This is a genomic window from Sporosarcina sp. 179-K 3D1 HS, from assembly GCF_047228905.1.
In the GTDB taxonomy this organism is placed as follows: domain Bacteria; phylum Bacillota; class Bacilli; order Bacillales_A; family Planococcaceae; genus Sporosarcina.
In genome coordinates this window covers 115,344-346,029 of sequence record NZ_JBFEGI010000003.1, presented here as the reverse complement: position 1 = coordinate 346,029, position 230,686 = coordinate 115,344, and the positions used below count along the sequence as shown (strand labels likewise).

The following is a 230,686-nucleotide window of genomic DNA, read 5'->3' as shown; positions in this document are numbered from 1 at the left end:
GGTTTTGAAGTCTTGTATCAAGTCGAACCATTGAAGGATGGTCAAAAAATAACGGAAGACATGGTGAAGGACACGGCAAATGCCTTGACGAACCGGATTGACGTACTCGGTGTCAGCGAGCCGAGCATTCAAATCGAGTCGAATAACCGGATCCGTGTCCAGCTCGCGGGAGTGGAAGATCAAAAATCGGCCCGTGAATTGCTGTCAACGCAGGCAAATCTGACCTTCCGTGATGCCGACGACAACCTGATTCTGGATGGGAACGACCTGAAAGAAGGGAAAGCGAAGGCAAACTTCGGAGAAACCGGAAATCCGGTCGTCACATTGGAAATGAAAGATCCGAAAAAATTCGGTGAAGTGACGACAATGATTTCACAGAAGAAGCCGGAAAACGTCATGGTCATCTGGCTCGACTTCGTTGAGGGTGAGGATTCTTTCCGCGAAGAGGTTCAGAAACCGAATCCGAAATTCATCTCAGCACCGTATGTGAATCAACCGATTCAATCATCCAATGTAGAGATTTCGGGTAGTTTCACAGTGGAAGAGACGAAGCATCTTGCAGGAATCCTGAACGCCGGTGCGTTGCCGGTCCACTTGGAAGAAATCTATTCCACTTCGGTCGGTGCACAGTTTGGTGAGCAAGCGCTCAATAAAACGATTTTTGCCGGCATTGTCGGAATTGCGCTTATTTTCCTGTTCATGCTGTTCTATTATAGATTGCCTGGATTTGTCGCAGTCATTACGTTATCAATCTATATCTATTTGATATTACTTGTCTTTACGCTGATCAACGGCGTACTGACATTGCCGGGGATTGCCGCTCTCATGCTCGGGGTCGGGATGGCCGTCGATGCGAATATCTTGATGTATGAACGAATCCGGGAAGAATTGCGGGTCGGGAAATCAGTCAAGACTTCCTTCCTGGCAGGGGCGAAATCCTCCTTCACTGCCATATTTGATGCCAATATCACGACATTATTGGCGGCAGTTGTTCTCTTTATCTTCGGGACAAGCTCAGTCAAAGGGTTTGCGACGATGCTTATCATTAGCATCTTGGTCAGCTTCTTGACAGCGGTCTGGGGGTCGAGGGTGTTTCTTGGCTTATTGGTCAACAGTGGATCTCTTGACGGAAAGCCTGGTTTGTTCGGCATTTCGAAAAGCCGGGTACATGCACCGGAAGAACAAATGGAAACGTTGGATCTTACAACGAAATTCGACCGGTTTGATTTCGTCAATAGCCGAAAACGCTTCTATGTCATCTCCACTGTATTACTCGTTGCTGGTGTCATCATGCTCGCGGTGTTCAAATTAAACCTCGGCATCGACTTCTCCAGCGGTACACGTGTGGAAATTATGGCAGACAAACCGTTGACAAAGGAAGTTGTCACGGACTATCTGGAAGAGATCGGACATCCGTCCAACGACATCGTCATTTCCGGTGAGACCGGTAATATCGGGGTCGTCCGTTACAAAGAGGAGTTCAAACAGGAAGAAATCAATAAATTGAAATCCGAAATTGCGACAGAGTATGGAGGGGAACCGAATATCTCGACCGTTTCATCGACAGTGGGGAAAGAATTGGCGAAAAATGCTGTCAAAGCACTGTTGGTTGCAGCACTAGGTATCATTATCTATGTTGCTTTCCGTTTCGAATGGCGGATGGGGGTCGCTTCGATCATCGGGTTATTCCACGATGCGTTCTTCATGGTCGCGATCTTCAGTATCTTGCGTCTGGAAGTGGATATCACATTCATCGCTGCCGTCTTAACAATCGTTGGGTATTCGATCAACGACACGATTGTCACCTTTGACCGGATCCGTGAAAACTTGAACCGTCGCGGCGTTATCGATAACGTGGATGAGTTGGCCGATATCGTGAACAAATCCCTTCGACAAACATTGGGACGTTCCGTCAACACCGTGCTGACTGTCATATTCGTCGTCGTCGCCCTGATGCTTCTAGGGGCGGATTCGATCAAGCCATTCTCGATCGCCTTGCTCATCGGTTTGCTAGCTGGTACGTACTCTTCCATCTTCATTTCCGCACAGATCTGGTTCGACTTGAAAAAGCGGGAAATGAGAGACAAAGGCACATTGAATGTCAAACAAGAGAAGAAATCATGGGGATCGGACGAACCGGTCGTTTAACAATACGGAATCGCCGACCTGGAGACGGTCAAGAAGTCTTCACCGAAGCGTTTCATCTCTGAGAACGGGGTATACTATTGTATACCCTGTTTTTATTTCCGCACTTCCAACCTGTAGCGAGAGGAGAAATACTATGAAATTCCAATGGACTCTTCTGTTCGGACTATTATTTGCGATTTTGATTGCAGTTTTCGCCGTGTTCAATGTGGATTCGGTTGAAGTGAATTATGTCTTCGGAACGGCAATGTGGCCACTCGTCTTGGTCATTCTAGGATCGGCTTTACTGGGGGCGTTAACTAGTGGATTTGTCGCCATCTTCCGCTCCTATCGATCCAATCGCCGGATCAAAGAGTTGCTGAAAGAGCTAGCGGCCAAGGAAACAACCATTGCAGCACAGCAAAATGAAATTGCGCACCTCCAAAAACAATCCAGGACGTTCGAATCAAGTACGGATGATATCAATCAAAGAGCCGCAGAATGATGAATAAGCGAATCACTTGAACTTTCCTAATCTCTCAAGGAAAGTTTTTCTTTTTCGATGTGGATATAGTATTTCCTTTTAGATACATAGGACATCCGTTATAATGGCGATAAGGATGTGAATCATTTTGATTGAATCAAAGAAAAGGTGGACAATCAGTAGACCTGACCAACAAATTGTTGAAGCCTTAATAGCGGAACTTGGAATTCCGACCGTCCATGCCAAGATACTGGCAGCCCGTGGAATAACGGATCCAAGTGAAGCGAACGCTTTTTTACATATGGATGAATCCAGTTTGCATGACCCTTTTTTATTTCATGACATGGACAAAGCAGTAGCAATCATTGGCCACGCTATCGCTCAACAGAAGAAGATTGCCGTCTATGGCGACTACGACGCAGACGGTGTGACAAGCGTGTCCGTTCTCACGACATCTTTGGAGAAACTTGGGGCGGATGTCCTCTTTGCCATCCCAGATCGATTTGCACATGGCTACGGCCCGAATCAGGAGCTATTCCACGATCTGTATGAAAAAGGAGTCTCGCTTATCATCACAGTGGACAACGGGATCTCCGGCATCGACCAGATTGCCTATGCCAAATCGCTTGGCATGCAAGTCATCATTACAGATCACCATGAAATCGGAGAGACGCTTCCGGCCGCGGATGCAATCATCCATCCACGGCACCCGGAAGGCTCCTATCCGTTCGGCGAGTTGGCTGGTGTCGGGGTGGCCTTCAAATTGGCGTGCGCTCTATTGGGAGAAATTCCATACGACTTGATCGAGTTAGTTGCAATCGGAACAGTTGCGGACCTCGTTCCTCTCCGGGATGAGAACCGATATTTCGTCAAGGAAGGGATCCGTCGCATGCGGCGCTCTAAGCGTCCTGCCATTCAAGCGTTAGCTCGCGTAGCAGGTACAGAGCAGTCGGATTTGAATGAAGAGTCGATCGGTTTCACCATTGGTCCCCGGATCAATGCGGCAGGGCGCCTAGGTGATGCGACGCCTGCTGTGGAGCTCCTCAAGACGGAGGACGAGGGTGTCGCTATTGCCTTGGCCCAACAACTGGATTCGTTGAATAAGGAGAGGCAGGTCATCGTTTCTACTATTACCAAGGAAGCGGAGCGTATGATTTCCGATAAGTACGGAGAAAAGCTCCCTTACGTATTTGTCATTGCGGGAGAAGGATGGAATCCAGGCGTTGTCGGAATTGTTGCCAGCCGGCTAACCGAGAAATATCATCGCCCATCCATCGTTCTTTCATTGGACAATGAAGCGGGTGTGGCGAAAGGATCGGCACGAAGTATTGCCGGCTTTGATTTATATATGGAATTATCCAAAAATGCGGATCTGCTGCCGCATTTTGGGGGTCATCAGATGGCAGCCGGAATGTCACTGGCAATCGAGGATGTTGACGCCCTGCGCGATCGTTTGAATGCCCAGGCGGCGGAAGTTTTGACCGAGCAACTGTTAATTCCCGAAAAGATTATCGATGTTCCCTTGAAGATCGAAGAGATTAATGTGGATATTCTGGAATCGCTTGAAATTCTCCGTCCATTTGGTATGAGCTTTGAAAAACCGACATATATGATAGAAAAGCTGACGACTGCTTCGGTCCGGCAAATTGGAGCGGAAAAAAACCATCTGAAGCTAGAACTGCAAGATGGCGACTTGAAACTGGATGCAATCGGTTTTCGTTTTGGTCATATGGCGGATCATGTGACACCGGATATCACTTTATCTCTGGTCGGGGACTTGCAGGTGAATGAATGGAACGGCCATAAAAAGCCGCAGCTTTTGATCGAAGACGTCCGTTCGGATGATTGGCAGCTATTCGATTTACGTGGTATCCGAGAGCCTTCCCGCTGGCTTCCCAAAATTCCGATGGAGCGGACCTTGTTTGTTGCATTCAGGGATCGGACCTTCACCCGGCTCCCTTCCACCATGCAAGGAATTTCCGTCCTTCATTATGGGAAAGATCAATTACAAGAAGCCGACAATGTCGTTCTTCTCGACATGCCCAATGCCACGGATGAGTTGGAACATGTCATCCAGACTATCGTACCCGACCGGATCTACGCCCATCTGCATGAACCGGAATCAAAGTATTTTGAAGGAATTCCGGGGCGCGATCAATTCGGCTGGTATTACACCTTTTTGAAGAAGCGGGGCAGTTTCGATATAAAGAGAAATGCAGATATGCTGGCTAAACATATGGGGTGGAAGAAAGGCACGATTTCTTTCATGTCGAGGGTGTTTTCCGAGCTTGGATTTGTTAAGATAGAAAATGGCTTGGTTTCCGTTGTGGAGACTGGCGAAAAGCGGGATTTGGCAGAAGCGCCGTCTTATCGACAGAGACAACGTCAAATTGAACTGGAAAAAATTTTGCTTTATGCCTCATATGTAGAGTTGAAGCAATGGTTTGAAACGATTCGAAACGGGGTCGACAGGGAGGAATATTGATGGATTTGAAACAATACGTAACGATTGTCCCGGATTATCCAAAAGAAGGCATCAGTTTCAAAGATATTACGACCATTATGGATAATGGTGAAGCTTATAAATATGCTACGGATGAAATCGTGAAGTATGCAAAAGAGGTAGGGACGGATATCATTGTAGGTCCGGAAGCACGAGGCTTTATCATCGGCTGTCCCGTTGCGTATGCGCTGGAAGTCGGATTTGCACCAGTGCGAAAACCTGGCAAACTGCCTAGGGAAACCATTGCGGTGGAATATGACCTGGAATATGGAAAGGATACATTGACCATCCATAAAGATGCCATCAAGCCGGGTCAGCGCGTCTTGGTTGTCGATGATTTGTTGGCTACTGGCGGAACCGTCGGTGCGACGGTCCAATTGGTGGAGAAATTGGGCGGAATTGTGGCAGGCTGCGCTTTCCTCATCGAGCTTTCTTATTTGAACGGCCGGGAGAAACTGGTTGGACATGATGTCCGGTCTTTGATTACTTATTAATAATTTAACGAAAAAGGTCCTCCGTGGAGAAAACGGAGGATTTTTCTATACGTCGGCTCTTTACATTCCGCTAGTGTTACACATACAATAAGAATATTATCATTTTTTTGTGTAACGGTTCGAAAGGGGTAGAAGAATGGCGAAAAATCGTGACATGACAGCGGGTGACATATTTGAGTTGGTCTCCTCTTATATGAACGAAGAGCACGTCGAATTTGTCAAGAAAGCATACGAAGCCGCAAAGTCTGCACACGAAGGGCAATTTAGAAGTTCGGGAGAGCCGTATATTCTCCATCCCGTCCAAGTAGCGGGCATTCTCGCTGAATTGCAAATGGATCCAGAAACGGTTGCTGCCGGTTTCCTCCATGATGTCGTGGAAGATACGAGCGTAAGTAGAGAGGACATCATCCGGGAATTTGGGGAAGAAGTCGCAATGCTCGTAGACGGTGTGACGAAACTGGAAAAATTAAAATATAAATCGAAAGAAGAAAAACAAGCGGAAAATCATCGGAAAATGTTCGTGGCCATGGCACAAGATATCCGCGTAATTCTGATCAAGCTGGCAGATCGGCTCCATAATATGCGGACACTCAAACATGTACCTGAGGAAAAACAACGTCGTGTAGCCGCAGAAACACTTGAAATTTTTGCGCCATTAGCTCACCGTCTCGGTATTTCGGCAATCAAATGGGAACTGGAAGATATTGCGCTCCGCTATTTGAAGCCGCAGCAATATTACCGCATCGTGAACTTGATGAAGCGAAAGCGATTGGAAAGGGAAAAGTATTTGGAAGACGTCATGGACACGATCCGGTCGGAAATCAGTGCAGTCGGTCTCGAGGCCAATATCTCCGGTCGTCCTAAACATCTTTATTCCATCTATAGGAAAATGGCACTGCAGCAAAAAGAGTTCAATGAAATTTACGATCTTCTGGCTGTCCGGATCCTCGTTTCCAGTATCAAAGACTGTTATGCCGTCTTAGGCATTATCCATACACTTTGGAAACCGATGCCAGGAAGATTCAAAGATTATATCGCTATGCCTAAGCAGAACTTGTATCAATCGATTCATACGACTGTGGTCGGACCAGCTGGCGATCCATTGGAGGTCCAGATCCGCACAGAAGAAATGCACAAAATCTCCGAGTTTGGAGTCGCGGCACATTGGGCTTACAAAGAAGGGAAATCAGCGAATCAACATCCGAGCGACCTCGATTCAAAACTGACCTGGTTCCGGGAAATCTTGGAGTTCCAAAACGAGTCTTCTAATGCAGAGGAGTTCATGGAATCCTTGAAGTTTGATTTATTCTCCGACATGGTCTATGTGTTCACTCCGGATGGGGACGTCATCGAGCTGCCCGCCAGTTCCGTCACAATCGATTTTGCCTACCGCGTCCATTCGGAAGTCGGCAATCGGACGATCGGAGCGAAAGTCAACGGGAAAATCGTACCATTGGATACAGAGCTACATACAGGCGATATTGTCGAAATATTGACTTCAAATCAATCATTCGGACCAAGCCGGGACTGGCTGAAGATTGCGAACACGTCCCAAGCGAAAAATAAAATCAGGCAATATTTTAAAAGGCAGTTGCGCGAAGAAAACATCATCAAAGGGCAAGAATTGATTGAAAAGGAAATCAAAGCACAGGACTACGACATCAAGGAAATTTTAACACCGGAAAATATGAATCGGGCGATTGAGAAGTTCAGCTTCACATCGGAGGAGGATATGTACGCGGCAGTCGGATTCAACGGAATCACGGCACAGCAAGTCGTCAACCGGATGACCGAAAAGATCAGGAGGAAGCGCGAGAAACAAGATACGATTGATAAGATCGTCTCTGATATGAAATCTCCACAGCACCAAAGAACGACCGAATCAGGCGTCATCGTCAAGGGCATCGATAACTTGCTCATCCGGTTGTCCAAATGCTGCAACCCGGTCCCAGGCGATTCCATCGTCGGGTTTATTACAAAAGGGCGGGGGGTATCCGTGCACAGAACGGATTGTCCAAATATTCATGCAGAAGAGGAAGAGGATAGCGATCGCATCATCGAAGTGGAATGGGCGCTCGGCCAATCGAATGTCAAAAAGGAGTTCCACGTCGACATCGAGATATCTGCATTTGACCGACAAGGTTTGTTAAACGAAGTAATGATGGTGGTGGCGGATACGAAGACCCCGATCGTTGCCGTCAGCGGCAAAGCTGATCGCGACAAAATCGCCCGCATTCATATGACAATTAAAATCACCGATATTGCGCATTTGTATCGAATTGTCGACCGGATCAAGCAGATCGGCGATATTTATTCCGTACAACGGGTCATCAACTGATCGGAGGATGAGATAGAATTGAGAGTTGTGTTGCAAAGATCCGGTCCCGCGTCCGTCCGGGTAGATGGGGAAGTGACCGGTTCGATTGAAAAAGGCTATGTTCTGCTCGTCGGAATCACTCATACCGATACCGAAGCAGATATGGAGTATGTCGCGAAAAAAATCGCGGGGCTCCGTCTGTGGGAAGACGAAGAAGGAAAGATGAACCGTGCTATAGAGGAAGTGGGAGGGGCCATCTTGTCCGTGTCCCAATTCACTTTATATGGAGACGTCCGAAAAGGGCGACGCCCCAGTTTCATAGAAGCCGCCCGCCCGGAACAAGCCGAGCCGCTCTGGCAGTATTTCAATGGCCAGTTGGAAGCGGAAGGCTTGAAAGTGGAAACCGGCGTTTTTGGAGCGATGATGGACGTCGAGCTCATCAACGATGGTCCAGTCACCATCATTGTGGAATCCAAATAAAAAGGTTGTTTCATATGGTCGAGTAGGACCTATGAAACAACCTTTTTTGTTTATTGGAGCCGTAGTGGCGCTGATAACTCTGCGCAGGGGCTGATAACTCCGTGCGGGCGCTGATAACTCTGCGCAGTCGCTGATAACTCCGTGCGGGCGCTGATAACTCCACGCGAGCGCTGATAACCCCGCGCAGTCGCTGATAACTTCGCGCGAGCGCTGATAACTCTGGGCAGTCGCTTATAACTCCGTGCGGGCGCTGATAACTCCACGCGAGCGCTGATAACCCCGCGCAGTCGCTGATAACTCCGTGCGGGCGCTGATAACCCCGCGCAGTCGCTGATAACTCCACGCGAGTGCTGATAACCCCGCGCAGTCGCTGATAACTCCGTGCAGTCGCTTATAACTCCACGTGAACGCCGCCATATCTAGCCCTAAATTCATCACTTTCCCTCAAAATAATCAAGCAAGCCCTTATAAATGCCATGAGTCGCTTGTTCGCGGAAAAGATTGGAAGTGACAATGCGTTCTTCATTCGGATTCGAGAGGAAGCCGAGCTCGATTAAAATAGCATTTTGCCGGTTTTCGCGTAGGACCAGGAAGTCTCCTGGTTGAGCACCGCGATCCCGTAGGGGTACGGTGGATGCGAGTCCTTCATTCACCGCCATGGCTAACTCCTTATGTGCCGCTTGGGTGAAGTAGGTCGTAAAGCCTTGGATGGAAGCGTCGGGGTTGGCGTCGTAATGGACGCTGATGAAGGCGTCCGCTTCATGTTGATGGCTGATGGCCACCCGCTTGCGAAGTGAGACGTACGTATCGGCCTCACGAGTCATGATGACATCTGCCCCTGCCGCTTTCAATTTAGCTGCCAATAGTTCGGCAGTTAACATGGTGAGCCCTTTCTCATCGGTTCCCCGTGCCCCTGTTGTCCCTCTATCATTTCCACCGTGCCCCGGATCAATGACAATGGTGAGCCCTTTCATAGTACCGGGTACCCGCTTGGCTTTTTTCTTCTCGGTATGAACGGCAATGCTTCGCTCCTCATCCGTGGAAACGACCCAGTCTGCGACATAGGCGGTTTCTCCCGTCGGCAAGGCGATTCTATACCAATTGTTTTCTTCTTCGAGGATTTGGAATTTTTCTCCTGCATCCGCTCGCTTTACAATTTCGGATGAAGTTGTAGCCGCTTCCCGAATGTTTGTGCCATTTGTCAAAATGGTCACCTGACCCGTGCTATTTTTTTCGGGGTGTTCTTCGGAAGAAGATTCCGTCTCGGAAGCTAGCAATGTCCCGTGGAATGAATACACCCAACCTTCTTTCTTTTTATCAAGCGCAATTCGAACCCAATTTCCCTGAATCTCTGTAATGGCGTACGATTCGCCCCGATGAATCATACCGATCTGCTTCGAAGATTGATCTGCTTTTTTTCTGACATGAAGAGCATTGACAGAAACCAAATATGTATCCGGCTTTAATGCTTTTGGTCTAACAGGGGGCTTGGTCTGGACAGTTTCCGTGTCGTTTCCTTGTTCAACTTCGGTTTCTGGTTTTGTCACTTCGGATTGCATACGCGACTCCGAAATATAATCCGTATGCACCCAACCTTCCAGGCCATTGGCCGCAATCTTGGCCCACGCTCCATCTTGGCCGATCCGCACTCCTTCATCTCCTGCCTGGAGGCGTCCCAATACAGCCGATTCAACAGAAGGGCCCGACCGTATATTCAAGGCGTCCACTTGCGAAACGATTATTGTATGTTCAGTTATTGGCTGATCTTCTGGCACAGTTAGCCATGAAGCGATCCACCCCGTACCATTACCGAATTTGATTTCATACCAATCGTTCGATGTAGTTAATATCTCCACACGATCCCCTTGTTTCAATGAACCGACCACATCGTATGTAAGTCCGGGTCCTGTCCGGATATGTAAAGAGGGCGCATCCACAATGACGTGATTTGTGTCGGCATAAATGGATTGTGCGAAAAGCAGCAGACAGAAGATTGCTGCGAATGGAATGATCCGTTTGCTTGTTCTCGACAAAGTACCACCTTCCTTTACCACCATCTTAGATCGTTTGGAGAGAAAAAACTACAATAAATCTAAAAAGGTTGACACTTTCGCAAGGAATCATTAAGATGAGTACGACTATAAATTTTTTATTGCCGAAGAAGTGGAAAGTAATCATAAGACGGCTGGCAAGAGAGGGCAGGACGTGGCTGAAATCCCGCCTACAGGACGATATGATGAATAACACCACCGAGGCTCCGTGCTGAACACAATCGCTCAGTAGGTACGGACGGAACCGGCCGTTATCCGGATTCAGAGTGGGTGCTAGATAGCGCCAATTTGGGTGGAACCGCGGAAGCTGACAAAAGCTCTCGTCCCTTGTTTACAAGGGGGGAGGGCTTTTTTTGTGGCCTTCTCTCCACCTGGACCCGACATCTTATGAAAGGGGAATGCATTGATGAATTTCAAAGTGCCAAGAGGGACGCAAGATATTTTGCCTTCCGAAACATGGAAATGGCAGCAGGTCGAACAAATCATTGACGAGTTATGCGACCTGTATCGCTACAAGGAAATCCGGACGCCGATTTTCGAGCAGACGGAATTGTTTCAACGTCTGGTCGGAGACACGACCGATGTCGTCCAGAAAGAGATGTATACATTTACCGACAAGGGAGATCGCTCCATGACGCTCCGACCGGAAGGGACCGCTCCAGTCGTCCGCTCCTTTGTGGAAAACAAGATGTTCGGCTATCCTGATCAACCGGTCAAGCTCTATTACACAGGCCCGATGTTCCGCTATGAGCGGCAACAAGCTGGTCGCTATCGCCAGTTTGTCCAATTTGGGGCGGAGGCGATCGGCAGTGCGGATCCTGCCATCGACGCCGAAGTGATCGCCTTGGCGCTCGATGTCTACAAACGGGTCGGGTTGACGAAGTTGAAGCTCGTCATCAATTCGCTCGGCGATACGGAATGCCGATCGGAACACCGAAAAGCACTTATCGCGCACTTCGAACCGCATATCGGTGAATTTTGTGCAGACTGCCAGTCGAGGTTGGAAAAGAACCCGCTGCGCATCCTCGATTGCAAAGTGGACAGCAAGCACCCGTTAATGGCGAGTGCACCATCTTTGACGGATTATTTGAATGAAGATTCCACTCGTTACTTTGACGCCGTAAAAAGTTATTTAGAAGACGCAGGAATCGATTATGAAGTGGATGCCAACCTGGTCCGGGGTCTGGATTATTACAATCATACGGCATTCGAGATCATGAGTTCATCGGAAGGTTTCGGCGCGATCACCACACTTTGCGGCGGCGGCCGATACAATGGGTTGGCCGAGGAAATCGGCGGTCCATCCGCACCGGGAATTGGCTTTGCCATGAGCATCGAGCGTCTTCTTCTCGCTATGGAAGCGGAAGGGATCGCATTTGAAGATCCGTCCGCACTGGATGTCTATATCGTCACGCTTGGCGATGCGGCACGCCATCCGGGATTCAAATTGCTAGGCGAACTCCGGGCAGCTGGAATCCGGACAGACATGGATTATATGGACCGGAAAATGAAAGCGCAGATGAAATCGGCAGATCGGCTGAACGCGCGCATCGTACTCGTCATCGGAGAAGACGAAGTGACAGAAGGCGTCGTTCAAATGAAAAACATGGCGGAAGGCACACAAGAAAAAGTGGCCAACTCCGACATCATCACAGCATTACAAGAGAAGTTGAACTAAGAGAGGCGGAACGAACAATGCAACGAACACATTATTGCGGTAAATTATCGGAACAACAAATTGGAGAAAAGGTGACATTGAAAGGATGGGTGCAAAGACGACGGGACCTCGGCGGTTTGATTTTCGTTGACCTCCGTGACCGGACGGGAATCGTGCAGGCGGTGTTCAACCCAGACTTTTCCACGGAAGCCCACGCTATCGCAGATAAGCTTCGGAATGAATACGTAGTCGAATTGACGGGGAATGTCATTGAACGGGAAGAAGAAACAAAAAATCCTAATTTGGAAACAGGCGCAATCGAACTTCAAGTGACAGACCTTAACATTATCAATGAAGCGAAAAACCCGCCATTCATGATTGAAGATGAAACGGATGTAGGCGAAGAAATCCGTCTGAAATATCGTTACCTCGACTTACGTCGCCCGCAATTGGCAAAAACATTCAAAATGCGTTCCGATATTACAAAAACAGTGCGGAATTTCTTGGATGAAGAAGGGTTCCTTGAAGTGGAAACCCCGATCTTGACGAAATCGACTCCGGAAGGCGCACGTGACTATCTCGTACCGAGCCGTGTGCACGAAGGGGAGTTCTATGCACTTCCACAATCCCCGCAATTGTTCAAACAATTGCTCATGGTATCTGGTTTTGACCGTTATTATCAAATCGCACGCTGCTTCCGGGATGAAGACCTTCGGGCCGACCGCCAGCCGGAATTCACCCAGATCGATATGGAGATGAGCTTCATGTCGATTGAAGAAATTCTTGAAATGAACGAGCGTCTCATGCAGATAGTGATGAAAGACGTAAAAGGAATCGACATAGAAATTCCTTTCAAACGCCTTCCTTACGATGAAGCGATGGCACGTTACGGTTCCGATAAACCGGATACGCGTTTCGACCTTGAATTGATTGATGTGTCCGAAGTGCTGAAAGATACTGAACTGAAAGTGTTCGCAGCGGCGATCGAAGCAGGCGGTCAAGTGAAACTGATCAATGTCAAGGGCGCAGCGGAACGCTATACACGGAAAGAAATCGACGGCTTTGCCGAGTATGCTGCGGTTTACGGTGCAAAAGGCTTGGCGTGGTTGAAAGTCGATGAAGAGGGAATGAAAGGTCCAATCGCGAAATTCTTCCAAGGAGAAGAAGGTGCAGCGCTACGGGCAGCTGCTGAAGCAGAAGCGGGCGATTTATTGCTATTCGTTGCGGATAAGAAAAGCGTCGTTGCAGATGCTTTAGGTGCACTACGTTTGAAATTCGGAAAAGAACTTGGGTTGATTGACGAGTCCACTTTCGATTTCCTTTGGATTACAGATTGGCCGCTCTTCGAATATGACGAAGAAGATGGCCGCTATTATGCAGCTCATCACCCATTCACAATGCCGGCAGATGTGGAAGAGCTTGTATCTAGCCCGGAAACGGTAAAAGCGCAAGCGTATGATCTTGTTCTGAATGGTTATGAGCTAGGAGGCGGATCGCTTCGGATTTATGAGCGCGACGTCCAAGAGAAAATGTTCAAAGCGCTAGGTTTCAGTGAAGAGCAGGCTAGGGAGCAGTTCGGATTCCTTCTGGATGCTTTCGATTACGGGACGCCGCCACATGGTGGAATCGCGTTCGGTTTGGACCGTATCGTCATGATTCTGTCCGGTTCGACAAACTTACGCGATACGATTGCATTCCCGAAAACGGCCAGCGCCAGTGACCTGCTGACAGCCGCTCCGGATACTGTGGATCCTGCACAACTAGCAGAACTCGGTATCCAAATTGCGTCGAAAAAGAAATGATTTCTCCGAAATTTGGAAGCATTCAAAAAACCTTCTAGTAAAATTGTTGAATCGAAAATGGATCTATGATAGTATACAGATAATACAAATCCTGAAGTGTTCGTCATTTGCTAATCAGTTTTGACCGAACAGAAAAATCGTCGGGAGTCCGTATTTCGGTTAGAATGACATGCCCACCATTGGGACGTCAGAGGAATCGGATAGGACACCCACCTGCTGAGTGCGGGTTCAAAACGATACTTCAAAGACGGCACATTCGGGATTTGCTCTTATCTTTTTCTAATCATAATTGAAACCAAAAATGATAGCCCCTCTCGTTAAAACAGAGGGGTTTTTTATTGGAAAAAACTACGGAACGGGTGCCAGGTACTGAACCAATCACATTTGATAGGGTTGCCTGGCACTAACAGGAAAGGCGGAACTAATGTGTTGCACCAATTTTCAAGGAATGAACTAGCGATCGGGACAGAGGGCGTTCAAAGAATGAAGGAAAAGACTGTCGCCATCCTAGGTGTCGGCGGGGTCGGCTCGTTTGCAGCAGAAGCCTGTGCCAGAAGCGGAATCGGGCGGATCATCCTTGTTGACAAGGATGATGTTGATATTACGAATGTCAATCGCCAGCTCGTTGCATATCTTTCCACGGTCGGACGTTCAAAATCGGAAGTGATGAAGGAACGAATCGCCGATATTAATCCGGAGTGCGAAGTAATCGACCTCCATATGTTTTATACTGAGGAGACGGCGGAGGAGTTTTTCAGCTATCAACCTGATTATGTCATCGACGCATCTGATACGATCAGTTACAAAATCCATCTGATAAAAGAGTGCGTGGCACGGGGTGTGAAAGTCATTTCAAGTATGGGTGCGGCCAACAAGTTGGATCCAACCCGCTTCCAAATTGCGGACATTTCCAAGACGCATACGGATCCGATTGCAAAGGTGATCCGGCTTAAATTGCGGAAGGCGGGCATCCGCAAGGGAGTTCCTGTCGTGTTCTCGGATGAAAGTCCGATTGTCGTCCGTGAAGATGTTGTTGAGACGGTTGGAAAACCGGATGCTGCTATTCGGAAAGCAAAAATGCCGCCCGCTTCCAATGCGTTTGTTCCATCCGTGGCCGGGCTCGTATGTGCCAGCTGGGTCATGAATGATATTGTAAAAGATATCCATATTGAACGCGTGAAGGACAAAGTGTAAATAATTTAATTATGTAAACATACTTCTTAAAAAAAGGACCTCATGGGGTCCTTTTTTTCATTATAAAAAGAATATCTCAGATGTTTGTTTGAATTCGCTAGGTGTTACCCCGACATATTTCTTGAATACCGTGCTGAAATAATTTGGTGTATTGAAACCGACATAATCTGCGATTTCTTCCATCGTATTTTTGGAATGGCGGAGCAACCAGACTGATTGTTGGAGACGCGCCAATGTTAAATATTCGGAAAATCCTTTACCCGTTTCTCTTTTAAACAGTCCACTAAAATAGGAATAGCTCAAATTTGCATAACTAGCAATCTCTTGAGCAGTTAATTCCGAATCTACATTTTCCGCAATATAACGTGTGCACTTTTTGATGATCGGATTTTTGGGCAATTCATCAAAATAACGTAGGTGGATCTCGTTATTGGCTGGCGTGCTCCTCGCCTTTTTGGCTTCATAATAAGAGCGGGAGAGATCCTCGGGGTTCGAATAACTGGACCCGATACCAAAATAAAGGTGGATATCATGCTCCTTCTTCAAGCGATTTCTGCCTTCAGTCAGTGCAATCCGTCCTTCCTCCCATTGGTTGATGGAAGCAACTCCTTCAGGCTTTTTAAATAGAAGTAGCAAATGATTATGGAACGGCAAAAAGTAGATTTTGGGCACTATATCAGCCAATGATTCGGAAAGATATGATTGGATCAGTTGTGTGATGCAATGCTCCTTCTGGGGAAAGTGAGTAAACCCCTGGATAAAACAAACGACATTTGGAAAGACAGTATTGCTGAAATAGGCAATAGCATGTAGAAAGTCTTGCCGGTCCATTTCCGTATCCATGAGCAGTCTTCGTAGCACAACGGCATCCAGTTGCTCATTTGTTTTGTTTGCGGTTTGAATCGGGAACTTGTTTGGGTTCCTTCCCTTATGTGCGTTCGTTTCAAGAATAGATTCCATCACCCTGGCCATACAACGATAAAAATGGGCTTTCTTAACCGGATGAATAAGTAAAGCTTGAATTTTTAGTGTGAAGGAAAGAGGAGATGTATGAAGTAGTGTTTCGTCAATCAATGCGATAAAAGCGCCTTCATTGTTCTTTTGCAAATTTCGTAATCTTACCCAGTCCAACAGCGATCGTATATGGAAGAAAAGCAAATCCGCTTCCGCCAATTTGGCTGTATTGTCTAGAATGAGTATATCTTCCCTGTATTTCAAATAGATCCATTTCGTTAATTTGCCCGCTGTAATGCGATCGGTATTTTTAAATATCACTTTAATCTGCATGATTTTCACCTTTCTTCCTCTACACCTGCGTTTAACATAATACCATATTTTTCTACAAATAATAAATAAAGATAAAAAATTATAAATAAACCGACAAAAATTGTAAGGTATAGGGCTGGAAGGTAGCTTATAATGGGGGAGATTCTTTGAAGGAGTTGATGAATTTGAAAGATTACGAAATGACGGACGAACCGAGAGGGACGGTGGACATCCGTAAAGTTCCAAAGCTGGATAAGGAAACAAATAGTATCATGAGGACGGAGATTTTGACAGGGCTTACATTATCGGGTATCTATTTTGCATTTATTTTCCTCGTCCCGATCTTGAATTGGTACAATAAGGATTGGGCATTTTCCAATATGTGGGGCGGCATGTCCTATAGTTGGTTTCTGACGGCGATAGTTTCCATGTTCATGGCCTTCTTCATCGCTTGGATACATACGGCACTTTACGAACGACGTATTAAAAAATATAGCCGTATGATAAGCTCCCATGTTACGAAGGAGGATCAAGCGGCATGATTCAAACGCTTCTCGAGCCAAAATATTTATTTACGATTATTCTGTTAGGGACGATTGTCTTCATTACTTATGCGTCGAAAAGAAATGAAAGTGCAAGCGACTTTTTTGTTGGCGGCCGCCAATTCGGTTGGTTCACGAACGGCTCTGCCATCGGTGGTGACTATTTAAGTGCAGCAACATTCCTCGGTTTAGCTGGCCTTACGTTTGCAGTTGGCTACGATGGGGCGTTCTACACATTCAGTTTCTCGATTGGATTGACATTGCTCGCGGTTTTCATTGCCGGGCCGCTAAGGCGTTTTGGTGCCTACACGGTTGCGGATTTTGTCGCATATCGCTTCCATAGTAAACGGGCGCGCATCATTGCGGTCATTGTCGTATTGGCGATTTCCGGTTTCTATGCTGCGCCTCAATTGCTTGGGGCAGCAAAGATATTGAGCATGTTCTTTGGAACTTCTTATGAGTTCGGCATCATATTCACTAGTGTAGTGATGATTTTCTATGTTGGTGTTGGTGGAATGAAAGGGACTACGATTAACCAAGCATTGGAGCTCTGGATCCGCTTGGGGGCATTCATTCTGATGGTGGCGGCTGCTGTGTGGGGAGGGTTTAATTACCAGAAAATCCTCACGACGATCGGTGAATTCAGCGGAACTGTTGCTAATACGGCTCAATTTACTGCGGACGGGAAAGATGTGGAGTTTGATGGAAAGTCTTGGACGACTGCAGGATTTTTCAATCCGAACTTCTGGCATTCCGCATCCATGTTGATTGGCCTGGCGCTCGGAACGCTTGGACTACCGCATATTCTTTTGCGCTTCTATACGAATCCAAGCGCGAAAGCGGCACGGAAATCCGCATTGATGGCCATTGGGATTGCAAGCTTGTTTTTTTTCTTTGCGATTTATTTGGGTGTAGTCGGACGTGCCGTATTCTTGGAAGGAAATGCTAGCGCGGAAGTGATGCAGAATTTGATTAACGGCGGCGATAATATGGTCGTGCCTTCCACTGCGGAAGCGCTTGGAGGACCATGGCTGCTAGGATTGGTCATCGCGGGTGCATTTGCTGCCGTATTCTCCAACCTATCTGGCCTATTCATCGCAAGCTCCGGCGCGATTGCACATGATCTCTATGCCACTTTTACGAAAAGGGAGCTTACCCAAAGGCAACGTGTGCTAGCTGCAAAAGTGGCAATCGTATTCCTTGGCATTAGCTATGGCATCCTCGGATTGCTTGTAAAAGACGCTTCCATTGGACACCTGGTTGCCTTGGCATTCACTGTTGGCGCGAGCACGTTCGCCCCGATCTTCATTTTAGGAATTTGGTGGAGGGGAATTACGGAAAAAGGGGCGATCGCGGGATTGGTTATTGGATTGCTTGCTTCCATGTTCATGATTTTCTTTTCCTCCGTTTTACCGGAAGCCCTACAATTCAGGGTGCCAGGTATTATAACAGTTCCAATCGGCTTCCTTGCCATCTACATCGTTTCAAAATTGGATGGGAAAGTTCCTGCGGATGTTAACGCTTTTATGCGAAAAGTCCATTCTAAAGAAACAGACTTAGCATAATCATTAATCTTGGAATGGTCCGTCAGTGGACCATTCTTTTTCGCTTAGGTAACTAGAATACTAAGAAGAAGGATGTAGACTTGCACAAAGAAGTCTCTTGACAATTCCAACTTCTGTTGTATGATGAATGAAAATGAAGAAATCGAGTCGCAGCAAGTCAGCTGGACTGTAAAATAGGAACGAAGACGAAGGGTTAGTATGTGGACAATTGGCGTGTCAGAGAGCGGAATTTATGAGCTGGAAGATTCCGTCACACCAATCTGCAGAACCTGCCTTCGGAGTCTTATGCTAAAACATAGGCGTGATTCCCGGCGTTAACGGGGAAAAGTGGGATGTGTGGAATCTACACATCCAATGATGGTGGTACCGCGGAAGGCAAAGCTCTTTCGTCCTGATTTGTTTTCAGGATGAATGGGCTTTTTTATTTTTCCATAAATAGATAAAATAAAAAGATTAAATGGCAGGAGATAGTGGGATGAGCAAACAACGGGTTGTCGTAAAAATTGGAAGCAGTTCGTTAACGAATGATAGGGGGGAGATCGATAACGCCAAGTTTGATGATCATATCCAAGCCTTGACGGCGTTACGCCAGGCGGGACATGAAGTGATCGTCGTATCGTCAGGCGCGGTGGCGGCCGGATTTGCGGCACTCGGTTATCCGGCAAGACCAGTTACCTTAAAAGGCAGACAAGCGGCTGCCGCAGTCGGGCAAAGCCTCCTTGTCCAAACTTATATCGAAAAATTTCGTCCATATGGGCTGGTGCCTGCTCAAATTTTATTGACAAGGAGCGACTTTTCCAATCGGGAAAGATATCGCAATGCCTTTGCCACAATGACGGAATTGTTGGAGAGAGGGATTATTCCAATCATCAATGAAAATGACACCGTTTCAGTCGATGAGTTGACATTCGGTGACAATGACATGCTATCCGCGCTTGTCAGTGGGTTCCTTCATGCCGATCAGCTTATTATCTTAACGGATATTAACGGAATTTATAATGCGAACCCTCGGACGAATCCGCTCGCTCAGCGTTTTGACATGTTGGATGAAATTACAGATGAGCTGCTTGCGGGGGCCGATGAAAATGGCTCGAAGGTGGGCACGGGCGGCATGAAATCAAAGTTGCTTGCTGCTAAAACAGCCCATTCCTTGGGAGTGCCAATTTTCATCGGAACGGGCAGCGGATCGACAAAATTGGTTGATATTTTGGAAGGCAAAGGGGACGGAACGTATATTTCAAATCCCGCCAATGCGACAATCAACACGAGCAGGCAATGGATTGCACTTCACTCCGAGTCTGCCGGAAAGCTGTATGTCGACCAGGGGGCTGAGGACGCCATCCTTTGTAATGGAAAAAGCCTATTGCCAGCGGGTGTCTTCAAAGTGAAAGGAAGCTTCAAAAAGGGCGATGTCGTTGAGGTGTATGGGGTGGGCGGCTTACTTGGAAAAGGGGTCGTCACGTATTCATCCGACGAATTGAAGGAAACGATTGAAAAGCGGAATCGAGAACGACTTGGAGAAGTTCTCTCCCCGATGATAGAAGTTATCCATAGGGATCGTTGGGTTCCCCAAATGTAAGGGATCATTGAAGCAAATATTATATGGAGGGATAAATGATGAGTGCAATCATTGTAAGTGAAGTTCAATTGAAAGGGAAAGCGGCCAAGGAAGCGAGCTACGTCATGGTCGATGTATCTACCGAGGAAAAAAATAAGGCACTGGAATTGATTGCCGAGCAACTATTGAAAGATCAGGATGTATTGCTTGCGGAAAATAAGAAGGATTTATTGGCAGGTAAGGCGGCGGGTCTAACCGATTCGGTATTGGACCGGATTTTATTAAATGAACAACGGATCCAAGATATGTCGGATGCTATCCGCTTGCTAATTGAGCTGAAAGATCCAATCGGAGAAACGCTGGAGAAGATGACGAAAGACAACGGGTTGAACATCGAAAAGAAACGGGTCCCTCTAGGAGTTATCGGCATGATTTATGAGGCTCGCCCGAATGTAACGGTGGATGCGGCGACACTTGCTCTGAAAACGGGGAATGCGGTCATTCTGCGAGGCAGTTCATCCGCCAAACATTCCAACGAGGCATTGGTCAAATCTATCCATACGGCTCTTGCACAAAGTGATATTCCGGTGGACGCCATCCAACTGCTGGAAGATACGAGCAGGGAAACGGCTAAAGAACTGTTTCAGTTGAATGACTATTTGGATGTCCTCATTCCACGCGGCGGAAAGCAACTGATTGAAACGGTCATCCGGGAATCGACTGTTCCTGTCATTGAAACAGGGGCCGGCAACTGCCATATTTATATAGATGAGGCAGCCCGCCCGGAAATGGCGGAATCAATTGTATTGAATGCCAAAACACAACGGCCATCTGTGTGTAATGCAATCGAGACTGTGTTGATTCATAAAACATGGTTCGTCCAAAACGGAACAGCTCTTGTTTCCGCACTGCAGGAAAAAGGAGTGGAGGTGTACGGCGATGATATGGTTCGCAATGCATGGTCCGATGTGAAAAATGTAGAGGAGACAGATTGGGCTTCTGAATTCTTAGGTTTATCCGTCCGGATCAAATGTGTAGCGGATGTTTTCGAAGCGATCGACCATATCCATCGCTATGGCACCAAGCATTCTGAAGCGATCATCACGGATGATGACGCGACAGCGGCTGTCTTTTTAAACCGGGTCGATGCGTCGGCCGTCTATCATAATGCGTCCACACGCTTCACCGACGGATTTGAATTCGGCTATGGCGCGGAAATAGGTATCAGCACTCAAAAACTACATGCCCGCGGGCCGATGGGACTGACTGCTCTAACTTCTAGCAAATTTGTCATTACCGGGGACGGCCAAGTGAGAGGCTAAGATCCTCGAAATAAAACCCTTTCTCTGCCTGTCACAGGCGGTGAAGGGTTTTATTTTGTCCGGGGAATGGTAAGGAAGAGTCTATAACAGAAAAAACAAGCCCTCCGTGACATCGCTTTTCAAATAAAGTAAAATGAAAGTATTGTTCGTAGAAAGGAAGTTTCAAATTGAAAAGTATGCTTAGATTCTCGGTGCTTGGTGCGATTCTTCTGTTATTGACAGCATGCACCCAAGTGAATGCTAATAAGAGTTTGACAGCGGAAGATGTTTTTGAGAAAGCGAAGGAGGCATCCGACAAACTGGAGGATGTCCAAGCTCATTTCGTCATCGAACATTTGTCAGCTCCGATTGACCCAGAACAGAAAAAAACAACCAAATATGATATTCAATCGGTTTATACTTCACAGCCAACCGTTCTGCATCAAAAAGCCCGTATTTCCCAAACGAAGACAGAACCATGGGAGGCGGAATTTTACCGTGTGGACGAACGTCTATTCGGAAAAGGTGACAATGAACAAGATTGGGATGAACTTCCGTCAAGTTCCTTATCTGATTTGTTCGGACCCATTTATCAATATGTAAATCCTACAATGGATCTGACCTTGTTTGATGAGTTTCAAGATGAGTTTGAGCTGGAACCGGTCGATTATGGATATGCCCTGTCTCTGACGATGACAAAAGATCAGTTCAAGCAATTCAGCCAACAATTATTAGGTCCGGAAAACAGCAATGTCGATGACAAAGCATTTTTATTGGTGGAAAGGCTTGAATTTGAAATTATCATTGACCGTAACACTTTCTTTGTGACAGATTTTAAAATGCTAACCGATGTAACCAACTACGTCGGACGTGATTCACATCGCACGAGACAAAAAGTCAATGCGACCTATAGCTACTTCAATGATGTCGAAGCCATCCAAGTCCCTGATAAAGTCCGGAACCCCGCAAAATAGTATAAAGTTCCGAATTTAGACGAAAACGACTAAGATTCCCATCTTGTGTAAAGGGATAAACGTGATACAATCAATCCAAATAGGTCTATTCTCATAAATTGAGCATGGTAACTTCGATACAAACGGAATTGAAATGAGAGGAATGAAGGCGATGTCGCAACAGACGAATATTTTATTGGAAAGCGGTACAAACGAGCTGGAAATCATCGAATTCGAGATGGGGAACAACCGGTATGGCATAAACGTGATCAAAGTGAAAGAAATTATCATGCCCATGAAAGTGACGCCGATCCCGCATGCCAATCCTGCCGTTGAAGGCATCATTCAATTGCGTGGGGACGTACTGCCTGTCATCAATATGGAAAAGGTGCTCGGGATGCCGCCGTCTTCCCAAAAGAGCGATGAAAAGTATATCGTCGCTGCTTTCAATAAGACACAAGTCGTGTTCCATGTCCACAATGTGACACAAATTCATCGAATTTCTTGGGATCAGATTGAAAAGCCGTCTGACATCTATTCCGCTGAGTCCTCACAAGTCATCGGTGTCATCAAACGGGACGGCGATATGCTATTGCTGTTGGATTTTGAAAAAATCATTTTGGATATTAGCCCGGAAACCGGAATCCGTGTAGACCAAGTGAAGAAACTTGGGAAGCGGGAGCGTTCCGATAAACGGCTCATTTGTGCAGAGGACTCTCCACTTCTCCGGAAACTGCTTGATAATACGCTCCGGGAAGCCGGTTATGAGAACCTCGAGTTCTTTGAAAACGGAAAAGATGCGCTGGATTATTTAGAAAGCATCGTGGCCAGCGGAAAGAAAGTGACGGATGAAGTTCAAATGGTCATTACGGACATCGAGATGCCACAAATGGACGGCCATCACTTCACGAAGCGGATTCGCGGCAATAAAGACCTGGAAGGGTTGCCGGTCATCATCTTTTCCTCGCTTATCACGGACGATCTGAAGCATAAGGGTGAAAGTGTCGGGGCGAATGATCAGGTAAGTAAACCGGAAATCGCGGAACTTGTCTTGAAGATCGATCAATATATCTTATAAGAGAACAGGAGGCTATCCGAGCATACGGATAGCCTCTTTTTGGAATACGCTCAAAAGTTTTCATTTCTTCCGGAAGTTTCTTAAACGATCATAGATCGCTGCCAATCTTTTTTCTTCTCCGGCGCTCACTGGCAAATAGAATTCCACGTCTTTGATGGCATCCGGTAAATATTGTTGATCGGACCAGCCGCCGAAAGAACCTATCGGCGTGTCATGTGGATACTGGTAACCGACGTGTCCTAGGTCGGCCGCACCGGTGTAATGTGCATCCCGGAGATGCATAGGAATATCTCCGGTTTGTCCTTTATGTATGGATTGGATGGCGGCATCAATTGCTTTGTAGGCTGAGTTTGATTTGGAAGCGAGACACATATCGATGACCGCGTTGGCGAGCGGGATTCGGGCTTCCGGCATTCCGAGACGCACGGCCGCTTCCGTTGCCGCTAATACTCGAGGGCCCACTTCAGGGGAAGCCAGGCCGATATCTTCATATGCCATGACCAAAAGCCTTCTGCAAACAGCAACGAGATCTCCGGTTTCCAATAGATTAGCTAAATAGAAGAGAGCAGCATTGACATCGCTACCTCGTACCGACTTTTGAAGTGCGGATAATAAATTATAGAAATGAGAGCCTTTCTTATCTCCGAGCAATCCGACCCGACCGATTAAATTATTGACCAACCAATCTTCCACAATTGTTTTCCCGTCTTCTTCATCGCTGGCATTCACGATCGACTCCAAGACAGTCAATGCTTTTCGTGCGTCGCCATTGACACCTTCTGCAATTTTTCTTAGCTGTTCCTCGCTAATGGCGATCCGCATCATTCCGAGGCCTCGTTCCTCGTCAGTCAACGCACGCTTTAATAATTGCATCACGTCGTCAGGATCCAGCCGGGATAATTGCTTGATTTCCCCGCATCGTGACCGGATGGCCGGGTTGACGTCGTGGAATGGATTTTCAGTAGTCGCTCCGATCAAAACGATGGCACCGCTCTCGACATGCGGCAGCAACGTATCTTGCTGCAATTTGTTGAAGCGATGGATCTCATCTAGGAAAAGCAGGACTTTACCGGTAATCCGTGCTTCCGCTACAACATCTTCAACATCTTTCTTACCGGATGTTGTCGCGTTCAGTGCGATGAAGGGAAGGTCGCTCGTGCCGGCGATGGCATGAGCAAGGGATGTCTTGCCTATGCCCGGTTCCCCGTAAAGAAGCATGGAAGGAACATGACCATTTTTGATCATCCGATACAGCGCTGTGTCAGGGCCGATGATTTGTTGCTGTCCGGCCATTTCATCTATAGTTTTAGGCCGCATCCGATAGGCTAATGGTTCGTTCTTCAAACTGATCACTCCTCGTACATCTGTTCCTCCATTATACACGCATATGGAACAGATTTCATTTTCAGCAGGTTTCGGTTTAATTATGCTATACTATTTTGAAGTAATCGCATATAAAAGGGCAGGGGACTTATTATGAAAATTTCAACTAAAGGACGTTATGGACTGACGGTAGTCGTCGAATTGGGAGCAAAGTATGGGCAGGGGCCTGTACCGCTCCGGAAAATTGCGGAAGAGCAAAACTTATCCGAAGCTTATTTGGAGCAACTGATTCCGCCATTGCGAAATAGCCGGATCGTCAAAAGTGTCAGAGGGGCTTATGGCGGGTACATGCTTGCCAAGGCGCCTGAAGAAATCACGGCGGGGGATGTCATCCGTATTTTAGAAGGACCGATCCAAGTCGTTGAAGGTTTGGATGAAACGGATATCCCCCAACAGCAATTATGGAAGCGGATCGGGGATGCGGTCCGTGAGGTGCTGGATAAAACGACGATCCAGGATTTAATGGAATCCGAGAATGAGCCGATCAGCGACGGCTATATGTTCTACATTTAATCCAATAGGTAAATGTGTACTTTTAAAGGAGTATTGGCAATGAACTCAATTTATTTAGACCATGCGGCTACAACACCGGTCCATCCGAAAGTCGGAGCGGTGTATGTGGAGATAATGGAAACCATTTTTGGCAATCCTTCCAGCATCCATAGCTATGGTCGGGAAGCACGAAAACATCTGGATGAAGCGCGGAAAGTGTTAGCCGCATCCATCCATGCCCTGCCAACCGAAATCATTTTCACTTCAGGCGGGACGGAAGCCGATAATATTGCGATTTTTGGTACGGCTGCCGCCATGAAAGAGATGGGAAATCATATCATCACTTCAAATATTGAACACCCCGCTGTTTTGGAATCCTGTAAACGGTTGGAAGAACAAGGGTATGACATCAGTTATTTAGAGGTGAATGAAAAAGGGCAAATCGATGTTCAGCAAGTGCAGGAAACATTGACGGATAAGACGATTCTTGTCACGATCATGTTCGGCAATAATGAAGTAGGCACCATTCAACCAATCCGTGAGATCGGGCAAATATTGAAAGATCATCAAGCGATTTTTCATACGGATGCGGTCCAAGCGTATGGAATCGTTCCATTACATGTAGATGACCTGGGAGTCGATCTGTTATCCGTATCCGCCCATAAATTGAACGGTCCGAAAGGGATCGGCTTTCTTTATCAGCGGAAAGGCCTGAAAACGGCCCCGCTCCTTTATGGAGGAGGGCAAGAGAGGAAAAGGCGAGCCGGGACGGAAAATTTGCCTTCCATTGCCGCATTTGCCGAGGCCGTTTCCATCGCGCAGGAATTGATGGAGAACAATCGGACAAAATATACGCACTTTGCCAACATCATGATGCAAGTACTAGATGAAAAGGGCGTTTCGTATGAGATAAATGCAGCCAATGTGGAAAAGCTGCCACATATATTCAATATTAGCTTTCCTGGAACGGATATCGAGTCTTTGCTTGTTAACCTGGATATGGCCGGCATTGCCGTTTCAAGCGGTTCGGCGTGTTCAGCAGGGTCTTTGGATCCATCCCACGTATTGACTGCTATGTTCGGCGAAGGATCTCCTAAATTGCGTAATTCCGTCCGTTTCAGCTTCGGGCTAGGCATTGATGAAGAAGCGGTAAAAGAAGCCTCTGTCAAAACGGCGGACATCGTGAATCGACTTGTGAAATGAATAATAAAGGATGAAGAATGTATGAGAACTGCAAAAGCTCCGGCTGATACCCGGGTTGTCGTCGGTATGTCGGGAGGCGTCGATTCATCAGTCGCGGCGTTACTATTGAAGGAACAAGGCTATGACGTCATCGGTATTTTCATGAAAAACTGGGACGACACCGATGAATTCGGGGTTTGCACCGCAACCGAAGATTACGAAGACGTCATCAGCGTCTGTAATGAAATTGGCATCCCGTATTATGCTGTTAATTTTGAAAAACAATATTGGGATAAAGTATTCACATATTTTCTTGATGAATATAAAGCGGGACGCACGCCGAATCCCGATGTGATGTGCAATAAGGAAATCAAATTCAAAGCGTTCCTGGACCATGCGATGAGCCTCGGTGCTGATTATTTGGCGACTGGCCATTATGCCCAAGTTGTTGAGGTGGATGGCGGAGTCGCCATGCTGCGTGGAAAAGACACGAACAAGGACCAAACCTACTTTTTGAATCAGTTGACCCAAGAGCAGCTACAAAAGGTGATGTTCCCGATCGGGCATTTAGATAAGAGCGATGTCCGTAAAAAAGCGGAGGAAGCAGGTTTGACAACAGCTTCGAAAAAAGATTCCACCGGCATTTGCTTCATCGGCGAACGGAACTTCAAAGAATTCCTTAGTCAATACCTTCCTGCACAGCCTGGGGAAATGCAAACGATGGAAGGGCAGACCGTCGGCCGTCATGACGGCTTGATGTACTATACGATCGGGCAGCGCCATGGACTCGGTATCGGTGGTGCGGGGGATCCTTGGTTTGTGTTAGGGAAGGACCTCGAAAGGAATGTTCTGCTCGTCGGTCAAAATTTCCATAATGATGCACTGTATTCGGACAGCCTGACTGCTATTCAAGTCAGTTTTGCCACAGCCCGTAATATGCCTGAGACGTTTGAATGTACAGCGAAATTCCGGTATCGCCAGCCAGATACGAAAGTGACGGTAGAAATGACGGGAGACGGAGAGGCACATGTCCACTTTGCTGAACCGGTCCGTGCCATTACACCGGGACAAGCGGTCGTCTTTTACGATGGAGAAGAATGCCTCGGCGGCGGTACGATCCATACGGTCATCAAAAATGGACAGCAACTCGATTATGTCGGTTAAGGGGAATGTGTAATGAAATACAATGAAATAGGAATAGCCGCCTTGCAGGATGGTGAGCTGGAGAAAGCAGTGGAGTCATTCATGAAAGCGGTGGAAGAACGACCGGACGACCCAGTGGGCTATATTAACTTAGGCAATGTTTTTGCATCCTTAGGTGACATTGATAGAGCCGAGCCATTTTTCCAAAAAGCGATCACATTGGATGAGGAAGCAGGAACCGCCTTTTATGGACTTGCCAACCTTTATTACAATGCGGAGCGTTACGATGAAGCGGCAAAATTGTATGAACAGGCGGTTCGCCAAGGAGTAGAGGATGCGGATGCGTACTTCATGCTCGGGAAAAGCTTGGAACGATCCGCAAATGATAAATTGGCATTACCTTATATGCAGAGGGCAGCGGAATTGGCTCCACAAGATTTGGAAATCCGCTTATCCTATGGGATACTCTTGGCGAAAATGGAACTGTTTCCGCAGGCTGCCGATGAATTCCGTTTCGTCTTGGAGCTTGATCCAGACCACGCGGATGCCCATTACAACCTCGGCATTGTCTATGCGGTTTCAACGGATCGGAAAGAGGATGCGCTTCATCATTTGGAGCAATCCTTTACAATCGAACCGGATCATATGGAAGCACGCAATATTTTCAACATGATACAGCAAAACCAGTAATACGCGTAGTTGGAAAGAGTGAAAGGAGTGAGGATGGAGATGAGCGGTGAAACAGAGGAAATCTTCTTGACGGGACGGCCGGTCGTTACCATCTTCCATAATCCTGATAATCTTTTCACCATTATGAAATTGAAAGTCCGGGAAACCAATTGCGGCTATACGGAGAAAGAGATCATCGTCAAGGGGAATTTTCCTCAACTGAACGGAGAAGACGACTACCGCTTCACGGGCAGTCTCGTCACGCACCCGTCCTACGGTTTGCAATTTGACGTCCGAACGTTCGAGAAGGAAATGCCATCAACCGAGACCGGATTGATCCATTACTTATCAGGCGACCTCTTTCCGGGAATTGGATTAAAGACAGCGGATACGATCGTGAAGAAATTAGGCAAAGATGCCATCAAGAAAATCATGAACGATCCCGCCGTGCTCGATACGATTCCCCGTCTATCCGAAGAACGGAAAGAGACGCTCGTGACGGTGTTGCAACAAAACATGGGACTGGAACGGACGCTCATCCAGTTGAATGAATGGGGGTTCGGCCCTCAGATCAGCATGCGGATCTATCAGACGTACCGGGAAGAAACCATCGAACTGTTGAATGAAAATCCATACCGCTTAATTGAGGAAGTGGAAGGTGTCGGTTTTCAACGGGCGGATGAATTAGGAAAGAATCTTGGCATCACAGGAGCCCACCCGGCACGGATCAAAGCGGCAATCCTCCATTCGATGAACCAGTCTGTACAATCGGCAGGGCATGTCTATTTGGAAGCGAAAGATGTATTGCCTGACGCGAAGCGTGCTTTGGAAATGAGCCAGCCTGTCGAGATACCGTTCAAGACGATTTCGCAAGCGATCATAGAACTCGTTGAAGAGGGGAAGTTGGCAGCGGAAGAAAGGAAACTGTATCTTCCATCGCTTTATTTCTCGGAGCTGGGCATCGCGTCGAAGATCACCCGTATTCTAGAGAACGAGGTGGCCGACCAGTTCCCCGCGTCAGAAATCAGGAAAGCCGTCGGTGAAGTCGAGGAACGTCTTGGTGTCAATTATGCAGAAACGCAAGTGTCGGCTATTGAAACGGCCCTTCATTCCCCTGCAATGATCCTGACGGGCGGTCCGGGGACAGGGAAGACGACGGTCATCCGGGGGCTTGTCGAGGTCTATGCGGAACTTCATGGACTTTCCTTGGACCCGAAGGAATATGCGAAAAAGAAAGAGACCTTTCCCATCGTGCTAGCGGCACCGACCGGACGGGCAGCGAAGCGGATGTCCGAATCGACAGGCCTTCCTGCCATGACCATCCACCGGCTGCTCGGTTTTACCGGGCATGAGAAAGAGGAGGAAGTGGAGCGGGAGGTGGAAGGCCGCCTGATCATCATCGATGAAATGTCCATGGTCGATACATGGTTGGCCCACCAGCTGCTGAAGGCGTTGCCGGATGATGTCCAGTTGCTATTTGTTGGGGATCAGGATCAGCTTCCGCCAGTCGGTCCGGGTCAAGTTCTCCGGGATTTGTTGGGATCGGGCAAGGTCCCTGTCGTGGAATTGACGGAAATTTATCGGCAAAGTGCCGGTTCGACCATCATCGAAATGGCACATATGATTAAACGTTCCGAATGGTCCGGGGATGTTGCTGCCAAAACATCCGATCGTTCCTTCATCAAAGCTGATGGTGAACGGATATTGGAAGTCGTGGAGCAAGTCATCACTAATGCTCTTACGAAAGGCCATGCCATCAAGGATATCCAAGTTCTCGCTCCGATGTACAAAGGTCCAGCCGGCATCGACGGGTTGAATAAAATGATCCAGCAAATGGTCAATCCTCCTGCTCCAGATAGGAAAGAGGTTGTTTTCGGCGAAGCGGTCTATCGGATCGGAGACAAAGTTCTTCAACTGGTCAACCAACCGGAGAGTAATGTGTTCAATGGCGATATGGGCGAAGTGATCGCCATTATCAAAGCCAAGGAAACGGTTGATAAAAAAGAACTGCTTGTCGTCTCTTATGATGGCATCGAAGTGACATATGAGCGGAGCGACCTCCATCAAATCACCCTCGCCTATTGCTGCTCCATCCATAAATCGCAAGGCAGTGAGTTTCCAATCGTCATCATGCCCATCGTCCGCAGCCATCGCAAAATGCTTCGACGCAATCTGTTATACACAGGCATTACTCGTGCGAAGAATTTCCTGATCCTTTGCGGGGAGCCGGAAGAATTCAAGATGGGGATTTTCCGGACAGATGAAATGCAGCGGCAAACGACCTTGAAGGAAAGGTTGAACGCAGATGTGGCTGTCGATGAAGAACGGCCAGCCGACCAGTCGACTCCGGAAATGAATGAGGAAGAAACCTCTCAAGAGCAGGAAATGTTGGAACCAAAGGAATACAAACTCACCACTGAAAATTTTATTTCCATCGATCCGATGATCGGCATGCAAGGGGTCACACCGTATGCTTTTCTCGAAGAGGATATAGGATGATTGTGGATTGACATCGTTGCCAAACTTATCTATAATCCAGATATTCATAAGAAATTCGATGACGGAGAAAGTACGCATACTTGGCTTGTGCAGAAAGAAGTCCCTTGGCTGGAAGGACTTCCTTGACAATGTGACGGAAAGCTACTCCCGAGTGCAGCTCATCCCTGCCGTTTCGCCGCGTTAAGGCTTCCAGAGATATTGGCACACATGCTGCCGATAAGTAGGGTGGTACCGCGAGATAAAAATCCTCGCCCCTTGTTTAAGGGGGGGGGATTTTTTTGTTTGCCATCAAAACTAAGAACCAATTGGAGGGTAACATCATGAAAAAATTCACATCTGCAGAAATACGCAACCTGTTTTTAGAATACTTTAAACAGCACGGGCATAGTGTAGAGCCATCCGCACCGCTCGTCCCAATCGATGATCCGTCCTTGCTGTGGATCAATAGCGGTGTCGCGACTTTAAAAAAATATTTTGATGGACGCGTCATTCCGGAAAACCCGCGTATCGCCAATGCTCAAAAATCCATTCGGACGAATGATATCGAGAACGTCGGGAAAACAGCCCGTCACCACACGTTCTTTGAAATGCTCGGTAACTTTTCCATCGGCGATTACTTCAAAGAAGAAGCGATTATTCGCGCATGGGATTTCTTGACGAATGAAGAATGGGTCGGTTTCGATCCGGAATTACTGTCCGTCACCGTCCATCCGGAAGATGAAGAAGCTTATGTCATTTGGCGAGACAAAATCGGCATTCCGGAAGAACGCATCATCCGGCTGGAAGGGAACTTCTGGGACATCGGGGAAGGCCCAAGCGGTCCGAACTCTGAAATATTCTATGACCGGGGTCCTTCCTATGGAGATGACTTCTCCGATCCGGAGTTATACCCAGGCGGGGAGAATGAACGTTATTTGGAGATCTGGAACCTCGTCTTCTCGGAGTTCAACCATAATCCAGATCATACGTACACACCCCTGCCAAAGAAGAATATCGATACAGGGATGGGTCTCGAGCGGATTGTGTCGGTCATTCAGGATGTGCCAACGAACTTTGACACAGACCTCTTCATGCCGATTATGCATGCGATTGAAGAAACGTCCGGTCAGACATATGGACAAGATACGGATAAGGACACGGCGTTTAAAGTGATTGCCGATCATATTCGTACCGTTGCCTTTGCAATCGGTGACGGGGCGTTGCCGTCCAATGAAGGGCGAGGATACGTTCTCCGCCGTTTATTGCGCCGGGCGGTCCGTTTCGCCAAACAACTGGGTATCGAAAAACCGTTCATGTATAACCTCGTACCGGTTGTCGGCGGAATCATGGACGATTTCTATCCGGAAGTGAAAGAGAAGCAAGAATTCATTATGAAAGTCATTAAAAATGAGGAAGATCGTTTCCATGAAACATTGACTGAAGGGATGAACATCCTCTCGGGCGTCATCGAAAAATCGAAATCGAACGGAACATCCGTCGTTCCAGGCGCAGATGCGTTCAGGCTCTACGATACTTATGGCTTCCCGTTCGAGTTGACGGAAGAATTCGCGGAAGAAGCGGGTGTCACTGTCGACCGGGAAGGTTTTGAGACGGAGATGGAGAATCAGCGGAACCGCGCACGTGCTGCTCGTCAAGACGTTGATTCGATGCACGTCCAGTCCGGTGTGCTCGGTGAAATCCATGAACCGAGTGAATTCATCGGCTATGATCAGCTCGTTTGTGAAGCGAAAGTCCTTGTCCTATTGCAGGATGGAAATACGGTTGACCAGGCAGCCGAAGGGGCGGAAGTCCAGTTCATCTTGGATCAAACACCGTTCTATGCAGAAAGTGGCGGCCAAGTAGCGGATAAAGGGACTGTGACTGGTGAATCATTCGTGGCGGACGTGAAAGATGTCCAAAAGGCCCCGAACGGCCAAAACCTTCATACCGCGGTCATTCGTTCGGGTGAAATGGTAGTAGGCTCCGAAGTCCGGGCGGAAGTGGATGAGCAGTCAAGAAAATTGATCATCCGGAACCATACGGCGACGCATCTGCTCCATAAAGCATTGAAAGAAGTACTTGGCGAGCATGTCAATCAGGCCGGTTCCTACGTCGGTCCAGATCGACTCCGATTCGACTTCTCGCATTTTGGACAAGTGACGAAAGAAGAGCTTGAGAAAATTGAACAGCTCGTCAATGAAAAGATTTGGGAAGACATTTCTGTCGACATTTCCCAAAAACCGATTGATGAAGCGAAAAAAATGGGTGCAATGGCGTTATTCGGTGAGAAGTATGGTGCTGTCGTACGCGTCGTGACAGTCGGTGATTATTCACTTGAACTTTGCGGTGGCTGTCACGTACCTTCCACAGGATTCATCGGTTTGTTCAAGCTTGAATCCGAAGGGGGAATCGGAGCAGGAACTCGCCGGATCGAGGCGGTTACAGGTCAACAAGCCTATCGTTCATTTAAAGAAGAAGAAACAAAGTTGAACGAAGCGGCTACTTTGTTAAAGTCCAATCCGAAAGACCTTTTAACAAAAATCGGAACGGTTTTATCCGATATGAAAGAATTGCAGCGTGAAAACGAATCGCTGTCCGCTAAACTTGGCAACAGTCAAATGGATGATGTGTTGGCAAAGGCCCAACAAATCGGTGAAATTTCTGTCATTGCGAGCCGTGTCGATGTTAAGGACAATAATGGACTACGTCAAATGATGGATGAGATGAAGCAGAAAGTGGCTTCTGGCGTGATCGTGCTCGGGGCGGCAGCAGACGGAAAAGTAATGCTGATCGCAGGAGTGACGGATGATTTAAAGACAGGGAACTATCATGCAGGTAAAATCGTCAATCATGTAGCGGCGCAATGCGACGGAAAAGGCGGAGGCCGACCGGATATGGCGATGGCGGGAGCGAAAGATGTTTCCAAGCTTGATGATGCTCTCCAATCCGTGTATGATTATGTCAAATCCGTTTAACAGGATTCGGATGATGGGTATACTAAAATAGATGTCCTGAAAGTGGGGTGGGTATCGAACATGGATTCATACGACAAAACGATGAAATTCAACTTTCCAGAAGAGTCGATGAAGGATGAGGTCAAAGAAGTGATGCTCCATGTGTATAAGGCACTGGACGACAAAGGGTACAATCCGATCAACCAGATAGTCGGCTATCTGCTGTCGGGCGATCCGGCCTATATACCCCGGCATGAGGAAGCCCGGAATAAAATCCGGAAATTAGAGCGGGATGAAATTCTGGAGGAGCTCGTAAAGTTTTATATCCGTGAAAACGGAGGGGCACCGGATTGAGGATAATGGGATTGGATGTCGGGACCAAAACGGTCGGCATAGCGATCAGCGATGCTTTGGGATGGACAGCCCAAGGAATTGAAACAATGAAGATCGATGAACATGCCGGCCAATTCGGCATGGAAAGAATTGAACAACTCGTTTCCGAATATGACGTAAACGAATTCGTTGTTGGCTACCCTAAAAACATGAATAATACAATCGGTCCCCGAGGTGAGGCAACAGAAAATTACGCTCGCCTTCTTGAAGAAAAATTCGGGCTTCCGGTGAAGCTATGGGATGAACGGCTGTCGACCATGGCGGCAGAGCGCATGCTGATCGAAGCGGATGTCAGCCGCAAAAAGAGGAAGACAGTCATTGATAAGATGGCAGCGGTCCTGATCCTTCAAGGATATTTGGACTCAAAAAATTAAAGAGGTGACCGAAATGGAACACGGACAAGAAACGATTACCATTGTAGATGAACAAGGAAATGAACATGTGGGTGAAGTGATTTTAACTTTTGAATCAGAAGAATACGGCAAATCGTACGTCCTTTACCACATTTTAGGGAAAGAGGAGTCGGAAGACGGGGAAATTGAAATCCACGCATCTTCCTTCATTCCGACCGAAGAGGGCGAAGACGGCGAGTTATACCCGATCGAGAGCGATGAGGAATGGGAAATGATCGAAGAAATGCTGAACACGTTCATCGAAGAAGAAGAGGAAGAAGAGTAACCCATATGCGTTCGGACGGGACGGTGAACACTGTCCCGTCTTTTCTTTGTCGTTTAGATCTTATCAACTGAATGATGAGTTGATAAAGTTGTAGGCTTAAACATCTACCTATACATTTTTCCAAATAAAAGAGGTGAGTACTGTATGGAAAATGGGTCGAAAAAAGAAGTGATGTTGGAACGGATGTTAGAGAAGAAAAAAGAAGTGAGAGTCGTGCGGAAAATTGTTTTTATCATTGCGTCGATCCTTCTGTTCGTCGGTTTCATTGGCGGCTTTTTCGGTTACCGTTATATCAAAGGAGCCCTACAGCCTGTCGATCCCGAATCGGAAGAGGTGATTGAAGTAGTCATTCCGATCGGATCTGGAGTTGATACGATCGCTTCCGAACTACAGAAAAAAGGGATTATCAAAAATGCCAAGCTCTTTAAATACTATGCAAAATTCAACAATGAGTCCCAATTCCAAGCAGGTACATACGGGTTGACGAAAGCGATGACGCCGGATGAATTGATCCAAAGCTTAAAAACCGGCAAAGTGTATCGAACTCCAGTTTTCACGATGACAATACCTGAAGGATTGACTGTCAAGCAAATTGCAGGCATCGTGGAGAAAAAAGCAGGTATACCCGCGGATGAATTTTTGACGTACATAAATAGTGAGGCAACCATCAATCGATTGATGGCTAAGTATCCACAACTACTGACAGAGGAAATCCAAGGGAAGCAGATCAAATTTCCGTTGGAAGGATATCTTTTCCCTGCGACTTATCCGTTTTATGAAGAAAAACCTACGCTGGACTCAATCGTCGATACGATGGTCCAAGCGACCGCTGCCAATGTAGCGCCTTATCATGACTATTTGGAAACAGAAGGGAAATCGGTTCATTGGTTGCTGACTTTCGCCTCCTTATTGGAAAAGGAAGCTACCGCTAAATCGGACCGTGAAACAATCGCGAGCGTCTTCTATAACCGGATGGAAATTGATATGCCATTGCAGACAGACCCAACCGTTCTTTATTCACTCGGAGAGCATAAAGACCGCGTCCTCTATGCCGACTTGGAAATCGATGATCCCTACAACACGTACAAACATAAAGGATTGCCACCTGGTCCGATAGCGGGTGCGGGAAAAGCATCCATTGAAGCGGTAATCGATCCGTCCGAAACAGATTATTTTTATTTCCTAGCGGATAAAACGGGGACGAATCATTTTACCAAATCATATGAGGAACATTTGAAAAATCGGGAACTCTACCTTTCCGGAGATTGATCGCTATCAAACGGCCGACGACTGGAGTGGACATGTTGGAAGATTATTTGAGTTATATAGTGAGTTTGCAAAAAGATGAAGAAGAGCTTTTCAGCCGTATGGAACAATATGCAGAAGAGCATCGGATTCCAATCATGGATCGATTAGGCATCGAGACGTTTCTCGGACTCCTTCATATTCAGAAGCCGCAGAGCATTTTGGAAATCGGTAGCGCGATCGGCTACTCGGCCCTTCGCATGGCGACTGCTTTGAAAAATACGACTATCGTTACGATTGAACGGGATCGTGAGCGATACCTGAAAGCGGTCGAATATATCGGCCAGAGCGAAATGAAGGACCGAATTCTGATCCTAGAAGCGGATGCACTTGAGAGTGAGGCCGAAGAGATTTTTGGACGCCAGTACGACGCTTTATTCATTGACGCAGCAAAAGGGCAATATAAGCGTTTTTTTGAAAAGTACGAGCCAACGGTGAAGCCGGGCGGAGTCATTTATTGTGATAACATGTTCATGCATGGTATGGTTCTACTGGATGAGGAAGAGGTGCCGAGACGAAATCGGACGATGATCCGGAAGTTAAAAGAGTTCACGCGATGGATTTATAATCATCCGGACTTTGAAACCTCCTTGTTGCCGGTTGGTGATGGTATTTTAATAGCGGTAAAAAGTTGAATCAATGATGTGAAAAACGAAGCCTCCTGGCGATGGACAAGGAGCGTTCTGAGATGAATGTTAGAAAACCCCTCGTGATTGGGATAGCAGGCGGATCGGGTTCTGGTAAGACTAGTGTCACCAATGCCATTTACGATGTGTTCAAGAAACATTCTGTCGTTGTCATCGAGCAAGATTTTTATTACAAAGACCAAACCCCTCTTGAGTTTGACAAGCGTCTGGACGTAAATTATGATCATCCTTTGGCGTTTGATACCGATTTGCTCATTGAACATATGGAAAAGCTGTTGCGACATGAGCCGATTGAAAAACCTGTCTATGATTATGCACTCCATACGCGCTCGACGAAAACGGTGCCTATCGATCCGAAAGATGTTATTATCCTGGAAGGAATCCTCGTCTTGGAGGATAAGCGCCTGCGCAACTTGATGGACATCAAATTATTTGTTGACACGGATGCAGATTTACGTATTATTCGCCGCATCCTTCGCGATATGAACGAGCGGGGAAGAACGATTGATTCAGTCATAGATCAATATTTGTCAGTCGTCCGCCCAATGCATAATCAATTTATTGAACCGACCAAACGGTATGCGGATATCATAATACCGGAAGGCGGACAAAATGAAGTGGCCATTGACTTGATGGTCACCAAGATAAAAACAATTCTTGAAACTGGAACGAATTTATAATATGATGTTGTCATCATTATATACAGATGAACGCTATGTCACATACCTGTCTAAGGAGTGGCATAGTATTTTTATTGAACAGGATTATGAGGAGTGTTGTCTAATGATTACTGAAAAGAAGTTTCCAATGACCGCTTCCGGCAAGGAAAAGCTGGAAGAAGAACTAAATTATCTCAAAACAGTAAAACGGAAAGAAGTTGTGGAACGCATTAAGATTGCCCGCAGTTACGGTGACCTTTCGGAGAACTCAGAATACGATTCCGCAAAAGAAGATCAAGCATTTGTAGAAGGTAAAATTTCATCCCTTGAATCGATGATCCGAAATGCAGTCATCATCACGGAAGACGAGTTGAATACCGACGAAGTGCAACTTGGTAAAACGGTTACATTTAAAGAATTGCCAGACGGCGACGAAGAAACGTATACCATTGTCGGTTCCGCGGAAGCGAATCCGATAGAAGGCCTCATTTCCAATGATTCACCGATTGCCAAAGGCTTGATCGGACGGAAAAAAGGGGACGAAGTGAAAATTATGACACCGGGCGGAGAAATGGCAGTTGTCATTTTGGAAATCAAGTAAAACGGAATAAGGCCGCCTTCTGTTGAGGGCGGTTTTTATCTTTATTCAAAAGAAAACTCCCATTATATATGGAACTCTCTGATTCATACAACGTCCAATACATAGGGATACCGCTGTAGATATGAAATGGAGTTGAATGTGAATGAAAGGGCGAGAACCTGATTTTTCAAGGATGAGCCGAAAGCGGCGTAGCAAATCGAATACCATATTGAATATGTTGATCGGGCTAGTAGTCGTGCTCATCATCATAACGGCAAGCTTCATTTTCACCGGCAATAAAGATGAGCAGCAAGCAGAACCAGGTGAGGAAAGCGTGACGACCAGCGACCAAGAAGAATTGGATGACCAGGAGGAAACGGAACTGGAAGACCCGTCAAATGAGGGAGACTCCGAAATGCCGACAAATGAGTCATCAAGTCCGGAATTTGCGGAAGAGCCCGAGGGACAATCTCCAGATCAAAACAAAGATGGCATGACACCAAAGCAGGAGGAGCCGGCTGTGGAACTCGCAAAACAGGACGAAGCAGTGGAAGACCATGGCGGGAAGGTGACGTATTCCAAACCGGATGATCCAATCATATCGGAGACGATCATTAATAGTTCGTGGAAACCGATTGGAACGTCCCAGACAGGGAACCATGTTTCTTTATACGATGGCGAATCAGTGGATTGGCAAGAGAAAAAACAAGCAATTGCCTATTCGACAGGTATTCCAGAGGAGTCGCTGATCTATTGGAAGATCAAGAACGGCGGAAGCCCGCAAAAGTCAATCGGGATCGTGTCCACGAAAGACAAGTCGAAGAAATATCAAGTTCACCTGGAATGGGTGGATGGAGCAGGATGGAAGCCAGTTAAAATGGACGTGTTGAACACGTTGGATTTTGACTATTAAAATGTACTAAGAATGGCGGAGATTGCATGAAAATCGCGGTTATCGGAGCGATGGAACAAGAAGTGGAACTACTGCGCAAGGAAATAGACAATGCAAAGACAACGGTCCTTGCAGATTGCGAATTTATTGAGGGGGCAATCGATGGCCGTTCCGTGATATTGGTGAAAAGCGGCATCGGTAAAGTAAATGCTGCAGTTGCCACGACTTTATTGCTGAATAATTACAAGCCGGATGTCGTCCTCAACACAGGATCGGCTGGCGGTTTCGATGACAGTTTAGAGGTCGGAACAGTCGTCATTTCGGATGAAGTGCGGCACCATGATGTGGACGTGACGGTTTTCGGTTATGAGCACGGTCAAGTGCCAGGTCTTCCCGCGGCATTTACATCTGATGAGCGATTGATTACTATCGCACGCGAAGCGGTCGAAGAGGTCGGAGAACACCCGCATGCCACAGGATTGATCGCTTCGGGAGACACGTTCATGAGCGATCCGAAACATGTAGACAATGTCAAAGGTCATTTCCCAGCCATGATTGCCGGTGAAATGGAGGCAGCTGCCGTAGCGCAAGTTTGCCATCGTTTCGGTACCCCGTTTGTTGTCATCCGGGCGTTATCCGATATTGCCGGGAAAGACTCGTCCATCAGCTTCGATGAATTCTTGCCGATGGCAGCTCGTCATTCAACGGATATCGTTTTGAAAGCCATCTCGAAATTATAAACTTTTCATGATAAGATAGACGTAGATGGTAAACTTCACATTCGAGTCAAGGAGGGAATCTGGATTATGGTATTTTTGATGGCAGGTGTATTCATTGTTTCGACAATCCTTGCAGCGGTCATTTTACGCGAGGTAAGTGCGGACTGAAAACCCGAACATACGATGAGGCGTTTCCGAAGCCGGGACCACTCCCGCAAGGAAACGCCTTTTACTTTTCAGCTGAAAACAACGGCCCAAGTTTCAAGTCCCCAAAGGTTAGATCGGTCATAGGTCAACTCCGGTTAGTCGTTATATTCATGTTTGAACAATTGGTAGAGCTTGACGATGGCCCGTTTTTCGATTCGAGAGACGTAACTTCTAGAAATATTCAGCTGGGCTGCAATTTCTTTTTGGGTCATTGGCTGGTCATCCAATAAGCCATAGCGGCGCTGGATAATTTCCAGTTCCCGGCCATCCAGTTTCCCGAGATGCCGGTATAATCTTTCCCTTCTTTCTTTCTGTTCCACCGCGTCAATCGGTGCCTCTTCATCGGTTTGAAGCAGGTCTGCAATTTGGAGCGATTGCCCATCTTTATCCATCCCTATCGGATCGAATAAAGAAACATCTTTTTGCACTTTTTTCTGGGTTCGCAAATACATAAGAATTTCGTTTTCAATACAGCGTGCCGCATATGTGGCAAGTTTGGTCTTTCGGTCTGGAGTGAAACTATTTACCGCTTTCATCAAGCCGATGGTACCTATGGATATATAGTCATCCAGCATTTCATGTTTCGGGTGGAATTTTTTCACTATATGCGCAACCAGCCGCATATTTCGTTCGATCAGTTCGTCCTTGGCTGATTCATCACCTTCAGCCAGACGTCTCAAACAGTCCGCCTCCTCTTCCTTGGACAAGGGACGTTGAAACGCTTGCCCTCTGATGTATCCGATCATTGCAGGGATCTCGAGCCATAGCTGCACCATCGCCATGACAAGCCCGCTCATCGGTTCACCTCCTGTTGTCGTTGTATGACAGCATATGCAGCTGAAGTCTTGTCTCATCACTGAGACTGCGGGAAAACACAATGAATATGGTCGAATCCAAAAGGGTTAGGGAGCTTCTTACTTAGAGAGGGGCAAAGGTTTGAACAATTCAAACCGGACGGATAGGTATGATATAATCGATTCAGAATTAGATGCTAATCGGAGTGGATGTTGTGTACAAGTATTTTTTGCCGGATGAATTTGTAAAAAGTGTCTTCTTGATCTCCCCGGACAAGTTAAAAGAAAAAGGGATCAAGGCGATTATCACAGACTTGGATAATACGCTTGTCGCCTGGGATCGTCCAGACGCGACACCTGAAATTTCCCAATGGGTGAAAGAAATGCAGGATGCCGGGTTGAAAGTGACTATTGTATCAAATAATAATGAAAATCGGGTCAAAACATTCTGTGATCCAATTTCAATCTCTTTTATCTTTGATGCACATAAGCCACTGACCAAAGCATTCCACAAGGCGGTCTCCATGATGGGTGTCCGGAAAGACGAAGTGGTTGTCATCGGAGATCAGCTTCTGACGGACATTTTAGGTGGAAATAGGGCGGGGCTTCATACGATTCTTGTCGTGCCAGTCGCCAAATCCGACGGCTTTTTTACAAGATTCAATAGAATGATCGAAAGAAGGATCATGGCGGGCATGAAAAGGCGTGGCATGATCAAATGGGAGGACTGAATTTGGAACAATTAAAATGCATCGGCTGTGGAATCACTATTCAGACAGACGATCCCAAAAAGGAAGGATATGCTCCGCCTGCATCGTTGGATAAAGAAGATGTGGTATGCCAGAGATGCTTCCGTTTAAGGAATTACAATGAACTCCAACCGGTATCGCTTTCCGGGGATGACTTCCTGAAGATTTTAAACGGAATCGGACAAAAGGAAGGCCTCGTGGTCAAGATTGTTGACATCTTTGATTTCAATGGTAGTTGGATCAATGGCCTCCATCGATTTGTCGGAAATAAAGATATATTATTGATTGGGAACAAAGCGGATATTTTGCCGAAATCTGTGAAACCGAACCGGCTCATCCACTGGATGAAATCCGAAGCAGGTAAACTCGGACTGAAACCTGCTGATGTCCTTCTTGTGTCTGCTCATAGAGGGTCGGGGATGGAAGAGGCGTTAGCCGCAATCGATAAACTTCGAAAAGGAAAAGACGTCTATGTTGTCGGCTGCACGAACGTCGGCAAGTCGACATTCATCAACCGGATCATCAAAAGTGCGACAGGCATAGGTGATATCATTACAACATCACATTTCCCTGGAACTACATTGGACCTTGTTGAAATCCCGCTCGATGACGGGAAGGCGATCTACGATACCCCTGGAATCATCAATGATCACCAGATGGCGCATCACTTGGATGCCAAAGATTTAAAAGCGATCACCCCTAAAAAGGAATTGAAGCCGAAAGTGTATCAATTGAATCCAGAGCAGACGCTTTTTGTCGGAGGCCTTGGCCGATTTGATTTTCTCGCGGGAGATCGCTCATCATTCACGATCCACATATCGAATGATCTGGACATTCATCGGACTAAATTGGAAAATGCGGATCGGCTTTATAAAGAACATCTTGGCGGATTGCTATCCCCTCCATCGGGCGCATCATTGGAGACATTGCCTCCACTTGTCCGTCATGAATTTTCCATCAGGAAAGCCAAGACGGATATCGTCATTTCCGGGCTGGGATGGATTACAGTGCAACACCCCGATGTCGTTGTAGCCGTCCATGCACCTCGCGGGGTCGATGTGGTACTGCGCCCATCCTTGATATGACTGAGTTTGGCAGAGATAAAATAGGGGGAAATGATATGAAAAAGTGGTATTCGGTAATCGGGGATCCGATTGCCCAGTCGATGTCTCCGTCCATGCATGGAACGTGGTTTGAGGAGAATGAAGTGAACGCTTCCTATATTCCGATCCATGTCCCCGTAGATCAATTGGAACAAGCGGTTACAGGCCTTAGGACGCTCGGTTGCAGCGGATGGAATGTCACCGTTCCACATAAGACGGCCATCATTCCTTTTTTAGATCGATTAGATCAATCCGCTGAGCACATGCAGGCCGTCAATACAGTCCATGTACTCCCGGATGGTTCTTTGGTAGGTTCCAACACGGATGGCTCCGGATTTGTCCGGTCATTGGAAGAAGTATATGGAGACCGTGCAAAAGGAAACCCGGTGCTAGTCGTAGGTGCAGGCGGGGCAGCACGAGGAATTGGGCATGCACTTCATTCGATGGGGTATGGGCCGATCACTTTCACCAATCGGACGATGGAAAAAGCGGAGAAATTGGCGACGGGCATTCCCGGTTCTTCAGTTTTGTCCATCCAGGAAGCGGAGGCTTCTTTAACGGACTTTGGACTTGTCGTCCAAACGACATCAGTCGGCATGAGTTTCGCACTGGAAGGGATGCCTCTCGATCCATCCGGCGTCAAACAAGGGACCGTTGTAGCGGATATTATCTACAACCCGCTTGAAACCGAATTTTTGAAACATGCTAAGGAACAAGGCGCATTGACAATGAACGGCGTCGGTATGTTCGTCCATCAAGGAGCACTCGCGTTTGAGACATGGACAGGCATTCAACCCGACACTGAAAAGATGACACAGAAAATAACGACAACACTTGGAGGGTAATGGATGTTAACAGGTAAACAGAAAAGGTTCCTGCGCAGTGAGGCGCACCATCTACAACCCGTTTTTCAAATTGGGAAAAGCGGTTTGACGGATGCAGTCATTGCGCAAATCGAAGAGGCGCTGGAAGCAAAAGAGTTAATCAAAGTGAATATTCTACAAAATTGCGATGAAGATAAAAATGAAATCGCCGCCAAGCTGGAGGCGAGAGAAGGTCTTGAAATCGTCCAGGTAATTGGCAATATGCTAGTCCTTTACAAGGAATCGAAAGAGAAAAAAAGGATCGAACTGCCGTAAAGGAGGAGTTCTCCCATTGAAAAAAGTTGGACTATTGGGAGGCACCTTCAACCCTCCCCATATCGGCCATCTCATCGTGGCCAATGAAGTGCGGATTGCACTTGGACTTCATGAGGTCCGTCTCATGCCGACTGCAATTCCTCCACATAAGATGGCTACTCATGATGCCACGGCCCAACAACGGCTTCAAATGGTGGAACTGGCGGTAGCCGACTTTGAGGGACTACATGCATCCGCTTTCGAAGTGGAGCGTGGCGGTGTTTCCTATACGTTCGATACGATGTCCGCGATGAAGAAACTGGAACCAGATGTGGACTTCTATTTTATCATCGGTGGGGACATGGTCGATATGCTGCCGGAATGGTATAGAATAGAGGAGTTATCGGAGATGGTTAAATTGGTTGGAGTTCCGAGGCCAGGAACAATCGGCAAAACGGAGTTCCCGATCATTTTCGTAGACATTCCACAAATCGACCTCTCTTCCACGCTGATCCGGAAGCGGTTTGCGGAAAGAGGAGCCGCCCAGTTGCTTGTCCTTCCAGCAGTGGATGAATTTATCCGGAAGGAGGAGCTTTATGGATCTTGAACGGATAAAGCGTGAGGTCGCAACACGTCTCTCTAACGACCGCTACGAACATGTCCTGCGAGTTGTCTCCATTGCGAAAATACTGGGTGAGCGCTTCGGGTTGCCGCTCGAGCAAGTGGAGGCGGCCGCCTTGCTGCATGATGTTGCAAAATGTATGGAAAAAGGACAATTGCAAGCCATACTTGAGGAAGAGGAAGTGGACCCTCGATTATTTTCTTTTCATCCCGAATTATGGCATGCGCCTGCGGGGACAGTACTCGCCCGGGACGAGTATGGGATCCGGGACGAGGATATTTTAAATGCCATCCGGTACCATACGACCGGAAGAGCACAAATGTCCCCACTGGAAAAACTTATATATGTAGCGGATATGATTGAAATGGGAAGGAATTTCCCTGGAGTCGACGATTTACGTGAAGCAGCTAAGGGATCACTGGATGTAGCGATGAGCGCGTGCATCATCCATTCGATCCGATTCCTGGCAAACAAAGGGGTTCCAATTTTTCCAGACTCCATTGATTGCTACAACGAACATATCCACATGAGAGGAATGAGATAATGACAACATTACTAGAAATCGCTTATAAAGCAGTAGACGATAAAAAAGGGGAAGACATCGTCGTCTTAAATATGGAAGGCGTTTCCCTAATTGCAGATCAATTCATCATCACCCATGCCAACTCGGAAAGACAAGTGCAGGCAATTGCGAGGGAAGTTACCGATAAAGCGGCCGAAGCAGGTTTCCATGCGAAAAGAATGGAAGGCTTTGATTTGGGCAGATGGGTACTGATCGATCTGGGCGATGTGGTCGTCCATGTATTCCATCGGGACGAGCGCGGTTATTACAATTTGGAGAAGTTATGGGGAGACGCCCCGATGCTGGATATGGCTGAAGGGAAATGACGAAAGCCTACGCGGAATTCGCCGCCATCTACGATGAATTGATGACCGACATCCCTTACGATTCATACATCGACTTTTTGGAATTGGCGATTGGTGATCTGGAAGGAAAGCGGATCTTGGATATCGGATGTGGCACCGGAGTGCTAAGTTTCAAATTTGCCGAACGCGGCGCAGAAGTGGCAGGAGTCGATTTATCTTCAGATATGTTGGATGTGGCAAAGAAGCGTGCAACTGCGCTTTCTTTGCCCGTGAACTTTGTTCAACAGCCAATGGAAAAACTCGACGGCTTCCACAATTACGATGCGGCGGTTATAGCCATCGATTCTTTGAATTATGTAACCGATGAAGCAAAAGTCAAGGAAACCTTCCGTCGGATCTATAGCTCTCTGAAAAAAGGCGGATCCTTATTATTTGATGTCCATTCGACTTATAAAATGGATGAGATTTTTTTGGAAGGCCCGTTTACATACGATGATGGTCGGATCGCTTACATATGGGAGACCGAAATGGGCGAGGAGATTCATTCAATTCATTCTGCATTGTCCTTTTTTGTTGAACAAGAGAATGGGTTGTACCGCCGTTTTGATGAAAGGCATGCGCAACGCACCTTCCCGGTGTACGAGTATGTCAAGATGCTGGTTGACATTGGGTTTTCGGTGGAACGGATTTTTGCAGATTGGGAAGATGAACCACCTCAGGAAGAGAGTGAGCGAATATTCTTCCAAGTCCGAAAATAACTCTTTTCTTTTTTAGTCAATTCGGCTATAGTGAAGGGGACTCCGTATGGATGCTGACATGAAGAAAGGGTGTATGACCTGTTTCTACCGTCTGTATTCAGTAAGTGGCGGAAGTTCATCACCCCCCTCGCAGCGATCGCTGTTGTAGCCGCTATTCTGTTCTTTCCCAGAGGACAATCCACCGATGATAGTAAAGTGGGCGGCCAAAACCCATTCCCTGAATTAATAGAAGAAGAAACGGAAGAAGTTGTTTTGCTCGAAAACGGAATCGTTGAAGACCCTGTCCCAATTGTAGTGGACGTAAAAGGGGCGGTCCGTTATCCGGGAGTTCATGCCTTGCAAGAAGGTGATCGGCTCATCGATGCCATCCATGCAGCAGGTGGCTATTTGCCTGATGCTGATACCCGCATGTTGAACCACGCGATGAAATTAGCTGACGAAACGGTCATTTATGTTCCGGTTCATGGAGAGGAACTGGAGGACATGCCTTCCTTTCAGACGGCGGAAACGCCAGGTCGGCAAGAGGATGGTAAAGTGGATATCAACAAGGCAGACGAGCAGGCCCTCATGAGCATCCCGGGCATCGGTCCAGCTAAAGCTGCTGCAATCATCCAATACCGGACCGACAACGGCAGTTTCCAAACGCCCGAGATGATAATGGAAGTATCCGGAATCGGCAAAAAAACATTCGAGAACTTGGAACCTTATATTAAAGTGAAATAATTTGAGAAAGCATCAATGAATAGATAAGTAAAATTTGTAAGTGGAGGCAACCATATGGAGCGAATTACATGGGATCAGTTTTTCATGGCCCAATGCCATCTGCTGGCAATGCGCAGCACTTGTACCCGACTGGCTGTCGGGGCCATCATTGTCCGGGATAACCGGATCATTGCAGGAGGGTATAACGGTTCGATTTCAGGCGGCGATCATTGTATCGACCACGGTTGCTATGTGATTGACAACCATTGTGTCCGCACAATCCATGCGGAAATGAATGCGTTGCTGCAATGTTCCAAATACGGAATTCCGGTGGCCGAATCTGCTTTGTATGTGACTCATTTTCCTTGTTTGCAATGTACGAAGGCGATCATTCAATCAGGGATCAAACGGATATTCTATGCAGCCGACTATAAAAATGATCCCTATGCGATGAAACTGTTCGCGCAATCAGGGGTGTCCGTCCTACAAGTGCCCTTCGACGAAAAGAAAGTCGACTTTTCCGGCGGTTCGAAATTCAACTTGTTCGCTGATATGTTAAAGGCGATGGAATCACTTGGTGCCACTGACGAACTGTTGCTCCCATTCCAGAAAAGGATGGATGATTTATTCGGAAAATGATGGGCGATGTCCGCCTCATGTACATCGCCATACCGGTCGCCGTATCGGCCTTTGCCGCATACGGGACGGCCTGGTACTTACTTTGCAATTCACTATTGATCCCCATCTTTCTACGAAGAAGAAATGAGCTTCTTACTCCCATCCTTGCGGCCTGTGCCGCCTTCCTTTCTTTCCAATACTTCCCGACAACCATACCTAAAGAACCGAGTGAAGGACCTGTCACCATCGAATTAATTTGGACAGATACTGTCCGAATAGATGGTGGTCGTGTAAAAGGAATCGCCAAAACTCTTTCCGGTGAAACTCTATATGTAACCTATAAGCTTGCTGACGAACAAGAGAAGGATCTTTTTCGCACCACCCATTTGCCTTCCCTTATCTTCACTTTTTGGGGCACGATCCAAACGCCTGATATTCCTTCGAATGAATTTTCTTTTGACATGCGAAAGTATTTGAGGATGTATGGTGCATCTGGCATCTTAGAAACGGATTCAATTATTGACGTTGTAGAGAATGCTCGCTTTGCTGCTATGTTATCAAAGTATAGAAGAAACATTAAAGAGCATATCCAAGCTAATTTCCCTGAACCGTTACTTACAGAGGCTGAGGCGTTGCTCATCGGGGATCGAAGCGGGATGGATGACCAACTGGCTGCTGATTATCGCACGCTTGGCATCACGCATTTATTCGCCATTTCCGGGCTACATGTCGGATTGCTTGTTTTTCTAATGAGAGAGTCCTTGCTCCGCTTCAAAATAAGGAAAGAGACGGTGGACACCCTGCTGATCCTGTCTTTGCCGTTCTATGCAGTGCTGGCGGGCGGGGCGCCTTCCGTATGGCGGGCCGTTTCAGTCACGGTCTTGGTCCTGCTAGCCGCTTCAGGACGGATAAAAGTGCGGCTGGATGATGCGATTGCCATAAGCGCCATCGCCTTTATTTTGTATCAACCGTTTGTCGTCTTTCAACCAGGCTTTCAATTGTCCTATTTGGCCGCCTGTTCCCTTATTTACTCTTCCGCCATCCTACGGAAATCGAACCATGCGCTAACCGTTTCGTTCCTTGTGACGATGATTAGTCAAGTGGCGCTTTATCCTATCCTCCTTTACCATTTTCATGAATTATCCATATCCTCTTTACTCGTGAACCTTCTCTTTGTCCCGCTTTACTCCGTGATCATTCTGCCTGCCAATTTGATATTACTCGGTGCCAGCTATGTATCGCCATACCTTGCGAATTTGCTATTCACCCCATATGTTCCGTTTCGATCTGGTATTGGTTTTCTAACAGAAGGGCTCGCTTCGCTTCCGTATCAGCTCTGGATGCCTGGACGGCCGTCTGCATCTTTTATGACGTTGGCGACGGTGGGGACTTTGTTATTTTTAATCGGGTTGGAAAAAGGGGTCCGAAAATCGTTGTTAGCGGCCTGTATTGTTATCCCGGCCCTTTTTATTCATTCCACTCCGTATCTTGATAAGTCCTTACATGTGACGTTTCTCGACGTGGGACAAGGAGATAGTATCATTATAGAATTGCCATTTCGAAAAGCAGTTTATGTGATTGATGCAGGAGGGACAGTGATGTATGGAGAGGGTGATTGGCGGACACCTGACAAGCCTTTTGAAGTCGGCCGGAAAATTGTTGTCCCCTATTTAAAAGGAAAAGGCATAACGACCATCGATAAACTCATTTTGACCCATGCGGATGCCGATCATATAGAAGGGGCTGATGAGGTGATTGAAGAATTGAAAGTGAAGGAAATTCATATCTCGCCCGGAAGCCAGGCGGAAAAGGCGATGGCGGAAGTAAACCGGTTGGCGGCCGGGAAAAGGATTCCACTGTTTGAAATGAAGGCTGGCAAGCTGTGGGAAGAAGGAGATCTGGCATTTATGTATGCAGCACCGAAGGAGGAGAAGTATGAAGGGAATGACAGCTCCCTCGTCCTCTTCATGAAGACGTCTGGCCCTTCATTTCTATTCACCGGGGACTTGGAGGCGGAAGGGGAGAAACGGTTTCTCAACCAATATGGAAAATCCGATTTCGGTCCAATCATTTTGAAAGCCGGACATCATGGGAGTCGAACGTCGAGTACAGAGCCCTTCGTACAAGCCTTACGTCCGGTTCTCACTGTCTTTTCAGCCGGTAGAAACAATCGATATGGCCATCCGCATCCTGAAGTTGTGGAGACATTCGATCGTCTCGGATTACCTACGTTGAACACCGCAGAATACGGGTCAATTACGGTCACTGTTAATGAGGATGAATTTCAAGTCAAAACGATGGCTGAATGAAAAAACGGACATCTTTTCCACAGTCGGGAAGTGATGTCCATCTTTCATCTACATGTTTAGCTTGCGATGAAGTCGATTACTGTAGCAACAATAAAAATAAGTGAAAAAGCTACGAAAGATACTGCAAATCCAACACCTGAATAAACTGCATCATTTTCTTTCGACTGTACATCGTGTTCAAATTCGTTCATTGCTACACCTCCTAATTCCCTATCTAGTATAGATGATTACCCTTTAAAAATCTACAGCAATCCTCATTTTGTAGGGGCAAGGATTGAACTGACACAATTTGTTCATACAGTTTCATCTTTATTCAGCTGAAAACTCCATCTCTAAAGGTGGTGAGTTGAATACCGGTTTATATTTATGATCAGGGGTGTCCGAACCCCAGCTGAATAAAGATAAAGCCTCCGGCGGATGTCACGGATTTTGATAGGAACAAAGGATATCAAATTGGGGGTGCCTTAATTTCTGCAAAGTACGCAGAAATACGGCAAATCGAACTCTTCGCTGTTCGATTCGCAATTACGCCGAGGCGTAATTGATTCGAATAAGGTATAATTTGTACGTATATGTATTGAAGAGGTGATGTTGGTGGCAACCGCGATTTGGAGAAAAATAGAAGCGGGGAAGATTGACCCTGTTTATTTGTTGACGGGTCCCGAGCAACACCTGATTGATGAGACGATCAGACGCTTAAAAAAAGCGATTCTTCCTATGGAGGGAGATGAGGTCGTCCGGTTTGATCTCGAGGAGACACCCGTAGAAACGATCATTGAAGAAGCTGATACTGTGCCATTTCTTCAGGACCGGAAGTTGATCATTGCCGGGAATGCCTCTTTTTTAAAAGCCCAAGACAAGGGAAGGGAAAAGGTCATTCATAACTTGGATGTATTGACGGCATGGTTAAAAGATCCTTCTCCTACCTCGACTGTTGTATTTGTCGCGCCATATGAGAAACTGGATGGGCGAAAAACCATTACGAAACTGATGAAAGAAACCTCGACAGTTCTTGAAGCGGAGCGCATCCAAGGAAGGGATCTCTCCACATGGATCCAACACGAAGCAGGTTCCCATGGTGTGCGAATTTCGCCGGAAGCGGCGGAGTACTTGATTAAGATCGGAGGCGATGACCTATTGGCCCTCTCATCCGAGATATCTAAAATGGCCATGTATCTGGGCGGTTCGGGGAATATTACGGAACCGATCATCGAGGATCTTGTTCCAAGGACACCGGAAATGGATGTTTTTCGCCTGACCGATGCATATATATCAGGAAAGACGGCCGACGCCGTCTCGATATACCATGACTTGTTACGAAATGGGGAAGAGCCGATTATGCTGACCTCTTTGATCGCCAGTCAAATCCGGCTGATGATCCATGTCGGAGCGTTGCGTAAAAAAGGATACCCGCAACAGCAAATTGCAAAAACGGTGAATGTGCATCCATACCGGGTGAAATTGGTGTTGGAAAACAGAAATATTCCTTATGCAGAACGTTTGCTATCCGTGCTTGACCAATTGGCCAGCATCGATCATCAATTAAAAACATCAAGTGGCAAACGGGACCGCATTTTAGAACTATTTTTAATGGCTCCTCTAAAACAATGAATAGGTCGGCCGGTGGGGTTAGATTTTTTACATGAAAAAAGGGACTATCCGAAGAGGATGGTCCCTTTTTCATTATTGTGCTTTTTTAGTAAGACGTGCTTTTTGACGAGCTGCAGTGTTTTTATGGATAAGGCCTTTACGTGCGGCGGTGTCCATTTTTTTGATTGCATCTTTCAAAAGGTCAGCAGCGTTCTCATCTTTATTGTCTAGAGCAACTTCAGCTTTACGCATTGCAGTCCGCATTGCAGCTTTTGTTTGTGAGTTCTGTTCATTAGCAGCAGCGCTTTGTTTTACGCGTTTGATCGCACCTTTAATGTTTGGCATTTCATTCACCTCCAATTTCAGGTAAGGCAAGAGTGTTTCCATTATCATTCGGATATCACTTTCACAACAAGCATTATTTTAACAAAGCGGAGAGTCGATTGCAACAAATAAAAGAATAATAACGTTAGCAGATAAACGGCAGTGAATGGCTTCGGCAAAGAATATTTACTTGTGGCTTGGTGCAAACTTTCATCAGAGGTGATGAATGATGGCAACGTTTGATTTTTTCAGGACAGACCTGATTGATGAAAGTGAAGAAATGGTGCGTCATCGAACAGCTCGCGAAAAAAACAAATTGGAAGACGCGAGAGGTGTCGAATTCGGCGAATCCCGATTGGGGCGTGTCGTTATGACGACGGTTACTGTCGATGAAGAAGGGGAGAAGCGGATTGGGAAAAAGAAGGGTACCTACATTACATTGACAGTGCCTGCCCTGACGACGGAAGATCCGGAAGGGATGGCGGACCTGTCCCGGGTGCTCATCAAGAAATTGAATGAGATGATCGCCAAGAAAGCTTCTCTTAAAAAGGGCAAGATTCTGTTTATCGGATTGGGCAACCGGGATGTGACGCCAGATGCGGTTGGCCCTTTGACGATGGATCGTCTGAAAACAATCGTCTCCGAATACTACGCCGAGGATGGCAGCGAGGTCTATGTGTTCGCTCCCGGCGTGACCATACAGACAGGGCTGGAAACGGCTCATTTCGTCAAGGCGCTAGTGACGGAGATCCAGCCGGATTTGCTGGTCGTGGTCGACGCACTTGCCGCTAGGGATAGCTCCAGGCTATGCCGTACCATCCAGTTGACCGATACCGGTATTCATCCGGGATCCGGGGTGGGGAACAGCCGGAAAGAAGTATCCGAGGAAACGCTTGGCATCCCGGTCATCGCAATCGGGATTCCGACGGTTGTCGATGGTCCTGTCCTTATAGCAGATGCGATTGATACAATGTTTGGCTATATCGCTTCAAAGATTAGTGAAAAGGACCGTCCATCTTCGCGACTCTCCGTTTCTCCGTGGCTCCATAGCGAGAATAAAGATGCGGACCGTTCGACATTAATCCCTATTTTCGGTGACTGGTCTTCCTGGCCGCATGAAGACCGGATTCAGTTATTTGAAGAAGTGTTGACAAATCATGAGTTGCGAACATTCATTTCCCCGAAAGAAATCGATTCGTGGGTGTCCATTTATGCAGAAACGTTATCTGATTCGTTGACGAAATGGGTCGGTGATTTAAAAAATAGTAATTGAGGCCATCCCTCCGGCATATAGTTGAAGACGGAGGGATGCCACTTGAAAAATTCATTGCAAATTTGGGGCACACTCATTCTCATCCTTTTCCTGTTTCCTGTTGTGATTCAATTTGTACCGAGCGGACCGACAGTGAAATCGAGCAATCTTGTCAAAGAATCGGCTTATATCGTGTACGCATCGAATGTAGTTGAAGAAGAACCAGGACCGGAAGCGCAAAAGACGGCAAGTGATGATGGAAAAGTGCTACTTTATTTTACACACTCTCACGAAGCATTCGAGCCAGTGACAAAAGCGGTTGACGGCAAAGTGGCCGTATCCCATCAAACGGAAAATATCGTACGGGTAGGAGAAAAGCTACAAAACCAACTACAGTTCCATGGAATCCCGACAGATGTGCTGCCGGTGGATAATGCAAAAGAAATGATTGCGAAAGGGGTTCCGCATCATCGAGCCTATGCCGCAATCCGGCCACATGTCAAACAACGGATTAAAGAGAAAGAGTATGAATTGATCATTGATATGCACCGGGATTCAGTCGGCCCTGCCAAAACGACGATGACGCATGAAGGGGAACGGTTTGCAAAGGTCGCTTTCGTCATTGGCACGGAACATCCGAGGTATAAGGAAAACCAGGAAAAAGCAAACCGTTTGAAACAAGAGATGGAGAAGCTCATTCCTGGAATCACCCGTAGTTTCATCATGAAAGGCGGGGTTGGAGTGGATGGCAAGTATAACCAGGATCTTCATCCATCCGTCATCCTGATCGAGCTAGGGGGAATTGGAAATACGGAAGATGAATTGAACCGGACCATTTCTGTCATAGCACAAGCCGCATCAAACATGTTATCGAATGGGGACTCCCTATACGCCCAATATTGAAGTCTGGACAGTTCACTGCTATAATTTCAGTAGCTTAAATAGGAGTGAACTGAGATGAATCATGAAGAGAGATTGGCACGTCAAAAAAATATCCGAAACTTTTCCATTATTGCCCATATCGATCACGGGAAATCAACGTTGGCCGATCGCATTTTGGAACAGACGCATACGCTAAGTTCCAGGGAGATGAAGTCCCAGACATTAGATTCCATGGACCTGGAAAGGGAACGTGGAATAACGATCAAACTAAATGCTGTGCAGTTGACGTACACGGCGAAGGACGGGCAGGAGTATATCTTCCACCTGATCGATACGCCGGGGCACGTCGACTTTACATATGAAGTGTCACGCAGTTTGGCTGCATGTGAAGGGGCCATTCTTGTCGTGGATGCTGCGCAAGGAATTGAGGCTCAAACGTTGGCGAACGTATATTTAGCGCTTGACAACGATCTTGAAATTTTGCCTGTTGTAAATAAAATCGACTTGCCTGCTGCAGATCCGGACAGGGTGAAACAGGAAATTGAAGATGTCATCGGGTTGGATGCTTCTGAAGCGGTCCTCGCATCCGCAAAAGCAGGAATCGGTATCGATGAAATTCTGGAACAGATTGTCGAAAAGGTGCCTGCGCCCCAAGGGGATCCGGATGCTCCGTTGAAAGCTTTGATTTTCGACTCACATTACGACCCTTATAAAGGGGTTATTGTCAACATCCGAATCATGGAAGGTTCTGTCAAGCCGGGAGATGAAATCCGGATGATGGCGACAGGGAAGACATTTGAAGTCATCGAGACAGGTGTTTTCACGCCGAATATTTCACTACGGGATGAGTTGACAGTCGGCGATGTCGGCTTCTTATCGGCTTCCATTAAAAATGTAGGGGATACGCGTGTCGGGGATACAATCACGAGTGTTAAAAATCCGGCAAGCGAACCACTACCTGGTTATCGCCGAATGAATCCGATGGTGTTCTGCGGGCTGTATCCGATTGATACATCGAAATACAATGACTTGCGGGAAGCGCTTGAAAAATTGGAGTTGAACGATTCAGCTCTTGAATATGAAGCAGAAACGTCCCAAGCTCTCGGTTTTGGATACCGTTGCGGTTTTCTCGGGTTACTCCATATGGAGATTATTCAGGAGCGAATTGAACGTGAATTCAAAATTGACCTAATCACCACTGCGCCAAGTGTTATTTATAACGTTGTATTGACGGATGGAACCGAATTGAAAGTGGACAACCCCGCAATGATGCCGGACGCACAAAAGATCGACCATGTCGAAGAGCCTTATGTCAAAGCTTCCATCATGGTACCAAATGATTATGTCGGTTCCGTAATGGAGCTTTGTCAGCAAAAACGAGGCAATTTTGTGACGATGGATTACTTGGATGCTGCCCGAGTGAATATCATTTATGAATTGCCATTGGCTGAAATCGTCTATGACTTCTTCGACCAATTGAAATCGGGAACAAAAGGCTATGCTTCCCTGGATTATGAATTGATCGGCTATAAGCAATCCAAACTGGTGAAGATGGACATCTTGCTGAATGGCGAACAAGTGGATGCGCTCAGCTTCATTGTTCACCGTGATTTCTCTTATGAACGAGGCAAAGCGATTGTTGAGAAGTTGAGATCATTGATACCACGTCAGCAATTTGAAGTGCCGGTGCAAGCTGCCATCGGTCAAAAAATCGTTGCCCGTTCAACAATCAAATCGATCGGGAAAAACGTATTGGCAAAATGTTATGGCGGTGACATCTCGCGTAAGCGGAAACTTTTGGAGAAACAAAAGGAAGGGAAAAAGCGGATGAAACAAGTTGGATCCGTCGAAGTCCCACAAGAAGCATTCATGGCTGTGTTAAAGATGGACGAAGAGTAATAAACATTAAAAGGGGGGGCATCATTGCCCTCTTTTTGATGTTCTGCCATTCAGAGAGGAGGTGGCGGCATGCGAGGGATCTATATCCATATTCCGTTTTGCCACCAGATTTGCCATTATTGCGATTTTAATAAAGTGTTCTTCAAAAACCAGCCAGTCGATGCGTATATCGAATCGATCGGCAAAGAACTAGCCATTTTACATGCAGAAGGGATTTCCTTCAAAGAGGTGGAAACCGTCTTCCTAGGTGGCGGAACGCCGACTTCGCTTTCGGAGGCACAGCTTGACCGTCTATTGGAAATCATCCATCAGTACGTGCAAGTGAGTGCATTGAAGGAATTTACAACCGAAGCCAATCCGGACGAATTGACTCCAGGCAAACTGGCTGTCCTGCGAAATGGCGGAGTGAATCGCCTAAGCATTGGCGTCCAGTCTTTTGATCCTGATTTGCTGGTGAAAATTGGCCGTACACATGGTCCGGATGATGCAGTGCGGGTGATAGGAGATGCACGCAAGGCCGGTTTTGATAATATTAGCGTCGACCTTATTTATGGACTACCGGGTCAAACGATCAAACAGTGGCAACACACCCTTGAGCAAACGGCGGCGCTCGAATTGCCCCATACTTCGGGCTACTCGCTTATCGTCGAGCCGAAGACCGTCTTCTATAACTTGATGAATAAAGGGAAGCTTCCCCTGCCTGGCGAAGATACAGAAGCGCAAATGTTCGAGGTGCTTATCGACTCGATGGAGAAACATAATAGGAAGCAATATGAGGTCAGCAATTTTGCCATCCCCGGTTTTGAATCGATTCATAACTTGATTTATTGGGAAAATGAAAATTATGCCGGTATCGGTGCGGGCGCACATGGGTATGTAAAGGGTAGGCGATATTCCAATATCGGTCCTTTGACCAAGTACATGCAGGAAATTTCGGAGGGCAAACGACCGCTTCAACAAGAGCACGAAGTGACGGAAGCGGAGCGTATGGAAGAGGAGATGTTCTTAGGTTTACGAAAAATGGATGGTGTCTCTAATTCTGCCTTTCATCAAAGGTTTGGGCGGTCACTTGAGGATATCTATGGGACGAAGTTGGAAATGCTAATGGCAGACGGATTGATAGAACAACAAGGTGACCACGTGAAATTGACGAAGAAAGGGATTTTCCGTGGAAACGAAGTCTTTCAGCAATTTCTTTTTTGAGTGAATGGATGGGTTAAGTGCGAGTGAATCAGACAATCCATTTACGCTCTTTTCCAATCAAATAATGACGATGTCATTTCGTTGACACAGCATTTCGGATTTGTTAAATTATCAATAGTATTAGCACTCGAGTAATCAGAGTGCTAACAGGAGTGATGATCATGTTGACAAACAGACAATTGCTCATATTGCAACTGACGGTTGACGATTTCATCGAATCCGCACAGCCTGTCGGCTCAAGGCAGCTATCGAAGAAACCGGAAGCACCATTCAGTCCGGCGACGATACGTAATGAAATGGCCGATCTTGAAGAAATGGGATATTTGGAAAAACCTCATACTTCATCCGGCAGAGTCCCATCCGAAAAAGGATATAGGTATTATGTTGATCACCTACTACCGCCTGAAAAACTGACAAAAGAAGACAGCGTCCGCCTGCGCTCCATTTTTAAGGAGAGAGTCATCGAAACCGAAGAATTGATCCGGAAATCGGCTACCATTCTGTCAGATTTGACAAATTACACATCCATTCTGCTTGGTCCGAATACATCACAGCATGCGGTAAAGCGCTTTTCGATTGTCCCATTGGATGATCGGACAGCGGTTGCAATTATTGTGACAGACAATGGACATGTGGAAAATCGTTTATTCAATGTACCGGAAGGTTTTACCTCTTCGGACATCGAAAAGATGGTGAATATACTGAATGAAAGGCTGGTCGGAACGCCACTCCAACACCTGCAAAAAATGCTTGTGAAGGAGACGAAAACCGTATTGGAACGGCATATCCGCCACGCTGGCGTTTTATATTCATCTTTCCAAAAAGCGATTGCCATCGAACCGGTGGAACGTCTCTATTTCGGTGGCAAGATGAACATGATGAAACAGCCTGAGTTCAATGATGTCGAGAAGATGAAAACCTTTTTTGAACTGATGGAACAAGGATTGCCGGCCATGACGTTTTTCCAAGAGGACGTACTCGGCATCCATGTCCGTATCGGTTCAGAAAACAAGGAAAACGCGATGGAAGATTGCAGTGTCATTACCGCTACGTATGCGGCTGGCGAAAACACGACCGGATCGATCGCGATCATTGGACCCAAGCGGATGGATTATGGACGGGTCATCACATTGCTCGACAGCATGAGCAAGGACTTGTCCAATGAGTTGAAAAAATTGGCGATTGGCAGCGAAGCGGCAAGGAGGAACGAATCGTGACAGAAGTGGAAAAGAATAAGAACGAAAACGAAGCTGTACAAGAAGAGACGAAATTTGATGGGAATGAAAACCCGAACGAAACAATTGAAGAGGCGAATGCAGCTCCGGAAGCAGGGAGTGATGAGCAAGTAGCAATTCAACCGGACTCCGAAGAAGATAAGGTGGAAGAGCTTACGACTCTGCTGGAGGAAGAAGAAAACAAACGGCTCCGGCTGCTTGCCGACTTTGAAAACTTCAAGAGAAGGGCATCGCTTGATAAAGAGGCGATGCAAAAATACAGGGCACAGGAGCTTATATCGAATCTGATACCGGTCTTGGATAACTTTGAACGGGCATTGACCGTCGAAGTGAAGACCGAGGAAGCTCAGTCACTGTTGGAGGGCATGGAAATGGTGCACCGAAGCCTTTTGCAAGCTCTTGAAAGTGAAGGGCTTGTGGAAATCGAAGCGCATGACCAGGAGTTCGATCCGAATTTCCATCAGGCGATCATGACGGGGCAGGACGAAGAGAAGTCTGCTGGTGTCGTGCTTGAAGTTTTCCAAAAAGGGTATCAGTTAAAAGATCGAGTTCTGCGACCATCGATGGTAAAAGTGAACGAATAAGTGACTTGCGATTTTGTTAGGAGGATATATTAGTATGAGTAAAATTATTGGTATTGACTTAGGGACAACAAACTCTGTAGTAGCGGTATATGAGGGCGGAGAAGCGAAGGTAATTCCAAATCCGGAAGGTAACCGGACGTCGCCTTCTGTCGTTGCGTTCAAAAATGGCGAACGGCAAGTCGGCGAAGTGGCAAAACGTCAATCAATTACGAACCCAAATACGATCATGTCTGTAAAGCGTCATATGGGATCGGATTATAAAGTAACTGCAGAAGGAAAAGAGTACACGCCACAAGAAGTGTCCGCTATGATTCTGCAGTATATGAAAGGCTATGCCGAAGAGTATTTGGGTGAGAAAGTATCAAAAGCTGTTATTACGGTACCTGCCTACTTTAACGATGCGCAACGTCAAGCGACAAAAGATGCGGGGACAATCGCAGGTCTTGAAGTGGAACGGATCATCAACGAGCCGACTGCTGCAGCGTTGGCATACGGTATGGATAAGATGGATGAAGATCAAATTATTCTCGTGTATGACCTTGGAGGCGGAACATTCGACGTATCGATCCTGGAGTTGGGAGATGGCGTATTCCAAGTGCGCTCGACAGCAGGGGACAATAAACTCGGTGGAGACGATTTTGACGATGTCATTATCGACTACCTCGTCCAAGAATTCCGCAAAGAGAATGCAATCGACTTATCCAAAGATAAAATGGCGATGCAGCGTTTGAAAGACGCAGCGGAAAAGGCAAAAAAAGATCTTTCCGGCGTTACGTCAACGCAAATTTCCTTGCCGTTCATTACAGCTGGCGAAGCAGGTCCGCTTCACCTTGAAATCTCATTGACGCGTGCCAAATTCGACGAACTGACAGCACATCTTGTCGAACGTTCAATGGTACCGACTCGTCAAGCTATGAAAGACGCTGATCTCTCTGCATCTGAAATTGACCGCGTCATTTTGGTTGGTGGATCGACACGGATCCCAGCTGTTCAAGAAGCGATCAAAAAAGAAACAGGAAAAGAGCCTTTCAAAGGGGTGAACCCGGACGAAGTCGTCGCAATGGGTGCAGCAGTTCAAGGTTCCATTTTGAGTGGGGATGTGAAAGACGTTGTTCTTCTTGACGTGACTCCATTGTCGCTCGGTATTGAAACGATGGGTGGCGTATTCACAAAATTGATCGAACGGAATACGACAATCCCGACAAGCAAGTCGCAAGTGTTCTCGACAGCTGCGGATAATCAGCCTGCTGTTGATATCCATGTCCTACAAGGGGAACGTCCGATGTCTGCGGATAACAAGACGCTTGGCCGTTTCCAATTGACGGATATTCCGCCAGCACCACGGGGAATTCCGCAAATCGAAGTCACGTTCGATATCGATAAAAACGGAATTGTAACTGTAAAAGCGAAAGACCTTGGAACGCAAAAAGAGCAAAACATCACAATCCAATCCAGCTCCGGCCTATCGGATGATGAAATCGAGCGTATGGTGAAAGATGCGGAATCGAATGCGGAAGAGGATAAAAAGCGTAAAGAAGAAGCAGACCTCCGAAACGATGCCGATCAATTGGTATTCATGGCAGAAAAAACGATGAAAGACCTGGAAGGCAAAGTTTCTGAAGACGAAATCAAAAACGTCACGGACGCAAAAGATGAGCTCAAATCCGCTATCGAAGCAGGTAACTTGGACGATATTCGTACGAAGAAAGAAAAATTGGAAGAGCTGGTCCAACAACTCTCCATGAAATTGTACGAACAAGCAGCTGCTGAAGGTGCCGGCAATGCGGAACAACCGCAAGATGACGGCGTAGTGGATGCCGATTTTGAAGAAGTGGACGATAAAAAATAAACGATACGTTATTGATGCTTGACGGAAAAGTCAAAGTCCGATATTCCGGCTTTGGCTTTTTCCTTTTGTCCATTTGCAAGGGTTAGCGCCATCTAGGGAAATGCTTAAGACTTAACCCGGTATGGTTACGCTTTTTTCACTTGCATGGTACAATAATCAACATGTCAATGTGATGCGGGAGAGTGGAAAATGAGTAAGAGAGACTATTATGAAGTGCTAGGATTGACAAAATCCGCGACAAAAGAAGAAATTCGGAAAGCATATCGCTCGTTATCGAAAAAATATCATCCGGATTTGAATAAAGAACCCGACGCAGAAGAGAAATTCAAAGAAGTGACAGAAGCGTTCGAGGTGTTAAGTGATGAGTCCAAAAAGGCCAATTATGACCAATTTGGCCATGCAGACCCGAATCAAGGGTTTGGCGGATTCGGGGGCTTCGGAGGCGGTGGAGGAGATGGCTTCGGTTTCGAAGATATTTTCAGCACTTTCTTCGGAGGCAGTGCGCGTCGTCGTGATCCAAATGCACCACGCAAAGGAAATGATTTGCAATACACGATGACAATCGACTTCATGGATGCCGTTTTCGGGAAGCAGACGGAAATTGAAATTCCACGCGAAGAAGCTTGCGGCACTTGTAGTGGTTCGGGTGCCAAGAAAGGGACGACCCCCGAAACATGTAATCACTGTGGGGGGACCGGGCAGATCAGTGTCACTCAGAATACGCCGCTCGGTCAAATGGTGAACCGTCGAGCTTGTCATCATTGTCAAGGGACCGGTAAAATCATTCCTGAGAAATGTGAAACTTGCCATGGTTCAGGCAGAGTAACACACCGTAAAAAAATCAAAGTCACCATCCCGGCCGGTGTGGATGATGGCCAACAGCTCCGAGTGTCAGGGCAAGGGGAAGAAGGGTATAACGGCGGTCCCGCAGGCGATCTATACATCGTGTTCTCTATCCGACCTCACGAGAAGTTCATTCGGGAAGACGACGATATTTATTTGGAATTAAATCTTTCATTCCCGCAAGCGGCTCTTGGAGATGAAATCGAAGTACCAACTGTCCACGGCAATGTCAAGTTAAAGATTCCGGCCGGCACACAGACCGGGACCAACTTCCGATTACGAGGGAAAGGCGTCCAAAATGTTCACGGCCGTGGTATAGGCGATCAACACGTGGTTATAAAAGTAGTGACACCGAAAAAGTTGACGGAAAAACAAAAGGAATTACTGCGCGAATTTGCATCCATTGATGGCAATACGCCGGAAGAGTACTCAAGTTCATTGTTCGATAAAATAAAACGAACTATTAAGGGCGATTGAAAGGGATGATCTATTGTGAAATGGTCGGAAATATCCATTCATACGACGCATGAGGCGACGGAGGCGGTTGCAAACATTTTACATGAGGCGGGAGCCAGTGGTGTGGTCATTGAAGATTCCAATGAGCCTGATCGGATCCACGAAGACCGCTTCGGCGAAATCTATGAATTGGACAAAGCCGATTTTCCGGCAGATGGCGTCATCGTCAAAGCTTATTTGCCAGTTAATAGTTTCTTGAATGAAACAATGAAGGAGCTTGAGCTGTCGATCAGTAATCTGGCGGAATTCGGTTTGGCAGAGAAGCAACCGATCATCAGCACGAATGAAGTGGATGACGAGGATTGGGCAACTGCGTGGAAGCAGTTTTACCATCCAGTCAAAATTTCCAGCCGATTTACGATCGTCCCGACGTGGGAACAATATGATCCCGTCGTCTCTGATGAATTGATCATTGAATTGGACCCTGGCATGGCGTTCGGTACTGGGACGCATCCGACTACTGTCATGTGTTTGCAGGCGCTCGAGAAGTACGTGCAAGAGGGCGATACGGTAGTGGACGTGGGGACGGGTTCCGGAGTGTTATCCATCGGGGCAGCCCTATTAGGGGCGTCGCATGTCCATGCGTTGGACTTGGATGATGTGGCTGTTGTTGCCGCAAAAGAGAACATTAAGTTGAATCATGTTGAGGATCGTATCAAAGTGACGCATGGTAATTTGCTTGATTCTGTCAATGAAACTCCAGATGTCATCGTTGCGAATATATTGGCAGAAGTCATCCTCTCTTTTTCTGCGGACGCTTTTGATTTATTGCCGGAAGACGGACTTTTCATCGTATCGGGCATCATCGGGCAGAAAAGAGATTTGGTCAAAGAGGACCTCATAACAAAAGGGTTCGATATTGTCGAGTCCGTCCTAATGGAAGACTGGGTCGCCATCATCGCCAGAAAAAGGGGCGAGTAAGATTGCAACGTTATTTTCTGCAAAATCCGTTCGACAATGATGGGCAGGCAACGATCACTGGGGAAGACGGCAAACATATCGTCCGGGTCATGCGGATGGATGTCGGAGATGAAGTAATCGCCGTTTCAGACGGGGCGGCCTACCGATCCACGATTACGGAGTCACTGGCTGACGGAGTCGTCGTCCAACAACAGGAAGGGCCCCTCCCTTCCAATGAAATGCCCTTGAGCGTGACAATTGCTTGTGGTCTTCCAAAAGGAGATAAGCTTGATCTGATTGTCCAAAAAGGAACTGAACTCGGAATGTCTGGGATCATACCTTTCCAAGCGGAACGATCTATCGTGAAGTGGGATGAAAAGAAGGGCGGCAAAAAGGTGGAGCGGTTGCAGAAGATCGCTAAGGAAGCGGCGGAACAATGTCATCGAACCCGAATCCCTTCCGTATCCAGTCCGATGACATTCCGACAATTGCTCGCCGAAGCATCGAACTACGACGTTCTCCTATTGGCTGATGAAGAAGATGCCAAAAGTGGAAGTCCGCATAAGATTGCAGTGCGGCTAAAAAACGTGTATCATAGACAAACGGTACTGGCTGTTTTCGGGCCGGAAGGCGGTCTATCAAGAAAGGAAGCGGAAACGTTGCGTTCGGCAGGGTTCCTTCCGATTTCATTAGGCCCGAGGATTTTACGCACGGAGACAGCGCCTTTATATGTTTTGTCCGCCATGTCTTACGAATTTGAATGAAAGAGGTGAGCAGCCCATGTCTTCTGTTGCATTTCATACGTTAGGCTGCAAAGTGAACCATTATGAAACGGAGGCTATCTGGCAACTTTTCAAAGAAGCGGGTTATGAACGCGTGGATTTTGAAAAAAATGCGGATGTCTACGTTATTAATACATGTACTGTCACGAATACAGGTGACAAAAAAAGTCGTCAAGTGATCCGACGCGCCATCCGTAAAAATCCGGACGGGGTTATTTGTGTAACGGGTTGCTATGCCCAAACGTCGCCGGCTGAAATCATGGCCATTCCGGGTGTCGATATCGTAGTCGGTACGCAAGATCGCGTAAAATTGCTCGGATTGATCGATGAATACCGCAAGGAACGCCAACCGATCAATGCGGTCCGCAACATAATGAAAAATCGTGTCTACGAAGAGTTGGACGTTCCGGCATTTACGGATCGGACTCGCGCTTCCCTCAAGATCCAGGAAGGATGCAATAATTTCTGCACATTTTGCATCATTCCTTGGGCGCGTGGTTTGATGCGTTCCCGAGACCCGAAAGAAGTCATTCGACAAGCCCAACAGCTGGTCGATGCAGGCTATCTTGAAATTGTCCTGACGGGCATCCATACGGGAGGCTACGGCGAGGATTTGAAGGACTATAATCTCGCCCGACTTCTACGCGATTTGGAAACCGAAGTGAAAGGTTTGAAGCGTCTTCGCATCAGTTCGATCGAAGCGAGCCAGTTGACGGATGAAGTGATTCAGGTGTTAAAAGAATCTAAAATCGTCGTTCGTCACCTCCATATTCCAATCCAATCGGGTTCCAACACGGTGCTGAAACGGATGCGCCGTAAATACACGATGGAGTTTTTCGCCGAGCGATTGGATCGTTTGCGGGAAGCCCTTCCTCATCTTGCCATAACATCTGACGTCATCGTCGGATTCCCGGGTGAAACGGAAGAGGAATTCATGGAAACATATCATTTCATTCGTGATTACCGCTTCTCCGAACTCCATGTATTCCCATATTCGAAACGGACAGGAACCCCTGCCGCAAGAATGGAAGACCAAGTGGACGAAGAAGTGAAGAACCAGAGAGTGCACCGCTTGCTCGAATTGAATGATCAATTGGCGAAAGAATACGCTTCTTCATTTGAGGGAGAAGTACTCGAAGTCATCCCGGAAGAACAGTATAAAGAAGATCCGGACAGTGGATTATACGTAGGCTATACAGATAACTACCTGAAGGTTGTTATGCCGGCGGATGAATCCATGGTTGGAAAACTTGTGATGGTCAAAATCAATAAAGCGGGCTATCCATACAATGAAGGTCAGTTTGTCCGCGTCGTGGACGAACAAGAAATCTACGCATAAAAGGAAGCTGTTGCATCCGGATGACAGGATGCAACAGCTTTTTTCGTGCGTAGTCAATGCCCTCTTGGTAAGATGGGAAGAGCATGTTAACTCTGGGGAGGAATTATTATGAATGAAAAGTTTGCATCCTATATTGACCATACCGCATTGAAAGCCGACACAAAGCAGGATGAGATCTTGGAATTATGCGCAGAAGCGAGGAGCTATTCATTCGCATCCGTTTGTGTGAATCCGGCTTGGGTCAAAACAGCCGCATCGGCTTTGGAAGGTACATCGGTTAAAGTATGTACAGTGATCGGCTTTCCGCTCGGTGCATCCACTACGGAGACGAAAGTGTTTGAAACTGAAAATGCAATTTCTAATGGTGCATCCGAAGTGGACATGGTACTGAACATCGGGGCATTAAAAAGCGGTGAAAATGAGCTGGTGAAAAACGATATTCAAGCGGTCGTCGAGGCTGCCAAAGGAAAAGCACTTGTCAAAGTGATCATCGAGACAGCTCTTTTGGAGGATGCAGAAAAAAGAAAAGCGTGTGAATTAGCAGTTGCCGCAGGGGCTGATTTCGTCAAGACTTCTACAGGATTTTCCACGGGCGGGGCTACCGAAGAGGATGTCAAATTGATGCGGGCAGTCGTCGGTCCTGAAATGGGAGTCAAAGCTTCAGGTGGAATTCGTAATCTGGAAGACATGAAAAAAATGATCGACGCGGGTGCCACGCGGATCGGTGCTAGCTCAGGCGTGCAAATCATGGAAGGGCTCGTCTCCGAAGCGGATTATTAAGATGGTATGATTGCCGACAATTCGGGCAGGAATCGAATCCACATTTCAACTCGGATCCGATAGGCGCTCATATAATCCGCTGAGCGCCCATATCTTCCGTCGACCACCCATAAGTCGTGATAGACGCTCATACTATTCGCTGACCGCTCATAAGTCGTGCCAGTTGCTCATATAATCCATCGACCGCCCATAAGTCGTGGTGGCGCTTACAAGACCTGTCAGCTAAGTTTTCAGGACTCTCATTATTTTTAAAAGTTTTATATTGACCACCAGTAAATCATGTGATACAATTTTTGAGTACATGGCACTTGGCTATGTTCCGAAGTGTGTTTGGAGGGAGGGACAAGAGATATGTCGAAAACTGTTGTTCGTAAAAACGAATCGCTTGAAGATGCTCTTCGCCGCTTCAAACGTACTGTATCCAAGAGTGGAACAATACAAGAGGTAAGAAAGCGTGAGTATTATGAGAAACCGAGTGTAAGACGCAAAAAGAAATCTGAGGCAGCTAGAAAACGTAAATTCTAATTTCCTTATATTCTTGATCGGTAACTCTACCAATTCTGAAATCAAACATTAGTAAACCGGAAAATCCTTTCATGGATTTTCCGGTTTATTTGTTATGTTACAAAAGAAAAATGAAACCATCAGGGTTTTCATCCGTATAAAGAGATATAATGATTATAGAGAAAGAGGTGAGAGATACAATGCGTAAAGCGGTGGGGAATGTTCTGTTGTTCCTCTTATTGCTCTCGGTATTTACCATGCCGGTGTTAGGAACAAGTGCCGCTTCTCAGAAAGTGTACAAAGTGCCTATTCATAAAGAAGTTGAAAAGGGATTGTATGCTTTTTTGCAACGTTCCTTCCAAGAAGCGGAGGAAGCAGGGGCGGATGCCATTTTTCTCGATATCAATACACCGGGCGGATTCACCGATGCTGCGGGTCAAATAGCTAGACTATTTGATAACACGGAGATGCCGATCATTGCGTTTATAGACGACGAAGCGCTATCCGCGGGAGCGTTCTTAGCTCTTCATGCGGATAAAATCTACATGGTGCCGAACGGAACGATCGGAGCTGCACAAGTCATTGTAGCCGATGGAACGGCAGCGGATGTCAAAGCCCATAGTGCCTGGGTGGCAAATATGATTAATGCGGCGGAATCGTCCAAACGGAATCCGCTCTATGCTCATGCAATGGCGGATCCAGATATCGATCTTCCCGAATATCGGGCCGGTAAAGGAGAACTATTGACTCTGCGTGCAAAAGAAGCGGAAGAAGTCCGTTATAGTGAAGGCACGGTCTCTTCGTTCGAGGAGTTGCTGAAGGTAACCGGTTACGAGAACGCTGAAGTTATTTCGACGAGTGAGACATTTGCCGAAAACGTTGCTCGTTTTGTTACGCATCCGGTCGTCGTGCCGATCTTGCTTTCCATTGCCGGGTTGGGACTTGTCCTCGAGTTATATTCGCCGGGTTTCGGCGTGCCGGGAACGATGGCGATCACTTCCTTATTTCTGTTTTTCTTCGGCCATCTGGTAGCCGGGCTTGCCGGTTATGAGACGATCATCCTCTTCATCATCGGGATTGGTCTAATAATCGCTGAATTTTTCTTGCCAGGCGGAATTGCAGGGATTATCGGGTCACTCGCAATCATTGGAAGTATCATTATGGCTGGCGGCAATCCGTTGTATATGGGAATTTCGGTCTTAATCGCGATTGCCATTGCCGCCACAGGGATGGGGATTATTATGAAGTTTTTCGGTAAAAAATTGCATTTACTAAACAAAATGGTTTTAATGGATTCAACGGACACCGAAAGCGGCTATGTATCCAATGTCAACCGGGTTGAATTACTTGGCAAGACTGCCAAGACGACGACTCCCCTTCGACCGGCGGGTACGATCGAGTTGGAAGGTGAACGGATCGATGTAGTTTCGCAAGGAAGTTACATTGACAAAGGAAAGAGTGTTATCATTGTGAAGGTTGAAGGTTCCCGGATTGTAGTTCGGGAAACCGATAAAAAGGGGGAAAATGAATAATGCCAGCTATAGTAGGTACGGGAAGCATGATTACGATTGTTGCTATCGCGTTCGTCGCGATCCTAGTTTTATCCGTATTTTTCACATTAGTGCCAGTAACACTTTGGATTTCCGCGATGGCGGCCGGGGTGCGTGTCAGCATCTTCACGCTCATCGGGATGAGGCTCCGTCGGGTCATCCCGAGCCGGGTCGTTAATCCGTTGATCAAAGCACACAAGGCCGGCTTGAATGTCAGCATTAACCAACTGGAAAGCCATTATCTTGCCGGAGGGAATGTCGACCGCGTCGTAAATGCTTTGATCGCAGCTCACCGTGCGAACATTGAATTGAGTTTTGAACGTGCTGCCGCAATCGACCTTGCAGGACGAGATGTATTGGAAGCAGTTCAGATGTCCGTTAACCCGAAAGTCATTGAAACACCGTTTATCGCAGGTGTTGCGATGAACGGGATTGAAGTGAAAGCGAAAGCACGGATCACCGTTCGTGCGAATATCGACCGTCTCGTCGGGGGAGCCGGGGAAGAGACTGTTGTCGCCCGTGTTGGGGAAGGAATCGTTTCCACTATCGGTTCATCGGTAGATCATGCCAAAGTATTGGAAAACCCTGATATGATTTCCCAAACGGTTCTTGCGAAAGGTCTGGATTCAGGAACTGCTTTTGAAATCCTCTCCATCGATATTGCGGATGTTGATATCGGGAAGAATATCGGGGCGGAACTTCAAACTGAACAAGCGATGGCAGATAAGAACATTGCACAGGCAAAAGCGGAGGAACGCCGTGCGATGGCCGTTGCCAACGAACAGGAAATGAAAGCGAAAGTCCAAGAGATGCGCGCGAAAGTGGTCGGCGCCGAGGCGGAAGTTCCGCTTGCCATGGCGGAAGCGCTACGTACAGGCAATATCGGAATCATGGATTATATGAACTATAAAAATATCCAAGCCGATACAGGCATGCGTGATTCCATCAGTAAAATTGGCGGCGAACAACAAGCATCCGATGATAAAAAACAATCATAAAGAAATGGTGATTTCCCGGAAAGGGGAGATGTGAAATGGAAGGAATCGTCTTACTCATCATTTCACTCATTGTCGGATCGTTTTTAAACGGCAGTAAAGCGAAAAAAGAGCCTCCAAAAACGGGAGCAAAACCATTTACCGCTGCGGGTAAGGTGGAACCGCCAGCGAGACAGCCGGACGATCCTCTGAAAAAGTTGAAAGAATTGTCCAGGGATATGTATCGGGAAATTCAAAAGGAGTTACAAACCGAAGATAATGAGCCGCCTAGTCGGCAGTTGGCGCCCACTCAACCTAAAAAGGCACCACCGGTTCCAACTCCCGAAGTCGTAGCGGCACGAGCCGTTTCCGAGCCTCCAGCTGTTACGAAGCCTTCGTTGGAACAGCACCGTGGCCGATTATCGGCACATGGCGGCCGTGTGCAACCCATATCCTCATCAGAAAGATCCATGGATCTGTTCCCTACAAAAGAAGAGGACTTGTTGAAAGGGATCATATTTTCTGAAATATTGGGGCCACCAAAATCGAAACGGTAATCATTGACCCCCTATTCATATCATACATATGAATAGGGGGTTTTTATCTGATGAAAAAATTATTCAAAACAGGTGCGTCCATCACAATTGAAGATTACTCATCCTTGCATATCAACGGACCCTATACGTTGCGCAAGCTAGGCCCCGATTCCGCAACTGTCCAATCGGGAGACTATGTAATTACCGTTGAAGGAGAAGAAATGACGGTTGATGTTCTGTCCGAAGAAGTAGCCCTCTTTACTTTCACTTTGATTCGAAGCGTGCAAATGGTATTGGCGCATGAAGAGGGAACAACCCATGTTTGACAAATGGTATCATATCAAGTTGACGGGAAAAGGGGATATCAGCAAATTCCTTACCGACCTAGCCATGAAAGGGACCAAGATCCGCTCCTTATCGATTGACAATCAGGTAGCGACTTTCCGGACAGACCGGAAAGGACTGGCCCAACTGCGCAAGCGAAGGAGAGCATTCCGCTTCAAGTTTTCCGTCACCGGTCCGCAACATGACAGAGGTGCGAAAAAGATCATACTTACACCGCTCTTCCTGATAGCGTGCGCCATTCCGTTCGCCTGTTCCTTTTTTCTTTGGACCGTCACCGTGGATTCCGATCGACCCGAAGTTGTAGACCGGATCGAGGAAAAGCTTGAAAAGGCTTCGATTGTGCCATTACGACCGTTAGCCCTGTTGCCCGAAGAAGGAGAAATCCGCAGACACCTCATGAAGAATGATCCCTCGCTGTCTTGGATCCGCTTCAAAAAGATAGGAACATCTTTGACTGTCATTCCGATGCTGTCGCCACCCTCCAATAAAATGGAGGAGAAGAAAGGGCCGCCATCCAATCTAGTCGCGCGAACTGGAGGAGTCATCACCCGATTCGAATTGGAAAGAGGGGAACGGGTGGGACGGGTTCATCAAACGGTGAAAAAAGGGGATGTCCTGGCAACGGGTATTCTGGAGCAAGGCTCTAAATCAGTTGTAGTAGGAGCCGAAGGAGAAGTATACGCTGATTATTGGATGGAATATCAATTCAGCATACCAAGGACAATCACCTATCAAATGCAGGGTGAAGAAATTGTCGAAATATCTTTCAAACCCCCATGGAAAACAGGAGGAGAACCATCCTGGGAAAGCGAAGATCGGAAGTTTCCATGGTCCATCATTCAAACGAAACGATATACGAATGACATTACCGGGAAGCTTGTTTTGGAAGAAGGCATGGAGGAGAGTGTCATCCTCCCTTTATTAAAAAACAAGTTTTTAGCCTCTCCTTCGTCGAAAGCGATTATAAAAGATGAAAAAATTTTGCACGTCTCATTCGATAATGATAAAGTTAGTGGGACCATATTATTTTTAATCAATGATGATATCGCAACAAAAAGACCGATTTCCCAAGGAGACTGAGGCTATTGGATGAACAAATGACTCAACTGCATATTGAAGATCCGAACGAGGCTGTCATGCTTCTCGGAATTTCCGATCAGAATATGAAATTAATTGAAGAAGCCTTGAATTTATCCATCATGACACGGGGAGATACAATTTCCCTCGAAGGAACGGAAGAAAGTCGACTGTTGGCTAAAGACCTTTTGGAGCAGCTGCTGAAAGTGATCCGCAGGGGCATCAATATTAACCAACGCGATGTTGTGTCGGCGATCGAAATGGCGAAAAGAGGTACGATCGAGTATTTTTCAGAGCTTTATGACGAAGAAGTTGCCCGTAATACAAAAGGCAAAGCGATCCGTGCGAAAACGATCGGACAACGGGAGTACATTCATGCCATCCGCAAAAATGACCTCGTTTTCTGCATTGGTCCTGCAGGGACAGGAAAGACCTATTTGGCCGTAGTCCTTGCAGTGCAGGCAATGAAAACCGGTTCGGTCAAACGGATTATTTTGACAAGACCCGCGGTGGAAGCTGGCGAAAGCCTCGGATTCCTGCCGGGTGACTTGAAAGAGAAAGTGGATCCTTACTTACGGCCTCTATATGATGCGCTCCATGATATTTTAGGAGCGGAACATACCGACCGGCTTATCGAAAGGGGAGTTATCGAAATAGCCCCTCTTGCCTACATGAGGGGTAGAACATTAGATGATGCCTTCGTTATCCTTGATGAAGCGCAAAATACTACAAAAGCGCAGATGAAAATGTTTTTGACGCGACTTGGGTTCGGGTCGAAAATGGTCATTACGGGTGATAAAACACAAATCGATTTGCCAAGAGGAACCGTTTCGGGATTGATCGAAGTGGAAGCCATTTTAAACAATGTGCCGGACATCCATTTTCAATACTTGGAACAAGGAGATGTCGTACGGCATCCGATCGTCGCAAAAATCATTGCAGCATATGAAAAAGAGCAGTCGCAATCGTGACTGCTTTTTAAACATGCGAGATCCGGACAAGCACACTTCATTTTGGAACACCGAAGGCTAAATTGCTTGCTTCCGGAACGTTCGACTTGTTGCTGCCGTACATAATACCAAGATGCGGGGGTGGGATCGGAATGTTCGGTTCGATAAAAAAATTGTTCAACTCTCTTAAATTTGACACTTTCCAACTATTTCTCGTCGGAATTTCAACCATCCTCTTGTTTACCTTCATGTTCGGAAGTGTGAAAAACGAAACGTATGAAGTGGAACCGTTCAAAATTTCCCAACATACCATTCGAGCCACTAAGACAGTCGAGGACACTGTGAAGACCGAACAAGAGAGGCAGAGGGCGGCACAGGAAGTTTCAGCCGTCTATCATTTCTCGGAAGAAATAGCGAAAAACAGGCAAGCGATTGCAACATCCATCTTCGACATTTTGATTGAAGTGAAAAATGGCAATGCCGCCCGGAAAAAAGAGGCGGAAAAGCCCGCTATTACACAAAAGGAGCAAATTGCTGAAGTCCGTAAACAATTGGCGAGACTGGAGGAAGAGGAGCCCGACCTGAATCTGAATGATTCTACCATTGCCATTTTGCTGGCGCAGGATACGGAGATTTTGACGAAAATCCAGGACAACCTGGTGTCGGTCATTGGGGAGACTTTATCCAGGCCGATCCGGACAGCGGACCTGGCTTCCGTCCAGTACGAAGTGGAACGACGTTTGCGCTTGTCTGATGCCATTCCTTCGTCCGTCCTGCAAACCGTGGTCACCATCGGTCGCTCCCTTGTTGTGGAAACAGAGAAGGTCAATGAAACTCTGACGGAGGAGAGGGTGGAACAGGCCAAGGCTGCCGTTGAACCTACACGAATCCTGCAAGGACAGGTGCTCGTCAGGGAGGGGCAATTGATCGACGGGGAAATTTATAGGCAGTTGGAGCTCACCGGCCTTTTGACAAATCAATCTTCGCTAAAGCCGTTATTAGGGCTCGGTTTATTCGTCTTATTTGTGTCCTCGTTAATTTATTTGCATTTCAGCACGTGGGATGTAAATACAAAGGTGAAGAAAAAAGCTTTGTTAATTGTGCTGACCGTTTTTTTCCTATTGGTCATCCTGATGAAGTTGATTGCACTCATTGAAAAGGATTTCGATGTGCTCGTAGCCTTTTTATTTCCGACTGCATTGGCTTCGATGCTGATCAAATTGTTGACGAATGAACGATTGGCTTTGATGATGACGTTTATCACCGCGGCTACAGCGGGAATAATGCTACAAGAAGGGTATGCCGCGCTCATTCAAATGGAGATCGCCCTATACATACTATTCAGCGGAATTGTCAGTTTGTATTTGCTTGGTAATAGTGGGAGAAGATCGAGTATTTTAAGGACCAGTGTTGGAGTAGCCTGTTCCAATACTCTGTTCATCGCATTTTACTTGTTAATGACCCAGTCGACTTACGATTTGCCCGAATTGGTCTTTTATTTGATCGCCGCCATTTCATCGGGTATTTTATCAGGTGCCCTGACGATCGGCCTGATGCCATTTTTTGAATCGGCATTTGGTATCTTGTCGGATATGAGATTGATTGAATTATCCAATCCGAATCATCCGTTGCTTAAAAAAGTGCTGACCGAAACGCCCGGGACCTATCATCATAGTGTCATGGTCGCGAATCTGGCGGATGCGGCTTGTGAATCGGTTGGCGCTGATGGGTTGCTTGCCCGTGTGGGAAGTTATTATCATGATATCGGTAAGACGATCCGCCCTAGTTACTTCATAGAGAATCAGCATGGAGGCCAAAATCCGCATGACCATATGCCGCCTGAAAAAAGCCGGGATATCATCATTTCCCATGCAGAAGACGGCGCAAAAATGTTAGAGAAGCATAAGATGCCGGCAGAAATCATCGACATCGCAAGGCAGCACCATGGCACCAGCCTATTGAAATACTTTTATGTTAAAGCGCAAAATGCAGGGGAAGAGGTTAATGAAGAGGAGTATCGCTATAAAGGACCTAAACCGCAAACGAAAGAAATTGCTATCATATCCATTGCGGATAGTGTCGAAGCGGCAGTCCGCTCCATGAAAGAACCGACTCCTCAAAAAATTGCGGCTCTCGTAAAAGCGATCATCAATGATCGGCTGAACGACGGCCAATTTGACGAATGTGATATTTCCATGAAAGAATTACGAAAAGTGGAAACGGTCATATGCGAAACGTTGAATGGGATTTTCCATAATCGGATTGAATATCCGGAATGAAACGGAGATGGAGACGTGCTAACACTATTTTTTGAAGATGAAACCGGAATGGTGCACGGAGAAATAGAGGATCTGATACGGGATCTGCTCAATCACGCCGCAAAAAATGAACAATTGGAAGGGAATTTAGAAGTATCCATAACATTTATGACGGATAAAGAGATTCAAAAAATCAATGCTGAATATCGAGGAAAAGATGTTCCGACCGATGTGATATCGTTTGCTCTTGAAGAGATGGCGGAAGGAGAAATTGCAATTGTCGGGGAGGATCTACCGACCGCATTGGGTGATATCATTATTTCTGTAGAGACTGCCCAAAATCAGGCAGCCGAATACGGGCATGATTTCAATCGGGAAATCGGCTTTCTGGCGTTGCACGGCTTTTTACACCTCCTTGGTTATGACCATATGAACGAGGAGGACGAGAAGGTGATGTTCGGGAAGCAGAAGGAGATCCTGGATTCGTTCGGACTCGGAAGGTGAGGGGAAGCCCAGGATGCAGAATTTTTTTAAGTCATTCCACTACGCGTGGAATGGCATTCTCCTCGGCACCCGATTGGAACGGAATTTCAAGTTTCATTTGTTGGCTGGAATTGTAGTCATCCTCGCCGGTATTTGGACAGAATTGACGATGACGGAGTGGTTTATTGTCGTGGTATTGATTGGCGGTATGCTCGCGTTGGAATTAATGAATACAGCCATTGAAAAAGTCGTCGATCTGGTAACGGAGGATTACCATCTTTTGGCACAGCAGGCGAAGGATTTGGCTGCAGGCGCTGTGCTCATATATGCCATTGTGAGTGCAATCATTGGAATAATCCTATTTGGATCAAAGTGGCTAGGTTAACGAGGAACGAGGTGGAATAGTGGATATTGAAAAATTAGTGGAAGAATCGAAAAAAGCACGGGATCAGGCCTATGTCCCTTATTCCAAATTCCCGGTTGGAGCGGCATTATTGTCGACAGAGGGAACGGTGTATCATGGATGTAATATTGAAAACTCGGCGTATAGCATGACGAATTGCGCAGAACGTACTGCCTTTTTTAAAGCGGTTTCGGAAGGAGTTCGCTCCTTCAAGGCGCTAGCCGTCATTGGCGATACGGAAGGGCCGATCTCGCCTTGCGGAGCATGCCGTCAAGTGATTGCCGAGTTTTGTGAAGGTTCCATGCCGGTTTATTTGGCAAACCTTAAAGGAGATGTCAAAGAGACGACGGTCGCGGAGCTATTGCCCGGCGCTTTTTCGAAGGAGGATTTATCATATGCAGCAAGAAAATAATCAATTTAAATCAGGTTTCATTTCCATCATTGGTCGTCCGAATGTAGGGAAATCGACTTTCTTGAATCGGGTCGTCGGGCAAAAAATCGCTATCATGAGCGACAAACCTCAAACGACGCGGAATAAAGTCCAAGGGGTTGTAACATCCGAGGATTCGCAACTCATTTTCATCGATACGCCAGGCATCCACAAACCGAAGCATAAGCTGGGCGACTTTATGATGAAAACAGCCCGCAACACATTGAAAGAAGTGGATGTCATCCTGTTCATGGTGAATGCGGATGAACCGATCGGTCGTGGAGACCGCTTTATTATTGAGCTGTTAGAGAGGACGGAAACTCCGGTTTTTCTCGTGATCAATAAAATTGACCTTGTCCATCCCGACGATTTGCTGACGATCATCACTTCCTACACAGAGGAATATGACTTTGCAGAAATTGTTCCGATTTCCGCAATGAACGGCAATAATGTGGAACGGCTTTTGGAAACGTTGACAACCTATATGCCGGAAGGACCTAAATATTATCCTGACGATCAAGTGACAGACCATCCGGAACGGTTCATCATTTCGGAGCTGATTCGTGAGAAGGTCCTTCATTTGACCCGAGAGGAAATACCCCACTCAATTGCGGTTGTCATTGAAAAGATCGAACGGGAAAAAGAGCGTGAAATAGTCAATGTCATGGCGACGATTGTGGTCGACCGTGACTCCCAAAAGGGAATTGTCATCGGCAAACGGGGGGCTTTATTGAAAGAAATCGGAACGAAAGCAAGACATGACATCGAAATGCTGCTCGGCTCAAAGGTCTTTCTCGAACTATGGGTGAAAGTCCAAAAAGATTGGCGGAACAAACCGGGTCAGTTACGGGAATTCGGCTTTAGAGAAGACGAGTACTGAGAGAGTCAGCCGCCTGTAGCCGAAAGGGGGGAGTGCCTTGTTGAATAAATGGGAAGGCATTGTCCTTCGCAGCATTCCATACGGTGAATCGAATAAGATTGTGACCGTATTTACCCGGGAAGCGGGAAAGATGACAGCGATGGCCAGAGGGGCGAAGAAGCCTGCGAGCCGACTGGCAAGCATCACCCAGCCATTTATGGAATGTTCATTTCTCATCCGGACCGGCCGGGGGATGGGAACGTTGGAACAAGGTGAGCCAATCAATTCCATGCGTTTTATCCGTGAGGACTTGGAAGCGACAGCATACGCCAGTTATGTTGTGGAATTGATCGATCGATTGACGGAGGACCAGGAGAGGGTATCAGGCGTATATGGCTTGCTATCGGATGCGCTTCACGCTATTGATGAGCAATATGACCCCGAAGCCATAGCCCTCTTTGTCGAGTGGAAGATGCTTCCCGTGGCAGGGATTCATCCAGTTTTGCACCAATGTGCAAATTGTGGGGCGACTGAAGGGGAGTTTGCATTTTCATTCCAGCAGATCGGTTTTCTTTGCCACCGCTGCTTCGCTATCGATCGCTATATCATTCGTCTATCACCGACACAATTGCGATTGATTCGCACTTTTTATAACGTACCGATCAATCGGTTGGGTAATTTGACATTAAAGAAATCAACGAAGCAATTTATGAAAAAAATCATCCGCACCATCTATGATGAACAGGTAGGAGTCCGTCTCAAATCAAGGGCATTTTTGGATCAACTTGAATCGACACCGGCATTATTACCGAAAAAGGAAGAACCGGAAGAAACAGGCGAGTAGCCGTTTCTTCCGGTTCTTTATCATTAAAACTCCAAATGTTTTTCAATGTAAGCCTGCACTTCTTCTATTGGCATGCGGACTTGTTCCATCGAGTCGCGGTGACGTACGGTCACCTGGCGATCTTCTTCCGAATCGAAATCATACGTGATACAGAAAGGTGTTCCGATTTCATCCTGACGGCGGTATCTTCTACCGATGGATTGAGAATCATCATACTGAACGGTAAAGTGTTTGCATAGTTCTGTGTAAACCGATTCAGCGCCTTCCGCAAGCTTTTTGGACAGAGGCAGGACGGCTGCTTTGACCGGTGCAAGTGCTGGGTGGAAACGAAGCACTGTACGCTTATCGTCGCCTTCCAATTGTTCTTCGTCAAAAGCATCGCAAAGGAAGGCCAATGTGACGCGGTCTGCGCCGAGAGAAGGCTCAATGCAGTACGGGACAAATTTTTCATTCGTTACCGGGTCTTGGTAGTGGAAGTCTTCGCCTGAATATTCCATATGACGGTTCAGGTCGAAGTCCGTCCGATTGGCGATGCCCCACAGTTCGCCCCAACCGAATGGGAATTTGTACTCGATATCCACAGTCCCTTTCGAATAGTGGGAAAGCTCATCTTCATTATGTTCACGAAGGCGCATATTGTCTTCGGTCATTCCGAGGTTCAATAGGAATTGTTTAGAGAAATCACGCCAGTATTCATACCATTTCATATCTTCGCCCGGCTTGCAGAAGAATTCCAATTCCATCTGTTCGAATTCGCGCGTACGGAATGTGAAGTTTCCTGGAGTAATTTCATTCCGGAAACTTTTTCCGATTTGCGCAATTCCAAACGGCAATTTCTTTCTCATCGAACGTTGTACGTTTTTGAAATTGACGAAGATTCCCTGTGCTGTTTCAGGACGAAGGAAGATCTGGTTCGCGGAGGAATCCGTCACCCCTTGTGATGTTTTGAACATTAGATTGAACTGGCGGATTTCTGTATAATCCATCGCGCCACAACTTGGGCAGACCACTTCATGTTCTTTGATCAATTCTTCCATTTTTTCAAACGGGAGTCCATCAACTACGACTTCCAATCCTTTCGCGTCCAGCGCATCCTCGATCAATTTATCCGCACGATGACGAGTTTTACATTTCTTACAATCAATCATCGGGTCATTGAAGTTACCGACATGGCCAGAAGCTTCCCAAACTTTTGAATTCATTAAAATTGCTGCATCAAGTCCGACGTTATACGGAGATTCCTGGATGAATTTTTTCCACCAAGCCCGTTTGATATTATTTTTCAGTTCAACACCGAGCGGACCGTAATCCCATGTATTGGCCAGACCACCGTAAATCTCGGATCCCGGGAAGACAAACCCCCTTTGCTTTGCTAAATTAACGACTTGTTCCATTGACATCATGTAAAATCCCTCCAATTAAAATAAGCACCCATCCCCGGACATTACGTCCGGGGACGAGTGCATGATGACCCGCGGTTCCACCCCGTTTGGCTGGTCTACCAGCCCACTTAAAAAAACTGCATTGGCTCCAGGTTGCCGTTTCATGTCCATACGGGCTTGCACTATCCCCGTTCGCTGCTGGTGACATTACTTATAGACCTATCTGCGCCTATTGAATTCATTTTCAGTGTAGCATGGTTATCATTTCTTAGCAATAGTTGTACACATCGTATATAATAATCGAGGGGAGAATAGTACGGTTAGGACGGTGATAGAAATGGAACTGAATAAACGCCAGACGGAAATCCTAGAGATTGTAAAGGTGGATGGTCCGATTACGGGCGAACAAATTGCCGAACGTTTGAACTTGGTAAGGGCTACGATTCGTCCTGACTTGGCTATTTTGACGATGGCAGGTTATTTGGATGCAAGGCCACGAGTCGGCTATTTCTATTCAGGAAAGAAAACTGTCCAATCGATTGCGGATAGCATGATTGGAATGAAAGTCGGTGACTTCCAATCCATCCCAGTAGTCGTTGCTGACACAGTCTCCGTTTATGATGCTATATGTCAGATGTTCCTAGAGGATGTCGGCACCTTGTTCGTAATCGATAAATCATCCAATCTGGCTGGGATCCTATCTAGAAAGGATTTATTGCGTACGAGTTTAGGCAATAACGAACTTGAAAAGATTCCCGTCCATGTTATTATGACGAGGATGCCTAATATTACATACTGCAAAAAGCAAGATACACTTTTATACGCTGCACAAAAGATGATAGATCAACAGATTGATTCCCTTCCTGTAGTCATAGAAAAAGAGGAAGGACTCGAAGTCGTTGGAAGAATTACGAAAACGAACATCACCGCAGCCTTCCTATCACTTGCGGAAGACCACGAATTATGAGGTGGATACCTAAGATGAGAAAGCTAACATTATTTATCATATCCGATTCGGTCGGGGAGACTGCTGATTTGGTGGCAAAAGCGGCAGCGAGCCAGTTCAGTCAAGGGCTTGAAGCTGTATCCATGAAGCGCTTTTCACATGTTGAAGAAGACTCCCAGTTGGCAGAGATCGTCTATTTGGCAAAAGAGCAGAGAGCCATTATCATTTATACGTTGGTAAAAAGCAGAATGCGTAAAGTATTGAAGAAAGAATGTGAGGATGCAGGCATTTGCTGCATTGACCTGCTCGGTCCGGTTGTCGATCGAATAGGAGAAGAACTTAACGAGCAGCCGCTTGAAGAACCGGGGCTCGTCCGTCAGTTGGACGATGATTATTTCAAAAAAATCGAAGCGATCGAATTTGCGGTGAAATACGACGATGGCAGAGATCCACGGGGAATCCTGAAAGCGGATATCGTATTGGTTGGTGTATCGCGGACGTCTAAGACGCCATTATCTCAATACTTGGCACATAAACGCTATAAGGTGGCGAATGTTCCGCTTGTTCCAGAAGTGGAACCCCCTGCCGAATTGTTTAAGATCCATCCTGATAAATGTTTTGGTCTCGTGACGTCGCCCGAAAAATTAAATTCAATCCGAAGGGAAAGGTTGATAGCCCTAGGCCTGAAGGATAATGCGAATTATGCACGTATGGAACGGATTGAACAGGAGCTTAGGTACTTCCAGCATGTTGTCTCCAAGCTTGGTTGCAAAGTCATCGATGTGACGAATCGAGCTGTGGAAGAAACGGCCAATGTCATTTTAAGTGAAATTGCAAAACAAGGATAGAGGAAAAATAGAAGGACCACCCGTGCCATTGCCGGGTAGGTTCTTCTTTTACGGCGAAAAATTATAAAAATCAGGAGCGGCATCTAAGATTTTTGAAGAGAAATAGTGTAAAATTAGAGTTTCGGAGTAGAACTGAAAAAATTTGTCGAAAACAAAGGATTTTTGAAAGTGATATAGAATTCAAGTAGTAGAATGGAAAAGGATGATAGCATGACTAGAATCCCAGAAGAAATGATTGAAACGATACGAACAAAGACGGATATTGTGGACTTGATTGGTGAATATGTTCAATTGACCAAGAGAGGGAAAAACTGGTTCGGCCTTTGCCCGTTTCACGGAGAGAGCACTCCGTCATTTTCCGTTTCTGAAGAGAAACAGCTTTTCCATTGTTTTGGGTGTGGAGCAAGCGGGAACGCCATTACATTTATAATGGATATTGAAAATAGCCCGTTTACTGAAGCCGTAGTCAAATTGGCGGATCGAACCGGAGTGGAGATCGATATAGGTCCCGCTACATCTGAAGGGAGCTATGCTTCCAAGCAGTCGGATGAGCATCGGCGGATGATGGAAGCCCATACGTTGGCCACTTCCTTCTACAGTCATTTACTACTGAATACAGTGGAAGGGGAAGCTGCGCTTCAATATCTTGAAAAAAGAGGTTTTTCTAGAGAGTATATTGAAAAATACGGTATTGGATGGGCATTGGATAATCGAGAAGCGTTATCCGAACTGTTAAAACGTAAAAGCTTTGACATGAAAGAAATGGAACGTGCCGGATTGTGTATTATGAAAGATGATGGGACAGGCTATTTTGACAGGTTCAGAGGACGTATCATGTTCCCACTTCGTGACGATAATGGGAATGTTGTCGCATTTTCGGGAAGGACACTTTCGAAGGATAAACAAGTTGCAAAATACCTCAATAGCCCCGAAACTCCCATCTTTGAAAAAAGCCGATTATTGTATAATTTTCACAACGCACGTCTTAACGTTCGGAAAACGGGTAAAGTAATAGTATTTGAAGGATTCATGGATACCCTTTCCGCAGACCGGATCGGTGTGTCCAACAGCGTGGCGGTCATGGGAACCGCATTATCCGATTCCCACATTGTCAAATTGAAGAGGATTGCCAAAGACGTCCTCATCTGTTGTGACGGGGATGACGCAGGCTGGACTGCGGCAAAAAGGTTCGCCGACAGCTTGCTGGCCAAAGGGATGAATGTTGAGATCGCATTGCTTCCATCAAATTTTGATCCGGATGATTATATTTCACAGCATGGAGGGCAAGCATTCATTGAAAAGGTCATTGGAAATCCGAATTCGTATATGTCTTTTATCATGGCCTTTGCAAAGAGGTCAAAAAATCTCACCTTTGAAAATGACATGCTCCAATATATCCATGAAGTATTGAGTGAACTTGTCAATCGGCAATCTCCTGTAGAACGGGACCTCTATATGAGGCAGCTTTCTGTGGAAACAGGCGTTTCAATGGAGGCGCTTGGACAGCAGTTCCTGAAATTGAACGGAAAGCAAGCGAGCCTTTCAAAAAAGATGAACCAGGATATTGAAAAGCAGGAGAGTCCGGCAAATGGGAAAAGCAAGACGGCCACGGACCGGGCGGAGCGACTGCTGTTATGCCACCTTATGAATGATGGAGCCTTGTTCGATCGCATTCGTGATGAATTTCCGGAGTTGTTCATAAAAGATGTATACCAAGCAGTTTTTATCCGATTGGCCGGGTTTTATGAACAATTTGGAGCCCCGGATTATCATCGCTTCGCGGAGTCTTTGGAAGACCGTGATTTACGGAAGATCGTCTTGGATGCAGCGATGGTGGAACGCGATCCGGACCATAAAGAAGAAGAGGTCGAGGACTGTATACAGCACTTGGTTCAACAACGTATCAGGCTCTCGATTCAAGATAAATTAAACGAATCAAAGACAGCTGAAAAATTAAAAGATCATACCCGGGCATTGGAACTGGCCAGGGAAATCATTCAGCTCCGGAAATCATTATCGGCATTATAGCCGAATTCCGGTGGACTAAGGAGGACGGGTCATTATGAACAATAAAGAACAATCCGGTGAAATGGAGAATGAAATGACAATCGAAGAAGTGAAAGCCCAATTAATAGAAAACGGAAAAAAATCCGGTGAGCTGACACTTGATGAGGTGACAGAGAAATTATCCGCCTTCGATATGGAACCGGAACAGTTCGAAGAATTCCTGGACCAAATTGAGGCACAAGGAATCGAGTTGGACGGTAAGGAAGATGTGGATTCCACGGAGGAAGACGGGAAAGCTACCGCGGAAGATACCCAATTCGATCTAAATGACCTGAGTGTCCCGCCAGGCGTTAAGATTAACGATCCTGTCCGCATGTATTTGAAAGAGATCGGCCGTGTCAATCTTTTGACAGGCGCGGAAGAAGTGGAACTGGCCATTCGGATCAAAGAGGGGGATGAAGAGGCGAAAAAGCGTCTTGCTGAAGCCAACTTACGCCTTGTCGTCAGTATTGCGAAACGCTACGTCGGCCGCGGTATGCTCTTCCTTGATCTGATCCAGGAAGGGAATATGGGTCTCATTAAAGCGGTGGAGAAGTTTGACCATACAAAAGGCTTTAAATTCAGTACGTATGCGACATGGTGGATTCGCCAGGCGATTACACGGGCAATCGCGGACCAAGCGCGGACCATCCGGATTCCGGTCCATATGGTGGAAACCATCAATAAATTAATCCGTGTCCAACGTCAATTATTGCAAGACCTCGGACGCGAACCGACTCCGGAGGAAATCGGGGAAGAAATGGATCTCACAGCAGAAAAAGTTCGTGAAATCCTGAAAATTGCCCAAGAGCCGGTTTCCCTTGAAACGCCGATCGGAGAGGAAGACGACTCCCATTTAGGTGACTTCATTGAGGATTCCGAAGCGCAGTCGCCTTCAGACCATGCAGCGTACGAGTTGCTGAAAGAGCAACTGGAAGACGTGCTCGATACGTTGACCGACCGGGAGGAAAATGTACTGCGCCTCCGTTTTGGATTAGATGACGGAAGAACTCGGACGCTGGAGGAAGTGGGCAAAGTGTTCGGCGTTACGCGGGAGCGTATTCGCCAAATTGAAGCTAAAGCTCTCCGTAAGCTTAGACATCCTTCCCGAAGCAAACGATTGAAAGATTTCTTGGAATGAGATTGAAGGGCATCGGCATTGGGTTATGCCGATGCCTTTTATCTTTATTCAGCGAAGACTCCCCACTCTACAGGTGCTAGTGAATGTAGTTTCATTTCCTCGTTCAGCGGATATCCGAACGCCCGCTGAAGAGGGGAACGCAGATTAAAAACGCAGCGTTCTAAAAGTGCCTTAATTTCTGCAAAGAGCGCAGAAATACGGCAAATCGAACCCTTCGCTGTTCGATTCGCAATTACGCCGAGGCGTAATTGATTTGTTTAATAAAGGGGGATCGTCATGAATGTGCAACGGAAAAGAATCATTATCTCGGAAATTAAGTACTGGAAGCAAAATAAATTATTGCCCGAGCATTATTGTGATTTTTTAATTACGTTATATGCCCAAGGGGAAGAGGTCCAGGAGGAAAAGGTCCCGGATGCTGTATTAAAGAGAGAGAAAAGGAGTTTGAATCGGAAAATCATCTTTTATGCACTATTGGCTCTACTGGCGGGCGGCGGTATATTTATTTTTGCCCATTACCCGATTGTTACGTTGTCAATAGCAGCTGGCCTTACTCTCCTCTTTTTATTGTCCACTTTTCGCAGTTCGAACAAATTGGCACCATTTTTATACATACTGTCATCTTTCCTTCTGTTGATGATTTCATTGAAACTATGGCTGCTTTTCTTTGAAGGGGAAACGATGTTATTGATCGGTTTGCTCATGTTAAATTGCGTACTCTGGCTGTATGCGGGAAAACTGCTGAAACTCTTGTATTTCACAATCTCCGGTAGCGTTGGATTACTGTTAATAATAGGATTTCTTCTAATATCCTATTAAAATCTCACAAACTTTCAAATTTCTCTGTGAAAGTTGTAACAAATTATGTATAATCAAAATGTAAGCGTTACAATGTTCAAACAAAGGGGATGAAGAAAGTGAATTTTGATTTATCACAGGAACAACAAATGATTAAGAACACCATCCGTGAGTTTGCGGATGAGGTCGTTGCACCGGGAGCTATTGAGCGGGACCGTACGAAAGAATTTCCTTTGGAAATCTTTAAACAGTTGGCTGATATGGGGATCATGGGATTGCCGTTTCCTGAAGAATATGGGGGAGCAGGAGCGGACACCATCAGTTTTGCCATTGTCACGGAGGAACTGAGCCGGGCCTGTGCTTCTACAGGAATCACGTATTCAGCACATATTTCCTTAGGTGGGGCTCCGTTAAATCTGTTTGGGACTCATGAGCAGAAAGAAAAGTATTTGACACCAATTTGCACGGGAGAGTCATTCGGAGCATTTGGATTGACTGAGCCGAATGCCGGTTCGGATGCGGGGGGGACGCAGACGACCGCCAAAGAAGATGGGAAGGATTTCATCATCAATGGCTCGAAAGCATTCATCACAAATGCCAGCCATGCCAAACATTTGGCTCTTACCGCCATTACAGGCATGAATGGAGATAAAAAAGAAATCAGCGCCATAATCGTTCCCACCGACGCTGAAGGATTCACCGTGTTGGATAACTACGAAAAAATGGGCTTAAATGCTTCCAATACAACAGAACTCTTCCTTGAAAATGTTAGAGTACCGCAAGAAAACTTACTAGGTGGACGTGGGAAAGGATTCCAACAATTCCTCGTGACGCTGGACGGCGGACGAATCGGAATTGGGGCAATGGCTGTCGGAATCGCTCAAGCCGCGTTCGAAAAAGCAAAAAGCTATGCCAACGAGCGGAAGCAATTCGGCAAAGCGCTATCCGAATTCCAAGTGACACAATTCAAATTAGCCGATATGGCATTAAAGATCGAATTGGCACGGAATATGGTATATAAAGCTTCTTGGTTGAAGGACCAAGGCCGTCCATTCTCCAAAGAAGCGGCGATGTGTAAATTGTACGCTTCTGAAATTGCGATGGAAGTCGCCGACCAAGCCATCCAGATTCATGGCGGATATGGCTATATGAGAGAGTATGAAGTTGAACGCTTCATGCGCGATGCAAAGTTATTGGAAATCGGGGAAGGAACTTCAGAAGTTCAACGCATGGTCATTTCCAGATTGATTGGATAATGAAACCTAGGTAGGTAGAACAACAGGCTGGACAGGTGGCTCTATAAACTCCTGACCAGCCTGTTTTGTGATTTTTGGCATGATCCGTGGATGATAAGAAGCAGGAAATATTTATACCTTGAAATTCCATTAAAAGTTTTGTCGAATTTGTCACAAAGGGAGAAAAGATGATCGATAACTCTTTCAGTTTTCTGTCGGATACAGTACAATAATAATTGTGAACTGTATCCAGTACAGAAATAGATCCTGTTAAAGGAGGGTAATTCGATGAGTAAAAATCCAGTAGTCCCTTATTTTCTGATTTTTGCGCTTGGGCTCGGTCTTATTTTCTTCATGTCACTTTATGGACTTGACCAAAAAGAGGAAATTGCGAAACAGGGCGAAGAAGGCGAAGGAACGGAAGAAGTGGCAAGCACGGAGGACTTTGATGCGGAAGCTGTCGCTCAACAGAAATGTATCGGCTGTCACGGCGGTGACTTGACAGGTGGTATGGGCGGTGCTGCACCTTCCCTAGTCGGTTTGGACCTATCTAAAGAAGAGATCGTAGAAGTCCTTCATAACGGGAAAGGCGCAATGCCTCCAAATACAGTGCCAGGTGCAGATGCTGAAGCAATGGCAGACTATCTTTTATCACTTCAATAATGAACAATGAAAAAGCTGTCAGTTTGCAGAAACATTCTGCTTCCTGGCGGTTTTTTCTATTGTCAGAAAGAAGGGCATACCAATTGTCGATAAAACTTCATTCATCCCGGAATTTGGTCCTTCTCTTTTGTTTTTTCTCTATGGCTAACGTACAATCAGGACTGTGAAAGGTGGAGGTTTATTGAATACTGAACATTTATCGGATAGGCTGGCTTCCGTCGCCTCTTTTGTGCCAACCGGTACAGTAGTTGCCGATATTGGCAGCGACCATGCATACTTGCCCTGCTATTTAGTTAAATCGAATAAAGTAAGTCGGGCGATAGCGGGAGAAGTCGTGAAAGGGCCCTATGAATCAGCAGTCCGCAACGTCCAACGGGAAGGGTTGGCTGAGTCGATCACCGTCCGGATGGCCAATGGATTGGATGCTGTCCATGAAGAAGATGGAGTGGATGTGATCACCATTGCAGGCATGGGCGGCCCTTTGATCGTTTCCATACTGGAAAACGGTAAAGGAAAGTTAGCCTCTGTTAGCCGGATCATCACGCAACCGAACATCAATGCAAAAGTAATTCGGGAATGGGCTGTTTCAAACGGTTGGTTCATTGTAGACGAAGCAATATTGAAAGAAGACGGAAAAATTTATGAAGTCCTCGTGTTGGAAAGGGGACACGCTGCCTATGATGAATTGGAACTGTTGGTCGGTCCCTTTCTGCTCGATAGGAAAACAGATGTCTTTATGGAGAAATGGACACGGGAAGTTCAGGAATGGGAACGGGTTCTTCAATCTTTGGAAGTTGCGGAAGAGACAGTGATGATCCAATCCAAAAAAGCTCAATTGATGAGACAAATTGAACTTGTCGGAAAGGTGTTGTCGAAATGAAGAATGTGAATGGACATGAGATTATCTCGTTATTTGAAAAATGGTCACCTAAACGGTTCGCGATGGACGGCGATCCGGTGGGACTCCATATAGGACAGTTGAATCGCTCGGTAAAAAAAGTGTTGGTCACCTTGGATGTGAATGAACAAGTGGTGGAAGAAGCAATCCAAAAGGAAGCCAATCTGATCATCGCACACCATCCGCCTCTTTTTAGGCCGGTCAAAACGATTTGGACAGACACTCCGCAAGGACGCATGATTGAAAAATGTATCAAACATGACATTTCCGTCTATGCAGCTCATACGAATTTGGATATTGCTCCCGGTGGTGTCAATGATATGTTAGCCGAAAAATTGGGCTTGGTCGACACGGAAGTAATGGAGGCGACTATCTCCGACCCGCTCTATAAACTGGCTGTATTCTGTCCGGATAGTCATGCGGATACATTACGGGCGGCACTTGCGAAAGCCGGTGCCGGTGCGATCGGTGATTATGTCGGTTGCAGTTTCACTTCGACAGGAATCGGACGATTTACACCGTCGGAAGGGGCGGATCCCTTTATCGGTGAAGTTGGGAAAGGCGAAGAGGTGGAAGAGCAACGGATTGAGGTCGTCATGCCTGGGCCATACCGCGCGAAAGTGTTGAAGGCGATGCTGGCTGCCCATCCGTATGAAGAGCCGGCTTATGACTTCTTTGTGCTGGATCAGCGGACCAATGAGTACGGTCTCGGGCGCGTGGGCAAAGTGCAGCAGCCGATGAGCCTTGAGGAGTTTACCCAGCATGTAAAGACTGTATTCCATGTGCCGATGGTCCGTTTTGTCGGGAAGGCAGATAAAAAAATTGAGAAGGTTGCGGTGCTAGGTGGAGATGGCAATAAATACATCTCTGCTGCTAAACGAAAAGGGGCCGACGTCTTGGTGACCGGTGACTTATATTACCATGTGGCGCATGATGCCGAAGCGATGGACTTGGCGGTCGTGGATCCTGGCCATAACGTTGAAAAGGTCATGATTCAAGGTGTCGCGGAATATATGCAGGATGCTTGTAATAAAGCAGGATATGCTGTTGAATTTCTTCAGTCCCAAATCAACACAGAGCCCTTTCAGTTTATGTGAAACACTTTTTATAAAGAAGAAAAACCGGCCTCCTGTGGAGGAGGGCCGGTTATCACTTTATGATGTTGCGTATGGTTCAATTCGTTTGACGGGTGCTGGGTTTTTAATCTTCGGTAAGATTCTTTCCAATTGGAACTTGCGCTCCGGTACATGGGTTGCTGGATCTTCCGGATCAAATGCTTCCAGAAAAGCGATGACTTCTCGGACAATCAATGTCGGCGTTGAGGCTCCTGCTGTGACAGCAACTGTTTCGACACCTTCCAACCAGTTGATATCAATTTCGGAAACGTCCGAAATCCGGTAGGAAGGGGTGTTGGCGATTTCCACGGACACTTGCGTCAATCGGTTTGAGTTGTTGCTCTTCGGGTCTCCGACGACAATCAGAAGATCCGCTTCGCCGGCTTGTTCGGCTACGGCTTCCTGGCGCACTTGGGTTGCCAGACAAATTTCCTTATGCACTTCAATATGCGGGTATTTCTCTTGTAACGCATCCATGATGTGGGCGACATCCCATTGACTCATTGTCGTTTGATTTGTGACGAGCAATTTGTCATTTTCAATGCTTAATTGTTCTACATCTTCAAGCGTTTCAATCAGATGGACAGCGTGCGGGGCAACTCCGATCGCCCCTTCCGGCTCCGGATGGTATCTCTTTCCGATATAAATGATGTCATAACCTTCCGCGGTCTTTTCTTCGATTAAATCATGGGTACTGGTCACGTCGGGGCATGTTGCATCAATGGAAACAAGGCCTTTCCGTTTAGCTAATTCCCGCACTTCCGGAGACACTCCATGTGCTGTGAAAATCACCGTTCCCGATTCAACTTTTTCCAGGATGTCCAACCGGTTCTTCCCGTCTAATGTAATGATGCCATCTTGTTCGAAAGCATCTGTAACGTGTTTGTTATGAACAATCATTCCCAAAATATAGATGGGTCTAGGCAGCGTTTTATCTAGCGCCGCATTTCTTGCGATCACCATCGCATCCACTACTCCGTAACAATACCCTCTTGGGGAAATCTTTAACACTTTCACTTAATTCACTCCTCTAATAGGACCTGCTTATCATTATACCCGAGTCCTAAAGGATATTCAAAAGTTCCCGACCTGGTTAACGTGGACCGCATTTTCACGATTTCACGGTTTCTTCTGGCGTATTCCGCGACTCCGGTTGAATGAGCCGATAAGGAACAGGGGAGGATAAGACAATGGAAGTTGTCAAGGACCCATACGGAATCAACCGATCGATCAACAAACTCATGCTTGCCATGTTGTTCACTGCCGCCTTCAAAATGTAATTCGTCGTTCCAGTGACTCGATGGCATTCAATAACGGCTAGTTCCTCTTTTATCATTTGTTCAAACTCATGTGGCGTCCTTTTTAGTTCACTTACTTGGATGAACAAAAGGATTTCCAAGCCGACTGCCGGCAAGGAGACTCTTGCCGTAAAGTCTTCAATGATGCCTCTTTCTTGTAAACGTTGTAGCCGTTCGGAAACACTTGGCCTGCTGAGAACCAATTGTTTGGAAAGCTCGCTGACGGTAACACGGCTGTTCATTTGCAATAAAGTAAGGAGTTTTAGGTCCAACTCATCCATATACAACACCTCTTTCAAAATGAAGGTACAAAGCATGAATCCTATTCAAAATAATGCAAATAGGAAGAAAACATGTGTTTTTTGTTATTCAAATTTATTCTATACTATTCTATCATGAAGTCAAAGGGGAAAAATCATGTTTTTTATTATTATTTAGAAAGGGCCGTGAAAATTATAGTTCAAGATTATGGGGTTGTTATTAATTTTCACACTCAAAAGTATTGTTTTATTAACTAAAAAATGAAAGCGATTGCAATAGTGTTTCGAGTAAAAATTTTTGGATTACTCCTGTAGCAATTGGGAAATGGAGAATGAATGAATGAACACAACTGATCAATGGACATCGAAGTTAGGGTTTATTTTGGCAGCGGCTGGTTCCGCTATCGGATTGGGGGCAATATGGAAGTTCCCGTATGTTGCCGGTACAAGTGGCGGCGGAATATTTTTGTTGATATTTTTACTATTTACACTGCTGCTCGGGTTACCGCTGTTGATGGGGGAGTTTATAATCGGGCGCAGCACCCAAAAAGATGCGATCGATTCGTATAAAGAAATTGCACCGGGATCATCGTGGCATTTGATCGGTCGGTTGGGAATCACGACTTGCTTTATCCTTCTATCGTTTTATAGTGTAGTGGGCGGCTGGGTTCTCATCTATATTGTCAAAGCTGCGACTGGAAGTTTAAGTGGCCTGACCCAATCCGATTACAACAATTTATTTGGCGGAATCGTTTCAGATCCGGTCATCAGTGTGGGAGCACAATTGGTATTTATGTTTATGACGACTATTGTCATTGCCAAAGGAGTAACGAGTGGGATTGAAAAGGCTAGTAAATATATGATGCCCGCTTTGTTCATCCTGTTCATCATCTTGGCCATCCGATCTTTTACTTTAGATGGCGCGATGGAAGGTGTCTTGTTCTTCCTGAAACCGGAATTTGCAAACGTCAGTTCTGAGACGATCCTCTTTGCAATGGGACAGTCATTCTTTGCTCTCAGCATTGGGGTTTCCGTAATGGTGACATATAGCTCCTATCTGTCGAAAAAGGAAAGTTTGCCACAGTCCGCTGTTTCAATCGTCTTGTTGAACTTGCTTGTTGCCGTATTGGCCGGATTGGTCATTTTCCCGGCTGTGTTCGCTTTCGGCTTAGAACCGGATGCTGGACCTACGTTATTATTCAACGTATTGCCGACCATCTTTAGTCAGTTGCCTTTTGGCGTCCTGTTTTTCTTGGCGTTTCTCGTTCTGTTTTTATTTGCCGCTCTGACTTCAGCGTTCTCGATGTTGGAAATTATCGTTGCTGCCTTAGCAAAAGGGAATGAGGCGAAACGTAAAAAATTCGCATGGCTTGTCGGATTGGCAATTTTCATCGTAGGGATTCCATCAGCATTATCATTTGGGGTGCTTGCAGATATTACCGTCTTCGGGAAGTCGATTTTCGATGCGTTCGATTTTCTGGTCAGTAACATCCTGATGCCATTGGGTGCATTGTTAATCGCCATCTTTGTTCCATTGAAAATACCGAAAGAAAAGCTGTTTAATGAGCTAAAGGCAGGTTCTAATATCAGTGTCAAGCTATTCTCTGTCTGGTTCTTGTTAATCCGCTATCTCGCGCCAATTGCAATTATTATCGTGTTCTTGGATGTACTGGGCTTTCTGGAGTTCATCAAGTAAATGGACTGCCGCTTCATACGGCAGTTCCTTGTCGAATAAAATACTATGAATCTTATAGGAAATTGGAAGTAACCCATGAAGGAGGAAAATGGAATGGTGACATTAGAACAATCTTTGAAAAGTGAGAATGCAAGCGTTCTCGACAAAATGGTGGAGCATGAACAAGTTTTGTTCTGCAACGACAAGGCAACCGGCCTGCAAGCAATTATCGCAATTCATGATACAACGATGGGCCCTGCTTTGGGCGGATGCCGTATGGCGCCGTATAAAAGCATGGATGATGCGTTAAAAGACGTACTCCGCCTATCTAAGGGGATGACTTATAAATGTGCGGCAGCCGACGTTGACTTTGGTGGGGGGAAATCGGTTATTATCGGTGATCCGCTAAAAGACAAAACGCCTGAAAAGTTCCGGGCATTCGGTCAATTTATCGATTCCTTAAATGGTCGTTTTTATACAGGAACCGACATGGGTACAACTCTGGATGATTTTGTGCAGGCGATGAAGGAAACGGATTATATTGCAGGTAAACCAGTCGAGTTCGGAGGTGGCGGAGACTCTTCGATCCCTACCGCGCTAGGCGTTGTCTATGGTGTAAAAGCGACAAGCCAAGCGTTGTTTGGCAACGATAAGCTGGAAGGTAAGACATTTACGATCCAAGGTCTTGGAAAAGTAGGATTTAAAGTGGCGGAGCATATCTTAGCAGAGGGCGGCAACGTCATTGTAACGGATATTAATGAAAACGCTTTAGATGAAATCCGGAAAATTGGTGGAAGCTCTGTGAAAGTGGTGGCAAGCGATGACATTTACAGTCAAGATGCAGACATCTTCATTCCATGTGCTTTCGGTGGCGTCATTAATGACGATACGATCGCTACGTTCAAAGTACAGGGTATTGCAGGCTCAGCGAATAACCAATTGGCGGAAAGCCGTCATAGCGAAGTGTTGCGAGAGAAAGGGATTTTATATGCGCCGGATTACATCGTCAACGGTGGTGGATTAATCCAAGTCGCAGATGAATTGTATGGTGCAAATCCTGCGCGTGTACTCGCTAAAACTCAAAACATCTATAATTCTCTATTGGAAGTGTTTACACAAGCTGAGCAAGACCAGATCACAACAGCGACTGCAGCGGACCGGATGTGTGAAAAACGGATTGCGGATGCGAAAAATCGGAACAGCTTCTTTTCACAGGCGAAAAGGCCGAAATGGAATTTTAAACATCAATAAATCAATTACGCTTCGGCGTAATTGCGTCCGGATTTTGAATTGCGTCTGCGCAATTAACTCCTATCAAAATCCGTGACATCCGCCGGAGGCTTAATTTAAATCAGCGGGAGTTTGGACTCCTTCTGATTTGAATAGTTCTTTACATTTATCCCACCACTTATGGAAGTTGGGGGATTCCGCTGAATTAAATTAAATGAGGTGAATCATTCATGGAGGATCTTTATCCAATCAAACAATTTGTAGATGAAGAGGGAAAATTCTCGGATGAGTCGATCAAAAACGAGATTTCATCCGAATTGGTTCAAACATTTTATTACCACATGCTACGCATTCGGACATTTGACCGCAAGGCGAAAAACTTACAACGTCAAGGCAGACTTGGAACATACGCATTATTTGAAGGGCAGGAAGCGGCCCAAGTAGGGAGCGCATTGTCTTTGAAACAAGACGACTGGGTGTTTCCGACATACCGAGATCATGGTGCCCTTTTGACATTCGGAGCCGACATGCCTCGTGTATTTCTGTACTGGAACGGGCGAGTGGAAGGAAATATCCATCCGGACCGTAATATTTTCCCGCCTGCTGTACCAATTGCTACACAGCTTCCGCATGCCGCGGGCGCTGCTTGGGCTGAAAAACGAAGAGGAACAACAAACGCATCCATCGCTTATTTTGGCGATGGGGCAACTTCTGAAGGTGATTTCCACGAGGGCATGAACTTTGCAAGCGTATTCAAATTACCGGTCGTCTTTTTCAATCAAAACAACGGCTTTGCCATCTCTGTGCCAATCGAAAAACAGATGAATTCGAAAACAATTGCACAAAAAAGCGTGGCGTATGGCATGCCGGGTGTCCGGATTGACGGGAATGACATTTTCGCTGTCTACTTTGAGACGAGGAAAGCATTTGAGAGAGCGCGGAACGGCGAAGGTCCGACGTTGATTGAAGCGGTTACTCAACGGTTCGGAGCACATACGACTGCCGACGATCCAACAAAATACCGGGATCAGAATGAGGTGGATGCTCAACGGGATAAAGTTGATCCACTCTTACGCTTGGAGCGTTTTATGAAAGAGTATGGCTATTGGGACGCAGAGTGGGTAGAGGTCACTAGCAAGAAAATTGAGGCGGAAATTGAGGAAGCGGTAGTCCAGATGGAGAGTTTCCCAGCGCCAAACGTGGATGACTTGTTTGATCATGTATTCGAAGAGATGCCTTGGCCGATCAAGGAGCAAAAAGAAAACTATCTTGAATCGTTAAGGGGTGGTAATTGATGAATAAAGTCGTAGAAAGAGAGAGCACAGAAGAGAAAAAGCAGACGACACGTTCATTGACGCTCGTTCAAGCAGTGACAGATGCCCTTGGCACAATGCTTGCCGAAGATGAAAGAGTGATGCTGCTCGGTGAAGATATTGGAAAAAACGGTGGGGTATTCCGGGCGACGGAAGGCCTCCAGGCGCAATTTGGTGAGGATCGGGTAGTCGATACTCCTCTAAGTGAGGCTGGTATCATCGGTTCTTCTGTAGGTCTTGCCGTCAACGGTATGATTCCTGTTGCAGAAATCCAATTTCTTGGCTTCATTTATCCAGCATTTGAACAAGTGGCAACACACGTCACTCGAGTTCGGATGCGGACAATGGGGAACTATACCGTTCCGATGGTAATCCGTGCCCCGTATGGCGCAGGAGTGCGGGCCCCGGAAATTCACTCAGACAGTGCTGAAGCGTTTTTCACCCATATGCCGGGTATTAAAGTAGTTTGTCCTTCTACACCGCATGATGCCAAAGGCTTGCTGATTGCAGCAATCAAGGATCCTGATCCGGTGTTATTCATGGAGCCGATGAGACTATATCGAGCGTTCCGTGAGGATGTTCCGGAAGGCGTCTACGAAATTGAAATCGGGAAAGGGAAAAAGGTGGCGGAAGGCGATGATGTCACTGTTATCGCATGGGGCGCCATGGTTCCGGTCGCTAAAGAAGCTGCCGAAAAGGCTAAAGCGAAAGGGATTCATTGTGATGTCATTGATATGCGCACATTGTTCCCATTGGATAAAGATATCATTGCCGAATCAGTTCAGAAAACCGGTCGGGTTGTTGTTGTCCACGAAGCCCATGAAACGAGCGGAGTGGGTAATGACATTCTTTCCCTTGTCAATAAGACTTCATTTTTATATTTGAAAGCACCGATTGAAAAAGTGACTGGTTTTGACGTGCCGGTTCCATTCTTCGCGCTGGAAGATCACTTTTTGCCGACTCCGAAGCGGGTCCAAGATGCGATTGAAAAAGTTTATACATTCTAGAGGGGAGGCTCTCCATTGGTAGAAGTAAAGCTGCATGATATTGGAGAAGGGATGACGGAAGCCGAGGTTCTTCACTATTTTGTGAAGCCCGGCGATTCCGTTGTAGTAGACCAAGCACTTGTGGAAGTGCAGACAGATAAAATGGTGGCAGAATTGCCTTCGCCTGCTACTGGAATAGTGAAGGAACTGCTTATCAATACAGGGACAACAGTCCATGTCGGAACGACATTGTTAGTAATCGAAGCGGAAGGCGCTGTCAATGCACCTGCGCAAACCGAGACCGAGGCGCCTGGAGCCGAAGCTGCGGTGACGGTTGAGGAGAAGACGGAAGAGGCTCCGGTCGCGACAACGACCAGACCAAAAGGTCCTCTTCGCATCCTGGCTGCTCCTTACACAAGGAAAATCGCAAGAGAGAATGACGTCGACATCGAACAGGTAACCGGAACGGGGCCTGCAGGACGCGTGACAGTCGAAGATGTCTACCGCTTCATGGAAGGCGGTCAAACTGCAGCTGTCGAGCCGGAACTGGCACAGGCATTGCCAATGGACGAACAGCCTATCGCAACTTCCGCTGCAGGTGAAGCGGCGGAGACTCCGCAAGTGCCTGCTGATGTCATCCCGTTCAAAGGTATTCGCAAAGCCATTGCGAAGAAAATGTCACACTCACTCACGACGATTCCGCATGTGACGCATTTTGAGGAAATCGACATGACCAATTTATTGGCGCTTCGCCAAGAATTGAAAGAGGATAACATCTCGATCTCAGCAGTTGCGTTTTTCATTAAAGCGCTCGTCGTTGCGCTGAAAGACTTCCCTGTCTTTAACGCAAAATTGGATGAAGAGAACGAAGTCATCCTCCTTGAAAAAGATTATAATATCGGGCTTGCTGTAGACACGACACTCGGTCTGATCGTTCCTGTATTAAAAAATGCACACCAGAAGTCTCTGCTTCAAATTCACCGTGAAATGAAAGAGTTGAATGAAAAAGCACAACAAGGAACACTGTCCGGCAACGAAATGCGCGGCGGCACAATCACGATCAGCAATGTTGGACCGCTCGGAAGTATTGCGGCCACTCCGATTATCAATCATCCGGAAACGGCGATCATCGCATTCCATAAAACTAAGAAGTGTGCGGTTGTAACGGAAAATGACGAGATTGTCATCAGGTCGATGATGAATATCTCTATGTCGTTCGACCATCGCGTGGCAGATGGAGCGACAGCTGTGGCATTCACGAACCGCTTTGCGGAATTGATTGAGAATCCAAAGAAGTTATGGTTGGAGTTGGTGTAGATGGTAGTTGGTGAATTGATCCAAGAAAAGGAACTAATTATCATTGGCGGCGGACCCGGAGGCTATACGGCAGCTATCCGGGCCGCCCAACTTGGGTTGCAAGTGACGTTGATCGAAAAAGAAGAATTGGGTGGAGTTTGCTTAAACAAAGGCTGTATTCCATCCAAAGTGTATACGCATGCCGCAGGTGAATTGGATTCATTTCCGCATTTGCAGGATTTGGGCATTGATGCGGCAAAACCAGCCATCAATTTGGATAAATTAATCGACTATAAGAACAGGATTACCGACCAGTTGAAAAAAGGTGTAGCGGCTCTCTGTAAAGCGAATAAAATCGAAGTGATCAATGGGGAAGCGACATTTCTTTCCCAAGATCGAATTGGCGTGGAAGCCGGCCACGATTTCCAGACATTTCGATTTGAAAAAGCGATTATCGCGGCAGGAGGAAAACCCGTCGCTCCGGAAGGCATTTCTGGAAATGACCGGATTTTCATTTCCTATGATATCTTTTCGCTGACGGAAGTTCCGGAACAGTTAATCGTCAAGGGGGGGGACGTCATTGCTCTCGAAATGGCAACGACATTTCAGGCGTTTGGCTCCTCTGTGACAGTCTTGCTCGAAGAGAATGAGGACTTTCCTTTTGATGCGGCGGTATCCAAGGAGCTCCGCCGCATTTTCAAAAAGAGAAAAATCAAGCTTCAGGCGGATTGCCGGAATGTCCGCACCGCATCCACCACAAACGGCGTTACTGTCACTTTTATAGATAAAAAGGGAGAGGAAACGTCGGTGGAGGGGAGTCACTTTTATACGACTGGAACTCTCTCGGTAGACGTGGCGGGGCTAGGCATAGACCGACTCGGGGTGGAAATGACTCCGGATGGCCGAGTGAAGATTGATTCAGAAATGAAAACCAATATTCCGAGTGTATATGCTATCGGGGATTTGACGCCAGGGCCAGCCCTTGCTGTCAAGGCCATCAAGCAAGGAAAAGCGGTAGCGGAAATTGCGGCAGGCGGAACTAGCGAAGTCGACTTGACATTGTTGCCGACAATCGCCCATACATTGCCTCCTGTTGCTTCGGCCGGATTGTCAGAAACGGAGGCTCAGGATTTTGGATACAAGATCAAGACGAGCCAGTTTCCACTTGCGAGCAATGGCTATGCTTCCATTTTGGGAAGAAAAGATGGTTTCGTGAAAGTCATTGCGGAAGAAGGGACAGATTTGATACTTGGAGTACATATGATCGGTGCAGGTGCGATCGAATTATCCGGCATGATGGCAACCGGCTTAGAAATGGTCGCACGTGCCGAGGATTTCACTTTCCCGAATTACGCACATCCGAGTGTCAATGAATCCATTTTAGAAGCGGTGGAAGGACTAATTGGACAAGCAATCCATATGGTACCGAAATAATAAGCAAGAATCTATCCATGACTATAGACAAAACCGAGAATTTTTTTCGGTTTTGTCTACAGTTTTTTCTTTACAAAAATCCTTTCAGAATATTTTAAGTTTTATTGACGAAAGGGCTTGGTTACTGTAGCATTATAGTTGGCTAATAGCCGAAAAAGATGTTTCATCATAGGGGGAATTGAGATGAAAAACAGATTGCTCTTCGTATTGCTCACCATTTTCGGTGCGGTCTTCCTCCTCGCAGCTTGTGGAGGCGGGGATAAGAACGAGACACCAAAAGAACCGGCAGAAAAAGAAGAAGCTGAAACGCCAAGCGCTTCCGGGGGAGAAGCCGAAAACAAAACCTATAAGATCGGATCCACTCAAATTGTCGAACACCCTTCTTTGAATGCGGCATTTGAAGGCTTCCAAAAAGCATTGGAAGATGCAGGGCTGGACGTTGAGTATGACATCCAAAATGCGCAAAATGACCAAAGTGCCAATACGACGATCGCTACAAATTTAGGAAGTTCCGATGTCGATTTGATCTTCGCAAATTCGACACCAAGTGCCCAAGCGGTAGCAGCTGTTACCAAGGAGATCCCTATCCTCTTTACATCGGTGACGGATCCGATTGGAGCAGAATTGATCGATTCGATTGAAAGTCCGGGTGGGAACTTGACAGGTACGATCGACCTTCATCCAGATGTCATCCCAAACACGCTTACTTTCCTGAAAGAGGAATTAAATGCGAAGAACGTGGGGGTTGTCTTTAACTCCGGTGAGCAAAATGCCCGTGCCCAAATCGACAAAGTGAGAGCAGTTGCGAAGGAACTTGATTTGAACATCGTAGAAGCGACAATTGCAACGTCTGCGGATGTGAAGCAGGCGACTGAATCGTTGATCGGAAAAGTCGATTCGCTTTATATCATTAAAGATAATACGGTTGTATCTGCTTTGGAATCCGTCATTTCCGTAGCAATGGAACATAAATTACCGATGATGGTTGGAGAATTGGATTCTGTCAAACGCGGCGGACTGGCTGCTTTCGGATTCAATTATTTCGACATCGGTTATGAAACAGGAGAAATGGCGGTTAAAATCCTGAAAGGGGAAGCGACGCCGGCTGAATTGCCTGCCCAATTCCCGAAAAACTTAAAATTCGTTGTCAATGCGGACAATGCGTCTCAGATCGGTCTTGAAATCAAAGATGAATGGAACGCGGAGTTAAGCGAATAATCAATTGGAAAGGTCCCTGTCTTAGCGCAAAAAAATGCGCGGAGTCGGGGACCTTTCGCTTTGGTTTAGACATGCGCCAGGTTAATTTGCTTTTATGTTCAAAACGGCGGTTGAAAAATACGGGGCACGGAATTGCCAGATGCCGTATTCGAAGCTGTTGAAGCGGCATTAGCCGCCGCTGAGCGGCTAGCTGTATTGGCAGCTGCACCATCTGCGGAAGGCAAGGATTGAAAGCCTTTGTATAATTTCCACATTGCCGGCAAATTTTGAAACATCGGTGCAAATTGTTGAACAAGCGGGGCAAACTGTTGGGCAGTATTCAAGAAGCGGTTCGCCGTTTGCATATAAGCCTCCATCTTGGAGTTGTTCTGCATCCCGCCTCCGACAGGTGGAGCACCAAAATGCCCGCCCATGGGAGAAGGGCCGCCCGGAAATTGCTGTCTTGGCAATTGTGGCCTGCCCATTTGTGGAGGTATCCCGAAGCCCTGCTGTCTCATGTGAAATGGTGCTGCTTGCTGGCGGGCAAACGGATAGAAGGATTGATATCTCATGATAAACCCCTTTCTTATAGTAGAAATTAATTGCGCATAGTATACTATGCGTAAATCGCATACGATGGCACGGAATTCGTGCTACAATAGGTGTACGTTAGGAGGCAAAACATGTCCAAGTTTACAGATTATCAATTTAAACCATTCCTCCGGGATGCGATTGCGAGGCTCGGTTTTGAACAACCGACCCCGATCCAAAAAGAAATGATCCCGTTGATTTTAAAAGGATCGAGCGCCATCGGACAAGCGCATACCGGAACAGGGAAGTCACACAGTTTTCTTATCCCGGTATTGCAACGGACAGACGCCAGTTCGGATGAAGTTCAAGCAGTCATTTCAGCGCCGACCCGGGAGTTGGCTTCGCAATTATTCAATGAACTGCAAAGAATGACGGAAGGGACAGAGGTCCGGGCGTCCTTATTGATCGGCGGGACGGATAAGCAACGATCCATAGGGAAGTTGAAAACGAATCCACATATCATCGTCGGCACTCCGGGTCGAATCCGAGATATGGCCGAAAATGGTGCTTTGGCTGTCCACACCGCTTCCATATTAGTCATAGACGAAGCGGACCTTGCTTTTGATATGGGATTCATTGAAGATATCGACCAATTTGCATCCCGTATGCAGGCCGATCTGGAAATGTACGTCTTCTCGGCAACCATCCCTGAAAAACTGAAACCATTTTTAATGAAATATATGGAATCACCGGTCCATGTGAAAATTGGGGAACGCAAGCCGTTGACGGAAGGGATGCATTATTCCCTGGTTCCCGTCCGCAGTCTCGGAAAGCGGAAGAAACTGCTGGAAGTAATGGAAGCCATTAATCCTTATCTGGCAATCATATTTACAAATACTCGTCAAAATGCCGATGAACTGGCCGACTTCCTTGCTGAACATGGGGTCAAAGCTGGCAGAATCCATGGCGATTTGACGCCTCGTGAACGTACTCGCATGATGAAGCAGGTCCGTGATCTGGAGTTCCAGTATATTGTAGCGACCGATCTGGCAGCCCGCGGCATCGATATCCCGGGCGTCAGCCATGTCATCAATTTCGAATTGCCAGATGATCTGGAGTTCTTCATCCACCGTGTAGGACGGACGGCTCGTGCCGGAAATGAAGGGACAGCGATCACGCTGTATGAACCATCGGAAGATGATAAAATCGTCCGTATTGAAAAACTGGGTATCCCGTTCATCCATGAAGATGTGAAGAACGGAGAGTGGACTGAGGTCAAGGAACGCCACGCCCGAAAAAAGAGAGTGAAGCAAGAGGATGAATTGGACCGGAAAGCGGCCGCTCTTGTGAAGAAACCGGCAAAAGTCAAGCCTGGCTATAAAAAGAAAATGACTCAACAAATGGAGCAAATTAAAAAGAGGGAAAGGAGACTGGCAAGAAAACATGGCAAACGATAAACCGCTACTTCTTGGCTCACATGTCTCGATGAGTGGCAGCAAGATGCTGCTCGGTTCAAGTGAAGAAGCAATGAGCTACGGGGCGAGCACTTTCATGATTTATACGGGAGCACCACAAAACACCAGGAGGAAAGCTATCGAGGACCTTAATATCGAAGCAGGATCCCTTCATATGAAAGAGCACGGACTTTCAGACATAGTTGTACATGCCCCTTATATCATTAATATTGCAAACACGATCAAACCAGAAGTCTTCGCATTGGGCGTAGACTTCCTTCAGAAGGAGATTGAAAGGACGGCCGCTCTCGGTGCAAGGCAAATCGTTCTTCATCCAGGGGCGCATGTCGGAGCTGGCGAAGAGAAGGGTATCCAGAAAATCATCGAAGGGCTGAATGAAGTCCTCTCCCAACCGTACGATGTCAAAATTGCATTGGAAACGATGGCTGGAAAAGGTTCCGAGTGTGGCCGGAACTTCGATGAAATCGCGAAGATTATCGATGGGGTGACGCATAATGAACGGCTGTCCGTCTGTTTTGACACATGCCACGTCCATGATGCAGGATACGATATCGTCCATGACTTTGATGGCGTCCTGCAAGAATTCGATTCAATCATCGGGAAAGATCGCATTTCCGTCATCCATGTCAATGACAGCAAAAATGTCAAAGGTGCAATGAAAGACCGTCATGAAAATATCGGATTTGGCCATATCGGGTTTGAACCGTTAGCATATATCGTCCATCATCCGGAGTTTCAGTCGGTTCCGAAAATCCTGGAAACGCCGTTTATCGGATCCGATCCGAAAAAGAAAACGGCACCTTACAAACAAGAAATTGAAATGTTGAAAGCGAAACAATTCAATCCGGAAGTGCATGGTCTAGTGAACGTATAATGCAAAGCCCCTGGCTTATCGTAAGCCGGGGCTTTTTCTGTTTTACTGGGGAAGGCTCCTTATTTTGTAGCATCCAAGTATTTCTCCAACAACCTTCGTGTTTTTTCCTTTCCGATCACCTTCTCAACTTTTTCGATAAACCGTTCAGGTACTCCTGTGAACATCCAATGGAACGAAATCTCGTCGAGCAGGGGTCGGAGCCCTCTTATTTCTTTGACGGAAAGATCGATTCCATAATAGCGTGCCATTGCCTGGGCTTCCCGATCATCCATCATTTTCAACTCATTAAGCAATTGAAAATAGTCCATTCTTATACCTTCCTTCTTTCTTTAAGGTTGAATCCCTGCTGCACATCGTTTATAATTTGACAAGTGAATCGGAATGATTCCTATTGTGAGGAAGGATAATGAGTATGACGAATTCTATCATTCAATTAGATGATGTCAGTTTCAGCTACGACCATTCCCTCGTTCTCGACAAGATTACCCTGCAGGTGAACGAAGGGGAGTTTTGGGCATTGATCGGTCCGAATGGCTCAGGGAAATCGACATTGATCAATATCATATTAGGTCTATTAAAACCATCCCGTGGTAAACTGGAGCTTTTCGGGGAGAACATCGATACATTTAAAGAGCGGGAGAGAATCGGTTATGTTTCGCAGAAATCCAACTCTTTCAATACCGGATTTCCAGCGACCGTTTTAGAAGTTGTCAGAAGTGGATTAACACGGAAAAAGGGATTGTTGAAACGATTCACCGATGCAGATAGGAAACGGGCATTGGACGCTCTTCAAATGGTTGGGATGGCGTCTTTTGCCGATCAAAGCATCGGGGAGTTATCAGGCGGCCAGCAGCAGCGGGTTTTCATTGCGAGAGCCCTCGTCGGGGAGCCGGATCTTTTGATCATGGATGAGCCGACGGTAGGAATTGACCAGCAGAATGTGGCATCGTTCTATTCTATGCTCAACGAATTGAACCGTGAACATGGAATCGCGATTGTCTTGGTTACCCATGAAATCGATTTGGTGACCGACCTGGCTACACATGTTGCTTGCCTAAACCGGACGGTCCATTTCCATGGCATGCAATCCGATTACAAGAAGATGGATGACGCGGATATTTCCAAATGGTATGGTCATCCAGTCCGGCGTGTCCATTCGCAGACATCGGAGGTGGAGTAATGATATCGGCGATTCTATCCTACGAGTTTTTACAAAATGCGTTCCTATCGGGGTTGATTATTGGTATTATTGCACCGCTTCTTGGTCTCTTCATTGTGGTTCGACGATTGGCGCTGATCGCGGACGCATTGAGCCATGTCGCGTTGGCAGGCATCGCGGGCAGTCTTTATCTGAGCCAGCAGGTGCTCTTTTTTTCGGCATTGAATCCTGTTTATCTTGGAATTGCGACGGCCGTCGGAGGCTCTCTGCTAATCGAAAGATTGAGGGGTTACTATCGTCACTTTGAGGAATTGGCGATACCGATCATCCTTTCGGCGGGCATCGGATTCGGGGCGATTTTCATCTCATTGTCAAAAGGCTTCGGGTCCGACCTGGTCGGTTATTTATTTGGTTCTGTGTCGGCAGTCAGCCGGCAGGATTTGGGTATTATCATCGTCATTGCACTCATAGTTGCCGGATATATTTTCTTCTTTTACAAGGAGCTGTTCTCTGTCTCGTTCGATCCGGAATATGCAAAAGTGTCGGGTATCAATTCCCGGCATATCCAATTATTTTTCATGGTCCTTACGGCGCTTGTCATAGGGGCATCTATGCGAATTGTCGGCATCTTGCTCGTATCTTCCTTGATGACCATACCGGTAGCGTCTGCCATCCGATTGGCGAAAAGTTTCAAGCAAGCGATGTTGTATTCCATTCTATTCGGTGAGACGGCTGTCATCATTGGTCTCGTTTCTGCATTTTATCTCGATATCGCACCTGGAGGGACGATTGTTGTCACTTCAGTGCTCTTATTGTTGATCGTCCTAGCTTGGGGAAAAGTTAAAGGCGGTCGGATGAAGGGGGAAGTAGCATGACGATTGATGAAGCATGGCGTATTTTACAAGAGCATCAATATAAACGAACGAAAAACCGGGAGTCCATTTTACAATTCTTTGCAGATAATAATCGTTATCTGCCGGCATTGGAAGTGAAGAACTTTATGGAAACCGATAATCCCGGCATTAGTTTCGATACGATTTACCGCAATTTAGCAACGTTTACTGAACTCGGGATCTTGGAAGAGACCGAACTGAATGGGGAGCGCCATTTTCGCATGCAATGTGATCATGGCGTCCATCATCATCATTTTATTTGCACGGCATGCGGGCTTACGAGAAACATCCCGCATTGCCCGATGGAACTCATTTCGGTGAACTTACCCAATTATGAAGTGGAAGGGCATAAGTTTGAAATCTACGGAAAATGCCCGCAATGTCAATGAATTTACACAACAATACAAGTAGAAAAGCCCGACATCGCAGTGATGTCGGGCTTTTGCCAATTGGTTAATTCACTTTTTCACCCAGCGGGAAAAGCTGCTGAATTTGATGATGGGCTTCGTTCCAGTCCCGTACACGGATGACGCCATTTGGAATCGGCTTCCGGTTGTAGGGCGTATCGAACAGGATCACCGGGATATCCAGCTCTTCATGAAGATCCACGGCATTATCATGTTTATCTTCAAAAAACGCATGGACATTAAATTTTTTCGCTGTTTCGATTTTATTATGACTGCCGACAAGCTCGATATGGTCATAGGGGATCGCTTCCCGGAGAAACCATTCCAGTGTGGAATCATACACTTCCGTACCCCTCGCAGAAATATAAAACAATTCGAAACGATTTTTCCATTTTTCCAAAACGGTTTTCGCATATTGCTGCGTGGGCGAAGTGCTATAAATTGTCGCCTCGGCTGACTTATACCAGCTATGGAAGGTTTCGCGGTCGACATCGAATGCTTTTGTCAGGTCATATTCCTTAATGTCATCAAGAACGAGATTGCAACCGAATTGTGCATTGATATGGGGGAGCAGTGCGGTTGGACACGTCACCGTCCCGTCGATATCGATCCCAAGTCGGACGTTCCTCATTCTACTGTGCCACCTTGCACAAGCATTTCTTCCTGGCGTTTCTTTTCAAAGTACTCTTCGGCAAGTTTATCAATTTCAACCTTCAATTCCTCGACCATCGTCTCTTCCGGCACTTTTCGGACCGTTTTTCCTTTCATGAAGAGAAGACCTTCGCCACGGGCTCCTGCAATCCCGATATCCGCCTCGCGGGCTTCCCCGGGTCCATTGACCGCACATCCCAGAACAGCTACTTTAATCGGGGCTTTAATATGGGAAATATACTCTTCCACTTCATTGGCAATGGAGATCAGATCAATTTCGATACGCCCGCAAGTAGGGCAGGAGATCAACGTAGCCGCATTGGAAGAAAGTCCGAATACTTTCAATAATTCCCGGGCAACTTTTATTTCTTGTGCAGGATCGGCGCTTAAGGAAACCCGAAGCGTGTTTCCGATACCGGCAGAGAGCAATGCTCCTAAGCCTGCCGCACTTTTAATGGAGCCGGCGAATAATGTACCAGATTCCGTAATGCCCAGGTGCAATGGATAGTCAAAAGCGGCTGCTGCCTTCTGATAGGCTTCAATGGCCAAGTTGACGTCAGATGCCTTCAATGAAACGATGATATCGTGAAAATCAAGGTCTTCCAAGATTTTAATGTGATGAAGTGCGCTTTCCACCATCCCGTCCGCCGTAGGATAACCGTACTTTTCGAGAATTTTTTTCTCAAGCGATCCGGCATTGACTCCAATTCGAATTGGGATCCCTTTTGCCTTGGCTGCGTTGACAACTGCTTCCACCTTGGATTGTCTTCCGATATTCCCAGGGTTGATACGGATCTTGTCCGCTCCTTGTTCAATTGCAATGAGAGCCAATTTATAATCGAAATGGATATCGACGACAAGCGGAATGTTAATCCGTTTTTTTATCTCGCCGATGGAATAGGCAGCACGTTCATCCGGGCATGCGACGCGAACGATTTGACAGCCTGCCTCCTCCAGTCGCAAAATTTCCGCGACAGTCGCTTCCACATCATGTGTTTTGGTAGTGGTCATACTTTGAATGAAAAGTTCGTTACTACCGCCGATCGTCAAATTGCCGACACGGACCGGACGCGTTTTTGATCTGTGAATCATTTCGCTCATGCTTCGTCATACCTTTCTTTAAACGGGCCGTAGCCCCATAACTAACTATATTTTAGAATCAAATCGTTGAAAAAACAAGGAACACCTCTTACACATTCTTTTTCGAGCACGCATTTGGCTCTTCCTGTGTCAAAGGAAGCCGGATTTTTTCGCCGCCTACTATTTTCTGGTTTTGAAGATGTGGATTTAAGGAATAAAAAGAGGAAAGGCGGTCCAAGAACCCCATTTCCGTGTCAGGGTAAAGGGCGAACAGCGATTCAATCGTATCTCCATCCACTGTCGTGATTGGGATAAAACCAAACTCCGCTTCCTCTACGCAGGGCTCTACTTTACCCATAAAGGAAGCGAGAGGGATTGTCCCTTCGGCAAGGTCGATCCGTATAAAGTGGAATGTAACGAATAATACTAGTGCTAAGACAAATATTCTCATAGCATTTCCTCCCTCATGCCACTCTATGCGGGAAAAAAAATAGTATTCTTTTGTTTATATTTTTGGATAATGACGGAGTGCCGCTCCCAAGTAAGCAAGGTGGACCACCGATGTGGTGATTAAGCTGTAGGAATCGGATACGGAAAAGTAATCGAAAAGCATCGTCAGCAATAGAGGGACGGTGCATGCAATAGCAGATGTTCTCCATATAAAACGGAAATCTCCACGACGCTTAAAGAACTTTGCGAGCAAAGTGCCTGCATAGGCAAAAATGCTGATTCGTACAAAAATATAAAGTGTACTTATGACGAGTTGCAAGAACAGCGCAATCGGATAAAGAAGTCCGCCTAGTGATTTTCCGTACTCATCCAAGTCAGGGGAGTTTTCAAATAAGCTATTTCCGGACAAGATATATCGTATAAAAGAAATGAGAGTAAAGGCCATAATGAAAATAAAGACATATTGAAAGGTCTTGCCGATCGGTAGAAGCCGGAAAGCTGCAAGTTTTTTTGGTTCATGGATGGCCGCTTTGAAGATTTGGTGAAGTTTCAAGGTGATTCCCTCCTCTATCTATCATCAGTCTATCACCATACACTGAACTTGGATTTTGTTGAATTTCGACAGATTGATGACTTTTTATAAATGAATTGTTAAGGGAATGTAAAGATTGTGTGCGGTCTATTTACAATACCTAAATCCGTTCCGCATAATTGAAGGGCATTACATAATGGAGTATGGAGGTTGACTGCTCAATGGAATTGAACTGGCAGGAAATGCTGTTCCAGTTTTTAGGCGGACTCGGAATCTTTTTATTTGCTATTAAATACATGGGAGACGGATTGCAGAAAGCGGCCGGAGATCGGTTGCGGGCTATTCTCGACCGTTTTACGACCAATCCATTCATGGGGGTGTTGGTCGGTATCATCGTCACCGTCCTGATCCAATCCAGTTCAGGTACGACTGTAATCACGGTCGGACTCGTCAGCGCAGGGTTCATGAAGCTGCGGCAAGCAATCGGAGTCATCATGGGAGCCAATATTGGGACAACCGTCACGGCCTTCATTATCGGTCTTGATGTCGGGGCCTATGCGTTGCCGATTATGGCGTTCGGTGCATTCCTCATCTTTTTTGTTAAGAAAAGCACAATTAAAAACTTGGGGGAAGTCATTTTCGGCTTTGGCGGACTGTTCCTCGGGTTGGAATTGATGAGTGGGGGCATGAAGCCTTTAAGGTCCCTGGAGGCCTTCTCAGATCTGACAATTTCCATGAGTGACCACCCATTGCTTGGTGTCGTGGTCGGTACGGTCTTTACATTGATCGTCCAAAGTTCCAGTGCAACAGTCGGTATACTACAAGGCCTGTATGCGGAAAACCTTGTGGACTTACATGCGGCATTGCCGATATTATTTGGTGATAATATCGGGACGACGATAACAGCGGTACTGGCTTCTATTGGTGCATCTGTCGCAGCGAAGCGGGCAGCTGCCACCCATGTTCTGTTCAACGTGGTAGGTACGGTCATTTTCATGCTACTGTTAATACCGTTCACTGCCTATGTGGAGTGGATCGCCAATTTATTGTCGTTAGAAAATAAAATGCAGATTGCGTTTGCGCATGGTTCCTTTAACGTAGCAAACACAGTTTTACAATTTCCGTTGATTGGTGCCTGGGCATTTATTGTGACGAAACTGATTCCTGGGGAAGATGTCGTCATCGAATATAAGCCGAAGCACTTGGATCGGCATTTCATCGATCAATCACCATCCGTTGCCATCGGACAAGCAAAAGAGGAAATTATCCGGATGGGTGAATTTGGTGTACAAGGTCTAGAACAGTCCTTCGAATATTTGAAGACTGGAAACAAGAAGCATGCTGAAATCGCCTATCAAATAGAAGATGCCATCAATAACTTGGACCGGAAAATTACGGATTATTTGATCGAGATTTCATCTGTCAGCATTTCCCCTCATGAGTCTAGCCGTCATATGATGCTTATGGATACAGTGCGGGATATCGAGCGGATCGGCGACCATTTCGAAAATATTGTAGAATTGATCGATTTCCGGGATGTAAATCGGGTCAAGCTGACGCCTGATGCAATGGAGGATTTATCGGAAATGTTCACATTGACGATTACAACTGTAGAGAAGGCAGTTGAGTCACTCAATTTGAATGACATTGAGTTGGCGCGAAATGTAGCAGAGCACGAAGATTTAATTGATAAAATGGAACGGAAATTCCGGAAAAATCATATTCTCCGATTAAATGAAGGAGCTTGTTCCGCTCAAGCCGGCATGGTGTTTGTTGATATCGTTTCGAATTTAGAGCGAATCGGTGACCATGCTGTGAATATTGCGGAAGCGATTTTAGGAAATCGGGCATAATTAGGACAGGAGGGGACGGATGGTGGAAATCATTGCGTGGATTGTCGCAGGCATATTGTTTGCGATAGCATTTGCAGGATTGATATATCCAGTTATCCCTTCCGCCCTCTTTATCTTTGGAGGATTTCTCTTCTTTGGTTGGATCGATTCGTTTGAAGGGATGAACACCCTTTTCTGGACGATCCAGTTTTTATTTCTCGTATTGCTCTTTGGGGCGGATACTTTGTCCAATCTTGTCGGGGTGAAAAAGTTCGGTGGATCTAAAGCTGGTATGTGGGGCAGTACAATCGGTCTGTTGATTGGTCCTTTCGCCATTCCTGTTGCTGGCATCCTGATCGGGCCATTTCTAGGGGCGGTCATTGCAGAGCTTGTCGTTTCCCGTTCAGGGTGGAAGCAATCGTTTAAGACCGGTGTAGGCTCACTCGTCGGTTTTCTCACTTCGGTTATGACAAAAGGGGCTATTATGGTACTGATGATTGTCATTTTCCTGCTTTTTATTACATGAAACACATAATAGTCCATTTTATTTGAACGTTTTTTGCAATTTTGATAAGGTTGAATATGTAGCGAACTTATTGAGATTCTTAAGGAGGAATGGACAAATGGCTTATACTTTACCAGAATTGCCATACGCATACGATGCGCTCGAACCCCATATTGACAAAGAAACGATGAACATCCACCACACGAAACACCACAACACGTACATCACAAACTTGAACAATGCACTAGAAGGAAACGAAGAATTGCTTAGCAAATCGATTGAAGAACTTATTTCTGATATGGATGCGATTCCGGAAGAAAAACGTACGGCTGTCCGCAACAACGGTGGCGGTCATGCGAACCACTCATTCTTCTGGCAAATCCTTTCTCCAAATGGCGGAGGACAACCATCCGGCGCTTTAGCGGAAGCAATCGATAAAAAGTTTGGTAGCTTTGACGCTTTCAAAGAGGAATTCGCGAAAGCGGGTGCGACTCGCTTCGGTTCAGGTTGGGCTTGGCTCGTACTGAACAATGGAGAGCTGGAAGTAATGTCAACAGCTAACCAAGACTCACCATTGATGGAAGGGAAAACGCCACTTCTTGGCCTTGACGTGTGGGAGCATGCATACTACCTAAACTATCAAAACCGCCGTCCAGATTACATTTCAGCATTCTGGAACGTAGTCAATTGGGACGAAGTAGCAAAACGTTACGGAAAATAATACGGTCGCGAAACCAAGCACACATCTATATCGTCCATAGATGTGTGCTTTTTTCGTTTCTAATGATATAATGCAGGGTGGTAGAAACGTCATTGATAGAGAAGTAATTTCAGATAGTAATACATAAGGGGGAGCAGGATGAAAAAACAAATCCGAAAAGCAGATCAAGCGAAAATACGGCAAAGAAAACATATTGCATTCCGGATGAATTTTCTGTTCTTCTCCATCTTCATCCTTTTTTCTTTGCTCATTTTCCGGCTCGGCTATTTGCAGATTGTCAAAGGGGAAGATTATACGAGAGCTCTTGAACAGAAAGAGGAGATTCCGGTCAATACCAGCGTGCCGCGGGGCCGATTGTTCGATCGGACAGGTCGGATCATGGTCGATAATGATCCGAAAAATGCGATCACTTATACGAAGACTTCTTCCACGTCAGCGGAAGATATGCTGGATATTGCCCGTAAGCTTGCTGCATTGATCGAGCAGGATACGAGGCGAGTCACCTTGGGGGATAAAAAAGACTTCTGGATTTTATTAAATAGTGAAGAAGCGGCTGAAAAGGTTTCGAAGGAAGAAATCGCAAAAATCAAAGAAGATAAGACTTTGACAGACAGAGAAGTCCAGCGACAGATCAACCAGATGACTCGGGACAGAGTGACCGATGGCGAATTGGCGACATTAACGGACGCTGACATGGAAGTACTGGCTATTTATCGTGAAATGACGACAGGTTATGCGTTTTCCCCTCAGATCATCAAAAATGAAAACGTCACGGAAAGGGAATTCGCCGCAGTCTCCGAAAGATTGGATGATCTTCCGGGAGTCAATACAACGACCGATTGGGACCGGGTCAAGATGTCCAGCAATGCCATTCTCGGATCGACAACAAGTCCGATTGAAGGGATTCCAAGAACCCACCTTGATTACTACTTGGCGCGAAATTATTCACGGAATGACCGGGTCGGTCGTAGTTACTTCGAACAATATTATGAGGAATTGCTAAAAGGGCAAAAAACTATAGTCAAAAACGTGAAAGATCGGACAGGTCGTGTTGTTGAAACCAAAACGGTGAAAGAAGGGGAACCAGGGAAAGATTTAATGCTCACCATTGACAGTGAATTACAACTCGAAGTGGAAAATATGGTATCCGAAAAATTATTGCAATTAAAGAGGAGATCGGATACGCGCTTATTAGATCGAGCTTTCGTTGTCATGATGGACCCGAACACCGGAGAAGTTCTGGCTTTGGTCGGCAAACAAGTGTTAAGAGACAAAGAGACGGGAAAATACGAGATCCGTGATTATACATTCGGTACGTTCAGCACGGCGTATGAAGCGGGCTCTACCGTAAAAATGGCAACCTTGTTGGCCGGTTATCAATATGGCGCTGCGAGACTCGGTGAGGTCAAGATTGATGAGCCCATCCGTCTTAGAGGGGGAGGGACTAAATCGTCGGTTTTCAACCGCTCCTCCCGTGTGGCGGTGAGCGACATCGAAGCGATTGGTCGCTCGTCAAACGTTTATATGTTCAAAATCGCCATGTCGTTGGGGAATTATTCCTACGTACCGTACAGTGGCTTGAAAATTGACTTTGCCGCATTTGATAAATTGAGGAATAGCTACGCTTCTTTCGGTTTGGGTACGAAAACAGGCATTGATCTGCCTGGGGAAGTGACAGGAATCATGGTGGAGCCGAATCGCTCCGAACCTGGTAAGCTACTGGACTTTTCGATTGGTCAGTTCGATACATATACACCGTTGCAACTTGCCCAATACGTGTCCACGATTGCGAATGGCGGATACCGGGTCGCCCCTAAAGTGTTGAAAGCCATCTACGAACCTTCGCCTGATGGCCAGACGTTTGGTCCGCTCCTGCAAGAAACGGAAACGGTCGTCCTCAACCGGATTGCAAACAGCGATGAAGAGATCGCAAGGGTCAAGCAAGGGATGTATTATACGTATTACGGTCCTCGTGGAACAGGAAGAGGGTTGTTTGATGGGGCTACATTCGATGCAGGCGGTAAAACAGGGACAGCACAAACGGGATATTACGAAGGGGAAGATCGGAGTCTCTGGGGGACCCAGACCATTTCGGTGGCCCACGTAGGTTTTGCGCCTTTTGACAAACCGGAAATTGCCTACGCTGTGTTAGTTCCACACGTATCGACTGTATCCAGAGGCTATGCTTATCCGAATAATGAATTAGCAGCCTCAGCCGTTACGAAGTATTTTGAACTAAAGGATAAACGAATGAAAGAAGACGACTCCACTGTGTCAATCTCGATTAAACCAGCATTTGAAAAAGACATCGCCAAATAAAGAAACAACACCCATATGGCTTGTGGCCAATGGGTGTTGTTTTTCATTTTGTGATAATGCGGGCAATCGTCTTGAAATCCATGGACGAATCAAGTTCATGTTCACCGATTTGAATTTTACCGGTTAATCCTTGCGATGCCAAGTAACTGTCAAATTCGGAAGCATCCTTTACGATCCCTAGACGCTCCAAGGAGGCAGACACCGAGGTGGAATTGGAACCACTTTGTATCGTTAGAACAGTTTTGATAGTTGGAGCGGCCCCTTCCTTGGTCCCAACTACTGTTGATAACTCTTTGTCGGACGGTTCCCGTTCGTTTTTCGGTTCCTGTTTCACCGGCGGCTGTACCGGTTTGGTGTCCACAGAGGAAGCGGTTTGGGTCATTGCCAAGGCCTCTTTTGTCCTCGTCAACTCTTCTTCTGTGTTCTTTAATTTTTCTTGAAGATTGGTTAGCTCGGCATCAGTAGGGTTGTCCATATCAGTTGTGAAGTATAGGACGCCTCCAGCTAAGAGGCAACCGAGTCCGATGGTGCGCAATAATTCTTTTATCATTTCAGCATCCCTCGCGAACTGAGAACCTGAAGCACATCGTCGTTAGTCAAAGAAGAGCGCTTGGAAATCTCCCCAATTGTGTAGCCTTGCGCATGGAGTGATAATATTTGATTGACAATGATCTCATGGACCGGTTTTGGTCCATCTTTTTCTATATTTGCAGAAGGAATGGAAGAACGAGGGAGCCCCATTCCAATCATCAATTCTTCTTCCACGGTCTTCAATCTCTTCTTTAAGTGATTCGTTTCTTGATGCAGGCTAATTGAAATTTTTTCCAGATCATCCGCGTATCGACCTTTGGAATTTCCAACGAAGAAAGAAGCGACGACACAGATAAGTCCTATAATGAGTAATAATAATGGGGTATCCATCGAGTGATCAAGCCTCCAATAATATGCCTTTCTTTCATAGTACCATATGCATTCACGTTAGGAAATTTCGAATTTCCTACTGGACATCTCAAGCTGATATGGTACAATTATAAAGTCGTATAAATCATGCTCATATTACTTTTACTATTCCTGATGAGTGGGAGGGATAACAATGCGCGTAAACATTACACTAGCTTGCACTGAATGCGGCGAGCGCAATTATATTTCAAAGAAAAACAAGCGTAACAATCCGGAACGCCTTGAAATGAAAAAATATTGCTCACGTGAAAAGAAACAGACTTTGCACCGTGAAACGAAATAATCGCTCTGGCCAAAACCTTCACGGGTTTTGGTTTTTTCATTTCAAATTGGGGGTATAGTAAATGAGTAAAAACTTTCAACGGAACCAGATGTTGGAACTCCTGAATCAAATGGACGATTCCATATACCGACGTTTCTCGGGCGTAATTTTGGATCGGGTGCTCGCTTCGGAAGAGTTCCGGAATGCCTGTACAATCGGCATCACTATTTCAAGGTTTCCGGAAGTGGACACAATACCTTTGATTAAACACGCATGGGAGGCCGGAAAGAAGATTGCCACCCCAAAGTGCATACGCTCTACAAGAGATATGGATTTCCGCATCATTTCCTCATTGGATGAACTCGAGACAGTCTATCTCAATTTACGGGAGCCGATTGTCGAGGTGACGGTTCCTACCGGAAAAGAGGCGATCGACTTGCAAATCGTACCTGGTGTCCTTTTTTCTCCGAACGGGTATCGAATCGGTTTCGGAGGAGGATATTATGATCGCTACCTGTCCGATTATCGTGGTAAAATGATTTCGTTGGCTTTTTCATGTCAGACTGGGCATGATATTCCAATCGAAGACCATGATATTCCCGTCCCAAAGATTTTTACGGAAGAAGGGGTCCTTAACTGTCCAAAGGAGATGGCCCGATGAAAAATCTTTTTGATGTGATGAAGCTTTTAAAACGATTTGGAATTTATATATATACAGGTGACAGAAAAGCGGACATTGGAATGATGCAGTCCGAAGTTAAGGATCTATTCGATAACGGATTAGTGACCAAGGAAGAGTATATTGCCGCAACATTAGTATTGCGGGAGGAAATGCCTGGTTGAAAAGTCCGTAATACACAGGTCTTTTGTCGCTATATCATTAGATAATGAAACCTTTCCAGGCCTTCATCCGTCTAATAGGAAGCGGGTGTTGGAGTGATCAGTTTGCAATTGACATGATGACATAAAAACATGAAAGAAATATAGGAAAGGGAGATAAGGAATGAGAAAATTATCTTGGCCAAAACACTCCGTTCTCGTTATTGCGATTATCGCGACGTGGCTTACCACTTATTTTGGCTATTTGACCAGTTTTAATATGAAGATAGATAATTTGATGCAGGAATTCATTCTTTTTATGAATCCCCTCAGTTTTCTATTGTTCGTATATGGAATATCCTTGTTTATTAAAAGGACGAAAATACGGAATCGATATATATTGGCAATCAGTTTGATTACCTCCGTGATTATGTTTAGTAATGCAGTGTTCTACCGATTCTTTAATGATTTCATTACTTTGCCGGTTTTGATGCAGACAAGCAACTTCGGGGATTTATCATCATCGATTACAGCCAATATTGAATTGACGGATGTTTTCTTTTTTACGGACTTCTTCATTGTCCTATTGGCAATTAAATATATCCCGAAAAACACGAGTGTTCTTCGCTATGGAAATATTGGCCGTAAACTGTACTTCATTGCGACTGCAGCGATTATGATGGTCAACCTTGGTCTTGCCGAGACAGAAAGACCACAACTATTGACTCGAAGCTTTGACAGGGAGTTATTGGTAAAAAATATTGGAACATATAACTATCATATTTACGATTTGTTCGTTCAGTCTAAATCACATGCACAGCGCGCGCTTGCCGATGGAAGCGAATTGGCGGAAGTCGGTAACTATATTTATGCGAATTACGCGGAGCCGAACCCGAACATGTACGGGATTGCCAAAGGCCGAAATGTGATCATTGTGTCACTGGAGTCCCTGCAAAACTTTGTTATTAATAACGATATGGATGGTCATGTCATCACTCCATTCTTGAATGAGCTTACACAAGATCCGGACACTTTCTACTTTAATAACTTCTATCATCAGACAGGACTGGGGAAAACGTCAGATTCTGAGTTCATTTTGGAGAATTCTCTTTATGGACGAAACGGCGGTGCTGTGTTTTTCACGAACAGCGGAAATAAATATCAAGCACTATCTGAACGTTTAGGTGAGAATGGATACTTCACAAATGTCATGCACGCAAACAATCGCAGTTTCTGGAACCGTGACATCATGTATCACGCCCTTGGAATTCAAAAATATTACGATGTGGAAAGCTATGTAATTGGCGAAGGCCAATCCGTCAACTGGGGAATGAAAGACATCCCATTTTTTGAGCAATCGGTCGAGCTGATGAAAGAAATGCCTCAACCATTTGCTTCCAGAATGATTACGTTGACGAACCATCACCCGTTTGATCTGGATGAGGAAGACATGCTGATTCCAGCTTACACTTCCAATTCCAACACATTGAATAAGTACTTCCAAGCCGTCCGTTACATGGATGAAGCGGTGAAGGTCTTCTTTGAAAAACTGAAAGAGAGCGGTCTGTATGATAACTCGATCATTGTCATGTATGGTGACCATTATGGGATCTCGGAAAATCACAATAAAGCAATGGGCATGTATTTAGATAAAGAAATCACTCCTTATGATAATGCCGTATTGCAGAAAGTCCCTCTTTTCATTCATATCCCTGGTTACGGAAAGGGGAAAGAGATGGATGAACTTTCGGGACAGCTGGATTTACGTCCAACAATCCTTCATCTCCTAGGCATCGAAACGAAACAAGATATGCAGATGGGTGAGGATGTGTTCTCGCCAGACCACGAAGAATTAGTCATCTTCCGAGATGGCCGTTTCGTGACAGATAAGTATGTTTATACCCAAGAGGTCTGCTATGATGTAGAGACTGGGGAAGAGACCGATAGTGCTGCTTGTGAACCGTTTATCGAACGGGCAACCCAAGAACTTGGCTATTCGGATATGATCATCAACGGGGATTTACTTCGCTTTAAAGAAGATGAAAACAAGTCATATTATTCGTCTAATGATAAGAAAAACGAATAAAATATTCTGCACGGAGAATTTCCGTGCAGTCTTTTTTACATAAGGAAAAGGTAATTATTTGAAAAGGAGGGAATTAGATTTGAAAAATTGGTTGTTTGCTTATTGTGTAGCAACGACCTTATTATTGATAGGGTGTAAAAATGAATCAGCCCAACTCGATACGGATAGACCGGTCGTCACCGATCCACCCAAACAGATTGTACAAGAACAGAAGCAAGATTTGCACCGCTTAGAAGTCGATCCAGCTTCATTCCATTTCATAGCAGATTGGCTGTCAGATGAAGAAATCATATATGTCGAAAAGAACGAAGGCCTATACCAGATCCAACGCTTTAATATAGTAACCGGCGATATCCAGACAGTCTTCGAGGATCCCTCTATCATCATTGATGTATTGATTCATCCTTCAAGAGATTTTCTTCTCATACATACAAGTAATAATCCTCTTTCTGCAACAGTGAAAGTCCTATCCTTGGAAGGTCTAGTAGAAGATGAGATTGTTATAGAATCATCCGAGCTCGCAATGGAATGGAACACCATTGATCCTAATCGGATTTTATTGACAGCATTTCACGAAGATTGGACATTCGACCTGTTTTTATATGATGGTGAAGATGATTATTTGGAGTTGGTCGAATTGGACGACCCCTTCCCGAAGTGGTTTGGCAAGGACTTGATAGCAACCGGGCATGTTGAAGACCATTCTTTAAATGGCGGGACCATGAAAATTTATGATCCCAGAACGAGGAAGCAGCAAGATTTTGGGCAATCGGACATCGTATATTTCGACACTTATGGTAACTCGGTCCTGACCGTTCAGGTGGATGAAAGGGAAGATGCGGTGTATACGTTGTGGGAGACCGATGGAGCGATCCGGCACCAATGGAAGATGCCGGCCGTCAGCAATTATTCCGAGTGGGTCATTCCGGAAATCGCATGGGTTTCAGACAATGAGATTTTTTTGGCAGCTCCCGAGACAGGCGGCCTGATGGATGAATTACAATCACCCATCCAACTCTTCCAGGTCAAGGAGAAGCAACATAAAGTGGTTGCGGAAGAAGTGGAGGCAGTGAAACCGCGTTGTTCCCCCTCTGGGAAAAGATGCTTAACGGGCTTCTCATCTGAAATCCTTATCTCTACTGAAACAGGAGAAAAACAAGCTTGGCTTTCTTTTCGGGAAAACTAAAAAAACATCCTTTACGCGAAAGGCGTAAAGGATGTTTTTTTAATTAATGCAGTGACGGTGGATAGCCTTGGAAAACGATTGTTGCAATCGTGAATCCTCCGATGACGACTGCAGTCCCTAGATTGAAAAGAATACTCAAAACATTACGTTCTTTAATAGCTTGAACTGTTCCGACTACTGCTAGGATTGCAATCAATCCAAAAATGACCATTAATAAGTTCATGGGTAGACACTCCTTTCACAGAGAAAAAATGAATGCCACTATAGCAATATTCCTCTTCTATTGTACTGGTATAGCAGCTCTTTGTCGAGGCTAATTAATGACGAAAATTTGAAATCCACCTTGCTGTTGAGTAGTATTAATGCCAGGAGGGGAAAACATGTTAAAAATTCATACATATCCGCTTGGACCCATTCAAACGAATTGTTACATCATTGAAGAGCCGGGTGGACAGTGTCTGATCGTAGATCCCGGTGAAGAAGGGAAACGCATAATCCAGGAAATCGAGGGAGCAGGGTTGAAACCGGCCGCCATCCTTTTAACCCATGCCCATTTCGATCATATCGGGGCAGTGGATACAGTTCGCGATCATTTCAACATTCCAGTCCATATCCACCCTGCAGAACAGGAATGGCTCTTAAATCCAGATTTGAACGGTTCCTCGCGCTATCCTGGATTCCCAGCTGTCCGCAATAGGGAAGCGGATCATTTATTTGGAGAAGGTTTGCTGGCAATCGGACCATTCACGTTCGAAGTCCGACATACGCCCGGCCATTCGCCGGGCAGTGTGTCATTCATCTTTGAAGACTCAGGATTTGCGGTTGTCGGTGATACCCTGTTCAGGCAGAGTGTTGGGAGGACCGACTTGTCCGGAGGGGATACTGCAACACTCTTGGCTTCGATTCATAATAAACTTTTGTCTTTGGATGATGATTGTATCATTTATCCAGGCCATGGACCTGCCACAACACCTGATTTTGAAAAGGATGCGAATCCATTTTTAAATGGTTTTTAAGATGTAACAAACAAAAAAACAGCCTATGAGGGCTGTTTTTTTGTATGTACTTTTTAATGGGCGCCTTGCACGTGTATAAAGGTCGCATAGTAGCTGAACCCTACCATGAAAATCATCAGGTATGCGCCAAACATGTACATATACATACGCTCTGTCAGATTTAAGTATCCGAGCAATAGGAAGAAAAGTGTACTCGCTACAAAAAGAAGCGAAGCTGTTAGCATGTCACCGATAAAGAACATAACGGCGAAAATGCCTGTCCAGAAGCCTAGCAGCTTGAACATGTTATCCATAGTCCTGTCCCTCCTTAAAAAAACATTACAATAAGCTCCTACTCATTATAATGGATAATGATCTGCTATGTAAACTGTAATCATGGATACATTGTGACAAACAGGTGGATGCCCGACTGAAAAAGGGCAAAATCTGATTTTGATCTAATAAAATTTAGATCTAACACTGAAAAAGTATGTTTTCCTTTGAAAATCCAGGTGAAAAAGAAGATTTGGCTCATTTCTTCATAGCAAAATACGATTTTGAACGGAAGTATTCCAATTAAATGGAAAACGTCGTATGATTTTCATAGGACGAAAAGCAGTCTTTCGACCTCCAAGAAAGAGAGGTGTTCCAAATCGACAAGGAACATGTAATTGATCGAAAATGTTTTCAGCTACTGGAAAGAGCGATCACCTATGAAGCGACCGATATCCATCTCACTCCTGTAAGGGAAGGATATCATGTATACCTAAAAAAGTATGCAAAGCTTAACTATTCGGGTGTTATTCCACTTCAGTTGGCGAATCGAATGATTTCCTTTTATAAATTTCTTTCCTCACTAGATATAAGCGATAGGCGAAAACCCCAAAGTGGCTCATTCCATAAGCAAATCCAAGGTGAAAATTTTTCTTTCCGTGTCTCGACCATTCCTTCCATCCACATGAAAGAAAGTGTCGTCATCCGATTGCAGAAGCATGACCGTATTGTTCCAGTTGACAAGCTTTGCATGGAAAAGGCATGGGCTGAACAATTGACTGATGCAATCTCCCGCCAGCAAGGGCTTGTGTTAATGACGGGACCGACCGGTTGCGGGAAGACGACAACCATCTACTCCTTGACGGCTCATTGTGTCAATCATCTCAATAGACATGTCATCACCTTGGAGGATCCTGTCGAAAACAACCATTCCCACCTTCTTCAAGTCCAAGTGAATGAACAGTCCGGTATGACCTATTCGGCTGGTTTAAAAGCGATTTTACGCCATTCTCCAGACGTCATCATGATCGGTGAAATCAGGGATTCTGAAACGGCTAAGGTTGCTGTGCAGGCAGCTCTGACAGGCCATTTAGTTTTATCTACCGTCCATTCCAAAGATCCGATCGGCTGTTTCTACCGGATGCTGGATTTTGGCATTTCGGCAGAAGAATTGCGTCAAACGATCATCTGCATTTCGGCACAGCGGCTGATCCGAAAAGCTGGCGGACAACAAGGTGCCATCTTTGAAATATTAAGTGGCAATCAACTTGACTACATGGTAGATGCAGTGATTCGTGGCGAACGGTTCAATCTGCCTGTTTCCATGAAATTGGATACAATTTCCCGGAAATATGGCGTTCCAGAAGGTGCACTTCATGAATAAGGGGATTGAAAAGTTAACAAGGAAAAATAATGAAATCTTGCAAAACCGACCTTCATTTCTAAAGCGGTTGGCTGTTTTACTGGACGAAGGCTATACATTCCATGACTCCTTGCTTCTTCTGCTTCCACATCATGTAGAAAACTATCACCCACTCCTACAACGTATTGAGAAGGATTTGACAGCCGGCCATGGTGTCACCCATATTCTTCGTCGAATCGGCTTTGCTCCTGGAAGTCTTCTGCCAGTAGCGATTGCTGAAATTGATGGCCAATTAGGTCGAGCGTTAAATGAAATGGCCAATCGATTGAATAACAAGGAAGAGAAGCAGAAAAGGCTAAGAACGTTACTACTTTACCCAACGGTACTATTCCTTTTCATTGCTGCATTGCTGCTTGCATTCCGAGGGCTTTTTCTGCCGAACCTGGAAATGCTTGCTGTGGCGAGGCAAGGGGATGGCGGGTTTGTTTCCTTATTACCTGTCATCGTATCGCGAATTCCCGATGCGATCTTTTTGTTCGCCCTTCTCCTAGGAAGCCTAACGGCAGGGTTTTTCTTTTACTATAGAAAACTTCCGGTCGAAAGGAAAATCCGGCTGATGATTTCCATTCCGATTGTGGGACCTTTTTTCATGCAGTTGAAAACGAGAGACTTCTCCAATGAGATGGGGAGTCTATTGCAATCCGGACTATCATTGCAAAATTCGTTAAGCGTCCTAATTGAACAAGATCTGGATAACATACTGTCCGAAATTTCAAGGAAAGTAAGAGACCAGGTGATATACGGCGAATCGTTCCATGCAGCAATTGAAATGACAGATGGATTAACGAAGCAATTGGCCAGTTTCGCAAGGCACGGGGCGGATAGCGGCTATTTGGCGAAAGAGCTGCTCATTTACAGCGACCATCTGAATGATCTGATCGAACGCCAATTATCCCAGGCATTGGCCTTGCTGCAGCCAATCCTGTTTAGCGGCATTGCGGTCTGTATTTTAGCGGCTTATCTAGCCATATTATTGCCTGTCTACGGCATGTTAGACCATTTATAGAGAGGAAGATTGCATTGGAATTCATTCGAAATGAAAGAGCGTTCACTCTAATAGAAATGATGATCGTTTTGTTAATCATCTCTGTTTTAATTTTGGTCGCAATCCCAAATGTGACTAAGCATTCGAAATCGATTGACGAAAAGGGGTGTCAGGCCTACGTAAATATGATTGCTATGAAAGACAACCAATGCTACAACATCAATAGTGCCAATGGTTTGGGAGGTTCAAGGAAATCATCAAATTAAAAACTTATTAGAAAATAGAGCTAAAAATGAAATAGTTAACCGTTGAAGAACAATATACAAAAAATAAATATTATTTTTTGGTAGCGTTGACGATGTTAGAAACCGTTCGTATATTAATATACAGAGGGACAAATCACAACAAATGTCTCATGTCAATAGAAAAAATAAATACTTTTTTGTAGGGGCGGCAACGTTCCACACAATAAAAAATATATAGGGGGAAATCTAATGAACAATAGAGAAAAACGGAGCTTAATAGAGGAACAACGTGCAACAGTTGAGAGGGCTTTCGAGGTAAATGATATTAATTTGAAGGACATAGAGGCGGGTTTAACCCTATACAAGTCTATCATTCGAGCAAAAGAAAGAGCGGGCAAGCGGAAAGGTTATAAGCAGGTGCTTTATTTATTCGACAAAGATCAACGAAAGGCATTGATTCAGATAATCAAGGAGTTACCAGAGTTTTGGACAAGTTGGAAAGAGCAACAAAAGAAGTTTGAAGCGAGCAGTTATAACGAGGATTATAGACCTTCAATTCATAGGATAGATACAAATGGTCACTATGCCTTAGACAACATTTCCATGCTTCCATATGGAGAACATTTACAAGAAAATGCAGTAGTAACGGGATTTTTTGGAACTAAAGACGATACAACCTACTTTGAATATTTCCATTCGATTACTGAAGCAAGTAACTTTTTTGGGATTCCCGCCCACGTATTGAAGAAAATCGAAAATCAAGCGGTCAATATTAATGGGTTTGTTGGTATGTATGCCCGTATTGAACAACGTCCAGCACGTCCAAAGGCGGAACAGGATAGAATAGATAAGGCAGATTATCAATCCTTAAAAAGCGATATAGAGCGTTTTGAAGCAATGCCAGCAGGGCAAGTCAGTGAAAGCCTACTAGCTGGAATGAAAGAAAAATTAATGATATTTGAAGCGAACGGATTTCATCTACTCTAATAATAATAGCTAGTATTTTAATATTTAATCTAATTTTTATGTCCTCTTAGATACCAATTTATCAAATTTGAAAGGATATAAATTGACCAGAAAGTTTTTATCAATAATTCAACCTAAAATATCATAATAATAGAATGGGGAATTCAATGAAAATATCAATTGATACAATGATTCTGCAAGCAAAATTATCCCATAATGAAATAGACGACATTCTAAGCCATATCAGCAGTGCTTATTCATATCAGAGTAAAGGCTACGACTACAATCTAAGCCTTAAACAATACGGCGTATTTATCCAATTGCGACCTAAATACGGTTTCAAATTCAATGCAAAAATAACCTTACAAACCGCATTCTTTAAACTAAAAGAAGTACCACAGTCTATCCTAGACATCTTAAAGCTAAATTGGAGTATTACGTCTTTACAGATAGCGTTTGACAGTCATACAAGCCTTGCTAACAGCTTTACATTCAAACATCATGGCAACATCAAACACAAACAAATAATTGATGAGAACGGTCATAAAACGCTTTACTTCGGTGCTTTTAATCCAGCCAACAAAAATAATAGGTCAATCCGCTACGATCGTAACGAAAAGGAAATAAGCCTTGAATTTGAAAGTGGTGGCAATCATCTATTTTCAAACCGCTACGAGGTCAGATTATCATTCAAAATTGGAGAACAACCGCTTAATAACGTTAATCATGAGTTGATTAGTAAACGACTATCACGACATATCTTTATACCGAATATTGGAGCAATGGACACGGACGGCTACACCAAACGTAAATTCAGCAAGATAGCAGAGGACTATGGACGATTAGACGGATACTATCGGGACGAAAAGACACAACTTAAAGCCATTGCTAAAGCGCATAGAGAGCCACTGGAGCAACACTACAATGACAAGAAAGAGAGACTATTCAATTTTATCAATTATGGCGGTGTACTGAATTGAGTGGATTGATTGATAAACTATACGAGCTATTACAGCCCAATAGAGCAGAGTTGATTGACTTCGAGGACTTGCTACCAAGATACAACAGGAAGGCAGTAGACAGGCTATCAGAGGACTTACAGGCATTACAGGAACAGGGGTTGTTATTGTTCGAAAGGCAAGAATACGGGTTCCTGATTGAGTTGCTAAATAAAGAATAGGCAGACATTTATTCACAATGGACGTAGCTAGTTCATCCTAGTTACGTTCTTCCTTCCATAATATTGTATCTAAAGGTAATCAGAACATCCATTCGTGTTATATTTCGATATGCGAATAAATGCTACATTCTTGCATATAGGTACCCGCCACAAGCCGATAATATGGGACTTGCTTCGTAACGAGTCGAGAGTGTAGCCGAATGTATTTTATTTACAGTTTTTTCAGATCGTTTGTGGTATAGTGAATAGGAAAATATAATTAAGGGGGAATAATATGAGAAAAGTTCTAGTATTCTTATTAACTTTAGTTTTAATGGTTTCACTAGTTCCGCAAGCAAAGGGATCGAATCACACATTTAAAGACGTTCCTAAAAACCATCCTAACTACACGGAAATCATGTATTTATTAGAGATGGGTGTTATTGAGCCGACAGAAAAGTTTGGGGTTAATCAAAAGGTCACACGAGAAGAAGTTGCAGTGATGGTCAGTAAAGCGATTGGACTGAATGGGAATAAAACGAAAACAAAGTTTAAAGATGTACCCGAAAGCAGATACTCCTCTGGTTATATTAATTCAGCTGTTGAAGCGGGAATAATCAACGGCTATCCAGATGGAACATTTAAACCTACCAATCTTGTCACCCGGGGTCATATGGCTGCCTTCATTGCCAATGCCTTTAAATTAACAAATCAAGCTGACATTAATTTTAAAGATGTTCCCAAAGGATCAACAGCATATGTAGCGGTTAAAAAGTTGGTGGCGGCAAATATTACATCGGGATATCCGGATGGGACATTTAAGCCAAATGAAGGTTTAACAAGAGCACACATTTCAGCTTTTATAGCAAGGGCAATGAATCCTGATTTTAGACCCCAACCAAGAAAGATTGTGACACGTGGAATAAGTTTCGACATGGGGATTAATGATGTGAAAAAATTAGAAGGGGCAAAGTTGATAGAACACCTTAAAGATTATGATGTGCAAGCTTTAATATATAAGGTTGAAAAATTTGGGTATTCAGCTAAACTTACTTACTATTTCGAGAATGGTAAGCTGAATTATATTATGTATGACTTTTTACCAAATAAAAATTCATTTCATACAAGTGGTGAGATAAAAGCTTTGCATAATATGCTTTTAAAACAGGCTGTTAATGAGCTTGGAACGAACTATTTTACTGCGGATAACTATTCAGGGGTAGGAACCTTATGGAACAAAGATGGTTATGATGTGATGTTATCAGTAAATGATAAAAATTTATATACTTCTGCCTTACTTTCATTTCACAGAAAATAATTCAAGATAATAACATCCTGAACTAGTGTGCAATAGATTGAATGTATTCTATTACCTAAAAGGATACATGTGAAAAGTTGTATTAAAGCCATTCTGTAATTGACTACCTACAAAATGTACGGTATTGTTGAAATAACAACAAAAGGATACATTTGAAAGGGGTTAGAAAAATGGCAAATACTAGCACTAAAAAAGGAATGCTAATTGATGTTCAGCCACTGACAACAAAGAAAGATATTGCAGAAATGATTGAAGCGTTAGGAATGGCAAAGTTAAACGCAGAAAGAAATGTTCTACTTTTTAAAATTGGAATAACGACAGGATTGAGAGTTGGCGATATTATAAAATTAAAAGTCGGTGACATAAAGGGGAAAAGCAACTTCAAAATCAGAGAAGGAAAAACCAAAAAAGAGCGTACTGTTCACTTAAATGCCATCATGCCAGAGATAGCAGATTATACAGAAAGCTTGAAAGATGATGAGTACCTTTTCCCTTCCAGAAAGGGAGACAGTCACATAACGACTACACAAGCGTACAGGGTACTTGTACAGGCTGGAGAATTGATAGGAAGAAATGACATAGGAACACACACAATGAGAAAAACATTCGGATACCATTATTATAAGAAAACTCATGACATTGTAACGCTTATGAACATCTTTAATCATTCGGATCAATCCATCACAAAAAGATACATTGGTATTACAGAGGAAGAAGTAGCAGATTCACTAAAAGATTTTAAATTGTTCTAAGGGTAGCCCGCCAGCTACTCTTTTTACTTATTACCATGAAAGGATGATTCCATGAACTTAATAATTGATTCAATGAAATTAATTCATTGCGATAATTGCAACCAAAAATTTGCAATAGAAAAAAATCTAATTGATCCATATTTTCAGTGTCCATATTGTTTGGCGGATGAAACGCTGTTCGAATGTCGTATCATACAGAGCCATACAGGCAAAAGTGAGGAAGTTAAACTAATTCCGATACAATTCCCCTAGCATAAAACAGAACGCCTAGAATATGCCTTAAATCGTCTTATTCAACTTTTCAAAGTAAAATCTGCCTTTTATTTTACATCATGCAACCGCCTTACAAGCCTATACAATCCCATACAAGCCACTTACAGGTATTTTACAGGTGGGGCGGATGGTATCAACCGTTTAGGCGTTAGATAAGCTACACAGAGCCATACCACGACTGTTCACATCGTAGGACTTTTATTTTTTCGAACATTATTGCACACGATTTCAATTTGATAGCGTTTTTATTTTTGTATTTGTTATCCAAATATAACCAAAATTATGGTATTATAGATATGAATCTAATTTACTATTGGAGGGGTAAGATGAAGAGAGAACTAATATTTCTAGTTTTTTGTATGTCAATAATGGTCTTATCTGCATGCTCAAGCAAACCAGAGAACGTAAATCAACAATTTTGGGAAGACTCGATTCAAGCTATTTTGTATATTGATGATTCGGTAAAAAAAGAGGAACTAATTAATACTGAGGTTATTTCCAGTATTGGTAGTGATTTGCCATCCTTATCAGACGAGGAAAAAGAGATTATTAATGATGTTCTTGATTTGTCTATGTCAAGTATATTTTATAACATTGCAATTATTTCAGAGGGAGATATAGAAGAAGCAAAAAAGAACTATGATAAAAACTATATGCAACTTGAAAAAACTTTCGGCAAGTCTAACTTAAAGAGTAGTAACTATAATGAAGCATATATAAGAGGAATTATAGCTGATAGAAAAGCGGAGGAAGGCGCTAAGAACGAAGAAGTAAAAGCAGAGTTTATGAATAAACATAAAACCAACCTTACAGCAAAAGAAGTACAGTATAATATGCCTAATCATTTAGATGAACCATTTTATCTTGAGGGTAATGTTGAGCTTTGTGATTATTATAATTACGGATATAAAAATGAGAAAGCATTCTTTTGCGGTAAATTAACACCATTTGATGGAGGCTACACTGATTCTTGGTATTTATATTTTCATAGAGCTAGTTTTGAGGGAATATATAACTACTTATTAGAAGATAGTATTGATTTCAGAATAATAGCTAAAATACCATCTAAATCATACAAAGATAACCAAGGAAATATGGCTGTTGTTGAAAATACAGTAGGTTTTTAATACTTAATACCGACCAAAGGATCGCTTTATAGCGGTTCTCTTTTATTTCTTACAGTATAGTAACGCACTTAACGTGCTTTCACACGTCATAGAATTATAAAGTATTTGAGTATCTGCTTGAGTGGTTGTAACGCATTTATTAGAGAAATGAGGTTGAAGTACAATGAAAAAAAGAGCCGTCCTCTACACACGTGTTTCCACGAACAAAGAAGAGCAAGAACTTAGTTTAAAAAATCAAGAATCCTACTATGAAGAGTGGTGTAAAAAAAATAACTATGAATTAGTCGATATTTATGCCGAAAAAGGATTAAGCGGAACAAATGCTAGAAGACCGGAGTTTATTAAAATGTTGGTTGATGCTGGACTAAACTACATTAAAAAAGATAATAGCTACGACTGGTTTGAAAAGTCTGATAGAGAACCGAAGTTTGATCTTATAATTACGAAAGATATTTCTCGTTTTTCACGGAGCGGAACGCTTGGAATTAGTGTCATCGAGTATTTGAGAGACATAGGCGTATATATTAATTTTGAAAACAATGGACTTGTAACCGATTCAGAAGAATGGTATACAAGAACAAATCTTCTTTTAATCTTCGCACAAAGTGAATCTGAAAACACTTCAAGACGTATCAAATTCACGAAAAAATATAATGCGGATAAAGGAAAATACAGTCCCGCTAGGCTTCCGTATGGTTATAAAAGAGATACAGATAATAAGATTGTAGTCGATGATGAACAAAGAAAAATAGTAGAAAAAATATTTAATGAATTTATGGAGGCGGGTTCCAAATTATTAACTCAACGATTAAACGAAATGAATATTCCAACACAGCAAGGAAACAAGTGGAGCGGAGATAAGATATTAAGGATCATCAAAAATAAAATATATACAGGCACAGCGGTTGTAAATCGGACTACAAAGAAAAATGTTACGGATACAAAACGACAAGCCTTGCATGAAGATGAATGGATTGAGATACCGAATGCAGTACCGCCTATTATTGAAGTTGAGATGTGGGAACAGGCGAACAAGATTAGAGAATCACGAATAAATAAGAGTACTAAAAAAGGTCGTAAGCCGGCAGTCAATGATATATATTACGGTAAACTCTATTGTGAAAAATGCGGATCTCGTTTTGTGCGTCACATAGGAGCGAAAGAAAAAACCACTTACATTTGTTGGAATAGACGCAATGGTCAAGGTTGCGACGTGAGAGGTATTTCAATATCAAACGTCAATGAAGCGTTCGACCGTATCGGAGTATCAAGTCTTATAGATGGAATTGCAAACTACACGGGTTACACCAGATTAATGGAGCGAATTGAAGCAGAAACAGCTAACCTAAACAATCGAAGAAATGAAGTCACGGTAAAAATTGAACAGCTAGAAATAGAAAATAACACGATTAAACAAGCTATTAAACAACAATTAGCAGGCGGAACACAAGGGGTTATTGATATGTTTGTGGCGGATATTGAAAAAAATATCGAGCAAATAAAAGAACACGAAAGCCAAATTGAAAAAATAAACATAGACAGTATCAGTAAACTAAGGGAAAAGGTCGAACAAAAGAGAGTATTAATAGAAGAGATTCATTCTGGCACAAGAATAAAGAAAGCCGAAAAGTTAAAATTACTAAAGGAAATTGTCGTAGGAGACTATGAAATAAAAGTAAGTTTTTCGTTCCCGAACTACGAGGAAGAGATATTGGAGTTCAATTCACTATTTCCAATGGCTGAGATTCATTCAGTTACTTTTCATAAATTTGAAGAGCATTTCAGACGAACACACAAAGAAGCCAGAGAATTTTGGCAGGGTGTAGATGATTCAAAAATAGACTTTTACAACCATCCAAACTATTACAATGTGGATGGCAATTACTTTATTGAAAGCGGTGGTACTTATTTTGTAAGCGGAAAGAACTTAAGTAAAGAAGCCATAGAAGCAGAAAGGCTACTTGAAGAAAGTTCCAAAAATTAGGACGATCACGCATATTGGTTGTCTTTCTTTGCGTTATTTAAGATGGTGCAAGGACAAGTTGAAGCGTATAAGATGGAAAAAAAAGAGGTTCCAAGTTCCATAGAGGAATTATCGAATGCTGACTATCTTCCAGAAGGGGCTACTTGTCCGGATGGAAGCGCATTAACTATTGTTGATGGCGAAGTGGCAGTCGATTCAGTAGTAGAATGAGGAACAGTGAGTCGGGGTTCACCTTTCTTGAAATGCTGTTAGTGCTTTCCATCATGGCCATCTTAACGGTGATTATCTTGCCGGTGGGCGATCGGTGGATCAAGGAGACGACTGAACAAGAGGCGCTACAGGCATTTGTTGTGGCGATCTATGACTTACAAGCGTATTCAATGGCACACAATATAGCCACAAGATTGGAATTCAAGAATGCTGGAACGGAGTATATTACGTATGCCTCAGCAAGGGAACTAGCGAGAAGCTCTTTTCCAGAGGGCATGAGATATGAGAGCAGTGCGGTTACAAAAATCGAGTTTCAAGGCAATGGTGATATTAAAAAATCAGGCACTGCAACAGTATTCGCCAAAAGGGGAAACTTTGATATCCGATTTCAATTTTTGCGTGGGAGAGTGATCGTCTATGAATGATAAGGGATATTCATGGCCGGAAGCCATTCTTACATTGACAATCGCTTTCGTCATTTTCGGGACGCTCTTGCCGTTCGGCGCCCATATGAGTTTTAAGTTGTACGAGAAGAAAAAGACGATGCATGCGATGGAGGTGGCTTTAAAGGGGGCAATCCTTTATCAGGCTTACGGAGGGATGGCTGGAACCATTCATATTGAAGATGTCTCGTATGACTGGAAAGTGTCGGAGGAAGTGGTGTGTGTTTCTTACGATCATGCAGGTAAGGTGGAAATGAAATGTGCCGGTTAAAGCGAGGGGTGGACGAGCAAGGGTATACCTTTTTGGAGAGTGTGTTTCATTTATTGATCGCTATCGCTTTTCTACAACTCTTTTTATTGTTCTTTGTTTGGAAAGCACCAATTGAGAGACAATTCTCGGATCATACAGCGACGGAGTGGGAATTGTTTGCAATCGACATGCAGCGTCTATTGAAAAATGTAAGTACATTTGACATGCCGGATAAAGATAAAATCAGCTTCCGGATTAACGGACTCACACATCAGGTAGGCCTATCGGGGAATGTCATTCGATGGCAGAAAGCAGGAGAAGGACATGTCCCTATTCTTACAAATGTACGATCCGTCGTCTTCTCTTTTGATGGGACGATAGTGACAGCTGATGTGACAATGCTTGACGGCCAGACTAGAGAAAGGGGATTTGCAGTTGGACTTTTTCCGGAATGAGCGCGGAGCCATGTTGGCAGCAGCCATTGTTTTACTATTTTTCGTTAGCCTCTTCCTTTTCACCCTCGTTTCATGGCATGATAGTCTTAACAGGACGTATGATTCGGTTGCCACGTATTATAAAAACGAAACAGTGAAAACTATGCAGCAATAAAGAGGTTTTTGCAATAGATGGGTGATGAAATGAAGAAAGTTTATTTAATTGGCTACATGGGAAGTGGTAAAAGTGCGATTGGCAGACGGTTAAGCTATATTGTGAAGATGCCTTTTTATGACATGGACCAGGAAATTGTAAAAAAAGCAGGTATGTCCATCGCTGATATCTTTGAAATTTACGGAGAAGAGTGGTTCCGGGATATGGAAACTGAATTTCTCCAAACTTTTCGTGATGAAAGCTGCATCATTGCGACAGGGGGAGGAGTTCCGGTCCGTAAAGTGAACCGTGATATTATGCGAAGCACGGGACTGGTCTTTTTCTTGAATGCTCCTTTCCAAAATATATGGCAACGGATTGCGAAAAAAAATAAGCGGCCGATTGTCCAGCGGTCGACCCGCGCAGGTCTAGAAAAATTGTATGCCGAACGAAAAACGGCCTATTTGGCGGCCGCTCACTTCAAGGTGGAGACCAAGAACAGGACTTTGCGGGAAATCACCGATTATATTGCCTTTCAGATTAGTCGGCTTAAATGGGACGTGAATTCAAAAGAAGTGATTGGAAAGAATTAAAAATGGATTTTGGAATAGCGTGGCACATCGTATTCTGTTCTAAAAAACGAATCATAACGACCGATAAGTTGAAAATGTTCGTGAATAAGGTAATTGCACAAAAAGAATTGCGCTTTCTTATTTGTAATGTTAAGATATAAGGCATTAAGGCATTGCATATCAAAACATAAACAAATACCGCGAATGACTGTATGTGGAGAGTACGCGAAAGCGTCGCCGAAGGAGCAAGTAACAGAGGTTGCGAATCTCTCAGGCAAAAAGACTCATACACGACGCATCTCTGGAGAGCGCCGGATTAGCCGGCCACCAACGAGGAAAGCCGCAAGGTCAATCTTTCAGGTAACAGGACAGAGGTTCCCAATCAGGGAACCTCTGTCTTTTTTTATCAATTTATCAAGGGGGAATGCGGTGTGGCAGAACAATTGAAACGAACAGCTCTTTTTGACAGCTATGCAAAGTATGGGGGCAAGACTATTGATTTTGGCGGGTGGGAACTGCCTGTTCAATTCTCTGGCATCAAAGCTGAACATGAGGCGGTTCGCACGAAAGCCGGGCTATTTGATGTCTCCCACATGGGGGAAATCGTAGTCAGTGGGGAAGGCGCTCTTTCCTATTTACAGAAACTTGTGACGAATGATGTCTCCAAATTGAAAATAGGGCAGGCGCAATATACCGTCATGTGCTATGAAGATGGGGGTACGATCGACGATCTCCTCATTTATAAGCGGGGGGAACAAGACTACTTTCTGGTCGTGAACGCATCTAATGTTGAGAAAGATGTGGAATGGATGAAGCAGCATGCGCCGAATGATGTGACGGTCGATGACCAGTCCTCATCCTACGCCTTATTGGCGTTGCAAGGTCCTGCGGCTCAAACAGTGCTGCAGAAGTTGACGGATGAACCGCTTGAGGAGATCAAGTTTTTCCGTTTTAAAGACGAGGTAGATGTAGCAGGTCATTCGGTGCTAATTTCGCGCACAGGCTATACAGGAGAAGATGGATTTGAAATTTATGGATCTTCGGAATCGATCGTTGAACTTTGGCCTTTGATTCTGAAAGCTGGTGAGGGAGAAGGCGTTGTCCCGGCAGGCTTGGGAGCACGGGATACATTGCGCTTTGAATCTGGCTTACCGTTATATGGACAAGAATTGTCAAAGGATATTTCACCGTTGGAAGCAGGCCTAGGCTTTGTCGTCAAAACGAATAAGGAAGAATTTATAGGGAAAGCTGCTCTCGTTAAACAAAAAGAACAAGGTGTACCGCGTAAATTGGTCGGAATTGAGATGATTGATAAAGGGATTCCCCGGACAGGTTATAAAGTCTATATGAACGATGAAGAAATTGGGGAAGTGACAACGGGCACCCAATCACCGACATTGAAAAAGAACATTGGATTTGCATTATTAAAAAGCGAATATGCTACTGAAGGCAACGAAGTTTTTGTCGAAGTTCGCAATAAACGTCTGAAAGCGATTGTCATTGCAACACCATTTTATAAACGATAAGTGAAAAGGGGTTAAAAAAGCATGAAGCATCGTTACCTTCCAATGACGGAAACGGATCGCAAAGAAATGTTACAAGCGATTGGCATCTCATCTATTGATGAACTTTTTGAGGACATTCCTGAAAAAGTCCGATTCAAAGGACAATACAATATTAAAAAAGCGAAGTCTGAATCGGCACTGACGAAAGAACTTTCTTTTCTGGCATCCAAAAATGCGAATTCAGACACTCATGTTTCTTTCTTGGGGGCGGGTGTCTATGACCATTACAAGCCAATTATTGTCGACCATGTCATTTCACGCTCTGAATTCTATACCGCTTACACACCGTATCAACCGGAAATTTCCCAAGGGGAATTGCAAGCGATTTTTGAATTCCAAACAATGATCTGTGAGCTGACGGGAATGGATCTCGCCAACTCCTCCATGTATGATGGCGGAACTGCGCTGGCGGAAGCGGGAACACTTGCGGCGGGACATACGAAACGTAAAAAGCTGCTCGTTTCGGAAGCGGTTCATCCCGAATCACGCGATGTGGTTGCTGCCTATGCTAAAGGCCAATTCATTGATGTCGTTGTTGTACCGCAAATAAACGGTGTTACCGACATAGAACAATTGGCTTCTTTGGTAGATGAGGATACAGCGGCAGTACTCGTGCAATATCCAAACTTCTTTGGCCAAATTGAAGATCTTCAAAGAATGAGTGAAATGACACACGAAAAAGGCGGCCTTTTTGTTGTATCAGCCAATCCGCTGGCGCTTGGTATTCTGACGCCACCGGGGAAACTAGGAGCTGATATAACGGTGGGAGACGCTCAACCGTTTGGAATCGCTGAACAATTCGGCGGTCCGCATTGCGGTTATTTTGCGGTCACGAAAAAATTAATGCGGAAAGTTCCGGGCCGACTTGTCGGAGAAACAACAGACGATGAGGGACGCCGTGGCTATGTATTGACTTTGCAAGCACGTGAACAGCATATCCGTCGTGATAAGGCAACTTCCAATATTTGTTCCAATCAGGCGCTGAATGCACTAGCAGCTTCCGTTGCGATGACGGCCCTTGGTAAAAAGGGTGTTCAAGAAATGGCTTATCAAAACATTGCAAAGACCCGATACGCCAAGGAGACATTTGAAAAAGCAGGATTTGAAGTTCGCTTTGGAAATGCCCACTTCAACGAACTTGTAGTGCAGTGTAAAAAGCCCGTCAAAGAAGTAAATGCCCATCTGCTAACCAAAGGGATGATCGGCGGATATGACCTCGGTTTAACGTATCCCGGATTGTCAAACCATGCGTTGATTGCTGTTACGGAACAACGGACAAAAGAAGAAATCGATGCACTTGTGCAGGAAATGGAGGCCCTTCATGCATAAAGAAAATCAGCCACTAATTTTTGAACTGTCCAAAGATGGACGGATTGGCTATAGCCTTCCTGAAATGGATGTTCCGGAAGTGGATTTGGCGGATCTGATGCCGGTCCATTACATCCGCGAGGAAGCTCCGGAACTTCCCGAAGTATCCGAGCTCGATATCATGCGTCATTATACCGCCCTTTCGAACCGAAACCATGGGGTGGATACAGGATTTTATCCACTCGGCTCTTGTACAATGAAGTACAATCCGAAAATCAACGAAAAGGTAGCACGTTATTCAGGATTTGCCAATATCCATCCATTGCAGGATGAATCAACTGTCCAAGGCGCTCTGGAAATGATGTACGACTTGCAAGAGCACCTTTCGGAAATTACGGGTATGGATGAAGTGACGCTGCAGCCGGCAGCCGGCGCACATGGAGAATGGACGGCGCTTATGATGATCCGTGCATTCCACGAGGCAAACGGTGATTTCAACCGGACAAAGGTGCTCGTTCCGGACTCAGCGCATGGTACGAACCCGGCATCTGCGACAGTTGCCGGATTGGAAACTATCACAGTTAAATCCAATGAATTCGGACTCGTCGACATCGATGATTTGAAAGCGAAAGTCGGCAAGGATACGGCGGCTTTGATGCTGACGAATCCGAACACACTAGGATTGTTCGAAGAAGATATTCTGGAGATGGCTTCCATCGTCCATGGGGTCGGCGGCAAACTATACTATGATGGGGCCAACTTAAATGCAGTCATGTCCAAAGCGCGTCCTGGCGATATGGGCTTTGACGCGGTCCACTTGAATCTGCACAAGACATTTACGGGTCCTCACGGTGGCGGCGGTCCAGGTTCTGGCCCAGTCGGTGTCAAAAAAGAATTGGTGCCATTTTTACCAAAACCGGTTTTGGTCAAACAAGGAGATAAAATTTCATTCAATTATGAACGTCCGCAATCTATCGGCCGCGTGAAGCCGTATTATGGGAATTTTGGTATTTTCCTACGCGCCTACACTTACATTCGATCAATGGGACCGGATGGGTTAAAAGCTGTCACTGAATATGCCGTCTTGAATGCTAACTACATGATGCGGCGATTGGAGCCATATTTCGATCTTCCTTATACGAAACATTGTAAACATGAGTTTGTCCTTTCTGGGCGCCGCCAGAAGAAATTGGGAGTCCGGACATTGGATATGGCAAAACGACTCCTTGATTTCGGCTATCATCCACCAACGATCTACTTCCCGCTCAATGTAGAAGAAGGTATGATGATTGAACCGACCGAAACGGAGTCCAAGGAAACTCTGGATGCTTTCATCGATGCAATGATCCAGATTGCAAAAGAAGTGGAAGAGAATCCTGAAATTGTTCAAGAAGCTCCACATACCACGGTCATAGGTCGCTTGGATGAAACGAAAGCTGCCCGTCAACCTGTGTTGCGTTATAGCAAAGAGTAAAGTAGAAAGTACATCACATTCCTGTGGTGTACTTTTTTCCATCAATAAAAATATCTATGATACAATAAAACTAGTTATCCGGATAGTAATCCGACACTTAAAGAATTTGCAAAATTCATACATAGTTGAGGAGAGGTTATATGAAAACTGAAATGATTCCCGGGAAAAAAGCTCCTTATATTTGTACGCCGCTAGTAGGGCAAAATCAAGAAGAAATCGTGAAGGAGCTTGAAGTAATTCTTCCTAAACAGCCTGATATTTTGGAATGGCGAGTTGATTTTTACAAAGAAATTGATCAATTGTCTTCTGTACTTGAGACCGCTGAACGAATTGCGGCCATAGCAGATTTGCCGATTTTATTTACTATCCGATCTGAGAAGGAGGGCGGTCAATCCATTCCACTGTCAGAAGGGGAGAAAGTTGAGTTGTTATGTGAAGTTTGTAGAAAGCAGGCCGTGCAGTTTATTGATTTTGAAGTAGCAAATGATGCGGAACATATTAAAGCAATAAGGGAAGTCTCGAAGTCGAATGGGGTTAAGCTTGTTCTCTCTTATCATAATTTCGAGTACACTCCGGAAAGTAAGGAAATCATTGAACGGTTGCAGCTGGCCGAATCTTATGGCGCAGATGTAGCAAAAGCTGCTGTAATGCCAAAGAGCAAGGATGATGTGCTGCGGTTGTTAGCTTTGACCAAAGAAGCAGACAAAGCAATGGGCATACCGCTCATTACGATGTCTATGGGAAGCATCGGAGGCTTAAGCCGGATTATGGGATGGGTGTATGGTTCCGTCTTAACATTTGCAGTGGGTGTCCAAAGCTCAGCACCGGGACAAATTCCAATAGACACATTACGAGAGGTGATTGCTAGTACTCAAGAATCCTTACCGGATTGGTCATAAAGAGATTTTCAGCCTGTTTCTTTCATAAGAAGCAGGTTTTTATTATTTGACGAAATAAAATATACAGACTATACTAAATAAAAGTGGGCTAACCAGTGGTCCATTTTCCGATACAATTCATTTTACGGTCTCGACCGTATGACATAACAGCTATTTAGGTAGGAGGTGCAAAACCTTGAACGGGAAACTGTTTGTGGAACTACAACATACAAGAGTCTATGAAAAAATCGTGGAGCAAATCAGAGGTTTAATTGAAGACGGTACTTTAAAGCCGAATGATCGACTGCCAAGTGAGCGGGATTTAGCCCAGCAGTTAGGGTGCAGCCGCACATCTTTGCGGGAAGCCTGCCGAGTTTTGGAATCGGAGGGCTTGATTGTCTCCAAGGCAGGTGGCGGTCGGTTTGTACAGCAAGTAGACCAGCGTTTTACGCTAACTTATCAAGTGAATCCGGTAGACTTACTTGAGCGAACAGCTGTCATGCACTTCTTAGAAGCACGGGAGGCGCTCGAACCAAAAATTGTTGAACATGCGAGCGAAAGGGCGACAGAAGAAGACATTCTTAAAATTGAGAAAGCCCTTCAAGCAATGAAAGAAAAATTGAAATATCCCGAAGAAAAAGTGGAAGCTGATAGCAATTTCCATCTTGCGCTTGCAGAAGCGACTCACAACTTTGTATTTGTCTCTATGATGGAAATGAATTTACATTTATATCGACAAGTTCGGAAACAGACGTTAACATCCGAAGATCGTTACACCGAATCTCTTCAAGAACATAAAGAGATTTTAGATGCCATTAAAGCGGGTGATAAAAATAAGGCCATTCAAGCGATGCGCAATCATTTACAGCATTTGCGGGATAACGTGCTCGGATGAATAAAAAAGAAGAATAATGGAGGACATGACGATGGGGAAAGGGAATTTCGGACCATTAACAGGCGTGGATGTGCTAGACATTTCCACGATGATCGCCGCCCCCTATGGAGCCACGTTACTAGCTGACTTAGGAGCCAATGTAACGAAAATTGAGCTGCCAAATAAAGGGGACACGTTACGAACAGTTGGGCCGTGGAAAAATGGAGAGTCGCTCAGGTGGCCAGGGCTTGCACGGAACAAGAAGTCTATTACGCTTGACATTCGTTCCGAGGATGGGAAAGAAATCTTTAAAAAATTAATCGGCCAAACGGATATATTAATTGAAAATTTCCGACCAGGAACTCTCGAAAAGTGGGGACTCGACTATGAGACTTTGAAAGAAGAAAATCCCCAGTTGATCATGGTTCGAATTTCTGGGTACGGTCAAACAGGCCCATACAGTGCGAAAGCAGGCTTTGGCACGCCAGGAACGGCATTTAGTGGACATACGTATATTCAAGGGTACCCCGATCGTCCGCCTGTAAGCCCGTCTTATTCATTGTTGGATTATATAACGGGCGTCTATACGGCATTTGCGGCAGTTAGCGCTTTATACCATCGCGATACAATGGATGGAGAGCCAATCGGGCAGATGGTTGAAATGGGGCTATATGAATCGTTGTTCCGCATGTTGGAGTTTTTAATCGCCGAGTACGATCAATCAGGGAAAGTAAGGGAACGAAGCCCCGGATTGGCGGGCCACTCAAGTCCAGCGGGTACCTATGAGACAAAAGACGGGAAATTTGTCGTTCTAGTTTGCAGTACCGACCCTACTTTTGAGCGGCTTGCCGAAGCCATGGAAAGAACGGATATGTTACAAGACGAACGCTATTCAGCAAATGCGGCCCGTTTGAAAAATGACCATGAAGTGCAGAAAATCGTAATGGATTGGATCGAGCAGCATACTTTACAGGAACTGCAGGAAAAACTGGATGCTTTTGGAGTGCCCGTAAGCCCAATTTTAAGTATTGCTGATATTTTTGAAGACCCTCATTATAAGGCAAGGGAGAATATTGTAGAAGTGGAACATCCTCGACTCGGTACTGTGAAAGTACCTGGCATTGTTCCGAAATTCTCCGATACACCCGGCGCGATTCGCCATCGGGCACCAGAACTTGGAGAGCATACAGAAGAAATTTTAGGCGGGCAATTAGGTTTGTCACAGGAAGAATTAGTGTCTTTAAAAGAGAAGGGAGTCATTTAAATGAGTACATTCAAATTACCATCTGACGTGACGATATGTGAGGTAGCACCACGTGATGGATTTCAAGCGGAACGAAATTGGATTCCTACTGAAGAAAAAATCCGCATTGTAAGAGCTTTAGCAAACACCGGCGTGCGATCCATGGAGATCACATCTTTTGTTCATCCCAAAGCCATCCCTCAATTAAAAGACGCAGAAGAAGTCGTTCGAGCTACGGAAGACTTAACGAATATAAAATTCCGAGCGCTAGTTCCAAATGTCAGAGGGGCAGAGCGTGCTATTTCAGCAGGGATTACAAAATTAAAGCTAATGCTGTCGGCCACGGATTCTCATAGCCTTTCAAATGCAAATAGCCTTGTAGAAGATGCCCAAAACGGATTTGCCCCTATCATAGAGTTGGCTGAAAGGCATAATGTGAAAGTAGGTGGCTCTATCTCAGTGGCTTTTGGGTGCCCATATGAAGGAATTGTGCCTTTGGATCGAATTATGACTATAGTAGATCGATACAATAAAATGGGCATAGCGGAAGTGTCTCTTGCTGATACAACAGGAATGGCCAATCCAAAGCAAGTTTATGAATTCTTGGCAGTTCTTCAAAATGGCTATCCGCATATTGAATTTTCCATGCACTTGCATAATACAAGAGGAATGGCATTAGCTAATGCGGTGGCGGCACTTCAACAAGGCGTAACATTGTTTGATAGCTCGATTGCAGGGTTAGGCGGTTGTCCATATGCGCCGGGAGCAAGCGGCAATATTGCGACTGAGGATTTAGTTCATGCCTTTGAGGAAATGGGTGTCAATACGGGCATGAATATAGATCGATTAATCGAAACAGCGAGAGACGTGAAAGACTATTTAGGACATGATGGAGGCAGCTATATGTTGCAGGCAGGACCTTGTTCGGCATTAAGTCCAAAAGTGGCTGCCCAAGAAAAGTTGGAATCATAAAAAGCCGTACATAGAGGACTATTCCGTTCTCTAGTACGGCAGATTAAGTCAATGCGGTTCATATAGATCCCAAGCATGCTTCAAAGATTCAACGATATGGTCGGCAATCTCTTCGGCAGATTGGTCATCAACCATTAACGTAGAGTTGTTTAGTGAATAGGCGCCTTGTCTTTCATGGAAGAGTTGTTCAATTTCTTCAATACTGCGGTTTTGTAAGACAGGCCGGTTTTCAATAAGGATATCAAGACGCTCTTTCCATTCTTCCCAAGATACATCGAGGTATAAGACCGTACAATTAGCCAGGCAAGCTTCCCGGACTTCGGGCTGCATAAAAGCACCGCCACCAATTGAAATGATTTTGAGTTTTTGTTGTTCACAATAGGATTGGATTAACTCCCGTTCTCTGTCCCGGAATACTTTTTCACCATGTATAGTAAAGATTTCAGTTGTTGACATGCCAAATTCCTGTTCAATTTCTTTGTCGATGTCGATGAAGCTGCGGTAAAGTTTTTGGGCCACGAGTTCGCCGATAGTTGTTTTTCCAACTCCCATGAAGCCGATTAACACAATATTTTGCTGTCTAACTGGTATTTTTCCAAATATCAAATCAAACACTCTTTCTAAAGATGATAGGTACCTAAATTATAGTACAGTGGCATTATTCTGTAAACGTTATTTAACTAGTTCCGTCATACAGGAAAACAAAGATGGAATTTTCGGAACATTCCTTAGAAATCTATTGCATTGTTATTGGGAGTCATGTAATATGTTGATCACAGAAAACGAATTTGATTCATTCGGAATTTTACTAGATCGATCTAGTAAATAAATAGAAGTAGGTAGGGGCTTGATCGATTAACCTTTTATTATTAGATCGATCTAACCCGCTCATTATTAGAATAGGAAGGTGAATGAAATGCCGGCAGAACAATTAATTAACCAAGCAAGACCGTATGTAAATGGGAAATGGCTTGCCGAAGGCCGAGAAGTCGTGACCGTAACCAGCCCCTATAGTAACGAGATTATCGGCAATCAATTTTACGCCACTATGGAAGATGTGGAAGAAGCACTTGAATCTGTGTTTCAAGCCAAAAAAACAGTCGCACAAATTCCTTCCCACCAAAGAGCAGCTATTTTAAGAAAAGCAGCTGACCTTTTGGATGAAAGAAAAGAAGCCTTTGCAAGACTCATTTCCTTAGAGCTTGGTAAACCACTAAAAAATACGTTGGATGAAGTGGCACGTTCTGTTGAAACTTTGCAGTTATCCGGGGAAGAAGCGAAACGTTTAGTAGGCGAAACTATCCCTGGAGATGCGTCTGAACGTGGGACCAATGCCATTGCCATGACGTTTCGTGTGCCGGTTGGTGTGATCGCGGCAATTACACCATTCAATTCACCGCTAAATTTAGTTTGTCATAAAGTAGGTCCTGCCTTTGCGGCTGGTAATTCGGTAATCCTTAAACCGGCTCCTCAAACATCGCTGGTGGCAGCTGCATTGGTTGAGCTTTTTTTAGAGGCAGGCTTTCCGGAAAACTCAATCAATATGCTTCTTGGCGGAGTAGAAATCGGCCAGGCGATTGTAAAAGATGATCGAGTGAATGTCATTTCATTTACGGGCGGCACGGTGGCAAGCCGTAATATATGCAGCATCGCGGGCATGAAAAAAGTGTTATTGGAACTAGGCGGCAATGCGGCGACGATTGTCCATGAAGACGCCGACCTTGCGCGAGCGGCGAGACTTTGTGCACGTACGGGTTATAGCAATTCAGGTCAGAGCTGTATTTCTGTTCAAAGAATTTATGTTCATCAAGCAGTCGCTTCACAATTTAAAGAATTGTTGAAAGCGGAAGTCGAGAAGTTGAAGGTGGGAGATCCACTTTCCCTTGAAACGGATGTTGGAACGCTTGTCGATGAAAATGCAGCGGGTAGAATAATGAATTGGATTGAAGACTCCATAGAAGCCGGTGCCGAACTTGTATCAGGAGGCAAGCAAAACGGAGCCAGTGTGTTACCTACAATCTTATTCAACCCGCCAAAGACGGCCAACGTAGTTTGCCAAGAGGTGTTCGGTCCGATTGTTAGCATATTACCATATGAACATATTGAAGAAGCGATCACGGAAGCAAATGATTCAGAATTTGGACTTCAAGCCGGTATTTTTACAAATCAACTGGATTTGGCTTATCAAGTAGCACATTCCCTTGAAGTAGGGGGAATTGTCATTAACGGAACTTCCAATTATCGCCTCGACCATTGGCCATATGGCGGCGTTAAGAATAGTGGGATTGGCCGGGAAGGTCCTCGTTTTGCGATTGAAGATATGACAGAGACGAAAATGATCGTACTTCAGCTGTCATAACTTGAGCATTGAAATCAGAACAACTCAAATATAGGGAGGAAAAAATCCATGAAAGAAGTCATCGCTCGTCAACTCGTAAAGTATTTGGAAGACCGCGGCGTAGAGCACATCTTCGGCTTGTGCGGCCATACGAATATCGCGGTGCTATCTGAGCTCGAAAAAAGCTCGATTAAATTTGTCAATGTACGCCATGAACAAATCGCAGCGCATGCGGCGGACGGCTATGCCCGCGCGAAGAAACAGACGTCCGTCGTCCTCAGCCACGTTGGTCCCGGTATGACGAATGCGGCTACGGGCGTAGCGAACGCGGCGCTCGACTGCATTCCGATGGTTGTTATCGCAGGCGATATCCCGAGTCATTACTACGGCAAACACCCACACCAGGAAGTGAATCTGCACGCGGATGCGACTCAGTATGAAATTTACCGCCCATTTGTCAAGCGGGCTTGGCGGGTCGACAGTGCGCATCTGTTCCCGGAAATCTTGGAGAAAGCGTTCCAATTAGCGGAAACGGGAACACCAGGCCCTGTGCTCGTGTCCGTTCCAATGGACATTTTCTCGATGGAACTGGAGACTTCGTATTTTGACTTCCAATCCCATCATACGAAAGCGCTTCAAAAACCGTCGATGGATGAAGAAACTGCGGAAGCGATTCTGAAAACATTAGTCAACGCGAAGAACCCGGTCGTCTACGCAGGGGGAGGGGTATTGTTGGCGGATGCAGCGGAAGAGCTGGCAGAATTCGTTAACCATTTCGACTTCCCGGTAGCTCACTCCCTGATGGGGAAAGGTGCAGTAGCAGACGATAATCCGCTTGTTCTTGGGATGACGGGCTTCTGGGGAACAGAGTTCATCAACCGGAAGTGCCGCGAAGCAGACTATCTCTTCGGACTTGGCACACGCTTTGCAGAAGCGGACAGTAGCTCGTGGGAAAATGAATATACATTCGACTTCCCGAAAACTAAGCTTATTCAAATTGATATCGAAGCGAGCGAAATCGGCCGCAACTATCCAGTCGAGTTCGGCGTGGTTGCCGATCTAAAGCAGGCGCTGACAGTGCTCAACCGTGTGGCGAAGCGACTCTATCCGGAAGGGCGTCTAAATGAAGCGCTTAAACAGGAAATCGCCGATAACCGCCGTAAGTTCAAAGCAAGCAACGAGCAATTCATCCAAGACAACTGCTACCCAATGCAGCCGCAGCGCATTTTGGCGGAAGTGCGGGAGGTCCTGCCGCGCGATGCGTATATTACCACGGATGTCGGCTGGAACAAAAATGGCGTCGGGCAACAGTTTGACATTTTAGAGCCAGGCACGATCTTTACACCGGGTGGGTTTGCGACGATGGGCTTCGGAGCGCCTGCTGCACTCGGTGTGAAAGTGGCGCAGCCGGATCGCGTTGTTGTGTCTCTTGTCGGAGACGGTGGCTTTGGACAGAACCCGGCACTGCTCGCGACAGCGGCGGAAGAAAACATTCCAGTTATCTGGGTTATCATGAATAACTTTGCGTTCGGTACGATTGCAGGTTTGCAAAAGGCACACTACGACACGACACTCGGGACGCTGTTCACAAAAGTCGGCGAGCCGTATTCGCCGGACTTCGCGGCGATCGCACGTGCCTATGGCGTCGAAGGTATTAAGATCGAGAAAGCGGAAGAGTTCAAGCCGGCACTGGAGCAGGCGATCGCGGCCAACAAGCCGGTCGTCATTGATGTCGCTATGCTGAACAACCCGGTGCCTACAGCGGGCCACTGGAACATCATGGACATCTATTCGCCAGACAAGAAGGTTCACCACGTTTCTACGAATTAATTCCTATTTGACTAGACAATAAATGAATGGAGGATTATCATTGCAAAACCGATTTTCATTAGCTCAATTGACTGTTCTTGAATGTGCTCCACCAGAAATGACATACCTTGCGGCTCGCGCAGGGTATGATTTTGTAAGTTTCCGGCCGATCTATATGGGTCTGCCGGGCGAGCCAAATTATGCTCTCGCTGACAATAAAGAAATGATGAAGGAAACAAAGAAAGCGCTCGCAGAAACTGGTTTGAAGCTGTTGGATATTGAACTGGCCCGTATTTATGACGGCGTAGATCCAAAACAGTATGTCCCGGCAATGGAAGTGGCAGCTGAGCTAGGGGGCCGCCATGTGCTCAGCAGTATCTGGACAGATGATCGAAGCTTTGCCATTGAAAAGTTTGCGGAGCTCTGTGAGTTGGCCAAACCATTTGGGCTAACTGTGGAATTAGAATACGTGCCAATTGCAAGCGTTTCAAACCTTGCAGATACTTTATCTGTTTTGCGAACAGTTAATCAAGATAATGCTGGACTTATGCTCGATATTCATCATTTTCACCGGGCAGGGGATAAGGTGGAAGATTTGGATGCTGTGCCACGCGACTGGTTCCGTTATCTTCACCTTTGTGATGCTCCTGTTGACATTCCGACATCAAGGGATGAAATGACCCGTATTCTTCGCGAAGAGCGTTCGTATGTTGGAGAGGGCGGTATTGACGTAGCAAGCATCGTTAACCGCATTCCGAGGGTCCCTTATTCAATTGAATTGCCAAATATTAAACGTGTGAAAGAATTAGGCTATGAAGAGTTTGCTAGACGTTGCTTAGTTACGGCAAAAGAATATTTAAAGGCTCATCCAAGAATGGATGATGTCTATCCAGTGTCAGGAAATGATACGCAAGTGAATATAGACAGGTAATAAATTGGAGAATGTTTGATCCCATAATACGGCTGATCAAACATTCTTTATTTCTAATTAGTAATGAAATGTCAGAAAATTATAGACAGTAAACTAGGTATATGGTATCTTGAATACAAGGTTCGACTGTAGGAATAAAGTTCCGTAGGGTGGACCTCGAAAGGAGGACTATTATAAAAAGATCGACTATTAAATACAGGGGGCGTATAAATGAAAAAGACAAAGTTTCTTTCATTGTTATTGCTAGGCATGGTTTCTATTTTTCTGGTTGCTTGTTCGGAAAGTTCTGAAGGCGGGGAAAAGAACGTAGCTCAATCTGAAGAAATAAAAGTAATGAAATTTGCTTCGATTAACACGAGTGATAGATCCATTACATTAGCGATGAATAAATTCGCGGAACAAGTTGCAAAAGAAACGAATGGACAAATTAAAGTTGAAGTCTTTCCAGATAGCCAATTAGGTGGAGAAAGAGATAATTTTGAGGGCTTACAATTAGGCTCGTTACAGGCGTCCATTATTTCAACAGCTGTTTCTTCCTCTTTTTCTCCGAACTTAAGTATTTTAGACTTGCCATTTTTATTCAAAGATCATCAGACTGCTTATAATGTATTAGATGGAGAGATTGGAAAAAGACTATTGAGTGAAATGAAAGACCAAGGCGTAATCGGAATAAATTTTTGGGAGAACGGCTATCGCCACTTAACAAATAATATAAGAGAAGTTAGAACTCCTGACGATTTAAAAGGCTTGAAAATCAGAACAATGGAAAGCCCTATCCACTTAGACGTCTGGAAGGAGCTGGGAGTCCAACCGACTCCGATGGCTTTTCCGGAACTTTTCACGGCTCTTCAACAAGGGACAGTAGATGGGCAAGAAAATCCGTTTGTAGTTACTGCGACTAATAAGTTTTATGAAGTTCAAGACTATTTAACCGTTACTCAACATGTGTACGGAGCGAATATATTTTTAGTCAGTGATAAGTTTTGGCAGACTCTATCCGAAGAGGAAAAAGAAATTATCCTTAAAGCAGGAGAAGATGCGAAAAATTATCAACGCGAAATCGAGCAACAGCAAGCGGCAGAGTTTTTGGGGTTACTGAAGGAAAATGGAATGAAAATCACTGAATTGACGGATAGTGAACAACAGCAGTTCAGAGAAAAAGTTCAACCCATTTATGAGAAGTACTCTAAAGAATTAGGTGAAGAGCTAGTTGGAGAGTTGCTTAAAGCAGTTGAATAATAAATAATTTATATAGAGCTACCTATTAAATTCAGACTAATCAGGTAGCTCGTTCTTTTTATAGCAATATTACATATAAAGCGATAAATAACAAAATATAATTCACGAAACATAATGACAATTTTATTGATCTATGGTATCCTTTAATCATAGTTCCACCTAGTAGTAACAAAGTTTCGCTCTACGGTACTTATCTATTTTGCGACTGATATAATTGAACAATTCTATTAGATCGATCTATTTTGTTTTGAAAGCGCTGTCGGGAAAGCAAATAGGAGAGTTAAATAAGAATTGTGTATAAGCATGTAAAGGACAAAGTATCAAGAAGAAATTCATTTTATTTGCTATCAAATTGACGTAGGTGGAAAAACAATTTTGTAAACATTCATTTATCTAGGGAGTGAGGCATTTGAAAACATTTATTTTTGTCATGGATAAAGTCAATTTTCTTCTAAAAGTCCTCTTAGGAACTTTTTTAGCAATTGCTTTAGTAGTTCTCACATGGCAAATTATTGCGAGGGCCGTTTTTAACGCTCCGTTAACTTGGTCGTCCGAACTCTTAAGGTATTTACTCGTTTGGATTACCTTTTTAGGATCCGGTTTGGCGATTCGTTATTCAAAATTAATTCGTTTGGAATTTTTGTTTTCCTTATTTAAGTTTCCGCCAACTATTGAAAAAGTGATACGTGGATTGGCGGTAATTATTACAATGGTGTTTTGTGTCATTGTTTTGTTATTCAGTCTACAAATCTTAGAGATTGTTCATATGCAAAAATCAGCTGCCTTGCATATTCCCATGTCAATTCCTTATTTAGCCATCCCTTTTGGAAGCTTAATCATGCTGTTCAATACAGCGGTTGCTTGGGCTGAAGGCGACTGGGATAAGGAAGGAGGAGAAGTAGTGTAATGGGCCCACTTCTCTTATTTGGTTCATTCATGTTATTTCTGATAATTAGTGTGCCGGTGGCGGTCTCTGTCGGGTTATCATCTGCCATCATGATTTTCCAAGATGGCATGCCACCAACTGTAATTATCCAACGTTTGTTTACAACGATTGATTCTTTTACCTTGTTAGCTGTTCCTTTTTTCATTCTAGCAGGAGCTTTAATGGAAAGAGGTGGGATGTCCAAGCGCTTAGTTGATTTTGCTTATGCGATTGTTGCATCCAGAACCGGTGGATTGGGAATGGTTGCCGTCTTGGCCTGTATGTTCTTCGCTTCAATTTCCGGATCGGGAGTAGCAACGGTCGCTGCCATTGGTTCCATCATGATTCCTGCAATGGTGGCCAAAGGATACGACAAAGGGTTTGCTTCCTCCACAGTTGCCGCTGCAGGTGAACTAGGAGTAGTTATTCCGCCGAGTATTCCGCTCATTCTTTATGGGGTTGCGGCAGGGGTCTCCATAAAAGATTTATTTTTCGCCGGAATCATACCAGGTATCATGATTGGTTTTACATTTATGATACTTGTTTATATTGTCTCGAAAGTGAAAAACTATTCGGGCGATACCGGGTATACGTGGAAAGAAAAGTTTGTTTCCTTTAAAGATGGCATTTTGGCATTGATCATGCCTTTCATTATCTTGGGAGGCATCTACAGTGGTATATTTACGCCAACTGAATCGGCTGTTGCGGCTTGTGTGTACGCACTCATTATTGGGCTCTTTGTCTATAGGGAACTTAAATGGAGCGAGCTTCCGCAAATATTCTACAATGCTGCTTTAACGAGCTCAGTTGTTTTAGTCATTATTGCAAATGCTGGATTGTTCGGCTGGATTCTGACGAGCGATGGAGTACCACAAACAGTTGCAACATGGTTTAGTGGCATCTCGGATAATCCAATCATTTTCTTGTTAATTATTAACTTACTATTATTTATTGTAGGAATGTTCTTTGACTCTGGGGCAGCTATTCTCATCCTAGCTCCGATCCTCGCTCCAGTAGCAATCACTTATGGGATCGATCCAGTTCACTTTGGAATTGTCATGATTGTTAACTTGGCAATGGGAATGATTACGCCGCCATTTGGAGTTAACCTCTTTATGGTAAGTCAGGTTGCAAACATTCGAATGGAGCAATTGTTAAAGTACACGGCTCTCTTTGTCGCGGTTATGATTTTCAACATCCTGGTATTAAGCTATATCCCAAGCATTTCTACTTGGCTGCCTCAAGTGTTTACAAAGTAAGTGCTAAATTTGTTGAAAGGGGTTTGCCAGGCAAAAGCCTGGCAACCTTTCAAATATATAAAAGATAAAAAGGAGTGGGGAAAAAGATGAAGCGATTTTATTTCGTCATGTTACTTTTAGTTGCCCTTGTTTTGGCTGCTTGCGGTGGCGATAAGTCGACTACTTCCAGTGAGGGAACAACATCGGCAGAAAGTAAACCAGCGGAGAGTACAAGCGGTGGGGCTTCCGGAAAGGCAACTGTTATGAAGATCGGCTCAACCGATAAAAAAGATGTGGCGATGGGCAAGGCAATGTATAAATTTAAGGAAGTCGTGGAAGCTGAAACAAACGGTTCCATTACAGTAGAAGTATTCCCGGATAGCCAATTGGGCGGAGAGCGGGATATTATTGAAGGAGTCCAACTTGGTTCTATTCAAGGCGGACCAATTGGTGCAGCAGTAATGTCAAACTTCTCACCTCGTTTCAATCTTTGGTCTTTGCCATTTATTTTCCCTACTCGGGAAAAGTCACATGAAATCTTGGATGGTCCACTTGGACAAGAAGTATTAGCTGACTTGGAAGACATCGGTATGATCGGATTCAACTTCTGGGAAAGTGGAATCCGTAACCTTACGAACAACGATGGAGAAATTAAAACCCCAGAGGATTTGAATGGCTTGAAGATTAGAACATTGGAAAACCAAATTCAGTTGGATCTTTGGACTGAACTAGGTGCGGTACCGACACCGATGGCATTTCCTGAATTATTCACTTCCTTGCAACAAGGAGTAGTTTCGGGTCAAGAAAACCCATTTAGCGTTATTGCAGAAGCAAATTTCTATGAAGTTCAAAAGTATTTAACAGAAACACAACACTTAATCGGAGTTAACCCTTTCATAGTTAATAAAAAATTCTATGAGGGCTTAACAGAAGAAGAACAAGCGGCTATTAAGAAAGCTGCCGATGAGGCACAAAAGTTCCAGCGTGAAGAAAAAGCGAAGGAAGATGCTCATTACAAAGATGTGCTAATTGAAAAAGGTATGCAGATTACGACTTTGACTCCTGAAGAGAAACAAGTATGGGCTGACAAAGTGACACCTGTATACGAAAAGCACAAGAAAGAAATTGGGGAAGACCTGGTGGATAGACTGTTAGAAGAAGCAAGAAAGTAAATTATAACGCGGTCCAGATAAAGTAACTTTATTTGGGCCGTTTTTTATCAAGGTAATACTAGATAATTAAAGGGCTGATTATTATGTTAGAATTATTTATAGAAAAGCCACTGCAACTAGAGCTCCGAAAAAATAATGCCGAGCGTTTTCTCAAAGATGACGAAGTTCGGATTCAAGTGAAATACGGCGGGATATGCGGTTCTGACCTTAGTGTATATAAAGGAAAGTTTTCACATGCCACCTACCCAATCCGACCAGGACATGAACTCGTCGGTACAATTGTCGAAAAGGGCGATGGAGCTCAATGTGAAGTAGGAATGCGCGTAGTCGTTTTACCAAACACCTTTTGCTCTACATGTGTTATGTGTAAGCAAGGAAAAACGAATATTTGTGAAAATAAAAAATCGGTCGGCATTAATCAAGAAGGCGGATTTGCAGAGGAATTTATTATTTCCTCTAAATTTGTCCTGCCTATTCCAGATAATTTGTCAGATGAACGTGCAATCCTTATCGAGCCATTTGCAGTGGTCGTGGGCGGTTTCAATAAAGTCGAAATAACCAATGGAATGTCCGTCGCGATTGTAGGCACCGGAACAATCGGACTGTTAGCTGCTTCTTTGGCATATTCGCTTGGCGCAAACGTGACGGGAATTGACAGCAATCCAAAAAAGCATGATTTAGTAAGAGAAATTGGAGACATCCAAGCAGTTTATCCCGATGAGGTCAAAGATGAGAAATTTGACATTGTCATTGAGGCGGCAGGAACAGAAGAGGCGGTCATCCAGTCCATAAACATCTTAAAACCTGGAGGATCCATGGTCGCTCTGGGGATTACAGCGGAAGTAACGATCCCTTATATACAAGTCGTGCGCAATGATTTAACGATTTATGGGTCGATCATTTATAAATTTCCACAGGATTATGAGAAAACAATAAACTATTTACAAGATCCAAAGGTGAACGTAGATCCAATCGTCTCTAAAATCGTTCCCATTCAACTATACGAATCTGCGTTTACGGATGCCTTATCGGGAGATTTCGGTAAAATTTTGCTTGATTTTACGTCAAACTAAGAAGGGGAATTCTATTGAAGACGGTAACGGTAGGATTAGTAGGAGCAGGCTATGCGGCTCATTTGCACGGCAGAGGTTATTCGAAGGTCCACGGTGTGGCCATTCGGTTAAAAACAATTGTAGATCTTGACGTGGAGCGGGCACAGGAGATTGCCGATGCCTATGGTTTTGAAAAGATTACTGCAGATTTTAATGAGCTTCTTCTCGATGAAGAAATTGATGTCATCGATATTGTGACGCCCCCAAATCTCCATCTATCTTTTGCGTTACAAGCGATCAAAGCAGGAAAACATGTAATTTGTGAGAAACCGTTAACCGGTTATTTTGGAGACGCAGTGGATGAAAGGCCAATAGGACATCATGTCCCAAGAGCAAAAATGTTTGAAACAGTGATGAAAGAAATCGAAGAAGCAAAAAAGATTATTGCATCAAGCGATCGATTATTTATGTATGCAGAAAACTATATTTATTCGCCGAATGTACTAAAAGCTGCCGAAATTATTCAGAATAAAAAAAGTAAATTATTATTTCTGAAAGGGGAAGAAAGCGTAAGGGGCTCCAGTTCGGCTGTGGCAGGAATGTGGGAAAAGACAGGCGGCGGTGCTTTAATGCGCATCGGATGTCACCCGATCTCTGGTGTCCTCTGGTTAAAGCAAGTGGAAGCAGAAGCCCGGGGTGAGGAAATCACTGTGGAGAGTGTTCACGCAGATACAGGAAACCTCATTGCTTCGCTAACTGAATATGATAAGAGGCATTTGACTGGTAATCCAATTGATGTGGAGGATTTTGCCAATGTCACCATTACCTTTTCAGACCAAACGAAAGCCGTTGTTATGGCAAGTGATCATGTCTTAGGCGGTACTAAAAACTATATTGAAATCTATGCCAATGATGGGGTTATGCACTGTAATATTACACCAACCGATAATTTAAGAACCTACTTCCTAGATCAGAATGGATTGGAAAATGTATATTTTTCAGAAATGATGGAAGAAAAACTCGGGTGGAATAATTTATTCGTAGCGGAGGAAATTAGTAGAGGATATACCGGTGAGTTACAAGATTTTATGGAATGTGTAGTTGAAAATCGACAGCCTCTATCAGGAATTGATCTTGCTTATGAAACGATTAAAGTGGTGTATGCAGCTTATTTATCAGCCAGTGAAGGAAGAAAGGTCTTCTTAAATGTGAATAAAGAACATGAGAAGCTGTGAAAACCTCACGCAGGCAGAATTTACGGTTGCACCTAAGATTTCTATTTTGCCAAAAAATATTCTTTAATTCATTCAATATGAAGGTGAAGCGTTCTAATATTTTATAAATCTAAAAACAATATTGTAATTTCAAGAAAAATGAGTTAATGTTATGTTTACGCTTCCATGAATTCCTATAAAGGAGGGCGGAATGAAAGAATAGTAGATCGATCCACTTACCGTTTGTTTTTTTGAAAATTTTGGTAGATCGATCTAGTAATGTAAACGGTAAACTTCATTTTTAATAATAAGCGAAAGCGGGGCATTGATAATGAAATTTCGTATGCTAACAGTTTTATTACTTATTTTTAGCATGTTTTTGGCAGCATGTAATTCGAGTTCGTCCAATCAATCATCCAGTGAGGGAGGTGCATCATCTGGAGGAGCGGGAAATAAAAAAGAATCCGCAATCGACGGCACACTGACCGGTGTTGTTCAATGGGCGGCAGGTGGAGCAGCAGATACTATCTCTCGTGCAATTGCTCCTTTAGCTGAAAAAGAATTAGGTCAATCAATTGTAATGACTAATAAGCCTGGAGCAACAGGGGCGATTGCCCTTCAACACGTTTTGGATCAAAAGCCAGATGGAAAAACATTATTATTTGCAGCGGAAAACCCAGCGCTTTACGGAGTGCTCGATATTTCGAAAAGCGACTTCGATGACCTTTATCCAATCAATATTTTCTCAGCTGCACAAACAGCAATTATTGTTCCAAAAGATTCAAAGTACGATACAATGTCAGATTTAGTTGAAGATGCTAAAGCAAATCCTGGAAAAGTAAAAATGGGTTCAACTGGCCCAGGAGGACAGCCATTCGTTGTAGCAACAATGCTAAGTAGTGTAGTAGGTGCTGAATTTAACTTAGTTCCTTATGACGGTGATGGTCCGCTTGTATCTGCGATCCTAGGAAACCACTTGGACGCTTCTGCAGTTGGTTTGACAGCTGCCATAGAGAACGCCAAAGCAGGAAAAATTAAAGTTCTTGCCATTACGGACACAGAGCGTGTAGATGACTTGCCAGACGTACCTGCCGTTACTGATGACGTGCCGGAAATGGAGAGGTTTTTGCCATGGGGTCCTTTCTATGGTGTGTGGGTACGAAACGATACGCCGGATGAAATCAAAGCAGAATTGACAGAAGCATTTAAAAATGCTCAAGCGGCACCTGAATTCCAAGAATTCTTGAAACAAACTGATGGAGTTTCGCTCGGTTTGACTGGAGATGAAGCAGTTCAGTATTGGAAAGATTGGCAGTCCAAAACAGCATGGATCCTTCACGAAGCTGGAGAGTCCAAAGTGGATCCTGCAACATTAAATATCGAGAAAAAGGAATAAACGACTATGCTAGTGCATCGAATTATCCCGGCTCTCTTATTTGTAATTGCTAGTACTTTACTTGTGCTATCGTTTTTTATTGAAGGGCAAAAGGTTACTGATTTTTCATCAGCAGCCTTTTTGCCTGCGGTAACTGCAGTCCTCATGCTTGTCTGTTCCCTATTCATTATGAAAAGGGGAGTAGCGGCTCCTTCAACTCACTCGGTTCCACAACCGGGTGAGGAAGAGGAGGAAGAAAGTTTAGTGGAAATTGAAGAAATCACGAAGAGACAACTCTATATCCGCTTAGTTTCATTTACCGTTGTAACAATCTTATTCGCATATTTAATGAACTTCCTTAATTTCCTAGTAGTCTCCTTTTTGTTTTTATTCGGAGGTATGGTCCTATTAAATAGGAAGAAAATCGTAACGGCTCTTATCGTTTCCGTTATTATGTCAGGTGTTTTCTATTATCTGTTTTCGTCTATTTTCAAGATTGTGTTTCCCACGTAAGGAGAGTGTGAAATGATAGAGCAAATTTTAATACCTCTATTAGATGTCAAGTTATTTTTGCTTGTAGCACTTGGGACGCTACTCGGATTTATCATCGGTGCTTTACCCGGCCTTTCCGTTACAATGGGCGTGACGCTGCTAGTCTCCCTTACTTTTACGTGGGATACAATTTCTGCAATCGTCATTATGATCTCTGTCTTTTTCGGTGGAGTTTATGGCGGGTCGCGAACCGCTATATTAATTAATATACCGGGAACCGCCTCATCACTTGCCGCTACATTTGACGGCTATCCGCTTACTAAAAGAGGAGAGGCCGGAAAAGCTATAGGAATTGCCACAATTTTCTCAGTCATTGGTGGTTTGTTTGGGCTCATTATCTTGGCCACGTCAGCTCCTTTCTTAACAGACTTGGCCTTGCAGTTCGCTCCTCGAGATTACTTCCTCATTATGTTTCTCGGTATTTTATTAGTAGGAAGTTTGACGACTGATTATTTGCCTAAATCTATTTTCGTTGCGGGAGCTGGAATTATCCTTGGCTTAGTTGGGATCGATACTATGACAGGAGCGACCCGTTTTACGTTTGGGAATTTGGGATTAATGGGCGGTATTAACTATATTGCATGTTTGCTCGGTTTGTTTGGATTGGCTGAAGTTTTTTTCCAACTGCATAATTTAGGGAAAAGTAAAGCGAATGTCGTAATTGGAAAAGTATTGCCTCCTCTAATGTCTTTGCTTAAGTATTTGCCGTTGACATTACGGACTGCCATCATGGGGGTCATAGTAGGCGCGTTGCCGGGAGCTGGCGGAGAGATTGCGTCTTTGCTTGCGTATGACCATGCCAAAAGAACAACGAAAAATCCAAATCGCCCCTTTGGAAAGGGAGCTTATGAAGGCTTGATCGCACCTGAAACGGCTGTTATGTCAGCTGTTGGGGGTGCCCTCATTCCAATGTTGACGTTAGGAATTCCGGGAGATGCAGTAACTGCTGTTTTAATTGGCGCCTTGCTCATTCACGGTTTAAATCCTGGCCCGATGCTTTTGATTGAAACGCCTGATCTGTTCTGGGTTATTGTCGGAACGAGTGCAATTTCTCTAGTCTTTGTTCTGATTTGGGGTCTATCGGCAATCTCATTATTTGCCCGAGTTATTACGATTCCTAAGTATATTCTATTGCCTATTATTGTGTTTTTTACAGTTATCGGTTCCTATGGAATTAACAACAGCGTAACAGACGTCTACTGGATGATTGCGTTTGGAATCATCGGTTACTTTATGAAGCTTTATAATTTCCCGGCAGGACCTATGGTGCTAGGTATTATTCTTGGTCCACAAATGGACGTCTATTTGAGAAGGTCCATTATTTCGGAAGAGGGTAGCGTCCTTGGATTTTTAGGAAGCTTGTTCACCCATCCGATAAGCTTGGTATTGACGCTGTTTATCGTCATTACACTATTTACACAAACTGCATTATACCGAAACATTAAGGATAAAATGTTTAAGCCAAAACCAATCTCTTAATAGAATCGCTTGTTCAGTAGAGGCTATTATAATAGAAGAAACTCTGTACAATTTTAACGAAAACAACCTTTCTGCTGTCTGAGAGGTTGTTTTTTCAAAAAGAAAATGATTTGTATTTGAAAACCATTGCTAATTCTCAGAACTTATTATAAGATTACAGTAAGCGGGTTCCATTGTGTAAAATCGAGTTCCGTTTTTGAACACCTACCAGCATACTCTTTTAAATAATTATTGGAGGAGATTGTATTGTCAAGCATTGAAACAAAACCAAAAACACTTACAGAAGAGCAACAGCAAGAATTGGATTTAGCTTTTGAGAAAGCTAGAAAAGCGTTAGCAATTATTGAGACATATGATCAGGAAAGAGTGGATCGCTTGTGCCAGGCAGTTGCTTGGGCGGTATCCAACAAAAAAACATTTGAGCGATTGACGGATATGGGGATCGAAGAAAGTGGTCTGGGCGATCCGGAAAGCCGGATGAATAAGCGCTTTAAAATTCGTGGTATTTTGAGAGACGCCCTTCGTCAAAAAAGTGTGGGTATCATTGAAGAAATTCCGGAGAAGGGAATTGTTAAATACGCCAAACCTGCAGGGATTATTTCTTCAATCGTTCCGACAACAAATCCTGATTTGACACCTGCTGGTACAGCAATTTACGCTATCAAAGCAAGAGATGTTGTCATTTTCTCTCCACACCCACGCGCGAAAAAGACTTCCTATGAAACAGTGCAAATTATGCGTGAGGCACTGGAAAGAGAAGGAGCTCCCGCGGATATTTTGCAGTGCTTAACGAATGTCAGCATTCCAATGACCAAAGCGTTGATGGAGCGGGCTGATCTGGCACTTGCAACAGGCGGGAAAGATATGGTGAAGAGTGCGTATAGTTCAGGAACTCCTGCTTATGGAGTAGGTGCTGGAAACTCAACGATGATTATTGATGAAACTGCTGATGTAGCACAAGCTGCCAAAAACTCCATGCTAAGTAAAACATCTGATTTTGGATCTGGTTGTTCGGCAGATGGAAACTTGATCATCAGCGATCAAATCTTTGACGACATGCAAGATGCGCTTGTTAAGGAAGGCGGTTACTTAGCGAATGAAGAGGAAAAAGAAAAACTTCGCAACGTAATTTGGGATAAAGACGGAAAACGCTTGCCTTCTACAGTGGCTATCGCTCCGCAGCAACTGGCGGAAATTGCCGGATTCAGCATACCAGAAGATCGAAAATTCATCGTCGTTCATGGAGACGGAATCGGAAAAGAACATCCTTTCTCCGGCGAAAAATTAACAACATTGATGGCGGTCTATAAATACGAAGGGGAATTCGAAAATGCGCTTGATATGATGCGGGCGATTTACGAAGTCGGCGGAAAAGGACATTCTTGTGGAATCTACTCCTATGATGATGATCATATCCATCGTTTAGCGTTAGCTGCTCCTGTTAGCCGTATAATGGTTCGTCAGCCACAATCGAAAGCCAACGCGGGAGCGTTTGATAACGGAATGCCAATGACGTCAAGCTTAGGCTGCGGAACATGGGGCGGCAATATCGTTTCGGAAAACGTGAATCTAAAACATTATATGAACACGACTTGGGTTTCTCGCCAAATCCCAGTGGATCGTCCTTCCGATGAGGAATTGTTCGGCGAATTTTATGATCCGGAACTAGATAATTAATTGGAACATTGAAAATCAGAGATTGGACCAAATGAATGCCTAGATAGTTCATCTACTAGTCTCTGACTAAGTAGAGACCGGGCAAATCATTTGCTCGGTCTTGTTTCTAAGTAGATGGCACACTTCTTTTAGATCGATCTACTAAAACTTCAGAAGACAAGTAGGTGAGGACCATGCTAGGATTAGTCATTAATAAACCAGGCGAATTAACACTGAGAGAAGTTCCTGCTAATAGGAATTTACAAGACAATGAGGTTAAGATCAAAACGATTTATGGCGGAATTTGCGGATCTGACCTTAGTGTTTTTCGCGGTAAACTGGCACATGCCGTTTACCCTGTATGTCCAGGCCACGAATTAATCGGAACCATTGTCGAGGCCGGAAAAGATGTAAATTATTCAATTGGAACAAGAGTCGTTGTTTTACCAAATTCCTATTGTGGAGAATGTGAATTTTGCCGTAAAGGCAAAACGAATATTTGTGAAAATAAAATAGTGTTAGGTGTGAATGCGGACGGCGGATTTTCCGAAGAGTTTACTATAACGGACAAATACGTCTTGCCGATTCCGGATTCTGTTTCTGATGAACGGGCTGTTTTAATTGAGCCTTTTGCTGTAATTGTGCATGCGTTAAATAAAGTGGAGATCAACAAGGACACGTCAATCGGCATAATCGGATGCGGAACAGAAGGTATGTTGGCTATGACATTGGCCGCCTACCATAATGCTCAAATTACGGGTATTGACATTAATCCGGATAAGCTGGAGAAGGTGAAGTCAAGTTATCCTGGAGTTCAAACTTTGCTGCCGACTGAAGCTGATGGCAAGATGTTTGATATCGTCATTGAAGCAGCGGGGGTACGTGCTTCTTTTGAGCAAGGAATTGACTTGGTCAAACCAGGAGGGACACTGATTGCTATCGGACTTCCCGCTGAGGCAACCATCCCTGTCATACAAGTGGTGCGTAAAGAGATTTCGATCTTAGGTTCTATTATTTACAACTTGCCTGGGGATTTTATTGAGAGTATCGATTATTTAATGAAAGAAGATTTGAATGTCGATCCAATCATTTCAAAAATTTATCCTTATACGAGTTATGAACAAGCGTATAAGGATGCCACGTCAGGAGAGTACGGGAAAATTATTTTAGATTTTAGGGAGGAAACAAATTCATGAAAGAAGTCATCGCTCGTCAACTCGTTAAGTATTTGGAAGACCGCGGCGTGGAACATATCTTTGGCTTGTGCGGCCATACGAATATCGCGGTGCTTTCCGAGCTCGAAAAAAGTTCGATTAAATTTGTCAACGTGCGCCATGAACAAATCGCAGCGCATGCGGCGGACGGTTATGCCCGCGCGAAAAAACAGACGTCCGTCGTCCTCAGCCATGTCGGTCCTGGCATGACCAATGCGGCAACGGGCGTAGCGAATGCGGCGCTCGACTGCATTCCGATGGTCGTCATTGCAGGCGATATCCCGAGCCATTACTACGGCAAGCACCCGCACCAGGAAGTGAATCTGCATGCGGACGCGACCCAGTATGAAATTTACCGTCCATTCGTCAAGCGGGCTTGGCGGGTTGACAGTGCGCATCTGTTCCCGGAAATCTTGGAGAAAGCGTTCCAATTAGCGGAAACGGGAACACCAGGCCCTGTGCTCGTGTCCGTTCCAATGGACATTTTCTCGATGGAACTGGAGACTTCGTATTTTGACTTCCAATCCCATCATACGAAAGCGCTTCAAAAACCGTCGATGGATGAAGAAACAGCAGAAGCGATCCTGAAAACATTGGTCAATGCGAAGAACCCGGTCGTCTACGCAGGGGGAGGGGTATTGTTGGCGGATGCAGCGGAAGAGCTGGCGGAGTTCGTCAACCATTTCGACTTCCCGGTAGCTCACTCCCTTATGGGCAAGGGCGCAGTCGCGGATGACAACCCGCTTGTCCTCGGGATGACAGGCTTCTGGGGTACGGAGTTCATCAACCGGAAGTGTCGCGAGGCGGACTTTCTCTTCGGACTTGGCACACGCTTTGCAGAAGCGGACAGTAGCTCTTGGGAAAATGAATATACATTCGACTTCCCAAAAACGAAGCTGATCCAAATTGATATCGAAGCGAGCGAAATCGGCCGCAACTATCCAGTCGAGTTTGGCGTCGTTGCAGATCTGAAGCAGGCGCTGACAGTGCTCAACCGCGTGGCGAAGCGCCTCTATCCGGAAGGGTGCCAAAATGAAGCGCTAAAACAGGAAATCGCCGATAACCGCCGTAAGTTCAAAGCAAGCAACGAGCAATTCATCCAAGATAACTGCTTCCCAATGCAGCCGCAGCGCATTTTGGCGGAAGTGCGGGAGGTGCTGCCGCGCGATGCGTATATTACGACAGATGTTGGATGGAACAAAAACGGCGTCGGCCAACAGTTTGATATTTTAGAGCCGGGAACGATCTTTACGCCAGGCGGCTTTGCGACGATGGGCTTCGGGGCGCCTGCTGCACTTGGCGTGAAAGTGGCGCAGCCGGACCGCGTTGTGGTGTCCCTTGTCGGAGACGGTGGCTTTGGACAGAATCCGGCACTGCTCGCGACAGCGGCGGAAGAAAACATCCCGGTCATTTGGGTGATTATGAACAACTTCGCGTTCGGAACCATTGCAGGTTTGCAGAAAGCCCACTACGACACGACACTCGGGACGCTGTTCACGAAAGACGGCGAGCCGTATTCGCCGGACTTCGCGGCAATCGCGCGTGCCTATGGCGTCGAAGGTATTAAGATCGAGAAAGCGGAAGAGTTCAAGCCGGCACTGGAGCAGGCGATCGCAGCGAACAAGCCGGTTGTCATCGATGTTGCCATGCTGAACAACCCGGTGCCAACAGCGGGCCACTGGAACATCATGGACATTTACTCGCCGGATAAAAAAGTGCACCACGTTTCTACGAATTAATCAAGAAATCAAATAGTTTACAACCCTCTGTATGACCAACATGCAGGGGGTTTTTCCCCATTCGCAAAAATACCGATAAAAAAACAACATCAATCAATAGTAACTGATGTTGTTCTTGTTATAGTGTGTGTGGGTATTGGCAGACCAAGCGCAGTATGACTTTATTTATTGCTTAAAAAAAGGTTAAGAGATAGGCTATGCCAATTGCAATTCCCATATAAAGAAGCGCAAACGGAATATTCCACAACCCGATGCGGTACGGATTTACTTTAATAATATCCGCCAAGATGGATAACGATAAATTGTACGGACTATACATGATTGTAGCTACACTCGATGCAATGAGCACGAGCGTTAACGAAATGCTCGAAACCGCCGGAAGAATCGGTTGCAGCAATTCTGCAATCAGGGTAATGGAAACTAATGGATGAAAACCAATTAATGCCGTGACGAAGAAATAGCAACCAATTAAGCCGAAAAATAATAAAGTATGTTGGGATGAGTCGATTAAAGCCTTTTGTAAAAAATCTAAATGTCCAGAATAAGAGAGCATTGCTACAAAAAATCCGGCACTTAAAAACATGAAAAAGTAATTTGGCAAATTATTTGTACGTTCGATCCAGTGAGGAATCGTAATTTGGAAATATCGTCTTGTCCGGCGATTTATAATTGCCCATCCCACCGAAATAGGTAAGAGTAGAAGAACTATGGAAAACAGATAGCCTTTATTCAGAATGTTTTCCAACACGGAAACTGCCGAAATAAAAATGATTAATAAGATGATCATTTCGCTCACTTTTTTCCTCATTCTCCGGGAAGACGATGCACTGTTGTCTGAATTGTAAGCTTCTATGTCTTCTTGGTAGCGGGAAGAAGAGAAAAGTAAATCAATGGCCATTAGTAAAAATGCAATAAACAATAAAATGGGTAATATATGTAAATATTTGTTGTTGGTCATATCCAACGAGATACTAACCATAATTTCCATTGGGCTCCAGGATAGGCAAAGAGCATAACTCCGTAACAGACTTTGCGTTTTAAATTTATCGATCGTCAACTTTGGGAATTGATTTAAGGTGCGATCTAGTGATCTGCTTAATAGAGGGATCGTTGCTATATTTAAAAAAAGCCCCAGTAGGTGAGTGACTAAAAAACTCCGTGAGTATAATTTTTTGAGCTTGGTGACGCCTTGCTCCAAAAATAAACTCAAGCTTTTATCATAGCCGCCAACGCGTATTAAGGAGTTAATAAAAGGTAAAAATAAAAACAACGACAGCATCCCTAACATAGTCTCGAAATTCAGGAGAAGCTCAGTCCAAGGCAAGTTGTTTTGGAAGAACAAAAACAGCCCAATAAGCAGGAAAGCGATCCCTGACATTAAATAGAGGCCGCTCGCATACCGAATCGATATGAGCAACGCTATAGCGGCAAGAATGCCAATGGAATAGTAAAGTATGATAGATTCCGTGAATCGGGAAATGATATACAGGATGATCAGAGAAGAATAGACAATTAGACGCATAAATGATGCTTTCCTTTCCCCACATATAAATAAAAATCGATACGAACAATCTACATTAGATATTGGAAATCCTACTTATAGTGAAAAGAAGCCGTCAACAATACGTTGTGCTACTGTTAACGGCAATTGCCTACTTTTCATCTCGTATGATAAGCTCCGGTTGAATAATAATTTTTTCTGTTTTTTTACCGGTGTTGGTGATCCTACGTTGAAGCAGATTAGCAGCCTCAGTTCCAATTTGTCTGGCAAAGGATGACACCGTTGTCAGGGGCGGCTGAACAATTTCGGACTCCGGAACGTTATCAAATCCAACTACCTCAATATCTTTACCAATTGCAATGCCGGCTCTACGCAAACCGAGGATGACGCCAAAGGCCACTAAATCACTAAAGCAAAAGATGGCAGTTGGTAAATGATCTTGATGCTGCTTGAGCAATTCTTCGGCTGCTTCAATGCCAGCCTGCTTATTGATGGCACCGGGAAAAACAAGAGAGTCGTCCATATGCAGCTCTTTGCCTTCGTGCGCGAGACGGAATCCTTTCATACGTTCTGTCCAAGTGGACGATTCCACCCGGCCACCTATAAAAGCAATTCGTCGATGCCCTTTGTCGATAAGGTGGTTAATAATTAGCTGGGTTCCTTCGCTGTAATCAACCCCTACATAATCAAAATCACTTTCTGGAAGTTCTCGAACCGTGAGGACAACAGGAATATCAAGTTTTTGCAATCGTTCCGCGGTTTCTTGCCCATTGCCGGAAACGGGAACGAGAATAATTCCACCAACCCGGTGTTCCAACATGGTTGAGATCAGTCGATCCTGTTTAGAGTGCAAGTCAAAAGTAGTGCCTAACAGTCCCGTATATCCCTCTTTTTCAAGTTCTTCATGAATACCGATAAATAAGTCAGAATAAAACGTGTTGGCGATATCCGTAATAATAATCCCAATCGTTGTGGATCGTTGTGACCGTAAATTTGCTGCAACTCGATCATACACATAGCCAAGTTCGTTCATGGAAGCTAGTACTTTTTTTCGGGTAGCTTCTGAAATTGTGGGACTGTTACGAACAATGAGGGAGGCTGTTGATCGGGAGACACCGGCATGTTTCGCAACCTCTTGCAAGGTAACACGATTTTTTTTTGGAGGTCCTATTGAAATCACCTGCTAACGAAATAATTTTTTGAAGCGCTTTCTTTGCAAATTATACTTCAAATCCCCAGAAAAGGAATTTTGTATAAGAGTTAGATCGATCCAAATAAATTTTACAATTATCAGAATACCATGATTTTCTTCATACGTCTAATCGGCACTCGCATTACTTGATCGGGAACCACGATTTAATACACTACAGCAAAGAAAATTGGGCTAACCAGTAGTCCATGTAATTATACTAGAGAAGGTGTAGAGAATGCAAAAATATATGAAGCAGTTAATTTAGAAGCTCATAAAAGAGTAACTTAAAATGATCGTATTAATAGCTAGGTGAAACTATAAAGAGGAAGTTTCAGAAATGTTGGTATTGTAAAAGAAATCAGGATGAGCTAAAATGAAATTACGATTCCGTGGTACGAAATTCAATTTCGTTGAACGGAACATTATTTAGAATCAATCAAATAATTACTACAAAAGTGAGGGGAAAGCGAATGAGAAAGATTTTGATGCTTCATGGAATTAACCACAATATGTTTGGGAAACGGGATCCTATACAATATGGAACCGTAACATTAGAAGAAATTGATGCAGGTATGAAAAAGTTGGCGAATGATCTGGGAGTAGAAGTTGAAAGCTTTCAAACGAATCATGAAGGGGAGATGTGCGAACGAATCCATCAAGCGTACTTTGAAGGTATAGATGCCGTCATCATAAATGCAGGTGCATGGACACATTATAGCTACGGCCTTCGCGATGCACTTGCGATTTTGGAAGCTCCTATTATTGAGATTCATATGTCAAATATTCATGCGAGAGAACAGTTTAGACATCATTCGGTGTTTGCAGAGATTGCCAAAGGACAAATTTGTGGTTTTGGCTTAGAAAGCTATTATTTGGGTTTACGAGCAGCCGTCGCAACAATTGAGGAACAGTGATAAAGTCTTTTATTAAATGAGCAGACATCTTTCCAAATGGTACCTCCTGTCCTGTAAACAGTGGGATCCAATTTGGGGGATGTCCTTTTTATTCAGCGGAAGACTCCCGCTATTTGGATTGCAAAGGAATTTGCTTTATTTGCAGGTGTTCAATGGGCCACTAATTGATTGTTGAAACCCTTTGCAAGTGTGGGCTATGATGGAAGATATATGAAAAATCGTATTTATTTCTAATAGGGAGCGTGCAAGCATGACTTCAATGGAACAAGATAAAGGAATTCGGTCATTGCAACGAGCAATTGACTTGTTGGAGTGTTTTACGATGGAAGAGAGGGAACTTTCTCTGACCGAAATTTCTAAGAAAATTAAGTTGGCCAAATCGACAGTTATTCGACTGCTCTACACATTGGAGTTGAATAGCTTTGTCGAACGAGACCCGGTAACGTTCAAATATAAATTAGGAAAGCAATTATACTTTATCGGGAATATCGCCGGACAATCGATTGAAATTCGAGAAGTGGCTAAGGAATCCATGCGGCGACTGCGGGACAAAACTGAGGAAACCGTCAACCTTTATGTTTTAGACAAAGAGAGCCGAGTTTGCATTCAGCAATTCGAAAGTTTGCAGTCCATTCGTCATATTATAAAAATTGGGGAAAAGTTACCTTTAACATTAGGAGCAACAGGGAAAGTAATTTTAGCTTACCAAGCCGAAGAATTTATCGAACAAGTTTTCAAAAAAGAAAATCCGAAAAGAGATTTCCAGGAATTTAAACAGGAGCTGCAGGAAATTATCGAGACGAGGTTTGCTCAAAGTATCGATGAGCGTGAAGTTGGTTCTTCAGCAATTGCGACGCCGATTTTTGACGTTAACGGTCAAATGATTGCTGCATTGTCATTGTCAGGGCCTACGACTCGTTTCAAAAAAGTGGTAATTGAGCAATGGAAAGACGATCTATTGCAATGCGGCATGGAAATTTCGACGAACTTGGGATATCAAAATTAGATTATGTGAGTAGGGAAGAGAGGGGGCGCATTAGGTGGATTTTCAACAACTTCATAACTTCCAAGCACTCGCACATATTAAAAATGTAACCCGGGCGGCCAAGGAGCTTTCACTTACTCAATCTGCACTAAGTAAATCAATTGCTCGTTTGGAAGAAGAAGTGGGTGTGCCGTTATTTGAGCGAAACCCTCGTGGGGTCAATTTAAACTCATTTGGAACTTTATTTTTGGAGTATGCAAACCGTGCGATTGAGGAAATGAACAATGCAAAAGAGAAGATAAATGAGATGATCGATCCATCATATGGGATCATTCATTTCGGCTTTATCCCCTCATTGCGTCCTTCTTTTGTTCCAAACATTATTCAACTCTTTTTAAATGACAGTCCAAATGTACGTTTTCAATTATCGCAAGGGCCTACTGGTAGAATTATTAAACAATTAGAAGCAGGTGAAGTAGATTTAGTATTTTGTTCTCCGCAAAAAGAGGTGGAGAATATAAGTACGTTTCCAATTATCGATGAAGAGCTGTTTTTAGTAGTACCCTCCTCCCATCGGCTATCCCACCGAAAAGAAGTAGCGCTGGCGGAAGTTGCCAATGACCTGTTTGTGCATTATCATTCAGACTACCCATTACGACATGTCATTGATGAGTTTTGCCAAAAAGCGGGTTTTCTTCCCCAAGTCGCAATTGAAGGCGCTGAGGATGAAATTATTGGAGGGTTAGTTGCTGCCAATTGCGGCATTGCATTAATGCCTGCTGCTCAAGGACTGGACCAAACGAAAATATCTATGTTACGTGTCACAGAGCCGCAGTGCAGACGGCTCATTGAAATGGCTTGGCGAACAGACAGCTTTATGTCGCCAGTAGTAGAACGGTTCAAGGTCTTTGTTATCCATAATATTTCAAGAGTCATTTAAATATTTAGTTCAATTAACTTTTTGAGACCTGGAGAGATTGTAGCCAGGTCTTTTTATGCTTTTCCTTTATGTAAGCTATCCATTCTGATTGAGCTAGTCCTTTTGTTCATCGATTCCATTATTATTATTCATTTTTCATTAATGAAACCTCAAGCTATACTCTTATTAAATATCAGAAGAGTTTGATATAAAAAAGAACTGTGAGGGGAAGACATGAATCCTACAACACGAACGAATGCGGTAAAAATGATGAGTGCAGAAGAAGCTGTGGAGCAAATCCCTTCCAACGCAACCGTAGCTTTTCTTGGGGCCGGAGGGGGAATTGCAGAACCGACAGCCGTCATTGAAGCTCTGGCCAAACGTTATAGGGAAACACAGGAACCTCGTGATTTAACACTCTATTATTCGACTGGCCTAGGGGATCGCGGAGATCGGGGGCTGTCTCCGTTAGCTCAATCCGGTCTCGTGAAACGAGCAATTGGCGGACATTGGGATCAGTCGCCTCGTCTTGCTGAAATGGTTGCTAGAAATGAAATTGAAGGCTACAACTTTCCGATGGGGGTGATGAGTCAATTGCTGCGTGCCGCGGCTGCCGGACAACCAGGATTATTAACACATGTTGGGATCGGAACATTTATCGACCCGCGTCAAACTGGCGGGAGATTAAATGAGCGCACGACGGAAGAATTAGTAAAGATTTTTGAAATCGAAGGCAAGGAATGGTTGTTTTACCCCGCCATACGTCCTGATGTCGCAATTATTCGTGCAACGACTGCCGACACGGATGGATATCTGACGATGGAAGATGAAATTACTTTTCTAGATATTCTTCCTATGGCACAAGCCGTGAAGAACAATGGAGGCATGGTCATCGCACAAGTGCAACGACTGGCAAAGGCGGGAACCTTGCATCCAAAGGATGTAAAAGTACCGGGATATCTTGTCGATGCTGTAGTCGTTGTTCCCGAGCAGCCCCAGCTATATTCCGGTGCAGTAAATCGATTTATGTCAGGGGATTTCATAGCTGAAATTGGAGAAATGACAATACCACCTTTAAATGAGCGCAAAGTCATTGCACGCCGAGCTTTATTTGAAATTCGCCCCGGAGATGTAGGAAATGTGGGTGTAGGGATTTCAGATGGGATTGGCATTATTGCTCAAGAAGAAGGAGTTGGCGATGAGTTTACTTTGACTGTTGAAACAGGCCCTATCGGCGGAGTTACAGCTCAGGGGATCTTCTTTGGGGCAAGTATTAATAATCGAGCGGTTCTTGATATGCCGGCCCAATTTGATTTTTATGATGGGGGAGGATTAGATATTTGTTTTCTCAGTTTTGCGGAAGTAGATCAGGCTGGAAACGTCAATGTGTCTCGTTTTAACGGAAAAATTGTAGGTACAGGCGGATTTATCAATATTACATCGAATAGCAAGAAAGTGATCTTCAGCGGCACCTTAACGGCTGGCGGCCTGCAAACAAAAATTGTGGACGGTTCCGTAGAGGTTCATCAGGAAGGAAGATTTCAAAAGTTTGTTCCACAAGTTGAAGAGATTACATTTAACGGGATAGAGGCAATGAAGCAAGGAAAAGAGGTTCTGTATATTACGGAGCGAGCTGTTTTTGAATTGACACCCGAGGGACTAGATTTAATTGAAATTGCACCCGGAGTAGATATTGAGAAAGACATCCTTAGTCAGATGGGCTTTCAACCGCGAGTTTCCCCAAATTTAAAAACAATGGATTTGCGTTTGTTTTTAGAAGAACCAATGGGAATCCGAGAACAATGGATGGAGCAAGCATTACGTTACCAATCCAGAAATCTAAAGGAGGAAGTCAAATGACAACAGCTAAAGTACCTTTTGAAATCGGCGATACAATTTCTTACACAAAAACAATTAGTGAGTCTGATGTGTATTTATTTGCAGGGATTACCGGAGATTTCAGCCAAATGCATATGAATGAAGAATTCATGAAAACCACACCATATAAAAAACGGATCGCTCATGGCGTTTTAACATTTGCGCTAGGTTCTACGGCATCCACTCTTATTCAAGTTCAAGCGAGATCGGAAATTCCAAGCGTTTCGTACGGATATGATCGGCTACGCTTTACCAACCCAGTCTTTTTTGGAGATACCTTAACAGCACATTATACCATTGAAGAAATTGATCATGAAAACTTAAAATCTGTTGCTAAAGTAGAAGTACTAAATCAAAAAGGAGAGCTTTGTACAGTGGCTCGGCATATTTTGAAATTCATACCTTGATAGGCATAACAAGATCCTGAGTTTCAAGATTTCTTGTTATAGAACGACCTGGGAATATCTCGAACGGAAAAGGAGCATCTCCCTAAATGCAGAAGAATTTTGAATGTCTTCTGCTATTTTTTCTTTCATTATTTTATTTAGGCAAAGAGGTGGATTTTGTTGAAGATTTGCATCGTTGGTGCAGGCGCATTGGGAAGTACAATTGGCGGAGTGCTAGCTGAAAACGGCTCTGAGGTATATCTAATTAATCGAAGAGAAGAGTTTGTGGAAGCGATTAATAAAAAAGGATTGATATTGCGAAGCGGTACAACAGATCGCGTTGTAGCAGTAAATGCGAGAACAAGCTGTGCTGGCATTGGCCATGTTGATTTAGTCATAATATTGGTAAAGTCCTTTCACACTAAACAGGCGATCGAAAACGCGAAAGAGATTATTGGCGAAAATACAATGGTGTTATCATTACAAAACGGCCTCGGAAATGAAGAAGTAATTGCAGAAGTGGTTGGTAAAGAACGGGTGCTTGCTGGAAAAACATATGTTGGCGGGGTAGTGCTTGGACCGGGACATGTCCTAGCAACGACGGGCGAGAAGCAAACCCATATTGGTGAACTCGATGGGCGGATCACCGAACGGGTGAAGCGCGTTGCAAAAGTATTTAATCATGCAGGATTGATGACAAATGTTACCTCAAATATTATAGGGATTATTTGGGATAAGTTATTGATTAACGCTGCAACGGGTCCTTTGTCCGGTATTACACGTTTACCCTATGGCGGTTTGTATCAAGTCCCGGAAATAAAAGAGATAGCCGTTGCGGCTGTATTGGAAGGTATATCGGTTGCCAAAGCTCATGAAGTAAAATTGGATACAGAGGACCCGGAAACCATTTGGCGAAAGGCTGCTGAGGGGTTGCCGGATGAATTTAAGACATCTCTCCTGCAAAGTATTGAAAAAGGGTCCGAGACAGAAATCGATTATATTAATGGAGCAATTGTTCGTTGGGGGGAGAAACGAAATATCTTAACGCCGGTAAATAAAACTCTTGTGGCCAATATCAAAGGGATCGAGTATGGGTTGAAGTATATCAAAGAAAAAGAAAGAATTATATGAAACAAAAGAAAGTAGGGTATCATCTTGGCTTATCAGAATAAATCGTATGTGGAACATATTGCGGTTAGAGTAAAAGACATACAGTGGCATCTCCAATTTTTTGAGGAGGCATTGGGAATGCCTGTAGTCAATTGGGTCGGAAATCAAGAGAAGCCGGACCAAGCATGGTTAGCTGGCGGCATACAGCTAATTTCTGATACATCAAATCCGAATGGTAGATTGGACCATATCGCTATTATAACTGAAAATCTTGAAAAAGCAGTTCATGAAGCGGTGATAAGGGGCGCAATGATTTTTCAAAAAGGACCAAGTTGGATTGAACTTCCTGACGGGCTCGTTATTGAGTTGATTCAGCAAGCAGGCAGTGAAGTGGATGATTTTTTAAATGTAAAAGTGAGCTATGTTCCATGACGTAAGTGCTTGGCTTCTCCTAATAATGTTAAGAGTTTGTAAAGATTTTATTAGCGCCTTCAGAATCATTCCATTGAATGATAGACTGCTACAGAGATGGCTCGTTATAACGAGTTGGGACTGGATGGAAAGAAGGTGTTAGTAAATTGGAGAAACGAAGCTCAAACTACAATATAAAATCATTGATAGAGCTTTTCCTTGTATCGACAAGACTTGGGCTGACGTCCTTTGGAGGGCCGATTGCCCATCTTGGTTACTTTCATGAAGAATATGTACGCAGAAGAAAGTGGATGGACGAAAAGAGTTATGCTGATCTCGTGTCGCTATGTCAATTCTTGCCTGGACCTGCCAGCAGCCAGGTCGGGATTGGGATCGGTGTCATGCGGGCGGGCGTCTTGGGTGGGATTATTTCATTCATCGGATTTACTTTCCCCTCAGTATTGGCGCTTATCGTATTCGCCCTGTTGTTGCAAGGAATGGATATCGCAAGTGCCGGTTGGATCCATGGCCTGAAACTTGTTGCCGTTGCGGTCGTCGCTCACGCTGTTGCGGGGATGGCGCAAAAATTGACTCCAGATATCCAGAGAAGGACCATTGCGCTGGTTGCATTGGTCGGTACCGTTTTGTGGCAAACTGCCTATACGCAGGTAGGTGTGATGATTTTAGCTGCTTTGCTTGGCTTTATCCTCTATAAGAAAGAGGGAGTGGAAGTGGGGACGGCTCAAGCGTTTCCGATTTCCCGGCGTGTGGGCGCGATCTGTCTAACCTTATTTTTTGGCTTGCTTATTGTTCTTCCTTTATTACGAAGCATAAGCTCCTCCCATTGGATTGCCATGTTCGATAGTTTTTATCGTGCCGGGGCCCTGGTTTTTGGCGGAGGGCATGTTGTATTGCCTTTATTGGAGCGAGAGTTTGTGCCGGTTGGTTGGGTCAGCGCGGAAACATTCTTAGCTGGGTACGGTGCCACTCAAGCGGTGCCCGGTCCGTTATTTACATTCGCCGCTTATTTGGGGACGGTCATGAATGGTTGGCAGGGGGGAATCGTTGCGACCATTGCGATTTTCTTGCCGGCCTTTCTCCTTATCCTAGGCACACTGCCATTCTGGGATGCATTACGGAGAAGCCCCAACATGAAAGGTATTTTAATGGGGGTCAATGCGGCTGTTGTCGGTTTGCTAATCGCGGCCTTTTATCATCCGATTTGGACAAGCACCATCCAGTCGACGATTGACTTTGCATTTGCTGCCATTCTGTTCTGTATGCTCGCCTATTGGAAGCTGCCTCCATGGGTCATCGTTGTGACCGGTGCAATCGGCGGTGTCATTTTAGCAAGTATGTAAACCGACAAGGACTCTCATGCGAGGGTCCTTATTTCTTCTTGTTAAAAATGAATCGGGCCGGGCAAAATAATAGGTGTGCCATTTTAACAATATAAAAAAGTTCCTCCTAAGAAGAACTTTTTTACTATCATTTGCTTTTGACTTTACCTGTCCATTGACGGAAGCCGCCTTGCAAGTGATACAGTTGATCATATCCTTTTTTCTTCAGGAATAAAGCCGCACGAGCACTTTTCCCGCCGTTCTGGTCGTACAGGAAGACCCGCTTGTCCGGACGAATTTCTTTGTAGCGTTGACGGAACTGGGTATATGGAATGTTGCGCGCCCCTAAAATATGGCCTGCATCAAAATCTTTCGGTTCCCTCACATCGATCAATTGCGCTTTTCGATAGCCTTCGATGAATTGCTCCTGTGACAAATCGGTGACCGCTTTGCGAAGGCGAATTGCCGTCACGATGAAATAAATGATCAAACCAGCCGCCAATGCGATGAGTACATATAATTCCACTAGCACTTTCTCCTTTCTCTCTCCGTATCCATTATAAAGATTTGGTGGCACTTGTTCAATGAGGATGATAAAATGAAATGCGTCGTAAGGGGGAATTTCAATGGAAAAGATCGTTTGGAACTTTATTAATTCAGGAAAATGCACACCATCCTTCAATATGGCACTCGATGAAGCCCTGCTTGAATGGCATAGCGAGGGGAAGATCGGTCCCGTTCTCCGCTTTTATGAATGGGAGCCTGCCACCTTGTCCATTGGATATTTCCAGCGAGTTGAAAAAGAAATCGATATGGATCAAGTGAAGAAGCTGGGTCTTGGTTTTGTTAGACGGCCAACAGGTGGTCGCGGAGTCCTCCATGAGCATGAACTTACATATAGCGTAATTGTCAGTGAATCGTATCCTGATATGCCAGAAACCGTTACAGAAGCTTACCGCGTCATTTCAGGTGGGTTGCTTGAAGGATTTCGAAATCTCGGCTTGGATGCGGAGTTTTCTATTCCAGATACGGAAAAATCGAGAGAAGATTTAAAAAAGCCGAAAAGTGCCGTCTGTTTCGATGCCCCTAGCTGGTATGAACTCGTCGTCGAAGGCCGAAAAGTGGCGGGCAGCGCACAAACGAGGCAAAAGGGTGTCATTTTACAACATGGAGCCATTTTAATCAGTCTAGATGAAGAGAAACTCATCTCGCTTTTTAAATACAGGTCAGAGGAACACCGTGAATTATTGCGCGTCGGCTTGCCGGAAAAAGCGGTAGCGATCGATCGCTTAATGAAGCGTCCTGTCTCCGTCGAAGAGTGTGTTGAGGCGTTTTCAAAAGGATTTGAAAAGGCACTCCAGATTGAACTGCAACCGATGGAGTTGACAGCGGACCAACTGGAATATGTAGAATCCATCGAGCAGAAAAAATATGCGAATAATGACTGGACTTTCAGAAAATAGTTGGTAGACCTTTTGTTCTATTTTTAAAAAAGAAAGCTAGTGAAATGCCGTAATCATCACATTTGGAAATAAGTGGTGATTTATTCTGATTGAAGCGAGTTTCAATATGTTGTAGGCTAGGGTATATACATAACACAACATGTTGTGTTTCGTTTAGACGATGCTAAAGGAGGATGCGTTAATGGTCGTTGTTTCAAATCAACAGGAACCAGTTCTGAACAAGTCACAGTTAAACGCAGATATTGCGAATTTCCCACAAGTACATCCAATCACGGACGACATGAAAATCGAGCATAGTGGTGTTTCCCGTCTCGTCATGATTGATCGGTACTCGTTTAAGGACACGGAAAAGAAAACTTTGAAAGTCGGGGACTTTGTTGTTCTGACTGTCAAGGAAGATCCGAAATTCCCTGCACGTGGGCTTGGTTATATCGCTTCAATTGATCAGGAAAACGGAAAGGCCGATATTTGGATAGAAAAAGACTATCGTTCGGCGATCGATAACCCGGAAGAACAAGAGAAAGGTATTGTCACAAGGCCGCTTGAAGTTATTGAGAAACCACTTGAAGTGTTTTATGAACAAATTGCCAAACGGAATGCAACAGGCCTTGCTTCGGTTGAAACGACAGAAGAAGGTCGAAAACAATCCTTTGAGCGATTTTACAAGGAATTGTCCAACCTGAACTTCATCCCGGCTGGACGAGTCCTCTACGGAGCCGGATCGGAAACCGAAGTAACATTCTTCAACTGCTACGTCATGCCATTTGTAGCCGACTCGCGCGAAGGCATCTCCGATCATCGTAAGCAGGTAATGGAAATCATGAGCCGTGGGGGCGGCGTCGGTACCAATGGTTCGACATTGCGCCCGCGCAATACGCTGGCAAGAGGCGTGAATGGGAAATCTTCTGGTTCGGTCTCTTGGCTCGATGATATTGCGAAATTGACCCATCTTGTTGAGCAAGGTGGATCGAGACGTGGCGCTCAAATGATTATGTTAGCGGATTAAAAATATTGATTACTGTTCTAACTTCCAAATAATGCACAATACCTCTATAATTGAAACAAACGTTCTTATAGGGGGTGATGCTTATGGAACTTACACACGAGTATCTCTATCAACGTTACGTAGTTGAAGGGGCAACAGTAAGTCAAATATCAGCGGAAACTCAATACACTAAAGATCAAATTAGAGGCAAACTTAGAAGATTGGGGATACGTAAAAAACCAATTAGACTTACAGATCAACCATATGACGACAAAGACTGGTTGTACCATCAATACATGGTGCTGGAAAAGGGATATACAGTCATCGCCAATGAAGTTGGAGTAAGTTACACCACTATATTAAGTCGCATCCTACATTTTGGTTGGCCGGTTAGAGGTCATCATGATATCGACAAGGGTGAGCCGCGAAGAGGGAAGAAACATGGTGAGGAATCACTGTTAAAAATCCGCCAAACCCGTCAGCGGAAAAGAGTTATGACAAAGTGTACTTATTGTCAACTCAAAATAGAATTGGTTGTATCGTCCTTTAAAAAATCCCGAAATAACTTCTGTAATCAAGTTTGCTTTAAAAATTATCTTGAGGAAAATCGAGTCGTTCCAGATAGAATTACTGATTCTGCCGAATATAAGCACTGGAGAATGAGAGTTTATAAAAGAGATGGATATAGGTGTAAAATGCCTGGTTGTTATTCTCAATCAAGAGATATTGCAGCGCACCATGTCTATCCCAAGAAAAAGTATCCTCAAATCCAGTTTGACACTTCTAACGGAATTACCTTGTGTAAGCCATGCCACGAAAAAACCTACGGAAGAGAAGAACAGTTTATACCAATGCTAGTCCGCGTCGTCCAGACAATGGATGACTAGAAAATCGGGTGAATTGCGAAGAACTCCTTAGAGGCCATTAAGCTACAACGTGACTGGAAACGGTGGGCGTGAATGCTTAAAAATTAATGGCATTGGACAATCCGCAGCCAAGCACCGCAAAAGGTGAAGGTTCAACGACTATCGAAAACATTCATAGAGAATGGAAGTAGAGTAGGGAAGATACAATTCTTTCCGAAGCGCCCGACCCCTAACAGATAATGCTGAGGGTGATGATATAGTCTACTCCGTCTGCTACTTGCAGAGAAATATCCTGAAAAGGACGGTATTTAGGTGGCATCCTGACATTTGCGAATTTATCATCTCCAAAATGCAAAATCCGCGTATTTTGCGCTTTTTATTGGAAAATACAGAAGATGAATTGATCAAGAAGTTAGCTAACGAAAAACTGAAATTCAAACCGTTGACACCCCAAGAAGAAGCGATGTATCAAGGGATTCTGAACTACCGGTCCATTCCTGGCATGGGCGGTTTCAACGAAGCGATCCTCCGTGATGCAGAAACGAAGCTGCGGGATGGCGGAACATACTCTGTCCACAATTCGGAGTTCCTGACAGGAGCGAATATTTCCGTCACATTGACCGACGATTTCATGAAGGCGGTCGAAGAGGACGGGGAGCATCAATTGCGTTTCCCGGCAGTGGAGAAGTATTCATCGGAGGAAATGAACGTTTATAATGAAGAGTGGCATGAAGTAGGTGACGTGCGCGAATGGGAGCGTCGCGGCCATGAAGTTCGCGTCTACCGTACGATGAAAGCCCGCGCACTTTGGGACCTCATCAATATTTGCGCGACGTATTCCGCAGAACCTGGTATTTTCTTCATCGACAATGCGAACAAAGAAACCAATGCCAAAGCATACGGACAACAAGTGGTAGCGACAAACCCATGTGGTGAGCAACCGTTGGCACCATATTCTGTCTGTAATTTGGCTGCCGTCAACCTAGCTGAAATGGCTGATAAAGAAACTAAAACGGTCAATTATGAGAAATTGATCGATACGGTCCGCGTCGGTGTCCGCATGCAGGACAATGTTATCGACGCCACACCGTATTTCCTGGAAGAGAATAAAGTACAAGCACTCGGAGAGCGCCGTGTCGGCCTGGGCGTTATGGGACTTGCCGATCTACTGATCTATTGTGAAAAACAATACGGTTCAGCAGAAGGCAATGAACTTGTCGACAAAGTGTTCGAAACGATTGCGACGACTGCGTATCGCGAGTCAATCGAACTGGCGAAAGAGAAAGGAAGCTTCCCGTTCCTGATCGGAAAAACCGAAGAGGAGACGCGGAGCCTACGTGAAGCGTTCATCAACACGGGCTATATGAAAAAGATGCCGGAAGATATCCGTCAAGCAGTATTGGAACACGGCATCCGAAACTCCCATTTATTGACAGTTGCGCCAACTGGGAGCACTGGAACAATGGTTGGCGTCAGTACCGGCCTTGAACCATATTTCTCTTTCACATACTATCGAAGCGGACGCCTCGGCAAGTTCATCGAGGTGAAAGCGGAGATTGTCGAGGAATATCTACAACAGAATCCAGATGCAGATCCTGACAATTTGCCGGACTGGTTCATTTCTTCTATGAGCTTGGCGCCAGAAGCGCATGCGGATGTCCAGTGTATCATCCAGCGCTGGATTGATAGCTCCATCTCGAAAACGGTAAATGCGCCGCGCGGTTATACGGTCGAGCAGGTCGAAAGCGTCTATGAGCGCCTTTACAAAGGTGGCGCAAAAGGTGGTACGGTCTACGTAGACGGAAGCCGGGATTCACAAGTATTGACGTTGAAAGCGGAAGAGAACGAAATCGATTCCGATTACGTGGAAGAAGTTGTCGAACAACGGAAAATCGTCCTCGTCAACACGATTCAGGACTTGCGCTCCACCAATGTCACGATCGGCTCCGAAGTCGGGAACACTTGCCCGGTATGCCGACAAGGAACAGTCGAAGAAATGGGTGGCTGCAACACATGTACGAATTGCCAGGCCCAATTGAAATGTGGATTGTAATAAAAACTATTTAAAAGTGTCGCTTGCGAGCGGCACTTTTTTTATCAATCAAAAAGGGGATTTCCATGAAAATTCACTACCACTTAACCGAAGAGGACTTCGTCAATTTTAATTTATATCATAGTCGTCATTCAAAAGCGGCTTCCAAAGCATTGAAGATGCAGCGTTTCATATCGCCAATTTTGTTTATGGCAGCCGCTTTTTTATTTTCAAAGATGGGCGAGATTCCACTTCCGATTTCGTTGTCGACATTCGGCGTGATGAGCATTTTATGGGTTTTATTTTATCCCAAGTATTTTTATCAATTGATCAAGCGTAATGCGAAGAAGATGATTAAAGAAGGAAAAAACGACGGCTTACTCGGCGATCATAAGATGATGATGACGGATGAAGGAATTGTAGATACCACAAGCATCGGTGAAACGCGGGTTTCTTGGTCGGGTATTACACAGTGGAAAGAGGATGCTCATTACTTCTATTTATACAATAGTGCGGTCAGTGCATATATTTTGCCGAAACGGGAATTGGAAGACTTCGAGAAGACCAAAGCCTTCTTGCAAGCAAAGATAAATTGAATGTACAAAAAAGAGCGTCGCCCAATGGAGGGCTCCGCTCTTTTTTTAATTAATTCAAGATTGCTGTGTCCGAATCCGATGCCACTTCCAACTCCGGCTTTTTATCCAACACTTCTACACCGTGTTCTTCGATTTCCAACAATTTTTCAAACGAAGCGATGGCCACCTCGACTTGGCTGTCATCGGGTTCTTTCGTCGTCAATAGCTGGAGCCATAGCCCCGGGTATCCTAAATATTTCAGTACAGGTACGCTCCGAACTAAATTGGTTACTTGTAATACTTCGAATGAAATGCCCAATACGACTGGAATAAGCAAAATTCGATTGACGATGCGCAGCCATAATGGGTCGGTCGGTACAAGGAAATAGATGAACATACCGACGATGACAGTAAACAGAATGAAACTGCTTCCGCATCGATAATGGAGCCTGGACTGGGATTGAACGTTTTCCACTGTCAAGGGCAACTGGTTCTCAAACGTATTGATGACTTTATGCTCTGCCCCATGGTACTGAAAGACCCGTTTGATGAGCGGTGTCATCGATATCAATGAAATATAGGTGAGCAATAAAATTAGTTTGAATAAGCTTTCCAGAAGAATCTGGGCCGTCTTGCCGGGTGCAATCGGCTGCATAAGTTCCGCCAAAAAAACAGGAACAAGTGTAAAAGCAAATTTTCCGAATAGGAAAGATAGAACACCGACTGCGGCGACACCAAGCACCATGACTAATTTGGAAGGTTCTTCCGCCTCCACTTCTTCCTCTTCCCCTGGCATGAGATCATACCGTTCACTGGAAAATGTCAAATGACGTGATCCGATTCCCGCCGACTCGATCAATGCGACGATTCCGCGGATAAACGGAATTTTTTTCAGCTTGGCCGCAATAGGGCGCTGTTCTTTTGGAACGTGAAAATAGTCGATGGAGCCGTCTTTTCGCCGAATGGCAGTCACGGTGTCCTTCTTGCCCCCGAACATGACCCCTTCTATTAATGCTTGCCCCCCATAAGCGGGAGGTTGTTGTGATTTTCCCATATCAGTACCCACACTTTCTTTCCTGGCAGTTTCCGAGATGTTTCCATTGTACTAAAAAAAGCCGTCCTCCTCCACAAATAGGTTTAAAAAGTTTCGTTCCGCCCGACACTTTGATGAGGAGGGATGGTATGATCAATCAAACATTATTTTGGACTTCATTCATGGCGGCATTACTTACGACCTTATCGCTCAAATTTCTTCATTTCTTCCATTTCATTGAATGGTCTCCGATCGGATGGGCGAAATGGTGGAGCATCTTCGCCGGAGGAGCTCATGTGTTCAGTAAATGGCTTTGGCTGTTCATTATACTCTTCATATCTTATATGATACTTTATATTGCAGTTTCCTACACTACGGCAATTCCCACAATCATCACCGCGCTTCTTATCAGTATAGTAGCTGTTGTATCTGTCGAATGGAGCATCGGGACGCCGGAAACCTTGAGAAAAGCGATACAAACCATCTCTATACCTTTTTTCGTGATGGTCGCCATCGTGATTCGCTTTATTGCGGAAACGGCAGTTTTTATGAAGAAACATTCAGCTGGGGATACAAAATAAGTTGCCACTATAACCGGATATGTTAAAATAGGAAAGGAAAAGGGTGGGGAATAGAGGCAGTGGAAATCCTCATCACTCCGGTCCCGAATTGGGGCACTCATACACACATGTTGGCATCAAAAAATGACCTTGGAATATTGTGATAAACATACGGTCGGAATGGTAGTCTTTTATCTGCCATTCCATCCTTTTGTCGACATACATAGCAAGGGACTGTACGGATCTGGAGCAGATCGTGGTGAAGTTTTCCTTCATCGGGAGAAAAGGGGGAATGCAAACGTGAAAATGACGAAATTGCGGGAACTTCTCAAGGAGCAGCAACTCGATGCTTTGCTGATTACGAATCCATTTAATCGGCGCTATATGACAGGTTTCACAGGTACAGCCGGCGTTGCCCTCATATCAATGGATGATGCGGTTTTTATAACGGATTTCCGTTATATGGAGCAAGCGGAAAAACAGATAGCGGGTTACCGGATTGTCCAACATAAGAAGACGTTGATGGAAGAAGTGGCAAATCAAGCAAAGTCGATGAACTTGCAGACGCTCGGGTTTGAAAAGGATGATTTGACTTACGGTTTATTTGAGTTGTATAAGAAAGCGGTCAAGGCAGAGATGAAACCGGTATCCGGACTTGTGGAAAAGCTGCGGCTCGTTAAAACGGAAGAAGAAATCACCATATTGAAACAAGCCGCCCATATCGCGGATGAAGCATTTGCCCATATCTGCCATTTCATCAGACCAGGCCTAACAGAACTTGAGGTTTCCAATGAGTTGGAGTTTTTCATGCGCAACCGGGGTGCCACGTCGTCATCTTTTGATATCATTGTGGCTTCGGGTATAAGAAGTGCGCTGCCCCATGGGGTGGCGACAAAAAAAGTGATCGAGCCGGGCGAATTGGTGACGCTGGATTTTGGGGCGTTATATAATGGCTATATTTCCGACATAACGCGGACCGTCGCGGTAGGAAACCCTTCCGCAAAGCTTCGGGAAATATACGAAGTAACACTTGCGGCACAGGAACTGGCCTTGGAGAAAATTCAACCGGGCATGACGGGCGTGGAAGCAGACGCCATTGCACGCGATTATATCAAGTCAAAAGGCTACGGAGAAGCGTTCGGTCATTCGACGGGCCATGGAATCGGCCTCGAAGTCCATGAAGGGCCGATGTTATCTTTCCGTTCGGAAGCTGTCCTCCAAACAAACATGACCGTTACAGTGGAACCGGGCATTTACTTGCCGGGAATCGGCGGCGTCCGGATTGAGGATGATATCCGAATTACGGAGACTGGAAACGAACGCCTCACACTTTCAACCAAAGAATTGCTCATTTTATAACTATTAAACAAATGGAGGAATCATAATGATTTCAGTAAACGAATTTAAAACAGGGCTTACCATTGAATTTGACGGCGATATTTGGCGTGTCATGGATTTCCAACACGTGAAACCGGGTAAAGGGGCAGCATTCGTTCGTTCCAAATTACGGAATCTTCGTACTGGAAACGTCAATGAAAAGACATTCCGTGCCGGTGAAAAAGTGGAAAAGGCACAGATTGACAACCGCCGGATGCAATATTTGTATGCAAACGGAGACGATCACGTGTTCATGGATAACGAATCGTATGAGCAAATTGAACTCCCTATGAAACAAATCGAAGAGGAATTGAAATATCTGAAAGAGAACATGGAAGTCCATATTATTAAATATAAAGAAGAAGTTCTTGGCGTAGAATTACCGATTACCGTCACTTTGGAAGTAATCGAAACGGAGCCCGGTATTAAAGGGGATACGGCTAGCGGCGGATCGAAACCGGCGAAAATGGAAACAGGCCTCATCGTCCAAGTCCCATTCTTCGTCAACACGGGCGATAAATTAGTTATTAATACGGAAGAAGGCGAATACGTGTCACGCGCGTAAACTCCAACTTATGATCACTCCTATTCCAACCAGGGAAAAGGAGTGTTTTTTAGTCCCCATATATATCCCTGTAATACACTTATGTTCTAGCAGCAGGACACTGGACATAGGATATGGCAATGGGGGGAGTACCGGATGGAATTGAATGACTTGCTTCGAATCGCCGGTATCGGACTTGTAATCGGCATTCTGCATATTTTCTTTGAACAGACTGGTAAGAAGGAGTTCTCCTTTTTTCTGTTCTTACTCGCTTATCTCTATCTTACGGCCGAAATGCTACGCTTCCTTAAAATCTTTTTTTCCGAGATCGCGGAGTTTTTCCAATGGTTGACGATGTCGGTTTGATGGCTATCTTATTTCAGGTAATTGTGGTGTTTTTAATCCTTTTATTACTATCTTTTGCAGTACCGAAACTCCATCCGTTGTTGTATACGGTCATATTCTTCTTCTTTTTATTCCAAGTGCTGCTATTCATCATCATTCCTTTCGGAAAAACATATGTCCAATTATTCCAACCGCTTCCCGACCCGTTTGCGAAATTGCTCATCGGAAGCGCTATTCTCTTTTTTCTTTCCCAATTGATCGCCAATCACATTGAGGAAGCGGGCTATCGTTCGCTCGCCGCACTATCCCATTTTGTTATCAAAATCGCAATTTTGTCCTTATGGATACCACAGACTACCACTTTGATCGAAATACTAACCTCACTTATTTCTAAATGATCGGACGATGCCACCATGATTTCTCTTATTGAAACCATACTGGGAACGCTCCTATCCAGTTTCGCTATTATTATCGCCTCCGCATTCATGGCATTGATGGCCAACTTTCTGTTTCCTTCATTTGCGAAATGGACGAGGATTCTCCTTATTTTCCTAATTGTCGGCATCGCGCTCCAACCTGCTATTGGTCATCTGGAATTGATTCGTAATATTGCCCGTTCCGTATCGATGATTTTCATCTCGATTTATCCGGTGTTGACAGCAGGAATGGTTATGGCGGGCGGAGCATTTGGCATGCTCAATTTCCAGCCGGCTATGCTGTTGTTCGCAAACGGAGCGGTTCTACTGTCGGAACGTGTGTTAATTCCCTTATTGATGGCAACGTTTTTGTTCGATTTAGTTTCCCGACTGCTTCCCGACGTCCCGTTTACTCGGTTGGCGGACATGTTACGGACAACTCTCCTTGCTGTCGTATCCGCTACCGTTGCTACGTATTCAATTTTCATTACAGCAGGGGGGACGATGTCTTGGGCCATTTCGGGATTGACGAGTGAGCCGGTAAAGGAGTTGATCCGCCAGAATATCCCGCTCATCGGTTCATTCATGACGGATACGATCGGGACGATGGGACGCTATACGACCGGTGCGAGCGTCTTTGCGGGAGGCTGGATGATCATGACAATCTGGACAGTCGCCCTTATCCCGTCCCTTAAAACGCTTATCGTTGCGTTTTTTTACCGTTGGACCGCTGCGCTGATCGAACCTTTCGCTGACGAAGACATTTCGGGAATACTGGATGACATCGGAAAGACGTTGTTTGTTTTATGCGCTGTATCGTTCCTTATCTCGTTTGCTTTCATCTATACATCTTTGCTGTCGGTTATTTTTATCAAATTGTTCACTACGATGAAATGAGGTTGGCACAATGGAATCTTTTTAATGGGCGTCTTGCTTATCGCCGTTTTGTCAACGTTACTCCTTTTGCTGATGCCCGAAGGAAAAGAGGATGATTTCATTCCACTCATCAAAATCTTGATGGGCATCTGGATCATTCAATCCTTCTTTGCAATTTTTGGTCATAGGTTCCTTTGAAAGCGCATAAAATGGATCATTGATGACAGGTCATACAATAGGCTGAATGAATGAAAATGGTGAGACTATGAAGAAACCATCGAAAAAAATGCAGACGATTCTTCTCGGGACCATTATGATCTTCGTCATCTTTATCATGAATCCAAATCTTGGCGGGATCGGGGAGGGGAAGGAAGAGAACAAGGAATTTTCCACACTCGAAGAGGCGCTCATGCAAATTGAAGGGATCGGGGAAGTGTCGATCTACTTTCATCAAGGTAACAATGGGACATCCGCTCCTCTATCCGATTATTTCTCCCTTTCCGGGACGTCGGAGAAAAAAGGAAGTGAATTGCAAGGCATTTTGGTCATCGCGGAAGGTGCTGAGGATTTTAAACTCCGCAGTGAACTATCGAGGATCCTATCTGCTGTCCTCCAGTTGCCAGAACATCGCATCGTCATCGTTGAAATGAAGAAAAGGGGGAGTACGAATGAAAACGAATAAGAGAACAGTCTGGTTTTTGACATTGCTTAGCCTGGTTGCAGTCATTTCCATTTACTATGTAAAAGAAAGAGCGCCGATGCCATTCGACGGCATTGCCATCTTCACGAAGGAAACGACGGATGCCACCAAGCTGACAGAGGAAACCGCAGATGAAACGAAACCTGTTTTTGCCGAGCTCGTGCTCTTTGAAGAGATGCGGATGGAAGTCCGCAATGAAAGAAGCAAGCTCCACGAACAACTTGAAACGAAAATGACATCTTCCGATTATACAGCGGAAGAGAAAAATAAGGCTTTTGAAGACATGGCCGAGCTGACAAAGCGGACTTCCGCGGAAAACTTGCTGGAAATGGAAATCAGAGCGCTCGGATATCCGGATGCCTTCGTCCGAACAGAAGACGGCACAGTTAAAGTGACAGTTCTGTCCGCCGAGGGGCATTCAAAGAAAATGGCAGATCAAATTATTCATCATGTTATGACAAGTTGGGATGACGCCCGTGACGTTCAAGTGGATTTCACGGGAGGCACTCAATAAATTAGGCCCTGGAAAGGGTCTTTTTTTTATTGGGTGACAGTTATTCGTTGTAAGCTTTTGGGAGGATGAAAGACTTAAATGGGGGTTAGCTATTTCATTATGTCGGCAAAACGGCTAAAATGGAGGATGGGTGTAATTAAAAACAAGTGAGGAGAATCATTCATGTTGAAAATTCAAGAAATCCGTGAAATTATTAAACTCATCGATCAGTCATCTATTGAAAAATTTTCATACGAATCGGATGGCACCAAAGTTGAACTGACAAAAGGCGGCGGACACCAAACTTCATATGTATCTGCTCCAGAGACCGCTGCAGTTGCACCAGTTCAACAGCAACAACAAGCAGCCCAACAACCACAAGCCGAACAAGCCCCTGCCGTACAACAGGAAGAGCCCCAAGCTCAGGCACCGGCTGCATCAACTGAAGCAGATAACGCCAATCTGCACAAAATTACATCACCGATGGTCGGCACGTTTTATAGTGCTTCTTCACCAGAAGCGCCTGCATATGTTAAAGCCGGTGATAAAGTGGAGTCAGAATCCATCGTTTGCATCGTCGAAGCGATGAAATTGTTCAATGAAATCGAAGCGGAAGTTTCAGGGGAAATCGTTGAAATCCTTGTAGAAGACGGCCAGCTCGTTGAATACGGACAACCTCTTTTCCTCGTCAAAACGAATTAAGGGGGATTCCGACAAATGAAAAAAGTATTAATTGCAAATCGTGGAGAAATTGCCGTTCGGATTATCCGGGCGTGCAAAGAACTCGACATTAAAACCGTGGCTGTATATTCCGAAGCGGATGCAGAGGCATTGCATGTCGAATTGGCGGATGAGGCGTACTGTATCGGTCCCCGCCTATCAAAAGACAGTTATTTGAATTTCTCGAATATCATCAGCATCGCCAAGTTAACTGGCTGTGACGGGATTCATCCCGGATACGGCTTCCTTGCCGAAAATGCAAGTTTTGCCGAACTTTGCGAAGAAGTGAATATCGAATTTATTGGACCGACATCGGATGCCATCTCACGCATGGGAACAAAAGACGTGGCCCGTGATACGATGGAACAAGCAGGCGTACCGATTGTCCCAGGCTCAGACGGTATAGTTGCGGATGAGCATGAGGCTTTGAAAGTGGCTAATGAAATAGGTTTCCCTGTCATCATCAAAGCGACTGCAGGCGGAGGAGGAAAAGGAATCCGCGTGGCTCGCACTGAAGATGAATTGGTGAAAGGCATCAAAATCACTCAGAAGGAAGCAGCTGCTGCTTTCGGTAACCCTGGTGTCTATCTGGAAAAGTATATTGAAGTGTTCCGCCACGTCGAAGTACAGGTCCTTGCGGATAAGTATGGAAACGCTATCCATCTTGGAGAGCGGGATTGCTCGATTCAACGGAGAATGCAGAAGCTGGTCGAGGAAGCCCCATCACCTGCCTTGACACCTGAATTGCGGGAACAGATGGGCGATGCAGCGGTCAAAGCAGCAAAAGCTGTCAATTATCGCGGAGCGGGAACTGTGGAATTCATTTTTGATCATATCAATCAAAAATTCTATTTCATGGAAATGAATACGCGGATCCAAGTAGAGCACCCGGTTACAGAAATGATTACGGGGATTGATTTGATCCAACAGCAATTAAAGGTGGCGGCAGGCGAAAAACTAGCTTATAGCCAAGAGGATATCAAAATCGACGGTTGGTCCATCGAATGCCGTATAAACGCAGAAAACCCATCTAAGAATTTTATGCCATCTCCAGGTAAGGTGTCCATGTACATACCACCGGGTGGTTTCGGCGTCAGAGTCGATTCGGCCATGTATCCTGGCTATACAATTCCGCCGTTCTACGATTCGATGGTCGCCAAACTGATCGTCCATGGAAATACCCGGGAGGAAGCAGTCGCTCGTATGAAACGTGCCTTGGATGAGTTCATCATCGAAGGAGTGGATACGACGATCCCATTCCATTTAAATTTGATGGATCATGAAGTATTTAAATCAGGAGATTTCGATACGAAGTTCTTGGAAAAATACGATATTATGGACTAACGGAGGAGGGTTCCAGATGGCTGAAAAAACAAGTCCATCGTTCGCCGGCAAGGCTCCGACAGGGGAGGTCGAGCTGGGACGCGTCCAGCTTGCTCCAGAAGTTCTTGAAGTGATCATCGGAATTGCAACAACCGAAGTGGAGGGCGTAGCCAGTACGACAGGTAACTTTGCGAGCGGTGTTGCGGAAAAGTTCGGGAAAGTGAATCATGGCAAAGGTGTCAAAACCGAATGGACAGATGCCGGATTGATCGTTGACGTTTATTGCATTGTGGAATATGGCTATTCCATCCCGACGGTGGCAACGGAAATTCAAAAGCAAATCCGTGACGCACTATTCCATATGACTTCACTCGAAACGAAAGAAGTGAACATCCATATTACTGGTATCCAATTTGAAAAAGATACGGAGTAAGGTGGATGGGGCTGTCACAAAGTCTAGTTTTGGACTTTGAGACAGCCCTTCTTTTTGATTCCAAAAGGGCAGGGCTGCAAAAACATAATACTACGTATATTTGGAGCCTTATTTTTGGCTTGTTACACTGTATCTCAATCATCGAAATGTGGTATGATAAAGCTTCAGAGATACAGCAGTGGAGGAGACTTTTACATGAAACGACGAGAAGCGCGGGAGAAAGCGGTACAAACGTTGTTCCAACTGGATAAAGCCGATATGGAAATATCCGTTGATGAAGCGATGACTTATATTACGGAGCAACCTGTGAATACATTTTATGAACAGCTGGTTCGAGGAACAGTCCAGCATATGACCGAAATTGACGAAGCTCTCGTGAAGAGGCTGGAGAATTGGTCGTTGGAGCGTCTTCCCAAAATCGAAAGAACTGTATTGCGACTCGCCGTCTATGAATTGCTTTTTACCAATGATGCTCCGCATCGGGTCATTCTAAATGAAGCCGTTGAACTATGCAAAACATTCGGAGATGAAAAATCGGGACGATTTGTGAATGGCGTATTATCAAAATTCGATGAAACAACGAATCGAAATAACTTGGAGGATGAATTATGACTGGCAAACTGATTGATGGAATCGCAATCGGAAAAGAAATTCGTGAAGAGATTAAAGAGGGAGTCCGTAAGCTTTCGGAGAAGGGATGTCAACCTGGACTTGCGGTCATTCTAGTCGGAGATAATCCCGCATCCCATACATATGTGAAAAACAAACAGAAATCAAGTGTAGAAGTCGGTATGAAATCAGAATTGATCCAATTGCCAACTACTGTTTCTGAAGAAGAATTGTTAAGCCATGTAGAACAATTGAATGAAGATGACTCGATCCACGGCATCCTAGTCCAATTACCATTACCGGATCATATTGATGAAAACTTAGTTATCCGAGCAATCGCCCCGGAAAAGGATGTCGATGGATTCCATCCGGAAAATGTCGGGAAGATGATTATTGGACAGCAATCTTTCCTATCTTGTACTCCTTATGGCATTATTAAGCTACTCGAACGTTCAGGAGTGGAAATTCGCGGTAAACATGCGGTGATCGTCGGCCGTAGCAATATTGTCGGAAAACCGATGGGGCAATTGTTGTTGCAGCGGGATGCCACTGTTACCTATTGCCACTCGAAAACCGTGAATCTTTCTAATTATACAAAACAGGCGGATATTTTAATTGTAGCAATCGGCCGGACAAAATTCATTACCGATGAATTTGTTAAAGAAGGAGCTATCGTCATTGACGTTGGCATGAACCGTGATGAAAACGGAAAATTATGCGGCGATGTCGATTTCGAATCGGCTAAGGAAAAAGCATCTGCCATCACTCCGGTTCCCGGAGGTGTCGGTCCTATGACCATTACGATGCTACTGAAAAACACGCTTCAAAGTGCGGAACAGGCTTTTGCAGACGGAAGATGTCCGCAATAACTATAACGAACACGATGGACGCTGTTTTTCTTTGGAAAGACAGCGTTTCTGTACGTCATTGAAGAGGAGGCAGTGTAGGTGGCCGGGAATCCATATCTATCTGTACAAGCGCTGACTAAATACATCAAGCGTAAATTTGATGCCGATCCCCATTTGCGAAATGTCTATGTAAAAGGGGAACTTTCCAATGTGAAAAGCCATCCGAGCGGCCATATTTATTTCACGCTCAAGGACGATAAAAGCCGAATACAAGCAGCGATGTTCCGTTCAGCTGCAAGCAGCTTGAAATTTCGACCGGAAAATGGCATGAATGTCTTGATTACAGGAGATGTGACCGTCTATGAAGCGAGCGGGCAATATCAATTGTATGTGCAATCAATGCAGCCGGATGGGATTGGCGCTCTTTATCTCGCATTTGAGCAGTTGAAAGAGAGTTTGGGGAAGGAAGGGTTATTCGATGCGCGATGGAAACAGCCATTACCGCCGTTTCCTCAAAAAATTGGAGTCGTCACAGCGCAATCCGGGGCGGCCATCCAAGACATTTGCACGACCATTGGCAGACGCTATCCTTTAGCGGAAACCATTTTATTTCCGGCCATCGTGCAAGGTCCACAAGCTGCACCTTCCATCATCAATTCGATTGCCCAAGCGGAGGCCCATGGGTCCATTGATGTGCTCATCGTCGGACGGGGGGGTGGATCGATCGAAGATTTATGGGCTTTTAACGAAGAATCGGTCGCTAGGGCCATTTTTTCCTGTCGGATTCCAATAATAAGCGCGGTAGGGCATGAAACAGACACGACCATTGCTGATTTTGTTTCCGATCGCAGGGCTCCGACACCGACAGCGGCAGCTGAAATGGCCGTGCCTGCCAGAGAGGAACTGATTGATCGGATCATGGACCGAAAACGAACGTTATACCGTTCCTTATCCAACCAGATCAAAACAGAACGAAAGCGTTTAACATCCCTTCAATCTTCATATCCTTTGCAATTCCCAGAACGATTATATCGTCCCTTCATGGAGAAGCTGATTGGTTTCGAGGGAAGGTTGGACAGAAGCCGAATCGATATGACCATCCAGCCCAAAACCGAGCTTCTAAGGCTGCAATCTCTGTTGTCATCCTATTCACCAGGAAAGCAGATCAAAGAAGGAAATCGGATGATTGATGTGTTAACCGAAAGACTGACACGTGCTGCTTTCCAAGAGATTAAAGGGAAGGATGAGAGTTTCAAGGCGACCATCCGCACGCTGCAAGCACTGAATCCGTTAGCTGTCATGGACCGCGGATTCTCCATCCTATATCAAAATGGCAAAGTTGCAAACTCTGTTCGACAGCTTGGAGTTGGCGATGAAATTGAAATCCGATTGCAGGACGGGATGGTCGAAGCGAAGGTCCAAACGATCAACGTACAAGATGGGGAGGGGGAAATATAAATGGAAAAAGATTCACTTCGCTTTGAAGAAGCTATGTTAAATCTAGAGGAAATCGTTCAAAAGCTGGAAAGCGGGGACGTTCCCCTCGAAGATGCGATTGTTTTATATAAAAAAGGGATGGAACTGTCCGCTTATTGTCACAATAAATTACAGGATGCCGAAAAACAACTTATCTCCATTATTGATAAAGAAGGAAATCAAGTGGAATTCGACCCTGCGAAAGGTGCCGATTCGAATGCATAAAGGATTGCAACAATTCATTGAAACCCAAATACCTCTCATCGACGAACGGCTACATCAACTATTGACGGAATCGCCTATGCCGGAAAACTTACAAAAATCGATGGCTTATTCCATAGATGCAGGCGGTAAGCGAATTCGACCACTATTAGTGATTGCTACCCTGCAAGATCTCGGGGGCCGGTCGGAAGATGCGTTAACAGTAGCATGTGCGGTTGAAATGATCCATACATATTCCCTCATTCATGACGATTTGCCTTGCATGGATGATGATGATTTCAGACGGGGCAAGCCGACGAATCATAAAGTGTTTGGCGAGGCGGTCGCCGTACTCGCGGGTGATGCTCTGCAAGCAGTGGCATTTCGTAGCCTAGCCGGGCTCGTTTCTACATCACCTGAAAAAACTGTTGCGCTCATTCGGTTGCTAAGCTCCGCTTCCGGACCTGAAGGAATGGTGGGTGGCCAAATATTGGACATGGAGGGGGAGAACAAGCAGTTGTCCATCGACCAATTGGAAACAGTCCATTTGAATAAGACAGGCGCTTTACTCTCGTTCTGTATTGAAGCGGGAGCGATCCTTGCTGATGTAGATGAAGAAAAATCCAGACTACTGCGTACCTATGCGAAAAACATTGGTCTTGCTTTTCAAATTAAAGACGATATTCTGGATATCACCTCAACGACTGAACAATTGGGGAAAACAGCTGGCAGTGATACGTCGAGCCAGAAATCAACCTATCCTTCCTTGCTTGGGTTGGAGGGAGCCGAGAAACGACTGCGTTATCACCATCAATCGGCAAAGGAATCGATTGGATTTTTAAGTGATAAGGAGAGCCTACTAGGCATGTTTGCCGATTATATTGTCGAACGAAGCAGTTAAGGCGAACAAATTGTTGTACTAGACGTCCTTCTTGATATAATGTACTAAGCGAATCGTTATCTTTGTTCAGCCTAAGACTCCAATGCCCAAAAGACGTCGAGCAGAATGCGTTATTACTCCCTGTTCATAAAGTGTTTCAACTTCGGCTGAACAAAGATGATCTCCGGCGGATGTCACGGATTTTTTCGAGCACGCTCGAAAAAGTCCGGACGCAATCACGCTGAGCGTGATGGATGTGTAGCAATCATTTTATGAAGGTGTGTGATAATGATGGATCTGACTGAAATTACAAGTCCATCTTTTTTAAAAAATCTGGACCGCGAGCAATTGTTGGAACTTGCTGAGGACATTAGAAAGTTTCTGATCGAGAAGTGCTCTGTAACGGGAGGTCATATCGGACCAAACCTAGGAGTCGTCGAATTGACGATTGCCCTGCATCGCTGTTTCGATAGTCCGAACGATAAAATCATCTGGGACGTAGGACACCAGTCGTATGTCCATAAAATTTTGACGGGACGGGCATGTCAATTCGATTCAATTCGACAATACAAAGGCCTTTGCGGTTTTCCGAAAATGAATGAAAGCGAACATGACGTATGGGAAACCGGGCATAGCTCCACTTCTCTGTCCGCTGCTATGGGAATGGCTGCTGCGCGGGATATTAAAGGGGAGTCCAACTATGTTCTTCCGGTCATTGGAGATGGAGCGCTGACAGGTGGAATGGCACTCGAAGCGTTAAATCATATTGGTCACGAAAAGACGAATATGATTGTCATCTTGAATGATAACGAGATGTCGATTGCTCCGAATGTCGGAGCGTTACACACCGTCTTAGGCAAGCTGCGGACCGCTGGCAAGTACAATACGGCGAAGGACGAGCTTGAATACATTTTAAAACGAATTCCGGCAATCGGCGGCAAAGTGGCTGCTGCAGCAGAACGTGTAAAAGACAGCCTGAAATATTTACTCGTAACCGGCGTCTTTTTTGAAGAGCTCGGATTTACGTATTTAGGCCCGGTAGATGGGCACGATTTTACGGAATTGGAGCGGAATTTCCAATACGCCAAAAAAACGGAAGGCCCTGTCCTGCTTCATGTCATCACTAAAAAGGGGAAAGGGTATCTCCCAGCAGAACACGATAAGATCGGAACTTGGCATGGGACAGGCCCATACAAGATTGAGACCGGCGATTTTGTGAAATCCGTTTCCAAGGCACCTTCCTGGAGCGGTTTGGTAGCCGAAACGGTCAGAACCCTAGCGCGGGAGGACCGAAGAATTGCGGCAATCACGCCAGCCATGCCAGTCGGATCCAAATTGGAATCATTTGCGGCGGAGTTCCCTGATCGCTTCTTTGATGTCGGTATTGCCGAGCAGCATGCGGCTACGATGGCTGCTGGCCTTGCAACACAAGGCATGAAGCCGTTTCTTGCGATATACTCGACTTTTCTTCAACGTGCCTATGATCAGGTCTTGCATGATATTTCAAGGCAAAATTTAAATGTTTTTATCGGGATTGACCGTGCCGGTCTCGTCGGTGCGGACGGGGAGACGCATCAAGGAGTATTCGATATTGCATTTCTAAGACATTTGCCGAATTTGGTCATTATGATGCCAAAGGATGAAAATGAAGGCCAGCATATGGTGAAAACGGCTATTGAATATAATGCCGGTCCGATTGCCTTGCGTTATCCTCGCGGCAATGGCCTAGGCGTTCCATTGGATACGGAATTGCAGACAATACCGATTGGTACTTGGGAAGTGTTGCGTGAAGGTTCGGATGTCGCAGTGGTGACATTCGGAACGACCATTCCGATGGCTTTGCAGGCGGCCGAAAAGCTGAAAACCAAAGGGATTAGTGTGAAAGTAATCAATGCCCGCTTCATTAAACCGATGGATACTGCTATGCTTAGTGAACTTTTGTCTACCGGCATGCCTTTTATTACATTAGAAGAGGCCGTACTTGCCGGTGGATTTGGCAGTGCTGTCTTGGAATATGCTAATGATCATCATTATTCGACAAACCAGATCAAACGGATGGGAATTCCGGATCGTTTCATTGAACATGGTAGTGTGGATGAACTGATGACTGAATTAGGATTAACCGCCGACCATTTGGTGGATGAGTTAGAAGAGATGTTTTATGATCAAGTGTCAGAGAGGGAACGTTTAGGATGAGCCGAACGGAGAAGGAGCGGGTCGACGTATTGCTCGTCGATAGAGGGCTCGTCGAGACAAGGGAGCAAGCAAAGCGATCAATTATGGCTGGGATTGTCTATTCCGCTGAAACGCGGCTGGATAAACCAGGGGAAAAAATTCCGGTAGATGCTCCGTTAATTGTTAAAGGGTCCGCCCTGAAATATGTAAGCCGGGGTGGCCTGAAATTGGAAAAGGCTCTCGAAGTGTTTGATGTCACGGTGCAAGACAAGATTGTGCTTGATATTGGCTCTTCCACAGGAGGATTCACCGATTGTGCATTGCAAAATGGGGCCAAGCATTGCTACGCATTGGACGTCGGATACAATCAGTTAGCGTGGAAAATAAGACAAGATCCCCGAGTCACTGTTATGGAACGGACAAATTTCCGACATGCAACACCTGATATGTTCACCGACGGATTGCCACAATTCGCCACTATCGATGTCTCTTTTATTTCCTTGGAACTCATCTTACCTGCGTTAAAACGGATTCTCTTGGAGGGCGGGGATGTAGTCGCGCTCGTTAAGCCCCAATTCGAAGCGGGAAAAGGCAAAGTGGGAAAGAAGGGCATAGTAAGAGAGAAAGGGACTCATCTTGAAGTGTTGAACAAAATTGCTTCGGTAGCAGTCAAAGAAGGCTTTGAAGTTCGCGGAGTCTCTTTCTCGCCTGTGACCGGTGGAGAAGGAAACATTGAGTTCCTCTTCCATTTATGCTCCGTCCCGGATGCCACCCCAACATTCGATGAGCGGGCATTGGAAGAATTGGTCGAGGAAGCACATAAGAATTTAACTTGACTCTCAGTGAGTCAAGTTAAGCCTCTGGCGGATACGCTAAGGCCTAATTGAAACTAGCGCGCATCTATTGTGCGCTTTTCTTTAGCCGATAACTCTTTCCAATGAAGTGCTAGCGGGCGGGTTCATTATCAAGGAACGGAGTGATTGAATTGAATAAAGGACAGAGACATATACGAATTCGGGATATCATCTCAAACTTCGAAATTGAGACTCAGGACCAGCTTGTCGATTTCCTGAAAAAGTCTGGCGTGGCTGTCACGCAAGCGACTGTTTCTAGGGATATCAAAGAAATGCACCTGATCAAAGTCCCTTTGCAGGATGGTCGATATAAATATAGCTTGCCGACGGTCCACCGGTTTAATACGGAGGAAAAGTTGCAGAGGATGATGACGGATGCCTTTATCAGTATTGATAGCGCTGGTTATTTCATAATTTTAAAAACAATCCCTGGGAATGCACATGCGGTCGGTTCTCTCATCGACCAGCTTGGTTGGGAAGATATTCTGGGTACCATCTGTGGGGATGATACCTGTTTGATCATTTGCAGGGAGGAACCGCTTACAAATGAAGTGAAGGAAAAACTACTGGCTATGCTTTGACTTGCTTCAGCTGAAGGAAACTTCCATTTGGTTAGGCATTTATTTCAAATGGTTCAAACCTCGGGCTGAATAGAGGAACTTAGACTAATAACACGCCTTTCTGAAAGTGCCTTAATTTCTGCACAGGACGATGTTCGAAACTGTGTCTTAATTTCCGCAAAAAGCGCGGAAATACGGCAAATCGGACCCTACGCAGTCCGATTCGCTGTTCGATTGGAAACGCAAAAGAGGTGAGCGTACATTGTTAAGTGAACTTTCCATTCAAAACTTTGCTATCATTGATAAGTTGGAAGTTACATTTCAAAATGGATTAACTGTTCTAACAGGGGAAACAGGTGCGGGCAAGTCCATAATAATTGATGCTGTCCAGTTATTGGCAGGCGGTCGGGGCTCTCAGGAATTCATTCGCCATGGTGCAAAAAAAGCCGAATTGGAAGGGATGTTCACGATAGAAAATCCTGACCACCCAGTTTTCGGGAAATTGGAGGACATCGGCATTGAAGCCGGAGAGGACGGCGTTGTCATATTACGCCGGGATCTGAATGCAAATGGAAAGACGGTTTGTAGGGTGAACGGCAAATTGGTGACAATAGCCAATTTGAGAGAGATTGGTTCCCAACTTATCGATATTCATGGTCAACATGAGAACCAGGAATTGATGCACGAAAAAAGACATATCCATCTGCTGGATCATTTTGCGGGAGAACGTCTCATACGTACATACCAGGACTATACCGAACTTTATGAACGTTTTCGGAAATTGAAGCGCAAATTGGAAATGGCCGACGAAAATGAACAGCAAGTAGCCCAACGAATCGACCTCTACTCGTTTCAATTAAAAGAAATTGACGCTGCTTCCATAGTCATTGGAGAAGAAGAAGAGTTGGAGGAGGAGCAACGGAAACTCCAAAACTTCAACCGTCTCTATGAACGGTTGAATACCGCCTACGAATCAATCAGCGGGGAGACTCGCGCCTTGGACTGGGTTGGCTCGGCCATGAGCGATTTGGAAGATGCTGCGTCCGTTGATAAAAATCTGCAAGTTCATGCAGAAGCGATTTCTTCAAGTTTTTATTCCTTGCAAGATACTGCACATGAACTAAAAAGCATCCTCGATGATATGGAGTTTGATCCATACCGTTTGGAGGCCGTGGAAGATCGGCTTGCCTTACTTACTTCGTTAAAGCGGAAATACGGAAGAACGATTGAGGATATTGTGATATATCGGGAGCAAATTGCGGAGGAACTTGATCATTTAATTAGCCGTGATGAGCGAATGGCAGAAGGACAGGAAAAGTTAAACCAACTAATCCAGGACTTGGAAGTCGAAGCGGAGGAATTATCCATCATTCGACAAGAATCAGCTGTCCAATTGGAAAAATCGGTAATGGAGCAGCTTCAACAACTCCATATGGAAAAAGCGGCATTTAAGGTTAAAATCGGGAGAAGACCGGTTGGACAATTTGATATGCATGGGCATGATGACGTGCAATTCCTCATTTCAACAAATGTGGGCGAGCCTTTGAAGCCTTTAGCCAAAGTCGCTTCAGGCGGTGAGCTTTCACGAATCATGCTAGCGTTGAAAACCATCTTCTCAAAACACCAAGGCGTCACTTCCATCATTTTTGACGAAGTGGATACGGGAGTTAGCGGAAGAGTGGCTCAAGCAATTGCGGAAAAAATCGCGATGATTGCAACACATTCCCAAGTGCTCTGCATATCCCATTTGCCACAGGTCGCCGCGATGGCGGACCACCATTATTTGATCAAGAAAGAAGTGAAGGATGAACGTACGAGCACGGCCATTCATGATATTGATCGTTCAGACCGTACGGCAGAATTATCACGGATGCTGTCAGGGACAGAGATCACCCCATTGACATTGAAGCATGCGGATGAATTGTTAAAAATGGCAAAAGAAAGAAAAAGAGCATTCCGGTAAGGCGAGCATCGGAATTGTCTACACGTTCTTGTATTGCTCTATTTATCCTCTCATAACATTCCCGCGAACGGACATACCAATAGTATCTTACAGCGGGAGGTGAAACATGGGATGGAATAGACATGTAAAGCTTGGCGTAACATTGTTGATCCTATTCATTCTTTTGCCGTTTCATTCGAGTACCGCTTTTGCCCAGCATGGGAGCCTCATTCCAATGGGACACTCGATCGGCATAAAAATGGATCTCTCTGGTGTGTTTGTCACGAACGATGTCATGGTCGATAATGAAAATTGGTTGAAGGCGGGAGATTTGATCGAACAAGTCGAGGAGTACTCGGTCCGTATGCTCGACGAATTCGAAAACGCCTTATCTTCCATCAAAGGGAATGATATCACATTGCAAGTTCTCCGAAATGGGGAAACGAGCAAGATCCAAGCGGATACCGGGGCAATGAAGCGTCTCATTCCATTCCTTAAAGACCGGACGGAAGGGACAGGGACTCTGACGTATGTCGATCCCGAAAAGATGACATACGGTGCGCTTGGTCATCAAATAATTGACAGTGCATTACAATCGCCGCCTTTATTCAAAGATGGAGCCATTTATCTTTCGGAAATCGGACAAATCAAGAAAAGTGTACCCGGAATTCCCGGATATAAGATCTCTACGATTGTAGATAACGAAAAATTCCTAGGGAAAATCCGCCGGAATAGCGTTTATGGAATTTTCGGCACTTGGAATGACAAGTCAAGAAAAGTGTTGGCGGAACCATTGGAGATTATGCACGCAAATGATCTCAAATTAGGAGAGGCCACGATTTACACGACTGTAAAAGGGACCGAAGTGGAGTCTTTTTCCATTCGCATCACTAAAATCGAAAAAGAACAATTCCACTTTATCATCACGGATTCGAAATTACTGGAAGAAACGGGCGGCATTTTACAAGGAATGAGTGGGAGTCCTGTCATTCAGGACGGAAAATTTGCGGGTGCTATCACCCATATGTTCGTCGATGAGCCCAAAAAAGGAGCAGGCCTTTTTCTGGAAACGATGAGAAATGGGGAACAATAGTCATCTTGAGGGTCAACCCAAAAAAACGGGGTTGGCCCCTTTTTCCATTTGGTGGTACAATGTGAATGTAAAAAGAGAACTTTTGAAATAAATGACGGGAAAGAATGTAATTCGTCGATTGGTAGAGAATTTATCGGTCGGAAGATTCATTTCTTTTCTTGAAAAAAGGAATGGTGTCTGCGCTGTCGAAATTTTTCTAAAGCTGAAAAAAATGGACATGCAGGTATTTGGGGAAAGATACAGGAGGGAATCGAAATGGGATTGGAGAAAGTAAGAATTGCAATTGCGGATGATAATAAGGAACTTGTAAAAACAATGGTCACTTATTTTGAAAAGCACCCGGAAATTGAAATCCTTTGGATGGCGCATAACGGAAATGAATGTCTATCCAAAATGGAGGAAAATGTCCCGGACGTTTTATTGTTAGATATTATCATGCCACATTTGGACGGCATTGCGGTATTGGAAACATTGAACGAGAGAGCCACCATGCCGAACGTCATCATGCTCACCGCTTTCGGCCAGGAAGATGTAATGACCCACGCAGCCACATTAGGCGCTTCTTATTTCATGTTGAAACCGTTTGAGTTCGACCGGCTTGTTCAGCAGATCTTTAAAGTCGCCGGCACGACTAAACCGACTTCGCAGCCTATTATTCAAAAAAGCAGCGGAGAAAGTGACGGGGTGGTCAGCCAGAAAATGCTGGATACGACGATTACGTCAATTATCAAGGAAATCGGCGTCCCGGCCCATATTAAGGGATATGCATTTCTGCGCGAAGCCATCCAAAAAGTTTACACGGATTCCGATTTGCTTGGTTCCGTTACAAAAGTTCTCTATCCTGAAATAGCGGAAAAGTATAATACAACGCCTTCCCGTGTAGAAAGGGCTATTCGTCACGCCATCGAAGTAGCTTGGAACCGAGGCAATTATGAAGTGATTTCAAAAATGTTCGGTTATACAGTCCATCATTTAAAAAGCAAGCCGACAAATTCAGAATTTATTGCCATGATTGCGGATAAGATCCGTTTGGAACATATGGCGAGCTAACATTTTCTGGATAGTTTTCAGAACAGTTTAACTTTTTCCTTCGAATTATCCCAAATAACTCGCGACAGACATTATTAAGGTATATACTGAATAATGAAGAGTTGATTTGAAGGGGGAAGAGTCGTTGCTAATCGAGAATGAATATTTCGAACTTGAGGTAGAGGGAGAACAAGTTGTCATGCGCACCAGGAAACACGGCTTTCCACTCAAATCATTTGATGCGATTACACGCGAATATCCGCGTTTTAAGATTAACTCATTTGCTGTATTACGGAAAGCGCTTTCAGAACCAGATGGTGTGCATTATGTGGGCAGTTGGCTACCTGAAATCGAAGTTGCAATCACGCAAGATCGCATGAAGGCACAGCTTGTGATCAATGTGCCTCCTACCGAATTTTTGCAAGAAAAAGAGAGAATCATTAAACAGGCTGAGCAATTACTCGATGCAGCCCGGGTAGTCCATGGAAAACGTCCATATTGGGAAGATCCCTATCAACCGGGCGAACCGTTGGATGCTGCGATTGGCACTCCTCCGGAAAAAGGGGCAGACGCTCAAATCCGCTACATTGAAATGCCTGAGAAAAGACCGATTATCCGTGAAGATGGCTCTGCGGACTATTATGAGATGAATTTTGTGACCCCCATCCAAGCAGGCCAATGGTTAGGCGAGAAAACACCCCCACAAGATGGAATAGACGGAACTGATGTATTGGGCCATCCTGTTCCTTCGGTCAGAGGGCATGACGATAAATTGATGTATGACCGTTTATCTGTCAATGAAGTCCAGGAAAACGATAAAATCGTGTTGCGAGCTGCTCACTCGGGTGCTTTGGAATTCACCAATGGCATAGTGGGGGTGGGAAAACAACTGGTGATTGATGGAGACGTAGGACCGGAAACCGGGTCCATTTCGTTTGAAGGCACCGTTATAATTCGTGGCACGGTCATCCCTGGATTTTCCGTCACGGCAACAGGAGACATATCCATAGAAGGAAATGAAGGGGTCACGAATGCGAAAGAGGTCCTATCCTCTGAAGGCGACATTTATATTAAAGGTGGCGTCTTTGGCGGTGGGGAAACGATCATAGAAGCGCAAGGCGATATCTTTATTAAACACGCAAATAATTGCAAGTTGTTTGGTAAAAATGTGCATATCGGTTTATATCTAATCGGAACCGATGTCGTCGCAGACCAAGTCCTTGTCGATAAGAACAAAGGGAAGATCATCGGAGGACAAATCGAAGCGCAGCACTTAATTGAATGTGCCGTTGCTGGAAATAGTCATGAGCGGACAACTACTTTACATGCCAAAGGACTAGATAAAGAGAATCTGTATAGGGAGATCCAAACCTTGGCGAAGGAATTAAAAGAACGTAGGGACCTAGTGCAACAATTGGAGCAACACGCAAGCCAATTCAGTAAAATGAATGATCCAACTCAAGTACAACAAGAAGCGTTCTCTAAATTGCAAGAGACATTAGAGGAAAATCGGGTTGCTATTTTAGAAATGGATTATGAAATTCAATCAGGTATGTCTAGGATAAAACAAGCAATCCCCCCAAAGATTGAAGTGACGAAAGAGGCTTTTCCAGGAGTCATCATCCGCATCGGAAATAAGTCTTCCACGCTTCATGCTTCTACGAGCGGTGTCTTTGAGGTAGTCGACGAGGTTTTGAATGTCTAAGCCTATAGTTTTAGCACATCGAGGCGCATCCAGTGTCCGTTTTGAAAATACGATGGCTGCTTTTGAAAAAGCGTATGAGGATGGAGCCGACGGAATTGAATTGGACGTCCAATTGACGGAGGATGGAGTCCCTATTGTCATCCATGATCCTGATTTTACGAGGGTGGCCGGGATCCGAAGAAGAGTGTCAGCATTTACCAGGGCAGAAGTGAAAGCAATTCGGGTAGGAAAACGGTTTTGGCGAATCCTTGCAGGCCATTCTGTTCCAACATTATTGGAAGTCGTCACGTTTTGCTACCAGCGGAACCTCGTCTTAAATGTAGAGTTGAAAGAAACGGCTTCTGAGCGGCCTGAATTGATTGGCCGAATCCTCTCCGACCTCTCCATATTGGATCATGTCCACATTTCGTCTTTCGATTACGGTATCATTGAAAAGGTGAAGCAGCTGGATCCCTCGATGGAGACAGCTTATTTACTTCGAAAAAAAGGGGTCGATTGGGATCATTTGAGCCGTTATCAGTGTGCGGATGGATTTCATTTGCATAAGAGGCTTTTACGCGAGCCTTACCTTAGTAAATTGATAGCGACTGGGAAAATGATTCGGGTATATGGTATGACGGGCAGGGAGCCGATCACTGTCGAGCCGCCTTCCTATATAGATGGGTGGATCACCGATTATCCAAAGCGATTCCAAAATTGAAAAAAAGAACCTAGACGAAATAAATCGTCAGGGTTCTTTTATTTTTGCTTGAAACGTTCTTGAACTCGTCCTTTTCTGCGATCCCGACGTAGGAGGAAGCCCGCAAAAAAGCCGATTCCAGCAGCCATCATAATGAAACCGACCAAAAACTGCAACCACCCAAATGGGATGGGCGAATATAAGATACCAAAAAGTGTATCCCGCATTAATTTGATGCCCCAAGCTGCGATGAGCCCAGGTATGAGCAGGACGATAAAAGCAATAAGACGTATCATGTCTTCAAACAACCCCTTTTAGAAGAGATAAAACAACAAGCGGTGATTACAGAAGCTGGTCACCGATGGATTTTGTCCGTGTCTCTCCTACCTATTCATACTTTCACTATAACCCAATCTAATTTTAAATGTTGGTCTTTTATTGTCAAGAGCGAGGCAATCGTGTATGATAAACTTAGAATTGCAAAAGATTGCAAGTTATCCAAAGAGAGGATTGAATAACCTTGCAAAACGTTCTCATAATCGGAGCAGGGAAGGGTGGATCGATTTTACTCAACCTTTTTCTTCACCACGAATCCATGAATGTCGTTGCGATTGTCGACCAAAACGTAGAAGCCCCAGGGATACAATATGCCAAAGATCTTGGTGTGCCCTATGGAACCGATTGGCGTAGATTCTTATCGGATCAAGTCCACATTATCTTCGACGTTACGGGAGATGAAACGGTCTTTCCGGCACTACTACAGGCAAGATCGGCCCAATCAGTCATCATCCCGGGAACGATAGCCAGTCTCCTCGTCGATTTGCTGGAAGAGAACAATACATATATAGAGCGTTTACGCGGGGAAATGCATAAACAGCGAATGATCTTTGATTCGATCGAAGAAGGGATGATCGGAATCGATCGGCACGGGAAAATTGATTTCTTAAATAAAAGCGCTTCCAAAATGACGGGTATTCCAATAAACGATGCGTTGGGAAGGTCTATTTCAGACCTGATTCCGATGTCGAAGCTACCGGCTGTCTTCGAAAGCGGTGTAGCGGAGATGAACCGGGAACTGGTCCTCGGGAACGGCTTGAAAATCGTCACGTCCCGTTACCCGCTATTCAACAACAAGGGGGAAAAGGTCGGCGCCTTTGCCGTGTTTAAGGATATCTCCGAGGTAGTGACGCTTGCGGAAGAAATTACGGGTCTAAATAAAATGAAAACGATGTTGGAAGCGATCATTCATTCGAGCGATGATGCGATTTCTGTAGTGGATGAACAGGGAAAGATGATTCTCATCAATCCGGCTTACACGAGGATAACGGGACTGTCCGAAGAAGAAATTATCGGGAAACCGGCCACTGAGGATATTATCGAAGGTGAAAGTATCCATATGAAAGTGCTCGAGACGAGAAAACCGATTCGTGGGGTCAGCATGAAAATCGGGGAAAATAGCCGGGATGTCATCGTCAATGTGGCTCCGATCATTGCCGACCAGCAAGTGAAAGGCAGTGTTGGTGTCATCCATGACGTGACGGAAATGCGCAATTTAATGAACGAGCTTGCCCAAGCAAGGACCATCATCCGCAAGCTGGAAGAAACCTATTCCTTCGATGATATTTATGGTAGTTCCCATGAATTGGAGATTTCTATCGAGCAGGCAAAACTTGCCGCAAGATCCTCGTTGCCCGTTCTCCTGCGGGGGGAAGTCGGGACAGGGAAAGAGCTGTTTTCCCATGCCATCCATAGCGGAAGTGAACGGAAGACCTATAAATTCATCCGTGTAAACTGTGCTGCCATCCCTCCTTCCCAATTGGAAGCGGAAATTTTTGGTCGAGAGGAACTACGTCGAGGTGAAATTGAGGAAGGGACAAGAGGCTTGATTGGGGAAGCGGAAGGTGGAACTTTATTTTTAGATGAGATTGCGGATCTTCCTATTCCGATCCAACGAAAATTGTTCACCTACTTACAACATGGAGCGGTATCAAGAGAAGGGGACACTCAAGCGATCGAGTATGATGTCCGCATCATTACAGCCAGCTCCAGAAACCTGGAAAAAGCGATGCTGCAAGGTGATTTTTTGGAAGAACTCTATTACTCGTTGAACCGGATCGCCATTCAAATCCCTCCTCTCCGTTCGAGAAAATCAGATATACCTGAAATCGCCGAGCGGGTCATTGGCAAGCTAAACCGGGAATTGGGCATGAACATTGGAGAAATCACGGACGAAGCGATGGAGCACCTCCAACAACATGATTGGCCGGGAAATGTGCGCGAATTGGAAAATGTGCTCAGTCGGGCGATGATCTATATGGATACAGGCGAATCGGTCCTTGAACTGGATAATGTGGTTAAGTCACTTTCATCCAGGGAAAACAAAGATATCGAGACGTCCTTGTTGGAAACGAACACACTTGCCTCCATCATGGAAAGTTATGAAAAATCGATTTTGGACGCTGCTCTTCGCGAAAATGACGGAAATAAATCGCTCACGGCGAACCGTCTTGGAATCTCACTCCGCTCCCTTTACTACAAGTTGGAGAAATATGACTTGATCTGATTGAGGAATTCATTACCAACGTTCCTTACATTTCCTATATACTAATAAACGGACTGATATTATTAGGAGGTATTGCAATGGAAATTTTCAAAAGACTGGAAGAGCAAGACTATGAACAATTGGTGATCTGTCAAGACAAAACATCGGGTCTCAAGGCGATTATCGCCATCCACGATACTACGCTTGGACCAGCCCTCGGTGGAACCCGCATGTGGACATATGAAAGCGAAGAAGCGGCAATCGAGGATGCACTCCGTCTCGCACGTGGAATGACATACAAAAATGCGGCGGCAGGACTCAATCTCGGTGGAGGTAAAACGGTGATCATCGGTGATCCACGCACCGATAAAAATGATGAGATGTTCCGTGCATTCGGCCGCTACATCGAAGGATTGAACGGTCGATATATTACGGCTGAGGATGTAGGTACAACTGAAGAAGACATGGATTTGATCCATCTTGAAACCGATTATGTCACGGGAACTGCAGGATCAGGGTCATCCGGAAACCCTTCGCCTGTTACGGCGTTCGGCGTTTATAAAGGAATGAAAGCTGCAGCCAAAGAGGCATTTGGCGATGATTCGCTGGCAGGGAAAACGATTGCCGTTCAAGGCGTTGGGAACGTGGCTTACGCATTATGTGAGTACTTGCATGAAGAAGGCGCCAAATTGATCGTAACAGATATTAACGAAGAAGCGGTGCAACGAGCAGTCAACGCGTTTGGCGCAACAGCGGTCGGCATCAATGAAATTTATTCCCAAGAAGCGGATATTTTTGCACCTTGTGCACTGGGTGCCGTAATCAATGATGAGACCATTCCTCAATTGAAAGCGAAAGTGATTGCGGGATCTGCCAACAATCAATTGAAAGATCCTTCGCACGGAGATCAGATCCATGAAATGGGCATTGTCTATGCACCGGATTACGTCATCAATTCCGGCGGTGTCATCAATGTTGCCGATGAACTGGATGGTTATAATCGAGAACGGGCATTGAAACGAGTCGCGGGCATTTACGACACGATCGAAAAAATCTTTGCGATTTCAAAACGGGACAATATTCCGTCATATGTCGCTGCAGACCGTTTAGCAGAAGAGCGCATTGCACGTGTTGCTAAAGCACGCAGCCAATTTTTACAAAATGAAAAAAGCGTCCTATCGAGACGATAAATCGGCCGTTCGGCAATGATTAACGGGGTTTCGGTTGGAACATGGCTGTTCTAACCGAGTCACCCTGTGCTGGAAAAGTCATTTAATAGATTAGGAGGAAAGGGTATGGCACAAGAATATGACGTCGTCATTTTGGGTGGCGGTACCGGGGGCTATGTGGCAGCCATACGTGCAGCCCAGTTGGGGTTAAAAACTGCGCTCGTTGAAAAAGGGAAGCTCGGAGGCACCTGCCTACATAAAGGATGCATCCCTAGCAAAGCATTGCTGAAGAGTGCGGAAGTATATGATATGGCCAAAAACAAGGCCGCCGAATTTGGTGTGGACACCACGGATGTCGCCCTTAATTTTGCGAAGGTGCAGGAGCGGAAAGAAAAGATTGTGAAGCAACTCCATTCGGGGGTTCAAGCTTTGATGAAAAAAGGAAAAATCGACGTGTACGAAGGACTCGGAAGAATGTTAGGCCCTTCGATCTTCTCTCCGATGCCTGGAACAATTTCAGTCGAAATGAATAATGGGTCGGAAAATGAAATGCTCATTTTGAAGAACTTGGTGCTCGCAACCGGTTCCAGGCCAAGGACTTTGCCGGGGCTTGATATCGATGAGAAACAAGTCATGTCCTCAGATGGAGCTCTTTCTATGGAAGCGCTTCCAAAATCGATGCTCATCATCGGAGGCGGCGTGATTGGCATTGAATGGGCCTCCATGCTCCATGATTTCGGAGTCGAGGTGACGGTACTTGAATATGCAGAACGCATCATTCCGACGGAGGATGAAGATATCTCTAAGGAAATGCGGAAGTTGCTTAGCAAAAAGGGCATCCAATTCGTCACGGGTGCGAAAGTGCTGCCGGATACTCTTGTCAAGCAAGAGGGGGAAGTGTCGATATCTGCAGAAGTCAATGGTAACCAGATCGAATATCATGCTGAGAAAATGCTTGTATCGGTCGGGCGCCAAGCCAATATAGAAGGTATTGGCATTGAAAATACGGAGATCGAAATCGAAAACGGAACGATCAAGACTAGGCCGACATTCCAGACGAAAGAAAGCCATATTTACGCGATCGGGGATGTCATCGGAGGACTTCAGCTCGCGCATGTCGCTTCCCATGAAGGAATTGCGGCAATTGAACATATAGCGGGGTTGCAGCAAGAGCCTTTTGACTATACAAAAGTTTCTCGCTGCATCTACTCCAGTCCGGAGGCATCAAGCGTCGGGTTGACAGAAGAGCAGGCAAGGGAACAAGGATTTGATGTCAAAGTCGGGAAGTTCCCGTTCATGGCAATCGGCAAAGCGCTGGTCAATGGCAATGCAGACGGGTTTGTCAAAATAATTGCCGACAAGTCATCCGACGACATTTTAGGAGTCCATATGATCGGTTCCCATGTCACGGATTTGATTTCAGAGGCGGGCTTGGCCGTGGTGCTCGATGCGACACCTTGGGAAGTCGCTTCCACGATCCATCCACATCCTTCCCTTTCGGAAGTGATGGGGGAAGCGGCCTTGGCAGTCGATGGTTTGGCAATTCATATGTAGATCATGCTGTGAAGGATGGTTTGATTGAACGAACTGGAAACACGTAACAGATAGGGGGAGTTACAATGGCGAAGACACGTCATGAAGAACTTGGTTTGACGAATGAAGAGGCACTAAATATATACAAGACGATGGTAATGGCACGGCGTTTGGATGAGCGGATGTGGCTGTTGAACCGGGCCGGAAAAATCCCGTTTGTCATCTCCTGTCAAGGACAGGAAGCTGCACAGGTAGGAGCGGCTTTTGCACTTGATAATCAGAAGGACTGGATTGCGCCCTATTATCGGGATATGGGGGTTGTCCTACATTTCGGCATGACGCCGCAAGAATTGATGCTATCCGCATTCGCCAAAGCGGAAGACCCGAACTCGGGGGGACGCCAGATGCCTGGCCACTTCGGGCAACGGAAAAACCGGATCTTGACAGGTTCCTCACCCGTTACGACTCAACTCCCACACGCAGTAGGAGTAGCGCTTGCAGCCAAAATGAAAAATGAGGACTTCATTACCTTCGTTACATTGGGTGAGGGCTCATCGAACCAGGGCGACTTCCACGAAGGAATGAACTTTGCGGGCGTCCATAAACTGCCGACCGTGGTTATGGTGGAAAATAATAAATATGCGATTTCCGTACCAGTTGAAAAGCAGCTTGCCTGTGAAAATGTGTCGGATCGGGCTGTCGGTTATGGCATGCCGGGTGTCACTGTGGATGGAACCGATCCGCTGGAAGTGTACAAAGTCGTCAAGGAAGCGGCAGACCGTGCGCGCAGCGGGGAAGGGCCGAGTCTTGTGGAAGCTGTGTGCTACCGCCTGACAGCCCACTCGTCCGATGATGATCATCGACTGTACCGGGATGCGGAAGAACTCGAAAATGAGCGGAAGCTTGACCCGATCCCGAAATTTGCGTCCTACTTGAAAGAGGCGGGCGTGATGACCGAAGAGCTGGAAAAGGAAATTGATGAAAACATCATGAAAACGGTGAATGAAGCGACGGATTATGCGGAAAATGCCCCTTATGCCGCGCCTGAAGATGCGCTTCTCCATGTATATGCAGAGAAAGGGGGAGACGAATAATGGCTGTGTTATCCTATATTGATGCCATCACGTTGGCGATGAAAGAAGAGATGGAACGTGACGAAAACGTCTTTGTCCTCGGTGAGGACGTCGGGCGAAAAGGCGGCGTCTTTAAAGCGACTACCGGGCTTTACGATCAATTCGGGGAATATCGTGCACTCGATACGCCACTCGCGGAGTCAGCGATTGCAGGTGTCGGAATCGGGGCCGCCATGTATGGGATGCGTCCGATTGCCGAGATGCAGTTTGCCGATTTCATCATGCCCGCGGTCAATCAAATTGTCTCCGAAGCGGCTAAAATTCGGTACCGCTCCAATAATGACTGGTCTTGCCCGATCGTCATCCGTGCGCCATTTGGTGGCGGCATCCACGGTGCTCTCTACCATTCCCAATCGGTGGAATCCATGTTTGCCAGCACACCAGGCTTGAAAGTGGTCATCCCTTCCACTCCATACGATGCCAAAGGATTGTTGAAAGCGGCTATTCGGGATGATGACCCGGTACTATTTTTTGAACATAAGCGTGCATACCGCTTGATCAAAGGCGAAGTGCCGGAAGATGAGTACGTATTGCCAATCGGCAAAGCGGATGTCAAACGGGAAGGCGACGATATTACGATCATTACGTACGGTTTATGCGTTCATTTCGCCCTACAGGCTGCGGAACGGCTCGCAGAGGATGGAATTTCTACGCATATCCTCGATTTGCGCACCATTTATCCGCTTGATAAAGAAGCGATCATTGAAGCGGCGTCCAAGACTGGGAAGGTGCTGCTTGTGACGGAGGATAATTTGGAAGGCAGCATACTAAGCGAAGTATCGGCCATCATTGCCGAGAACTGCCTATTCGAACTAGATGCACCGATCAAAAGGCTTGCCGGCCCGGATATTCCGGCCATGCCCTATGCACCGACAATGGAGAAATTCTTTATGGTCAATCCCGATAAAGTCGAAAAAGCGGCGAGGGAGCTTGCTGAATTTTAACTTGGTCAGGCAAGGCTGATTCGAGTTAATCTTCGACTTAACTGATTAAGAAGGGGGCTACCCAATGGCTATCCAAAATATTGAAATGCCGAAACTTGGTGAAAGTGTCACGGAAGGTACAATTGAAAAATGGCTCGTCAAGCCCGGTGACACGGTCAATAAATATGATCCGATTGCAGAAGTGAATACAGATAAGGTGACGGCCGAAATTCCTTCTTCATTTGCGGGAACGATCAAGGAATTGATCGTCCAAGAAGGGGAAACCGTTGATGTGGGAGTTGTCGTCTGCACGATCGAAGCGGAAGGCGGAAGTGTCGAAGAGCCTCAACCGGAGGCAGTGCCGGCCAGAGAAGAACCGGCCAATGAAATGCCGGCGGCTGGTTCCCAAAAACCGCCCGCACCAATCAAGCGCCAAACAGGAAATGCAGCGGGACGTTATTCTCCAGCAGTTATGCGTTTGGCGCAAGAAAATGACATCGATCTATCGCTTGTCGAAGGATCGGGGCGGGAAGGCCGGATCACCCGAAAAGATATCTTGGCCATCATCGCAAGCGGTGATATTCCAAAAGCTGCGGCGCCTATGCCGGAACAACAGCCGGTCATGGCGGAAGAACGTCCAGTTACCGAAGCTGCACCGGCCAAGGCCACTCCCCAACCTGCAGATATCCCGACAGCAGCGGGAGATGTCGAAATCCCGGTATCGGGAGTGCGCCGTGCGATCGCAACGAATATGCTGCGTTCCAAACATGAAGCGCCACACGCTTGGACGATGATTGAAGTCGATGTGACAAACCTCGTCCAATACCGGGATTCCTTGAAACAAGAATTCAAACAGCGTGAAGGCTTCAATTTGACCTATTTCGCCTTCTTCGTCAAAGCAGTGGCGCAAGCGTTGAAAGAATTCCCGATGATGAATTCCATGTGGGCGGGCGACAAAATCATTCAAAAGAAAGATATTAACTTGTCCATCGCAGTGGCGACGGAAGATGCCCTCTATGTGCCCGTCATCAAACATGCGGATGAAAAAACGATCAAAGGGATCGGTCGTGAGATCAATGAGCTGGCCGGCAAGGTCCGTTCCGGTAAACTTGCTTCTGCCGAAATGCAGGGCGGTACCTTCACGGTCAACAATACCGGCTCCTTTGGTTCGGTCCAGTCCATGGGCATCATCAATTACCCACAGGCCGCCATCTTGCAGGTGGAATCGATCGTGAAACGGCCTGTCATCATGGAGAACGGCATGATTGCCGCTCGAGACATGGTCAATCTCTGTTTATCCCTCGACCATCGTGTTCTGGACGGGTTAATCAGTGGAAGATTCTTGGCCCGCGTAAAAGAAATTCTTGAAAATATTTCCGCTGAAAACACTTCAATCTATTAAGGTACAGCGCAATTACCCGGGGCATGGAAAATGGCTCCGGGTTTTTTGGACTTTAAACAATGCGAACTGTCAGGTAAACTAGAGAAAGAGTGAATATTTTGGAAAGGGTGTGTGGGAATGGTAATACATACGATGAAAACGTCTACATTTACGGAAGCCGATTATGACCAATGGAAAGAGACGGCTGTCCAATCGTTAAAAGGAAAGCCTTTTGAAACGCTTTTGACGAAGACGACGGAAGGCATTACATTGCAACCTTTATATACACAGCAGGAGTTGGAGGCTCGGCTGCATGCGGTGCGTGTCGTCAACAGCACATCCGGCTGGGTGATTGCGCAACAGACACTTGCGGAGGACGGCTATCAGTTTGTCGCAAGCTTGAAAGATTCGCTTGAACGCGGGAATGAAGCGATTGTCTATGATGGATTGAAAGAGCTACGTTGGGATGATCGACAGCTAGATGAAATGGCGGAACTGATGCAGGAATATCCGATTTTCATTACCAATACGACGGCGGATGATCCATTTTTGCAAGTGTTTGATCGGGTTCCAGTAGAGGCCCGTTCCGCTGTAAAAGGGGCAGTATCGGTTAAAAATTGGAAAATTCCCCATGGCTATGGCCAAGTTCGAACGCTAGGCGTGGATATGTGGGACGCGCATCATCAAGGTGCTGATGCAGTAACGGAACTGGCACTTGCTTTGACCAAAGCTTCGGAGCTTGCGTCCGCCCAGGAAACATTCCGTGAATTCGCGGACAAGTTTTTTGTCCGTTTTGCGGTAGATACGCATTTTTTCATGGAAATCGCCAAATTCAGGGCCTTCCGAGTTCTTTGGCAAGCATTCTGCCAAGCGTTTGATACCGACGACGATACTCCATCGATCCCGCTATTGGCAGTGACTTCATTACGCTCTTACTCGAAATTGGACCCGAATGTCAATCTGCTGCGCGCTGGCAATGAAGCGTTTTCGGCCGTTCTGGGGGGAGCGGATGCTGTGACAGTTTATCCGCATGACGTGTTGACAGGTGTAACAGACCACTCCGTACGGTTGGCGCGGAATATCCAATTGGTCATTAAAGAGGAAACCCATGTGACAAAAGTGGCCGACCCTTCAGGAGGCTCCTATTTCATCGAAACGTTGACTTCGGAGCTTGTTGAAAAAGCTTGGAGCCTGTTCTTGGGAATCGATGAGATGGGAGGCTATGATGCCTATCTCGCAACCGGACGACTGGCAGAGACGCTGGAATCCCGGAAAGAGGAAGTTGCAACGGGTAAAAAATCGTTGATTGGCACAAATGTGTATGCAGAACTGACAGATACCGAATTTGCGAATTCAGACTTGGTGAAGGTGGATGAACGCCTCGCAATACCGTTTGAGCAATTGCGTGAACGTTTTGCAAACGCCCACCCTCGGTCTGTCTTGCTGACATTCGGTACTTTGAAAGACTTTAAGCCTCGTGCGGATTTTGTGACAGGATTCCTGGCAACCGGCGGAATTCGTACGGAATGGAGTCCCGCTTTGGCCAACGCACAAGAAGCGGTTGATTGGTTGGCCGCTGAGCAACCGGATTATGCGGTTGTCTGTGCATCACCTGCCGAAACGGAACTGGTCATGGACGAGTTATTGAGCAAACTGCCCGAGCAAGTCGTGTTGGATGTAGCAGGAAAATATGACGCTGCGTTGTCGGAAAAATGGCAGGCCGCTGGATTGAACGGATTCCTATTTACGGGCCAAAATAAAATCGACAAGCTGTTGGAAATCGCTAGCAAAGTGGAAGGAGGAAAGGGTGCCCATGTTGAATAAACCAGACTTCAGTAAAGTTGCAATATCTGAATTAAAACAAACAGAAGCCTTTCAGGACGGGGCGGCTGGCCAGTTGTTCCGGACGAATGAAGGTATTGATGTGAAACCGGTCTATTCGGAACAAGACTTGGAAGGTGTAGAGCATCTGAATGATTTCCCGGGCATCGCTCCTAATACAAGAGGGCCCTATCCGACGATGTATGTCTCCCGCCCTTGGACCGTGCGCCAGTATGCAGGATTTTCAACGGCTGAAGAGAGTAACGCATTTTATAAGCGGAATCTTGCGATGGGTCAGAAGGGATTATCGGTTGCATTCGACTTGGCCACTCACCGTGGCTATGACTCCGATCATCCACGCGTGACTGGCGATGTCGGGAAAGCGGGCGTGGCCATCGACTCGGTCGAAGATATGAAAATCTTGTTCGATAGCATCCCGCTCGATCAAATGTCCGTATCAATGACGATGAATGGCGCGGTTCTTCCGATCATGGCATTTTATATAGTTGCCGCTGAGGAACAGGGCGTGGCACCGGAAAAGCTGGCCGGGACGATACAAAATGATATTTTGAAAGAATACATGGTGCGCAATACGTACATTTTCCCGCCGGACATGTCGATGCGGATCATTGCCGATATTTTCGAATACACGTCCAAAAACATGCCGAAATTCAACTCCATTTCCATTTCGGGCTATCATATGCAGGAAGCGGGCGCCACGGCGGATATCGAACTGGCCTACACGCTTGCCGACGGATTGGAATATGTCCGCACCGGTTTGAAAGCCGGCATTGATATTGATTCGTTCGCGCCTCGGTTGTCGTTCTTCTGGGCGATCGGGATGAATTATTTCATGGAAATCGCAAAGATGCGGGCAGCACGGAAGATCTGGGCACAAATGATGCAAACCTTCGATCCTCAAAATCCGAAGAGTTTGGCACTCCGCACGCACTCGCAAACATCGGGCTGGAGCTTGACTGAGCAAGATCCATTCAATAACGTCACACGGACATTGATCGAAGCAAATGCGGCGGCCATGGGACACACTCAATCGCTCCATACGAATGCGCTGGATGAGGCAATCGCCTTGCCGACAGATTTCTCGGCAAGAATTGCGCGGAATACACAGCTCTTCTTACAGGAAGAGACGTTGATGACGAAAGTAATCGATCCATGGGGCGGTTCTTATTATGTCGAGAAACTGACGGATGAATTGATGGCTAGAGCTTGGGACTTGATCGAAGAGATTGAAGATCTGGGCGGCATGGCGAAAGCGATTGAAACCGGTCTTCCGAAGATGAAAATCGAGGAAGCGGCCGCGAAACGCCAAGCGCAGATCGATTCTAAAACAGAATCGATCATCGGGGTGAATAAATACCGGCTTGAACAAGAAGATCCTATCGATATTTTGGATATCGATAATACACTTGTCCGACAAAAGCAAATCGACCGGATCAATCAAATGAAATTAGATCGTGATGAAACGGCTGTTGCGCAGGCTTTAGCCACGTTGACGGAAGCGGCCCGCAGCGGAGAAGGAAATTTATTGGCGATGGCGGTCGACGCCGCTCGCGCACGTGCCACGATCGGGGAAATTTCCGACGCGATCGAAAGCGTATCAGGTCGTCATAAGGCGGTGATCCGTTCGGTGAGCGGAGTATACAGTTCCAACTTCTCAAACGAAGAGGAAATTAAAGAAGTGAAAGCGATGGCAGATGAATTTTTGGAAAATGAAGGGCGCCGTCCTCGAATCTTGATCGCTAAAATGGGGCAGGACGGGCATGACCGAGGGGCAAAAGTCATCGCTTCTTCCTTTGCGGATTTAGGTTTCGATGTCGATATCGGCCCTTTATTCCAAACACCGGAAGAGACGGCTCTTCAGGCAGCGGAAAACGATGTCCATGTGATTGGGGTCAGTTCGTTAGCGGCCGGCCATAAAACATTGGTGCCTGCGCTTCGGGAGGAATTACGAAAAATAGGCCGTGAGGATATTCTTATCGTCGTCGGCGGTGTCATCCCGGCACAGGATTATGCGTTCCTGCGGGAAAGCGGCGCGACCGCCATTTTCGGACCGGGTACCGTCATTCCGGTTGCGGCGCAAAAGGTGATCGAAGAGATTTACAGCACGCTCGGCTATGAGGAAGTGGCGGATTGAAAGACAACAACCGTTTGATCGATGACAGTGCACTCCATGTGATGGATGGAATCCCGTCCACCCATGACGGTATGGTCTCTTCCGGACGGAGGCGGTTTGTCAAAAAGGATAAGTCGATTCCCATTGAACAGCTTCGGGAGAATATTTTGAAGGGGTCCCGCCTTGATCTTGCAAAGGGGATCACCTTGCTGGAGAGTTTGAAAGCGGCCGATAAACAGGCGGGGCAGCAATTATTGCTCGATCTGCTTCCAAATACCGGAAACAGTGTCCGCATTGGAATTACCGGTGTTCCAGGGGCGGGGAAAAGCACCTTTATCGAAGCGTTCGGCTTGATGCTTGCGGAAGCGGGCCATAAAGTCGCTGTTCTTGCGATCGATCCAAGTTCGACTTTATCGGGAGGCAGTATTTTGGGGGACAAGACACGGATGGAAGAACTTGCGAAGCATCCAAACGCGTTCATCCGTCCGTCCCCTTCTGCCGGGACGCTTGGCGGGGTGCATAAAAAATCCCGGGAAACGATGCTGCTTTGTGAAGCGGCTGGCTATGACGTGATTTTGATTGAAACGGTCGGTGTAGGTCAAAGTGAGACGATGGTCCGTGGCATGGTTGATTATTTCATGTTGCTCGTCCTTACGGGTGCGGGGGATGAACTGCAAGGGATGAAAAAGGGGATTATGGAGTTGGCGGATGGCATCGTCGTCCACAAAGCGGATGGTGATAATCTGAAGCTGGCGAAAAAAACGGTGCGGGAATATCGTCAGATTCTTCATTTTCTGCAACCTGCGTCTCCGGGTTGGACGTCCACGGCACTTCCGGTTTCTTCATTGAAAAAAACAGGGTTGGAAGACGTTTGGGATACTGTTTTGACCTTTCAGCAGGAGATGGAAAAGAACGGTTATTGGGAAGAACGCCGTCAAGCCCAGACGAAGGACTGGTTCCATTCCATGATCCAAGACCGGCTCATTGATTCTTTTTTTGCCCAGCCGGGAAAGAAAGAGCAAGTGGCCGCATTGGAGACTGCCTTGATCACGGGCGAAGTGACCGTTGCCGGCGCGGTGGATCAGCTGTTTCAGGAAGACCAGAGAATCTAGTTGGTAGCTTGTTCATGTCTAGCTCCGGGCGCCAGAGGCTTGGGTCATAAGCCATGCCGGCCATGTGGCATAAAGCGCCACATGGCCAGCCTGTCTTATGCCTGTCGCCTCTAAGCAGGCGCCCTGCGCTTTTGTTTTTTTGCATGTCCACATTTCAACTGTTATGATAAGGCTGTAAGCAAAGAAAGGGGTTTATAATCCGATGAATATGAATTTTAATCTTTATATGGATGATATTCTAAGACAAGCACGGTCTGAGATGGAAGCGAGTGGCTATGAGCAATTGCAGACGCCAGAGCAGGTAGATGAAGCGTTCGCTCGTCCGGGTACTACGTTGGTCATGGTGAACTCTGTCTGTGGTTGTGCGGGAGGCATTGCGCGCCCGGCTGCTGCGCATTCGATCCATTATGATAAGCGTCCGGATCATCTCGTTACCGTTTTTGCGGGACAGGATAAAGAAGCGACAGCGCAAGCTCGCATGCACTTCGGCGATGATCATCTCCCGTCTTCCCCATCATTTGCCCTATTGAAGGATGGGCAGGTAGTTGCGGAAATCGGCCGTCATGAAATCGAAGGGCATGACCCAATGTCCGTGGTGACGAACTTGCAAAGCCAATTCGAGGAATTCTGCGAAGAAGTGTGATGAAAAAAACAGTCCGCCCGTGCATAGCACGGAAAGACTGTTTTTTTGCTTTAGAGATTTCTTTACGTTAAAAAAGTACGCTTAACCCGAAAAGAACGCTGGACGCCACCATGGCAAAGATCATGAGATAGACGATGACTTTCTGTATTTTCTTATTGCTCATTTCCCGAACTCTCCTTCATCACTTATGTTCCTATTTTAACAGAATCCGTGGATTTCACAACCTGTAGAGATTTTTCTAATAAAAATGTACAATGGATAAAAGGGGGAATGGATTATGCAAAAAGTGGATCATGTTGGGATTGCAGTAAAAAGCATTGAGGATTCGATCGGCTACTATATACATACGCTCGGTCTGAAACTATTGGCCATTGAAGAGGTTGCCAGCCAAAATGTTCGGGTGGCCTTCGTCGATGCGGGAAATGTGAAATTGGAATTATTGGAACCGATGAGCGATGAAGGTGCCATTGCGAAGTTTTTGGACAAACGGGGAGAGGGCGTCCATCATATTGCGTTTGGCGTGACGGATATCCGTTCAAGAATGGCAGAGTTGAAAGAAAAAGGGGTACAACTCTTGCAGGATGAACCGAAACCGGGGGCCGGCGGGGCGGAAGTCGCCTTTTTACATCCGAAATCTTCCTTCGGCGTCCTATACGAATTATGCGATAAGAGTGGGAAAGGGGAGTAAAGAATGGACATTTACGATAAAATTAATGAGTTATATGATAAAAAGCGGGAGATCGAACTGGGTGGTGGCGATGAGCGGATCGCCAAGCAGCATGAAAAAGGGAAGTTGACCGCACGTGAACGGATCGACCTCTTGCTGGATGAAGGCACCTTTGTAGAACTGAATCCTTTCGTCACACACCGTACGCGCGATTTCGGAATGGATACGCAAGTCGGGCCAGGGGATGGCGTCGTGACGGGCTATGGAAAAATTGATGGCCGACCTGTTTATTTATTCTCCCAGGACTTTACGGTCTTCGGCGGGGCGCTCGGTGAGATGCACGCGATGAAGATTGCCAATGTGATGGATTTGGCGGCGAAAAACGGGGCGCCATTCATCGGGCTGAATGATTCAGGCGGGGCGCGCATTCAAGAAGGTGTCGTCTCCTTGGATGGATATGGTGAAATTTTCTATCGGAATGCCATTTTTTCTGGAGTGATTCCACAAATTTCCGTCATTCTTGGTCCTTGTGCGGGGGGAGCTGTTTATTCGCCAGCCATTACGGATTTCGTTTTCATGACCGATGAAACGAGCCAAATGTTCATTACGGGACCAAAAGTCATCGAGACGGTAACCGGGGAGAAAATCACGTCCGAAGATCTCGGCGGTTCCAAAGTACATAATACGATAAGCGGAAACGCCCATTTCCGCGGTAAAGATGAACAAACGGTGCTGTCGGATGTCCGCCGATTGTTGTCCTATCTGCCGCAGAATAATACGGAAAAACCGCCAGTCTTCCCTTATGACGGGTCGGATGATTATCGTCCGGACTTGGCGGATGTCGTGCCGTTCGAGACGATTCGTCCGTATGACGTCCGGAAAGTGATTGAACAAGTGGTGGATGCGGATTCTTTCTTGGAAGTGCAGCCGGAATTCGCTAAAAATGCGGTTGTCGGCCTTGCGCGGATGAAAGGGGAGTCTGTCGGTTTGATCTGTAACCAGCCGAGAGTGATGGCAGGTGGTTTGGACATCGACTCATCCGATAAGATTGCTAGATTCATACGTTTCTGTGACTCATTCAACATTCCGTTGATCACGTTCGAGGATGTTACCGGTTTCTTCCCGGGCATCAAGCAGGAGCACGGCGGGATTATCCGTCACGGCGCCAAAATCCTGTATGCCTATTCAGAAGCGACTGTTCCGAAAATGACGGTCATCCTACGGAAAGCGTTCGGTGGCGCATACGTCGCCTTGAATTCGAAATCGATCGGTGCTGACGTCGTCTACGCATGGCCGAATGCAGAAATCGCCGTAATGGGTGCGGAAGGGGCAGCGAATATCATCTTTGCACGCGATATTGCGAACAGCGATAATCCGGATGCGACACGCGCGGAAAAAATAGAGGAGTATCGAACCAAATTCTCGAATCCTTACGTAGCAGCATCCCACGGAATGGTGGATGATGTCATTGATCCGCGTGAAACGCGTATCAAGTTACTGCAAGCGCTTGATATGATGCGCGATAAACAGGAAACACGACCGAAGAAGAAACATGGAAATATCCCGCTGTAAGGAGTGGAAAGCACTGAATAAACAACGACTTCTCGATGAGTTTTTCGAACTCGTCCAAATTGATTCTGAAACACGACATGAACGGGCTATTGCGGATCATTTGATTGCCAAGATGGAAGGGCTTGGATTTGAAGTAGTGGAAGATGATTCCGCCCAACAGACCGGCCATGGGGCGGGGAATCTCATCGCTACTTTGAAAGGGACGGCAGAAGGTGCCGATCCGATTTATTTCACTTGCCATATGGATACCGTGGTGCCGGGACAAGGCATCAAGCCGGTATTGCGTGACGATGGCTATATTTATTCGGACGGATCTACCATTCTCGGAGCCGATGATAAGGCAGGCATCGCGGCTTTGTTTGAAATGGCACGGACTCTAAAGGAAAGCGGGAAACCACACGGCGATATCCAATTCATCATCACTGCGGGGGAAGAGAGCGGCCTTGTTGGCGCGAAGGCAATGGACCCATCTTTGCTGAAAGCGAAATATGGATTTGCTGTAGACAGTGATGGGAAAGTGGGCGGCATTGTCATAGCAGCCCCGTACCAAGCAAAACTTTGGACGACCATCCGCGGGAAAACAGCTCATGCGGGCGTTGCACCGGAGAAAGGCGTTTCCGCCATCAATATCGCGGCAAAGGCGATTTCCGCCATGTCGCTAGGTCGAATAGACCAAGAGACGACGGCAAACATCGGTCGGTTTGAAGGCGGCAAAGCGACGAATATCGTCTGCGACGAGGTTCATATTTTAGCGGAAGCCCGTTCCATCGATCGGAAAAAGTTGGATGATCAAATCGAGCATATGGTTCGAGTATTAGAACGAACGGCGACATTGAAGGGGGGAAAAGCGGAAACCGAAGTACAATTGATGTATCCAGGGTTCCGTTTTACCGGAGAAGCGCAAGTCGTCCAAACGGCCATGACTGCCATCCGCAATATTGGTCGCACGCCGGAACTGATGACGAGCGGTGGAGGGAGCGACGGCAATATTTTTAACGGTGCCGGCATCCCGACGGTTACGCTGTCCGTCGGTTATGAGGAGATTCATACGAAAAACGAACGAATGCCCGTTGAGGAATTGAACAAATTAGCAGAGCTTTTACTCGAAATTGTAGAGGTAGTCGCGACGAACCGGAAGGAGTGACATGATATGGCAGATTTGAAAGTGGTCATCGTCCAGTGTGGGAATGAAGAATATGCCCTGCCGGTCGATGCAGTCGTATCCATCGAGCGTTTGGAACAAGTAAATCCAATTCCCCATCTCCCCGACTATATGCTCGGATTGATGCGGATCCGCGGAGAGCTGGTACCGATTCTCGATTTTGAACAAATCCTATATGGAAGAAGTGCAAAGGAAGAGCCGGATGCCCGGGTCGTTGTTGTACAAACCGCAAAACTATTTATCGGCTTACTCGTACTAGATGCAAAGGAAATCATAGATATACCCGAAAACACACTGACTGACTCCAGTTTGATGGCCTACTCGAGAACGCCATATTTCAAAACGGTCGCCAATTTGGAAAATCGGATGGTGACAGTCGTCGATCCGGAAGTGTTATCCCAAACACTTACCGGCATCGATGAAATCGGTGCCTATGTGGAAGCGCAAGCAGCAAAATAATACGAATGCCGGACGATTTTTCCCGTCCGGTTTTTTATTCTAAACGCAAAGTGCAAAATGTATAAGGAATCGGATCATTACGTCAATACTAAGTAATGGAGGAAGTACGTATGACAACGGTCGGCAATTCACGGGGGCAGGCCCGGGTCATTTTACATTTGGATATGAATAGTTTTTTTGCATCGGTCGAGCAAGCTCATGATCCATCGCTGAAAGGGATTCCGATGGCCGTGGCGGGGAACCCGAAGGAGAGGCGTGGGATTTTGGTGACTTGTTCCTATGAAGCAAGGGCTCTCGGTATTTACACAACGATGACGGTTGGTGAAGCCAAGCGCATTTGTCCTTCGTTAGTCATCGTGCCGCCCGATTTTGAAAAATACCGGACGGCCTCCGCAGCTGTCTTTGCCATTTTGCGATCCTATACGGATTTGGTCGAACCCGTTTCCATTGATGAAGCGTATGTGGATATTACGGATATTGGGGGCCTGACAGACGCTGTTTCGATTGCAACCAATATGCAGCAACGAATTTTGAGGGAACTCGATCTGCCTTGTTCCATCGGTATTGCGCCGAATAAATTCCTCGCAAAGACGGCTTCGGATATGAAGAAACCGCTCGGCATCACCATTTTGCGGAAAAGGGAAGTATCGACGATATTATGGCCTTTGCCTGTGATCGAGATGCACGGGATCGGGAAAAGTACGGAAAAGAAGCTGCACGAACTTGGAATCCGTACGATCGGTGACTTGGCAGCATGCGATGAATATCTGATCAAGCAATCCCTAGGGAAAAACGGACTCCGCCTTCGCAAACGAGCCAACGGTATCGATTCCCGTCCTGTAGACCCGGAGGCCGCCGAGGATCGGAAAAGCGTTGGCAGCTCGACTACGTTGCCCGTCGACGAGACCGACTTGAAGGCTTGCCTCCAAACATTCCAATTGCTGGCTGAAAAAGTGGCCGCCCGATTGGCCAAGTCGGAGCTTGCCGGATCGGTCATCATGATTCAAATCCGGACGGCGGATTGGCGAAATCAGACAAGAAGCCGATCTCTGGTCAATCCCATTTATCAAGCTGCAGACATCTATAAAGAGGCGATTGATTTATTTCAAAAAAATTGGGATGGGGAACCGGTTCGCTTACTTGGAATCACGGTGTCTCAAGTCATTCCGATCCAGGAACTGCATGAACAACTGTCGATCTATAATTTCGAGGAACATTCGAAGGACGTGGAAATGAATGAATTGGTCGCACGGCTGGAAAAAAAGTTTGGAACCGGTACTGTCAAGCGGGGCAATCGGTGAAAGGGGAAAGATACGTTGGAACTTCAATTTTTAGGGACTGGAGCAGGCATGCCTTCCAAGCAGCGCAATACATCGGCAGTCGTTTTGAATCTTTCGGCTGAAGGGGAAGGATACTGGCTATTTGATTGCGGGGAGGCGACCCAGCATCAATTCCTATATACGACGTTAAAACCCCGTAAAATCAATAAAATCTTCATTACCCATCTTCACGGGGACCATATTTTTGGCTTACCCGGCTTGCTAGGATCGCGATCTTTCCTCGGGGGTGATGAACCGCTTGAGGTTTATGGACCGCGGGGTATCAAAGAATGGCTTGAGACGACGCTACGCATTTCAACAACCCATCTGACCTATGAACTCATCATTCATGAAATAGAAGAAGGGGTTATTTGTGAAACCGCCGATTTCCGCATCATGGCCAGGGAACTTCGACATGTCATCCCTTGCTTCGGTTATCGCATAGAGCAAAAGCCGTTACCAGGCAAACTATTGATGGAGAAAATCGAAGAAGCGGGAATTCCGAAAGGACCTTGGTTGAAGGACTTGAAAATGGGGGAAGACATTACGCTGCCGGACGGTCGCTTCGTCTTGAGTCAAGATGTGACGGGCGAACCACAGCCCGGGTTCATCGTTTCGATTTTAGGCGATACGAGTTATTGTTCGAGCGCGGTCAATCTTGCCGAGAACGCGGATGTTCTTGTGCATGAAGCAACATTTGACATGGAGACGGGCAATTTGGCCAAAGAATATGGCCATTCCACTATCGGTGATGCAGCCAAAACGGCGAAAAAGGCCAATGCCGGAACTCTGATCGCTACGCATATTAGCGCCCGTTTCATGCCGAGCGATCTGGTCAAACTGAGAGAGCAGGGCTTGGCCATTCATCCCCGTATCTACATTGCAGAAGACTTTGCAAGATTTGAATGGAAAGACGGCGTGGTGCTTCCGTTGACTGAATGATAAAACCCACGGAATACTGAATCCTCCGTGAGTTTTATTTTGTTATTAAAATCGCCAGCCAATCGAACAGCGAAGGGTTCGATTTGCCGTATTTCTGCGTCCTTTGCAGAAATTAAGGCACCGCTTTCGAACAACGCAGGGTTCGATTTGCCGTATTTCTGCGGTCTTTGCAGAAATTAAGGCATCACTACTATGTCAAGTACTAAGACTACGACCCCTGCTAAGCAGTCGCCCTAGTTAAAAACGCCAGCCCCGTTCATACTGCTCCGGCGGTTGGACCGTGACGCCGAGTTCTTTGGCGGCTGAGTAGGCCCAGTATGGATTACGCAATAACTCGCGTCCGAGGAAGATGAGATCTGCACGGCCGCTTTGCAATACCTCTTCGGCCTGGATGCCTGTCGTGATAAGACCGACGGCGCCGGTCGGAATATGGGCACCTCTCCTAATCGCTTCTGCAAAAGGGACCTGGTAGCCCGGGTAAATCGTGATGCGGGCTGCAGTGACGACCGCACCTGAGCTGACATCAATCAGGTCGACCCCTTGCTCCTTCATCCATTTCACCATTTCAATATACGTTTGGGGCGTCATGCCACCTTCTGCATGATCATGTGCGGAAATGCGGACGAATAGAGGACCATCCCAATCTTCTCGGATTGCATCAATGATTTCCCGCAGGAACCGGTAGCGGTTGCTAGCCGAACCTCCATAGCTGTCCTTCCGTTTGTTGGAGAGCGGGGAGAGAAATTCATTGATGAGATATCCGTGAGCCCCATGCAGTTCGATTACATCGAAGCCAGCTTTCTTGGCACGTACGGCCGCGTTTCTGAATGCCTGCACAGTGGCGTGGATCTCCTCCACAGTCATTTCCAACGGTGTTTTATATTTGTCATTATAGGCGATGGCGGACGGTGCGTAAATGTTCCCTTCCACTTCAGCTTTTCGACCGGCGTGCGCCAGCTGGATACCCATCTTCGAGCCATGCTGTTTCGAAAGCCGGACGATTTCTGCGAGCCCTTCAATATGGTCGTCGCTCCAGATTCCGAGATCCTGAGCGGAGATTCGCCCTTGTGGCAGGACAGCCGTCGCTTCAACGATGAGAAGACCGACTTGCCCGACGGCACGCGTTGCATAATGGATCTTATGCCAATCCTCGACCATTCCGTTTTCCCGATGGCTGGAATACATGCACATCGGTGACATGACAATCCGGTTTTTCAGTTCGACATTACGTATTGTATACGGTTCAAAAAGCTTTGACATCACTATCTACCCCCTTTACCAAGTATAACAAATGAAGGAAATTCAGGACAGTGCGCCCAATTCACGAGAACGGGATTCGGCCTGATTGATACAGTCGCCGATTGCCTGCTTGAATAAACGGATCTCAAGAGCTTTCAAACCAGCCTCGGTTGTGCCACCCGGACTGGTAATATTTTTCCTTAACTCTGCTGGCTCTGTTTTCGTCTGTTTCAACATTGCCGCAGCTCCTTCCAATGTCTGGATGATGAGTTCGCGGGCAACGTCTTTCGAAAGCCCTTTGTTGATCGCGGCTTCTTCCATCGCCTCCACTAAATAATAAACATAGGCAGGACCGCTGCCGGATAGAGCCGTAACCGTATGCAGGTCATCTTCCTCGAATTCTTTCACAATCCCGATCGATTCCAGTAAAGTGAGGACATGTTGTTTCATCTCTGAATCGACTGCCGCATTCCATGCCACTCCGCTCGCCGATTTGCCGATGGTGGCAGACGTATTTGGCATTGACCGTGCAATCGGCCGCGCTCCAAAACCGTCTTCCAGCGTCTGAATGGAAACGCCGGCAATTACCGATAATACAGCTGCCTCTTTTTTCAAATAAGGTGCCGTTTCGGTCATCGCTTGGTGAATATCTTTCGGTTTCGTGGCCATCACAACAAGATCGGCACGAGTCAGTGCTTCTTTCTCTTTATCTAAAATGGAGACTCCATACTTGGTCCGCAATTCTTCAAGCCGCGCATAATCGGAATGATTTGTCACAAAGACTTGCTCCGGTTTCAATGCCCCTTGTTCTACAATTCCGGCTATGATGGCTTCTGCCATGGATCCCGCTCCTATGAATACAATCGTTTCCATTTCCTTCATCCTTTCTAATCAAAAGCGCAGGGCGCCCGTCTAGCCGCGACAAGCGCTGGAGGCCATGCCGGAAAGGCGTTCTTTGCCTTTTTGGCATGGCCGAAGCGACTCGAGGGGCTGGACGTGAACATAACCTAGTTAGTTGGCTATCCAAAGACCAAAAACTATAAATTTTCCCCAATAAAAAAATGCGTTTTCGTCCCTTCTGATCAGGACGAAAACGCATGTTTCCGCGGTGCCACCTAAATTTGCCGGTTCCAACGACCGGCACATCTCAATTTCTTTCGTAACGCGAAAGGCACGGCTGTGTTTCCACAGCGGCTCGGAAGCAGGTTCGTAGCGGGAGCGGAATATGTGGCTTTCAGCCGGTGGCCACACTCTCTTCTCTCCATCACCGCAACTACTCGTCTTCGTCAACGCTTCAAGTACTTTTTATTAGAATGATTATATACATGGCCCTTCAAAAAAGTCAACATTCCCTACGTTTATTTCAACGATTGCAGGAGGGTTTGAACGTAAATGAAACAAAACATATGACGTTACCAGTAAAAAGAGGTACAATGGAATGAATAACCATTCATTTTTCAAAGGAGATACTTGCTATGATCCATAAAATCACTATTCCGACCCCTTTTCCGGTCGGTGATGTTAATGCTTTCCTTTTAAGGGGGGATGCCCTTTCACTGGTCGATGCAGGCCCAAAGACCCCGGAAGCTTATGAAGCAATTCAGCACGGCATAAAAGAAGCGGGCTATACACTCGACGATGTCGAGCAAGTCATTTTAACACACCATCACCCTGACCATGCGGGATGGATCGATGCGTTCGACCATGCAAAGGTGCTGGGCCACGCCTATAATAATCCCTATTTGACAAGGGATCAGGCATTCATGAAGCATCATGATGATTTTTATTATGAACAGATGGTGGAAGAAGGAGTGCCTCACGACTATCTGGTTGCGGCAAAAAAGATGAAGGGTACGCTTCGCTACGTAGGGGAACGACCACTTGATATTATCCTGAAAGAAGGGGATGAATTGCCGGGGCATCATGGCTGGACCGTATTGGAAACGTTAGGCCATGCACAAAGTCATATTGTCTTATGGGAAGAAAAAACAGGCAATATGATCGGGGGAGATCTCGTTCTGGAGAAAGTGTCCTCCAATCCGATTATCGAGCCGCCACTTGTGCCAGGGGAAGACCGTCCCCGTTCCTTGCTGCAATATAATCAGTCATTGAAGCGCCTTCTCGATTTGCCGATTGAAGTAATCTATGCCGGACACGGGGATGAAGTGAGAGATGTACACAGCCTGATTAAAACCCGCTTTGCGAAGCAGCATGAACGGGCGATGAAAGTATGGGCCATGTTGAGTGAGGGACCTCGGACCATTTTTGAGTTAACGCGTGAATTATTTCCAGCTGTCTACCAAAAAGAACTCGGACTAACGCTTTCCGAAACGATCGGCCAAACCGATTACCTCCTGGATCAAGGATTAGTGCGGGAACATCTGGACGAAAACGGACTGCTTCAATATGAGCAAGCGTAAGTCCATCCTCATCACCGGGGCGACGAGCGGAGTCGGGTTCGCCCTGACGAAGCGGTTATTGGCAGAAGGGCATGTTGTGACGGCGACCGGGAGAGCGAAAGACGTCCTGTGGGAACTGCAAAATGAAGGAGCCCACACTATTCCTGCGGATTTGACGCAAGCCGGAGAGGCGGAACGTCTTGTGAAGCAGGCCGGGATTCCGGATGTCGCTATCTTTTCCGCCGGGCTTGGCCTGTTCGGTCCTGCCCATACCATGTCGGATGAATCAATCGACAGGATGCTCGATTTAAATGTAAAAGTGCCGATGTTGCTCGCCAAGCGCCTGTTGCCGGGCATGATGGAGCGGGGGAGCGGGCAGCTGATCTTCATCGGTTCGCAGGCGGGAAAAGTGTCGACACCACAAACTGCAATCTATGCGGCCACCAAGCATGCGATTATTGGCTATACCAATGCGTTGCGAATGGAGGCGGTTCCGTTTGGCGTACATGTGACGACGATCAATCCGGGGCCGATTGATACGCCATTTATCGATCTGGCCGATTCGTCGGGGAATTACCGGAAAGCGCTCGGAAAGTATATCTTGCCCGTGGAGAAAGTGACAGATGCTGTCCTCCGAGCAATCGAACGGCCAGTCCGGGAAATTGATCTGCCGGGATACTTGGGAATTACGAGTAAATTATATGCAGTGGCACCTTCGCTTGTAGAAAGACTCGGTCGCAAGTTTTTTCATTTAAAAGGGGAGTCATGAGAACCGGCCGGGGCGCCGGTTTTTTGTGCTCTTGCATCAAGTTCATTCTCTGTCTATTGATTTTAGATTATCAAGATTCTTAGATAAACCCGTTTGCTTTTCATAAAAAACCTTGCGATACTTTATATAAAAGTTTGATTGAATTTTCAATGAACAAACTCAACTGCGTCAACACGAAAGAAGGAATTGTCATGAAGCTAAACCGTTTGCGTCAGTCATTTGAAGAGCTTGCAAGATTCACAGATGAAGGGGAAGGCATCAATCGGTTGGCCTACACCGAAACCGAGCGAAAGGCGCGACTTTATTTGATCGAACAGTTTGAACGCGCAGGGCTGAAGGTGCGCACCGATTATGCGGGAAATGTCATTGCGCGGCGGGAGGGGAAGTTCCCTGACCTGCCGGTTGTTGCGACGGGCTCGCATATCGATTCTGTCTATGCAGCCGGGGAGTACGACGGGACGGCGGGCGTTCTTGTTGCACTCGAGGTCATGCGCTCTTTCGCGGAGGAAGGGGTGGAGACGGAGCATCCGCTGGAAGTCATCATTTTCGCTTGCGAGGAATCTTCCCGTTTCGGCGCTTCGACCCTTGGAAGCAAGGCGATGACGGGGCGTCTGGACCCTGCGTACACACGGTCGCTGACTGATAAGGACGGCGTTACGCTCATGAGGGCATTCGAGGAAAACGGCCTTGATCTGGAAGAAGTCCATTTAGCCAAGCGTTTCCAGGATGAGATTAAGGCGTTTGTAGAACTGCACATCGAACAGGGGCCTGTGCTTGAAAAGCGTGGGAAGTCGATCGGCATCATTTCCGCCATCGCGGCGCCGGTGCGCTTCCATGTGCACGTCGGTGGGACGGCGGATCATTCCGGCACGACGCCGATGGATTACCGACATGATGCTTTGCTGGGTGGGGCAGAAATCGCACTTTCCGTCGAGCGTGCGGCGCTCGCAGAGCATGATTACGGCACGGTCGGCACAGTTGGTGTCTTCTCAATACAGCCAGGCGCTATGAATGTCGTACCGGGTGCCACAGACTTAAAGGTCGATATCCGGGGAACGAACCTGGAGTCACGCCAGCGTGTCGTGGATGCGCTGGCCACGGCGGTCCATGACGTGGCGAAAGCGCGTGGCCTGAACATTTGGATGGATGAAATCTCCAGCGAAGATCCTGTTCAGATGGATAGCGCCGTTGTGGAAGAATTAAAAGCGATCTGCGAAGAAAAAGGAGTAGCATGGATTGAAATGCCAAGTGGAGCCGGGCATGACGCTATGAACATGGCCTCGCTCTGTACGACTGGCATGATCTTCATTCCATCGAAAGACGGGCTCAGCCATAATCCCGCCGAGTTTACATCAATGGAACAGATCATGACAGGGGCGGAAGTCCTGCGCGAATTTATGATGATACAGGCGAAGGCGCTTAGGAGCCAGGTTTAACTCTAAATTTAATGGGAGCCTGGCACCGTTCGTCAATGGATATTGCGCTTACTGAAACTTCCGCCTCGTACTTCAGCGACTTCATAAACAGTGACAAACGCGGTCGGATCGATATCTAGGATGATTTCCTTCATTTTACTATCTTCCAGTCGGTTGATAATGCACGTGATTTCTTTGAATTGTTCATTGGAATATCCGCCTTGAACGATCTTGTAAGTCGCACTCCGGCCTAAACGGTCGCGGATTGTCGCTACCATTTCTTCGGGTTCGCTCGTAATGATCTTATATGTTTTGGATCCGCTAAGACCTTCTTCCACAATGTCAATCACTTTCGTGGCAATGTAATACGCAATGGCGGATAAGAAAGCCCCTTGAAGTCCGAAAACCGTCGAGACAATGGCGAATACAAAAACGTTCAGAAATAAAATCAAGTCGCTTGTCCCAAAGGGCATTCTTCGGGAAATCAAGACAGCTAACATATCAATCCCGTCGAGTGCACCACCGTTCCGCAAAGCGATCCCCATTCCCAAACCTAGGATGATTCCCCCTACAACGGTGATTAATAGCGTATCTCCTTCGATAATGGTCGGAACACGGTGCATTAAGCTCGTGCTGGCCGCCAGTGTAGCAATGCCGAGGATGGAGTAAAGGGCAAAGCTTTTCCCGATTTGTTTGTAGCCTAATATTACAAATGGAATATTCAAAATGGCGATGAGAAGGCCTAATGGCAGACCGAACACTTGTGACCCGACGATGCTTAGACCTGTTACGCCTCCATCCGACACTTGGTTTGGAATGAGTACAGATTCTAATCCGTAAGCCGCAATGACTGCACCGAGCATCACCCAAACACCGCGCGTGAAGAATTTCCATACAGGCACTTTTTGTTGAGTTTTTGGCATATGTAGTTCCTCTTTTAATCTGTTTTCTTTATTTTACACTTATGTCCTTCACCTTGTCAGTTCATTTCCTTTTATTCCAAGATTTCATTCAACCAGCAAAAAACGATATTGTTAATAAAAATACATAGATTCTATTGGAGGGGAAACCGGATGTCAAAACGGGAGATTGTCACATTTGCAATTGGAAAACCGAAAACGCTACCGTATGGGAATGGGAAAGAAATTGTAACGGGTATATGCAAAGATAAAGTGGAAGAAGCATTCTTATCAAAAGGTGGTTTCAATGGAGACGGTGTGGCAGATTTGCACTTTCACGGCGGACCGGATCGGGCCGTGTGCGTGTACCCGTTCGAGCATTATGCCCAATGGGAAACGGAATTCCATCAACCATTGCCAGATGCCACATTTGGAGAGAATTTAACCGTGTCCAACATGCTAGAAACCGACGTATTCATCGGCGACATCTATCGTATCGGTGATGCCGTGATCCAAGTGACACAAGGCAGAGTGCCATGCAGCACGATTTCGAAGAGAACCGGATTACCAAACATTATGAAGCGGATGATTGAAACGGGCTATACGGGCTATTTATGCAGGGTTCTCGAGGAAGGGACTGTCAGGAGGGATGCAACCATTTCATTGATCGAACAGCATCCCGCCAAGATATCCATTCTGTTCGGGAATGAAGTATATTTTCACCAGCTTCAAAATATAGAAGCGATGAAACGGCTTGCAGAGGTCGAGGCACTCGCGGACGAGTGGCGGAAGTCACTTCACAAGCGGATGGCTCGTTTGGAAGGGATGAAAGACGGCTCGACAGATGTGTAAATGGAAGTGATGACACACGAAAGGGGCACTGAGTAGCAATGAGTCTTGCACGGTCCCCTAAGCCGTCTATTCTGTTATAATTGGAACGGTTTACGTGCAATTTCTACCATCTATCGTAGCTATGAGGAGAACAATATATGTATACTTTGAAACAACACTGGTTCGGGAATATCCGGGCTGATATTTTAGCAGGAATCGTCGTAGGGTTGGCGCTGATTCCGGAGGCGTTGGCCTTTGCATTCATTGTAGGAGTGGATCCGCGCGTCGCACTTTACGCCTCGTTTACGATTGCGGTCATCACTTCGTTTGTCGGGGGCCGTCCGGGTCTGATTTCAGCGGCAACCGGTGCCATGGCTTTGGTTCTGGTCAACTTGATGGCGGATCATGGCTTGCAGTACGTGTTGGCGGCGACCGTTTTGACGGGGATTATTCAATTGATTCTCGGAGTGTTTGGAGTTGCGAACCTGATGCGTTTCATCCCGAACTCGGTCATGCTTGGATTCGTGAATGCACTCGGCATCATGATTTTCATCACGCAGCTTCCGTACTTGCGGGGATCGGATGCGATGACGTATATTTTCGCAATCGCTACACTCGTTTTGGTCTACGCGGTTCCGCGTTTTTTCACCGCCATCCCCGCGCCGTTGATTGCAATTGTCGTCATGACGACAGTCGCGCTGGTGAGCGGTGTATCGCTGCAATCGATCGGTGATTTAGGGAAGATGCCGAATTCACTGCCCACTTTTTTCCTTCCGGATATCCCGCTTAACTTGGAAACACTGAAAATCATTTTCCCTTATTCTATGGCCTTGTCCATTGTCGGTTTATTGGAATCATTACTTACTTCCCAAGTATTGGATGATATGACGGATACGCCGAGCGATAAAAACCGGGAAGCGCGCGGGCAAGGGATCGCGAACTTCTTCACAGGATTTTTCGGCGGAATGGCAGGGTGTGCGCTAATCGGCCAATCGATCATCAATATCAAATCAGGGGGTCGCGGACGTCTATCGACATTTACGGCGGGTGTATTCCTCATGTTTTTGATTATCGTATTAGGAGATGTCGTCGTCAAAATTCCGATGCCTGTCTTGGCAGGAGTTATGATAATGGTAGCTGCGACGACATTCAACTGGGGGTCGTTCAAGTTTCTGAGACAAGCGCCAAAAACGGAATCGATTGTGATGCTGATCACCGTTGCGATTATTTTATATACGCATAATCTGGCGATCGGTGTCGTCGTCGGTGTCATCCTGAGCTCTCTTTTTTTCGTCGCCAAAATCTCCCGCGTGACAGTGACGAAGAATGGGAACCTCTACAAGATAAAAGGGCCTTTGTTTTTCGCCTCGACAACAAAGTTTATCCAGGCATTCCGCGACGTACAGGAAAAGGAAATCATTATCGACTTTGAAGATAGTCAGCTATGGGATGAATCTTCTGTCGGAGCGATCAGTAAAGTGAAACAGAAGCTAGAGGAAGAAGGCGTGACCGTAACGATCCGCGGCCTGAATTCTTCAAGTGAACAACTATACGAAAAGTTACTATGAAAGAGGGGTTTTACATGAAAATTGCGGTTGCCATCGACGGGTCGGAAAACGCGCTGCGAGCCGCGAGACACGCCATTACGCTCGCCCAGCACTTCCCGGAAGCGTCATTGGAGGTCATCTATGTCGCGGATTACAATAAAGCAAAAGACGAACGGCTCTTAGCGCAAAGCGAGGAAAGCCTGCTGCTGAAACGAAAGCAAAAAGTGGAGCCGGTCCTGGAGCTGGCCCATGACGCTGGTGTGAAGGCGAAGGTGACGATGTTGAAAGGGAGTCCGAGCCAGGAAATCATCAAATATGTGAACGCCGAAGCGGTGGATCAACTCGTCATCGGCAGCCGCGGGTTGAATACGTTCCAGGAGATGGTGCTCGGAAGTGTGAGTCATAAGGTGATGAAGCATGTGGATTGTCCGGTGACGGTGGTGAAGTAGGGGGAATCTTCTACTATTTCCACCTGCCTTGGATCCAAGTGAAATGTTGATTGGATTAGCACCTCGACGATATAAGCAACTCCCTCCGCACCTAGAAGCAAGGGAGTTGATTTTTATTTAAATAAAGAAAATCATTTCGATTTTCCAATAGAGTAAGAGATAAAATGTAACACTCTACACACGGAGGGAATTGAAGCAAGTGAGTGCGAAAGACGGCGTGTTCCAGGCATTTCATCAAATTAAGAAATATGCAGAAGAAGGGATGTTCCGGAATAATATCTTTTCCACACTCCAGCTGTTCGTCATTTCGAATGAGCAGACGACTCGCTATTTTGCCAATGCGATGCCGAAAGATCTACATAAAAAGTTTGTCTTCAGCTGGCGCACGACCGACAACCGGAAAGTGGACAACCTGTACGAATTCGTCAAGCAAGTGCTGAATATCCCGGACGCCCACCGGCTCATTGCGCACTATACGATTGTCAGTGAAGATCAGGACAATAAAGCGCTCATGGTACTGCATCCGTATCAAATCCATGCCATAGAAGCGCTGTTCACATCGGCGGTGAAGCATAAATCGGGGTATGTCTGGCATGCAACGGGTTCCGGGAAGACGCTGACTAGTTTTGTGTCGACGAAGCTGCTCGCCCGCAAACCGGGGGTGGACCGGACTGTCATGCTGATTGACCGGAAAGACTTGGACAACCAGACGACGAGCGAATTCACCAAGTTTGCGTCAGAGTTCAACACCGGCATTTCATCCGGAACCGCCAGATCAAACAGTTTGATTGTCGGCACGGGGAGTTCCCGGGAGCTGAGTGAGACGCTTTTGTCGAGCGTCAATTCCAACACGGTCATCATCACGACTCGGCAGAAGCTGGAAGCCGCTCTCCGGTATGCGGAGAAACAGGAAGAACAACGGGGAACGCAGCGTTTTCAAAAACTCATGAGCCAGCACATCGTCTTCGTTGTGGATGAATGCCACCGGGCGCTAAGTGCGGAAGGCATGGGAGCGATTAAGCGGTTCTTCCCGAATTCGACGTGGTTCGGCTTTACGGGCACGCCCATATTTGATGAAAACAAAAAGCAGGCGAAGGGCCGTCTTGCCCGTACGACACATGACCAATATGGAGAAGTGTTGCACACCTACACCATTAAGAATGCACTGGAAGACGGCGCAGTGCTAGGTTTCCAGGTTGAACATGAAGATACAATTGAACCGACGTCACTTGATAACTACATTTTCGAGCAGCTGCGGCAAAAGGAGAAGTATGCGGGTGTCGGTGACGATGAATTGAATGGTTTGATTGACCAAATGGATGGAATCGAAAAGGAAACGTATATCGAATCGTCCAGCTATGAAAGTGACGAGCATATCCAGAAAGTGCTTCACAAGATCTTCCGCCCAGACAATGCCTATGTGAAATTCGATTTCCAAAACGGACGTCCGCAGAAATCGGCCATCATGACGACGAGCTCCATCGACATGGCGAAACGTTACTACCACGCCATTAAAGAGTTGACAGCAGACCCTGACTGGCTGACGAACGAATTCGCCGGACAACCCATTCGGACTGGTCGCACGATGGACGATCCCGATTTTCCGCGGATCGCCATCACGTATTCCCTCCAGGAGAACGAAGAAGATTCCAAGCAATCGCAGGATGAAATGAAGGACATCATCAAGGAGTATAACGACTACTACGGCACTGCCTGGTCGATCGAAGATATCGAGCGCTACAACGGGGATATCAACAACCGGCTGGCACGGAAGCGGGCGGAATTCAAGGAGTTCGGCAAACAAGTCGATTTGGTCATCGTCGTCGACCGGCTGCTGACTGGCTTCGACGCACCGACAATCCAGACGCTGTTTGTCGACCGCAACCTCAGTTATGCTAATCTGATCCAAGCTTTTTCGCGGACAAACCGGACGTACCCGGAGAAGACGAAAGGATTGATCGTCACGTTCCGAAAACCGGCGACAATGGAGAAGAACGTAGAAGACGCAACGAAGTTGTATTCACAGGCACAGGAAGAAACCGCCCTTGTGTACCCGTCCTATGACAAGTCGAAGAAGCGGTTCAAGGCGGCCCATAAGGAACTGGTTTCAGCTGTTCCGAACATGGCGGAAATCGATGAGAACTCGCCTTTGGAGCAACGTGTTGAATTTGTGAAGGCCTTCCAGGAGTTGAACAACGCTTACGAAGCCCTAGTCACCTACGATGACTACAACGATGACATGGAGAATTCCCAAGCGTTGCAAGAACAGGTGAAGACGCTCGAAAACTATCACGGTGTCTATAA

223 protein-coding genes, 1 other RNA gene, 2 pseudogenes, 1 riboswitch and 1 other annotated feature (2 of these 228 only partly in view) are annotated in these 230,686 nt (G+C 45.6%); of the genes and pseudogenes, 196 read left to right on the top strand and 30 right to left on the bottom strand.

Annotation, left to right across the window (positions count from 1 at the left end; translation table 11 throughout):
* The 6 genes from secDF to dtd form a co-directional block, all read left to right on the top strand.
* Window positions 1-2,148: the 3' portion of a protein translocase subunit SecDF gene (gene secDF, locus AB1K83_RS06835; RefSeq protein ID WP_413057405.1), read on the top strand. Its footprint begins 120 nt before the window's first position; 2,148 of the gene's 2,268 nt are visible here — the last part of the coding sequence; its start codon lies beyond the left edge, outside the window; it ends in the stop codon at window positions 2,146-2,148.
* Between the two features lie 133 nt (window positions 2,149-2,281).
* Window positions 2,282-2,629 (top strand): lipopolysaccharide assembly protein LapA domain-containing protein, encoded by a 348-nt coding sequence (locus tag AB1K83_RS06830; protein WP_413057404.1) that lies wholly within the window; start codon window positions 2,282-2,284, stop codon window positions 2,627-2,629.
* 127 nt (window positions 2,630-2,756) lie between these two features.
* Complete coding sequence (recJ, locus tag AB1K83_RS06825) at window positions 2,757-5,093, top strand: single-stranded-DNA-specific exonuclease RecJ (protein ID WP_413057403.1); 2,337 nt, start codon at window positions 2,757-2,759, stop codon at window positions 5,091-5,093.
* On the top strand, window positions 5,093-5,605 hold the full coding sequence (locus tag AB1K83_RS06820) for an adenine phosphoribosyltransferase (RefSeq protein WP_413057402.1): 513 nt from the start codon (window positions 5,093-5,095) through the stop codon (window positions 5,603-5,605). The genes recJ and AB1K83_RS06820 overlap by 1 nt, the downstream gene beginning before the upstream one ends.
* A gap of 136 nt (window positions 5,606-5,741) precedes the next feature.
* A complete protein-coding gene (locus AB1K83_RS06815) occupies window positions 5,742-7,943 on the top strand; it encodes a RelA/SpoT family protein (protein ID WP_413057401.1) in 2,202 nt (733 codons plus the stop codon).
* 18 nt (window positions 7,944-7,961) lie between these two features.
* Window positions 7,962-8,402 (top strand): D-aminoacyl-tRNA deacylase, encoded by a 441-nt coding sequence (gene dtd / locus AB1K83_RS06810; protein ID WP_413057400.1) that lies wholly within the window; start codon window positions 7,962-7,964, stop codon window positions 8,400-8,402.
* A gap of 434 nt (window positions 8,403-8,836) precedes the next feature.
* Here the strand turns inward: dtd and AB1K83_RS06805 are convergent, their stop codons facing one another.
* Window positions 8,837-10,435: an SH3 domain-containing protein gene (locus AB1K83_RS06805; RefSeq protein ID WP_413057399.1), complete on the bottom strand. Its 1,599-nt coding sequence runs from the start codon at window positions 10,433-10,435 to the stop codon at window positions 8,837-8,839.
* 116 nt (window positions 10,436-10,551) lie between these two features.
* Window positions 10,552-10,784: a binding site (T-box leader), on the top strand.
* Between the two features lie 75 nt (window positions 10,785-10,859).
* Between AB1K83_RS06805 and hisS the strand changes: the two genes are divergently transcribed.
* From hisS to AB1K83_RS06785, 4 genes are all read left to right on the top strand, one after another.
* The gene (gene hisS / locus AB1K83_RS06800) at window positions 10,860-12,131 is read left to right on the top strand and encodes a histidine--tRNA ligase (protein ID WP_413057398.1); all 1,272 of its coding nucleotides are present in this window, start codon (window positions 10,860-10,862) and stop codon (window positions 12,129-12,131) included.
* Window positions 12,132-12,148: 17 nt separating this feature from the next.
* Window positions 12,149-13,912 carry an aspartate--tRNA ligase gene (gene aspS, locus AB1K83_RS06795; protein ID WP_413057397.1) on the top strand — a complete coding sequence of 588 codons (1,764 nt, stop codon included), beginning with the start codon at window positions 12,149-12,151 and terminating at the stop codon, window positions 13,910-13,912.
* 85 nt (window positions 13,913-13,997) lie between these two features.
* Window positions 13,998-14,179, top strand: a non-coding RNA gene (ssrS, locus tag AB1K83_RS06790) — 6S RNA.
* Between the two features lie 159 nt (window positions 14,180-14,338).
* Window positions 14,339-15,106, top strand: a complete 768-nt coding sequence (locus tag AB1K83_RS06785; RefSeq protein WP_413057396.1) for a ThiF family adenylyltransferase — start codon at window positions 14,339-14,341, stop codon at window positions 15,104-15,106.
* Between the two features lie 60 nt (window positions 15,107-15,166).
* Here the strand turns inward: AB1K83_RS06785 and AB1K83_RS06780 are convergent, their stop codons facing one another.
* A complete protein-coding gene (locus AB1K83_RS06780) occupies window positions 15,167-16,393 on the bottom strand; it encodes a helix-turn-helix domain-containing protein (protein ID WP_413057531.1) in 1,227 nt (408 codons plus the stop codon).
* Between the two features lie 146 nt (window positions 16,394-16,539).
* Here AB1K83_RS06780 and AB1K83_RS06775 point away from each other — a divergent pair, with 146 nt between their 5' ends.
* The 6 genes from AB1K83_RS06775 (at window position 16,540) to AB1K83_RS06750 (ending at window position 23,369) form a co-directional block, all read left to right on the top strand.
* Window positions 16,540-16,914 carry a hypothetical protein gene (locus AB1K83_RS06775; RefSeq protein ID WP_413057395.1) on the top strand — a complete coding sequence of 125 codons (375 nt, stop codon included), beginning with the start codon at window positions 16,540-16,542 and terminating at the stop codon, window positions 16,912-16,914.
* On the top strand, window positions 16,911-18,479 hold the full coding sequence (locus tag AB1K83_RS06770) for a cation acetate symporter (protein WP_413057394.1): 1,569 nt from the start codon (window positions 16,911-16,913) through the stop codon (window positions 18,477-18,479). Before AB1K83_RS06775 ends, AB1K83_RS06770 begins: the two co-directional genes overlap by 4 nt.
* Before the next feature lie 475 nt (window positions 18,480-18,954).
* On the top strand, window positions 18,955-20,058 hold the full coding sequence (gene proB / locus AB1K83_RS06765; RefSeq protein ID WP_413057393.1) for a glutamate 5-kinase: 1,104 nt from the start codon (window positions 18,955-18,957) through the stop codon (window positions 20,056-20,058).
* A 35-nt stretch (window positions 20,059-20,093) separates the two neighbouring features.
* Entirely contained in the window at window positions 20,094-21,359 is a 1,266-nt protein-coding gene (locus tag AB1K83_RS06760) for a glutamate-5-semialdehyde dehydrogenase (RefSeq protein WP_413057392.1), read from the top strand.
* 176 nt (window positions 21,360-21,535) lie between these two features.
* Window positions 21,536-22,312, top strand: coding sequence for a DUF6612 family protein (locus AB1K83_RS06755; protein ID WP_413057530.1), 777 nt, complete (start codon window positions 21,536-21,538; stop codon window positions 22,310-22,312).
* Window positions 22,313-22,463: 151 nt separating this feature from the next.
* Window positions 22,464-23,369: a chemotaxis protein gene (locus tag AB1K83_RS06750; RefSeq protein WP_413057529.1), complete on the top strand. Its 906-nt coding sequence runs from the start codon at window positions 22,464-22,466 to the stop codon at window positions 23,367-23,369.
* 60 nt (window positions 23,370-23,429) lie between these two features.
* Here AB1K83_RS06750 and AB1K83_RS06745 read toward each other — a convergent pair whose 3' ends face one another.
* Window positions 23,430-24,713, bottom strand: a complete 1,284-nt coding sequence (locus AB1K83_RS06745) for a replication-associated recombination protein A (protein ID WP_413057391.1) — start codon at window positions 24,711-24,713, stop codon at window positions 23,430-23,432.
* A 132-nt stretch (window positions 24,714-24,845) separates the two neighbouring features.
* Between AB1K83_RS06745 and cymR the strand changes: the two genes are divergently transcribed.
* The 15 genes from cymR (at window position 24,846) to mtnN (ending at window position 39,564) form a co-directional block, all read left to right on the top strand.
* Complete coding sequence (gene cymR, locus AB1K83_RS06740; protein ID WP_413057390.1) at window positions 24,846-25,265, top strand: cysteine metabolism transcriptional regulator CymR; 420 nt, start codon at window positions 24,846-24,848, stop codon at window positions 25,263-25,265.
* Between the two features lie 39 nt (window positions 25,266-25,304).
* Window positions 25,305-26,447, top strand: coding sequence for a cysteine desulfurase family protein (locus tag AB1K83_RS06735; protein WP_413057389.1), 1,143 nt, complete (start codon window positions 25,305-25,307; stop codon window positions 26,445-26,447).
* A gap of 21 nt (window positions 26,448-26,468) precedes the next feature.
* Window positions 26,469-27,590 carry a tRNA 2-thiouridine(34) synthase MnmA gene (mnmA, locus tag AB1K83_RS06730; protein ID WP_413057388.1) on the top strand — a complete coding sequence of 374 codons (1,122 nt, stop codon included), beginning with the start codon at window positions 26,469-26,471 and terminating at the stop codon, window positions 27,588-27,590.
* A gap of 12 nt (window positions 27,591-27,602) precedes the next feature.
* Window positions 27,603-28,259, top strand: a complete 657-nt coding sequence (locus tag AB1K83_RS06725) for a tetratricopeptide repeat protein (RefSeq protein ID WP_413057387.1) — start codon at window positions 27,603-27,605, stop codon at window positions 28,257-28,259.
* Window positions 28,260-28,298: 39 nt separating this feature from the next.
* On the top strand, window positions 28,299-30,737 hold the full coding sequence (locus AB1K83_RS06720; protein ID WP_413057386.1) for an ATP-dependent RecD-like DNA helicase: 2,439 nt from the start codon (window positions 28,299-28,301) through the stop codon (window positions 30,735-30,737).
* Window positions 30,738-31,057: 320 nt separating this feature from the next.
* The gene (gene alaS, locus AB1K83_RS06715; RefSeq protein ID WP_413057385.1) at window positions 31,058-33,691 is read left to right on the top strand and encodes an alanine--tRNA ligase; all 2,634 of its coding nucleotides are present in this window, start codon (window positions 31,058-31,060) and stop codon (window positions 33,689-33,691) included.
* Between the two features lie 60 nt (window positions 33,692-33,751).
* The gene (locus AB1K83_RS06710) at window positions 33,752-34,024 is read left to right on the top strand and encodes an IreB family regulatory phosphoprotein (protein WP_413057384.1); all 273 of its coding nucleotides are present in this window, start codon (window positions 33,752-33,754) and stop codon (window positions 34,022-34,024) included.
* Window positions 34,021-34,437, top strand: a complete 417-nt coding sequence (gene ruvX, locus AB1K83_RS06705; protein ID WP_413057383.1) for a Holliday junction resolvase RuvX — start codon at window positions 34,021-34,023, stop codon at window positions 34,435-34,437. The genes AB1K83_RS06710 and ruvX overlap by 4 nt, the downstream gene beginning before the upstream one ends.
* A gap of 13 nt (window positions 34,438-34,450) precedes the next feature.
* Entirely contained in the window at window positions 34,451-34,741 is a 291-nt protein-coding gene (locus AB1K83_RS06700; RefSeq protein ID WP_413057382.1) for a DUF1292 domain-containing protein, read from the top strand.
* A gap of 144 nt (window positions 34,742-34,885) precedes the next feature.
* On the top strand, window positions 34,886-36,010 hold the full coding sequence (gene mltG, locus AB1K83_RS06695; RefSeq protein ID WP_413057381.1) for an endolytic transglycosylase MltG: 1,125 nt from the start codon (window positions 34,886-34,888) through the stop codon (window positions 36,008-36,010).
* Window positions 36,007-36,681, top strand: coding sequence for an O-methyltransferase (locus AB1K83_RS06690; protein WP_413057380.1), 675 nt, complete (start codon window positions 36,007-36,009; stop codon window positions 36,679-36,681). Before mltG ends, AB1K83_RS06690 begins: the two co-directional genes overlap by 4 nt.
* A gap of 53 nt (window positions 36,682-36,734) precedes the next feature.
* On the top strand, window positions 36,735-37,373 hold the full coding sequence (udk, locus tag AB1K83_RS06685) for a uridine kinase (RefSeq protein ID WP_413057379.1): 639 nt from the start codon (window positions 36,735-36,737) through the stop codon (window positions 37,371-37,373).
* 103 nt (window positions 37,374-37,476) lie between these two features.
* Window positions 37,477-37,953, top strand: a complete 477-nt coding sequence (gene greA / locus AB1K83_RS06680; protein WP_413057378.1) for a transcription elongation factor GreA — start codon at window positions 37,477-37,479, stop codon at window positions 37,951-37,953.
* Window positions 37,954-38,095: 142 nt separating this feature from the next.
* Window positions 38,096-38,845 carry a DUF1510 family protein gene (locus AB1K83_RS06675; RefSeq protein ID WP_413057377.1) on the top strand — a complete coding sequence of 250 codons (750 nt, stop codon included), beginning with the start codon at window positions 38,096-38,098 and terminating at the stop codon, window positions 38,843-38,845.
* 26 nt (window positions 38,846-38,871) lie between these two features.
* Window positions 38,872-39,564 (top strand): 5'-methylthioadenosine/S-adenosylhomocysteine nucleosidase, encoded by a 693-nt coding sequence (gene mtnN, locus AB1K83_RS06670; RefSeq protein ID WP_413057376.1) that lies wholly within the window; start codon window positions 38,872-38,874, stop codon window positions 39,562-39,564.
* 281 nt (window positions 39,565-39,845) lie between these two features.
* On the opposite strand, the gene sigK is transcribed toward mtnN, so the two are convergent.
* Window positions 39,846-40,547: an RNA polymerase sporulation sigma factor SigK gene (sigK, locus tag AB1K83_RS06665; RefSeq protein WP_413057375.1), complete on the bottom strand. Its 702-nt coding sequence runs from the start codon at window positions 40,545-40,547 to the stop codon at window positions 39,846-39,848.
* A gap of 191 nt (window positions 40,548-40,738) precedes the next feature.
* Between sigK and AB1K83_RS06660 the strand changes: the two genes are divergently transcribed.
* From AB1K83_RS06660 to AB1K83_RS06610, 11 genes are all read left to right on the top strand, one after another.
* On the top strand, window positions 40,739-41,275 hold the full coding sequence (locus AB1K83_RS06660; protein WP_413057374.1) for a YqeG family HAD IIIA-type phosphatase: 537 nt from the start codon (window positions 40,739-40,741) through the stop codon (window positions 41,273-41,275).
* The gene (gene yqeH, locus AB1K83_RS06655; protein ID WP_413057373.1) at window positions 41,263-42,378 is read left to right on the top strand and encodes a ribosome biogenesis GTPase YqeH; all 1,116 of its coding nucleotides are present in this window, start codon (window positions 41,263-41,265) and stop codon (window positions 42,376-42,378) included. The genes AB1K83_RS06660 and yqeH overlap by 13 nt, the downstream gene beginning before the upstream one ends.
* Before the next feature lie 35 nt (window positions 42,379-42,413).
* On the top strand, window positions 42,414-43,241 hold the full coding sequence (aroE, locus tag AB1K83_RS06650) for a shikimate dehydrogenase (RefSeq protein WP_413057372.1): 828 nt from the start codon (window positions 42,414-42,416) through the stop codon (window positions 43,239-43,241).
* Between the two features lie 3 nt (window positions 43,242-43,244).
* A complete protein-coding gene (yhbY, locus tag AB1K83_RS06645) occupies window positions 43,245-43,535 on the top strand; it encodes a ribosome assembly RNA-binding protein YhbY (RefSeq protein ID WP_413057371.1) in 291 nt (96 codons plus the stop codon).
* 16 nt (window positions 43,536-43,551) lie between these two features.
* A complete protein-coding gene (locus AB1K83_RS06640; protein ID WP_413057370.1) occupies window positions 43,552-44,121 on the top strand; it encodes a nicotinate-nucleotide adenylyltransferase in 570 nt (189 codons plus the stop codon).
* On the top strand, window positions 44,111-44,680 hold the full coding sequence (yqeK, locus tag AB1K83_RS06635; RefSeq protein ID WP_413057369.1) for a bis(5'-nucleosyl)-tetraphosphatase (symmetrical) YqeK: 570 nt from the start codon (window positions 44,111-44,113) through the stop codon (window positions 44,678-44,680). Before AB1K83_RS06640 ends, yqeK begins: the two co-directional genes overlap by 11 nt.
* A complete protein-coding gene (gene rsfS / locus AB1K83_RS06630) occupies window positions 44,680-45,024 on the top strand; it encodes a ribosome silencing factor (RefSeq protein ID WP_413057368.1) in 345 nt (114 codons plus the stop codon). Before yqeK ends, rsfS begins: the two co-directional genes overlap by 1 nt.
* Window positions 45,021-45,761, top strand: a complete 741-nt coding sequence (locus AB1K83_RS06625; protein WP_413057367.1) for a class I SAM-dependent DNA methyltransferase — start codon at window positions 45,021-45,023, stop codon at window positions 45,759-45,761. The genes rsfS and AB1K83_RS06625 overlap by 4 nt, the downstream gene beginning before the upstream one ends.
* Before the next feature lie 69 nt (window positions 45,762-45,830).
* The gene (locus tag AB1K83_RS06620; RefSeq protein WP_413057366.1) at window positions 45,831-46,484 is read left to right on the top strand and encodes a helix-hairpin-helix domain-containing protein; all 654 of its coding nucleotides are present in this window, start codon (window positions 45,831-45,833) and stop codon (window positions 46,482-46,484) included.
* 54 nt (window positions 46,485-46,538) lie between these two features.
* A complete protein-coding gene (locus AB1K83_RS06615) occupies window positions 46,539-47,102 on the top strand; it encodes a ComE operon protein 2 (protein ID WP_413057365.1) in 564 nt (187 codons plus the stop codon).
* A 17-nt stretch (window positions 47,103-47,119) separates the two neighbouring features.
* Window positions 47,120-49,390 (top strand): DNA internalization-related competence protein ComEC/Rec2, encoded by a 2,271-nt coding sequence (locus AB1K83_RS06610; protein ID WP_413057364.1) that lies wholly within the window; start codon window positions 47,120-47,122, stop codon window positions 49,388-49,390.
* Window positions 49,391-49,446: 56 nt separating this feature from the next.
* Here the strand turns inward: AB1K83_RS06610 and AB1K83_RS06605 are convergent, their stop codons facing one another.
* Window positions 49,447-49,581, bottom strand: a complete 135-nt coding sequence (locus AB1K83_RS06605; RefSeq protein WP_413057363.1) for a YqzM family protein — start codon at window positions 49,579-49,581, stop codon at window positions 49,447-49,449.
* 403 nt (window positions 49,582-49,984) lie between these two features.
* Between AB1K83_RS06605 and holA the strand changes: the two genes are divergently transcribed.
* Window positions 49,985-51,001, top strand: a complete 1,017-nt coding sequence (holA, locus tag AB1K83_RS06600) for a DNA polymerase III subunit delta (protein ID WP_413057362.1) — start codon at window positions 49,985-49,987, stop codon at window positions 50,999-51,001.
* Between the two features lie 72 nt (window positions 51,002-51,073).
* On the opposite strand, the gene rpsT is transcribed toward holA, so the two are convergent.
* Complete coding sequence (rpsT, locus tag AB1K83_RS06595) at window positions 51,074-51,325, bottom strand: 30S ribosomal protein S20 (protein WP_413057361.1); 252 nt, start codon at window positions 51,323-51,325, stop codon at window positions 51,074-51,076.
* A gap of 205 nt (window positions 51,326-51,530) precedes the next feature.
* Between rpsT and gpr the strand changes: the two genes are divergently transcribed.
* From gpr to recO, 25 genes are all read left to right on the top strand, one after another.
* Window positions 51,531-52,577 carry a GPR endopeptidase gene (gene gpr / locus AB1K83_RS06590; protein ID WP_413057360.1) on the top strand — a complete coding sequence of 349 codons (1,047 nt, stop codon included), beginning with the start codon at window positions 51,531-51,533 and terminating at the stop codon, window positions 52,575-52,577.
* A 42-nt stretch (window positions 52,578-52,619) separates the two neighbouring features.
* On the top strand, window positions 52,620-53,459 hold the full coding sequence (gene spoIIP, locus AB1K83_RS06585) for a stage II sporulation protein P (protein ID WP_413057359.1): 840 nt from the start codon (window positions 52,620-52,622) through the stop codon (window positions 53,457-53,459).
* Between the two features lie 54 nt (window positions 53,460-53,513).
* A complete protein-coding gene (lepA, locus tag AB1K83_RS06580) occupies window positions 53,514-55,337 on the top strand; it encodes a translation elongation factor 4 (RefSeq protein ID WP_413057358.1) in 1,824 nt (607 codons plus the stop codon).
* 69 nt (window positions 55,338-55,406) lie between these two features.
* On the top strand, window positions 55,407-56,540 hold the full coding sequence (gene hemW / locus AB1K83_RS06575) for a radical SAM family heme chaperone HemW (RefSeq protein WP_413057357.1): 1,134 nt from the start codon (window positions 55,407-55,409) through the stop codon (window positions 56,538-56,540).
* A gap of 161 nt (window positions 56,541-56,701) precedes the next feature.
* On the top strand, window positions 56,702-57,757 hold the full coding sequence (gene hrcA / locus AB1K83_RS06570) for a heat-inducible transcriptional repressor HrcA (RefSeq protein ID WP_413057356.1): 1,056 nt from the start codon (window positions 56,702-56,704) through the stop codon (window positions 57,755-57,757).
* Window positions 57,754-58,359 (top strand): nucleotide exchange factor GrpE, encoded by a 606-nt coding sequence (gene grpE / locus AB1K83_RS06565; RefSeq protein ID WP_413057355.1) that lies wholly within the window; start codon window positions 57,754-57,756, stop codon window positions 58,357-58,359. Before hrcA ends, grpE begins: the two co-directional genes overlap by 4 nt.
* A gap of 34 nt (window positions 58,360-58,393) precedes the next feature.
* Window positions 58,394-60,208, top strand: coding sequence for a molecular chaperone DnaK (dnaK, locus tag AB1K83_RS06560; RefSeq protein WP_413057354.1), 1,815 nt, complete (start codon window positions 58,394-58,396; stop codon window positions 60,206-60,208).
* A gap of 189 nt (window positions 60,209-60,397) precedes the next feature.
* Window positions 60,398-61,528 (top strand): molecular chaperone DnaJ, encoded by a 1,131-nt coding sequence (gene dnaJ, locus AB1K83_RS06555; protein ID WP_413057353.1) that lies wholly within the window; start codon window positions 60,398-60,400, stop codon window positions 61,526-61,528.
* Between the two features lie 15 nt (window positions 61,529-61,543).
* Window positions 61,544-62,488 (top strand): 50S ribosomal protein L11 methyltransferase, encoded by a 945-nt coding sequence (gene prmA, locus AB1K83_RS06550; RefSeq protein ID WP_413057352.1) that lies wholly within the window; start codon window positions 61,544-61,546, stop codon window positions 62,486-62,488.
* A 2-nt stretch (window positions 62,489-62,490) separates the two neighbouring features.
* Entirely contained in the window at window positions 62,491-63,231 is a 741-nt protein-coding gene (locus AB1K83_RS06545) for a 16S rRNA (uracil(1498)-N(3))-methyltransferase (protein ID WP_413057351.1), read from the top strand.
* A gap of 16 nt (window positions 63,232-63,247) precedes the next feature.
* Window positions 63,248-64,588 (top strand): tRNA (N(6)-L-threonylcarbamoyladenosine(37)-C(2))-methylthiotransferase MtaB, encoded by a 1,341-nt coding sequence (gene mtaB, locus AB1K83_RS06540; protein ID WP_413057350.1) that lies wholly within the window; start codon window positions 63,248-63,250, stop codon window positions 64,586-64,588.
* A 108-nt stretch (window positions 64,589-64,696) separates the two neighbouring features.
* Complete coding sequence (gene deoC, locus AB1K83_RS06535; protein WP_413057349.1) at window positions 64,697-65,368, top strand: deoxyribose-phosphate aldolase; 672 nt, start codon at window positions 64,697-64,699, stop codon at window positions 65,366-65,368.
* Between the two features lie 351 nt (window positions 65,369-65,719).
* Complete coding sequence (rpsU, locus tag AB1K83_RS06530) at window positions 65,720-65,893, top strand: 30S ribosomal protein S21 (RefSeq protein ID WP_413057348.1); 174 nt, start codon at window positions 65,720-65,722, stop codon at window positions 65,891-65,893.
* A 179-nt stretch (window positions 65,894-66,072) separates the two neighbouring features.
* Entirely contained in the window at window positions 66,073-67,404 is a 1,332-nt protein-coding gene (locus AB1K83_RS06525; protein ID WP_413057347.1) for an NfeD family protein, read from the top strand.
* A 26-nt stretch (window positions 67,405-67,430) separates the two neighbouring features.
* Window positions 67,431-68,420 (top strand): flotillin-like protein FloA, encoded by a 990-nt coding sequence (floA, locus tag AB1K83_RS06520; RefSeq protein ID WP_413057528.1) that lies wholly within the window; start codon window positions 67,431-67,433, stop codon window positions 68,418-68,420.
* A 35-nt stretch (window positions 68,421-68,455) separates the two neighbouring features.
* Window positions 68,456-68,953 carry a hypothetical protein gene (locus AB1K83_RS06515; RefSeq protein WP_413057346.1) on the top strand — a complete coding sequence of 166 codons (498 nt, stop codon included), beginning with the start codon at window positions 68,456-68,458 and terminating at the stop codon, window positions 68,951-68,953.
* Between the two features lie 50 nt (window positions 68,954-69,003).
* Window positions 69,004-69,258 carry a hypothetical protein gene (locus tag AB1K83_RS06510; RefSeq protein WP_413057345.1) on the top strand — a complete coding sequence of 85 codons (255 nt, stop codon included), beginning with the start codon at window positions 69,004-69,006 and terminating at the stop codon, window positions 69,256-69,258.
* Window positions 69,251-70,357: a sporulation protein YqfD gene (locus AB1K83_RS06505; protein ID WP_413057344.1), complete on the top strand. Its 1,107-nt coding sequence runs from the start codon at window positions 69,251-69,253 to the stop codon at window positions 70,355-70,357. Before AB1K83_RS06510 ends, AB1K83_RS06505 begins: the two co-directional genes overlap by 8 nt.
* A gap of 5 nt (window positions 70,358-70,362) precedes the next feature.
* Window positions 70,363-71,325 carry a PhoH family protein gene (locus AB1K83_RS06500; RefSeq protein WP_413057343.1) on the top strand — a complete coding sequence of 321 codons (963 nt, stop codon included), beginning with the start codon at window positions 70,363-70,365 and terminating at the stop codon, window positions 71,323-71,325.
* Between the two features lie 131 nt (window positions 71,326-71,456).
* Window positions 71,457-73,583 (top strand): HD family phosphohydrolase, encoded by a 2,127-nt coding sequence (locus AB1K83_RS06495; protein WP_413057342.1) that lies wholly within the window; start codon window positions 71,457-71,459, stop codon window positions 73,581-73,583.
* Between the two features lie 48 nt (window positions 73,584-73,631).
* The gene (ybeY, locus tag AB1K83_RS06490; protein ID WP_413057527.1) at window positions 73,632-74,066 is read left to right on the top strand and encodes an rRNA maturation RNase YbeY; all 435 of its coding nucleotides are present in this window, start codon (window positions 73,632-73,634) and stop codon (window positions 74,064-74,066) included.
* A 13-nt stretch (window positions 74,067-74,079) separates the two neighbouring features.
* Complete coding sequence (locus tag AB1K83_RS06485) at window positions 74,080-74,430, top strand: diacylglycerol kinase family protein (RefSeq protein WP_413057341.1); 351 nt, start codon at window positions 74,080-74,082, stop codon at window positions 74,428-74,430.
* 19 nt (window positions 74,431-74,449) lie between these two features.
* Window positions 74,450-74,860, top strand: coding sequence for a cytidine deaminase (locus tag AB1K83_RS06480; protein WP_413057340.1), 411 nt, complete (start codon window positions 74,450-74,452; stop codon window positions 74,858-74,860).
* Complete coding sequence (gene era / locus AB1K83_RS06475) at window positions 74,844-75,758, top strand: GTPase Era (protein ID WP_413057339.1); 915 nt, start codon at window positions 74,844-74,846, stop codon at window positions 75,756-75,758. The genes AB1K83_RS06480 and era overlap by 17 nt, the downstream gene beginning before the upstream one ends.
* A 37-nt stretch (window positions 75,759-75,795) precedes the next feature.
* On the top strand, window positions 75,796-76,581 hold the full coding sequence (recO, locus tag AB1K83_RS06470; RefSeq protein WP_413057338.1) for a DNA repair protein RecO: 786 nt from the start codon (window positions 75,796-75,798) through the stop codon (window positions 76,579-76,581).
* Window positions 76,582-76,604: 23 nt separating this feature from the next.
* Here the strand turns inward: recO and AB1K83_RS06465 are convergent, their stop codons facing one another.
* Window positions 76,605-77,984 carry a glycine--tRNA ligase gene (locus AB1K83_RS06465; protein WP_413057337.1) on the bottom strand — a complete coding sequence of 460 codons (1,380 nt, stop codon included), beginning with the start codon at window positions 77,982-77,984 and terminating at the stop codon, window positions 76,605-76,607.
* Window positions 77,959-78,171: a hypothetical protein gene (locus AB1K83_RS06460; RefSeq protein WP_413057336.1), complete on the bottom strand. Its 213-nt coding sequence runs from the start codon at window positions 78,169-78,171 to the stop codon at window positions 77,959-77,961. Before AB1K83_RS06460 ends, AB1K83_RS06465 begins: the two co-directional genes overlap by 26 nt.
* A gap of 120 nt (window positions 78,172-78,291) precedes the next feature.
* Here AB1K83_RS06460 and AB1K83_RS06455 point away from each other — a divergent pair, with 120 nt between their 5' ends.
* The 9 genes from AB1K83_RS06455 to AB1K83_RS06415 all read left to right on the top strand — a co-directional run bounded on the left by AB1K83_RS06455 (window position 78,292) and on the right by AB1K83_RS06415 (window position 87,635).
* Window positions 78,292-78,930 (top strand): helix-turn-helix transcriptional regulator, encoded by a 639-nt coding sequence (locus AB1K83_RS06455; RefSeq protein ID WP_413057335.1) that lies wholly within the window; start codon window positions 78,292-78,294, stop codon window positions 78,928-78,930.
* Between the two features lie 14 nt (window positions 78,931-78,944).
* Window positions 78,945-79,757, top strand: coding sequence for a pyruvate, water dikinase regulatory protein (locus AB1K83_RS06450; RefSeq protein WP_413057334.1), 813 nt, complete (start codon window positions 78,945-78,947; stop codon window positions 79,755-79,757).
* A gap of 210 nt (window positions 79,758-79,967) precedes the next feature.
* On the top strand, window positions 79,968-81,785 hold the full coding sequence (gene dnaG, locus AB1K83_RS06445) for a DNA primase (RefSeq protein ID WP_413057333.1): 1,818 nt from the start codon (window positions 79,968-79,970) through the stop codon (window positions 81,783-81,785).
* A gap of 34 nt (window positions 81,786-81,819) precedes the next feature.
* Window positions 81,820-82,944 (top strand): RNA polymerase sigma factor RpoD, encoded by a 1,125-nt coding sequence (gene rpoD / locus AB1K83_RS06440; RefSeq protein WP_413057332.1) that lies wholly within the window; start codon window positions 81,820-81,822, stop codon window positions 82,942-82,944.
* Window positions 82,945-83,220: 276 nt separating this feature from the next.
* A complete protein-coding gene (locus tag AB1K83_RS06435; protein ID WP_413057331.1) occupies window positions 83,221-83,763 on the top strand; it encodes a hypothetical protein in 543 nt (180 codons plus the stop codon).
* Window positions 83,764-83,861: 98 nt separating this feature from the next.
* The gene (locus tag AB1K83_RS06430) at window positions 83,862-84,998 is read left to right on the top strand and encodes an acyl-CoA dehydrogenase family protein (protein WP_413057330.1); all 1,137 of its coding nucleotides are present in this window, start codon (window positions 83,862-83,864) and stop codon (window positions 84,996-84,998) included.
* Window positions 84,999-85,265: 267 nt separating this feature from the next.
* Window positions 85,266-85,640: a cytochrome c550 gene (gene cccA / locus AB1K83_RS06425; protein WP_413057329.1), complete on the top strand. Its 375-nt coding sequence runs from the start codon at window positions 85,266-85,268 to the stop codon at window positions 85,638-85,640.
* 181 nt (window positions 85,641-85,821) lie between these two features.
* Window positions 85,822-86,520 carry a tRNA (adenine(22)-N(1))-methyltransferase gene (locus AB1K83_RS06420; RefSeq protein ID WP_413057328.1) on the top strand — a complete coding sequence of 233 codons (699 nt, stop codon included), beginning with the start codon at window positions 85,822-85,824 and terminating at the stop codon, window positions 86,518-86,520.
* Window positions 86,517-87,635 carry a Nif3-like dinuclear metal center hexameric protein gene (locus AB1K83_RS06415; protein WP_413057327.1) on the top strand — a complete coding sequence of 373 codons (1,119 nt, stop codon included), beginning with the start codon at window positions 86,517-86,519 and terminating at the stop codon, window positions 87,633-87,635. Before AB1K83_RS06420 ends, AB1K83_RS06415 begins: the two co-directional genes overlap by 4 nt.
* Window positions 87,636-87,692: 57 nt before the next feature.
* Here AB1K83_RS06415 and AB1K83_RS06410 read toward each other — a convergent pair whose 3' ends face one another.
* Both AB1K83_RS06410 and AB1K83_RS06405 read right to left on the bottom strand, forming a co-directional pair.
* Window positions 87,693-88,670, bottom strand: coding sequence for a 4-hydroxy-3-methylbut-2-enyl diphosphate reductase (locus tag AB1K83_RS06410; protein ID WP_413057326.1), 978 nt, complete (start codon window positions 88,668-88,670; stop codon window positions 87,693-87,695).
* A 94-nt stretch (window positions 88,671-88,764) separates the two neighbouring features.
* Window positions 88,765-89,232, bottom strand: coding sequence for an Lrp/AsnC family transcriptional regulator (locus AB1K83_RS06405; RefSeq protein WP_413057325.1), 468 nt, complete (start codon window positions 89,230-89,232; stop codon window positions 88,765-88,767).
* A gap of 319 nt (window positions 89,233-89,551) precedes the next feature.
* On the opposite strand from AB1K83_RS06405, the gene AB1K83_RS06400 reads away from it, so the two are divergent.
* The 7 genes from AB1K83_RS06400 to AB1K83_RS06370 all read left to right on the top strand — a co-directional run bounded on the left by AB1K83_RS06400 (window position 89,552) and on the right by AB1K83_RS06370 (window position 98,363).
* Window positions 89,552-90,907 (top strand): sodium-dependent transporter, encoded by a 1,356-nt coding sequence (locus AB1K83_RS06400; protein WP_413057324.1) that lies wholly within the window; start codon window positions 89,552-89,554, stop codon window positions 90,905-90,907.
* Window positions 90,908-91,000: 93 nt separating this feature from the next.
* Window positions 91,001-92,137, top strand: a complete 1,137-nt coding sequence (locus tag AB1K83_RS06395; protein ID WP_413057323.1) for a Glu/Leu/Phe/Val dehydrogenase dimerization domain-containing protein — start codon at window positions 91,001-91,003, stop codon at window positions 92,135-92,137.
* Window positions 92,138-92,346: 209 nt separating this feature from the next.
* Window positions 92,347-93,411, top strand: coding sequence for a pyruvate dehydrogenase (acetyl-transferring) E1 component subunit alpha (pdhA, locus tag AB1K83_RS06390; protein ID WP_413057322.1), 1,065 nt, complete (start codon window positions 92,347-92,349; stop codon window positions 93,409-93,411).
* Window positions 93,411-94,436 carry an alpha-ketoacid dehydrogenase subunit beta gene (locus tag AB1K83_RS06385; RefSeq protein WP_413057321.1) on the top strand — a complete coding sequence of 342 codons (1,026 nt, stop codon included), beginning with the start codon at window positions 93,411-93,413 and terminating at the stop codon, window positions 94,434-94,436. The genes pdhA and AB1K83_RS06385 overlap by 1 nt, the downstream gene beginning before the upstream one ends.
* 15 nt (window positions 94,437-94,451) lie before the next feature.
* Entirely contained in the window at window positions 94,452-95,732 is a 1,281-nt protein-coding gene (locus AB1K83_RS06380; protein WP_413057320.1) for a dihydrolipoamide acetyltransferase family protein, read from the top strand.
* Window positions 95,733-97,145 carry a dihydrolipoyl dehydrogenase family protein gene (locus AB1K83_RS06375; protein WP_413057319.1) on the top strand — a complete coding sequence of 471 codons (1,413 nt, stop codon included), beginning with the start codon at window positions 95,733-95,735 and terminating at the stop codon, window positions 97,143-97,145.
* Between the two features lie 183 nt (window positions 97,146-97,328).
* Window positions 97,329-98,363: an ABC transporter substrate binding protein gene (locus AB1K83_RS06370; RefSeq protein ID WP_413057318.1), complete on the top strand. Its 1,035-nt coding sequence runs from the start codon at window positions 97,329-97,331 to the stop codon at window positions 98,361-98,363.
* Between the two features lie 98 nt (window positions 98,364-98,461).
* On the opposite strand, the gene vrrA is transcribed toward AB1K83_RS06370, so the two are convergent.
* A complete protein-coding gene (vrrA, locus tag AB1K83_RS06365) occupies window positions 98,462-98,914 on the bottom strand; it encodes a VrrA/YqfQ family protein (protein ID WP_413057317.1) in 453 nt (150 codons plus the stop codon).
* Between the two features lie 111 nt (window positions 98,915-99,025).
* Between vrrA and AB1K83_RS06360 the strand changes: the two genes are divergently transcribed.
* Window positions 99,026-100,330: a DEAD/DEAH box helicase gene (locus AB1K83_RS06360; RefSeq protein ID WP_413057316.1), complete on the top strand. Its 1,305-nt coding sequence runs from the start codon at window positions 99,026-99,028 to the stop codon at window positions 100,328-100,330.
* Window positions 100,317-101,222, top strand: coding sequence for a deoxyribonuclease IV (locus AB1K83_RS06355; protein WP_413057315.1), 906 nt, complete (start codon window positions 100,317-100,319; stop codon window positions 101,220-101,222). The genes AB1K83_RS06360 and AB1K83_RS06355 overlap by 14 nt, the downstream gene beginning before the upstream one ends.
* Before the next feature lie 59 nt (window positions 101,223-101,281).
* On the opposite strand, the gene AB1K83_RS06350 is transcribed toward AB1K83_RS06355, so the two are convergent.
* Window positions 101,282-101,530, bottom strand: coding sequence for a hypothetical protein (locus tag AB1K83_RS06350; RefSeq protein ID WP_413057314.1), 249 nt, complete (start codon window positions 101,528-101,530; stop codon window positions 101,282-101,284).
* 104 nt (window positions 101,531-101,634) lie between these two features.
* On the opposite strand from AB1K83_RS06350, the gene AB1K83_RS06345 reads away from it, so the two are divergent.
* Genes AB1K83_RS06345 through AB1K83_RS06335 form a run of 3 tightly spaced genes read left to right on the top strand, consistent with a single transcriptional unit; the run spans window position 101,635 to window position 103,663 of the window.
* On the top strand, window positions 101,635-102,402 hold the full coding sequence (locus AB1K83_RS06345) for a metal ABC transporter ATP-binding protein (protein ID WP_413057526.1): 768 nt from the start codon (window positions 101,635-101,637) through the stop codon (window positions 102,400-102,402).
* Window positions 102,402-103,256, top strand: coding sequence for a metal ABC transporter permease (locus AB1K83_RS06340; protein WP_413057313.1), 855 nt, complete (start codon window positions 102,402-102,404; stop codon window positions 103,254-103,256). The genes AB1K83_RS06345 and AB1K83_RS06340 overlap by 1 nt, the downstream gene beginning before the upstream one ends.
* Window positions 103,253-103,663, top strand: coding sequence for a Fur family transcriptional regulator (locus AB1K83_RS06335; RefSeq protein WP_413057312.1), 411 nt, complete (start codon window positions 103,253-103,255; stop codon window positions 103,661-103,663). Before AB1K83_RS06340 ends, AB1K83_RS06335 begins: the two co-directional genes overlap by 4 nt.
* Window positions 103,664-103,727: 64 nt before the next feature.
* Here the strand turns inward: AB1K83_RS06335 and AB1K83_RS06330 are convergent, their stop codons facing one another.
* From AB1K83_RS06330 to AB1K83_RS06315, 4 genes are all read right to left on the bottom strand, one after another.
* Window positions 103,728-104,312, bottom strand: coding sequence for a hypothetical protein (locus tag AB1K83_RS06330; protein ID WP_413057311.1), 585 nt, complete (start codon window positions 104,310-104,312; stop codon window positions 103,728-103,730).
* The gene (ispG, locus tag AB1K83_RS06325) at window positions 104,309-105,433 is read right to left on the bottom strand and encodes a flavodoxin-dependent (E)-4-hydroxy-3-methylbut-2-enyl-diphosphate synthase (RefSeq protein WP_413057310.1); all 1,125 of its coding nucleotides are present in this window, start codon (window positions 105,431-105,433) and stop codon (window positions 104,309-104,311) included. Before ispG ends, AB1K83_RS06330 begins: the two co-directional genes overlap by 4 nt.
* Before the next feature lie 88 nt (window positions 105,434-105,521).
* Window positions 105,522-105,863: a hypothetical protein gene (locus tag AB1K83_RS06320; RefSeq protein WP_413057309.1), complete on the bottom strand. Its 342-nt coding sequence runs from the start codon at window positions 105,861-105,863 to the stop codon at window positions 105,522-105,524.
* Between the two features lie 54 nt (window positions 105,864-105,917).
* A complete protein-coding gene (locus AB1K83_RS06315) occupies window positions 105,918-106,415 on the bottom strand; it encodes a DUF1189 family protein (protein WP_413057308.1) in 498 nt (165 codons plus the stop codon).
* Between the two features lie 200 nt (window positions 106,416-106,615).
* Here AB1K83_RS06315 and AB1K83_RS06310 point away from each other — a divergent pair, with 200 nt between their 5' ends.
* The 4 genes from AB1K83_RS06310 (at window position 106,616) to AB1K83_RS06295 (ending at window position 111,771) form a co-directional block, all read left to right on the top strand.
* A complete protein-coding gene (locus tag AB1K83_RS06310) occupies window positions 106,616-108,247 on the top strand; it encodes a Na/Pi cotransporter family protein (protein WP_413057307.1) in 1,632 nt (543 codons plus the stop codon).
* A gap of 22 nt (window positions 108,248-108,269) precedes the next feature.
* Window positions 108,270-108,752 (top strand): DUF456 domain-containing protein, encoded by a 483-nt coding sequence (locus AB1K83_RS06305; protein ID WP_413057525.1) that lies wholly within the window; start codon window positions 108,270-108,272, stop codon window positions 108,750-108,752.
* Window positions 108,753-108,849: 97 nt separating this feature from the next.
* Window positions 108,850-109,452: a superoxide dismutase gene (locus AB1K83_RS06300; protein ID WP_413057306.1), complete on the top strand. Its 603-nt coding sequence runs from the start codon at window positions 108,850-108,852 to the stop codon at window positions 109,450-109,452.
* 138 nt (window positions 109,453-109,590) lie between these two features.
* Window positions 109,591-111,771, top strand: coding sequence for a peptidoglycan D,D-transpeptidase FtsI family protein (locus AB1K83_RS06295; RefSeq protein ID WP_413057305.1), 2,181 nt, complete (start codon window positions 109,591-109,593; stop codon window positions 111,769-111,771).
* 43 nt (window positions 111,772-111,814) lie between these two features.
* Here the strand turns inward: AB1K83_RS06295 and AB1K83_RS06290 are convergent, their stop codons facing one another.
* On the bottom strand, window positions 111,815-112,321 hold the full coding sequence (locus AB1K83_RS06290) for a hypothetical protein (protein ID WP_413057304.1): 507 nt from the start codon (window positions 112,319-112,321) through the stop codon (window positions 111,815-111,817).
* Complete coding sequence (locus AB1K83_RS06285; protein WP_413057303.1) at window positions 112,318-112,692, bottom strand: hypothetical protein; 375 nt, start codon at window positions 112,690-112,692, stop codon at window positions 112,318-112,320. Before AB1K83_RS06285 ends, AB1K83_RS06290 begins: the two co-directional genes overlap by 4 nt.
* 172 nt (window positions 112,693-112,864) lie before the next feature.
* On the opposite strand from AB1K83_RS06285, the gene rpmG reads away from it, so the two are divergent.
* From rpmG to AB1K83_RS06260, 5 genes are all read left to right on the top strand, one after another.
* Entirely contained in the window at window positions 112,865-113,014 is a 150-nt protein-coding gene (rpmG, locus tag AB1K83_RS06280) for a 50S ribosomal protein L33 (RefSeq protein WP_067403526.1), read from the top strand.
* A gap of 61 nt (window positions 113,015-113,075) precedes the next feature.
* Window positions 113,076-113,654, top strand: coding sequence for a 5-formyltetrahydrofolate cyclo-ligase (locus AB1K83_RS06275; protein ID WP_413057302.1), 579 nt, complete (start codon window positions 113,076-113,078; stop codon window positions 113,652-113,654).
* Window positions 113,651-113,836, top strand: coding sequence for a YqgQ family protein (locus tag AB1K83_RS06270; protein WP_413057301.1), 186 nt, complete (start codon window positions 113,651-113,653; stop codon window positions 113,834-113,836). Before AB1K83_RS06275 ends, AB1K83_RS06270 begins: the two co-directional genes overlap by 4 nt.
* A gap of 160 nt (window positions 113,837-113,996) precedes the next feature.
* Window positions 113,997-115,898 (top strand): LTA synthase family protein, encoded by a 1,902-nt coding sequence (locus tag AB1K83_RS06265; RefSeq protein ID WP_413057300.1) that lies wholly within the window; start codon window positions 113,997-113,999, stop codon window positions 115,896-115,898.
* 79 nt (window positions 115,899-115,977) lie between these two features.
* Complete coding sequence (locus tag AB1K83_RS06260) at window positions 115,978-117,084, top strand: hypothetical protein (RefSeq protein WP_413057299.1); 1,107 nt, start codon at window positions 115,978-115,980, stop codon at window positions 117,082-117,084.
* Between the two features lie 43 nt (window positions 117,085-117,127).
* On the opposite strand, the gene AB1K83_RS06255 is transcribed toward AB1K83_RS06260, so the two are convergent.
* Window positions 117,128-117,307, bottom strand: coding sequence for a DUF2759 domain-containing protein (locus AB1K83_RS06255; RefSeq protein ID WP_413057298.1), 180 nt, complete (start codon window positions 117,305-117,307; stop codon window positions 117,128-117,130).
* A gap of 157 nt (window positions 117,308-117,464) precedes the next feature.
* Between AB1K83_RS06255 and AB1K83_RS06250 the strand changes: the two genes are divergently transcribed.
* Entirely contained in the window at window positions 117,465-118,100 is a 636-nt protein-coding gene (locus tag AB1K83_RS06250; RefSeq protein ID WP_413057297.1) for an MBL fold metallo-hydrolase, read from the top strand.
* A gap of 53 nt (window positions 118,101-118,153) precedes the next feature.
* Here the strand turns inward: AB1K83_RS06250 and AB1K83_RS06245 are convergent, their stop codons facing one another.
* Window positions 118,154-118,393 carry a DUF2626 family protein gene (locus tag AB1K83_RS06245; protein WP_413057296.1) on the bottom strand — a complete coding sequence of 80 codons (240 nt, stop codon included), beginning with the start codon at window positions 118,391-118,393 and terminating at the stop codon, window positions 118,154-118,156.
* A gap of 329 nt (window positions 118,394-118,722) precedes the next feature.
* Here AB1K83_RS06245 and comGA point away from each other — a divergent pair, with 329 nt between their 5' ends.
* The 22 genes from comGA to AB1K83_RS06135 all read left to right on the top strand — a co-directional run bounded on the left by comGA (window position 118,723) and on the right by AB1K83_RS06135 (window position 138,961).
* Complete coding sequence (gene comGA / locus AB1K83_RS06240; RefSeq protein ID WP_413057295.1) at window positions 118,723-119,736, top strand: competence type IV pilus ATPase ComGA; 1,014 nt, start codon at window positions 118,723-118,725, stop codon at window positions 119,734-119,736.
* Complete coding sequence (gene comGB, locus AB1K83_RS06235; protein ID WP_413057294.1) at window positions 119,729-120,781, top strand: competence type IV pilus assembly protein ComGB; 1,053 nt, start codon at window positions 119,729-119,731, stop codon at window positions 120,779-120,781. The genes comGA and comGB overlap by 8 nt, the downstream gene beginning before the upstream one ends.
* A gap of 23 nt (window positions 120,782-120,804) precedes the next feature.
* Entirely contained in the window at window positions 120,805-121,026 is a 222-nt protein-coding gene (gene comGC / locus AB1K83_RS06230; protein WP_413057524.1) for a competence type IV pilus major pilin ComGC, read from the top strand.
* A gap of 228 nt (window positions 121,027-121,254) precedes the next feature.
* Entirely contained in the window at window positions 121,255-121,992 is a 738-nt protein-coding gene (locus AB1K83_RS06225) for a hypothetical protein (RefSeq protein WP_413057293.1), read from the top strand.
* A 146-nt stretch (window positions 121,993-122,138) separates the two neighbouring features.
* Entirely contained in the window at window positions 122,139-122,951 is an 813-nt protein-coding gene (locus AB1K83_RS06220; RefSeq protein ID WP_413057292.1) for a hypothetical protein, read from the top strand.
* A 474-nt stretch (window positions 122,952-123,425) separates the two neighbouring features.
* Complete coding sequence (locus tag AB1K83_RS06215) at window positions 123,426-124,448, top strand: S-layer homology domain-containing protein (protein WP_413057291.1); 1,023 nt, start codon at window positions 123,426-123,428, stop codon at window positions 124,446-124,448.
* 170 nt (window positions 124,449-124,618) lie between these two features.
* Window positions 124,619-125,200, top strand: a complete 582-nt coding sequence (locus tag AB1K83_RS06210; RefSeq protein ID WP_413057290.1) for a tyrosine-type recombinase/integrase — start codon at window positions 124,619-124,621, stop codon at window positions 125,198-125,200.
* Between the two features lie 599 nt (window positions 125,201-125,799).
* Window positions 125,800-126,600, top strand: coding sequence for a hypothetical protein (locus AB1K83_RS06205; RefSeq protein WP_413057289.1), 801 nt, complete (start codon window positions 125,800-125,802; stop codon window positions 126,598-126,600).
* A gap of 163 nt (window positions 126,601-126,763) precedes the next feature.
* On the top strand, window positions 126,764-128,584 hold the full coding sequence (locus tag AB1K83_RS06200; RefSeq protein WP_413057288.1) for a recombinase family protein: 1,821 nt from the start codon (window positions 126,764-126,766) through the stop codon (window positions 128,582-128,584).
* Window positions 128,585-128,602: 18 nt separating this feature from the next.
* Window positions 128,603-128,794 carry a hypothetical protein gene (locus AB1K83_RS06195; protein WP_413057287.1) on the top strand — a complete coding sequence of 64 codons (192 nt, stop codon included), beginning with the start codon at window positions 128,603-128,605 and terminating at the stop codon, window positions 128,792-128,794.
* Complete coding sequence (locus AB1K83_RS06190; protein ID WP_413057286.1) at window positions 128,791-129,219, top strand: prepilin-type N-terminal cleavage/methylation domain-containing protein; 429 nt, start codon at window positions 128,791-128,793, stop codon at window positions 129,217-129,219. Before AB1K83_RS06195 ends, AB1K83_RS06190 begins: the two co-directional genes overlap by 4 nt.
* Entirely contained in the window at window positions 129,212-129,508 is a 297-nt protein-coding gene (locus AB1K83_RS06185) for a hypothetical protein (RefSeq protein ID WP_413057285.1), read from the top strand. Before AB1K83_RS06190 ends, AB1K83_RS06185 begins: the two co-directional genes overlap by 8 nt.
* Entirely contained in the window at window positions 129,496-129,942 is a 447-nt protein-coding gene (gene comGF, locus AB1K83_RS06180) for a competence type IV pilus minor pilin ComGF (protein WP_413057284.1), read from the top strand. The genes AB1K83_RS06185 and comGF overlap by 13 nt, the downstream gene beginning before the upstream one ends.
* On the top strand, window positions 129,923-130,096 hold the full coding sequence (locus AB1K83_RS06175; RefSeq protein ID WP_413057283.1) for a hypothetical protein: 174 nt from the start codon (window positions 129,923-129,925) through the stop codon (window positions 130,094-130,096). The genes comGF and AB1K83_RS06175 overlap by 20 nt, the downstream gene beginning before the upstream one ends.
* Before the next feature lie 29 nt (window positions 130,097-130,125).
* Window positions 130,126-130,668, top strand: coding sequence for a shikimate kinase (locus AB1K83_RS06170; protein ID WP_413057282.1), 543 nt, complete (start codon window positions 130,126-130,128; stop codon window positions 130,666-130,668).
* 183 nt (window positions 130,669-130,851) lie between these two features.
* Window positions 130,852-130,943, top strand: a riboswitch (glycine riboswitch).
* Between the two features lie 135 nt (window positions 130,944-131,078).
* A complete protein-coding gene (gene gcvT, locus AB1K83_RS06165) occupies window positions 131,079-132,173 on the top strand; it encodes a glycine cleavage system aminomethyltransferase GcvT (protein WP_413057281.1) in 1,095 nt (364 codons plus the stop codon).
* Window positions 132,174-132,194: 21 nt separating this feature from the next.
* Complete coding sequence (gene gcvPA, locus AB1K83_RS06160; RefSeq protein WP_413057280.1) at window positions 132,195-133,541, top strand: aminomethyl-transferring glycine dehydrogenase subunit GcvPA; 1,347 nt, start codon at window positions 132,195-132,197, stop codon at window positions 133,539-133,541.
* A complete protein-coding gene (gcvPB, locus tag AB1K83_RS06155; protein ID WP_413057279.1) occupies window positions 133,534-134,994 on the top strand; it encodes an aminomethyl-transferring glycine dehydrogenase subunit GcvPB in 1,461 nt (486 codons plus the stop codon). Before gcvPA ends, gcvPB begins: the two co-directional genes overlap by 8 nt.
* 140 nt (window positions 134,995-135,134) lie before the next feature.
* Window positions 135,135-135,893, top strand: coding sequence for a type I 3-dehydroquinate dehydratase (gene aroD, locus AB1K83_RS06150; RefSeq protein WP_413057278.1), 759 nt, complete (start codon window positions 135,135-135,137; stop codon window positions 135,891-135,893).
* 175 nt (window positions 135,894-136,068) lie between these two features.
* Window positions 136,069-136,767: a FadR/GntR family transcriptional regulator gene (locus tag AB1K83_RS06145; protein ID WP_413057277.1), complete on the top strand. Its 699-nt coding sequence runs from the start codon at window positions 136,069-136,071 to the stop codon at window positions 136,765-136,767.
* A 31-nt stretch (window positions 136,768-136,798) separates the two neighbouring features.
* The gene (locus tag AB1K83_RS06140; protein WP_413057276.1) at window positions 136,799-138,010 is read left to right on the top strand and encodes a CaiB/BaiF CoA transferase family protein; all 1,212 of its coding nucleotides are present in this window, start codon (window positions 136,799-136,801) and stop codon (window positions 138,008-138,010) included.
* Window positions 138,011-138,961: a hydroxymethylglutaryl-CoA lyase gene (locus AB1K83_RS06135; RefSeq protein WP_413057275.1), complete on the top strand. Its 951-nt coding sequence runs from the start codon at window positions 138,011-138,013 to the stop codon at window positions 138,959-138,961.
* Between the two features lie 48 nt (window positions 138,962-139,009).
* Here the strand turns inward: AB1K83_RS06135 and AB1K83_RS06130 are convergent, their stop codons facing one another.
* A complete protein-coding gene (locus AB1K83_RS06130; RefSeq protein ID WP_413057523.1) occupies window positions 139,010-139,513 on the bottom strand; it encodes a shikimate kinase in 504 nt (167 codons plus the stop codon).
* Between the two features lie 364 nt (window positions 139,514-139,877).
* On the opposite strand from AB1K83_RS06130, the gene AB1K83_RS06125 reads away from it, so the two are divergent.
* The 15 genes from AB1K83_RS06125 to AB1K83_RS06055 all read left to right on the top strand — a co-directional run bounded on the left by AB1K83_RS06125 (window position 139,878) and on the right by AB1K83_RS06055 (window position 158,894).
* On the top strand, window positions 139,878-141,320 hold the full coding sequence (locus tag AB1K83_RS06125) for an aldehyde dehydrogenase family protein (protein ID WP_413057274.1): 1,443 nt from the start codon (window positions 139,878-139,880) through the stop codon (window positions 141,318-141,320).
* 48 nt (window positions 141,321-141,368) lie between these two features.
* Window positions 141,369-143,129, top strand: coding sequence for a thiamine pyrophosphate-binding protein (locus tag AB1K83_RS06120; protein ID WP_413057273.1), 1,761 nt, complete (start codon window positions 141,369-141,371; stop codon window positions 143,127-143,129).
* Between the two features lie 40 nt (window positions 143,130-143,169).
* Complete coding sequence (locus AB1K83_RS06115) at window positions 143,170-144,039, top strand: sugar phosphate isomerase/epimerase family protein (RefSeq protein ID WP_413057272.1); 870 nt, start codon at window positions 143,170-143,172, stop codon at window positions 144,037-144,039.
* 210 nt (window positions 144,040-144,249) lie between these two features.
* Complete coding sequence (locus AB1K83_RS06110; protein WP_413057271.1) at window positions 144,250-145,278, top strand: DctP family TRAP transporter solute-binding subunit; 1,029 nt, start codon at window positions 144,250-144,252, stop codon at window positions 145,276-145,278.
* Window positions 145,279-145,687: 409 nt separating this feature from the next.
* Window positions 145,688-146,185: a TRAP transporter small permease gene (locus AB1K83_RS06105; protein WP_413057270.1), complete on the top strand. Its 498-nt coding sequence runs from the start codon at window positions 145,688-145,690 to the stop codon at window positions 146,183-146,185.
* Complete coding sequence (locus AB1K83_RS06100; RefSeq protein ID WP_413057269.1) at window positions 146,185-147,462, top strand: TRAP transporter large permease; 1,278 nt, start codon at window positions 146,185-146,187, stop codon at window positions 147,460-147,462. Before AB1K83_RS06105 ends, AB1K83_RS06100 begins: the two co-directional genes overlap by 1 nt.
* A gap of 86 nt (window positions 147,463-147,548) precedes the next feature.
* On the top strand, window positions 147,549-148,613 hold the full coding sequence (dctP, locus tag AB1K83_RS06095) for a TRAP transporter substrate-binding protein DctP (RefSeq protein ID WP_413057268.1): 1,065 nt from the start codon (window positions 147,549-147,551) through the stop codon (window positions 148,611-148,613).
* Between the two features lie 83 nt (window positions 148,614-148,696).
* Complete coding sequence (locus tag AB1K83_RS06090; protein ID WP_413057267.1) at window positions 148,697-149,686, top strand: zinc-dependent alcohol dehydrogenase; 990 nt, start codon at window positions 148,697-148,699, stop codon at window positions 149,684-149,686.
* Between the two features lie 14 nt (window positions 149,687-149,700).
* Window positions 149,701-150,900, top strand: a complete 1,200-nt coding sequence (locus tag AB1K83_RS06085; protein WP_413057266.1) for a Gfo/Idh/MocA family protein — start codon at window positions 149,701-149,703, stop codon at window positions 150,898-150,900.
* Window positions 150,901-151,210: 310 nt separating this feature from the next.
* Window positions 151,211-152,275 carry a tripartite tricarboxylate transporter substrate binding protein gene (locus AB1K83_RS06080; protein WP_413057265.1) on the top strand — a complete coding sequence of 355 codons (1,065 nt, stop codon included), beginning with the start codon at window positions 151,211-151,213 and terminating at the stop codon, window positions 152,273-152,275.
* A 6-nt stretch (window positions 152,276-152,281) separates the two neighbouring features.
* The gene (locus AB1K83_RS06075; protein ID WP_413057264.1) at window positions 152,282-152,767 is read left to right on the top strand and encodes a tripartite tricarboxylate transporter TctB family protein; all 486 of its coding nucleotides are present in this window, start codon (window positions 152,282-152,284) and stop codon (window positions 152,765-152,767) included.
* A 12-nt stretch (window positions 152,768-152,779) separates the two neighbouring features.
* Window positions 152,780-154,285 (top strand): tripartite tricarboxylate transporter permease, encoded by a 1,506-nt coding sequence (locus tag AB1K83_RS06070; protein WP_413057263.1) that lies wholly within the window; start codon window positions 152,780-152,782, stop codon window positions 154,283-154,285.
* Between the two features lie 246 nt (window positions 154,286-154,531).
* On the top strand, window positions 154,532-155,962 hold the full coding sequence (locus tag AB1K83_RS06065; RefSeq protein ID WP_413057262.1) for an aldehyde dehydrogenase family protein: 1,431 nt from the start codon (window positions 154,532-154,534) through the stop codon (window positions 155,960-155,962).
* A gap of 173 nt (window positions 155,963-156,135) precedes the next feature.
* Complete coding sequence (locus tag AB1K83_RS06060; protein ID WP_413057261.1) at window positions 156,136-157,137, top strand: zinc-dependent alcohol dehydrogenase; 1,002 nt, start codon at window positions 156,136-156,138, stop codon at window positions 157,135-157,137.
* Window positions 157,134-158,894, top strand: a complete 1,761-nt coding sequence (locus AB1K83_RS06055; RefSeq protein WP_413057260.1) for a thiamine pyrophosphate-binding protein — start codon at window positions 157,134-157,136, stop codon at window positions 158,892-158,894. Before AB1K83_RS06060 ends, AB1K83_RS06055 begins: the two co-directional genes overlap by 4 nt.
* 172 nt (window positions 158,895-159,066) lie before the next feature.
* On the opposite strand, the gene AB1K83_RS06050 is transcribed toward AB1K83_RS06055, so the two are convergent.
* Window positions 159,067-160,164, bottom strand: coding sequence for a hypothetical protein (locus AB1K83_RS06050; RefSeq protein ID WP_413057259.1), 1,098 nt, complete (start codon window positions 160,162-160,164; stop codon window positions 159,067-159,069).
* Between the two features lie 382 nt (window positions 160,165-160,546).
* On the bottom strand, window positions 160,547-161,566 hold the full coding sequence (locus AB1K83_RS06045; RefSeq protein WP_413057522.1) for a LacI family DNA-binding transcriptional regulator: 1,020 nt from the start codon (window positions 161,564-161,566) through the stop codon (window positions 160,547-160,549).
* A 491-nt stretch (window positions 161,567-162,057) separates the two neighbouring features.
* On the opposite strand from AB1K83_RS06045, the gene aroQ reads away from it, so the two are divergent.
* The 8 genes from aroQ (at window position 162,058) to AB1K83_RS06005 (ending at window position 169,551) form a co-directional block, all read left to right on the top strand.
* A complete protein-coding gene (aroQ, locus tag AB1K83_RS06040; RefSeq protein WP_413057258.1) occupies window positions 162,058-162,501 on the top strand; it encodes a type II 3-dehydroquinate dehydratase in 444 nt (147 codons plus the stop codon).
* A gap of 250 nt (window positions 162,502-162,751) precedes the next feature.
* On the top strand, window positions 162,752-163,507 hold the full coding sequence (locus AB1K83_RS06035) for an IclR family transcriptional regulator (protein WP_413057257.1): 756 nt from the start codon (window positions 162,752-162,754) through the stop codon (window positions 163,505-163,507).
* 34 nt (window positions 163,508-163,541) lie between these two features.
* Window positions 163,542-164,426, top strand: a complete 885-nt coding sequence (locus AB1K83_RS06030) for a LysR family transcriptional regulator (RefSeq protein WP_413057256.1) — start codon at window positions 163,542-163,544, stop codon at window positions 164,424-164,426.
* Window positions 164,427-164,639: 213 nt separating this feature from the next.
* Window positions 164,640-166,265 (top strand): acyl CoA:acetate/3-ketoacid CoA transferase, encoded by a 1,626-nt coding sequence (locus AB1K83_RS06025; protein WP_413057255.1) that lies wholly within the window; start codon window positions 164,640-164,642, stop codon window positions 166,263-166,265.
* Window positions 166,262-166,690: a MaoC family dehydratase gene (locus AB1K83_RS06020; RefSeq protein ID WP_413057254.1), complete on the top strand. Its 429-nt coding sequence runs from the start codon at window positions 166,262-166,264 to the stop codon at window positions 166,688-166,690. Before AB1K83_RS06025 ends, AB1K83_RS06020 begins: the two co-directional genes overlap by 4 nt.
* Before the next feature lie 159 nt (window positions 166,691-166,849).
* Entirely contained in the window at window positions 166,850-167,800 is a 951-nt protein-coding gene (locus AB1K83_RS06015; protein WP_413057253.1) for a ketopantoate reductase family protein, read from the top strand.
* A 117-nt stretch (window positions 167,801-167,917) separates the two neighbouring features.
* Window positions 167,918-168,211, top strand: coding sequence for a VOC family protein (locus tag AB1K83_RS06010; protein WP_413057252.1), 294 nt, complete (start codon window positions 167,918-167,920; stop codon window positions 168,209-168,211).
* Window positions 168,212-168,357: 146 nt separating this feature from the next.
* Window positions 168,358-169,551: a chromate transporter gene (locus tag AB1K83_RS06005; RefSeq protein ID WP_413057251.1), complete on the top strand. Its 1,194-nt coding sequence runs from the start codon at window positions 168,358-168,360 to the stop codon at window positions 169,549-169,551.
* A gap of 127 nt (window positions 169,552-169,678) precedes the next feature.
* Here AB1K83_RS06005 and AB1K83_RS06000 read toward each other — a convergent pair whose 3' ends face one another.
* Entirely contained in the window at window positions 169,679-170,056 is a 378-nt protein-coding gene (locus tag AB1K83_RS06000) for a rhodanese-like domain-containing protein (protein ID WP_413057250.1), read from the bottom strand.
* A gap of 100 nt (window positions 170,057-170,156) precedes the next feature.
* Between AB1K83_RS06000 and AB1K83_RS05995 the strand changes: the two genes are divergently transcribed.
* From AB1K83_RS05995 to AB1K83_RS05975, 5 genes and pseudogenes are all read left to right on the top strand, one after another.
* Window positions 170,157-170,993: a biotin/lipoate A/B protein ligase family protein gene (locus AB1K83_RS05995; protein WP_413057249.1), complete on the top strand. Its 837-nt coding sequence runs from the start codon at window positions 170,157-170,159 to the stop codon at window positions 170,991-170,993.
* A 181-nt stretch (window positions 170,994-171,174) separates the two neighbouring features.
* Window positions 171,175-171,996: pseudogene (locus AB1K83_RS05990) on the top strand (ribonucleotide reductase N-terminal alpha domain-containing protein); the annotation flags it as partial.
* An 86-nt stretch (window positions 171,997-172,082) separates the two neighbouring features.
* Window positions 172,083-172,865 (top strand): HNH endonuclease, encoded by a 783-nt coding sequence (locus AB1K83_RS05985; protein WP_413057248.1) that lies wholly within the window; start codon window positions 172,083-172,085, stop codon window positions 172,863-172,865.
* 292 nt (window positions 172,866-173,157) lie between these two features.
* A pseudogene (locus AB1K83_RS05980) lies at window positions 173,158-174,897 on the top strand (vitamin B12-dependent ribonucleotide reductase); the annotation flags it as partial.
* 65 nt (window positions 174,898-174,962) lie between these two features.
* The gene (locus AB1K83_RS05975) at window positions 174,963-175,472 is read left to right on the top strand and encodes a YcxB family protein (RefSeq protein WP_413057247.1); all 510 of its coding nucleotides are present in this window, start codon (window positions 174,963-174,965) and stop codon (window positions 175,470-175,472) included.
* 49 nt (window positions 175,473-175,521) lie between these two features.
* Here the strand turns inward: AB1K83_RS05975 and AB1K83_RS05970 are convergent, their stop codons facing one another.
* On the bottom strand, window positions 175,522-176,505 hold the full coding sequence (locus tag AB1K83_RS05970) for a DUF1385 domain-containing protein (protein ID WP_413057246.1): 984 nt from the start codon (window positions 176,503-176,505) through the stop codon (window positions 175,522-175,524).
* A gap of 128 nt (window positions 176,506-176,633) precedes the next feature.
* On the opposite strand from AB1K83_RS05970, the gene AB1K83_RS05965 reads away from it, so the two are divergent.
* From AB1K83_RS05965 to AB1K83_RS05850, 24 genes are all read left to right on the top strand, one after another.
* Window positions 176,634-177,065 carry a hypothetical protein gene (locus AB1K83_RS05965; protein WP_413057245.1) on the top strand — a complete coding sequence of 144 codons (432 nt, stop codon included), beginning with the start codon at window positions 176,634-176,636 and terminating at the stop codon, window positions 177,063-177,065.
* Between the two features lie 285 nt (window positions 177,066-177,350).
* Window positions 177,351-178,403 carry a M24 family metallopeptidase gene (locus AB1K83_RS05960; RefSeq protein WP_413057521.1) on the top strand — a complete coding sequence of 351 codons (1,053 nt, stop codon included), beginning with the start codon at window positions 177,351-177,353 and terminating at the stop codon, window positions 178,401-178,403.
* Window positions 178,404-178,428: 25 nt separating this feature from the next.
* Window positions 178,429-178,986, top strand: a complete 558-nt coding sequence (gene efp / locus AB1K83_RS05955) for an elongation factor P (protein ID WP_413057244.1) — start codon at window positions 178,429-178,431, stop codon at window positions 178,984-178,986.
* A 135-nt stretch (window positions 178,987-179,121) separates the two neighbouring features.
* The gene (locus tag AB1K83_RS05950) at window positions 179,122-179,331 is read left to right on the top strand and encodes a stage III sporulation protein AC (RefSeq protein ID WP_413057243.1); all 210 of its coding nucleotides are present in this window, start codon (window positions 179,122-179,124) and stop codon (window positions 179,329-179,331) included.
* Window positions 179,310-179,708: a hypothetical protein gene (locus tag AB1K83_RS05945; RefSeq protein ID WP_413057242.1), complete on the top strand. Its 399-nt coding sequence runs from the start codon at window positions 179,310-179,312 to the stop codon at window positions 179,706-179,708. Before AB1K83_RS05950 ends, AB1K83_RS05945 begins: the two co-directional genes overlap by 22 nt.
* A 15-nt stretch (window positions 179,709-179,723) precedes the next feature.
* A complete protein-coding gene (locus AB1K83_RS05940; RefSeq protein ID WP_413057241.1) occupies window positions 179,724-180,623 on the top strand; it encodes a stage III sporulation protein AE in 900 nt (299 codons plus the stop codon).
* Between the two features lie 244 nt (window positions 180,624-180,867).
* Window positions 180,868-181,284: a hypothetical protein gene (locus AB1K83_RS05935; RefSeq protein ID WP_413057240.1), complete on the top strand. Its 417-nt coding sequence runs from the start codon at window positions 180,868-180,870 to the stop codon at window positions 181,282-181,284.
* Entirely contained in the window at window positions 181,271-181,816 is a 546-nt protein-coding gene (locus AB1K83_RS05930; RefSeq protein WP_413057239.1) for a SpoIIIAH-like family protein, read from the top strand. The genes AB1K83_RS05935 and AB1K83_RS05930 overlap by 14 nt, the downstream gene beginning before the upstream one ends.
* Window positions 181,817-181,978: 162 nt before the next feature.
* Window positions 181,979-182,497 carry an acetyl-CoA carboxylase biotin carboxyl carrier protein gene (gene accB, locus AB1K83_RS05925; protein WP_413057238.1) on the top strand — a complete coding sequence of 173 codons (519 nt, stop codon included), beginning with the start codon at window positions 181,979-181,981 and terminating at the stop codon, window positions 182,495-182,497.
* A 15-nt stretch (window positions 182,498-182,512) separates the two neighbouring features.
* Complete coding sequence (gene accC, locus AB1K83_RS05920; RefSeq protein WP_413057237.1) at window positions 182,513-183,859, top strand: acetyl-CoA carboxylase biotin carboxylase subunit; 1,347 nt, start codon at window positions 182,513-182,515, stop codon at window positions 183,857-183,859.
* 16 nt (window positions 183,860-183,875) lie between these two features.
* Complete coding sequence (locus AB1K83_RS05915; RefSeq protein WP_413057236.1) at window positions 183,876-184,271, top strand: Asp23/Gls24 family envelope stress response protein; 396 nt, start codon at window positions 183,876-183,878, stop codon at window positions 184,269-184,271.
* Window positions 184,272-184,466: 195 nt separating this feature from the next.
* On the top strand, window positions 184,467-184,883 hold the full coding sequence (gene nusB, locus AB1K83_RS05910) for a transcription antitermination factor NusB (protein WP_413057235.1): 417 nt from the start codon (window positions 184,467-184,469) through the stop codon (window positions 184,881-184,883).
* Complete coding sequence (folD, locus tag AB1K83_RS05905; RefSeq protein ID WP_413057234.1) at window positions 184,880-185,749, top strand: bifunctional methylenetetrahydrofolate dehydrogenase/methenyltetrahydrofolate cyclohydrolase FolD; 870 nt, start codon at window positions 184,880-184,882, stop codon at window positions 185,747-185,749. Before nusB ends, folD begins: the two co-directional genes overlap by 4 nt.
* A 78-nt stretch (window positions 185,750-185,827) precedes the next feature.
* Window positions 185,828-187,186, top strand: coding sequence for an exodeoxyribonuclease VII large subunit (gene xseA / locus AB1K83_RS05900; protein WP_413057233.1), 1,359 nt, complete (start codon window positions 185,828-185,830; stop codon window positions 187,184-187,186).
* The gene (locus tag AB1K83_RS05895; RefSeq protein WP_413057232.1) at window positions 187,187-187,429 is read left to right on the top strand and encodes an exodeoxyribonuclease VII small subunit; all 243 of its coding nucleotides are present in this window, start codon (window positions 187,187-187,189) and stop codon (window positions 187,427-187,429) included. It begins immediately after the preceding gene.
* The gene (locus AB1K83_RS05890) at window positions 187,422-188,306 is read left to right on the top strand and encodes a polyprenyl synthetase family protein (RefSeq protein WP_413057231.1); all 885 of its coding nucleotides are present in this window, start codon (window positions 187,422-187,424) and stop codon (window positions 188,304-188,306) included. Before AB1K83_RS05895 ends, AB1K83_RS05890 begins: the two co-directional genes overlap by 8 nt.
* Window positions 188,307-188,576: 270 nt before the next feature.
* The gene (dxs, locus tag AB1K83_RS05885) at window positions 188,577-190,481 is read left to right on the top strand and encodes a 1-deoxy-D-xylulose-5-phosphate synthase (protein ID WP_413057520.1); all 1,905 of its coding nucleotides are present in this window, start codon (window positions 188,577-188,579) and stop codon (window positions 190,479-190,481) included.
* The gene (locus tag AB1K83_RS05880; protein ID WP_413057230.1) at window positions 190,478-191,296 is read left to right on the top strand and encodes a TlyA family RNA methyltransferase; all 819 of its coding nucleotides are present in this window, start codon (window positions 190,478-190,480) and stop codon (window positions 191,294-191,296) included. Before dxs ends, AB1K83_RS05880 begins: the two co-directional genes overlap by 4 nt.
* Before the next feature lie 149 nt (window positions 191,297-191,445).
* Complete coding sequence (ahrC, locus tag AB1K83_RS05875; protein WP_413057229.1) at window positions 191,446-191,895, top strand: transcriptional regulator AhrC/ArgR; 450 nt, start codon at window positions 191,446-191,448, stop codon at window positions 191,893-191,895.
* A gap of 241 nt (window positions 191,896-192,136) precedes the next feature.
* Window positions 192,137-193,837, top strand: a complete 1,701-nt coding sequence (recN, locus tag AB1K83_RS05870) for a DNA repair protein RecN (protein ID WP_413057228.1) — start codon at window positions 192,137-192,139, stop codon at window positions 193,835-193,837.
* A gap of 106 nt (window positions 193,838-193,943) precedes the next feature.
* The gene (locus AB1K83_RS05865) at window positions 193,944-194,909 is read left to right on the top strand and encodes a SpoIVB peptidase S55 domain-containing protein (protein WP_413057227.1); all 966 of its coding nucleotides are present in this window, start codon (window positions 193,944-193,946) and stop codon (window positions 194,907-194,909) included.
* Between the two features lie 261 nt (window positions 194,910-195,170).
* Window positions 195,171-195,959, top strand: coding sequence for a sporulation transcription factor Spo0A (gene spo0A, locus AB1K83_RS05860; protein ID WP_413057519.1), 789 nt, complete (start codon window positions 195,171-195,173; stop codon window positions 195,957-195,959).
* 124 nt (window positions 195,960-196,083) lie between these two features.
* Complete coding sequence (locus AB1K83_RS05855) at window positions 196,084-197,643, top strand: DUF342 domain-containing protein (RefSeq protein WP_413057226.1); 1,560 nt, start codon at window positions 196,084-196,086, stop codon at window positions 197,641-197,643.
* Window positions 197,636-198,343: a glycerophosphodiester phosphodiesterase gene (locus tag AB1K83_RS05850; protein WP_413057225.1), complete on the top strand. Its 708-nt coding sequence runs from the start codon at window positions 197,636-197,638 to the stop codon at window positions 198,341-198,343. The genes AB1K83_RS05855 and AB1K83_RS05850 overlap by 8 nt, the downstream gene beginning before the upstream one ends.
* A gap of 38 nt (window positions 198,344-198,381) precedes the next feature.
* Here the strand turns inward: AB1K83_RS05850 and AB1K83_RS05845 are convergent, their stop codons facing one another.
* Window positions 198,382-198,618, bottom strand: a complete 237-nt coding sequence (locus tag AB1K83_RS05845; protein WP_413057224.1) for a DUF2627 domain-containing protein — start codon at window positions 198,616-198,618, stop codon at window positions 198,382-198,384.
* Window positions 198,619-198,842: 224 nt separating this feature from the next.
* On the opposite strand from AB1K83_RS05845, the gene AB1K83_RS05840 reads away from it, so the two are divergent.
* From AB1K83_RS05840 to AB1K83_RS05795, 10 genes are all read left to right on the top strand, one after another.
* A complete protein-coding gene (locus AB1K83_RS05840) occupies window positions 198,843-200,885 on the top strand; it encodes a sigma 54-interacting transcriptional regulator (protein WP_413057223.1) in 2,043 nt (680 codons plus the stop codon).
* Between the two features lie 77 nt (window positions 200,886-200,962).
* On the top strand, window positions 200,963-202,054 hold the full coding sequence (bcd, locus tag AB1K83_RS05835; RefSeq protein ID WP_413057222.1) for a branched-chain amino acid dehydrogenase: 1,092 nt from the start codon (window positions 200,963-200,965) through the stop codon (window positions 202,052-202,054).
* A gap of 105 nt (window positions 202,055-202,159) precedes the next feature.
* Window positions 202,160-203,587 carry a dihydrolipoyl dehydrogenase gene (gene lpdA, locus AB1K83_RS05830; RefSeq protein ID WP_413057221.1) on the top strand — a complete coding sequence of 476 codons (1,428 nt, stop codon included), beginning with the start codon at window positions 202,160-202,162 and terminating at the stop codon, window positions 203,585-203,587.
* A 65-nt stretch (window positions 203,588-203,652) separates the two neighbouring features.
* Window positions 203,653-204,660: a thiamine pyrophosphate-dependent dehydrogenase E1 component subunit alpha gene (locus tag AB1K83_RS05825; RefSeq protein ID WP_413057220.1), complete on the top strand. Its 1,008-nt coding sequence runs from the start codon at window positions 203,653-203,655 to the stop codon at window positions 204,658-204,660.
* On the top strand, window positions 204,660-205,643 hold the full coding sequence (locus AB1K83_RS05820) for an alpha-ketoacid dehydrogenase subunit beta (protein WP_413057219.1): 984 nt from the start codon (window positions 204,660-204,662) through the stop codon (window positions 205,641-205,643). Before AB1K83_RS05825 ends, AB1K83_RS05820 begins: the two co-directional genes overlap by 1 nt.
* Before the next feature lie 64 nt (window positions 205,644-205,707).
* Window positions 205,708-207,024 (top strand): dihydrolipoamide acetyltransferase family protein, encoded by a 1,317-nt coding sequence (locus AB1K83_RS05815; protein ID WP_413057218.1) that lies wholly within the window; start codon window positions 205,708-205,710, stop codon window positions 207,022-207,024.
* 117 nt (window positions 207,025-207,141) lie between these two features.
* Complete coding sequence (locus tag AB1K83_RS05810) at window positions 207,142-208,827, top strand: methylmalonyl-CoA mutase family protein (protein WP_413057217.1); 1,686 nt, start codon at window positions 207,142-207,144, stop codon at window positions 208,825-208,827.
* Window positions 208,820-210,979: a methylmalonyl-CoA mutase gene (gene scpA / locus AB1K83_RS05805; RefSeq protein ID WP_413057518.1), complete on the top strand. Its 2,160-nt coding sequence runs from the start codon at window positions 208,820-208,822 to the stop codon at window positions 210,977-210,979. Before AB1K83_RS05810 ends, scpA begins: the two co-directional genes overlap by 8 nt.
* A 41-nt stretch (window positions 210,980-211,020) precedes the next feature.
* Window positions 211,021-212,070, top strand: a complete 1,050-nt coding sequence (gene meaB, locus AB1K83_RS05800) for a methylmalonyl Co-A mutase-associated GTPase MeaB (protein WP_413057517.1) — start codon at window positions 211,021-211,023, stop codon at window positions 212,068-212,070.
* A gap of 202 nt (window positions 212,071-212,272) precedes the next feature.
* The gene (locus AB1K83_RS05795) at window positions 212,273-212,713 is read left to right on the top strand and encodes a BrxA/BrxB family bacilliredoxin (RefSeq protein ID WP_413057216.1); all 441 of its coding nucleotides are present in this window, start codon (window positions 212,273-212,275) and stop codon (window positions 212,711-212,713) included.
* A gap of 67 nt (window positions 212,714-212,780) precedes the next feature.
* Here the strand turns inward: AB1K83_RS05795 and prli42 are convergent, their stop codons facing one another.
* The gene (prli42, locus tag AB1K83_RS05790; RefSeq protein ID WP_413057215.1) at window positions 212,781-212,876 is read right to left on the bottom strand and encodes a stressosome-associated protein Prli42; all 96 of its coding nucleotides are present in this window, start codon (window positions 212,874-212,876) and stop codon (window positions 212,781-212,783) included.
* 114 nt (window positions 212,877-212,990) lie between these two features.
* Between prli42 and mce the strand changes: the two genes are divergently transcribed.
* The 6 genes from mce to rnz all read left to right on the top strand — a co-directional run bounded on the left by mce (window position 212,991) and on the right by rnz (window position 218,834).
* Window positions 212,991-213,401, top strand: coding sequence for a methylmalonyl-CoA epimerase (gene mce / locus AB1K83_RS05785; protein WP_413057214.1), 411 nt, complete (start codon window positions 212,991-212,993; stop codon window positions 213,399-213,401).
* A 3-nt stretch (window positions 213,402-213,404) separates the two neighbouring features.
* Complete coding sequence (locus AB1K83_RS05780) at window positions 213,405-214,952, top strand: acyl-CoA carboxylase subunit beta (protein ID WP_413057213.1); 1,548 nt, start codon at window positions 213,405-213,407, stop codon at window positions 214,950-214,952.
* Window positions 214,933-216,096, top strand: a complete 1,164-nt coding sequence (locus tag AB1K83_RS05775; RefSeq protein WP_413057212.1) for a M20/M25/M40 family metallo-hydrolase — start codon at window positions 214,933-214,935, stop codon at window positions 216,094-216,096. The genes AB1K83_RS05780 and AB1K83_RS05775 overlap by 20 nt, the downstream gene beginning before the upstream one ends.
* Before the next feature lie 6 nt (window positions 216,097-216,102).
* Entirely contained in the window at window positions 216,103-216,573 is a 471-nt protein-coding gene (locus AB1K83_RS05770) for a chemotaxis protein CheW (RefSeq protein ID WP_413057211.1), read from the top strand.
* Window positions 216,574-216,683: 110 nt separating this feature from the next.
* Window positions 216,684-217,874, top strand: coding sequence for a DNA polymerase IV (locus AB1K83_RS05765; RefSeq protein WP_413057210.1), 1,191 nt, complete (start codon window positions 216,684-216,686; stop codon window positions 217,872-217,874).
* A gap of 15 nt (window positions 217,875-217,889) precedes the next feature.
* Complete coding sequence (gene rnz, locus AB1K83_RS05760) at window positions 217,890-218,834, top strand: ribonuclease Z (protein WP_413057209.1); 945 nt, start codon at window positions 217,890-217,892, stop codon at window positions 218,832-218,834.
* A 237-nt stretch (window positions 218,835-219,071) separates the two neighbouring features.
* Here rnz and namA read toward each other — a convergent pair whose 3' ends face one another.
* Both namA and proC read right to left on the bottom strand, forming a co-directional pair.
* On the bottom strand, window positions 219,072-220,094 hold the full coding sequence (gene namA, locus AB1K83_RS05755; protein ID WP_413057208.1) for an NADPH dehydrogenase NamA: 1,023 nt from the start codon (window positions 220,092-220,094) through the stop codon (window positions 219,072-219,074).
* Between the two features lie 42 nt (window positions 220,095-220,136).
* The gene (proC, locus tag AB1K83_RS05750; protein WP_413057207.1) at window positions 220,137-220,946 is read right to left on the bottom strand and encodes a pyrroline-5-carboxylate reductase; all 810 of its coding nucleotides are present in this window, start codon (window positions 220,944-220,946) and stop codon (window positions 220,137-220,139) included.
* A 602-nt stretch (window positions 220,947-221,548) separates the two neighbouring features.
* Between proC and AB1K83_RS05745 the strand changes: the two genes are divergently transcribed.
* The 3 genes from AB1K83_RS05745 to AB1K83_RS05735 all read left to right on the top strand — a co-directional run bounded on the left by AB1K83_RS05745 (window position 221,549) and on the right by AB1K83_RS05735 (window position 224,677).
* Window positions 221,549-222,493, top strand: a complete 945-nt coding sequence (locus AB1K83_RS05745; protein ID WP_413057206.1) for an MBL fold metallo-hydrolase — start codon at window positions 221,549-221,551, stop codon at window positions 222,491-222,493.
* The gene (locus tag AB1K83_RS05740; RefSeq protein ID WP_413057205.1) at window positions 222,480-223,241 is read left to right on the top strand and encodes an SDR family NAD(P)-dependent oxidoreductase; all 762 of its coding nucleotides are present in this window, start codon (window positions 222,480-222,482) and stop codon (window positions 223,239-223,241) included. Before AB1K83_RS05745 ends, AB1K83_RS05740 begins: the two co-directional genes overlap by 14 nt.
* 191 nt (window positions 223,242-223,432) lie before the next feature.
* Window positions 223,433-224,677, top strand: coding sequence for a Zn-dependent hydrolase (locus AB1K83_RS05735; protein WP_413057204.1), 1,245 nt, complete (start codon window positions 223,433-223,435; stop codon window positions 224,675-224,677).
* Window positions 224,678-224,709: 32 nt separating this feature from the next.
* On the opposite strand, the gene AB1K83_RS05730 is transcribed toward AB1K83_RS05735, so the two are convergent.
* Window positions 224,710-225,519 carry a YitT family protein gene (locus AB1K83_RS05730; protein ID WP_413057516.1) on the bottom strand — a complete coding sequence of 270 codons (810 nt, stop codon included), beginning with the start codon at window positions 225,517-225,519 and terminating at the stop codon, window positions 224,710-224,712.
* Between the two features lie 210 nt (window positions 225,520-225,729).
* Here AB1K83_RS05730 and AB1K83_RS05725 point away from each other — a divergent pair, with 210 nt between their 5' ends.
* The 4 genes from AB1K83_RS05725 to AB1K83_RS05710 all read left to right on the top strand — a co-directional run.
* Window positions 225,730-226,407: an MOSC domain-containing protein gene (locus AB1K83_RS05725; protein ID WP_413057203.1), complete on the top strand. Its 678-nt coding sequence runs from the start codon at window positions 225,730-225,732 to the stop codon at window positions 226,405-226,407.
* Window positions 226,408-226,544: 137 nt separating this feature from the next.
* Window positions 226,545-227,954, top strand: a complete 1,410-nt coding sequence (locus AB1K83_RS05720) for a SulP family inorganic anion transporter (protein WP_413057202.1) — start codon at window positions 226,545-226,547, stop codon at window positions 227,952-227,954.
* A complete protein-coding gene (locus AB1K83_RS05715) occupies window positions 227,951-228,382 on the top strand; it encodes a universal stress protein (protein ID WP_413057201.1) in 432 nt (143 codons plus the stop codon). Before AB1K83_RS05720 ends, AB1K83_RS05715 begins: the two co-directional genes overlap by 4 nt.
* A gap of 199 nt (window positions 228,383-228,581) precedes the next feature.
* Window positions 228,582-230,686: the 5' portion of a type I restriction endonuclease subunit R, EcoR124 family gene (locus AB1K83_RS05710; protein WP_413057200.1), read on the top strand. 571 nt of this gene lie beyond the right edge of the window; only the first 2,105 of its 2,676 coding nucleotides appear in the window; the start codon lies at window positions 228,582-228,584; the stop codon falls past the right edge of the window.

Coding starts and splice junctions, on each gene's coding strand:
- AB1K83_RS06830 (WP_413057404.1), top strand. CDS start 2,282: ATGAAATTCCAATGGACTCTTCTGTTCGGACTATTATTTGCGATTTTG.
- AB1K83_RS06820 (WP_413057402.1), top strand. CDS start 5,093: ATGGATTTGAAACAATACGTAACGATTGTCCCGGATTATCCAAAAGAA.
- AB1K83_RS06815 (WP_413057401.1), top strand. CDS start 5,742: ATGGCGAAAAATCGTGACATGACAGCGGGTGACATATTTGAGTTGGTC.
- hisS (WP_413057398.1), top strand. CDS start 10,860: ATGAATTTCAAAGTGCCAAGAGGGACGCAAGATATTTTGCCTTCCGAA.
- aspS (WP_413057397.1), top strand. CDS start 12,149: ATGCAACGAACACATTATTGCGGTAAATTATCGGAACAACAAATTGGA.
- AB1K83_RS06780 (WP_413057531.1), bottom strand. CDS start 16,393: ATGCAGATTAAAGTGATATTTAAAAATACCGATCGCATTACAGCGGGC.
- AB1K83_RS06770 (WP_413057394.1), top strand. CDS start 16,911: ATGATTCAAACGCTTCTCGAGCCAAAATATTTATTTACGATTATTCTG.
- proB (WP_413057393.1), top strand. CDS start 18,955: ATGAGCAAACAACGGGTTGTCGTAAAAATTGGAAGCAGTTCGTTAACG.
- AB1K83_RS06760 (WP_413057392.1), top strand. CDS start 20,094: ATGATGAGTGCAATCATTGTAAGTGAAGTTCAATTGAAAGGGAAAGCG.
- AB1K83_RS06755 (WP_413057530.1), top strand. CDS start 21,536: ATGCTTAGATTCTCGGTGCTTGGTGCGATTCTTCTGTTATTGACAGCA.
- AB1K83_RS06750 (WP_413057529.1), top strand. CDS start 22,464: ATGTCGCAACAGACGAATATTTTATTGGAAAGCGGTACAAACGAGCTG.
- cymR (WP_413057390.1), top strand. CDS start 24,846: ATGAAAATTTCAACTAAAGGACGTTATGGACTGACGGTAGTCGTCGAA.
- AB1K83_RS06735 (WP_413057389.1), top strand. CDS start 25,305: ATGAACTCAATTTATTTAGACCATGCGGCTACAACACCGGTCCATCCG.
- mnmA (WP_413057388.1), top strand. CDS start 26,469: ATGAGAACTGCAAAAGCTCCGGCTGATACCCGGGTTGTCGTCGGTATG.
- AB1K83_RS06725 (WP_413057387.1), top strand. CDS start 27,603: ATGAAATACAATGAAATAGGAATAGCCGCCTTGCAGGATGGTGAGCTG.
- AB1K83_RS06720 (WP_413057386.1), top strand. CDS start 28,299: ATGAGCGGTGAAACAGAGGAAATCTTCTTGACGGGACGGCCGGTCGTT.
- alaS (WP_413057385.1), top strand. CDS start 31,058: ATGAAAAAATTCACATCTGCAGAAATACGCAACCTGTTTTTAGAATAC.
- AB1K83_RS06710 (WP_413057384.1), top strand. CDS start 33,752: ATGGATTCATACGACAAAACGATGAAATTCAACTTTCCAGAAGAGTCG.
- AB1K83_RS06700 (WP_413057382.1), top strand. CDS start 34,451: ATGGAACACGGACAAGAAACGATTACCATTGTAGATGAACAAGGAAAT.
- mltG (WP_413057381.1), top strand. CDS start 34,886: ATGGAAAATGGGTCGAAAAAAGAAGTGATGTTGGAACGGATGTTAGAG.
- udk (WP_413057379.1), top strand. CDS start 36,735: ATGAATGTTAGAAAACCCCTCGTGATTGGGATAGCAGGCGGATCGGGT.
- greA (WP_413057378.1), top strand. CDS start 37,477: ATGATTACTGAAAAGAAGTTTCCAATGACCGCTTCCGGCAAGGAAAAG.
- AB1K83_RS06675 (WP_413057377.1), top strand. CDS start 38,096: ATGAAAGGGCGAGAACCTGATTTTTCAAGGATGAGCCGAAAGCGGCGT.
- mtnN (WP_413057376.1), top strand. CDS start 38,872: ATGAAAATCGCGGTTATCGGAGCGATGGAACAAGAAGTGGAACTACTG.
- sigK (WP_413057375.1), bottom strand. CDS start 40,547: ATGAGCGGGCTTGTCATGGCGATGGTGCAGCTATGGCTCGAGATCCCT.
- AB1K83_RS06660 (WP_413057374.1), top strand. CDS start 40,739: ATGCTAATCGGAGTGGATGTTGTGTACAAGTATTTTTTGCCGGATGAA.
- yqeH (WP_413057373.1), top strand. CDS start 41,263: ATGGGAGGACTGAATTTGGAACAATTAAAATGCATCGGCTGTGGAATC.
- aroE (WP_413057372.1), top strand. CDS start 42,414: ATGAAAAAGTGGTATTCGGTAATCGGGGATCCGATTGCCCAGTCGATG.
- yhbY (WP_413057371.1), top strand. CDS start 43,245: ATGTTAACAGGTAAACAGAAAAGGTTCCTGCGCAGTGAGGCGCACCAT.
- yqeK (WP_413057369.1), top strand. CDS start 44,111: ATGGATCTTGAACGGATAAAGCGTGAGGTCGCAACACGTCTCTCTAAC.
- rsfS (WP_413057368.1), top strand. CDS start 44,680: ATGACAACATTACTAGAAATCGCTTATAAAGCAGTAGACGATAAAAAA.
- AB1K83_RS06625 (WP_413057367.1), top strand. CDS start 45,021: ATGACGAAAGCCTACGCGGAATTCGCCGCCATCTACGATGAATTGATG.
- AB1K83_RS06615 (WP_413057365.1), top strand. CDS start 46,539: ATGGAGCGAATTACATGGGATCAGTTTTTCATGGCCCAATGCCATCTG.
- AB1K83_RS06610 (WP_413057364.1), top strand. CDS start 47,120: ATGTACATCGCCATACCGGTCGCCGTATCGGCCTTTGCCGCATACGGG.
- AB1K83_RS06605 (WP_413057363.1), bottom strand. CDS start 49,581: ATGAACGAATTTGAACACGATGTACAGTCGAAAGAAAATGATGCAGTT.
- rpsT (WP_413057361.1), bottom strand. CDS start 51,325: ATGCCAAACATTAAAGGTGCGATCAAACGCGTAAAACAAAGCGCTGCT.
- gpr (WP_413057360.1), top strand. CDS start 51,531: ATGATGGCAACGTTTGATTTTTTCAGGACAGACCTGATTGATGAAAGT.
- lepA (WP_413057358.1), top strand. CDS start 53,514: ATGAATCATGAAGAGAGATTGGCACGTCAAAAAAATATCCGAAACTTT.
- hemW (WP_413057357.1), top strand. CDS start 55,407: ATGCGAGGGATCTATATCCATATTCCGTTTTGCCACCAGATTTGCCAT.
- hrcA (WP_413057356.1), top strand. CDS start 56,702: ATGTTGACAAACAGACAATTGCTCATATTGCAACTGACGGTTGACGAT.
- dnaK (WP_413057354.1), top strand. CDS start 58,394: ATGAGTAAAATTATTGGTATTGACTTAGGGACAACAAACTCTGTAGTA.
- dnaJ (WP_413057353.1), top strand. CDS start 60,398: ATGAGTAAGAGAGACTATTATGAAGTGCTAGGATTGACAAAATCCGCG.
- mtaB (WP_413057350.1), top strand. CDS start 63,248: ATGTCTTCTGTTGCATTTCATACGTTAGGCTGCAAAGTGAACCATTAT.
- deoC (WP_413057349.1), top strand. CDS start 64,697: ATGAATGAAAAGTTTGCATCCTATATTGACCATACCGCATTGAAAGCC.
- rpsU (WP_413057348.1), top strand. CDS start 65,720: ATGTCGAAAACTGTTGTTCGTAAAAACGAATCGCTTGAAGATGCTCTT.
- AB1K83_RS06525 (WP_413057347.1), top strand. CDS start 66,073: ATGCGTAAAGCGGTGGGGAATGTTCTGTTGTTCCTCTTATTGCTCTCG.
- floA (WP_413057528.1), top strand. CDS start 67,431: ATGATTACGATTGTTGCTATCGCGTTCGTCGCGATCCTAGTTTTATCC.
- AB1K83_RS06515 (WP_413057346.1), top strand. CDS start 68,456: ATGGAAGGAATCGTCTTACTCATCATTTCACTCATTGTCGGATCGTTT.
- AB1K83_RS06510 (WP_413057345.1), top strand. CDS start 69,004: ATGAAAAAATTATTCAAAACAGGTGCGTCCATCACAATTGAAGATTAC.
- AB1K83_RS06505 (WP_413057344.1), top strand. CDS start 69,251: ATGTTTGACAAATGGTATCATATCAAGTTGACGGGAAAAGGGGATATC.
- AB1K83_RS06495 (WP_413057342.1), top strand. CDS start 71,457: ATGTTCGGTTCGATAAAAAAATTGTTCAACTCTCTTAAATTTGACACT.
- ybeY (WP_413057527.1), top strand. CDS start 73,632: ATGGTGCACGGAGAAATAGAGGATCTGATACGGGATCTGCTCAATCAC.
- AB1K83_RS06485 (WP_413057341.1), top strand. CDS start 74,080: ATGCAGAATTTTTTTAAGTCATTCCACTACGCGTGGAATGGCATTCTC.
- era (WP_413057339.1), top strand. CDS start 74,844: ATGCAGCAAGAAAATAATCAATTTAAATCAGGTTTCATTTCCATCATT.
- AB1K83_RS06465 (WP_413057337.1), bottom strand. CDS start 77,984: ATGATGTCAATGGAACAAGTCGTTAATTTAGCAAAGCAAAGGGGGTTT.
- AB1K83_RS06460 (WP_413057336.1), bottom strand. CDS start 78,171: ATGTCACCAGCAGCGAACGGGGATAGTGCAAGCCCGTATGGACATGAA.
- AB1K83_RS06450 (WP_413057334.1), top strand. CDS start 78,945: ATGAGAAAGCTAACATTATTTATCATATCCGATTCGGTCGGGGAGACT.
- dnaG (WP_413057333.1), top strand. CDS start 79,968: ATGACTAGAATCCCAGAAGAAATGATTGAAACGATACGAACAAAGACG.
- rpoD (WP_413057332.1), top strand. CDS start 81,820: ATGAACAATAAAGAACAATCCGGTGAAATGGAGAATGAAATGACAATC.
- AB1K83_RS06435 (WP_413057331.1), top strand. CDS start 83,221: ATGAATGTGCAACGGAAAAGAATCATTATCTCGGAAATTAAGTACTGG.
- cccA (WP_413057329.1), top strand. CDS start 85,266: ATGAGTAAAAATCCAGTAGTCCCTTATTTTCTGATTTTTGCGCTTGGG.
- AB1K83_RS06415 (WP_413057327.1), top strand. CDS start 86,517: ATGAAGAATGTGAATGGACATGAGATTATCTCGTTATTTGAAAAATGG.
- AB1K83_RS06405 (WP_413057325.1), bottom strand. CDS start 89,232: ATGGATGAGTTGGACCTAAAACTCCTTACTTTATTGCAAATGAACAGC.
- AB1K83_RS06400 (WP_413057324.1), top strand. CDS start 89,552: ATGAACACAACTGATCAATGGACATCGAAGTTAGGGTTTATTTTGGCA.
- AB1K83_RS06395 (WP_413057323.1), top strand. CDS start 91,001: ATGGTGACATTAGAACAATCTTTGAAAAGTGAGAATGCAAGCGTTCTC.
- pdhA (WP_413057322.1), top strand. CDS start 92,347: ATGGAGGATCTTTATCCAATCAAACAATTTGTAGATGAAGAGGGAAAA.
- AB1K83_RS06385 (WP_413057321.1), top strand. CDS start 93,411: ATGAATAAAGTCGTAGAAAGAGAGAGCACAGAAGAGAAAAAGCAGACG.
- AB1K83_RS06375 (WP_413057319.1), top strand. CDS start 95,733: ATGGTAGTTGGTGAATTGATCCAAGAAAAGGAACTAATTATCATTGGC.
- AB1K83_RS06370 (WP_413057318.1), top strand. CDS start 97,329: ATGAAAAACAGATTGCTCTTCGTATTGCTCACCATTTTCGGTGCGGTC.
- vrrA (WP_413057317.1), bottom strand. CDS start 98,914: ATGAGATATCAATCCTTCTATCCGTTTGCCCGCCAGCAAGCAGCACCA.
- AB1K83_RS06360 (WP_413057316.1), top strand. CDS start 99,026: ATGTCCAAGTTTACAGATTATCAATTTAAACCATTCCTCCGGGATGCG.
- AB1K83_RS06355 (WP_413057315.1), top strand. CDS start 100,317: ATGGCAAACGATAAACCGCTACTTCTTGGCTCACATGTCTCGATGAGT.
- AB1K83_RS06350 (WP_413057314.1), bottom strand. CDS start 101,530: ATGGACTATTTTCAATTGCTTAATGAGTTGAAAATGATGGATGATCGG.
- AB1K83_RS06345 (WP_413057526.1), top strand. CDS start 101,635: ATGACGAATTCTATCATTCAATTAGATGATGTCAGTTTCAGCTACGAC.
- AB1K83_RS06340 (WP_413057313.1), top strand. CDS start 102,402: ATGATATCGGCGATTCTATCCTACGAGTTTTTACAAAATGCGTTCCTA.
- AB1K83_RS06335 (WP_413057312.1), top strand. CDS start 103,253: ATGACGATTGATGAAGCATGGCGTATTTTACAAGAGCATCAATATAAA.
- AB1K83_RS06330 (WP_413057311.1), bottom strand. CDS start 104,312: ATGAGGAACGTCCGACTTGGGATCGATATCGACGGGACGGTGACGTGT.
- ispG (WP_413057310.1), bottom strand. CDS start 105,433: ATGAGCGAAATGATTCACAGATCAAAAACGCGTCCGGTCCGTGTCGGC.
- AB1K83_RS06320 (WP_413057309.1), bottom strand. CDS start 105,863: ATGAGAATATTTGTCTTAGCACTAGTATTATTCGTTACATTCCACTTT.
- AB1K83_RS06310 (WP_413057307.1), top strand. CDS start 106,616: ATGGAATTGAACTGGCAGGAAATGCTGTTCCAGTTTTTAGGCGGACTC.
- AB1K83_RS06300 (WP_413057306.1), top strand. CDS start 108,850: ATGGCTTATACTTTACCAGAATTGCCATACGCATACGATGCGCTCGAA.
- AB1K83_RS06295 (WP_413057305.1), top strand. CDS start 109,591: ATGAAAAAACAAATCCGAAAAGCAGATCAAGCGAAAATACGGCAAAGA.
- AB1K83_RS06290 (WP_413057304.1), bottom strand. CDS start 112,321: ATGATAAAAGAATTATTGCGCACCATCGGACTCGGTTGCCTCTTAGCT.
- AB1K83_RS06285 (WP_413057303.1), bottom strand. CDS start 112,692: ATGGATACCCCATTATTATTACTCATTATAGGACTTATCTGTGTCGTC.
- rpmG (WP_067403526.1), top strand. CDS start 112,865: ATGCGCGTAAACATTACACTAGCTTGCACTGAATGCGGCGAGCGCAAT.
- AB1K83_RS06275 (WP_413057302.1), top strand. CDS start 113,076: ATGAGTAAAAACTTTCAACGGAACCAGATGTTGGAACTCCTGAATCAA.
- AB1K83_RS06270 (WP_413057301.1), top strand. CDS start 113,651: ATGAAAAATCTTTTTGATGTGATGAAGCTTTTAAAACGATTTGGAATT.
- AB1K83_RS06265 (WP_413057300.1), top strand. CDS start 113,997: ATGAGAAAATTATCTTGGCCAAAACACTCCGTTCTCGTTATTGCGATT.
- AB1K83_RS06255 (WP_413057298.1), bottom strand. CDS start 117,307: ATGAACTTATTAATGGTCATTTTTGGATTGATTGCAATCCTAGCAGTA.
- AB1K83_RS06250 (WP_413057297.1), top strand. CDS start 117,465: ATGTTAAAAATTCATACATATCCGCTTGGACCCATTCAAACGAATTGT.
- AB1K83_RS06245 (WP_413057296.1), bottom strand. CDS start 118,393: ATGGATAACATGTTCAAGCTGCTAGGCTTCTGGACAGGCATTTTCGCC.
- comGB (WP_413057294.1), top strand. CDS start 119,729: ATGAATAAGGGGATTGAAAAGTTAACAAGGAAAAATAATGAAATCTTG.
- AB1K83_RS06225 (WP_413057293.1), top strand. CDS start 121,255: ATGAACAATAGAGAAAAACGGAGCTTAATAGAGGAACAACGTGCAACA.
- AB1K83_RS06220 (WP_413057292.1), top strand. CDS start 122,139: ATGAAAATATCAATTGATACAATGATTCTGCAAGCAAAATTATCCCAT.
- AB1K83_RS06215 (WP_413057291.1), top strand. CDS start 123,426: ATGAGAAAAGTTCTAGTATTCTTATTAACTTTAGTTTTAATGGTTTCA.
- AB1K83_RS06210 (WP_413057290.1), top strand. CDS start 124,619: ATGGCAAATACTAGCACTAAAAAAGGAATGCTAATTGATGTTCAGCCA.
- AB1K83_RS06205 (WP_413057289.1), top strand. CDS start 125,800: ATGAAGAGAGAACTAATATTTCTAGTTTTTTGTATGTCAATAATGGTC.
- AB1K83_RS06200 (WP_413057288.1), top strand. CDS start 126,764: ATGAAAAAAAGAGCCGTCCTCTACACACGTGTTTCCACGAACAAAGAA.
- AB1K83_RS06190 (WP_413057286.1), top strand. CDS start 128,791: ATGAGGAACAGTGAGTCGGGGTTCACCTTTCTTGAAATGCTGTTAGTG.
- AB1K83_RS06185 (WP_413057285.1), top strand. CDS start 129,212: ATGAATGATAAGGGATATTCATGGCCGGAAGCCATTCTTACATTGACA.
- comGF (WP_413057284.1), top strand. CDS start 129,496: ATGTGCCGGTTAAAGCGAGGGGTGGACGAGCAAGGGTATACCTTTTTG.
- AB1K83_RS06170 (WP_413057282.1), top strand. CDS start 130,126: ATGAAGAAAGTTTATTTAATTGGCTACATGGGAAGTGGTAAAAGTGCG.
- gcvPA (WP_413057280.1), top strand. CDS start 132,195: ATGAAGCATCGTTACCTTCCAATGACGGAAACGGATCGCAAAGAAATG.
- gcvPB (WP_413057279.1), top strand. CDS start 133,534: ATGCATAAAGAAAATCAGCCACTAATTTTTGAACTGTCCAAAGATGGA.
- aroD (WP_413057278.1), top strand. CDS start 135,135: ATGAAAACTGAAATGATTCCCGGGAAAAAAGCTCCTTATATTTGTACG.
- AB1K83_RS06140 (WP_413057276.1), top strand. CDS start 136,799: ATGGGGAAAGGGAATTTCGGACCATTAACAGGCGTGGATGTGCTAGAC.
- AB1K83_RS06135 (WP_413057275.1), top strand. CDS start 138,011: ATGAGTACATTCAAATTACCATCTGACGTGACGATATGTGAGGTAGCA.
- AB1K83_RS06130 (WP_413057523.1), bottom strand. CDS start 139,513: ATGGGAGTTGGAAAAACAACTATCGGCGAACTCGTGGCCCAAAAACTT.
- AB1K83_RS06125 (WP_413057274.1), top strand. CDS start 139,878: ATGCCGGCAGAACAATTAATTAACCAAGCAAGACCGTATGTAAATGGG.
- AB1K83_RS06120 (WP_413057273.1), top strand. CDS start 141,369: ATGAAAGAAGTCATCGCTCGTCAACTCGTAAAGTATTTGGAAGACCGC.
- AB1K83_RS06110 (WP_413057271.1), top strand. CDS start 144,250: ATGAAAAAGACAAAGTTTCTTTCATTGTTATTGCTAGGCATGGTTTCT.
- AB1K83_RS06100 (WP_413057269.1), top strand. CDS start 146,185: ATGGGCCCACTTCTCTTATTTGGTTCATTCATGTTATTTCTGATAATT.
- dctP (WP_413057268.1), top strand. CDS start 147,549: ATGAAGCGATTTTATTTCGTCATGTTACTTTTAGTTGCCCTTGTTTTG.
- AB1K83_RS06090 (WP_413057267.1), top strand. CDS start 148,697: ATGTTAGAATTATTTATAGAAAAGCCACTGCAACTAGAGCTCCGAAAA.
- AB1K83_RS06080 (WP_413057265.1), top strand. CDS start 151,211: ATGAAATTTCGTATGCTAACAGTTTTATTACTTATTTTTAGCATGTTT.
- AB1K83_RS06075 (WP_413057264.1), top strand. CDS start 152,282: ATGCTAGTGCATCGAATTATCCCGGCTCTCTTATTTGTAATTGCTAGT.
- AB1K83_RS06070 (WP_413057263.1), top strand. CDS start 152,780: ATGATAGAGCAAATTTTAATACCTCTATTAGATGTCAAGTTATTTTTG.
- AB1K83_RS06060 (WP_413057261.1), top strand. CDS start 156,136: ATGCTAGGATTAGTCATTAATAAACCAGGCGAATTAACACTGAGAGAA.
- AB1K83_RS06055 (WP_413057260.1), top strand. CDS start 157,134: ATGAAAGAAGTCATCGCTCGTCAACTCGTTAAGTATTTGGAAGACCGC.
- aroQ (WP_413057258.1), top strand. CDS start 162,058: ATGAGAAAGATTTTGATGCTTCATGGAATTAACCACAATATGTTTGGG.
- AB1K83_RS06035 (WP_413057257.1), top strand. CDS start 162,752: ATGACTTCAATGGAACAAGATAAAGGAATTCGGTCATTGCAACGAGCA.
- AB1K83_RS06025 (WP_413057255.1), top strand. CDS start 164,640: ATGAATCCTACAACACGAACGAATGCGGTAAAAATGATGAGTGCAGAA.
- AB1K83_RS06020 (WP_413057254.1), top strand. CDS start 166,262: ATGACAACAGCTAAAGTACCTTTTGAAATCGGCGATACAATTTCTTAC.
- AB1K83_RS06010 (WP_413057252.1), top strand. CDS start 167,918: ATGCCTGTAGTCAATTGGGTCGGAAATCAAGAGAAGCCGGACCAAGCA.
- AB1K83_RS05995 (WP_413057249.1), top strand. CDS start 170,157: ATGGAAAAGATCGTTTGGAACTTTATTAATTCAGGAAAATGCACACCA.
- AB1K83_RS05985 (WP_413057248.1), top strand. CDS start 172,083: ATGGAACTTACACACGAGTATCTCTATCAACGTTACGTAGTTGAAGGG.
- AB1K83_RS05975 (WP_413057247.1), top strand. CDS start 174,963: ATGAAAATTCACTACCACTTAACCGAAGAGGACTTCGTCAATTTTAAT.
- AB1K83_RS05970 (WP_413057246.1), bottom strand. CDS start 176,505: ATGGGAAAATCACAACAACCTCCCGCTTATGGGGGGCAAGCATTAATA.
- AB1K83_RS05965 (WP_413057245.1), top strand. CDS start 176,634: ATGATCAATCAAACATTATTTTGGACTTCATTCATGGCGGCATTACTT.
- AB1K83_RS05960 (WP_413057521.1), top strand. CDS start 177,351: ATGACGAAATTGCGGGAACTTCTCAAGGAGCAGCAACTCGATGCTTTG.
- efp (WP_413057244.1), top strand. CDS start 178,429: ATGATTTCAGTAAACGAATTTAAAACAGGGCTTACCATTGAATTTGAC.
- AB1K83_RS05950 (WP_413057243.1), top strand. CDS start 179,122: ATGGAATTGAATGACTTGCTTCGAATCGCCGGTATCGGACTTGTAATC.
- AB1K83_RS05945 (WP_413057242.1), top strand. CDS start 179,310: ATGGTTGACGATGTCGGTTTGATGGCTATCTTATTTCAGGTAATTGTG.
- AB1K83_RS05940 (WP_413057241.1), top strand. CDS start 179,724: ATGATTTCTCTTATTGAAACCATACTGGGAACGCTCCTATCCAGTTTC.
- AB1K83_RS05935 (WP_413057240.1), top strand. CDS start 180,868: ATGAAGAAACCATCGAAAAAAATGCAGACGATTCTTCTCGGGACCATT.
- AB1K83_RS05930 (WP_413057239.1), top strand. CDS start 181,271: ATGAAAACGAATAAGAGAACAGTCTGGTTTTTGACATTGCTTAGCCTG.
- accB (WP_413057238.1), top strand. CDS start 181,979: ATGTTGAAAATTCAAGAAATCCGTGAAATTATTAAACTCATCGATCAG.
- accC (WP_413057237.1), top strand. CDS start 182,513: ATGAAAAAAGTATTAATTGCAAATCGTGGAGAAATTGCCGTTCGGATT.
- AB1K83_RS05915 (WP_413057236.1), top strand. CDS start 183,876: ATGGCTGAAAAAACAAGTCCATCGTTCGCCGGCAAGGCTCCGACAGGG.
- nusB (WP_413057235.1), top strand. CDS start 184,467: ATGAAACGACGAGAAGCGCGGGAGAAAGCGGTACAAACGTTGTTCCAA.
- folD (WP_413057234.1), top strand. CDS start 184,880: ATGACTGGCAAACTGATTGATGGAATCGCAATCGGAAAAGAAATTCGT.
- AB1K83_RS05895 (WP_413057232.1), top strand. CDS start 187,187: ATGGAAAAAGATTCACTTCGCTTTGAAGAAGCTATGTTAAATCTAGAG.
- AB1K83_RS05890 (WP_413057231.1), top strand. CDS start 187,422: ATGCATAAAGGATTGCAACAATTCATTGAAACCCAAATACCTCTCATC.
- dxs (WP_413057520.1), top strand. CDS start 188,577: ATGGATCTGACTGAAATTACAAGTCCATCTTTTTTAAAAAATCTGGAC.
- AB1K83_RS05880 (WP_413057230.1), top strand. CDS start 190,478: ATGAGCCGAACGGAGAAGGAGCGGGTCGACGTATTGCTCGTCGATAGA.
- AB1K83_RS05865 (WP_413057227.1), top strand. CDS start 193,944: ATGGGATGGAATAGACATGTAAAGCTTGGCGTAACATTGTTGATCCTA.
- AB1K83_RS05850 (WP_413057225.1), top strand. CDS start 197,636: ATGTCTAAGCCTATAGTTTTAGCACATCGAGGCGCATCCAGTGTCCGT.
- AB1K83_RS05845 (WP_413057224.1), bottom strand. CDS start 198,618: ATGATACGTCTTATTGCTTTTATCGTCCTGCTCATACCTGGGCTCATC.
- bcd (WP_413057222.1), top strand. CDS start 200,963: ATGGAAATTTTCAAAAGACTGGAAGAGCAAGACTATGAACAATTGGTG.
- lpdA (WP_413057221.1), top strand. CDS start 202,160: ATGGCACAAGAATATGACGTCGTCATTTTGGGTGGCGGTACCGGGGGC.
- AB1K83_RS05825 (WP_413057220.1), top strand. CDS start 203,653: ATGGCGAAGACACGTCATGAAGAACTTGGTTTGACGAATGAAGAGGCA.
- AB1K83_RS05820 (WP_413057219.1), top strand. CDS start 204,660: ATGGCTGTGTTATCCTATATTGATGCCATCACGTTGGCGATGAAAGAA.
- AB1K83_RS05815 (WP_413057218.1), top strand. CDS start 205,708: ATGGCTATCCAAAATATTGAAATGCCGAAACTTGGTGAAAGTGTCACG.
- AB1K83_RS05810 (WP_413057217.1), top strand. CDS start 207,142: ATGGTAATACATACGATGAAAACGTCTACATTTACGGAAGCCGATTAT.
- meaB (WP_413057517.1), top strand. CDS start 211,021: ATGGATGGAATCCCGTCCACCCATGACGGTATGGTCTCTTCCGGACGG.
- AB1K83_RS05795 (WP_413057216.1), top strand. CDS start 212,273: ATGAATATGAATTTTAATCTTTATATGGATGATATTCTAAGACAAGCA.
- prli42 (WP_413057215.1), bottom strand. CDS start 212,876: ATGAGCAATAAGAAAATACAGAAAGTCATCGTCTATCTCATGATCTTT.
- mce (WP_413057214.1), top strand. CDS start 212,991: ATGCAAAAAGTGGATCATGTTGGGATTGCAGTAAAAAGCATTGAGGAT.
- AB1K83_RS05780 (WP_413057213.1), top strand. CDS start 213,405: ATGGACATTTACGATAAAATTAATGAGTTATATGATAAAAAGCGGGAG.
- AB1K83_RS05775 (WP_413057212.1), top strand. CDS start 214,933: ATGGAAATATCCCGCTGTAAGGAGTGGAAAGCACTGAATAAACAACGA.
- AB1K83_RS05770 (WP_413057211.1), top strand. CDS start 216,103: ATGGCAGATTTGAAAGTGGTCATCGTCCAGTGTGGGAATGAAGAATAT.
- AB1K83_RS05765 (WP_413057210.1), top strand. CDS start 216,684: ATGACAACGGTCGGCAATTCACGGGGGCAGGCCCGGGTCATTTTACAT.
- namA (WP_413057208.1), bottom strand. CDS start 220,094: ATGTCAAAGCTTTTTGAACCGTATACAATACGTAATGTCGAACTGAAA.
- proC (WP_413057207.1), bottom strand. CDS start 220,946: ATGGAAACGATTGTATTCATAGGAGCGGGATCCATGGCAGAAGCCATC.
- AB1K83_RS05745 (WP_413057206.1), top strand. CDS start 221,549: ATGATCCATAAAATCACTATTCCGACCCCTTTTCCGGTCGGTGATGTT.
- AB1K83_RS05740 (WP_413057205.1), top strand. CDS start 222,480: ATGAGCAAGCGTAAGTCCATCCTCATCACCGGGGCGACGAGCGGAGTC.
- AB1K83_RS05735 (WP_413057204.1), top strand. CDS start 223,433: ATGAAGCTAAACCGTTTGCGTCAGTCATTTGAAGAGCTTGCAAGATTC.
- AB1K83_RS05730 (WP_413057516.1), bottom strand. CDS start 225,519: ATGCTCGGTGCAGTCATTGCGGCTTACGGATTAGAATCTGTACTCATT.
- AB1K83_RS05725 (WP_413057203.1), top strand. CDS start 225,730: ATGTCAAAACGGGAGATTGTCACATTTGCAATTGGAAAACCGAAAACG.
- AB1K83_RS05720 (WP_413057202.1), top strand. CDS start 226,545: ATGTATACTTTGAAACAACACTGGTTCGGGAATATCCGGGCTGATATT.
- AB1K83_RS05715 (WP_413057201.1), top strand. CDS start 227,951: ATGAAAGAGGGGTTTTACATGAAAATTGCGGTTGCCATCGACGGGTCG.